The organism is Paenibacillus sp. FSL L8-0502, assembly GCF_038593055.1.
Taxonomy (GTDB): domain Bacteria; phylum Bacillota; class Bacilli; order Paenibacillales; family Paenibacillaceae; genus Paenibacillus; species Paenibacillus polymyxa_D.
In genome coordinates, this window is sequence record NZ_CP151958.1 from 1140686 (window position 1) to 1371371 (window position 230686).

The window sequence follows — 230686 nt, forward strand, 5'->3', positions numbered from 1 at the left end:
GATAGCTCAGTTGGTAGAGCACTCGACTGTTAATCGAGTTGTCACAGGTTCGAGTCCTGTTCGGGGAGCCATGTGGAGAGGTGTCCGAGTTGGCCGAAGGAGCACGATTGGAAATCGTGTAGGCGCCAAAAGCGTCTCGAGGGTTCGAATCCCTCTCTCTCCGCCAGCTCTTAATAATAGATATATGGCCCGTTGGTCAAGGGGTTAAGACACCTCCCTTTCACGGAGGTAACAGGGGTTCGAATCCCCTACGGGTCATAAGCAGTATGGAGGCTTAGCTCAGCTGGGAGAGCATCTGCCTTACAAGCAGAGGGTCGGGGGTTCGAGCCCCTCAGCCTCCACCATTTGAAAAATAAATATTTATTACTGTCGCGGGGTGGAGCAGTTCGGTAGCTCGTCGGGCTCATAACCCGAAGGTCGCAGGTTCAAATCCTGCCCCCGCAATTACTTCAACTAAGGAAGTTTCCTCTGGAACCGTGGTGTAGAGGCCTAACATGCCTGCCTGTCACGCAGGAGATCGCGGGTTCGAATCCCGTCGGTTCCGCCATTTAACTTAATACGCCGGTGTAGCTCAACTGGTAGAGCAACTGACTTGTAATCAGTAGGTTGGGGGTTCAAGTCCTCTCGCCGGCACCATATTGGAGGATTAGCGAAGTGGCCAAACGCATCAGACTGTAAATCTGCTCCCTTACGGGTTCGGTGGTTCGAATCCATCATCCTCCACCAGTTTTACGAGCCATTAGCTCAGTTGGTAGAGCACCTGACTTTTAATCAGGGTGTCGAAGGTTCGAGTCCTTCATGGCTCACCATTATCATTGTATGCGCGTGTGGCGGAATTGGCAGACGCACTAGACTTAGGATCTAGCGTCTTTGACGTGGGGGTTCAAGTCCCTCCACGCGCATCTTGTTTTTGCGGACGTGGCTCAGCGGTAGAGCATCGCCTTGCCAAGGCGAGGGTCGCGGGTTCGATTCCCGTCGTCCGCTCCATTTATTAGTCCCCTTAGCTCAGCTGGATAGAGCGTTTGACTACGAATCAAAAGGTCGGGAGTTCGAATCTCTCAGGGGACGCCATTAACTTCATAAGCCGGTGTGGCGGAATTGGCAGACGCGCGCGACTCAAAATCGTGAGGGAAACCGTGGAGGTTCGAGTCCTCTCACCGGCATCTATTTCGGGATGTAGCTCAATGGTAAAACTCAGCCTTCCAAGCTGGTAGCGTGGGTCCGATTCCCATTACCCGCTTTATATAGATGAAAAAGGAGAGATGGCTTATTTTTATGCCATCTCTCCTTTTTTACTTTTAAACTATTTCTATCGACATCACAAGCAGTAGAAACCCCAAGGCAATCTCCTCCGTTCTTTTGCGTTATTAAGATAGGGCGTACAACTAACGAGGAACGATAGTTAAATAACACACAATGTTGAGCAGGCGCTTCAAGTCTGCTCTTTTTATTAAACTAACGGGCAAGTTAGTTTTAAGTTTACTTCACCAACTCAACACAGAAAGCGCAAAAGTCTGTTGGGAAACTCGACAGACTTTTGCGCTTTAGAAGATGAATTTACCAAGGTTGACTTGTTGGTCCAATTGTAAACTCATTAACGTTCGTATCTTCTGGCTGATCAATCGCGAACGCAACAACATTGGCAACTCGATCAGGTGAAATACCGTGTTGTTCATACAATGCAGTTGCACCTTTTAAAGTATTCTTATCTGTGATGGTAGTCAACAATTCTGTATTTATTGCTGCTGGATAAATAGTTGCTGTACGGGTGTTCGTACCTTCAATGAAGATCCCCGATAAACACCCTTGTATTCAGGGGATATCTGATCCAATGCGGTTTGGAACTGCAGCTTAATTTGAATATATAGACCGGTAAACGTGTTATGCTGTCGTGTTAAGTTTCAAAGATTCAAGCAACTAAACGCCCCTTGTTTTATAATGCTCAAAGTCTTCTTTGTAGAACTAGGATCATCCTCGGTTGATTACTCCTAGGGTAAAAGTTATGAACGGTTGACCTTGGCTTCAAAAGGCTTTTCCAACTCGTCCCAGTTGGGGGGGGGGAGGGACCCGTGTCTGTTCCTTCCAAAGGTGAAACACACGGCTCAAAGCTACGATTTCCCCTACGGATCCGTCAACCAGTCGGCTGATCGGCATCCTATGATAAATTTTCGTAAAAAGGCGCATCAACGCCGGTCGTTTGCGGATTAGTGAAGCATGCGCGGCCGGCGTTAGCGGATATCGTAAGGCCTCTAACACGCGAAAGCCTTCGTCCATAGCCGCGATCATCTGCCGCAACAACTTGTCGTCCCAGCGATTTTTTTCATTTGGCGCTCGTGTGTAACCGTTATAAAGTTTAGCGCAATTACAGGCACGATATGATTCTTCAGCCATGCATCTATATATTCATGATAGATAGGCATCATACTCATTTGGTTTACGTATGCGGGTGCTCCCCTTCCATGCAGAGGATTTTTCCAAACAAACATGGCCTAACGGCCACCATCATGAATGAAAATGTCTTGGCTTGTGAATCTGAACCTCCTTAATGGAGGTTCAGGGCACAGGCCGATATTTTTTTGGTAGGACATACTCTGAGTCCTTAATTTCCCGACTTCGAGGAACTATAGGCAGCATCGTATTATCTCGCTGATCGAATATTTAAAGCGGTGTTTGTGAATACCAGTCTATGTGAACACTATTTAACAAACTAACAAATTCGCCATTCAAAATCTTCTCTTGAATCAATTTTGGTATACTATGTGGTAGATAAGAGAATTAATTTGAAGTCTGGGTATAAAGATGTTTCTACAACAACTTGAGAAATGAATTTGATTTTGGTGAAATGCGGAAGCTGTTAGGGCGTAAAGAGAGAAGAGGAGGAATGGAAATGTCGTATCTCGTTGATTTTAAAGATGTATCTACGGTTGGTTTAGAGTCTTCACCTGTAGCAGAAGCGCTTGCTGGTTTACGTGCTAATGAAGCCCGTTATTTTATGAACAAGTACAAGTATGAATTTACGGTTGTACCAGCTAGCGAAAGCCAGGAGAGCCTTGATTATGTGAACCGAATTTTGAGAGAAGAACGTGATATTGCGTTTGCGGCTAAACCTTTAGAAACGTCGCGTTTTCAAGTGGAAAATATCCGATTTACCTACGTTTTTTATGAGGATGGTCTTGCAATCAATGTCATGTATACGGTGGATGACCCTAAAAAGCGGGCTGTTGGTTTTAAGCTTTCTGAGGGGATGGAGGTACCAAAGGAGCTAGAAGGGAAGTTTAAGTTTGCTAGGCAGAAGTCTAAACTAGCTGGAACAATTCGGGGTTCGTTTTTTGTAATTAAAGGACAATATTAAAGTAAGCAAAAGCGCAAATGGAGGAATCCAGCCCCTTATTCTCTTTGCAAAAAAGTGAAATTAAAGAAAGGGCTATCCCGTAAAAGGATTGCCCTTTTTTGAAAGAATGATGAAAAGCTACCGCTTATCGTATGATTATCAAACAGGAAGATCGCGGGTAGTCTCTGATAAGGAGACTATTTTTTTGAGAAATTGCCCTTTCAGCCAACGCGGTGAACCATACCATAAGTGAAGATGAAAAATTTCCTTGTGGGAAGTGACCTAACAATACGATTAGCCAGGATAGTTTGCTGCGAATGAAGGTAACAACACTTAGTGTGGTATGCACTCGTGTTGATCTTGTTTTAATATCCAAACTTCTATTTCATACATGTTGTTGTTAGTCCATGTCTTGCTTCGCTTTTCTCAAGTGCTTTATTAAGCGGTCCATGATCGGTTCTCGGTCTCGTCTCCAATCAGTTGTTGAAGTAGTGAGACTGTTCGAGGTCGAGGATCAGTGCAGGTTGCACAGGCCGCCATCCCAGAAGTTCCTGAGTTGCAACGCTTGATCTCGGGATATCGAGCGCTGCAAGTGTGCTGAGGAAGCCGAAGTGGGTGTCTGCTTCTTCACGTGAAATGCTGACTACAGGCACGTTCAGGTGTTTACCGATAACACTTGCGATGTCGCGAAATGGTACGCCTTCATCTGCGACCCCATTCAGTCGTGAACCGGCGGGTGCCTTTTCTAACGCAAGGCGGTATAGATGTGCGGCGTCAAGGCGGTGCACAGCTGGCCAGCGGTTGGTCCCCCCTTCCACATAGGCTGAGAAGCCCTTCGTTTTGGCAATGTTGATCAGTCTCGGCACAAATCCTGTGTCACCCTCACCGTGTACCGAAGGACAAAGCTCTACGATTGATGTCCGCACTCCGCGCTCAGCCAGCAATAACGCTACGTTTTCTGCTGCCACTCCATTGGCGTGCGTGGTGATCACGAATGGCTTACCAGACCCTTCCAGCGCCGCCCCCATCGCTTCAACGGCGTGCAGATCTGCTGTGAGTGCCCTGGCGAAGTTCGAGAAGTCGTGATTGAATGCCAGATGAATAATGCCATCCGCAGCAGCCGCACCACTACGAAGGCTGTCGAGATCGTCGATGTCACCGCGGTGCACTTCAGCCCCGACCTCTTTTAGTTTCGCAGCGCTATTGTCTGAGCGCACAAGACCGACGACTTGATGACCCGCATCCATGAGTTCGCGGACGACAGCGGAACCGATGTAACCTGTTGCTCCTGTTACGAAAACACGCATCATGAAATCCCCCTTAAGCTTCTAACTATTGTTGTATAAATTATAATTACCACGCGATGGGTCCATCCTCATCTGAAAACGTTCCTGTTGGAGCGTCCGCACCAATCATCGCAAGCCGGACTGCTTCACGCGACCCTTGTTCAACACTACGAGTAAAGGAGCTAAGTTTATGAGTAAAATAAAAAAGAAAATGTCTGAGAGGGGCGAATTATCTGAGGTCGTGGCAGAAAAGCCTGCGCAAGCATTGGGCCGCAAGCGAGATCACACGCGGGATGATAAAATCCTTGAGGCGACAATCGACATCCTCGCCGATACGAGTTTCGATGGTATGACAATGGACATGGTCGCGGCTCGAGCAAAGGCTGGGAAGGCGACGGTTTACCGCCGCTGGTCTTCCAAGGCGGAGTTAGTCCGAGACGCCTTGGCCTGGATGAATCGGAATCATCTTAAGCTCGAAAGCTTGCCTGATACAGGAACCTTGCGCGAAGATCTCCTCGTGCTTTTGAAGCCGCAATCGATCGCGGAAGAAGAACGCAAATTTCGAGTCCTAGCGGGCCTAGGCTCCTTTTTGCAGCATCCGGAATTTGCCGAAGCAGGAACAGCCGGGATTTTCGAGCCATGGGTTGTTGTGAACCGTGAGCTTATGAACCGAGCCGTCGTCCGCGGTGAAATTCCCGCTCACGCGGACATTGAGATGGCTTGTCAGGTCATTACTTCAGTGGCTTCTTTTCGCGGACTCATCCAGCGCAAACCGTTCGACAAGCCTTTCTTCACAGCGCTAATCGATGGCATTCTACTGCCTGCACTCAAAAACCCGCAAACAGCTCCAAATATCATGGACAGATGATGACCAGGCGCTTACCAGAAGAATCTACAAGGTGGATCAATCACAGAAATGATTCAACTATCGGGAAACGATATTTGAATTTAGAACAGGGAGCACACTGCCGTGGCAAATGCTCCCTCTTTCATGGAAGTAACGGGCAGTACAGGTTAATACAGTAGCGTTGAAAAATGAAATATAAGGGATTAGGAGGCACGGATTTGCTCGTCTCGAAGTTTGCGCTGGGAACGATGATCTTCAGAGGTAAGAACTTTCCGATGAGTGTGGCGATGGGGGCGCTGAATAAGCAAGATCGTGTAGGTAGGGGGCATTTTCCTTTTTAAAATGACAATTGCCCTATTCCCCGTCCATATACCTAAAAAAGGCAGGGTCGGGGAGTGTCCTATCCTGCCTTCTTGGGTGTTATATGTTTTCTACTGTACTAACTTATCCAATTCTGGCTGCAATTTGGTCCGCAAAACATACAACATGATGGCACCAACAAGGAATGCGACCGCATCCGCAATGACAAGCGACCAGACCACCCCGTGGAAGCCGTTCATTTGATTGGCGATAAACAACACAGGAATCAGAGTAATTCCTTGAATAATTGACATAATAAACGCGGCAGTTCCTTGTGCTGATGCTTGGAAGATCCCGGTAAACAATGTGGTCATTCCTGTAATGAACAAGGATAGGAATGTCACATGTAGAATGTAGCTGCCCATTCCAATTAATTGCGAGTCATTTGTAAATAAACCAATTAAGTGGTCGGAAATCAAATAGACGATGATGCCAAATACGACTGCTAACGCCACAATCACTTTGATCGTAAATCCAATGGTATTCTTCATGCGTAATTTATTCGCTGTGAACGAGAAGGCAATCAACGGCACGACTCCCTCGCATAAGCCCATCAGAATAAACTCAGGAAATTGCAATAAACGTGATGAAATTCCGTAAGCCGCTACGGCCTGATCCCCGTATTCGACAAGAAAATGGTTAAAGATGAGCGACATTGCACCCAAAAAGATACTCATAATAAAGACGGGAACTCCGATTTTGAATACATTGCTCAGAATGTCCTTGGTAGCCTTGAAACATTTTACGGAGACGGTTAAGAATTGGCTCTTATATCCCATATGGAAGGCGTAGAATGCACTCGCAACCAAGTTAGAAATGACCGTAGCAGACGCAACGCCGATCACATCCCAATGGAGCACGAAGATGACTAACGCGTCGAGAATAATATTTATAACAACACTGAGAATCATACCGATCATCGACGTGATTGCTGCACCCTCCGAACGCACGATATTCTCCAGTGTGAAGAATAATACGACGAATGGTGAGCCAATAAGCATAATCGTGACATAGTCCTTCGTGAATCCGAAGGAGTCAGACGTTGCTCCCAGGCCATGAACGATTGGATTGATCAACGGGAGACCCACGGCCATCACGATAAGACCGAGAACTAAACTGCTGTAAAAGGCAAATGAAGACACATGCTTTACCTCATCATATTTTTTCTCTCCTAGCAAACGGGAGATGAATGTACCGCTACCCATGCCAATCAAATTGCCTAGCGCCATAATGATTGCGAATAACGGCAGGGTCAGTGCGAGTGCGGTTAACATGGCAGTATTGTGAAGTGTACCAAGGAAATAGGCATTCAAGATGGAATAAATGACACTCATTGACGTGCCTAGCATCATTGGTATAGCGAAGTGAGCTACGGCTTTTGCGACCGGTGCTTTTTCAAAGTAATGGAGGTTTTCTGCATCCATGCGGATCACTACTTTCTCTATTTATTTTGCCTTCAGTCTAACACTGTTAGGTTGTGCCTTACAGTGTTAGATGGTATCATGAACCAATGAACCTGTAAAGCATAAACTTACACTGTTAGATAAAAGGGCGGATGACATGAAAAAGCAGCAACCTCAGATTTCGGAGGATAAGATTTTGGAAACCTCGTGGGAGCTTCTTGGAGAGGAGGGCATCGAGAAATTAAGCATGAGACGATTGGCCGACAGGTTAGGGATTCAGGCTCCCTCTCTGTACTGGTACTTCAAGAGCAAACAGCATCTCTACCAGCGTCTGGCCAACCAGGTATCGAAAATGATTCTGGAAGAGTTCCACTCCGAGGGGGAATGGAAGGAGCAGCTGACGGGGCTTGCGGTAACGGTACGGAACGTGCTCAGCCGATATCCCTGCTCCACGCAGCTCATGATGATGACGCTGCCCCACGAACCGGACATCATTCGGTTCACCAACCGTATGCTGCTCTGCGTGGAATCGACGCCGCTTGAGCAAGAGCAGAAAATGCAAGTGGTTACTACGCTTGTGAACTATGTCTTCTATTTCGTTCTAGACGATTATCAGCATGAGCGCAATGTCTCCGCTATCTTTAAGGACCAGAAAACGCATCCGGGTGAGGAGATGATTCGCCTTCTGGACTCCATGAGCGAGACGGATGTGGGACTGTTTCGGAGGATGTTCACGAACGGGCTGTTCAATCTGATGGGAACCGACGGGGCGTTTGAGTTCGGCTTGAAGCTGATTCTGTTGGGGATTGAGCAGGTGATAAAGGAGCAGGAGAAGTAGTATGTAAAAACCGCCCATCCGGTTATTGGATGGGCGGTTTCAATTAGGTTTACGTTTACCCTAAATTGTTGGTTCTTTTGGCGTAATCAAAACCTACGGGTGATCTTTTGAAAGAGGGTTAGATATCGAGTTTACGGGTACCGATCCATTTCACCATGTCAGGATCGCGATGTGAAAAGAACAGGCTCTGTTTCGTATCTAACGTAGTAATCGACTCCATATCCTCTTGGCTTAACTCAAAGTCAAAGATATCGAAGTTTTCGATAATTCTCTCTTTACGAACAGACTTTGGAATCACAACAACTTCTCTTTGTGCCAACCAGCGTAAAATCACCTGAGCAACGGATTTATTATATTTTTCAGCTATGGATACCAATATTTCATGCTGGAACAAGTTGTTTTTCCCTTCAGCAAAAGGCGCCCAGGATTCGATCTGAACATTATTCTCTTTCGTAAATTTTGCATGTTCAATTTGCTGGTTGAATAGGTGCGTTTTCCAGTGATTTTTCAAATGCCTTTTTTGTACGCTCATAACCAGTATCCTGAACCCAAAGTTTCGTAGTGATAAATAACTCCTCTCTTGCCACGCCACTACGTTTGATCGCTCTGCCAACTGCTTCTTCATTTAGATAAGAGGCAGCGGTATCAATCAGCCGATAGCCTGCCATAATAGCGTCATAAACACTTTGTTCACATTCATTTGCATCTTGGATCTGATAAACACCAAAACCGAGTATAGGCATCTCAATCCCATTGTTCAAAGTTACTTTTTGCATATAAAATCCTTAGTATTAGGGAAATACTTTTACGGAATGTAAGCAAAACTTAATTTAATTCGGGGTTCAACTAACGGGCAGGATAGCCTAATATTTTGGTTGTCGTTATAATGTTTAATAGGGACATTTAATATCTCCAATTCATCAGGAGTTACCAATGACCTGTTTCGAAATATTCGAAAAGGGGCAAGTTGTGTGAAAAAGACTGAAAAAATTTACAACACCGCAGTTGAGGCAACTTTAGAGGTAATTGGTTGGAAATGGAAACCTGTTATTCTCTTTCATTTGACATTCGGTAAGAAACGTAATAATGAATTTAAGAGCTTGATTCCCGCAATTACTCAAAAGATGTTAACGCAGCACCTTCGGGAGCTTGAAGAAGAGGGCGTCATCTTACGTATTTCTTATAATCAGGTACCACCTAGAGTTGAGTATGAGTTGACAGACTACGGCTGGAGTCTAAAGGAACTCCTACATCTGATGTGCCGTTGGGGGGATTCGCATATAGAGAGAAAGTACGAGGGAAAGGCTACTGTTCTGGCTAATCCAATGCTTACAGACGTGAATAACAGTTAAGAAACCGACCCAATACAAGGTCGGCTTTCTTATTTTATACGGTAGTTTACGGGATGACTTTACGCTTGCGGAAGTCGTTGAAGATGTTCATAAACATTGCTTCGGTATCGACGAATTCGTGAAAGCCTAAACGACGAGCCTTAGTTCCGTCGGCAAAAAAATCGTAATCCCATGCAAACACGAAATCGCCGAATAGCCAAGAGGAAACCTCTTTATAGGAATTCCGAGCAAGACCATGCTTCTCAACCATTTTGTTCCAAAGCTGCTCCTTGTCCTCCATGACAACGTCCAGAGACATTTGCAACGGAGGGGCTGTTTCCATACCAAAGTATTGAGCGATCTTCGGCCATAACTCATTCCAACGGAACAGATCGCCGTTCGTAATGTTGAATGCCTGATTCGCACAGCGCTCGTCGGTCGCCGCCCATACTGTTGCCTTTGCGAGAAGCCCAGCGTCTGTCATCTCCAAGAGGCTGTTGTAAGCTCCTGACTTACCTGGAAACCGCAAAGGTATTCCAAGTTCCTTCGAAATTGAAGCGTAAATCGCTATGACCATTGCGAGGTTCATCGGATTTCCAAGCGAGAAGCCGCAGACTACAGAAGGACGGAGTGCAGACCAAGTCCAAGCCTTACCTTTTTGCCGTTGTTCTAAAAAATCTTGCTGATCAATATTGAACTCAGGAGGCATGTGGTTAGCGTCTGTCTCACGAGCAGGAGTTTTGAACGGGCCGAGATGTGCGCCGTATACCTTATATCCCTGCATCAGACTGACATGTTTCAAGCCCGGCGCGATTGGTTCGATCACTTCTACGATGTTCACTAACATGGCGAGGTTCGGTGGAACAAGTTCAGCCCAAGTTTGACGGTCTTGGTAAGCAGCATAAAAAATGTGTGTTACCCCAGTTAAATCGCTTAACTTCTCGTGAAGATCGTCTATATTGAGTAGATCCGTAGCCACATATCGAACATGGTTGCTAGATTCTCCACCGCGACGCGATACGCCGATCACGTCCCAATCAGGAAGAGAGATGAGGTGATCAATGAGGTTGCGACCGATAACACCATTCGCACCTACGACCAAGGCGACTTTGCGTGTTGTTGTAGATTCATTATTCATAGTGTTTCAGCTCCTTCTGTACTATTCTTTCTTTGTACAACATTATTTTGCATCAACTAACCATACATAGGAAGTACGCACATTAAAGTAACATAAGCACTTTAAAGTAATCGAGGTATATCCAGACGAAAAGAAGTCAGTCAACTCTCTCTTTGCTTTCTTAATCATTATGGTAGATGGGATACTCGGCGCTAGCTTTCAAAGGTAGTTTAAGTTAACGGAAGACGATAGTTCAAATAATATAGACTGCTGGCATGATTCGGCAGTCTATTCAGCTAACGGGCAGGTTAGTTCAAATATCGTTAATATTGATTATTTATGTAAGGCCAATAAATTAATACGGGCTAACCCAGGTGATTTGTATAAGTTTAACCCACGAATTTTTCCTTCTAAGCAACCATTTTGATTTGAATTACTGATATGAGATTATAGGGGTGTAAAAAACGCCGGTGACCTTAAGCAGGTGACCGGCGTTTTCATATTAGCGTTTCGGCATTTTGCTCTCATCCATGTACAGCAGGTTCCAGCGGTGACCATCCAGGTCGGCAAATCCTGCGCCGTACATCCAGTCGTCAATTTCACTCGGCTTGCCAAAGATGTTTCCTCCGGCAAACTCTACTTTTTGAATAAAGGCATCTACTTCTTCTCTGCTTTCAGCGCCAATGGAAAATATTACTTCTGCGGTATTGGAAGTATCTGCGGTTTTTGAACCTGTGAATTGCTCAAACGCCGCATCCGGGAACAGCAGAATCGTTGTTTGGCCTATGGCAAGCTTGGATCTCTCGTTACCAACGCTCACCGCATGGAATCCAATCTCATTGAAAAAGGCAGTTGACCTCTCAACATCTTTGACCGGCAGGTTAATCCAGATATCCTGTGACATGGCTGTAGCCTCCTGGAATATTTTTTCAACTACTCCTACTATACTCTACTTCTGGCAGCAGAAGCGAATCTTATAAAAGAAACTGCAAGGTATGACATTCCTGTCATGCATTCTACGGTTTCCTTAGTAAACTTATTTACTTCTCTGTTCCAGCATCGTCTCCGTCAAGGTATCGATCTAGCCAAGAAATGGATTTCGCATCAAAGTAGAAATGCGTTTTGTAATCCAGTCTATAGATAAGCACCCTCAGCGCGAAACATTTAATTACTGAAATTAAATGTTTGGGACTAAAGTAGAATTAAAACATTGAACTAACGAGAAACGATAGTTCAATGATAAAGTGGTGGTCTCGAAAGGTTGAAATCCTATAAAAATCGGTTGAAAATGTTGATTTCACCAGTGGACAAGGATTTGTACAATAGAGTTGTAACGCTTACATTTCCAAGGAGGTTGCGGCGAAATGAAGAGACTTCAGGTGATTGGCAAGCAAATCAGGACCCCGAAATCCAAAAGGAGGCCGTGTTGATGAAATTTAAGGGAATATTGGCGGCGTTTTTATTTTTAACCACAGCGTCTGTGTTGTTTGGAGTGCATACGGCAGAGGCCCATGAACTATCCAATGACAAGCTGACGATTCAGACAGGCGAGCATGGCGAAATTTCATCCATACGTATCAAGGGAGATGCTTTTCCGACAGAGTATGTCATGAACGCAACGGTAACACCTGAACAGAACACCGCAGATCATCAGTGGCTAGGGGAGCTGATGTTCACGTATCGATTGGATGGAGGTAGCTGGACGAAAGCATGGACGAACAAGTCGGCAGACGCACGCAAGATCACAACCAGTGGTAACCGTGTCACTGTCACGTACGAGAACTCTACTAATGCAGAAGGCATACGCAATTTTAAAGTCATCGAAACGTATTCGGCAGAGTCGAATGGTTCGGTGTTGTGGAATATACAGGTACAGAATACAAGTGGGAAAAAATTGGAGATTGGCGATTTCGGTTTGCCTCTGCCTTTCAATGAGCAATGGACTAATGGTGATGCGATCTACGAAACTAGAGTGGTGACGCATTCCTTTGTCGGCAATAACAGCTCCTATATTACAGCTGGGCGTCCCAGCGGCATTGGCTCTTCCCTTTTGCTGATTCCTGATTCGACAACAGGTGCGGGTTTTGAATATCAGGATCACTGGCGGGATGAGGAGCATCCGGGCAGCAAATGGGCCTGGAATCCGGCCAATGAAGGTAAATGGCTGGAAGGGCTGAATGTATTTTATATTCATTCCAATGTCATCAAGTCCACCAACCGGGGCTATTTGCCCAATACAAGCCTGATCCTGAATCCCGGTCAAAGCAAAAACTATGGCTTCAAGTTTCTGGCTGTGAAGGACGAGCATGATGTAAAAGATACGTTGTACCAAGAAAACTTGGTGGATACAACAGTCGTACCCGGCATGATCGTGCCTACGAATCAAAAGGCGAAGGTGGACCTGCGCTCCAAGCAGGCGATCAGCAAAGTAACCTATCCCGACGGAACCGTTATTCCAGAGACGGATAGCAAGGCTGGAGGACACCACATTTATGAATTGAAATTTACTAAGCTGGGACCGAACTTCATCACGGTAGAATACGGCAACGGTAATAAAACGGTGTTACAGTTCTATGCCATCGAGCCGATTGATCAAGCACTGCAACGGCACGCTACATTTATGGTCGACAAAACCCAATGGAATGTACCGGGTGATCTGCGCGACAAGGTATTTGACGATTGGATGATGCATACCAAATCCAAACGCAACATTTTCAACGGCTATTGGGGCTGGGGAGACGATTGGGGTCTGACGCATGGACAGTTCCTGGCTGAGAAAAACACACTGTCTCCGGTCGCCAAAGAGGTGCGGGCCGTAGACGATTATTTGGAGACGGCGATCTGGACGAATCTGATGAACGGACACCATGAGGATTATTTAATTCATGATTTCTTGATGCCAGAGCCGAATGATACACCGACCTATCGAGGGTATGCGTATCCGCATGTATACAACACGTATTTCAGCATGTACAAGATTGCCAAGGAATACCCGGATCTTGTTACTTACAAGCATCCAAAGGAAACGTATTTGCTGCGGGCGTATAACATTTTCAAAGCATTGTATGAAGGGCCAGTCGCGTACAACTGGGAAACAGGTTTGATGGGCGAACTGACCACACCGGATATTATTCAGGCACTTCATGATGAAGGCTATGATGATGAAGCGAATGATCTTAAGGAAAAAATGGATCGTAAATATAACAATTTTAAAAATACAAAGTATCCTTATGGTTCTGAATATAGCTATGACAATACAGGGGAAGAAGCTGTATATACGTTAGCTAAGCAGAATATAGATACAGAGGGCGAGCAAAGTAAAGCTCTGGAAATGATGGGTAAAATCAATGCCAAAACCCGTGCGGCACGCGGTCACATGCCCGTATGGTACTACTACACCGATCCGGTGACGATTACCGGGGAGAACTGGTTTAACTTCCAGTACACGACTTCGCTTGCTGGATATGCGATGGATGACTGGATTCGCCATCATGAGGACAATCACCGTGAGGAACAACAACGGTTGTCCTATGCAGCTAAAATTGCCAATGTCGGAGCGATTAACTCCGGGCAAATCAGCTCGGACCCTGAAAACATCGGGGCGGTCGCATGGACGTATCAAGCGGAAAAAGGCAATAACGGCACGAACGGCACTGGCGGCGGTAAAAATGTTCCGCTCTTTAACGGCTGGCGCGGCATGAGTGGTGAGGCTGATCTCGGATTGTTCGGTGCGCTCAAAACCTTAAGCGCTGATATCGCGATGGATCCGATTTTTGGATTGACGGGCTACGGTGCAGAGGTGAGTAAAAGTGGCAACGTGTATACGATCAAGCCGCTGGACGGTTTGTTCAAGCGAATCAATCTGATTACGGAAAAGATGTATATCGAGCTGGAAAAGGATCAGTATACAGAAGCCAAGCTGGCAACTTCCAAGGATTATGTATGGCTTCAGTTGAAAAATCAAACGCCAGGCCAAGCTCATTCCACGTACATTACATTTGACGGTTTGAAGAAAGGAACGTATTTGGTTAAAGTAGGCGGTCAATCACAAGGGAAGTTTAATGCATATGCGCCTTCCAACAAGCTTAAATTGGAGATGGGTACAGCATCCTCCTACACGGTAGAGCTGACACCAACCACACCTGATCCGAACAAGGCACCTGTTGTAGACGCTGGCAAAGATTCGAAGGTGAAGCTGCCGGATCAAATCATTTTGAAAGGCACAGCTACGGATGATGGACTTCCACAAGGCAAGGTGACGAGTGAGTGGAGTCTGGTTGAAGGACCGCAGGACGCGAAGGTCACATTCAGCAGCAAAGCATCGCTGCGCACGAAGGTGGACGTTTCCGAGCCAGGAACGTATGTGTTCAAGCTGACAGCCAGCGATTCTCAGTTGTCAGCGGAGGCTAAAGTAACGGTGGTAGCTGAACCGGCGGCTCCGTTATTTGAACAGCTTGCCGTTTACAAGTTTGATGAAACAAGCGGTTCTGTAGTTGCGGATTCATCGGACAGCGGCAATGATGCTGCTGTGAAGGGAACGGCTGCATGGGCTGCGGGTAAAACAGGTAATGCTGTTAGCCTGAACGGCAAGGATAGCTATGTGCAACTTCCGGCGGGTATTGTCAGTCGGGCACAGCAATTGACCGTTTCCGGCTGGGTCAAAGCGAACAGCCTGAGCGATTATGTACGGATTTTTGACTTCGGCTCCGGGACGAATGAATATATGTTCCTGACGCCTAAAGCAGGAAATACCATGCTGTTTGCCATTACCAACCAAGGCAACGGGCAGGGACAGGAGCAGACGATTGAAGGCCCAGTACTGCCGACAGGCGTATGGAAGCATGTTGCGGTCACGCTCTCGGGTTCCACAGGTATTTTGTACGTGGATGGAAAAGAAGTGGGACGCAATACCAACCTGACTCTGAACCCTACCAGTCTGGGACAGACCAAAAATAATTTTATCGGCAAATCTCAGTACCCTGATCCTTATTTCAATGGTCTGGTGGATGAATTCCGGATCTACAGCCGTGCTTTGAATGCTTCTGAGGTAGCAGGTTTGGTCTCCGGTACAGCACAAAGCCTAACGGGAGTCGAGAAAATTACGGCTTTAAAAGAAGTAAACGTGACGACTCGTACGGGTGAAAAACCCGAACTGCCAAGCGTAGTGGAAGCTACGTATGGCGAAGGCTCCACTAAATGGGTGGCTGTGGAATGGGAGGGTATAGACCCTGCACAATATGCTGCTCCAGGTTCGTTTGAGTTGAAGGGCAAAGTAGAAGGGACAGAGTTAAAGGCAATGGCGAAGGTAACCGTGATTGAGGCAGGGGCTGCGGTTCCATCGGTAACACCGGTTGGCCCGGAGAATTCAGTAACCCCGCCAACTACGACATCCCCGGTAACATCTGCCTTACCGCCTCGACCTGTCAGCTCCGCTAAATCAGCGGGGGTATTCTGAATGGGCGGCAACAACGCATAGTCATGACTAATTTTTCCCATCGTCACTTTCCTCCTATAAAGGGGAGAGTGGCGGTGGGTATCCTTGCATTTGGAGTGCAAAGCTGCGAACAAAATGTGAATGGGGGATAAAGTATGAGCAAGATTACATTTCTGGGTGCAGGCAGTACGGTATTTGCTAAAAATGTGCTTGGCGATTGTATGTTGACGCCTGCTTTGCAAGGCTTTGAACTAGCGTTGTTCGATATTGACCCCGTAAGGCTGAAAGATTCAGAAAATATTTTATCCAATTTGAAAAAAACAACAGGGAGCACCTGTGTGATCCGCTCCTACACTGACCGCAAGGAAGCACTGCGTGGAGCAACTTATGTGGTAAATGCCATCCAGGTGGGTGGCTATGATCCGTGTACAATTACGGATTTTGAAATTCCCAAAAAATACGGTCTGCGCCAAACGATTGCCGATACGGTCGGCATTGGTGGCATTTTCCGCAATTTACGCACGATTCCGGTAATGCTCGATTTTGCGGCAGACGTGCGTGAGGTGTGCCCGGATGCTTGGTTTCTCAACTACACCAATCCGATGGCAGTGCTGACGAATGTAATGAACGTTTATGGCGGTGTCCGTACGGTAGGGCTGTGTCATAGCGTGCAGGCGTGTATACCGGAGCTGTTCAAAAGCCTTGGGCTGGAGCAGGAAGGTGTAAAGGCAAAAATCGCAGGCATCAATCATATGGCGTGGCTGCTCGAAGTGAGCAAGGATGGTGTAGATTTATATCCTGAGATTAAAAAACGAGCCGCCGCTAAACAGCAGGAAAAGCATCATGATATGGTACGCTTTGAAATGATGCTAAAATTCGGCTATTACATTACAGAATCGTCCGAGCATAATGCGGAATATCATCCGTATTTTATCAAACGGGCATACCCTGAGCTGATCGAGCGCTTCAATATTCCTTTGGATGAATACCCGCGCCGCTGTGTGAACCAGATTGCACGATGGGAAACGATGCGTGAGGAGCTTTTGGGCGATCAGGATTTGCGTCATGAACGGTCAAACGAGTATGCCTCTTATATATTTGAGGCGATCGAAACGAATCAGCCTTTTGCCATTGGTGGCAATGTGATGAACACAGGCTTAATTACCAATCTGCCGAAGGAAGCCTGTGTAGAGGTACCTTGTCTGGTGAATCGTAACGGGGTTACGCCAACCTTTGTCGGGGATTTGCCACCCCAATGTGCTGCACTGAACCGGACGAATATTAATACCCAGCTGTTAACGATTGAAGCTGCAATCACCGGGAAAAAGGAGCACATTTATCATGCTGCTATGTTGGACCCGCACACGTCCGCAGAGCTGTCCATAGATGATATCGTTTCTCTGTGTGATGACCTGATCGCAGCGCACGGGGAATGGCTCCCACCCTATGTGTAAGGGAGACAGATGAATGGGAGGCCGGGGTCGTCAAAAGTTCGCCGGGATTCCTACAATCCGTGGGAAATTTATTGTACTGACGCTGGTACTCACCGTCATTCCGATGGTGGTATTGACCTTTACCTTTTACCGGATCGCGGCCCATTCCATCGGTGAGAAATCAGAAGCATTAGCTATGCAGTCTCGGCAAATGAGTGAAAATTACGTCAATGCGACGCTTTCCGATTTGAATGACCTGACCAATGCCATTCTCAGCAATCCTGACGTGCAGTCTACGCTGGAGACCAAGCCGGAAGATGATTATGAATATTTACGGAGCGATGAAACACTCAGTATGGTGGTCCGTACGCAAACCCAGACCAAGCCGTATATCACGTCCTCTCTCATATATGCCGCCAATGGCGGGCTCAAGCATTCTCTCTATCAGGGGAATGTTTCGGTCCGTTTTGGCGGCCTTCCTACATTAGAGGAAGCACGTGTGTACTATCGCCGCCTACTCGCCGAGCGGCCCATGATGTGGATGGCTCGTTCGCCGTTTGAATCAGGACGCGGGATGGCGGAGGATCGCATATATGTGGGGAAGCTGCTTCGAAAAACGACTGGAGATTATGCACCCCTCGGATTTTTGCTGCTGGAAATTGACAAGGCCAGTCTGTTTCGGGGGCTTGCTTTTCATGAGACAGACGGCAATACCCAGATGTGGGTGCTGGATCAGGAGGGCGAGCCTGTATACCGATTGCCGGAGCAGGGTGTTGCGGATCAAGCGCTATTGCGGCAGATTGCTAAATCGGCTGTGGATAGGCCAGTGCTTACGAAGGACTGGAGAACATGGAACGGCCGCCAGACGATGATCTCTTACGGCCCGTTAAATGAAGGACAATGGACGCTGCTGCAGAAAGTCGATCAGTCCGTGCTGTTCGAGGATGCGCGAAAAATTGGTGCCTGGACCATCTGGACTTTTTTGATTGCACTGATGCTGGGCTGGATGCTGTCTTATCGGCTGAGTGACACGATTCGTCGTCCCTTGCTTCAATTGAGCCGATTAATGGCGGTCGATGGGAGTGTGAGTGCTACAGGCTCAGCCCAAGCTTTCGAAGCTCCTACTTCCGTTGTTTTTAATCCTAAGGATGAGGTAGGGCAGATCGGGGAGCGTTTTCTTCATATGATGCAAAAAAATCATGAACTGTACGATCAGGTCTACGAAGCGTTGCTGTCGCGTAAGCAGGCTGAGTTCCGCGCGCTTCAGGCGCAGATTAATCCGCATTTTTTGTACAACACGCTGGAGTCACTGAAGGGAATGGCATTGGCGAATGGGCAACGGGATATGGCAGAAGTAATCGGTGCCTTCGGTAAATGTTTTCGCATTTCACTAAGTTATGGCCGAGAGCAAATCAGTTTGGGACAGGAAGTTGAGCATGTAAGCGCCTATGTGAAGGTGCAGCAGTTCAGGTTTAGGAATTCGTTCGAGTGGATTTGCGAGGTAGAGGAGGATATTTGCGGATTTTATGTCCCCAAACTAATCCTCCAGCCGCTCGTCGAAAATGCTATTTACCACGGTTTAAAAGGGCGCACCGACCGTGGCTATATCATGTTATCCGGTACAAGGGAAGGGGATATGTTGCGTTTGACGGTCAGTGATGATGGGGACGGTATTGGAGCCGAGCATCTGGACGATATTCGGAAGTCGCTGGAAGCGGAACGGGGGAGCGCTATTGGCTTTGGGCTGCGCAATGTGCATGAACGTCTTCGGCATTATGGTCCGCAATATGGACTGTCCGTGACAAGCGAGCCGGGTCAGTACACCTCGGTTACCTTACTGGCACCCATTCGAACTGAATAAGAAAGGGGAGAATGGCATGTACCGGCTGCTGATTGTGGACGACGAATATCATATTCGGGAAGGACTGAAGCTGATGGTGGCGGAAAGTGGCCTATCAGTGGAAGTCAGTGATGTGGCGGGGGACGGCGCAACGGCATTACGTTTGTATACGGAGCAGCGACCGGACATGGTTTTACTGGATATTAATTTACCGGATATGAGTGGACTGGACGTAGCCAAAACTATTCGGGACAAGGATCAGCAGACCCCGTTATTATTCCTGACAGGGTACGAATCTATGACGTATATTCGTCAGGCAGTCTCGCTTCAAGCGGTCGATTATTTGCTCAAGCCGGTGACCAGCGAGGATTTCGAAGCGGCATTGAGCCGGGCTGAGGATCGTATTGCGCAATGGCGAAGAAGCGAGGAGGAAGCGATTCACCGCCATCGTTCATTGGAGCCATTGTACAGGGAGCATCTACTGCTGGATTTGCTCCAGCAGCGGCGTCCTGCAGTCGAGGTCATTCGGGAGATGGACGGGCTGAGATTTTTCGGCGAGACGAGTGGGCCGCCTTATACCGTGCTGTGTTGCGAGCTGGAGGAGGTGTCGCAGCAGGAAGCAGCCACTAGCGAGCCACACGGTTTCATGCATAAAAGCAGCCATGTATTCGCCAGACTGGCGGGAGAGGCTGCGGCAGCAGCCGGGGCGAAGGCGCACAGTGCAGCGGCTTCGCGCGATCGGCGTGTTGTACTGCTGGCGACCGCATCTTGCAGGGCGGCGGAGCGGACGGCACAGCAGATTCGGCAGGCCGTGCAGGAACGATTGAGTCAGGGCGTGTCCATCGGGATTAGCCGTCCTGTACAACGGATGGAGCAACTTCCCGAGGCGTATGAGGAAGCCGTGCAAGCGGCGGAGCATCGGGGGTGGGTGGGCTATAGCCAGATCATCCCCTACGAGAGCATTCAGGCGGCCGAGCCAAACAGCAGTCAATTACTGGAGAAGGAACTGCTGATGATTACGGAAATTCGAGCCGGTAATGATGCTGCCGTACATGCGATTTTACAGGAATGGTCAGGACAGTTGGCAGGGTTGCCTGTCAAGCAGGTGAAAATGATTGTCACTCAGCTCGTGCTGTTCGTCATGCGGATCGTTCAGAGTGATGCATTCGTAGGACAAACGTCCATGCAGGAGCAGGACCCGTTGTTGGAGCTGTCCCGATTACGGCATGGGCCCGAGATGATTGATTATGTATCGCGCTATTTTGTCCGGGTGGGTCGTCATGTCCGAGAATCACGTGAGAAGGGCATTCCACGCAAATTCCAACGCGCCAAGGAATGGATTCGCGAGCACCTTCAGGAGGATGGCGGGCTGAACCGTCTTGCAGAGTACATGAATATGAGCCCCAAGTATTTGAGCGCTCGTTTCAAGCAGGTTACAGGTGAAAGCTTCGCAGACTACCAGACGCGTGTTCGCTTTGAGCGAGCCCGAGAACTGTTGCTGGACCCGAATCGCAAGGTAGCAGAGGTAGCGGAGGTTGTTGGATTCACAGATACGAACTATTTTAGCATTGCCTTTAAAAAGCATACCGGACTGACCCCGACGGAGTTCCGTAAAACATTTTTGTAAACGCGCTGTTAAAAAAATCATACCAAAACAAAGAGTGTCTGGAGTCGTTGGGTGGTCGACTCTGGGCTCTCGGCGCATAATAGGCTTGTAAGGAGAAACCAGTTCAGGAAGGGGCCGGTTGATTTGCTAAAACGAAGGTTACGGACATGGATGGCTCTCGTGATGACGGCGATGTTGACAGGGCTGACGGCTTGCAGTGGTAGCACTGGCGAACCGGCTAATCCCAATGCGGTCGAACTCAAGTTCATGTACTGGGGAAGCAATGACGAGAAGCAGGCGATGGAAAAAATGGTCCAAAGCTTTAATGCATCCCACCCGAACATCCGGGTGAAGGGCGAGCATGTCCCTGGTGACTACACGACGAAAATTAACACGTTAATGGCTGCCAATCAGCTTCCTGATATCGCCTACCTGGGCGATTCCCTCACAATGAAATGGGCAAGTGAAGGCAGACTCCTGGATTTATCCTCTTATTATGACGAATATCCCGAATTAAAAAACAAGCTCAAATCCTCCTATCTCTACAGCGAACCCGGCAAGTCTATCGGCAATTACACCGCATTGGAAGTGATGCAGTTATTTTACAACAAGGAGTTGTTTACAGAAGCAGGGGTACCCGTCCCACCGGCTGATCCTGAAAAAGCGTGGACATGGGATGAATTCCTGGAAATTGCCAAAAAGCTGACCAAGGATCAGAGCGGCAAGCATCCGGGAGACAGCGGATTTGATCCGAAAAATATTGTGCAGTACGGCTTTGCCTTCGGCAATGACCGCAGCTCCTGGGGGCCGCTTTTAGCGAGCAACGGTGGAGGTTTGACCGACAAAACAGGCAAGAAGTACACCCTGAACAGTCCTGAGTCGGTGGAGGTGTTTCAGAAGCTGCAGGATCTGGTGTTCAAGGAGCATGTTTCACCTGATTTGATCCAGCAGCAGGACATGCCGTCTAATACGATTCGGCTGCAGACGAGGAAGGTCGCGATGGTGGTAGACGGAACCTGGTCCCTGCTCGATTTTTCGAACAACAAGCAGCTGCAATGGAGTATCGGCGTTCTGCCGAAGCTAAAAGAGCCCAAAACGATGATTGTTGCGGGAGCCACGGTCATTTTCCAGAGCACCAAGCACCCAAAAGAAGCGCTCGAATTTTATTTGTATCATAACAATCCCGAAAAGGTGGATTTATTTAAATCCGGTCTTTGGATGCCTATCGAGGAAAAGTATTATACCGATGAGCAGGCCATCCAGTCATGGACCAATAATGCCGCACATCCACTGGAATTTCAGAAGGCAGGCATTGAGTATGCCAGAGATTATGCGATCAAGCCGTCAACTTCGACCCTTCGCAACTGGCCTGATATCGGTTCCAAACTGACCCCGGGGCTGGATCTGATCTGGACGAACAAGAAGACGCCGCAGCAGGCGCTGGATGAACTGGAACCTATCATTCAGCCATTGCTTCAAGGCGTATACCCGGATGAATAATGCGGCGGGACAGCTGCGAAAGGAGAACAGCCCATGAAGCGACCAAAATCAGGAATGATGCGCATGGAGCGAAACTGGGGTCTGCTATTCGCGCTTCCTGCCATCCTCGGATTAATGATTTTTACAATTGGACCGATCGTGGCCTCGTTCGTATTCAGCTTAACCAATTGGACGATTGGTGGACAGATGACCTTTATAGGATTGGATAATTACCGAACCATTTTGACCGAGGATGCTACCTTTTCCCAATCCATGTTCGTGACCACATATTATGCACTGGGCAGCGTGCCTCTCGGCTTGGCGGCGGCTTTTATCATTGCGCTGTTATTAAATCAAAAGGTGAGGGGGTTGTCGGTGTTCCGCACGATTTATTATTTACCTACCATTGTACCGAGTATTGCCAACACGATGCTGTGGCTGTGGATGTTCAACCCGGATTTTGGACTGTTAAATTCGCTGCTGGAGGGCGTTGGACTGCCGGGGAGCAAATGGATTTATGATGAGAGCACTGCAATACCCTCGCTGATCATGATGAGCACCTGGGGGATCGGGAACACGGTCATTATCTTTTTGGCGGGACTTCAGTCGGTTCCCACTCATCTGTATGAAGCAGCTGAGGTAGACGGCGGCAATAGGTGGCATAAATTTTTTCACATTACCATTCCTTCGATGACACCAACCATTTTCTTCAATCTGGTCATGTCTTTAATCAGCACCTTTCAGGCCTTCAATCAGGCGTATGTTATGACCAACGGGGGACCTAACAATTCAACGTTGTTCTATGTGTTCTACTTGTGGCGTACGGCCTTTACGGAGACTAAAATCGGCTACGCCTCAGCTCTGGCTTGGATCTTATTTTTCGTCATCATGGTGCTTACCGTCCTGATTTTCTCCACGTCCAAAAAGTGGGTTCACTATGAAGGAGGGGAACGTTCATGAATCAGGTCACTTCTTCTGTCAATTCTTCAGAAACACCACATCATCCGCTTCCACAGCCTGAACGCTCCCGTAGTCCTGCGACCGCCACCCATTCCAAACCCTTCCCACTCAGCCGTGTTGTACTGTATATCGTTTTAATTATAGGTAGTGTTTTAATGCTGTTGCCATTTGCATGGCTTATTCGCAGCTCTCTGATGGGGACATCGCAAATTTTCGTGTTCCCGCCGGAGTGGATACCCTCTCCTTTTCAATGGAGCAATTACCCGGAGGCGCTGACTTCAGTACCGTTCGGCAGGTATTTTATGAATACGTTCATGATTGAGGTGTGTGTGCTGGCAGGAGTGATGTTGACCTCAATTGTGTCGGCGTTTACCTTTGCCCGCCTGCGCTGGCCTGGACGTAATCTGATTTTTTCCCTGCTGATCGGGTCGATGATGTTGCCTTACGCGGTGACGCTCATTCCCACTTTCGTGATGTGGCGTGAGCTGGGCGGGCTGAATACATTTCTGCCACTGATTGTTCCTGCATGGTTCGGTGGAGGGGCGTTTAACATCTTCTTGATGCGACAATTCATGCTGACGATCCCGCGCGATCTGGACGAAGCGGCTTATATGGACGGAGGTACGCCTCTGACTGTATTATGGCGTGTCATTATTCCTTTATCTTCGCCTGCATTGATCGTGATCGGAATATTTACATTTATTGATGTGTGGAACGATTTTTTGGGCCCGATTATTTACTTAAGTGACGAAAAGCATTTTACGCTCGCGCTGGGGCTGGCGACTTTCCGGGGATTGAACAATACCAACTGGCCTTACCTGATGGCGGCTTCCAGCACGATTTTGGCTCCGATCGTCGTGATATTTTTTATAGGGCAGCGTTATTTTATTGAAGGCATCACATTGACAGGGATTAAAGGCTAAAAGGAAGCCGTGACGCGTTGGTGTATTTGAAAAAGAGACGGAGAATTGGACGCAGGACTTACGGGAACGACGGCAGCGAGAAGAGTATACATGTGTTCAAAAGCAAGTGGAGAGTGTGGGCTAAGACATATGCCTTGAAAAGAGATGTGGAATAAGGAGGCGTACGAGTGAAAGAGGAAGACAGTCAAAAGACAAAACCGTTACAGGGTGTTCCTGGCAGACTGGCCCGGTTACGCTCGGAATTATCGGCTCTTGGGATAGATGCACTACTTATTACACATGGGCCTAATCGAAGATATATGACCGGATTTACAGGCTCCGCTGGAATTGCGCTTGTTACACAGGAAGAGGCCTTTTTAGTGACGGATTTCCGCTATATGATGCAGGCAACAGATCAGGCAACGGAATATTCAGTGATTCGGCATGAGGCGCAAATCTTCCAGACCATCGCTGATCTCACAAGTAAGTTGGGGGTTCGTAGACTGGGTTTGGAGAGCAGGCATGTCTCACTTCAACAGTCGGGACAGCTTCAAGCCGCGCTGGGCTCGTTGGAGTACGTGCAAACGGAGGATGTAATTGAACGGCTGCGCGATGTGAAAGACGAAGAAGAGATTCGGACCATAAGTGAGGCAACGCGTATTACCGATGCTGCCTTTACGGAGGTGCTGAATTATATTCAGCCTGGGGTCACAGAGCGGCGGATTGCGGCGGAACTGGAATATCAGCTTCGGCTTGCAGGCGCGGAATCAGGCGGTTTTGCGTTCATTGTCGCTTCAGGTGAGCGTTCGGCGCTGCCGCACGGACTGGCCAGTGACAAAGAAATTGGACAGAACGAGTTTGTCACGATGGATTTTGGCGCAAATGTGCGTGGTTACCTATCCGATATCACGCGTACCGTATTCGTAGGCCAGCCCTCAGAACGACATGAGAAATTGTATGCCATTGTGCTGGAAGCAAATATGAAGACGATTGCAGGACTTCGTCCCGGCTTAAGCGGTCGGGAGGGAGACAGTCTGGGGCGGGATGTGATTGCCTCTTACGGCTATGGGGAGCAGTTTGGTCACGGGCTGGGCCACGGTTTTGGTCTCGAGATTCATGAGCAGGTACGGCTGTCCCGCGAAAGTAAGTCGGTGCTCGTACCGGGTCATGTCATTACCGTGGAACCAGGCATTTATATTCCAGGCTTCGGTGGGGTTCGGATTGAGGACGATGTGCTGATCACAGATGACGGTGTCAAGGTACTGACCTCTTCGCCTAAGGAGCTGCTTTTGTTATAAAACGCAGTCGCGCTATAGGTAACTATCATCGTTTGCAAGTCATTCAAAAATGAGATGGAGGGAATCAAATGAACACGCATAAAAGACACACCAAAATATGGCTGACTGCGCTAGCGGCTTCTCTCATTGTGGCTTTGGCACCAGTTATTCCGGGTCAACAGGCTTATGCGGAGGCGGAGTCGGATGTAAAAGTCATCGACATCTTTAGTCGGACGGTGAACGATTATGGTATAGATCTGGTTGATTGGCAAGGATATCTGGCCAACCCGTATGTGAAGCTAAAAGTAAAACCGCCAGCGGATGCTGCTTTTCCGTTAACGGTTACGTTAAATCCGCAGGGCACGTCCCGGCTGATGATGGATTTGCCAAGTACGCTGTCGGCGCAAGGTGCAAGCAAAACGCTGACTTTTGCCAATGCCCAGGAGGAAAAAGATTTTCGGCTAGCCATCCATCCTGACCGGATTGGAGGAAACGGTGAAATAGAGAACTATACGCTGTCTATGTCCGTTGCCAGAAATGGTGGTCACACGACTACTCAGTCCATTCCGATTCGCGTGTTGGATCAGGACGATAATAAAGAACCCACAGTCCCTCTCCATTTTGACTACAGATTCGATACGATCAAGCCTTATTTCAATGATGCAGCTACCAAAAAAGCCGCAGAGCTGGCGGTAAAGGACTGGTTCTATTTCTTTGATCTGGCTCCTTTCGATGAGGTTCCTGCCAAAGCGGAGGTAAACCATCTGCCAGGAGACGACTGGCAAAATGAAATACAGGTGACAAATGATAAGCCCTACAAAGGCATGTGGGTGTTTATGAGAGGGCTGAACGGGCCGTATTCTACGGGCTTTCCAGCCACGAACGGCAATTATCATACACGTAACGGTGTGACCGTCCCAGGGAACCTGAACCGTTCCTATAGTTTGATACTGGATTTCTATGATGATGCGATTCCATTCACATCCGTAGACGATGAAGAATGGTATCAATCCGATCTGTCCAAGGTGACGGATGTGCATGGGCTGATCATGCATGAATTTGGTCATGCGATTGTGTTCAGCGACACATTCCCGGGTGTCAAAGCATTGAAGGAAGCGGCGGGCAATGACCCGGATATTCTGGCTTATCAGCACAGACCAGCTGCACTGGATGACAGCTATCATCTCTCCGGAGAGCTTGCAGAAGTCGACAGATTGAGCGGACAAAATGGAGGCTGGCGCCATCTGTTCCCGACCCGGCGCTGGATGAACACGAAGCTTTCGCTACTGGTAGCAGAAAAAGCTGGCTGGCCGCTGCGTAAGGACCTGACTCCTTTCCTCGCGCCAGAAATCATAACGAAGCAATTGCCAGCACCCGTCAAAGGCAAAGCGTACACGGCCAAGCTGGAGGCCAAAGGAGGCGTTCCGTTTTACGATTGGACGGTGACAGGCGGTCAACTGCCCGCAGGGCTCACACTGGATCGCTTTACAGGAACGATTAGCGGAACAGCGGACAGCGGAGCAGGCAACAAGACGTATACGTTCACTGTACAGCTGCGGGATTATGATGAGCTGAGCAAGCCTGTGACGCAAACCTTTACGCTCAAGCTGTAAATAATACCTCATAAGCAGATTAAAACGGCCGAAGGGAGGGAAGCGAATGAAACATGATGCCGCGGATCTGGTCATTGTAGGCGGCGGAATCATCGGTACAGCCATCGCTTATTATGCAGCTAAGTCCGGTATGAAGGTCGTGCTGGCTGAGCGAGGGGAGATTGCTGGAGGCACTTCGTCCCGTTGTGATGGAAATATATTGGCAATCGATAAAGAGCCCGGGTTTGACAGTCGAATGTCGTTGGTATCGCAGGAACTGGTGGCAGAGCTGGCTAGGGAATTGGAGGATGAGTTTGAGTATCGTGCGCCTGGAAGTATTCTGGTCTGTGAAAACGATCAGGAGATGCAAGCGGCTGAGCAGTGGGTAACCCGTCAGCAGCAGGAAGGACTTCCGTTTCGCATGCTGGATCATCAGGATTTGCGAGAGGAATGGCCACATTTGGCCAAAGATTTGCCGGGTGGGCTGGAGTGTGCGACAGATTCCACTGTGAATCCGGTGTTGATGACGTATGCACTGGCCGAGGCCGCGCGTCGGATGGGGGCCAAGTTATTACCGCGCATGCCGATACAGTCCATCCTTCAGGACGAAAGGGGGAACGTCCGCGGGGTTGAGACGCCTAATGGCGTTATCCATGCAGGTGCAGTGGTATTGGCGGCAGGTGTATGGACACGCAGCATCGGTCATTCACTCGGTTTGGACCTTCCGATTATACCGCGCAAAGGACATATACTGGTGTCTGCTCGAATGCCTTCCATTGGCAACCGCAAGGTAATGGAGTTCGGCTATCTGATGAGCAAGTTTGGCGGTCAGCGGTGTGTGGATGAGCTTTATGAAAAATACGGTGTAGCGCTGGTATTCGAGCCAACCGCATCTCAAAACATTCTGATCGGCAGCAGCCGTCAGTTTGTCGGTATGGACACACGTGTCGATCAGCAAGTGATTCGCTTAATCGCCCGTAGAGCCATTCGTTTTTTTCCTGCTTTAGCCAATGTACCGCTGATGCGGGCGTATACTGGCTTGCGTCCATGGACACCTGATCATTTGCCAATTGTATCAGTGGTGGACGAAGTACCGGGGCTGTATATCGCTTCTGGTCATGAGGGGGATGGCATTAGTCTTGCGGCGGTTACGGGTAAACTGGTGACCGAAATGGTACGTGGCGAACCCACTTGCATTCCGGTGGAGCCGCTGCGATATGACCGATTTGGGGAGGCTTTTACCAACCACGAGGTTCACGGGGAGGTAACCGGATGAGTGTACTGGGCAGAATTACTACCATTGATACCCATACGGGGGGCAATCCGACGCGAACGGTCATTCACGGCGCGCCTAAGCTGGTAGGTCGTACGATGCTGGAAAAAATGACTTATATGGCAGCACATCATGATGATTTTCGCCGTTTGCTGATGTTCGAGCCGCGAGGGCATGAGGTGATGTCGGGCTGTATTTTAACAGAACCGTGTCACCCAGATGCTGATATCGGTGTGGTCTTTATAGAGACCGGTGGCTATTTACCAATGTGCGGTCACGATACGATTGGCGTATGCACGGCGCTGATGGAAGGCGGGCTGATTGCTGCAAATAAAAAATCGATATTGCTGGACACTCCGGCAGGCCCGGTTCAAGTGCGGATGAAGGTGGATAAGGGCAAGGTGCGACAAGTAACGTTCACAAACATTCCTTCTTTTGTGTACCGTCGTGAGGTGGAGGTACAGGTAGAGGGCATCGGGCAAGTCACGCTGGATATTGCGTATGGAGGCAACTTTTACGGCATTGTGGAGGCGGCTTCCATCGGTCTTGCACTGGAGCAGAGCCATGGGGCAAAAATTGTACGAACAGCAGTGCAGATTCGGGAGGCAGTGAATGCGGTTGTTGAGGTCGTACATCCTGAAAATCCGGTTATTCAAGGGTTGACGCATATTGAATTTTACGGAGAGCCTGTGGCTCCACAGGCCGATTGCCGCAATGTCGTCGTCATCCCACCGGGAGGTATCGATCGTTCTCCTTGTGGCACAGGAACCTCAGCCAAGGTTGCGGTGTTGCACGCCAAAGGAAAACTGGACTTCAATGAGCCGTTTGTACATGAAAGCATCACAGGTTCCATGTTTCGGGCTGAAATCGTGGGCGAGACGCAGATAGGTCCTTATCCGGCAGTCATTCCACAAATTACAGGATCGGCTTGGGTGACGGGACATCATCAATTTGTGTTGGACCCCGAGGACCCGCTTAAAGAAGGTTTTTTGCTGATGTGAGCATTTTACATCCGTCCCGAATGCTGAATATGAAAATAAAGATGGGAAAGGGTTGGTAAGCATATGGCACGTTTTGAAGGTGTGTATGTGGCCTTGGTTACACCGTTCACGGCAGAGCTGGAGGTAGACCATAAGCGTCTGACCGAGCTGTGCGAGCATCTGATTGCAAGTGGCATTAGCGGACTGGTTCCTACAGGATCGCTGGGAGAATATGCGGCTTTGTCCCCGGAGGAACGGTCGCAGGTTGTGCATACCGTAATTGACGCTGCGGCAGGGCGTGTCCCGGTTGTTGTCGGCTCGGCGGCTCCGTCCACCAAACAGGCGGTGCATTGGATTCAGCATGCGAAGGATGCTGGGGCTGCGGGTGTCATGGCACTGCCACCCATTAATTACAATCCACTGCCTCATGAGGTAACGGCCCATTATGAAGCATTGTCAAAGGTGGGCTTGCCGATCATTGCGTATAACAACCCCCATGATTACAAGGTTGACTTGACTCCAGATATTCTTGCGGACTTGTCGCGAATTGAAAATATCGTAGCAGTCAAGGAATTTTCCGGTGATGTACGGCGTATTCACGCTATTTTGGATCAGACAGAGCTGGAGGTCATGGTTGGAGTAGATAATCTAGCGATGGAGGGGGCATTGTTCGGCGCGACAGGCTGGATTTCGGGGGTGCCTAATGCGTTGCCCAAGGAAGGGGTAGAGCTGTTCCGACTTGCACAGGCGGGAAATATGGCAGAAGCGTCCGCGTTGTATCGCAGGCTGCTGCCGCTGTTCCACTATGATGCCAGCCCGCGATTGGTACAGTCCATCAAATATATGATGGAGCTGGCTGGATTTCCGGTCGGTCCGACACGTCCGCCCAGACTTGCGCTGCCGCAGGCGGATTATGACCGCATTCGCGAAGCATTTGAGGTGGCGGTTCGTCCGAGCGGGGTTTCATCCTGAATGGAGGTGAAGATGATGGAGAGCCGAAATTGGATCGGTGGTGAGTGGCTGAGCCCTTCCGGCGAGGAATTGGTGGTTCACAATCCTTCGGACTTGAAGGAGGAGGTGGGAGTCGTCCATTTTTCAGAAACGGGCGATATTACACAGGCCGGGGATGCGGCACGGCTGGCTCAGGCGGGCTGGGCTGCTTTAAGTCCCGCAGCGCGGGGAGTTTATCTGTTCAAAGCAGCCGGGTTACTAGAAGCAGCATTACCTGAATTAGCTGAACTGGCCAGCCGTGAGATGGGCAAGCCGATTACCGAGATGCGCGGAGAGGTCATGCGAGGTGTCCATCTGCTCCGCTACTATGCGGCAGAAGGCGTACGTTCCATCGGTACAGTCATTCCTTCGAATGAGCCGGGAGTGCTCCAATACACAAAGCGCATTGCGCTGGGGGTAACGGCTGTCATTACGCCGTGGAATTTTCCGGTAGCTATTCCGCTATGGAAAATCGCCCCTGCACTTTTGTGCGGAAACACGGTCATCTGGAAGCCTGCCGAACATGCTTCATTAACTGCAGTACGGGTCGCCAAGCTATTCGAGGCGGTGCAGCTTCCACCCGGTGTACTGAACTTAGTCATTGGGCAGGGGAACCGTATTGGCGATGCCTTATTGGAGCTTCCGGTACTAGATGCGGTCAGCTTCACGGGTTCCACCGCTACAGGTTTGGGCATTGCCGAGCGATGCGCGCGCCGTAACATGAAATACCAGACCGAGATGGGAGGTAAAAATGCCGCCATTGTGCTGAAAGACGCGGATGTAGCACAGGCGGTGGCGATGATTATCAGCGGAGCTTTACGTTCAGCCGGGCAGAAATGCACGGCCACCAGCCGGGTGATCGTGGAACAGTCTGTCTATGAGACGTTCACGGAAGCCTTACGCCAAGCGGTGGAAAAAATACAGATCGCTCCGGCGCTTGACCCCGGTGCGTATCTTGGACCTGTGGCATCCGCAGGTCAATACGAGAAGGTCATGTCCTATGTATCACTCGCACGTCGGGAAGCTCACATTTTGGCCGAAGGTGGAGCCGCCGCCGGGACAGAGAACGGATATTATGTGCGTCCACTGGTGGCGACTGGACTCAATTCATCCCATCCGTTGATTCAGGAGGAGATTTTTGGACCTGTGTTGGGGGTCGTGCAAGCGGACGACTTCGAGGATGCAATTCGACTGTGCAATGATTCTATTTATGGATTAAGCGCCTCTCTATTCACCCGCGATTTGCGGTTGGCTCATCGGTTTCTGGATGAGGCGAACGCCGGTATGGTTCGGGTTAATCAGGAGACGGCTGGTGTGGAATACCAGGCTCCGTTTGGCGGTCTGAAGCAATCCAGTTCACATACCCGGGAACAGGGCCAGGCGGCGCTGGATTTTTATTCAGCGATTAAAACCTGTGCGATCAGCTATGAGTAAGCGGGTGACGGGACGAAGTGAGACGGTGGGGAGCGCATCAGGTCATTTGCTCATATGTCGCTGTGAAGAAGTGAGTATCGCACAGATGGAGCAGGCTTGCCGCATGGGTATGGACACCGTGCGCCAGCTTAAAATGGCTACGCGGGTGACGATGGGGGCATGTCAGGGTAGGGTATGCCGACAATTGGTGGAGTCATGGTTTTACAATCAGGTTCCTGCTGCCCGCCGGGAGGCGGAGCTGTTATCGCAAAGGCCACCAGTGCGTCCCGTAACGTTCGGGCAGCTGGCAGAGGGAGGTTCTTTATGAGCCGCACGCGTATTGTAAATCATCCTATTTTGGGACCAAAGCCGGAGCGGCGGCAGGTATCTTTCTTTTTTGACGGTCGTCCCATGCAGGGATTGGCTGGAGAACCATTGGCAGCAGCGCTGCTGGCCAGCGGTGTCCGTTTGCTGAGAAGGCATGAGGAATCCGGTACGGCCAGAGGCGTATACTGCGCCATTGGGCATTGTAACGAATGCCGCCTGACGGTTCATCCGTTCGGTACCGTCCGTTCCTGCCTGACCAAGCTGGAAGAAGGTATGGTGGTGGAAACCGGGCGGCAGCTTTCGAATGAAATCACAGGGAGAATTGTGACATGAATGAAATGGCGCATCTTATCGTCATTGGGGCGGGTCCCGCCGGATTGTCCGCAGCGGTATCGGCTGCTGAGCAAGGATTGCCAGTCACGGTACTGGATGAGTTTACAGAGCCGGGTGGACGTATGCCCGGGCAATATCATGAGGAAGGCAGTCAAGGCTGGTGGGTTGGAAAACACGTTTCGGATGAGCTGATTACCCGTTGCGGGGAGCTTGGGGTGGACATTCGCTGCGGCGTTTCCGTGCATGGTATGGAATATACAACAACGTGGGAAATTTCCACTTCCTGTGGATTGTTCACTGCGGATTACGTATTGCTAGCGACTGGAGCTGCCGAAATTCCCGTTCCGCTGGATGGCTGGACGTTACCGGGCGTCATGTCTATCGGGGCCGCACAAGTAATGACTAATGTTCATTACGTTAAGCCGGGGGAACGCGGCATCATCGTAGGCATGAACGTATTGTCGATGGCGATTGCCCGCGAGCTGTCTGTCGCCGGGGTGAAGGTGGCGGCAATTACACTGGCGTGCGCTAATCCGCTGGCTGGTGCGGCGGCAGATCCGACAGCCTCCGCGAAGCTGCTGCTTCAGCTGTCGGGGCTAGCTCCTGCCGCCTGGATGCGTGCAGGCGGCAGGCTGGCAGCGGCGATGCGGATGGAGAAACTCATCGCGTGCTGCTATCCCCACAGAGGCTTCCGTCTGTGGGATATCCCGATCCGGTTGCGGACGGCGGTGCTGTCCGTCAACGGGCAGGACCGGGTCGAATCCGTGACCCTGGTCCACGTCAAACCGGACGGCTCGCCTATCCCTGGCAGCGAGCGCGTCGAACCCGCCGACTTCGTGGCGCTCAGCGGCGGCTTGTACCCGCTCGCTGAGCTGGCGGCGGTAGCTGGGTGCAAATTCGTGTACAGCCCTGAGCTAGGCGGGCATGTCCCACTGCATGGTGAGCGAATGGAAACCTCGCTCAAAGGGCTGTACGTTGCCGGCAATATTACTGGCATCGAAAGCGGGCTGGTCGCGATGGCCCAAGGCCGATTAGCCGCCGCTTCTATGCTCGATGCCGCTGGATTCGGCGGAGCAGGCGGGGAACAGCGGGTGCAGGAGGCGATCCGTGAGGTCCATTTTGCACGTAAGCATGCGCTGATTCAGTTTCATCCCGGCATTACAGAGGCGAGAACGCAGCTGTACCAGCAGTGGGGGCAAACCTTTGGCAGCGGCGCGTAACGGCTCGTTGTGTTTGATATGCGTTTTTTTGTCCCAAATTCGTCTTAAAGGAGGAACGGAAAGTGACTCTTAAAGCAAAAGCCCATATGAAAGCAAGACCGTTCGCACTGAACGAGGTGGTATTGGCTGAAGGTCCCTTCAAACAGGCGATGGAGCTGAACCGATCTTATCTGTTGGAGCTTCAACCAGACCGTCTGCTGGCGCGTTTTCGGGAATATGCCGGACTTACGCCCAAAGCGCCTCAATATGAGGGCTGGGAAGCGATGACTATTTCCGGTCATACACTGGGACATTATTTGTCCGCTTGCTCCATGATGTATGCTTCAACGGGCGATGAGCGTTTCAAAGAAATTGCACATTACATTACGGATGAGCTGGACGTTTGTCAGACGGCGCATGGTGACGGATATGTATCCGGTATTCCAGGGGGAAAGGAACTTTTTGAAGAGGTATCTGCCGGAAATATTCGTTCGAAGGGCTTTGACCTGAACGGTGCCTGGGCCCCCTTGTATACACTACACAAGTTATTCGCTGGCCTGCGGGATGCGTATCATTTGACAGGCTGTGATAAGGCATTAGATGTAGAGCGCAAGCTGGCGGACTGGCTCGAAGGAATGATGAAGCCGATGAGCGATGAGCAGATGCAGCAGATGATGTTTTGCGAATATGGAGGCATGAATGAGGTATTGGCCGATTTGTATGCGGATACTGGGGAAGAGCGCTACTTGCGGCTGGCTGAGTGCTTCTGGCACAAGCTAGTGCTGGACCCGCTTAGCTCACAGGAGGATTGCTTACAGGGTATTCATGCCAATACACAGATTCCGAAGCTGATCGGGCTTGCCAAGGAATATGAGCTGACCAATGATACGAAACGCCGGGCAACGGTGGAGTTTTTTTGGGAGCGGGTGGTGGATCATCATTCGTATGTCATTGGCGGGAATAGCTTTGGAGAATATTTTGGAGCGCCGGATGGCTTGAATGATCGCATCGGGCCTCATACGACGGAGACGTGCAACACCTATAACATGCTCAAGCTGACAAATCATCTGTTTCAATGGAATGTTTCCGCCAAGGAAGCCGACTTTTATGAGCGAGGTCTATTCAATCATATTTTGGCCTCGCAGGACCCGGTTCACGGGGGCGTAACGTATTTTCTGTCGCTGGCGATGGGCGGGCACAAGCATTTTGAAAGCAAATTTGACGATTTCACATGCTGTGTTGGTACAGGGATGGAAAACCATGCGAGCTACGGCAGCGGTATTTATTTTCACGATCACGATAAGCTGTATGTCAATCAGTTCATTGCTTCCACGCTGGAATGGAAGGACAGAGGCGTTACGCTAAAACAAAACACTTCCTATCCAGATACAGATCATACGACGCTGGAGATTCAATGCGATCAACCTGCCTCATTTACGCTACTCATCCGCTATCCATATTGGGCTGAAAAAGGAATTACCATTCGTGTAAATGGCAAAGAACAGTCGGTTGTATCGGAACCGGGCAGCTTCATCTCTATCGCCAGAACGTGGATTGACGGGGATGTTGTAGAGGTGACGATTCCGATGTCGCTGAGGCTGGAGCAGATGCCGGATAATCCGGATCGGGCGGCTGTTATGTATGGACCGTTGGTGCTGGCAGGCGACCTTGGACCCTTAGAAGATCCTAAAGCCAAGGATTTCCTCTATACACCGGTATTTATCCCTCAAACGGAAAAGCTGGATGCCTGGATACAGTCTGTAGAGGATAAGACGAATACGTTCCGTACCTTGAATGCAGGGCATCCTCGGGATGTGGAATTGTCGCCTCTGTATAAAATGCATGATCGTACGTATTCCGTATATTGGGATATTTTTACGAAGGAAGCGTGGCAGGAGGCGGAACAGGAATACACAGCGGCACGCGAAAAACTGGCGATTCTGGAGCAGTGTACGATTGATTTTGCCCAACCTGGTGAAATGCAGCCGGAGCGGGATCATAACTTCCAGGGAGATGCCTCGACTCGCACCGGATATGTGAATAACCGACCTTATCGGAATGCGGGAATTGACGGTTGGTTTTCTTTCGATTTAAATACAGATCCATCTGCTCCGATGCTGTTGGTCATTACCTACACAGCTACGCTGGAAATGCCTAACTGCGGTTTTGATATTTTGATTAACGGTCATCCGCTTGAGCATTTTAGTGAAGGCTTTGATGAGGCCGATAAGTTTTACAACGTGAATGCCGCTATTCCGGCTGCATATCTGGAGGGTAAGGATCAAGCGACGGTGACTTTCAAGGCCAAGCCGGGACAGCGTATCCGCAGATGTTTTGGGCTGAGGATGGTCTATGAGCAACTCTATCAAGCTGGAAGTTCAGGTATACATGAATGATCTTTGAAATGTTTCGTGAGAAAAAGTAACGTTTGATTTTTCGTCCGGTATGATTTATGATGTAAGAAATATTGGATGATGCTGGAATAATCCATATGATGGTATAAGCTGATATATTCATAGTTTTGTTGCGCGTGAAGCACACGGGCTGTTTCTTCCTTCATAGGGGAGAGGCAGCCCTTTTTTGTTGGGATTTTCAGAAATATAACTTTTTTAAGAGTCAGTTCTATGATTTAAGGGGGAGGATTGCTCAATAGAGTCTATTTGTTTGGAATGCTTTGTATTAGAAGTTTTTCTTATAGATTTTGTAAGAGGGAAACCCTATAATATATAAGTTGTATCCAGTATTTTCCGAAAGTGGGGATGCGATAAGTTTATGAAATTAGAGATGATATACATAGTTTAAAGTTTAAGCTGACAAAGGGGATAGAGAGATGAGTATGAAAAAATGGATGTTGAGTTTGACCGCAGTCACGTTACTATGGGGCGCGACAAGTACGATTCCAACGACGGAGGCGGCAAGCAGCACCAAGCCCATTGAAGTCTTGTTAAACGCGAAAAAAATACAGTTTCCAGATGCTAAACCTTTTCAGGATAGTAACGATTATGTGATGGTTCCGATTCGTTTTGTATCCGAAGCGCTAGGGGCTAAAGTAGGCTGGGAGAAAACAGGCGGTCAATTGGCTGTGTCGATTAAAAATGATGCCCATGCTGTTAACATGACAGTGGGTCAAAACACCGCTACCGTGGATGGGCAGACCAAAACGTATGAAACGAAGATTATTTTGAAGCAAAACCGTACTTTTGTGCCGCTGCGGTTGGTAAGTGAGGGTCTGGGGCAAACGGTGGAGTGGGATAAGGTCAGTCGCTGGGTCTGGATTGGAAAGAAGGAAATTGCTGCGCTGGAGGATAAAGGACTCCAAAAAGTCAGCATTGAACCGTATAAGAAAGCAATTAACACAATACCAAATCTTATAAACGATATTTATCGTCAACCATATGACAAAGTAGTGGTTTTTAAGCAGTCTGACTTGCCTATCAAGTTGTTGCATGATATTTACTCTGTTGAGCCTTACACAAGTTCTAATGGCACACCTTATCTGAAAATGAGAGTAAAAACTAAAGCTACAGCAGGAAGCATTTTCTTTCTGACTAAGGGCAAGGATGCCCGTTTACGCTACCCAATGGACGACATGATGAAAGATAACGGGGATGGTACAAAGATGGTCTATTACCCAATCTATTCATCTGGAGACGAACTATTTCAAGGCATCAAAAATTATAAGTCTTTCAAGTTGGCAAGCATTGAGTACATTGCATTTGCATTAGCGTCAGAGGACTACATCCCTATGATGGTCAATCCGTGGAAGGGCAATTAACCACATGAAAAAGTCACAACGGATTCTGGCAGTATTGCTGGTGGGGGTACTGCTATTCTTGCAGATCCCACCTTTTTCTTTTCCTACACATAAGGCGGCAGCCGAGACGGAGGTTACACCGCTGTCCTATTATTCAGATAAGAACGACCGTTATTTTGTCGGTATGATGTACTTCGACATGTGGAAGAACACAGCAGGGGAATGGGTGACCCAAAAGAAGGAGCCTGGGAAGGGAATGCATGGTGAGGCCACTTTCACCTACAAATTTAGTTTTCCTGGTCGTAAGATCAAAAGCGTTGAAGCCAATCTATATAACCCAGCAATAAAGGCTAACAAAGATAATCCTAACTATATAGAGTATTTTTTAAAATCCCGTTCTGACAGTTATTCTGATTATGTCCAGGCCATAAGTAGGGGCACAGAGGAAAAAGACATTCGCCCCTACCAAATACAGGGGGTCGGAACGGACACCACTATTATTCCAATCATGGTAAATATGATGCTGAATGCTGAGGTTCAGGCACGTAATATCAAATATGAGAGTTGCCCTACCTGTGCCAAAGAGGTAGAAGCCTGGCGTATCTTTCAACCAATCCTGTTCAAGATCGAACTGGAGAGTGGTCTGATCGTCAAGCATTTTACCACTGATGGAAAATCACTTAACAACGTATTTACACCAATAGAGGATGAACTAAAAGCTGATCAACCGTATGATTTTCCCCCGCCAACCAACCCGAAATATGAGTATGTGGGTTATAAGAAAAGCACGACAGGTAAACCGCCAAGCGGAGATATTTTGCCGGGAATTGTACCCGGATTTACCTATGACGGTTCTTTTGAACAGTTTACCGCTTACTTGTATTACAAAGAAGCTCAGGGCTGTCCTAAGCCTGGAGAAAGCCAAGAGGGAGCACCCTCGGATTGCCAAGATCATGAACAGCCAACGAAAGGTGTTGTCTGCTCCCGCCCCGTTCCAGGTCTGCGCTTGGAAACTGCCGAATTGGACCCGACAGTATCTGCCGTTATTAAAGCCGATCAGCGAGGCGCGTCACGTTTTGATGTAGCCAAGGGTATTCCAACTTCTGAAAGCCTGTACGGAAACGTGCTGGCCCGGAATTACCTTTTTCAAAACACCTACCAACAGCTCAAAGGCGAGTGCACCTACAACGTCAAGCTGAAGCGCACGTATGATCTGGAATGGGAAGATATCAACGATACCCGGCACATGAAGGTCGTGGAGTATTACAAATACGAAATTGTGAAACCGTACTCCTACTGGGTGATAGACAACCTTGAGGTGTACGGTATCAAGAACGCGCAGCTACGCAACTATGCACTGCCGGGAGGTAGTATTACGATTCCACCACGGAATTACACGCCGCCGTCTGTAGAATCAGCGACCAACGGAAAATACTATCCGGCTCCTTCTCCGGGCATCGTCGATGGGGGTTCACTTTATATTTATGGCGGCAAGAGTATGCCGAAGGTGCCCAATGAACAAAGATCACTGGAGCCTATGGCCCAGAAGGCTACACCAGACGTGGAAGTTGAAAACGATACTGTGAAATTCAACGGTCAAACGATCATGGACCACCAGCGTGTCAAGGAAAAGGGACCGACTCCTGGCAAAATCCCTGAACCCGTAAAAATCGGGTCGGATATCCTGTACAGCCCGGGCCATATGATTGAAAAGCATAAGATAAATAAGTCCAATACGCCCAGCAGCGGTGACATCACTTACGCTATTCTCAAAGGAAATATCAATGGAGGTGCGGATAAAACGTTCCCGATACAGGGAATTAATACGGTGACTGTCCACACTCCCGTAGTGAATCTGTCTAAAGTGTCGGACGATGCTGCTCATAATCAGAAAACCCAACCTACGAAGGGACGATCCGCACTTATTTTGGAGCGACCTTTCCGGGTGGCGATTTCAACAGCGGGACCACATTTGGATATTCCCGGATATGGTGATCGGGAGTATGCCAAATATGTACGAACCAAGCAGGTTCGCTTTCCGTTCGATGTGTACGACAAAGGAAAGACGCATTTTTATCCGCGGGGTACCTGGATCGACATTCCAGTGCTGCAGCTCAACACAGACTTTTATCTTCCCGTGTGGGTAGATGAAGGCAACTACACAGTTGAGTTCCGTACCATTGCCGAAAATGCACCGGACGGGTTCACTGAACAGCGCCATGCCAACACGGATATCGCCCATCATGTCGCCAATGATGTGGTAAATATAGAGGTCATCGGACGGATGTATGATTTTCATATCACGGATATTGCCGATTACCATTGGGAGCGGGTGTTTCGGCAACGAAAAGGGAGCCCGACGCATAGCGGCCTGTCCTATTGGACGGGGCTTGGCAATATTGACGGGTTACCGAGAGGGAACCAGGAGCCATTCACCTTGCCCATTCGTCCCGGCAGTCACCCACATGAAGGTTATGCAAATGTGTCGGTCAAGACAGGCTATCATTTCAAGTTTGATCTCAAAACCAAAGGCAATATGTTTAGCGCCAAGGACGGTATTCGCATCACGCCATCGTTCTATTGGGTGAGCAAAGATGGGCGACAGCGGGAAGAGGTGGATCTGTATACACATTCCGGCAACCGGAAATTTATCCGTTTGGGATCGGCGGAGGACCGGGAGAAGCGATATGTTATTTTGAATGAACGGCTGCGCAATGTGCCGATGGAGGAAATGCAGGACACGTCAGCCTACCAATACAAGCATGAGCTGAGTGAAGCAGAGCAAATCCAGTCGACGCTGGAACGCTATGTTTCTCTGTATGCCCACCGTATTGCACGCAGCAAGACCTGGATTGGACGTTACGACTGGCTGGTGCTGCCTGCGGCTGTGCGTACCTTGATGGGTCCGAAGACAGACCTGCCGGATGGGGTCAATGTGGATCGCGCTAATGCGTCGATTCAGCGCTGGTATGGTGAATATAGCCTGCCTGCTGATGTGTACGCAGTCACCAAAGGCACAGATTTGCGCGAGGTCAGTCGCCGTCAGGAGCTTAACGAGCATACGGATATATTCAAGAAAACAGGCTTTATCGTCGTTCGCTTTAATTTGGAGTCACTGCGTCAGGGTGACACCGAGCATCCGCATTTACAGTATATAAATGGCCCGCTATTGAACCAGTGGCAACTGGAGGGTTACCGCCGAGAGATAAAGGACCCGTACGGGCATACCTTTCATTTACAGGACGGGGATGTAGTATTTTATCATGCGGATCAGTCGAGCAGAGACGATTTCAGTTCATTTGTCCCTCACTAGGTTGTAGTAATCAAGACGAATCCTAATCCATAACTAGCGCGAAAAATACGAAAACGGACAATGGGAACAATCCACTGTCCGTTTTTTTATATTTCCTTTTGAGTTTATGCGAATATGATTTTGCCTACTTCCTCTGCCTTCATGGGGAGTTTGGCGGTGTTCAGCCCTTAGCATGCCGTTTTCATACAGCCTTGGTGGGAGCTGTTTTATTTGGAATGAGTAAACAACACGGTTTTGTGTAGAGAAATCCTCGGATATTTAAACGCGTTTGAGGGAACGGCAAAACTATAATAATAGGGAATTTAATTTATGTAAGCGCAATCATTTTGGCGTACTTGCTTGTCATCACAATACAATTGAGGAGGACGACTTGAATGGCTCAAAGGAAAGGCGCATGGCGAAAGGGAACCTTGACCGCTGCGCTGGCAACCATGCTGGCGATGACGGGCACGACTGGAGGAGTGGCTGCGGAAGATTTGTCCGAACCGACACTACAGGCGGAATCAGCCATTGCAGTTGAACAGAACCGTAGCGGTAGCATTCAGCTGGAAAAGTTGGATCGCGGACTGGTAGCTGCGGTGACGCAGGAGGGGGTATTTTTAAGCTGGCGGTTATTGGCTCAAGAAGTGAACGGTTACGGTTCAACGGGGCTGACAGGAGCGGACTTCAACGTATACCGTGACGGTAAGAAGATTGCGACAGTGACCGACAGTACCAACTATGTGGATAAGGAAGGGAATGGTAAATCAGTATACAGAGTAGCTTCAGTCGTTAATGGGCGGGAAAAGGATCTTAGCGCTAAAGTGAAGCCATGGCAGCAGGGTTACTATGAACTTCCTCTCCAAAAGCCTGCTGATGGAGTAACCCCGGCAGGTGAAGCCTATATTTATTCGGCCAACGATATGAGTGTGGGGGATGTGGATGGAGACGGGCAATATGAGTTTTTTGTAAAATGGGACCCGTCGAACTCCAAAGATGTATCTCAGAAGGGGTATACCGGAAATACGTATGTTGATGCGTATACGGCCGAAGGCAAGCTGCTGTACCGGATCGACCTAGGCGTGAATATTCGATCAGGTGCGCATTATACACAGATGATGGTGTACGATTTTGACGGCGATGGTAAAGCCGAGCTGATGTTCAAAACGGCTCCAGGGACCAAAACGATTTCTTTTGATAAGAAGGGCAAGGCGAAAAAAGAAAAGTATATTACTCTGCCACGTGAGGATCGCAAAGCAGGGATTACACATGAGGACGATTACCGTTTGAGTCGTTCGGATTATTATGAGCATGTGGTGAACATGTTCATGAACTGGACGAAGCATGAAGAAGTGGTCAAGGGACAATGGCCTGCTACGCTGGAGGAATGCTTTGGCATCGCTCCGAAGTACAGTTATCCGTTATCCCGAAAGGATGCGGAAAGCCTGACAGACTACTTTATGGATGTATATGCACCATCACGGAGCGACAAAAACAAGCTGAGAGAGTTCGAGGGCTTTATTGTCGATGGACCAGAGTATTTGACAATTTTCAAGGGGAAAACGGGAGCTGAGCTGGATACCGTCCGCTATGAGCCGGAGCGTCATGACGATGGCCTCATGTGGGGCGACTACGCCATGACCCGAATTGAACCCGCCAACCGTGTAGACCGCTTCCTGGCAGGTGTGGCCTATCTGGACGGCCGCAAGCCGTATGCCGTATTTGCACGCGGCTATTATACGCGTTCCACTTTGGCCACCTACACATGGGATGGTCGCCATCTCCAAAAACATTGGATGGTGGACAGTGGCTGGACACCAATGACCAATCCATTTAACGATGGTCCGCACGGGCGTGATGGAACGGACCCGAAATTTGGCACCTTGACCACACAGGGAGCGCATTCTTTGAGCGTGGTGGATGTGGACGGTGACGGCAAGGACGAAATCGTATACGGTTCCGCCACGATTGACCATGATGGCAGCCTGTTGTACAGCTCATTTGATGTCATGCCTCCTGAAAGTGCAACTCCGGGTCAAACCGCCAGATTGGGGCACGGCGATGCACTGCATGTAACCGATATTGACCCGGATCGCCCCGGCAAAGAAATCTTTATGGTACATGAAGGTGGCACTTACGCTCCATATGGCTATTCTTTGCGGGATGCCAAAACAGGTGAAATCATTTACGGCGCATATTCCGGCAAGGATACAGGTCGGGGAATGGTCGGTGACATAGACCCGGATCAGCGAGGTCTGGAGACCTGGGCCATAGGCCTGTGGACCGCAGCGGGCAAACAACTGGATACGAAGATGCCGGGTACCAATATGAGTATCAAATGGGCAGCTGATATGACCACACAAATCGTAAACGGCGCAATTGATGTAACCCCAACCATTGAGGATTGGAAACGAGGTACATTGCTGACCGCTACTGGAACCAAAACGAATAACTATACGAAAGGAACTCCATCGCTGGTAGCCGACATTTTCGGAGATTGGCGGGAGGAAATGCTCGTCCGTACAGCGGATAGCTCAGCCATCCGTATCTATCTGAGCACAGAACCTACGACGCATAAATTGTACACGTTGATGCATGATCCGCAGTATCGCACGGATGTGGCGCGTCAAAATACCGGGTATAACCAGCCGTCCTACACGAGCTTTTATTTTGCATCCGATATGGATTGGGCGAATGTGCCGATTCCCAAGCTCTACACGCCAAAAGCCTTAATAGAGGAAGAGAGCAGTGACGAAGCGGATGAAGTAGAGGCAGCAGAGGTAGATGAAAAAGAAGTCGATGGAACGATAGTCGATGGGACGAAAATAGATGTGAAGGAATGATAAGCGGAGACTATTTCCCAAAATATATAATAAAAAATTAAAGTTTCTTATCTCAAAAGGAGAGCCGTATTTACGGACTCTCTTTTTTTACGTCTTGATGTTATTGAGAATATGAAATGTAACCGCGCACATGTAAAGTGTACGATATATTACTTGACGTAAAATTTGACACATATGTGAATTGAGGATAAATGTCAGGGATTTCATGGAGAAGTGAATTGACTGTATTTGTCCCTGTCTCTAAGATGTAATTATATTCCAGACAAAAACAGAGATTTATGTAAGGTAATATAACGTGGAGAGGAGGGAATGAATGGACTCTTTAGTTGATCTCTCGGAAACCCCCTTAGCAATGGATACCCTCAGACGACATCCTTGTTATAACGAAGAGGCACATCGCTATTTTGCGCGCATTCATCTTCCAGTAGCCCCGGCATGCAATATTCAGTGCCATTATTGCAACCGCAAATTCGATTGCGTCAATGAAAGCCGTCCCGGCGTTGTTAGTGAACTGCTTACGCCGGAGCAGGCGGCGAGCAAGACCTATGGCGTAGCGGCACAGCTGATGCAGCTGTCCGTTGTCGGCATTGCGGGACCTGGAGATCCGCTGGCCAATGCGGAGGCAACCTTCGATACCTTCCGCCGGGTCCGTGAGACAGTTAAGGACGTCATATTCTGTCTCAGCACGAATGGCCTTACTTTGATCAGGCATGTCGACAGGATTGTAGATCTGGGCATTTCGCATGTCACGATCACGATCAATGCTGTAGATCCAGTGGTGGGGAGCCGTATTTATGGATGGGTCTACGATGAAGGAAAACGCTATGCAGGAGAGGAGGCCGCACGGCTGTTGATTGACCGCCAGCTGGCAGGCTTGAAGATGCTGGCTTCGAGAGGCGTATTGTGCAAGGTGAACTCGGTGCTGATTCCCGAAGTCAATGATGCCCATCTGCCGGAGGTAGCCAGGGTGGTCAAGGAACACGGCGCAGTGCTGCACAACATTATGCCGCTCATCATCGCACCTGGTAGCCGATATGAGCAGGAAGGGATGCGTGCCCCCCGTCCCCGCCTGGTCCGGCAGCTGCAGGAGAAATGTGCTGAAGCGGGAGCTGTCATTATGCGCCATTGCCGTCAGTGCAGGGCGGATGCGATTGGACTGCTGGGCGAGGATCGCAATCAGGATTTTACATGGGAGAACATTGCGGCTGCTCCTCCCATGGATGAAGAGGCAAGGGCACAATTTCAGAAAGAACTGGATGAGAAGGTGAGAGTGAGAATGGAACGCAAGGAGGGACAATCGCACCCCAAACAACCGTCAACCGGGGCTGGATGTAGCTGCCCGTTATCTGGGGATAAGCCTGAAGTGAGCTTTACCTCAAAGCCAGTCCTAATCGCTGTGACCAGTCGTGGCGGAGGGAAGGTGAATCAGCATTTCGGCCGTGCCAAGGAATTTATGATCTATGAAAGCGACGGGATTATCGTAAATTTCATAGGCATTCGTAAGGTGCAATCCTACTGCCACGGGAAAGCCGATTGCAATGGAGACAAGGCCGAGACGATGAAGGAGATCCTTTCCATGGTGCATGACTGTGCATTGCTGCTGTCGGCCGGCATAGGCGAGGCCCCCAAAGAGGCATTGCAGGAAGCTGGCGTGCTGCCTATTGTATGCGGCGGGGATATTGAGGAATCCGTTCTGGAATATGTAAAATTTCTACGTTATATGTATCCTGTGCAGAGCAATAAGGGAAGTCAGCGTAATAAGGGAGTTAAGGGCAGTCATTCGGATTTACCCATTGAACATTTTGGAGGCTGAGAAAATATGAGACAAATTGCGTTTTACGGTAAAGGCGGTATCGGCAAATCGACAACCTCGCAGAATACACTGGCTCAACTCGCGACCAAATTCAAACAAAAAATTATGATCGTAGGCTGTGATCCCAAGGCAGACTCCACCCGTCTTATTTTGAATACGAAGGCCCAACAGACTGTGCTGCATCTGGCGGCTGAAAGGGGTACGGTGGAGGACCTGGAATTGGAGGACGTTGTCCAGAAGGGCTTCGGTGACATTCTGAACGTGGAATGCGGTGGGCCGGAGCCTGGTGTCGGCTGTGCAGGGCGCGGCATTATCACGGCCATTAATTTTCTGGAGGAAGAGGGGGCCTACGAAGGGCTGGATTTCGTATCCTACGATGTACTGGGGGACGTCGTGTGCGGGGGCTTCGCCATGCCGATCCGGGAGAAGAAGGCGCAGGAAATCTACATCGTATGCTCAGGCGAGATGATGGCTATGTACGCTGCCAACAATATTGCACGCGGGATCTTGAAGTATGCCAACAGCGGTGGGGTGCGTTTGGGCGGCTTAATCTGCAACAGCCGGAATACGGACCTGGAAGCGGAATTGATTACAGAGCTTGCAAGAAGACTGAACACGCAGATGATCCACTTTTTGCCGCGTGATAATGTTGTCCAGCACGCTGAGCTGCGCCGTATGACTGTAACTCAATACAACCCGGACCATAAGCAGGCTGCGGAGTATGAAGAGCTGGCAGGTAAAATTTTGAATAATGACATGCTAACGGTTCCCACCCCTATTTCCATGGAAGAGCTGGAGGATCTATTGATGGAATTCGGCATTATTGAGGATGAAGAAACCGCAATTAACAAAGCTGAGGCGTCCGGGCAGTAGGCTGTAGCCAGAAGGCTTAATGACGGAATCATCGTGTGATGATGGGAGGAGCTGAACGCGCAGCTCGCAGGAGGGAGGAATAGGTCAAATGAGCAGTATTGTGGATAAGGGTAAGCAGATCGTAGAGGAGATACTGGAGGTATATCCCAAGAAGGCCAAGAAGGACCGGACCAAGCATTTTGAGATCGCGGATGAGGAGCTTGTGAACTGCGGGACCTGTTCTATCAAGTCCAACATGAAATCACGACCCGGCGTCATGACAGCAAGGGGCTGTGCTTATGCAGGGTCAAAGGGTGTGGTATGGGGCCCGATTAAAGACATGGTGCACATTAGCCATGGTCCCATCGGCTGCGGGCAATACAGTTGGGGTACCCGACGCAATTATGCGAATGGGATATTGGGAATCGATAATTTTACCGCCATGCAGATTACAAGCAATTTTCAGGAAAAGGATATCGTGTTCGGCGGAGATAAGAAGCTAGAGGTGATCTGCAGGGAAATTAAGGAGATGTTCCCGTTGGCCAAAGGCATCTCGGTACAATCTGAATGTCCGGTCGGACTGATTGGTGATGATATCGGCGCCGTGGCCAAGAAGATGACAGAGGAGCTGGGCATTCCGGTCATTCCTGTACGCTGTGAGGGTTTTCGCGGAGTGAGCCAGTCTCTGGGGCATCACATTGCCAATGATGCTATCCGCGATTTTCTAATGGGGCGCCGAAAACTGAAGGAGTGCGGGCCTTATGATGTCTCCATTATCGGAGACTACAATATCGGTGGTGATGCCTGGGCTTCGCGTATTTTGCTGGAGGAAATGGGACTGCGGGTCATAGCGCAGTGGTCGGGGGACGGTACGATCAATGAGCTGGGGATTGCGCACAAATCCAAGCTCAATCTGATCCATTGTCATCGTTCCATGAATTATATGTGCACAACGATGGAGCAGGAATACGGAATTCCTTGGATGGAATATAACTTCTTTGGCCCGACCAAGACAGTGGAGAGCTTAAGGGCGATTGCAGCTCGTTTTGACGAAACGATTCAGGAAAAATGTGAGCAGGTCATCGCCCAATATATGCCGCAGATGGAGGCAGTCATCCGTAAATACCGCCCACGTCTGGAAGGTAAAAAGGTGATGCTTCTGATTGGCGGGTTGCGGGCAAGGCATACCATCGGTGCCTATGAGGATCTGGGGATGGAAATTGTGGCTACAGGCTACGAATTTGCCCATAAGGATGATTACGAAAAGACGTTTCCCGATGTAAAGGAAGGCACTATTCTGTACGATGATCCAGCGGCTTATGAGCTGGAGGAATTGGCCCAGCGGCTGAATATTGACTTAATGGGCGCCGGAGTCAAGGAGAAATATGTGTATCACAAAATGGGCATTCCCTTTCGTCAAATGCACTCCTGGGATTACAGCGGGCCTTATCATGGTTTTGACGGCTTCCAGATTTTTGCACGTGATATGGATATGACCATAAACAGTCCAGTATGGAGCCTGCTGCCGTCCCGGCAGACTGCGGAGGTGTCGGTATGAGCGAGCGTCTGAATATTGTCGATCACAATCAGCTGTTTCGGCAGGATAAATATGTGCGCCAGCGTGAGAAGAAACGAGCCTTCGAGGCCCCATGTTCGCCGGAGGAGGTTACCGACACCCTGGAGTACACCAAGACCAAGGAATACAAAGACAAGAATTTTGCCCGTACAGCCGTAGTCGTGAATCCGGCCAAGGCTTGTCAGCCGCTGGGAGCGGTTATGGCTGCACTGGGCTTTGAAAAAACGCTCCCGTTCATTCATGGCTCACAGGGCTGTACGGCTTATTTCCGTAGCCATCTTGCCCGCCACTTCAAAGAGCCTGTTCCTGCCGTCTCCACCTCGATGACCGAGGATGCCGCCGTATTCGGCGGCATGCGCAACCTCATTGACGGTATAGAGAACTGTATTGCCTTGTATCAACCGGAGATGATTGCGGTATGCACGACCTGTATGGCAGAGGTGATCGGAGATGACCTGTCTGCCTTCCTGGCTAATGCCCGTCAGGAGGGAGCCCTTCCCGAGGATATGCCAGTTCCTTTTGCCAATACCCCCAGCTTCTCCGGTTCACATATTACAGGCTATGATGCCATGCTGCGCTCTGTGCTGGAGACGCTGTATAACAAGTCAGGCCGGACGCCGCAGCCTGGTCATGAATTGAAGCTGAATGTACTGCTCGGGTTTGACGGGTATACGGGAAATTTTGCGGAAATGCGGCGCATACTGGGGATGTTCGGCGCTACGTATACCATTTTGGGTGACCACAGCAGTAATTTTGATTCAGGAGCTACTGGAGAGTACAGCTACTATTACGGGGGAACGCCGCTTGAGGATGTGCCCAAGGCCGCAGATGCTGCCGGCACGTTGGCGATCCAGCAGTACTCTCTTCGTAAAACATTAGGTTATATGAAGCAAACCTGGGGGCAGCAGATGTTCTCCATCTCCACACCGCTGGGTATCCGGGCTACAGATCGCTTGCTTGAGGAGATTAGCCGCCTGTCCGGAAGAGAAATACCCGAGGCATTGAAGCAGGAGCGTGCTCGAGTTGTGGATGCCATGATGGATTCGCATGCTTATCTGCACGGCAAACGAGTGGCTATGGCAGGAGACCCGGACATGCTCATCGGCTTGATTGGCTTTTGTCTAGAGCTGGGCATGGAGCCGGTGCATATTGTTTGCTCCAATGGAGACCGGAAATTTGAGAAGGAAGCAGAGCTTCTGCTGAAGTCCAGCCCTTACGGTGCAGAAGCCACGGTTCATTCTGGTCAGGATTTGTGGCATATGCGTTCGCTGCTGTTCCAGGACCAGGTGGACCTGGCTATTGGCAGTTCCCATCTGAAGTTTGCGGCGAAAGAGGCGAAAATTCCTTTGCTCCGTGTGGGCTTTCCGATCTTCGACAGGCATCATCTACATCGTTATCCGATTATCGGCTACCAGGGTACGCTGAATCTGCTTACCCAATTCGTGAATACCGTACTGGATGTCATGGAAGAGCAGGCTCCGGATCATAGCTTTGATTTGGTGCGCTAATTGCTGTATCGCGTAGATGGAAGTTGGCAGCTTGGCTTGTGATTTCAATGGATTCTATCTGAAATAAGGGGGTGTGCGGATGGAGCCGGCTGTGTCTAACGGAAGGCTGGAGGTATCCTGCGGCAACAAAATTCCCAAAAGCACGCCCTGTCCCCGGCCTGTGCCGGGGGAGGCTTCGGGTGGCTGCTCCTTTGACGGGGCCCAGATTACACTGATCCCCATTGCAGATGCGGCTCATCTGGTGCACGGGCCGATTGCGTGTCTCGGCAATAGCTGGGAGAGCAGAGGCAGCCTGTCCAGCGGCCCGGGGCTGTCGGCGTATGGCTTCACTACTGATCTTGGAGAACAGGATATCATTTTTGGTAGTGAACAGAAGCTGCATGAATCGATCCGCTACATTGTCAGCCGTTTTGCTCCTCCCGCTGTATTCGTCTATACCACATGCGTCACAGCCCTCACCGGTGAAGATATCGAGGGGGTCTGCAAGGCTGAATCGGAGCGGCTGGGGACGCCGATCATTCCGGTGAACAGTCCGGGATTTGTGGGCAGTAAGAATCTCGGGACTCGGCTGGCCGGAGATGTATTGTTCCAGCATATTATCGGCAGTACCGAGCCGGAACAGACAACCTCCCATGATATCAATCTCATCGGGGAATACAATATTGCGGGCGAGATGTGGCATATCGAGCGGCTGATGCAGCAGACGGGAATGACTATCCTGTCCCGAATTACCGGGGACGGTCGGTTCCGTGAGGTGGGATGGGCGCATCGTGCCAAGGCCAACATGGTCGTATGCAGCCGAGCTTTGCTGGGCCTAGCAGTCCAAATGGAGCGTAAATACGGCATTCCTTATTTTGAAGGTTCATTTTATGGAGCAAAGGAGACGAGTTATTCCTTGCGGCAGATGGCTTATCTGACCGGAGATCGTGATGTAGAGCGACGGGTGGATAAGCTGGCCGCACGGGAGGAAATGAGGCTATCGCTGGAGCTGGAGCCCTATCGCAAGCAGTTGAAAGGAAAGCGGGCAGTGCTCTATACCGGGGGTGTAAAGAGCTGGTCTGTCATTACGGCTTTGCAGGAGCTGGGCATAAAGGTGGTAGGTGTAGGCACGAACAAGAGCACTGCCGAGGATGTATCCCGGATTGCTGACCGTATCGGGGATGATGCGGAATACATCCCGGAAGGCGGTGCCCGGCAGATTCTCAAAACCGTACGGAGCCGCAAGGCAGACATGGTCATTGCCGGGGGCCGGAATATGTATATGGCGCTTAAGGAACAGATTCCTTTTGTGGACATCAATCAGGAGCGGCACAAAGCCTATGCGGGCTATGACGGGCTGTTGTCTCTGGCGAAACAGCTTGTGCATACGCTGCAGCATCCGGTGTGGGAGCTGACCGCCAAACCAGCTCCATGGGAGGAGGAGACGGAATTTGCCGATTAAATCCGCCACGAAGCCTGTCAGTATCAACCCGCTCAAGGTAGGACAGCCTTTGGGGGGCGTGCTGGCTCTGCAGGGGATGTATCGCTCAATGCCTCTGCTGCACGGCGCTCAGGGCTGCTCGGCCTTCTCCAAGGCGCTGCTGACTCGCCATTTTCGAGAGCCGATAGCCGTTCAGACCTCTGCACTGCAAGAGATGGACGTTATATTTGATGCAGACCGGAATCTGGAGGAGGCATTGGATCATATCTGGTCCAAACACCATCCAGATGTCATCGGCGTCATCAGCACAGCCCTCACCGAGGTGGCAGGCGTTGATTTTCAGTCCAGGGTAAAGGCGTTCAAGCGAGAACGGGCCTTGAAAGACAGTCTGCTGTTTTCTGTATCGCTGCCTGATTTTCACGGCTCTCTGGAGACGGGCTACAGTAGTACAGTAGAGTCCCTAATGGATGCTGTACTCGGATTGGCCGGAGGCAAGTCCCCCAGAAAACAGCGCCGGATGCAGGTCAATCTGCTGCCGGCTTCTCATCTGACTGCCGGAGATGTCATGGAAATCAAGGATATTATCGCTTCCTTCGGCCTGGAGGTTATTACGCTCCCCGATATCTCTACTTCCTTGTCCGGTCACCTGCTGACAGGCTTCTCCCCTTTGACAAGAGGGGGGACTCCGCTAGATTCAGCCTGCCAGATGCTGGAGTCTTCCTGTACCATTGCCATTGGCGCGAGCATGGAGCGGCCGGCGCGCAGGCTGACTCATGCCGCAGGCATTCCCTACCACTTGTTCGCTGGTCTGTTTGGCTTGGCCGCGAGCGATGCGTTCATACATTTTCTGCAGAAGATCAGCCGCGAGCCAGCCCCCATTCGCTTTCGCTGGCAGCGTGAAAATCTGTTGGACAGCATGCTGGATGCCCATTTCTATTATTCCGGCGCTTCGGCTGTAGTGGCGCTAGAACCGGATCATATGCTGTCGACCGCAGCCTGGCTGGAGGAGATGGGAGTGGAACTGAAGCGGCTAATTACACCCTGCAGCACGCCCGCACTGCAAAAGACAGAACGGGAAGTCTGGGTCGGTGACCTGGATGATGCAGAGGAGAGCGCGCAGGGTGTTGATTTGTGGATCAGCAGTTCACATGGAAGAAAGGGAGCGGCACGGGCTGGGGCCTCATTCGTACCGGCAGGCTTGCCGGTGTATGACGAGCTAGGCGCCCACACATCCGTAAGCGTCGGATACCGTGGAACCATGGAATGGGTGAATAAGGTGGGCAATGTATTGCTTGCCGAGAGGGGGAGGGGAGGATGAAGGTTGCATTTGCGACGGAAGACGGCGTGCTTGTGAATGCTCATTTTGGGCAGAGTCCTATGTTCACTGTATTTGAAATCCGGCACTCAGGCGTCCAGTTCCTGGAGCATCGGCGGATAGCCCCGGGGAGCGATGAGAACGAGGCGGGCAAGATCGCCAGCCGAATTGGCTTGATCGAGGATTGTACCTTGATCTTCCTGGTACAGATTGGCGCTTCGGCCGCCGCACAGGTTACCAAACGGACCATTATGCCTGTGAAGGTGGCCTTCGGTAGCACCATTGAGGAGCAGGTCCAGCGTCTCCAGAATATGCTGGCTCGTAATCCGCCCATGTGGCTTGCCAAAATCCTGCATGCTGAGGAGGGCAGCGGCAAAGCCGAATCATGAGCTCTCCTGTAAGGAAAAGCAACCCTATAAGTTATCAAGATCCTGCGGACCGAATATCTTAAAGGCGGGAGCCGCACATGGAGGGGGTGGACGAATGGTACAGCTGCTGGAAGACAGTAGATACGGACGCCAGTTGAAGCTGCTGGGAGTGGAAGGTCAGAACAGGCTAAAGCAGGCTACTGTTATGGTTGCAGGCATCGGAGGATTGGGAGGGACAGCGGCCATGTACCTGGCCGCTGCCGGAGTAGGAAAGCTGATATTGGCCCATGAGGGCGTAATCCATCTGCCCGATATGAACCGGCAGGTGCTGATGGACAGCGGACGAATCGGGGAGGAACGGATGGAGACGGCATTACAGCATTTGCATCGTATCAATCCGGAGACGGAGCTTGAGGGCCACGCCCACAGAATCACGGAAGAATCCTCTGGATCATGGGTAGAAGCGGCCGATATTGTGATAGATGCACGTTATGACTTTCCGGAAAGATATGCGCTGAACAGACTATGTGTTCGACATGGCAGACCGATGATAGAAGCGGCCATGTACGCCTATGAAGTATCATTGATGACCATTGATCCCGGTAAGACGGCATGCCTGGAATGTCTTTACCCGGAAGGCGGACAGCCTTGGGAACCCCTGGGATTCCCGGTCCTGGGAGCGACCTCCGGCTTGATTGGCTGCATGGCTGCACTGGAAGCGGTCAAATGGATTACAGATGCGGGCAATCTGTTCACTGACCGCATGTACCGTATGAATGTGCTGGATATGAGCAGCTGCACCATAGCGGTCAAGCGCAACCCACGCTGTCCGTGTTGCGGAACGGGAGGGGATACAGATGAGTCAGTTGCATATTTGTGATACAACACTGCGTGACGGAGAACAGGCTCCGGGCGTTGCCTTTTCGGCCGAGGAGAAGACTGAAATTGCCATCATGCTGGACTCGGCGGGGGTGGAGCAGGCTGAGATCGGAATTCCGGCAATGGGAAAGGCGGAGTGCAGATCTATTGCCAGAATTGCTGCTCTTGGACTTCAGATGAAGCTAATGACCTGGAATCGCGCGGTGTTCACAGATATTGATGCAGCTGAATCGACAGGTGTCGGCTGGGCCCATATTTCGGTTCCCGTGTCGACGGTGCAGATGAAGGCCAAGCTGGGTATGAATCCTGAGCAGGTGACAGAACTGATCCGCAAGTCTGTCGATTACGGTCAGTGTAAAGGATTGACTATTTCCGTAGGCTTTGAGGATGCTTCAAGGGCAGATGACTTGTTCCTTGAACAGTTGGCGAATCAGCTCTACAGGGATGGTATCCGGCGCTTCAGATATGCCGACACGCTGTCCGTTCACCATCCTGCTGCCATAGCTGCCCGTATAGACAGGTTTGTATCGCGCGTGCCGCAGGATGTGGAGCTTGAGATTCACTGTCATAATGATTATGGCCTGGCGCTTGCCAATACTTTGGCAGCTTTGCAGGCGGGAGCTGTCTGGGCCAGTACCACGGTGTTGGGACTTGGGGAAAGGGCAGGTAATACGGCGCTGGAAGAGGTGGTGATGTCGTGGAGGGACCTATATCAAGGAACCTGCAGCGTCCGTCCCGAACTGCTGAACCCGCTGGCTGCACTGGTGTCCCAAGCCTCCAACCGAATCATTCCCGAAGGCAAGCCCATTGTGGGAGACATGGTATTCGCCCATGAATCCGGCATACATATCAACGGTCTGCTAAAGGAGCGCGCCGCCTACCAGGCCCTTGATCCGACCGAGCTGGGCACTGACCATTCGTTCGTACTCGGCAAGCATTCGGGCAGAAGTGCAGTTCAATATATGCTGGAGCAGGAAGGAATCGAGGCAGGCTCCGGTGAAATCAAGTTCCTGCTGGAGCGGCTTCGCCTAGTCGGTGAAGATCCCAAGCTTGTCATCCATAGCGCGGATTTAAGGCGCTGGCTGCAGTATTATCCGGCAGAGCTGCCGAAATAACCGAAAAAGCGTTCCTGTCCGGTAAGTGTGACCGTGACTGGAACGCTTTCTTGTATATCTTTTAATTTCACAACCGGAGTCTCCAATTTGCTGGTTAAACGAAGCCGTTCAGAAGGGTATAATAAAATATAGTGTTGTATAAAGTGCGTATATATGGTTTTACAGCAGGCAGGTTTGAATCTTATAACCATTACACGCTGATCTGGAAGGACGGCTATGGGCAATTGGAGGAATGCTTGTGGGGATGATGTTCTCTTTTCTAAAAAAATATCGGGTTCCAGCCATCGCGGCGCTCGTAATGATGTTGCTGGAATTGACGGTAGAGCTATCGCAGCCATATTTGATCTCCAAAATCATAGATGAGGGCATTCGGCAGCAGGATTTGTCTGTCGTCTGGTTATGGGGCAGTGTACTGGTGGGCAGTGCTGTTATCGCTTTTATGGCGGGGATATCCAGTTCTTTTTTTGCTTCACATGCAAGTCAGGGCTTCGGCTATGATTTGCGGGAAAAGCTGTACCGTAAAGTGCAATCCTTTTCGTATCCTGTGTTTAAACGTTTTGCCACTTCGTCGCTGATTACGCGCCTGACCGGGGATGTCACGCAAGTACAGGATACGGTGTTTATGAGCCTGCGGTTTATGACACGGGTTCCGCTTGTAGTCATCGGCAGTATTGTGATGGCACTGGTTGTACATTTCAGACTTGGACTATTATTGGCGGTTATGGCCCCGGTGTTGTTTGTGTTTGTGTTGGTGATGATGCGGCGAACGGTCACTTTGTTTAAGGGTGTCCAGCGTCGCCTAGATGACGTTAACGGAGTGATTCAGGAGAACCTGACAGGAATCCGGCTCATCCGGGTTTTTGTACGGATGCGGCATGAAATCGAACGTTTCGCCCATTACGGAGGTGAATTGATGAAAGGGACGGTGTCCGCTCTACGCTGGACAGAAACGACGATGCCGTTCATTTTGTTTACGATGAATGCAGGGATTATTGCAGTACTTTGGTTCGGACGCGGCCAAATTTCCACTGGGGATGCCAGTGTAGGACAGGTGGTCGCAGTCGTCAATTATTCACTGCGGACGATTGGAGCCTTGTCTGCCTTATCAGGTATCGTTGTTGTGTTTTCCCGGGCAACTGCATCTACGGGGCGGATCCGAGAGATATTGGAAACATCTAATGAAGATAGGCAAGGGCTGGAGCCTGTTTCAACACATCATACACGGATTGAGGGACAGGTGGAAATGGACCGGGTGAGCTTTCATTATCCGGGCAGTGATCTGGCTGTCCTAAAGGATATATCTTTTAAAGCGCAATCGGGCGAGCGGATAGCTATTATGGGGGCCACTGGCTCGGGAAAATCCTCACTTGTGCAGTTGATTACGCGTCTCTATGAAGAGGATGAAGGTCATGTGCGCTTTGACGGAAAGGACGCTCGTGAACTGGATGCGTCCATATTGCGAGAGGCCATTGGCTATGTCCCTCAGGAGGTACTGCTATTCACTGGCTCGATTCGGGATAATATTGCTTGGGGGCTGGAGAATGCCAGCCTGGAGCAAATTAAGGAAGCCGCACGCATGGCGCAAATCCATAATATGATTGAACGCTTGCCGCAAGGCTATGACACGATGCTCGGGCAGCGTGGCGTCAATCTGTCTGGCGGACAGAAACAGCGACTTTCGATTGCCCGCGCACTGGTGCGCCAGCCGGCAGTGCTGATTTTGGACGACAGCACAAGTGCGCTGGATGTAGGGACGGAAGCAGCACTACTGAATGCACTCGATGGCCTGTCCTGTACGACATTTCTCATTACGCAGAAAATCAGCTCGACTGCATCGGCAGATCAGATTTTACTGCTGGATGAGGGTCGTCTGATGGCAAGCGGAAGTCATAAGCATCTCATGGATAGCTCGGATCTGTATCGACGTATCTATGGATCACAATATGGAAAGGAGGAGTCGCATGTTCAAGGAACTCATTGAACCGTTCCGTCAGCCTACACCGCCGTCCGGTGTGCTGCGAAATCCGGCGGGAGCTGAAGGACGCCGCAAGGCCAAAGCGAAAAACTGGTCTGGCACGTTAGGACGGATATGGGCTTATCTGGCTCGTCGTAAGGCCAAACTGATGCTGGTACTGTTCATGGTGCTGCTCAGCTCCGGGCTGGCTTTGCTGGGTCCATATCTGGTTGGTGTAGCGGTGGATGATTTTCTCGAAGGTCCGGGTGGACGCACGTGGATTTATTTTCTCATCGGATTAGGGGCTGTATATCTACTGAACTCGCTGACCTCCTGGCTGCAAAATATCTGGATGATTGAGATTGCCCAAGAGACGGTGTACCGCATGCGTTTCGATCTGTTTTCACATTTGCATCGACTACCGATTCCTTTTTACAGCAAACGTCAGCAGGGAGAGATCATGAGCCGTCTGACCAATGATATCGAAAATGTCAGTTCTACGCTGAACAGCTCCGCCATTCAGATTTTTTCGAGCATATTGACGTTAATCGGTACACTCACGGTGATGCTGTGGTTAAGCCCGCTGCTGACCCTGTTGACCTTTATCGTGGTGCCGTTAATGGCTGCCGGGATGCGCTGGATTACACGTCGTACCGGGCCCTTATATAAGGAACGACAGAAGAATGTGGGCGAACTGAACGGATACATCGAAGAAACGCTGTCCGGGCAGCAGATTATTAAAGCATTTTCGCAGGAAAAGAGAGTCATCCATGGTTTTGGCGAGCGCAATGACCGTATTCGGCTGTCGGGCTTCTGGGCACAAACGATTTCAGGCTTTATACCGAAGCTGATGAATGGACTGAATAATCTCAGCTTTGCTATTGTAGCGGGGATCGGTGGGATTTTGGCCCTTCGCGGCTCCATTACTATAGGTACAATTATTGTATTCGTAGAATATGCCCGCCAGTTCACCAGACCGCTGAACGATTTGGCTAACCAGTGGAACACCCTGCTGTCTGCTATTGCCGGAGCTGAGCGTGTATTTGAAATATTGGATGAAGATGAAGAGTCCAAGGATGAACGCGGCGCAGTGGAGGTAGCGCATGTGGAGGGGGCGGTGCGGTTTACGGATGTTTCCTTCGGTTATGATGAGGGAAGTGCTACACTGGAAGGTATCTCTTTTGAAGCCAAACCTGGTGAAATGATCGCGCTGGTCGGTCCGACCGGGGCAGGAAAAACGACACTGATCCAGCTCCTTTCTAGATTCTATAGCCCCGACAAGGGCACGATTACGCTGGACGGACGCGATATTACCACCATACAGCGTGAAAGCTTGCGCTCCCGCATGGCATTTGTGCTACAGGACTCCTTCCTGTTTCAGGGGACGATTCGTGAAAATATCCGTTTCGGCAGACTGGACGCCACCGATGAGGAGGTTGAACAAGCATCGAAACTGGCCAACGCCCATTCCTTTATCATGCGGATGAAGGACGGATACGACAAGGTGCTGGAAGCGAACGGCAGCGGCATCAGTCAAGGGCAAAAACAACTGCTGGCTATTGCCCGTGCTATTTTGGCCAACCCTTCCATTCTTGTACTCGACGAGGCAACCAGCAGCATCGACACCATTACTGAGATGAAGATACAAGAAGGACTGGAGCGGCTTATGCAGGGTCGAACAAGTTTCGTCATCGCACATCGGCTGAATACCATTCGTCTGGCTGACCGGATTCTGGTCTTGAAGGATGGCCGTCTGGAGGAGCAGGGTTCTCATGATGAGCTGCTGGCTCACAAAGGCTTTTACAGTGATTTATATTATGGTCAATTGAGTAAGCAAAGCTCTTAAGCCGGCTCTCGATTCACAGATTTGTAGGCAAGATGTAGAAGCTTTATGATGCTAAAAAGGACTACCCTGGGGGTAGCCCTTTTTAAGTATGCCTTTTGGTGACAAGAGATGTTTGAAATTAACATACCCCCTTGAGGGCAGAGGCTTTTACGCTGGTAAGCGTATTATTACTTCAAAAGGTCACTGTTCTGGTTGTGGGCAATATCGTCTATGAAGAAAGCCGAGCAGTGTTTTCACAAAATTAAATATACCCATACCCCGTATATGTATGTTAGTATGGGTGTGCAAGAATAAAATCCCACTTCAAAGGAGAGTCATCATGAAAATCGCAATCATGCTTTTCGATGGAATCACAGCATTAGATGCCATAGGTCCATATGATGTATTTGCTGCTACACTGAAATGTGAAGTGAAGTTTGTCGCTAAGAAAAAGGGGTTAGTCAAACTGGACTCAAATATGGGTTATTTGCATGCCGATTACAGTTTTTCTGAAGTACCTTCAGCTGATATTCTTGTTGTTCCAGGCTGCAGTCCGCCAAATTATAAAACTCCAATGAATGACGAAGAAACGTTAAACTGGATTCGCCAAATACATGAAACTACGAAATGGACCACGTCGGTTTGTAATGGCTCTCTGATTTTGAGCGCCGCAGGCTTGTTAAATGGAACCGTAGCCACCAGTCATTGGGGCTCCTTAGACCTGCTTCAATCTCTTGGAGCCATTCCAACAGATGAGAGAGTGGTTCGTCAGGGCAAAATCATTACAGCAGCCGGTGTCTCCTCTGGTATTGATATGGCACTCCAGCTAATAGCATGGGAATTGGGAGAAGACATGAGTAAAGGAGTCCAGCTGATTTTGGAATACGATCCTCAGCCTCCGTTTGACACGGGTTCACCCAAGAAAGCACCTGCTATATTGGTAGAACAAATAAGAGGTATGTTACAAGAGTTTGCAAAAAGGGAGCCTCATGTGTAAATCAAGAATAACAAGATCTCTTTTCGGTATTAGCTAGGCTCAATAGGTTTGTATTTTTATTTACAATGCCCCCTATTTCAACTAATATAGTTTACACATAGTAAAGGGTTACATAGTGTAAAGGGTTGGAGGGGGTTACAAACATGAGCAGCTTACCTAAGTCTGCTACATTTCCGCTTTTCATTCTGATGCTGAATTTGTTTATTGCTTTATTGGGTCAAGGCATGGTGATTCCCATTCTGCCTGAATATCTGAAACAATTTAATGCGGCAGGAGCTGCTGCGGGGTATCTTATTGCCGCATTTGGAGCAGCACAGTTTATTTTTTCGCCCCTAGGTGGGCAGCTTTCGGATAGATGGGGGCGAAAATCCATGATCATCACCGGTCTGTTTTTAACGGTCATTTCGGATCTCATGTTTGCTGTATCTACGACATTGCCCCTTTTATATATTGCCCGATTTATTGGGGGGATGGGTATTGGATTAATGGTTCCTTCCAATATGGCCTACGTTGCTGATATTACCACTCCTGAAACTCGCGCTAAAGGAATGGGGTACTTGGGTGCTTCCATGAATTTGGGGATGGTGCTTGGTCCGGGGTTAGGCGGTATGATCGCTGAGTTTGGCATAAGGGTGCCCTATTTTTTTGCTGGTGGACTTGGACTTGTTGCTACGCTGCTTAGCTTGTATATGCCAGAGACATTACCCAAGGAAAAACGAAAACCCGCTAGCCATTGGGTCCGCCGGGAACCCATTCGCAACCAAATCCTAAATTCATTTCGGACATCCTATTTTCGTTATCTTCTCCTCATTCTGATCATGACATTAGGTTTGATGAATTACGAAACAGTGTATGCTCTTTTTGTGGAACGAAAATATGGTTTTGATGCCACTAAAATCTCAATGATCATTACGGTTGGTGCAATTATAGGCATCGTTGTGCAGATATGGCTACTTGATTATCTCATCAAGAGACTTGGTGAGATGAAGCTTATACGTCTTTCTTTGATCATGACAGCCATCGCTTTACTGTTAATGATCATTAAGATTAATCTAGGTTATTTGCTGGCGGTATCTGCTCTGTTTTTTGCTTTTAATGCCTTCCTAAGACCAACGGTAAGTACAATGATCGCGAACTCAGCTGGTGATCGCCAAGGATATGCCGCTGGATTGAATACGACGTATACCAGCCTAGGCAATATATTGGGACCCATTTTAGCGGGCTTGTTGTTTGATAAACACATTCATATTCCTTATATTTTTGGTGCACTTATCCTTGCATCTGCCCTTTTCTTAACCTTACAAAAATCGAAAAATAAGAAACGGATGGTTGTGAATGACTGAGAACTGGCACCAGAATTTAAAAAACAAAAATCGGGAAGAACTCATTGCGGCTGCGAAGGAACTTTTTATGAAGCAAAGCTTTCTCAAAGTTAATATTAAGGATGTATGCAACGTGGCTGGTGTAAGTCGGGTCACATTCTATAAGCACTTTCAGTCCATGAACGAACTGATCTTTGAGGTCCAGATGGAAATCCTTGAGAGCATGACCGAATTTGTTAGAAGGGCACCTTCAGCTGAAATGAGCGGGAAGAAGATGCTTACTTCGATGCTTGATGCATGGATTAATTACGCTTGGCAACATCCGGAATACATCAAGTTTATTCTTTTATTCGATCTGCATTACGAAGCTTATGATTCAAATCAAGAACTCAAAGAACAGTACAACAATTTTGTTAGCCGGGAAAAGGAACGACATTTCCTGATGGATGCTCTGGAAGCTGGATTCCAAGATGGATCATTAAAGTCCGACACGGAGCCCTTGAAGACCGCTCATTTTATCTTCACGTCTATGATGGGTATACTCCAGAAAATGAGTCTGACGTCCAAGGACGAACGGAATAACGAACTTGAGGATATAGAAATTGCTAACCGATTTGTGGGGATGTTGATTCAGTATTTAAGTCCAGAAAGTGATGAATCCCCTACCTTTTAGGTAGAAGTCGCCTGCTACATTCCAAAGGATTATAGATCGTCCAATGGTGTGAAATAGAAGTACACGGCTCAGTCTGTTAAACTGTGAAAATAGAGCGATTTCAGATACGTTGTCGTGTTAGCCTTATCTATTTAGTGGAGGTGCGGGGATGAACGGAAGTCTGTTTGAGCCACGGCTACGTGACGGGGATTATATTCCCCGTTTTTTTGCTTACTATTACAAGCAATGGCATGACTATACCATGTCTTACCACGATCATCATTCCACTGAAATTATGTACATGATTTCCGGCTTTTGCAGGGTAGATGTACAAACGGGAGAGAACACGGAAGAAAGCATCACGCTGCGTAAAGGCGAGTTTATTATGCTGGACGCAGGTGTACCGCATCGACTGGTGGTGGAAGGAGAACAACCGTGCCGGATGCTAAATGTAGAGTTTGGTTTTACAGAAGGGGTGAGGGTAGGACCGTCTATCCAACAAATAGCAGCGGAGGAGCAGGAGGTCACGACTCTCATGTCACGTCCGTTCCCGTATCTGGTACTATCGGACCCGGAAGAGGTATATTATGCGCTGAAAAGTCTCGTGCTGGAGCTGGACCAACGAAAAGAACAGCCGGGTGCAATGGCAGAGATGCTTTTTATGCAATTGCTAGTACGAATTGCACGTCTACGGGAAGAGGCAGAGCGCAGCAACACGCAGCAAACGGATATGTACATCAAACGATGCATTGAATTTCTCCATCTGAACTATGATCGAGAGATTGTGGTCAAGGACATGGCGGCGGCCGTGAATCTGCACCCAGGTTATTTGCACCGTATTTTCAAAAAACATACGGGGCTAACACTCACCGCGTATTTAACAATGCTGCGAATGGACAAGGCCCGTATGCTTCTTCAGCAAACGGACATTCCCATTCAAGAAATTGCCGATTATGTAGGCGTAGCCAGCAGGCAGTATTTTCATATGCTGTTCAAAAAGCACACAGGCCAAACCCCTGTAGAATACCGCTCTGCTGTAGAGCGCAATGTGAGGAACTATGCGGAGGAGGAAGGGGACTGAATATATAGGAAGTTTTATGATTTATTCATATTCGCGTGGAGCTTACCTGATAAAAAGGTAGGCTTTTTTTGATTTTGAAAATAGGCAATTGGATTCAGGTTCAAAAGAATCATTTTTTGGGAATTGAAATTCATATGATTATTTTAAATTGAAGATGTTCAGAGGCGAATTAACTTTATTTCTTTGAAAACGAAGACGTATTTTCACAAGTATGGATGCTTGTTTTGGGTAAAAAGAATCTGAATGATAGTAAATTTTTCATTTTTATGCATGATAATAGGTCTTATATCTTGATTGTTTTATAAGAGTTATAAATTGACAATAACAAAAACACTTCGTATGATACCTATAATGTAAGGTATAAATTGGAATTCAAATGGTTCTTTGGATTCAATTATGTTATAAAGTTCCATGAAATGAATATTGAGATTGAACATATAAAGGAGTTTTACCGTCGATGGGACATATGGATGAACAAATTGCAGACATGATTAATACTGCACGGAAGGAACAACAGGGTGCATCTGGTCTCCCGAAATCGGATTTACACAATTACATAGAATCTGAGAGCGGCTTGGAACTTTATCCACTTAAGATGCTGGACGGAGAACGAATCGCTTTTGCAGAACGTCCTTTGCTGAACGACAAAATTTCGATATGGTTGCCCCGGACTTTCACCGAGATGGGTGAGCGGGAGATTGAACTTAAATATCCTTCGAGTTATCGCCCACCGCTCATTTTGACCGATCCAACAGGGGAGATCAATTTTTCTTTTAACCTGACACCAAGCGAACTGACGGATGAGGAGCTAGAGGCGTTCACCAGCGAGATGATCTACATTTTGCACCACACGCAAAAGTTGACGGAATGGTATGCAGACGGTGTGTGCAAGGTGTACGGACGACGGGTCGGATACTGTGAATTTATGACTCCGGCTTTGAATACGCGTCTGTATAATCTGACCTTTTTTGCAGCTCTGGAAGGGCATGCGCTTATATGCTCATTTAACTGTACGGAGGAACGTATGGATACATGGCGTCCGGTCGCTCAACGTATGATGACCACACTAAAAATCCTGCCTAGTGAGGCTGAAGGAGAAGGAACATGGAGCAGATAAGCACCACCTATTCTAATCTGAAAATGACGCCTTATCAGCTTATCAATGTACAGGAGCTCTACCTGGTCAAGCAGCTGAACGACCACACTCGGTTGCGTTTTACCGCTGTCGTGCCTGAGGAACTAAAAGATACTTATGTGGATATGACCAAATTTGACTCACCTGTCGGAATCTCGCAGCTGGCTGAGGATGGCACGGAGGTTCCCTTGTTTAGCGGAACAGTGCTGGCGATTGAAGTGAAGGCGGTACGAGATGTGTACTACCTGGAGGTAGAGGCTGTGTCGCATACCTACAGGCTGGATGTACGCCCCCAAAGTCGTTCTTTTCAGGACAAAAATATGAAGGTGGATGAACTGCTGCGTCGTATTTCGCTTCTTTATCCTAGCTTGGACATCATGGATTCGGCCACCGGAGGAGCGTCGATCGGGCGGATGTGGGTGCAGTACCGCGAGACTGATTGGGCTTTTCTCAAGCGGCTGGCTTCCTATTACCATACCTCCCTTATGCCCGCGGCCATATTTGATACCCCAAAGTTCTATTTTGGCATTGAGGAAAGTGGAACAGCCGTTCAACTGGACAATTATCATTACACGGTAAGCAAAAGAATCTCGGCATATCGCTACTTTGCAGGCAATGATACAGCTTCGGTGGACGAGCAGGATTTTCTCGATTATACCGTTGAAACAGAGCAGGTGCTGGAACTGGGCAATGAAATCCAATTCCGTGGCAAAACGCTATATGTATACGAGGCACAAACTCGTATGACGCAGGGAGTACTGCTGCACACATATACCTTGACGACACATAAGGGGTTGCGACAGAAAGCGTATTATAACGAGCAGTTGACGGGTCTGTCTCTGGAGGGAAAAGTGATCGCTGTCGAACGTGATCGGGTTAAAGTGCATCTGGATATCGACCCGGAGCAGGACAAAAATACAGCCCACTGGTTTCCATATGCAACAGGGTATAGTGCAGAGGGGCATAGTGGCTGGTATGTGATGCCTGAGCTGGGGGATAAAGTGCGTATTTATTTCCCGAACCAGCATGATGACGAGGGCATCGCGAGTAGCTCGGTCCGGCAGGATCGGGGGGATGGCGGCCACAATCATTTGAAGCATCCCGACGTAAAAATTTTCCGAACGCCACATGGTAAGGAAATCCGCTTGACACCGGACGAGGTGGTGATTACCGGCAAGGATGGCGCTGTTTTCATCAAGCTGAATCAGGGCGACGGTATTCATATGGTGAGCAACAAAGATATTCATTTTTCGGCAGGCGGTAACATCCACATGGAGGCGGGGCAAAAGGTGACTATTTCCGCCGGTCAGGAAATCAACCTGTCCAGCCGCAGCAGCCATATTACACTCGGTGGTGACACATCGGTCGTTGGCAGCGAAGTCAAAACGAATTGACGGAGGAAGCAGACCATGGCAAAAGAAAAAGCATCCATGACCATTCAGGCCGGATCAGGTGCAAAAAAAGGATATGTGGTTGCAGGGGCTATTTTGAAATGCAACCGTGGTACACAACCCACCCGGCTCAAGCGTCCGTTTAGCCACGGTGTTTACATCAAGGACAAGGCCCAGATGAATGTGGGGGATCACGAACCGGGAGTTCATATATCTGGGTTTGGTAACTGTTTTAGCTCGGCCAATCCGGCGGTTCAAAATAGCGAGATGGTGGACATTTTCGGTGTGAAGAAGGCGCCTTGTGTTCCGGTCATTCTTCGACCCTGGATTGGGGGCAAGCAGGATGTGCTCGTCGAGGGACAGCCTGCCTTGCTGGAGTATTGTACCAATGCCTGCCTGTATTGCGGAGCAATAACGATTGAAAATGACGGGCAGAATCTGGAATGATAGTGGGGGTTTCTCATCAAATGGACAAGGTGCAGGAAACATCCGGTTACCGTCATGTGGAATTACTGAGTAAAGTTCCGCTGCAAACCATGACAGACATTCGTATTGAGCGTAGATTGGGCGACCATGTGCGTTTGGTAGTAAGTGGTATCGTGCCGGAGGAAAATCAGGAACGGTTTATGGAGTTAGAGAATGAAGCCGAACCGGTTGAAGTCATCGAAAAGGACAAGGATGGCCAGCGGCTGCGTACGTTGTTTCATGGACAAATGACGCGTATCACGCTGAAGCAGGTACACGGTATTCATTACGTACAGTTAGAGGCCATATCGCATACGATTCGGCTCGATGTGAGGCCTGTGACCCGGTCTTTTCAAAATCATACCATGACGTATGGGCAGCTGCTGAAGCAGGTACTTACTGGTTATACAGGCGCAGATGTGATTGATACGGTCAGCGGGGGTGCTCAACTGGGCGCTTTGACATTGCAGTACAGAGAAACAGACTGGGCATTTTTGAAAAGGATGGCTTCCAGATTTGGAGCTGTGCTTGTGCCTGAGGCTGCCGCAGATGCCCCCAAGTTCTGGTTCGGTATTCCCGAGGGGCGACCCGCAACACTGGATGAGGTCCCGTATCGTTCAAGAAAAAGCTTTGTCGGCGCAGATGGGGCTTTTTCTGACGGGGACGGTTTGTCATGTGGAGCATCGTCGGTGTACGAAGCCGCAGCAATCCTTGGCGGCCCTCTTCCAGGATCGGGTCATGTGGACGACGGAATAAAATATTTTTGGAGTGATTCAAGCAGCAGTGAGCGACTATCTGCTGTCAGCGTGGATGGCTTCATGGGTAGAGCATTGCCTGGAGGAGCAGACCTTTGGCAAAGACAGCCGGGGATTCAAATCGGTATGCGCCATAACGAAGCCAACACCCCCTATGGTACGTTCTATACTGTGGAGAGTGCACGATATTTCCGCCCGGGAGATGTACTCTCTTTTCAAGGCAAGGAACTGCTCGTTGCGGATATCGTGTCCCGGATGGACCGGGGGTTGTTTTTACATACCTATACACTGGTTTCTGAAGATGAAATTCGGCAAAAGCCGATCTGGAACCATTCAGTGAGAGGGGCCTCCCTAGAGGGCCAGGTACTGGAAGTTGAGCGGGATCAGGTACGTGTACATCTCACCATAGATGCTGTACAGGAACGGGAAAAGGCATGCTGGCTCCCCTATGCAACAGGCTATAGTGCAGAGGGCCATAGCGGCTGGTATGTGATGCCCGAAAAAGGAGACATGGTGCAGGTACAGTTCCCGACTTTGCAGGAGTCGGATAGTTTTGCAGCCAGGTCTGTGAGGCGCAGTGGCAAGCCTATACCCGAGTTAGGCAATCCGGACATTAAATACTGGGGCACTCCTCATGACAAGCTGGTTAAGCTAAGCGCGCAAGAGCTGCTGGTATCGGCTAAAACGAATAGCGTATATATTTCACTTGATGCAAAGGGAATACAGGTACACAGTGACCATATGCTTTCAATTGCGGCCAAACGGGAGCTGACGATCCATGCGGAGGACACAGTGGATATAGCGGCAGTCGAGGCCATTTATTTGCAAGCAGGCAGCAGCAGTATGGTGATGGATGGCGAGACGGATATTCGTGCATCCAGGGTTAAACTGGATGGATTTACAAAACGCCCTGTTTTCGTAGCGGATTTAGAGCCTGTACCGGAGCCGCCGCTGATGTCCATTCAGGCTTATCAGGCTGCTCATGCGCCCAAAAGTACTGGCGGATCTGGAGCGGGCTCACCTAACGGAGGAAACTCAAGTGGTGGCCAGGCGAGGAAGACAGGTGCTTCACCCACCACACCTGCATCGCCGAAGGCAAACCTGCTTGGGGGGATACTAAACGTAGCTCAGAAGGCGCTGAGTATCATCGGTACGGTTCCCGTATTGGGGACGCCTGCCCGGATGGCGAACAGCAAGCTCACTTCGATTCGCCGTGACGTTGCCAAGGGAGGGCCAACCCGTGCCTTGAAGTATGCGGCCGCTGGTTTATCCATGCTGGCAGGCGTGCCATCAGGAGGCTGGGCTGTGCTGGGCGGAAGGAATCTGGCGCGGGAAGCCGCAGCCTTTAGCCGCCGGGTAGCTGCTTATAAAAAGAACGGCGTCGGACAACGCTACGCCTCCGCTTACAGGGGCAAAGTATGGACAGCAGCCCGCAACGTCGCTAGTTCCAGATCATTAGGGGAGCTAGCGAAAAATCTAGCCCATAATATGGACAAGCTGAACACGGAGTATCACAAAATTCCGCTTGAAGTGAGAAAAGGTTGGCGGAATAAGGAAGTTGAACAGTTACAACCCTTAGATGCCACCGGAGCGAAGAAAATTCTTGATGAGAAATTTGGTTCCATTAATCAAAATGACCAAAATAGAAATCTTGAATTTGAGGAATATGTTAAGAATGTAATGGTGATGCGTGAAGGAGAAACAGGTTTTTTAGAAGAAAAAGAAAGATTAAGGAATGAGTATGAAAGATATTATAAGTTTAATCCAAATAGGGATTTTGAAACTTGGTTTGCAAGGCTAACACAAACGAGTAAAGTAGAAAGTAACTCGGAGACAAAAGCCCAGTGGGCCTTCGTAGAGCTGATTTTAAATAAAAAGGATCCGTACCCTAGGCCAGTAAATCCCGAGCTAAAAGGAAAAACAGAGCCAGATGTTCGTTTAGAAACTGTGATGAATGCAGGAGCCAAAAAAGCGGAAAAAGAACAAGCTGAAGCTGATCTAAGGCGATGGTATCAAAATTTATACAAGGGTAAGCAACAACAGACTTTTGAAGAATGGTTTGCCCATCTTACAAGTAGTGATAAGATGGAAGCCGAGCAGGCACTAAGTGAATTCCGTGGGAAGATAGCATTAGAGAGCGCAATTTCTCAAGCACAGTTCGAACTCATAATTTCCACCGCATCTATTTTCCAATCAAGACAGAGCACCCGCCCGACTCTTGGTATTGTTTCTCGCGGCATGTCAAAAGGAACAGGGGCTATTAAGGGGAATTCTAAGATACTAGAGGAAACTGATATTGGTTCAACAATCAAGAATAAATTTCCTGATGAAGGGTTACCCAAAGACGGGAAAATACTAACATATACTTTAGAGAATGGAAGGATTAAAGGAATTAACGGCAGGACGCAAGTGGATTTTGTTATAGATAAAAATGGGAAATTAGTAATTGGGAAAAGGCATCATACCCTAGGCAATCGAGATGAGGTTCTTGCGGCAGGGCAATTGAAAATAAATGGACAAGGAGAAGTAAGACGAATTGACAATAAGTCAGGTCATTATCGGCCGACAGTAGCTGAAGCATCAAAGTATCCAGAACTCTTTGAAAAGGCTGGAGTAAAAGTAAAAGGAGGATGGATTGAATTATATAAATTTGAGATAAATAAATCGGGTTATCTTACAGAAGCTGAAAAAGTGGTAAGCAAAAAAATAAAATAATAGGAGTATGTTAAATTGGAAAATATAACACAAATGAATAAGCAACTTTTTAGAGAAAACTTATTAAAGACTGTTGATGAAATCAGAATACAAAAAGAATTAATAAATCAGGAGATTAGGTTTATTGTTGAACCTGTGGAGGAGCGTAGCAAAAACTTAAATTCAACAGATGAATGGATCAAATTAACACTTCTGAGTAAAGAGAATACTAATGGGAGGTATCTAGAATTAGAAGAAGTTATAAAACTACTTACTGGTTTAATTCCTTTAGTACCGATTTGGTTGAATATTTCTTTTGAAGAGATAAAAGATGATGTAGCAATTTTTAAAATTCAAACAAGCTTAAGATTCCGCAAACCTAGCATATTACAAAATCAAGAGACAGGTCATCCTCCGTTCAAAGCAGTATTTTAGACAAGTTGAATTCCTTGAATTCGAATAAAATAATAGGGTTTATATAGGTGTTTAAAGTGTCCAAAAGCCCCTAATGAGAATAAATATATTCAAACTGAAAAAAATGTTGATTTATGAATAATTAGTAATATGAAAAGACGATCGAAATCTAAGATGATCAGTGAGAAAAGATTAAAGACGCGTTACCACCGGAATGAAAAAACACAGAGCGACCTGAAACAGACAATCGGGTGATGCTCAAAGCGATATCGTGAGTCACCCGCACAGGAATGCCATGGCACAATATGCTAGACTATTATCCTTCCTGGTCCTCGTTATACACCTGGTTCCGCCGCTGGAAAATCGCTGGCATCTGGGAACGGGTTTTAGAGCATATTTCAATGGGCAACGAATTTTAGGGGGCAGTTCGCCTCGGGTCCATCCATAGGAAATACTCCCCCCTTTTGCCCTGGTTCCATGCTGATAGACAAGAACAATAGTCGCATCGTATCTTCCCTGGACATTCCCAGATGCTGAATAAGCTTCTCACTGGCGACGGCTTTGTGAATACCGGGAACCATGACCCGCTGTCCTTGCCGAGAGCAGATATGGTATATTGAATAACTGCAAAATTCCCCTGAAATTCTTTTTTTTGTTCAAAAGGATTTCCAAAAACACTCCTTGTTCAAATCTCTACGATACAGATTGTCTTCTCCTACAATTAGGCCAGTGATAAAAGGATGCGAACGCTCTTCCTTTCTATCTGGCTGCGGGAACATTGTCCACATCACCCATAGATAAGCCGCTCCACATGGGGGAAAAAGTTTTTACTCGCAACGAGTCCCCCGTTCGATTCCAAATAAAAGTCCATTCCATGCAGATCAAAGTAGTCGATCATATGCTTTACATCTTCATCCGATACTTTGTGATGATATAGCATTTTGCCTTCCGTTTCTAAAAAGTCCCCGCCAGCGCCAATGATCCCGTCGAAACCAACCTCCATGTTAAAATCATAAATCTCCGCTTTGGATCGGCCTGTGTATAAATAAATGAGCTGCTCGTTCTTTATGGACTGGATACATGCTGTTTTCGCAGATTCGGGAATCATGCTGTCGTCATCCACCAGTGTTCCATCTATTCTATATCTAAAAAGATGATCTTTTTGTTCATCTCAGGTGTTCTATGCTCTCGAATGTTTTCTCTTATGTTACTAATATGTTTATATTAGGTATATATTGAATTTGAAAAATATAACAAGGAAAAGAGGGAATCGGGAATTAGAAGATGGATAAGTAGCTCCTGTCAATGTGACTAGAAAAATAGCTATCCGGGGGATTTTTTGATTTTATCGAATAAAGAAGGCATATCTAAGTAGAGCAAAGGTGGATGTCATTAACTAACCTGACTGAAGGTCCTTGTGTGTTCGATGGACGGGGCGAAGGTGGTGGCCCTAGCATAGCAGAATTCAAACAATATTTCTCACAGGTGGGAAAACAACAAATCTCCGTGAAAATATCTTCCAATAGTGTCTCAGTGAAACAACAGTCTGGGAAAATTGGGACTTAGGGAACTTGTTATGCTAAACCAACTGACCTATTCAAAGAAGATACCTTTGCCCCAAATGGGCAGAGGATCGCACCTAAAAATTTGTATCGAGAACTGAATAAGTCAAATGTAGGAAAAGAAACAGTAGACTTAATAAAACGGAATAATATAAAAATCAAACTGGATTATGGTGAAATTCCTTTAGATGACTTTGGAAATCAAATCTTGGGATTTGCAAATGTCAATACAAACACTATAAGAATATATATAAAAGGAACAGAGTCTGTTACTAGGACTACTCAAACAATTATCCATGAAGTTACACATAATTCATTAAAAAATCCTACTTATACTCAACGCGAAGAGGTTATTGCGTTTTTAAGAGAAGCAAAGCATATAAAAGAAGATCTTTCATATAGTGAAATTCGTGCTATCCTCAAAGAAGTGAAACTTCTTTATTCGAATTTACCGTATCGTTGACTTTAAGGAGGAAAATATGGATAACAATAATAAAGATAAGAATGATATTGATAGAAAGGTCTTGAATGGTGAAAAAGTTCCCTGTCCAAATTGTGGGAAAATCCTTCTTTATCAAAAAGCAGAAAGTGGTATGCATCCAAGTATTATATGTCCATCTGGAGACTACCATGTGCGATTAAATGTTAATAAAAGCGATATATTAGACAGGTTGGGTTTAACAAAACGGAACAAGGGTAATAAATAGGATCACATTGTTTGGTTATAGATATATTTTATTATAATTGTATTGTAATATTGTCAACAACAAGAACGTACAATACAATCAACAAACAACTTAATAAACTTTCAAAAGCTCTTTCCAACTTGAACCATGAGTAGGAGTGAGCTTTTTTGCATGCAGAAAATGAGCTGAGGTACTGAACTAAATGACAAAACGTGAACAATTCATTCATCAGATGAGGCTGCTTACATAGGCACATAAAACATACGAACAGCTTATTAATGAAATTCGCGGTTACTGCCAGCAAGCCAAGGAATTGCCCGAACAGGCGGCAGAGTTGCAGCGCTCAGGACGTATAGACTTTCAAGTAAGAGCTGAAATTAAACAGTTACTGAATTAGGCGGAACATTTGAGGGATGTAGCAGATCAGAAAGACGGCCTGATGCGGTCAGCAAGGACTTTAATGGATTGATGATTTAGAGCGTCAAACATCTGAAGCTTGGATTTTATCCTCTAAATAATGCTATGAGAACACATTGGACATTACGGCAGGCGAGGTCATCTATTTGCAAAGAGGCAGCAGTAGTATGGTGATGGATGGCGAGACGGATATTCGTGCATCCCGAGTTAAGCTGGATGAACTTACGAAACGCCCTGTTTTCGTAGTAGATCTGGAGCCCGTTCCGGAGCCGCCGCTGATGTCAATTCAGGCTTATCAGGCGGCGTTAGTCAACGATACGCTGCCGCTATCCATTAATCAAAAACAGCCCATTCATAATTTCAAGCGATTTAAGGAGAAACGGGAGGGTAAATTATAAATGAGCAATAAAAAGCCTCTGAACCATTGCCGATTTAGGTCGGTATGACTCAGAGGGCGTGTATTTTAAAGCATTATAACATGTGTCGGGGCTTCTTGAGAGCTAAAGTTGGGTCATTTCCCAAGCCACATATTTTCCATCTGTTCAAGTGATCTCCCCTTGGTTTCGGGAACCTTGCGCCATATAAAGACTACGACGAATAACGAGATGGCTCCGAATAACCAGAAGGTATTGGACGGACCGGCTGAACTCAGCAGAGGAGGGAATGCCTGCGATACCAGATAATCACCGGCCCATAGTGCCATCGAAGCGATGGCTACAGCTTTGCCGCGAATGCGGTTCGGAAAGATCTCAGAGATCATGACCCATACGATTGGCCCAAGCGATATAGCGTAGGAGGCCACGTAGATCAATATCATGATGAGTACGAGCGGTCCGGTGGTCAAACCCATTTTGAATGCGGCTCCAATAATGACCAAACAGCAGGTCATCAACGAGGTGCCGATTATCAGCAGGATTTTTCGTCCCGCTTTGTCGATCAGCCATACAGACACGATGGTAAACAACACATTGATCAACCCGATCCAGATGGTCTGGGTCAAAGAAGCGTCTGTACCGAGTCCCATTCCTTTAAAGATAACCGGCGCGTAGTACAAAATGGCATTGATGCCGGTAATATGCTGCATAATGGCGAGCATGACACCGATAAAGAGAGCGACCCGAATACCGGGAGCAAACAATTGTTTCAATGAGTTGTTCTCATTTTTGAATGATTCCTTGATATCAAGCACTTCCTGCTTAGCGGCTTCTTCACCGTGAATTTTCAGCAATATCGGCAACGCTTCATAAGGCCGATTCTGTTTAATAAGCCATCTCGGGCTTTCGGGTATGAAGAGCATCAAGAGCATAAAGATCAGTCCTGGAACAGCTCCCACTCCGAACATCCAGCGCCAGGCTGTTGAGACACCCCAGGCTTCATCCCCCAGGCTGACGATCCACGAATTCTGAAAATAAACCAGGAAAATGCCCGTTACGATCGCCAGCTGATTTAAAGCAACCAAACGGCCGCGGTATTTGGCAGGAGCGATCTCCGCATTGTACACCGGACAAACGGTGGAAGTGATGCCTATGCCAATGCCGCCGATCATGCGAAAGATAACATACCCGGTGAACGAGTCTTGAAGCGCAGAGCAGATCGAGCCGACGACGAATAAAAATCCGGCGGCCAGTAATACCTTTTTTCTACCGATCCTTTCACTCATGTAGCCGGAGAGAGCCGCTCCCGTGATACTCCCTACAATCAGACTCGACACCGCCCAACCAACCTGAAATTCGCTCAGCGAAAAACGCTGCTGTAGGAATTCAACTGCTCCCGAAACGACCGCGATATCAAAACCGAACAATATCCCTCCAAGCGCAGCTACGATGGATACCAGCGTCACGAAAAGCATATTGGGTTTTTCTGATTGAAGCGCTTTCTGTTGAGCGCTTTCATTATGAATGATTACTCCCATATAATCATCTCCCCTCCAGATTCCTAGAACCTCATTCCGTTCTTCGAGGAGAAGTATAACATGCGCTTATAAAAGAAAGGCCGGTTATCGTCTTCAATAAACGGACCTTTTCACGCACGATTTTGGCTTCGGTTCTCGAATTGGAGACGGAGGAGCCAAATCTAGCATTACCTTGTCATTCGAGCTTAAAAAAATCCATGCCGATGGTCGGCATGGATGAATTTCTACTATTTTTGGCTTTTGAACTCAGTGGGAGGAACCCCCGTTATCTTCTTAAAGACACGGCTAAAATAGTTTGGGTCCTTATAACCCACTTCAAAGCTGATTTCTTTCAGAGCAAGGTTACCCTCCTTGATCAGAGAAATAGCTTTATCAATCCGTAGCCGGGTTACGAAGTCGATGAACGTCTCTCCGTATTCCTGTTTGAAAATTTTACTGAAGTAGTGGGGATTCAAATGGACAAAATCAGCCACTTCTTCCAGCGAAAGCTCATCGTTGAATCGTTCCTCGATATACATTTTCGCTCTGCCCAGCATAGTCAGTGTTTGAACCTCCCGCTGTTCGCGTATCCGTTGCAGTGCTGACATGACGTACGTCTGCTGAAGCATTCCATTCTCCGCTTTGACGGCAAGCACAGAAGCGTTTCCAGCCTCTGACGACTTCAGTTCGTCAAAGTGGCAGTAACCTCCATCCCGCTTGCGTAGGGTGGAGGCAAAAACGGCTTCGAAATAGGACTTGCGAAGTCCTTCCTCGCCGCTATGCAGCGATCCGATTCCAATGGCCGTCTTAATGCCAAGTTGCTGGTGGGCAAGCTCGGAGAGCTGCTGAACGAGGTGTTTAACCAACTGGCGCCAGTCGTTTTCGCTGGTGGCAGGCGGCTTGCATAAAAAAGTGGCTACATGATGGTCGATCAGGGAGCTTACAATGGCATTCGGGCCATGTGTTTTTACATAGCTTCGGAAATGCTCGTAAATTTTCTTTTTATCCTGCTCGTCCGTATATCCGTCAAAGGCGGCAATGATGGCGCTTCCCTGATCAAGAGGAAAGTCCAGCCATTCTGCTAGCTGGGAAGCGCTCGAATCCACTGTCTGGTCGACCATAAGCATTAAAGCCAGCTCATTTTCTGCGAGCGGCATCAGCTGTGAGATTTTGTGCCTAAGCTCCAATTCTTCCGTACGTGCTCGCTTCTCGCACTCAATTTCTTCAATCAGTCGTTTCAGTGTGCCGATGATCAGTTCTCGCTTCGCCGGCTTCAAAATATATTCTTTTACGCCCAAAGAGAGCGCCTTCTGGGCATAGGCAAAATAATCGTAGGCAGTGACGAGCACGAATCGGGTATCGGGAAGCCGCTCCTTTAATTCACGAAGCGCTGCAAGCCCGTCGATTCCGGGCATATTGATATCCAGAATCGCAATATGGGGGCGGTGCTCTTCCGCACATTCAATCGCCATGCGACCGTTGCCGGCATGAATAAACCGGAATATCCCCGGCATCGCCCGTTCCACTGTCAATTCCAGTCCTTCTCTCTCTAAAGCCTCGTCATCCGCGATTAACAACCGATACATCAGTCTACTCACTCTCCTTCTTGACTGGAATCCGTATGGTTATGGTAGTACCTCGTCCGGTACTGCTACTGATTTCAACCATTCCTTCTTTTCCGTAGAACAACTGCAGCCGCCTAAACACATTTTGCATTCCAAGTCCTGTTGAACTGTCACTTTCGACTTTGCCTTCAAGACGGAGCACGGACAGTCGGGTTTCCTCCGTCATACCCTTTCCGTTGTCTGAGATTTCAATTTGTACATCCTCGTTCGCTCGCGACAACGTCAACGTGATAATGGCTCCGTCCTCCATATCTGCCACACCATGAAGAAAAGCGTTTTCAATAAATGGCTGGATCGTCAAGGCCGGAATTTGCTGCTGAAGAACGGAAGCGTCAAAGTGCAGATTAAAGAGAATTCTGTCCCGGAAGCGCGCCTGCTGAATGGTCACGTATTCGCGAATATGATCCAGTTCCTCCTGAAGAGTTACGGGTTTGTCCAGCTTCTGCAGACTGTACCGTAGTAGATTGGACAGCGAAACGATCAGGTCGCTGGTTTTCTCCGCCCCTTCCAGGATCGCCAGCTTGGAGAGCACATTTAAGGTATTGAATAAAAAGTGCGGATTAATTTGATTTTGCAGAGCCAGAAGCTCCAGTTCCTTCACAAGCCGCCGCATTTCCAGACTCTGTTTATCCTTCTCAATGAGGATACTCAAATCGGCGGACATTTGCGAAATGGCGTCCGACAGTACGCCTAGCTCGTCATCCCGTCGCGGTGGGGGCTTGATATTCAGATCACCTGTAGCGATTCGCTTCGCCAGTCCGACAAGTCTGCTGACAGGGCCAGTAATGCTGCGCGAGATCCAGATTGCAAGCAAAACCCCCATCAGCGCGTTCATGCCGAACAATGCCACTCCTAAAACGTTCATTCGCTCATTTTTGTTCCGAATGTTCTCGATGATCGGCCGGTAATAGGCCAGTTCAGCATCGATCAGTCGCTGTCCCTCCTCATGAATATAGCTGACGGTTTTCTCCGCTTCAATATAATGTTCAAAAGCCGATTGAGGATCTTGTGTATTTGCATCCAGAACTGCGGCTTGTTTCTGTTCAAGAAATGTGGTCAACAAATTCACGTAGTCCTCCTCGGCGAAGGAAGGGTCGGTCGAGTCGGAGACTTCTTGGATTTTGCCTTTCAACTGCATTAATTGGTATTCTGTCGGACCCTGCATAGCCTTATCGTCCCTTGGATTAAGCAGATAGGCATATAGGAGCTTTAAGTTGCTCTCCGCCGATTCGGAGGTTTGCTCGATGAGGAGAATGCGGCCAAGCATTTCATCGTAGCTCTGTTGTACGACCTTTCCGCTTTGGAATACAAAATAAGCGATGATATTGGCGAACACAACTAGAAGAGGGATGAACAGAAGCAGCTTCGTTCTGATCGTCATCGTCTGTCATCTCCGGACATGTTGTCGGGAGTGTCCGCATGCACTTCATATACCCTGGTGTATGTTAATTGCTGGGGATCATTCCCCTTTAGATAATCATTCAGCAATTTTATGGCCTTAGCCCCCATTTCTTCTGGCTGTTGAACAAGGGTCAGTTCGATTTTGCGATCTTTGATCGCTTCCAACGTCTCAGCCATATCGTCAAAAGCGAAAATCTGCAAGTTCTGCGCTCCGCGCCGTTCCGAGGCTTCCAGAATGCCAAGGCCGTCCAGCGCACTGAATCCGACCATGTAGCGGATCTGCGGATATCGGGCGAGCATGTTTTGAGCTTGCTGGGCTGCCTGAAGCCGTGAAATATTTGAGGAGCGAATCTCCACAATGTGGAGATTGGGATAGCGGCTGATCACGGAGCGAAATCCGGCAAGCCTGAGTCGCTGATTCTCGACGTGCTCGCTACTGATCATAACTCCAATGTCGCCACGCTCTCCAGAGGCTTTCGCTAATAGCGCGCCCATCTGTTTTCCTGCTCCTTCGTTATCCGTTCCGACGTAAGCCAGCCTTCGGGAGTCCGGTTCGTCCGTATCGATCGCGATGACAGGTATGCCAAGTCCGGCTGCTTTGTCGATTAATCGTCGATACTCCGGATCATTTATCCCTTGAACCAGAATTGCATCCGCCTTGGCAGCGATCGCTTTATCCAGCAGTTTGATCTGCTCGGACGGATTAATGCGGTCTGGACCGATATAATCGAGCCGCATACCGTACTGTTCCGCTTCTTTTCGGGCTCCTTGTTCAATGGACCGCCAGTAATAATTGTCTAGCTCTTGCGATATCAATACCACTTTTGTATCGGAACCCCCGTCGTTTGGTGAAACCGTCTTCAATTGTTCTGCAAATTGGTGGATTTGAAAGGAAGACAGAGTGAACTGAAAGAGCAGCCAGGCAAATAGCAGGAAGACCGGGATAAGGATAAATGTCCATTTACGGTTTGACATGTCTTGCTCCTTTGTAAATATTTAGAGACTTAACTCATTATACAGTAGCCAAAGAAGCGTAGGCAGCTATCGCCATCATAAGCGCGATTATTGAGGAGATGGAAGTCGAGCAGGCACTAAATGAATTCCGTGGAAAGATAGCATTGGAGATAGGCCCCTACCAGTAGGATTAGGACATTTTTAAGTCCAGAAACTGCTGCAGGGGCTTAAGTATATAAAAATAACCTCACTAAATCAGACCATGCTTTTTAAAGCTGTGAAACAGTCCATCTTCATCCACAGCATCCGTAATGTCATCTGCAATGGCTTTGAGGCCCGGTTTGGCATTTCCCATGGCAATTCCTAGGGCACAATATTCAATCATTTCAGCATCGTTCATCCCGTCTCCGATAGCAATGGTGTCTTCTTGGGATCTTCCCAAATGCTCAATAAGCTTTTCAATAGCTACGGCTTTGTGAATACCGGGAACCATTAGCTCACCACTGTCTTGCCCGAAAGCAGATACAGTACATTGAATAACCTCAAATTTCCCTGCGAATTCCTTTTTGATTTGTTCAAAAGGAACATTTTTATTTTCCAAAAAACATGCTTTGTTCACGTCACTACGGTACAGGTTGTCCTCTCCTATAGTTAGGCCGGTGATAAAAGGATGCGGGCGTTGTTCTTTTTTTTCTCTGGCCACGGGATCATTGTCTACATCTCCGTAGATAAGCCGTTCCACATGGGGCAAAAAGTTTTTACTCGCAAACAGTCCCCCGTTCGATTCCAAATAAAAGTCCAAATCATGTTCATCAAAGTAATCGACCATATGTCTAACATCTTCATCCGATACTTTGTGGTGATATAACATCTCACCTTCGATTTCTACAAAGCCCCCGCCAGCTCCGATGATCCCGTCAAAACCGACCTCCATGATAAAATCATAAATCTCCGCTTTGGATCGGCCAGTGCATAAATAAATCAGATGTCCGTTCTTTCTCGCTTCGATACATGCTGTTTTTGCAGATTCGGGAATCATACCATCATCATTCACTAGCGTTCCATCTATATCTAAAAAGATAATCTTTTTGTTCATCTTAGGCTGCTCCTTGCTCTCCAATGTTTTCTTTTATGTTACTACATTTACCGCACTTAAAGTACATATTGAACTGAAAAAACACTAGATAGAAAGAGAGAAACGGGATGGATCAAAATGGAAATGGGAAACCCTCTGATCACGCGAAAGTTAGGATTTTTGACACCTAAATACGAAACTGGTCATGATTTTGATAACGCTTTCCACAGGCCTATTGCTACAATGACGGTATATACCCATTCTAATTACCGGAGGTTGAATGCCGTGTCATTTAAAGTAGCTTTTATTGGAGCAGGAAGCATCGGTTTTACCCGTGGAATTTTGCGAGATCTGTTATCGGTGCCGGAATTTAATGATATTGAAGTGGCTTTTACGGATATCAGTCAGCACAATCTGGATATGGTTACTGAGCTGTGCCAGCGGGATATTCGCGAGAATGGTTTGTCCATACAAATACAGTCCTCTACGGACCGTAAGATAGCTTTAAAGGATGCCAAATACGTCATTTGTACGATCCGGGTTGGCGGGCTGGAGGGCTTTGCAACCGATGTGGATATTCCACTGAAATATGGCGTGGATCAATGCGTGGGTGATACACTGTGTGCAGGAGGGATTATGTACGGTCAGCGTGGTATCGCTGAAATGCTGGCCATCTGCAAGGATATCCGCGAGCTAAGTGCACCGGATGTATTGCTGCTGAACTACTCGAACCCCATGGCAATGATGACGTGGGCCTGTAATAAATACAGCGGTGTGCGTACAATCGGTCTATGTCACGGCGTACAGCATGGGCATCACCAAATTGCCGAGGTGTATGGTCTGGAGAAGCAGGATGTGGACATTGTGTGCGCCGGAATCAATCACCAGACGTGGTACATTCAGGCGTCACATGAAGGCAAGGATCTGACAGCCGGGCTGCTGGAGGCTTTTGAAAAACATCCCGAATATAGCCGTACCGAAAAGGTGCGCATCGACATGCTTCGCCGTTTTGGCTATTACAGCACAGAGTCGAATGGTCATCTAAGTGAATATGTACCTTGGTACCGGAAGCGTCCGAATGAAATTATGGACTGGATTGATCTAGGCAGCTGGATCAACGGAGAAACAGGCGGCTATCTGCGTGTATGTACAGAAGGACGTAATTGGTTTGAAACAGATTTCCCTAACTGGATGAAAGAAGAGCCATTGGAGTACAAGGCGGAAAATCGCGGTGAAGAGCATGGTTCATACATTATCGAAGGTCTGGAAACCGGACGTGTATACCGGGGGCATTTTAATGTCGTTAATAACGGTGTGATTTCCAATTTGCCGGACGATGCGATTATTGAAGCGCCTGGATATGTGGATCGGAATGGTATCTCCATGCCACATGTAGGAGACCTTCCGCTCGGTCCTACTGCCGTCTGCAATGTAAGTATTTCCGTCCAGCGTTTGGCTGTCGAAGCAGCTGTACATGGTGACGACATGCTACTTCGGCAAGCGTTTATGATGGACCCGTTAGTGGGCGCGGTGTGTAATCCCAAAGAAATTTGGCAGATGGTCGATGAGATGCTAGTGGCACAGGAAGCATGGCTGCCGCAATACGGAGCAGCGATTGCCGAGGCGCGCCAACGTTTGGCTGCAGGCGATCTGATTCCAACCCGGCCTTATGAGGGAGCAGCACGACTTAAGGTGAAGACGGTTGAAGAAATGCAACTGGATCGGGATGCCGCCAATAAAAATGCAGGACAATCCGACAAGGGCAAGGATCGCGAAAAAGTGTAGAACAACAAGGGCAGAGATTGACTTCACAACAATAAAAGGGTGTTTTCACGGTCATGAGGGCCTGAAAACACCCTTTTGCTGTCGATAGATATAACGATTTGGCATAGTTGGCGTTCTGGAGTTTATCATTGTCGATTTAGGCTGACGGAAATTAAAGAATACGGTCTTGCTTTTTATGAATTTGCTCTTTTGCCGTCGATCCTAAATCTCCCGAAAGCTTGTTATAGCAGGGATGTTCAACAAATGAAGAAACCGACTTCAGAAAAAGAGGGGCCGTGATGAACCACTAGGGTGGCAATTCATATGCCTAATTAATAAATGTACTCCTTAATTTATTCAATTTACAGGAGATTTCCAGCTCACTATAATCTAACATAGGAGGTGACAAAAAGGGGAAAATGTAAGCGTATGAACAAATAGAAAGCGCTTACCTTTTACAGCTATGAACGCCACTTTTTTGTGGAAAGAGAGTAGGCGTAACACACATTTAATCATATAACAATCGGGTGCCGACATAGGAAGATTAACAAAATCTACGGAAAGATAGGTGAAGCAATTGAAAACAAAGCAAGTGCTTCGTAAAGGAATGAAGTATGCTTTTGCGCTATCACTCGTCGCAAGCAGCTTTCTACCAGGTGCAGGATTTACGGATAAAATACATGCAGAATCCCATGTCGATAATCCTTACCAAGGAGCGACAAAATATGTTAACCCTGATTATGCGGCTAGTGTCGACACATCGATTGCCAAAATTACGGATGCCAATCTGAAAGCAAAAATGCAAACGGTCAAAACGTTCCCGACAGCCGTATGGCTTGATCGTATCGCTGCTATTAACGGCGGTGGAGGCAAGCTTGGCCTGGAAGCGCATTTGGACCAAGTATTGGCGCAAAAGAAAGGCAACATGCCGATTACGGCGGAATTCATTGTGTATGATCTGCCCGGACGAGATTGTCATGCCTTGGCTTCCAATGGTGAATTGCCGTTGACTCAGGCAGGTCTGGAAACGTACAAAAAGGATTATATTGACAAAATCGCTTCTATTTTTGCGAATCCCAAATATAAGGATATTCGCATCGTAGCGATCATTGAACCGGACAGTTTGCCAAATCTGGTAACCAATCTGGATACTCCCCAATGTGGACAAGCCAAATCTACAGGAATTTATGAGGCTGGCGTTAAATACACAATGAATAAGCTGAACGAGATTCCGAATGTGTACAAATACGTGGATATCGGTCACTCTGGTTGGTTAGGTTGGGATAACAACCGTACAGCAACGGTATCTCTGTTTACAACTATCTTCAAAGATACTAGCAAAGGTTTGTCCAGTGTGGATGGCTTTATCACGAATACAGCCAATACTTCACCGTTGACAGAACCGAATCTGCCTGATCCCAACCTGAATATTGGCGGGCAGCCGATCAAATCATCCAAATTCTACGAATGGAATCCTAATTTCGATGAATCGGATTTCGCTGAGTCCTTGCATAGAGATTTTGTCAATGCAGGCTGGCCAAGCTCGCTCGGCATGTTAATTGATACCGGCCGTAATGGATGGGGAGGACCTAACCGTCCGACTTCCGCAGTCGGCAATGATATTAACTCCTATGTAAACTCAGGTCGTGTGGACAAACGTTCGCACCGTGGTAACTGGTGTAATAGCAGCGGAGCAGGTATGGGAACGCCGCCACAAACGGCTCCAGCTGGCCATATCGATGCCTATGTCTGGGCGAAACCTCCGGGTGATTCCGATGGTTCCAGCTCACTCATTCCGAACGATGAGGGTAAAGGCTTTGACCGTATGTGTGATCCTACCTATACAACCAAGGATGGCACATTAACAGATGCTTTGCCGAATGCACCTATTTCAGGAGCTTGGTTCCATGATCAGTTTGTGATGCTGGTACAAAATGCGTACCCTGCAATCGTGCCTTCCACTGGTGGTGTGGACCCAGCGCCTACAGCTCCAGCTGTACCGTCTGGCTTAAAGGCCGTAGCTGGTAATGCTCAAGTGACGCTGACTTGGAGTGCGTCTACTGGTGCCGATAGCTACACGGTAAAACGTGCCACTAGCGAAGCAGGTCCTTTTACAGCCGTTGCCCCTCTTGTAACAGAAAGAGAGTACACAGATAAGGGACTGACGAACGGAACAACTTACTTCTATGTTGTAAGTGCTACGAATGCGAAAGGAACAAGTAAGGATTCTGCAACGGTAAGTGCTGAACCTAAAGGTACACCGACTGATCCAACAGAACCAGCGGGTGATCTGGTTGTAATGTACCGGGCCGGGGACACCGACCCAGCGAATAACGCAGTTAAGCCTTTCCTTAACCTGAAAAATAAAGGCACAACACCCGTGAAGCTGAGTGAGCTGAAAATACGTTACTATTTTACGAAGGATGGCAGCCAAGAGCTGCAATCCGTAGTAGACTATGCGCAAGTAGGCAATGATAACGTGCTGCGTACCATTACAGACAACTATATTGAAATTGGTTTCAGTGCTGCTGCCGGCACGCTTGCTGCTGGAGCGCAAACAGGTGATATTCAGATCCGCATGAACAATAGCGACTGGTCTAACCTGAACGAATCCAATGATTATTCCTTTGATCCAACTAAAACCTCTTATGCAGAATGGAACAAAGTAACGTTGTTCCACAATGATAAGCTGGTGTGGGGAATCGAACCTTAGGATTTGGCCAGAACATGTGCCCTTGAGTGATTGAAAAGTAGTAAAAGAAGGCTACGGCATAACTGTCGTAGCCTTCTTTTACGTCTTCGAATAAAGAATTTGATGACCAAGGGAATAAGCATTGAAATTGTGTATAATGAAAAAAAGAATGCTGTTTCTACTGTGGAGGGTCATCATGAGCAAAAAGTTAATCTTAGATGTAGATACGGGCATTGACGACGCGCTTGCTATTGCGTACGCGGTCCATTCGCCGGAATTGGAGCTACTCGGTATTACAACCACCTTTGGCAATATCTCGGTGGAGGAGGCAACACGTAACTCACTGATTCTGCTGGAAAAACTGGGGGTAGAGGCTCCGGTCGTGTCTGGGGCTCACAAGCCGTATGCTCGGGAGCTGTTCAAACCTTATTCTCGGCATATTCACGGTGAAGACGGTATTGGCAATCAGTTGAAAGGAGCGCCCTCCCGTCAGGCTGCGTCTGGGGATGCCGCTGATTTTATAATCGGACAGGCTCGTCGCTATGAGGGCAAACTTACCCTGGTAGCTGTGGGACCGCTGACCAATCTTGCGATTGCATTGGATCGCTGTCCCGAATTGCCCCAATTGCTTGAGCGCCTGATCATCATGGGCGGCGCGGTCACAGTGAAAGGGAATGTAACTCCAACGGCTGAAGCGAATATTTACGCCGATCCAGAAGCCGCAGCCTATGTGCTGGGAGCGGGCTTTTCGCTTACGCTCGTCGGGCTGGACGTCACGATGCAGACACTGCTTCCCCAGCAGGATGTGGACAAATGGCGTGAGCAAGGGACCGAGCTGGGCGCGTTTATGGCAGATATGACAGACTTTTATATGGAAGCCTATCGCAATTTCAGACCTGGCATTGCAGGCTGTGCTTTGCATGACCCTTTAGCCGTAGGGTTGGCTATTGACTCCAGTTTTGTGGAGACGCGTCCAATGCACATTGCCGTCGAGGTGGGCGATTCCACCGAGGTTGGTCGCACCCGTGAGATGCAAAATGAGAACGAAGCTCAAGCACTGACTACGGTTGATGTGGCACTTGAAGTCGATGCGGAGCGATTTTTGCGTCATTTTCTTAGCCGGGTGGTATAAATTAGCCGGGTGGTATAAAAAAATAATTCAAAGATTGCCGATGAATCTGCATCGGCAATCTTTTGTGCATACATGTTTAAGGGCTTTCATCTAGAGGTGGACTCACCGCTATAAAAATCCCACGTCATGGTATAATATGTGCAATTGGATAAAACTGCCAGACTACAAAGGAGGAGATTGATTGTGTTTTCTGCTGCTCGACGACTACCTTTGCTGGAACATATGTATAATCATGCCCCGACAGGAATCGTGATTTTGTCGAGGGAAGGGAAGTGCCTGTACGTCAATCCCGCCTTTTGCAAAATGGTCGGATATGAGCAGGAGGAATTACTGGATATCCGATATTACCATCTCTTGTATAAAGAGGCTCAGGATCAGCGAGGGTTGAGGGAGGCTTACGCAGGTTGGCTACAGGCTACGGATCAAGTCTATAAGACAGAGCTACGTTTGAAACATAAACGGGGAACATCCGTCTGGCTATCGCTGGAATTAACCATATTTGATGATGAGGCTACCGAGCAATCATATTTGATTGCGTATGCAATGGATATCACGGAGAAAAAGGACATGGAGCAGGTGCTTTCGGACAATGAGGATCTGTACATGCTGATTACCGAAAATACGCCGGATGTTATCTCATATAGCACGGCGGACGGCATACTCCAATATATCTCTCCTTCGGTGGAAAAACTCCTAGGCTATACGAAACAGGAGATGCTTGGGAAAAAACGATTGCAATTTTACCATGTCGAAGATGCCGATTACATGCGTGTACATGGAATGTTCAAGGAAACAGGCATCATGAAGCGGCGTGTTCGTCATAAGGACGGGCACTATTTGTGGCTGGAAGTATCGTACCGCATTATTCGGGATGAACGGGGCAGAATCAAGCGAGTTCTATCCATCGGACGAAATATCACAGAGCGCCAGAAGAGCGAGGAGAACCTGGCAAAAGCTCAACAGTTGGCGATGTTCGGCTCATGGGACTGGGATCTGGTCAACAATGTTATGCATTTTTCCAAGGAATTTCGCAGCATATTTGGCTATTGTGTCAAGCCGGTTGAAACAAGTATTGACGCGTTCATGGCGGCTGTTCATCCAGAAGATACAGAGCGCATGAAACAGATTATCACCAACGTTATATTGAAGGGAATACACGAAGAGACCTTTTACCGAATTGTATTGCCGAATGGGGAACAAAAGGTACTGCGTTCAATCTGGGAAGCTGAAATGGACGAGCATGCAGGCATGCCTGTTCAAATAGTCGGGATGATTCAGGATGTTACAGAGCACCGGGAAATGGAGCAACGTCTGCGTGAAAGTGAAAACCGCTATAAGTCACTATTTCAGCATAATCCACTCGGGATATGCGCCGTGAATATGGAAGGGAATATCTTGAGCGTGAATCCGAGTTTGGAGGAGCTTACGGGGTATACGAGGGATGAGTTGCTTGGAGCTGACATACTTATCATGGCTTCCTCTGAGGAACAGGACAAAATCAAGCATCACATGGAGCTGGCCCAGCAGGGTGAGACGCAAACCTATGAATCGGAATTTATACATAAGGAGGGGGAGCGTCTATTCATCAAGATGACGAATATTCCGATTTTCGTACAAGATGAAATTGTAGGCTGCTACGGGATTATAGAAAATGTTACCCCTCTCAAAAGCTACATTGCTCAAATTGAAAAACTCAGTAATGAGCATTCGCTTATTTTAAATGCCGTATCCGAAGGGATTGTGGGTTTAAGTAACGAAGGACATGTCCGCTTTATGAACCCGGCAGCTGTCGAGATGTTCGGCGTAGGATCGGCCAAACCGCTGAATGGCGCATGCATAGACATGATCCGCCATGCTGACGAAATTGGCAGTCATTTTCTGGACGAACAGTCCTCTATTCTTCAAGCGATTCGAAGTGGAGCCTCTTATCAGGCAGAGGAAGCAGTATTTTGGAAAAAAGGCGGGTCCAGCTTTCTGGCCTCCTATCGAATCAGCCCTTTGATGGATAATGGCGAGCGAAAAGGGGCTGTGATGGTTTTTGTAGACAGGACGAATGAAAAGGAGATCATTCGGGCCAAGGAGTCTGCTGAACGCGCCGATCGGGCCAAGTCAGAGTTTCTCTCTGTGATGAGTCATGAGCTCCGTACACCGATGAACGGCATTATAGGTATGGCAGGGTTACTCGCAGATACTGAATTGGATGAGGAGCAGCGTAGCTATATAGACATTATTACCAGTAGCAGTGGTGCTTTAATGCAGATATTGAACGAGATACTGGATTTGAGCAAAATCGAAGCTGGTAAAATGTCTTTGCTGCACGAATCCTTTGTGCTAGATGACGTGGTCGGCAGTGTGGCTGACCTATTCATGACGCAGGCTATGGAAAAAGGCATTGAGCTGGAATGGCATGTGGATCAGGAAATGCCGGGGATGCTGGTCGGTGATCATGTGCGTATTCGACAGGTACTAGTGAATTTGGTGAGCAATGCGATCAAATTTACGGAGCGAGGGCGTGTAAATATCTTTGTGGAGAGAAAGGCTTACAGCCGTCGTAAAAATAGATGCCTGATTGAGTTCAGTGTTACTGATACTGGAATCGGTATTCCAGCAGACCGCCAACATCTATTGTTTCAGCCTTTTTCCCAGCTTCATCCGGCACTGAACCGAAAATATGGAGGGACAGGCCTAGGCTTGTCCATCTGCAAAAACCTGGTCAAGCTAATGGGAGGTTCCATTGGTGTGGATAGCGACGAGGCCAAAGGAGCAACATTCCGGTTCCAGCTGGATCTTAAACTGCCGGAAGGGCAAACGCTTGCCAATATATGCCGTGATCAGCCTTATGATTCAAAGGAAGGCTAAAAAGACATAGCCGTGATGCAGGATGCATCACGGCTATTTTTGTAAGAAATGTTCAAAGAAAAGATTGACAAACTGTCCTAACTGTACTATTAATAATAGTACAGTTAGGACAGTTGAACATGTATAAATGAATTTGAGCCAGTGTTGAAAGGAGGAAGTCCATGTGTTCGAGCTGGATATCCGCAGCCGTAAGCCGATCTACGAACAGCTTATGGAGAAGGTCAAGGAAATGATCATGTACGGATCGCTTCAGCCGGATGAGCAATTGCCTTCTGTACGGGCATTGTCCGCTCAACTTACGGTGAATCCGAATACGATTCAGAAGGCGTATCGAGAGCTGGAACGCGAAGGATATATCTATTCCGTTCAGGGCAAAGGCAGCTTTGTCACGCCTACCCAGCAGCAGCCGCAACAAATGAAGCGGGATGAGATTCGGGTGGCATTGTTAAAACAGATGATCGAAGCTGTCCATTTCGGTTTTACACAGCAGGAAGTGGACGACATATACGTGGAAGCTATGCAAACAAAGGAAAGGGGGATGTCCCTTGATTGAATTAAGGGAAGTCACAAAGACATTTACAGAAGAAAAGGCTGTCGATCAGCTTGCCCTTACGGTAAAGAAGGGCTCCATTTTTGGACTGCTGGGCTCGAACGGGGCAGGGAAAACGACCTTGCTCAAAATCATTGCCGGAATTTACCGACCGGATACTGGCAAGGTGCTAATCGGTGGTCAGCCAGTGTATGAGCAGCCTGAAGTCAAGCAGCACATTCTGTTTTTACCGGATACCCCTTATTTTTTCCCGCAAGCGACAATTCGTCAGATGGCCCGGTTTTACCGCTCCATTTATCCAAGTTGGAGTGAGGAACGCTACACACAGCTTACGGATATTTTCAAGCTGGACCCGAAGCGCAAACTTCACCGTTTTTCCAAAGGGATGAAGCGCCAAGCCGCTTTTTTGCTTGCCTTGAGCTGCATGCCTGAGCTGCTGGTTTTGGATGAACCCATTGATGGTCTGGACCCAGTGATGCGTAGAATGATCAAAAATCTCTTGTTCCAAGAAACCGCTGCACGTGAGATGACCGTCGTGATCTCATCTCATAATTTGCGTGAGATTGAAGACATGTGTGATCATGTCGGCATTATGCACCAAGGTCGGATGCTATTGGAAAAAGAGGTCGATGACCTCAAATCCGATACGCATAAGGTGCAGGTTGCTTTTCGGGACAGCATGCATGAGGAAGCTGTCTGTAGCCAACTTTCGGTCGTACATAAGGAGCGAAGGGGCAGTGTTCTGCTGCTTATTATCCGGGGTGAGCGAGAGCGGATTGCGGAGACGATTGAAGCGTACGAGCCGCATGTGTTCGATTTGCTGCCGTTGACGCTTGAAGAAATTTTCATTTATGAAATGGAGGACGCAGGTTATGACATCCAACCGATTCTTCTGTAGCGGCGGCGTAATTCGCCAATGCCTGAGACAGCATGGCTGGATCGGTCTACTGTACTTGGCGGGATTACTGTTTACAGTACCGCTGTCATTGTTTATGAGCATTGGTGATGAACAACCACGAGTGGTTTTAAAAAGCTTGTTCGATAGTACAAACTCGGGTAATGAATTGCAAAAATTGATTTTAATGACTGTACCGGTGCTGGCAGGTGTGATGCTGCTTCGTTTTGTTCAGCGACAGGGGCCATCCGATTTGTATCACAGCCTACCTTTGCGTAGAGAGCATCTATTAACGTCACATTTAATTAGCGGTCTTATTCTTTTACTTGTACCTGTATGGCTGACTGCGGGAGTAACTGCTTGGGTTAACACGTCAGTCGAACTGCCTTATATTTTTCAAATTAATGATGTTGGATCGTGGGCTTTGGTCGTGTCCGTCCTTACGATTTTCTTGTTTACTTTTACTGTGTTTGTAGGGATTTGTGTGGGACAATCGTTGCTACAGACCGTAGTAGTGTATGTTTTGCTGCTATTGCCTCAGTTTCTGTTCATGATGATAGGGCGTTTTCTAGAACGTAATTTATACGGATATGTGCGGGTGCGAGAAACCGTTGTTCAATATATTAATGGTGGGGAGTTTCGCAGCAATAATAATGTTTGGGAAAACTTATCGCCGTTTGTACGCATTATGGACAACTTGCCACAGTGCGCCTTTTCCTACATGGAGTTACTTGCCTATTTAGGTATCTCTCTGCTGTTTGTCGCCTTGAGTTATGGTTTGTATCGTAAACGCTTGGTCGAAAAGGCGACTCAGGCCATAGCATTTCCTTTCTTACAGCCTTTGTTCAAGGCAGGAGTCATACTATGCGCCATGCTTATACTAGGCGATTATTTTAATAATGCAGGTACAAGAGGAGCTAATTGGTCGATTTTTGGGTATGCACTTGGAGCTATTTTAGGCTATATCGTTGTAGAGATGGTCATTCGCAAGACGTGGCAAATTATGCGTGTTCGTGCTTTAGTGGAAATGGTCGTGTACGGTGTGATCATGGGGCTGGTACTATATATCCCGGTTTCAGGTTGGTTGGGTTATGAGGGGCGGATTCCAACAGCACACTCCGTAGAAAAAGTTTATGTCGGGCGAGAGGAGCCTCTAGGGGGAGATGCAGAAAAAGAAGCGTATTACTCCCAAGACAGGGCCTATATCACCTCTGTGCTGAATTTACATCGAGAACTCGTACGTGCACATGCAGCTGGCGAGAAAATGTTGTCCAAAAACCTGGCCGTCGAATCGGCATTCATAGTCTACCGTTTGGATGATGGTTCCACCATGACTCGCCGCTATACATTCCCGGAGAAGCCTTTCCGGACAGAACTGACTAAAGTGATGGAAGCAGAGCCTTATAAAACGGTAAGATACAGGCTGGATAAGCTGCAAGGAAAAGCAGAGACGATTAATATCCAATCCGTAGATGATAGTGAAAGACGAGTGGTTTTAACCAATCCAAAAGAAACTCGTGAATTTGAAGATATACTCAGAGAAGAAGTATTAAATATGAGCTATAGCGAGATGCAATCAGAGAAATATCCATTGGGGAGTGTTTCTATTACAAATAAAGAGTCATCCTCTATCAATAACGAACCGAGCTGGCATCGTGAATTTTCATTTGAATGGCCGGCTTCCTATCACAAGCTTACAGGTTGGCTAGAGCAAAAAGGTTATGCGGATAAGGTGATCATTGATTCCAAGGATATTTTTTCGATACGGGCTGTTCCTATTATTGCTGAAGAGCTTGAACCTTATCAATCCAATCAGTATATTGAAGACTATAAGCTATTTAAAAGCATCCAACAGAAGCATAAAGCAATAACGATTGAAGATCCGAAGCTCTGGAGCACTGTACTGGAAAAGCGCAGACCCTATAGCTATACTCCAAATATGGCGAAAGGCACTTACCTGGTTCAGGTCAAGATCAAACCTTTATTTAGTTCAGACCCCCATACACGCTATTGCTATTTTACTCCGAACGATATGACACCGGAGCTTGCGAAGGCATTACCGACAGTTCCTTAAGTGGGACAGCATCTGGTTTGGATGGCATATGGACGGAGGTAGATGAACATGGGATGGTTGGGACACGACATATAACAACCTGATCGACGGGCAAGAGCTCCTCCACATTAGAGATGACATAAAATAGATGCACAGAGAGATAGAACGTAGAACATACAGAGAGAAGAGTTCAATAACGTACAGCTCAATGGTGGAGGAGCAAAAATAATATGAAATATACAGAAGATCGTGAATTTCTACAGTTCTTGGAGAATTATAAGCAGTCATTTTCCGGATGGGATTTTTCATTCATCTCGGATACGGGACGTGTGGCGAGCGAGCCCTTGGAATGGTCTTATGTCAGCAAGGCTATGAAGTTTATTCATTCATCCAAGGCGATGCTGGATATGGGAACAGGCGGGGGAGAGCTATTATCTCGGCTACGCCCTTTTCCAGAGATCGTATGTGCGACTGAAGCGTATGCACCGAATGTTCCTATCGCCAAGGAAAGATTGGAGCCGCTGGGTGTGCGCGTTATGGCTATACAGGATGACGATTCCCTTCCGTTTGGCGATGCCGGGTTCGACCTCGTGCTGAATAAGCATGAGTCATTTTCGCCAACGGAGGTACGGCGTATTTTGCGACCAGGTGGGACGTTTTTGACTCAACAGGTAGGGGGCCTGGATTGTGCGGGCATCAACGACCGTTTGGGAGCACCTGAATACGAGTATGCGGACTGGACCCTTTCTCAAGCACTTGCAGGTTTGAAAAGCAATGGCTTCGAAATTTTAGAGCAGCAGGAACAGTTTCCGATACAGCGCTTTTACGATATTGGAGCGATTGTCTATTACTTAAAAGCAATCGAATGGCAGATTACAGACTTTCAGCCGGAGAAATATATAGAACAGCTATATGGTCTGTATTTAGATATTAAACGTGATGGCTATTGGGACGTGAAGCAGCACCGTTTTTTGATCCATGCCAGAGCAATATAAAGAAGATTCGATGACAAAAAGGCCTTTCCCGTGGGGGAGGCCTTTTTTGCCATACGCAGCTTGAGTAATCCATCGCTAGGAAGATCGGATAAGGACATTTTTATCCTCCTCTCGTATACTAATCTTTACCATAATTGTACAATGAAGAAGCAATGGCTTACAGTCTCATTTCATTCATTAGTTATAAGGGGGATGTACATGTCTGATCCAAAGGAAGTTATAACCAAGCCGGAAAAGGACGAGTCTGTGCGGATAGCATGGTTTTGGCCATGGTTGGGCGGTACGTTTATGTTTGGATTGTTTTCAGTCATGTTTAATGTAGTTTGGAGTATGGTTGTGGCACCCCAAGTGCACCTTCTGCTGAGGCATGAAGGTGTAACGGATACAACTGTGATTGTAATACTGCTTCTATATGCATGGATTATCGGTCTCATCTTTGCAGCTTATGGTGCCTTGAGTGCGCGTATGTCCAGCATGGGCAAGCTTTCGCTGATGCTGACCGGGCTATTATCATTATTATGTGGGCTGTGGTTGTGGATTGTAGGAATACAAGGGTCTGGTGGTCAACCTGCTGAAGTGTCGGGAGGGGCGTGGGGGCTCTTTTCACTCTATCATGCTTGGGCGGAGCCTGTGTTAGAGGTATTGGGTCCATATACACAGCATGGTGAAATCTGGTTTCTACTGGCTGCACTGCTGCCGATAGTTGGCATGGTAGTAGGAGTTGGGGTAAATCGTTATCCAGCGCTAACCGACAAGAATGGTAAGGTGGATCATAGATGGCAATGGATTGTTGCCGCGATATCTGCTGCGCTCGTCATTGTGCTGACGATTACACTGATGCTTCCTCAACGCCCATACATTGCAGAGAGAGATTTTCCGGTAGTTGACGGGGCTACAGCGGCCATTCCGTTTGCGCAGGATATGCTGCATGAACTGACCGGAATGAGCAAGGCGCGAGCAGCGCACGAACTGAGATTCAACACGACCCATCAGGCATATGTCAATTTGATCAAAAAGAAGGCGGATCTGATTCTGGTGGCTGGTCCTTCCGATGAGGAACTGCGGCTGGCGAAAAGTCGGGGAATACAAATGAAGCTCACACCCATTGGGTGGGATGCGTTTATTTTCCTCGTACATCAAGACAATCCGGTTAGAGGACTTTCTTCGGAGCAGGTTCGCCGTATATATGAAGGGGCTATCCGCAATTGGAATGAGGTAGGGGGCAAGGATCAGCCGATCATTGCTTATCAGCGAGAAGAAAATTCAGGCAGTCAGACATATATGCAAAAGAAAGTGATGGCAGGCCATGAAATGGCTGACCCGCCACGTGAACTACAAATTGGCATTATGGGTGGTATGATTAATGCAGTCGCAGATTTTAACAAGGATCACAACGCGCTCGGTTATTCATTTTATTATTTTGCAAATGTGATGCATAATCGTCAAGAGGTCAAATTTTTGTCTATTGATGGAGTGGAGCCGAACAAAGAGCACATCCGCTCGAAGCAATATCCATTCACAGCTCAACTGTTTGTAGTCACACGGGAAGGCGAGGAACCAAGCCCTTCGATGCAACGATTACTCGAATGGCTGCAAAGTGAAGAAGGAACTCGGGCCATCGAAAAAGGCGGCTTTGTTCCTGTAAACTCGTAATCCTGTAACGCTGGTTTGCATTCAGTCCATTCCGTATATTCACCTTAAGAGTGAAACGAAGACAGCAGGGTAATACATAGAATATACATGGCTGTGAATACAATACCCGCACAGCCATGTATATCACCAACATAAGGGGATGAACGAAAATGAAGAAAAAAACATCGGTCTGGGTGCTTTTACTCGCCGTAGCCATAGTGACAGCGGGGTGTGAAACAGGCTCACAAACAAGTTCGCAAACAGGACAAACGGCTCAAAATGAGCAAAAGGGTGCCGTCTCGGCACAAGCGAATGGTTCGGGAGCGACTGTAGATACACCGAAAACAGGAGGACAAGCAACCACAGACACTACTATAGCGAAAGTCCGCATGGACAATATTACCGCGTTGCGTTTGATCGACGGCCAATCCGGCTGGATCGGCGGAAATGGCTGGATTGCCCGAACGGACGCGTCTGCATCCGGTTCAGTCGGATCGACGTGGAATGTGCAATATCAGGGTCAAGGTACGGTTCAGCAGATTTTTGCCTTGAACGGGCAGCAAGGCTGGGCTGTTATGGCAGACAGCGGATCGCTGCTGGCCACTCGCGATGGCGGCAAACGCTGGGAGGTTGTTGGGACTGTACCTGAGCAAGGGCAAACGGGCTTTTTACACTTTGTATCATCCAAGGAAGGGTTCAGTGGCAACCAATATACGAAGGATGGCGGGCAAAGCTGGTCTTCGCTCCCCGTGCCTGGCCACATGGTAGGACAGCCATATTACCATGATCGGCAAAACGGCTGGGCGGTTACGCAGGACACAGACCGTTCATTCCAGATTTTACATACCGTTAACGGGGGCCAAAAGTGGACTACTGTCATGTCACGGACAACGGAGGCGCCTCTAAATGGAGCCATTATTCGTTCGGTAGAACGTGGCAACGCATGGATCGAGCTGTTTGGAGATACGGGGATGAATCAGACGTCGTATTCGCTTTGGCATACTGCCGATAGTGGACAAAGCTGGCGTCCTGTACTGGCGAATGCCACCGCTGGCGGTGGCCCGGCACCAGGTATTAGCCAGCAAGACAATCAGGTTCCTAAAAATGAAGGGGCGGCACCAGGTATGCTCTATGCGGTTAATAGCAGTACCGCATGGATGGGCGGTTATTGCGCACCGTGCGACAAGCCCAATACGATTGGCTGGACGACTGACGGCGGCAAGACGTGGAACAATGGAAAGCAAGGCTTTGACGGTTATGGCGGTCAGCAAATCGGGATGGCAAATGCCAAAGAAGGCTGGGCTATTTTTTCGGACTCAGAGCAGGCCCCAGTTATGTACACTACCTCGGATGGTGGACAGCATTGGACGCAGAGCCATGTATTTGATAAGCCTGTGACACCAGGCTCCTAAGGAGGGAATGCATATGAGCCAACATAAGAAAAGTGTGATCACATGGACGGACGGTCGTGAAGTACCGCTCATCGGGCAGGGCACGTGGAATATGGGCGAAAAAGCCTCACTTCGGCAGGAGGAGGTGCGTGCGCTTCAACTTGGCTTCGAGCTGGGCATGTTGCTGGTGGACACGGCTGAAATGTATGCGGAGGGCGGCGCAGAAGAGATCGTCGGAGAGGCCATTCAGGGGCGCCGGGACGATGTCTATCTTGTCAGCAAGGCTTACCCTCATCATGCGGACCGCCAAGGACTGGCTCAGGCGTGCGAAGCTAGCTTAACCCGCATGGGAACGGATTACATGGATATGTATTTGTTGCATTGGCGAGGGAATATTCCATTGGAAGAGACAATAGAAGGTATGGAAAAACTGCGTGAGCAGGGCAAAATCCGCAGCTGGGGAGTGTCCAACTTGGACAAGTCCGACATGGAGGAGCTATGGAGCCTGAGTGGAGGCGAAGCCTGCGCTGTCAATCAAGTGCTGTATCACGCGGCTTCGCGGGGCATCGAATATGATCTGCTACCTTGGAGCCGTGCGAATGGAGTGCCTGTGATGGCCTATTGCCCGATTGCCCAAGGTGGTCGCCTGCGACGGGGCCTGCTGGAGCATCCTGTTATGGTAGACATTGCTGCCAGCCACGGGGTAACTCCATCGCAAATTGCGCTTGCGTGGGTCATACGAGACGGTGATGTCTGGGCCATTCCGAAGGCGGTACAGGAATCGCATGTACGAGAAAATGCAGCGGCAGCAAGTATTCGGCTCACCCCTGAACAACTTCAACAAATAGACGAAGCTTTTCCTCCGCCGACGCGGAAGCAGCCGCTGGATATGGTTTGAGGAAGGAGGAGCCCATGACAGAGCGAGAGACAGAACTGCATGAGGTAGATGATCATCTGGATTATGGATTATCCGTTGTATTCATCGGCTTTAATCCCAGCCTGAAATCAGGCGAGGTAGGACATCATTATGCGAATCCGCGCAACCGCTTTTGGCGCATACTTGAGGGAGCAGGCTTGACACCTCGCTTGTACAATCCATCGGAAGATCGGGAGCTGCTGAAGCTGGGCTTCGGTTTTACGAACATTGTTTCCCGTCCCACGAGGGGAATGGAGGACATTGCACGCGAGGAATACGCCGAAGGACGTCTGAAGCTATACGAGAAGCTAAAGGAATATCGCCCGAAGGTTGCTTGCTTTGTCGGCAAAGGCGTGTACACCGAATACAGTAAAAGATCCAAAGTAGATTGGGGATTTCAGCCTGAACCGCTAATTCCTGAGATGCATGAATTTGTGGCACCTTCGTCTAGCGGACTGGTGCGCATGTCGCTGGAAGAAATCACAGATATTTATCGCCGTCTTCAAACGTTCCTTTCGTCAGAAATATCTGAAATGCAGTAAGTACGGTGAATATAGCTAGTACAAAAAGAACCACACGCTTCGGTCCCTGCTGGGAAGAGCGTGTGGTTCTTTGAGCTGTTTCTATTGTAAGGCTTTCGCCTGCCATGCCTGTTCCACGGGAACATAAGGATATCCCAGATCACGTGCGACCGCTTCGTAGGTAATATGTCCATTCAGGACATTGGTGCCACTAAGCAGTGGTTTGCTTCTGCGAAGCGCCTCCAGTACACCCAAATCTGCGAGCTGGAGAGCAAAGGGGAGCGTCGCGTTCGTCAGGGCCAGCGTCGAGGTTTGCGGTACCGCGCCCGGCATGTTTGCTACCGCATAGTGAATGACGCCATGCTTCACATAGGTAGGCTGGTCGTGTGTCGTAATGTGGTCAATCGTCTCGACAATGCCGCCTTGGTCGATGGCGACATCCACAATCACAGAACCGGGCTGCATCGTCTGTACCATGGCTTCCGTTACGAGCCGCGGAGCTTTGGCACCAGTGATTAGGACAGCGCCGATCAGCAAATCACTTTGCGCCACGGCTTCAGCAATGTTGGACGGGGTGGACACTAGCGTATGGAGCTGATTGCCAAAAATATCATCCAGTTGGCGCAGTCTTGGCAGGCTTAGGTCGATTAGTGTCACATCTGCCCCGAGACCGATGGCGACCTTGGCAGCATTGGTACCGACCACCCCTCCGCCAATAATGGTCACTTTACCGCGTTTGACCCCCGGCACACCTGCCAGCAGGATGCCTTTGCCACCCTTTGGTTTTTCCAGCAGTTGTGCTCCAATTTGTACAGCCATTCGACCGGCAACCTCACTCATCGGAGTAAGCAGCGGGAGGCTGCCCTCAACATCTAGTGTCTCATAGGAAATAGCGGCTACACCGTTGTCTGTTAAAGCGCGGGCCAGTGCTGGCTCGGCGGCCAAATGCAGATAGGTGAATAAAATCAATCCTGGTCGGAAATATCCGTATTCAGAGGAGAGCGGCTCTTTTACCTTGATGATCAGATCCGCCTGGGACCACACGTCCGCAGCTTGCTGCACAAGAGTCGCACCCGCAGTGGCATAATCTCCATCCGTAAAGCCGCTTTCAACACCTGCGTGGCTTTCCACAAACACATGATGTCCGTGTTGGATCATTTGAGCTGCACCTGCGGGCGTTAGAGCGACACGATTCTCATTGTTTTTAATCTCTTTCGGAACCCCAATTTTCATTTCATTCACCTCTCCTAAAAATAATGGTTAAGAAAATTACACTATCATTTTTATGCAGCCTGCTGATTAGTTACATGGACTCAAGCCGATAAATGCAATTCATGTTAGATTAGGTACAGTTTACAAGGGGTGAAGCTCCTTGACATCATACATTTTGTCGGATTATCTGACTTAAAGGCTCGACTTTTTGATGAATATATGTCATGTAAAATGACATAAAGACATATACATAAGGAGAATGCCGATGAACGGTAAAAAAACATTTACCATTGCGGATGTGCTGGAACGTCCCGTTTTCCGGCGGGCGAAGCTGGCGGCGGGGGAACAGGGCGTACATCGCCGTGTGGGTTGGGTCCATGTGCTAGAAATCACAAATGTCTCTCCGTTTGTGAGCCGGCATGACTTGATTTTGACGACCGGCCTGTGGCTCACCCGGAAGGGGGAAGAGCGCGCCGAGTATATGGAGCAACTGATCCGCTCGGAAGCCGCGGGATTGTGTGTGGAGCTGGGCACGAGCATTCATGAAATCCCTTCTGAAATTCTGGAGTTGGCGGAACGACATCACTTCCCGGTCATCGTATTTGAGCAGCCAGTGCGTTTTGTTGAAATTACACAAGATATTCATTCCCTACTTATTAACCGACATCATGAACTCCTAAAAGATCTGGAACGATTTTCACGTCAACTTCAGCAGGAAACCCTGCGCAGTACTGATATGAGCGCCCTCTTGCGTGTGCTCCATGACTATGCAGCCCGGCAGGTCATCTACATGTCTTCCATTGATACCAATCGATTCGTACCTTCCGTCCAGCCGGATCTAGCGGACCGTATTGCAGATTTTTATGCCCATGAAGTGGAATCTAGTATGACCGCCGATCGGGAGGGGCATCTGCTGTTTCACCTGAATGAATCCACTGCCGTGTTGTTCCAGCCCGTTGTATGCTTCGGTCAGGTGTTTTCCGCAGTAGGTTTGGTGCTGCATAGTGAAATGCCGACGGAAGAAATGTCGCTGCTACTCGATTACACGGCCAAGGCAGCCGCTACCTTGGTGCTGAGAACGCAGTTTCTTGAAGACCGATTGCTGCGTAATCAAAATGAATTGATTCAGGATGTACTGAGCGGACAGCTTCCCAGTGAAGAGCAGGCCCAGACCCGAATGGGCCTGCGATTGTTATCGAAGGGACAGTATTTATTTTGGGCAGGGGTCATTGAGGTGGAACATCAGGACAAAGATGCCAGTCAGGTGCGCAAGGAGTCCATCAATCAGGATGTGCTAGTGCTACTTCGTTCATTGTTGAAAAAAGAAACGTTGCACAATCTGTTGATGATGAAGGGGAGTCAGTGTTACATCCTTTGTGCCAAGGAGGAATTAACACTGCGTTCCGCAGCGCAAATGAAAAAAGTGCTTGCCCATACAGTTCAATATATTCAGAACTATGCCGCAGGACAGCTTGATAAGGTGCGCATTCATGCAGGCTTTGGTAAGGTAAGGCATCGCATGACGGGGACGGATCGCAGTTTTGAAGAGGCATATGAGGTCATTGAAGTGGCACGAAGCGTCCCAGTCATGAAGGATCGGTTATTTTACGACAGCATCGGAATCTATCAGTTATTGAAGGCGGTGCCCCGCATTCCTTTTCTACAAGAGTTCGTAGAGGATCATTTGGGTGGACTGATTGCGCATGATCGTGAGCACCATATGCAGCTTTTGGATACACTGGATGCCTACTTTCAATCCCATGGTTCCAAGCGTGATACCGCCGGAATTTTGTACATTCACAGACAGACCCTTTATAATCGGCTGGATAAAATTAATGAAATCATAGAGGGAAATCTGGCAGACCCTGACAAACGTCGTTGCCTGGAAATGGCACTACTGGCTTACCGGATGCTGCAGGCTGAAAATTGATCCTAAATAACTAGTTCTATTTTCCATTCTACTCATTTACAATGCGTGTTAACACTGAGATAATAGAAGAGATTACGGAAATATCTTGAAAGGGGATTAATATGAATATAAAAAAATGGATTGCCGTCCCTCTTATTCTGCTAATGGTAGCTTTGACAGGTTGCCAGGCAGTAGGTGGATTTGATGTAAGTAAAAATTTATTGGGAACACTAGATGTGAAATCCCAGCAGACAACGGAGAAAATCTCTCTTAAATTGACTCCAAAAGAAGGAATCACGCAAGGAGATAAGGAAATCGTAGATTTGATTAATTCGATTTCCGTCACTGTGGATGAAGCCAAAGTACAATCGGAGGAACTTGCTTCTGCCAAAGGTACATTGCACATCGATAAGTATAATTTGCCGTTTGAACTTGCTTTAGACCGCCAAGGTTTGGCTATTCAACTGGAAGGTGCCAAAAAACCTTATTACATATCTCTGAACTCGCAAGAGAGTTTGAGCGGTCTGCCTGCTGGATTTGATCCATATGTATATTCCAAAGACGTGAGAGAACTGACGAAAACAGCCGCTGCACTTATGCTCAAGCATGCGCCTAACCCTTCGACCATTTCTGCAACGTCTGTAACCGAGGAAGTATACGGTGAAAAAGACAAAGTGAAACTGACCCATCTGCATGCTGAACTTCGTGGTGATGAGCTGGTAACATTGGTAAAACCGTTCCTGGCGAATCTGGCCAAGGACGAAGCAGGCTTGAAAGAGCTGATCGGGCAAGCCATTGATATGACGAAGACGATTGCTTCCGGCATGAATATTGAAGATAGTGATAAAGTAACAGCGGAACTGAGTGCTAACAAAGAAAAAATGGTCAATGAGGCTTATACCGAAGTTAAAAAATATTTGGATCTAGCTGTTGATCAATATGATGTAGGCGTTAGCACCATGTATGCACAGTCCCCTGAAATCAAAACGGTCCTGAGTGCTAACACGGTTCTGAAAAGCGACATGTATTTTGATGAAAAAGGAAATGTTCGCAAAGCGGCAACAGACCTGACGGTTGCTTTGCCAGATGTGGATGGTCTTCCGGTGAAGTCCTTCACAATTCTGACCGAAACTCAATCTTGGAACGTCAATGGTAGTGTGACGGCTGATAAAGTGGATATTTCTAACGGTGTTATTGACTTGAATAAACAAGCTGAATTAACTCCGGGAGCGACGCTGCGCAATTTTGAAGCGAATTCTCCGATCTACAACATTTTAAAAAATGATTTGGAAATTACAAAAGTAGAAACAACTTTCGATCCTAAAGACGATTACTACGTCTTGGAGAATCGTGGTGGTACTGCCTTTATTCCATTGCGTGAACTGACGAGCGAACTGAACTCCGAGTTAAAATGGGATGCAGCTGCCAAACAGACTACTGTAATTGATGATATTACAGGTAAGACGATTAAGCTGAAAAGTGGCTCTAAACAAGCTGTATTGGAAGGAAGCACATTGACGTTGCCACAAGCTCCATATACGGATGAATATGGCACATTGTATGTTCCTTTCAAATCAGTTGCCGAGGCGCTTGGCGCCACAGTAACTCGTAACAGTGATGGAGAATATGTACTGAAACGCGACTAAAAAGAAATTCAAGGAACCAGCCCAGTTAGGGGCTGGTTCTTTTTTAGTTATATTGGTAAAATGCTCAGTAAAGCGATTAAAATAAGCGCTTACAAATTTTAAAAGTGCCATACTTTCATACAGGGAAAATTGAGATAATGATAGTATCATTCCAGCATAGGAAAACACATACAATTAGGGGGATATACGATGAAAGATATGGAACTATTGAATTCCAGAGAGGGACAAATAGTGCTTGCCCGAATGTACGGTCAACAGCAAATCTCTGAGCAAACGACTCGATATGAATCACTTATACAGGCGTATCGGGAGCATTTTGGTGTAGGGGATATTGAACTGTTTAGTGCTCCGGGGCGCTGCGAAATTGGTGGAAATCATACAGACCACAATCACGGGAAGGTGCTGGCAGGCAGTATTACACTTGATACCATCGCTGTAGCTTCTAAAGTGGAGGAATCTGTAATTACATTCTTTTCTGAAGGCTACAAGACGAAGTACGTCATCGATTTAACTGACTTGTCGCCAAAACCGGAGGATGACAGTACGATGCTGCTGGTCCGTGGTATTGCCGCTGGTCTACTTGAATTCGGATACCGTATTGGGGGATTCCAAGCTTATATATCAAGTAATGTATTCTCTGCTTCAGGTTTAAGCTCTTCCGCTTCTTTTGAAATGTTGATATGTACGATATTAAATCATTTTTATAACGAGGGAGCGTTAGATGCTGTTGCTAAATCCAAAATTGGTCAGTATGCAGAAAATGGCTATTGGAACAAGCCGTCGGGGCTGCTCGATCAGATGGCTTGTGCGTATGGCGGCTTGATTTCCATTGACTTTGAAAATCCCAAGGAACCGATCATAAATCCTGTTCATTGGAATTTTGAACAAAACGGATATTCCCTTGTTATTGTAAATACAGGTGGAAATCATGCTGATTTAACGGGCGATTACGCGGCAGTGCCCAACGAAATGCGTGCAGTGGCACAATCTTTAGGCGCAACGGTTTGCCGTGACTTATTGCCGGAGGATCTATATGCCAACCTCAAGATGGTCAGGGAAAAAGCAGGAGACCGTGCAGTGCTGCGGGCATTGCATTTTTTTGAAGAAAATAGACGTGTGGATGAACAGGTGAAATCACTGGAGGAAGGGCGCTTTACTGATTTCCTGAGGCTCGTTACCGAATCTGGTAATTCCTCATGGAAATGGCTCCAAAACGTATATAGAAGTGGGATTGCGCGGGAACAAGACGTATCGGTTGCACTGGCTTTAACCGAAATGTATTTAAAGTCAATAGATAACAGCGCATGTAGGGTACATGGTGGTGGCTTTGCTGGTGTCATCTTGACGATTCTTCCGAATAATCATGTGGATGATTATAAGGAGTGGATCAGCGGCATGCTGGGAACTCCGGTACTTGTTGTCAACGTCCGTGAGGACGGTGCTGTTAATGTTAGTGATTTGATCAATGTTGAACGGACTCATTGCGAGTCTACAAACTAGTCAGTCAGTAGAAGACTTTAACCCATGGGTTAAGGTCTTCGTCCTTTTTATCGCCGATACAGCTTGGGTTTGCGTTATAATAAAGAGATGATAGTTTTAATGAAGGAGGGCCTGTCATGGCTATATACCCGTCCTGGTCCTATTCGCAATCGAGGGCTCAAACGTTCGATGAATGCTTACGCAAATACTATTATCATTATTACGGCTCGCATAATGGCTGGAATTCGGCACAGGGCACTGAAGAGCAAGTTACATTGTATCGGCTCAAGCAACTGAGCAACTTATATATTTTATTCGGGAATATTACGCATCAAATGTGTGAATCCGTCATACGTGGATGGATGGAAAAAGGGGCTATCCCGCGCACAGCATACCTTGAGACAGCTATGAAGAACATGTTGAATAACAGCTACAAGGAATCGCTACACCGTGAGCTATGGCTACAAGATCCGAAAAATCGCGTCATGCTGGCGGAGGTTTATTACGACGACGAGGTGCTTTCGGAACGGATCGCCCTTATTAAGGAACGACAGCACGCGGTGATACACAATTTGTACCGTACTGCGGTTTGGCGTGAACTGCAACAGGGAAAGGCCCGAATTGTAGAAGTGGAAAAGTGGGATACGATGCTCCTTCATGAGACGAAAGTGTATGTCAAAATGGATTTGCTCTACCGTAGAGACAATGGAGACATGGTCATCGTGGATTGGAAAACAGGCAAAGAAGGCGATTTTTCCGACCAACTTTTTTTGTATGCTTCCTACGTGCAGGAGCACTATCAGCTTCCTTTGGAGAAGATCGAGGTACGTGTGGAGTATTTGATGACAGGAGAGCATGAGGTATATCGTCCCGCGCAAGAGGATATCGACAAAGTGGTTGGTAATGTCGGTCGATACATCGATGAAATGAAGTCCTGTCTCGATGACGATTACTATAACCGCCCCAAGCCCGAGTCTTTCTTCACTCCGATGCCTTCACGCAGAGCGTGCGGAGGCTGTAATTTTCGTGAGGTGTGTAAGTACCGAGCGGTGTGAAATGACTTGATCGCCGTTGCCACCGGATTCCGACCCTAATTAAAGCTAGTGAATCCGGCCATATGGCAAATCTATAATTCTTCTATATTTTGAAACCGCTTTATAATTTAGATGATGCGAGGTATGATAAGGGTATTATTGGAAAATGTGAAGGAGGAAGTTAGGAAGATGACGAGTACAGAACACGCACGTATTCTATTTCAGGGAGATTCTATAACAGACGGAGGAAGGGGACGAAATGAGGATGCGAACCATTGGCTGGGTCAGAGTTATGTGTATCTGATCGCAGGTGCATTGGGGAGCCGTTTGACGACCACACAGCCAGAATTTGTGAACCGGGGAATTTCGGGGGATCGAGTTTCAGATTTGTATGCACGCTGGAATGAGGACATGTTTAGCCTGAAGCCGGATCTGCTCAGTATTCTAATCGGAGTGAACGACGCCTGGCGGATCGTCGAGCAGGAACCGTCCGGGGTGACGGACCGATTTGAACGAGCGTATCGCCACCTTCTGGAGGAAACGCGTGAAGTGATGCCTGATCTGGGACTCGTGCTGTGCGAGCCGTTTATTTTGAAAACAGGAGCTACCGAAGCGCGATGGAACATTTGGCAAGAAAAAATAACGGGGTATCAGCGTATTGTACGTCAGCTAGCGGACGAATTTGGTGCTGTATTTGTGCCGCTCCAGAGCATGTTGAACGAAGCCGCTACCCAGGCGGACGCCTCCTATTGGCTGCATGACGGGGTTCATCCGACAGCGGTTGGGCATCAGTTGATAGCTGATCAATGGATAGATATCGTGCAAAAGAGTCCGCTGGCGATTCGCTAACAGGGTCATACATAGTCTACTCCTTGTCATTTTTGGGTAATACACGATTATGGACATCATTACTTATGTTATGGTTCCATCCAAAAATGAATGTCAAAGGGGGTGCTTCTTGCTTCATCATGAACGGAGCAAGAGAGGGCTATGGAAACGATAAATATCATTCTGGTTATATTACTTATCGCATTAACTGCTTTTTTTGTGGCCTCGGAGTATTCCATTATTCGTGTGCGGGTATCTCGCATCAATCAATTGGCCTCTGAAGGCAACAAAAATGCGAAAGCTGTTAAAAACATTTTGTCTCGGCTGGACGAGTATTTATCTGCTTGTCAGCTCGGAACGACATTAACCTCAATGGCGCTAGGCTGGCTAGGGGAATCTACTGTTGAACATCTGCTACACCCCCTGTTTGTGCTGGCTCATATTCCGCCAGGCCTGACGGGAGTGCTCTCCTTTTTGCTGGCTTTTCTGATCTTGACCTATTTTGAGGTGGTCATTGGGGAGCTGGTACCGAAAACATTCGCCATACAGATTGCGGAACCGATGGCATTGTTTTTTGCCCGTCCGATCACGATATTTTATAAAATGACCTATCCTCTGAATTGGGTTCTTAGTCGTTCATCGCGTGTCATTACAGGTCTCTTTGGGCTCAAAAAAGTATCTGAAGAAGATGCAGCACTTAGTGAAGCTGAGCTTCGTTTGGCATTATCTGAAGGTTTTCGTAGTGGTGAAATTACACCGACAGAATATCGATATCTGAACAATGTATTTGATTTTGACGACCGTGCAGCGCAGGAAATTATGGTACCGCGCATCCACATCCGCTCCATCTCCCACCAGGCAACAGTGGCCGAGTTTATGGAGCTGATCGAGGACAAAGTTTATAATTTTCTACCTGTAGCTGAACATGGCGACCGGGATCGTATTATCGGGATGATTCGCGTTAAGGAAGCCCTGCATGATTTGGCACGTGGGCACAGCACAGGGAATACGACGATGGCTTCTTATATTCATCCGGTGCTTCAGGTTATCGAGACGGTTCAGGCTCGGGATCTGCTGATTCAGATGCAAAAACGACGCATTCCAGTAGCGGTGCTGGTGGACGAATATGGTGGAACATCTGGACTTGTCACACTGGAGGATATTATGGAGGAGATTGTTGGAGACATTCCTTCCTATACCGACACCGAAACCCCCGCAGCGTTAACTCCACTCATTACAAAAACAGATGATCATCGTTACATACTCAAATCACAGGCGCTCATTCATGAGGTCAATCGGCGCTTGGAGACGGATATTGAGGCCGGGGACGTATATACGATTGGTGGATGGATGCTTTCAGAGCGTTTTGATATCCAGCAAGGAGACAAGCTGACCATCGGTTTATGGAAGTTTACTGTACTGGAAAAAAACGGTCACCAAATAGACACAATTGAAGCAATGAAGAAAGCAGTCGTTGAACAGAAAAATGACAATGATTTTTAATAATGGAAAATGGCTTTGTCGAGTAACAGCTTGCTTAAGATGTGACGAATAGCCTGTAAAGCTTGTGGCAACGCGATTTGTCCATCTTAAGATGCAAGCTGCTACCTGGTAACATAGTGTTTTTTGTAATTAGGATAGGGGACTTAAGACTCTGTATCTTTATGCTCATAAATATATCTGTCTGTGAAAAATTCTACTAGAAATGTAGCAATTTTATGGTAAAATGGAATCAAATTTGAGTTTTTTGGGGTGGGCTACAGTACATGAAGATGTCACTAGGTACGAAAATGGTTACTGCATTTGTCTCAATTTCTGCAATAACCTATGGAACAAGCGCTTTTTTTATTTTTGTACTCAAGGACTGGCTTGCTCAAGGTACACAAGAATGGGTGTACACTTCGATCATTCTGTTATTGGGTGTCCTGTGGAGTGGCATTTTGGGCTGGTTGATCTCAAAATTACTCACGCGGCCCATTGTTAGGTTGGCGAAGGCGGCAGAGGAAGCTTCGGCGGGGAACCTGTCTGTTGTGATTCCTGAACGTCGCTCGGAGGATGAAATCAAAGTTCTGTATGATGCATTTCGGCACATGATGCTGAACATTAAAGATATGTTCAATGAGATCTCGTACAGCACCAGAACCACTTCGCAAAGTGCGGAAAATCTGAGCTTGGCTATTGTACAGGCTACCACACAAATTGAGTCCATGTCTTCGGTGGTAGAAGATATTTTGAATGGCGTGGAGCAGCAAAAGCAAGCATCTGCCCAATCGATTAAAACAGCAGACCGAATGCTGGGCGATTTTAAAATGATGCGTAGCAAATCGGGACATATGCTGGAACTGTCAGGCCATATGGAGCATTCAGTAGATTCGACGCAGACCGTATTTTCATCCCTGATGGATGGAATGGGAGAGCTGACAGCATCACATGGTCGTTCGCAGCAGGTAATTGCACGACTGGAAAAAGAAGCTTCCCAAATTGAAGCGATTACAAGCACCGTGAAGGATATTGCTGAACAAACCCATTTGCTGGCGTTGAATGCTTCTATAGAAGCGGCGCGTGCGGGAGAAGAAGGGAACGGGTTTGCGGTAGTGGCTCACCAAATTCGCGCACTTGCCGCCCAAAGTACGGAGTCTGTGCAGCAAATAAATGCCATCGTTAGCCGTGTGCAGTCACAAATCGTAGAGACAGTGCAGTTGATGCATCAGCAAACGTCATTGGTCAGTGCCGAGGCGGAACGGACAAGCTCTGTGGATCAGACGCTGAACCATTTGAACGCTATTGTACGTGAATTTGTCGAGAGCATCCGTTTAATGGAAGAGGCCGTGACGGAGCAGACGAATCGGGTAGATCAAACCTTTGAGCAGATCCATCGTATTCAGCAAATGTCTGGGGCCTTCTCTGAAGGGGCTCACAAAATTTATACAGCTGCTCATGAGGAGACAGCAATTATGCAGGAAATTTCGTCTTCTTCCGAGGATTTGAAAGTGCTTACGAATAAACTCATGATGAAAACACGTGGAATGCAACTATAATCAGAAATCGTCATGTGAGGCATGATATATACGAACAAAATGTAGCCGCTATACACCGGAAAACGCAGCAAAATGGTTTCCCGGTGTGTAGCGGCTATTTTTTAATTTCAAAAAACTCACATTGTTTTCTAGGGTGGTAAGCCAGATCACTGACGCTGGATTGCACGACGATGGTTTGATCGTCGAAACGGATTATGATTCCGCCAGAGCCAATCAATTGGTCATCCTGAAATACTCGGACACGAAGATGACGTTCCAGTGCCTCATTGAAATCCTGATCTGTAATTAATCGGCGATTAATGGCCATGAGGGTTCTCCTTTGAATATAATATCTTTTATCATAAAGGTAAGGTATTGAACAAGCAAGAAACGCGGCTAGAACATAATTGGCTATTGGTTATAAAATAGAATGCAATGAAGCGAGAAAGAGATCGAGAAAGAGATCAAAGGGGGCTAGCTATGGATAGGTCGTGGTCAGGGCCTTGGTTTGATGCCAACGCGCCAGAAGGGTTCGAGGCTTTTTCTCCGTCACATGGGTTGGCTGTATTGGGACTCATTGTTTGCGCTTTGCTGCTGTGGCTGACTAGGGGATGGATTCGGTCGAACAAGCCTGTAAGTGAGGGAATTCGCTGGTTGTTAATTACAGTCCTCATTCTGTCAGAGGTGACTCTGAATATTTGGTATGTGATGCAGCATATTTGGGATGTCCAGACTTCATTGCCATTAGAACTGTGTAGTGTGACACTGCTGTTGTCTATCCTGATGCTCATTTTTCGAAGCCGCTGGTTATATCCGATCATCCTTTTTGCCGGAATTGGAGGGGCGCTCCAAGCAGTACTCACGCCTAATTTGGCATATGCCTTTCCGCATTATCGTTTTATCCATTTTTTCGTAGCTCATAGTGCTATTATTTTGGCAGCCTTGTATATGACCTGGATAGAAGGACTCAAACCGACATGGAAGAGTGTGGGGGGAGCTATGCTTTTTCTGAATGGCTTGGCGCTGATAGTGTGGATCGTAGACGATGCTCTCGGTGCTAACTACATGTTTCTAGCCGGAAAGCCGTCGACACCGTCGATATTGGATGTTTTGGGGCCATATCCTCTGTACATTCTGGCAGAAGAAGCCATTGCACTGCTGTTCTTTTCGCTTCTGATGCTGTTGTTCGAGGTGCTCCCGGGAGGCAGGCTGTATGTCCGCTTTCGCAAAGGAGCTGTGCATGGTGCTGATAGGTCGACATCAAAGCCGTTGTAAAGCCATATGAAAGCAGCCTTCTCCACAAGTATCTGACCAAGGATAAGGCTGCTAAGAATGCTAAGAATGCCTAAACAATAGTACGCCTGGGGATAACGTTCTCCATTCTAATACTTAACGCAGTAGTGATTCTGCTCCGTCTACATAAATTTCCGTACCCGATACATGAGATGACTCGTCTGAGGCGAGAAACAGGACCAGATTGGCAACCTGCTCTGGTTCACCAGGGGCATCCTCTAGCGGATGCTCTCCGCCCTTCGGAAATTCGACTGGAATTTGTACCTTCTTCAAGTCTTCCGAAGGGTATGTGTTATTGTCAATTTGCGTGTCGATGGCTCCCGGGCATATCGCGTTGACCCGAATTTTGTAACGTGCCAGCTCCAGCGCTGCCATTTTCATAAACGCAACCTGAGCTGCCTTGGTGGAGGCGTAGGCTGAGAATCCAATACCCGAAAAGGTTCGATTACCGTTGATGGAGCTGGTAATGATAATGCTGCCGCCGCGTTCTTTCAGGTAAGGAACGGCATATTTAACAGTAGCAAAGGTGCCGCGAAGATTAATGTTCATCGTGCGGTCCCATTCCTCTAGCTCCAGTGTCTCGATAGGGGCCATGGTGCCGTTAATGCCTGCGTTGGCGAACACGATATCCAACTTTCCGTACGTTTCCACGACTTTAGCGAACCCCTGCTGAATCATATCTGGCTTGGAAATATCACATTCCAGCACAAGTGCTTCACCGCCAGCCTGCTCAATAATTGCTTGGGTCTCCTCTGCATGCTTGGGTGTCCGATCCAGCATGACCACCTTGGCGCCTTGTTCTGCAAAACGGATCGCGGTCGCCTTGCCGATTCCTGAACCTCCACCACTGACCACTGCTATCTTTCCTTGCAATCTCTGCTCTGCCATTGACTATTCCTCCCATTCCGTTCATAAACTAAACCTGACTCGTTATTCCATACCTCTGTACGTTGATGGTGAAACAGTCACCGCTGGATTTCACCCCATTTGCGAAATATGGTAACATAGGGAACCAGCAGGAACTTATAGCAGGAACACGTATCGGGGAAGACCGGGTGACGGAGGTGGATCGAATTGAGCTATAACGCAAATGACCAACCCGAATCGACAGACGCTATAGCACTGACCGGAAAAGTGAAACCGTGGGCACTGAGCGGCCCCAGTATTCAAATCGATCCGTTGTTTCCCTATTACGCGAACCGTTCGCGGGACAGTATAGCAGATGAGATCGCCCTTGCGGGCTACCAGACCGTTCATTATTTTGTCGTGCGTGAAAATGAAGTGGATGGAGCGCTTGTTGCTGCTTTTCAACGCAGAGGCATAGCGGTGTGGGCGATGGTGCTAGGCAACGGTTCTTTTGGCGTGTCCCAGCTGCCGCCGGAGTGGAAAGGATGGCGCATGGAGCTGCTGCGCGAACCGAACGACGGGTTTCAGCGGCTTTCGCATTTTGCCCAGGAGTATGTGGAATGGAAAAAGAAAGCTGCTGCCCGGCTCGTCACCGACATTCCGTTCGACGGGTTCGAGGTGGCGGAGCCTTATTTCCCCGAATGGAACGGGCTGCGCAGTGGAGTGTACGGGGATATTGGGCCACATGCACAGCGCGCCTTTCGCGAGCGTAGCGGTGAGGACATTCCGGATTTTCGCGACAAGCATGCGCGGAATTATTACCGGAAGGTTCCGAAGCTGTACGCGCAGTGGGTTGATCTGCGTGTGGACGCCGTGAATGGCCTGATCAGCGAGCTGGTAAACGGTGCGGGTGGTGTGCGAGATGTCCGACCGGACATCTGTGTGGCGACATGGTCGCTTGCTGTGAGCGGACGCGGCGATGTCCCCGGCCAGCTACGGGAATGGCAGGGTCTTGACGCGGTAGCCATGATCGGGTGCGTAGCCCCGGATATGCACGTGCTCCAGACCCATTGGCCGGACTGGATGCGTCGCCGTCTGCCGCCGCAGTATACCCACGGCTACGCCCGCATCGCGCAGTCGATACGGGCCGCTTATCCGGGTCTGCCCCTCGGGGTGCAGGCGGATATCGGTTCTCTCGCGCGTATGGTTCGGGACCGTGAGTGGACGCGGCGGTTTGGCGCTGCCGCCTTGGAGGGCGGGTACGACGCCTGGACCGCCTATGAATACCATTTGGGTGGTTACATGTACGATGAGCCGCCCAAACCGCTTAAGGCGGAACGATCAGCTGAAGATGAGGTGGTTATTTCTTTCAGCAAGCGGATTGCTACACCGTCTGTAGATGAGCTGCGTATATGGAGCCGGGAGGACAGAGCAGGTACAACACGTGACCTGAGCCGCCACCTAAGGAAGGATTCACTAACGTTGTTGGAGCTTGTGGATGCCGTAGCAGACGGAAACCGTCTATTGCTGCGTATACGCAATTTACCAGCGGGGGCGTTCAGCTTGCGCCTTGATGGTGTACAGGATACACCGGAGTTGTGGCTGTTTAAGGGGAGAAAGGTACATCGCAATCTGCCAGAGCATGAAGTGAAGATACCTTAAAATTTGGGTAATAACAAAATAACAGCTGTATAAACGGCTCATTTGCCGTAGCATTATTGAGTTGTATATATTAAGGCAACATCTTTTCAAAACATAAATAAATAGTGGAGTGAAAAAAGTATGTGGGATTGGGATTATCTGATTCGGGTCATGTTCGCTGGCTTGTGCGGTGCGTTAATCGGCTATGAACGGAAGAGTCGGATGAAGGAGGCAGGCATTCGCACGCATTTCATTGTCGGTATTGGCGCAGCGCTCATGATGGTGGTATCCAAATATGGGTTTCAGGATCAAGCCGTCTGGTCTAACCTGTCGCTGGACCCTTCCAGAATAGCAGCGCAGGTTATAAGTGGAGTCGGCTTTATCGGCGCAGGGATGATTTTCACACAAAAAAATAGAATCAAAGGATTGACCACAGCCGCAGGCATCTGGACTACCGCCGGAATCGGTATAGCCGTAGGTGCAGGAATGTATGGGCTTGGTGCAGGTGTGACGCTGTTTATTTTAGCGGCTCAGTCCTTGCTCCATAGTCGGTTTTATCAGATGGCTACCCCGTCTACGCGACAAGTGGTTGTTCAGGTCGACAATGAGCCGGGCGTACTGAATCGGATCAAAGAACTGCTGGAACATAAGAAGCTGACGATTCACAGCTTTCACGCCGAGCGCATCAATAACGGTGAGCAGTTGGTTATTCATATGCTTCTAAAGCTGTCCCGGTCAGAGGGAGTGGAGGAATTGCTGTTACTGCTGCAAGAGATGGAAGGTATTCGTTCGGTCGAGACCAAGTCCAATTAGACGAATTTACTGCTCCTACAGTAGCTTTTTTGTCGAACGCTGGCGGCTCTTATAACGGAAAAAAACTTTAAAAATAATGATTGAAAACGCTTCCTTTTGTGTATATACTCTTACTACATCATAGAGGCAGCAGCTTAGAGAGCATCAAGGGATAAGCAAAAACGACCTCATGCGTATGCACAAGGTCGTTGCTGTTATCCCGTTTTGAAAGAGTGATTTGAATGTCTTACTTTACTTTGACTGGAGCTGGATATTTTTTACCTAGCGTATCCACAGTTACTTTTTTCATCGTAGCCGGTTGGATCGGTTTGTCATTGCTATCCCGTTTGGAATTGACGATAGCATCGACCACGTCCAGCCCGGACGTTACTTTACCGAAAGCGGCATATTGACCGTCGAGGTAGTCCGCATCGGCAACCATGATGAAAAATTGCGATCCGGCCGAATCCAGATCCGCTGAGCGGGCCATGGATAATACGCCACGTGTATGTTTGAGTGTATTGTTAACACCATTGCTCTTGAATTCGCCTTTAATACTGTAGCCGGGGCCACCTGTACCGTTACCTTGCGGATCACCACCCTGAATCATAAAGCCTGGGATCACACGGTGGAAAATGGTGCCGTTATAGGCTCCCTTTTGTACCAAAGAAATGAAATTGTTAACCGTGTTCGGTGCTACTTCCGGATACAGCTCAAGCTTAATTTTCTTGCCATCATTCATGACAATCGTGACAATCGGATGGGAAACAGCCTTGTTCTTGTCTTTAGTCGCAGCAGGAGTTGAAGTGCTTGTCCGGCTGGCAGCTTCCACATCGGCCGCTTTTGTACCGCATCCAGCAACCAGCACGAGCATGATGGCTAGTAGGCACAGCGTGTACCATGGGCGTATCGTTTTTCGGTTCATTGATATTCCTCCTGAAAGGTTGGATGGTGTAACATCCTAATTTAAAGTTTGGGGGCAGCGCAGAACACTTTTCCATTTTCTATCATACCTTTTTTGCTGGGGATAAGGAAATACGGGTTTGAAAGCCGTATTCTTGACCCATACTGCTGCTATTCCCAAGGAAAGGGGCAGGATCATGATGGAGGTAGACAAAAAGCTGGCAAAAGGTCTCATATGGGGTATGGCGTTCAGTCTGCCGGTTTGGGTAGGGGTGCTGTACTCAGTACAACATATTCGTGACTGGCTATAACATAAAGCGTAAAGATAGGCCAAAACCGTTATGGTTTTGGCTTATTTGTATTTGTGCCAGTCCAAATTGCTGTTATTCAGCAGATGCTCAAAGTTGTTATCTAGCTTCTTCTGTTCAGCTTTTTTTGCTTCGACGGCACGCTGCCGTTCGTCTTCTTTACGCTTGTCCTGTTCTGCTTGGGCTTCATTGGCTTGAGCCTTAAGTTTATTCAGCACATCCTGACTCAACAGATCCTTTAACGTAGCAGGTTTGTCCTGAGGCGCAGGAGCAGGGGAAGACGAATTTCTTTTCTTAGCCATGTCATCATCTCCATTCCATTCGATTATATCAGCTTCTTCACGGTTGTTCCACGATGGAAGGATGAGGGGGGCGGTAGACTTTTCTAATTGAGGGGGTAATAATGGAATGAGCAGAAGGGACGTGTGGCATCATGCATCTATATTGGAAGCGAAACCTGGTCATTTTGTGGATTGGAGTGTTGTTTTGCAGCATGGCCTATTCCGTGTCTATTCCGTTTTTACCTATTTTTCTGAATACGGAAATGGGCGTAAATGATCATTTGGAACTGTGGTCGGGGACTGCCTTTGGAGTCACTTTTTTAGCCAGTGCGCTGATTGCCCCATTTTGGGGTTCGCTTGCAGATAAATATGGACGTAAGCCGATGCTGATTCGTTCAGGCTTTAGCCTGGCGGTGTTGTACCTGATATGTGCTTTTGTAACAGATCCGTATGTGTTCGTAGGAGTACGGTTGTTTCAGGGTCTTCTCTCCGGGTTTATTCCTGCTGCGATTGCGCTGGTCGGAACGGGTTCGCCAGAAGAAAAAACGGGCTATGCGCTCGGTATAATGGCGACCGCTGGGGCGACAGGCAGCATTATAGGTCCGTTGATTGGTGGTGTGGTGAGCCATTATTATGGCAATCGGAATGCCTTTTTCTTCTCTGCAGCTCTTGTACTGGTATCTGCATTAATTGCGACCTTTGGCGCTAGAGAGGACAGCTTCAAGGGAACCCGTACCCGCTCGCATGTTCGTGATGATATCAAGGAGGCTATTGCTAACCGGCCATTGTATTTTTTGCTTATTTTGGCCGGGATAAGTACCTTTTCCGTTATGATATTGGAACCGTTAATTACAGTATATGTGCTTGAGATGGGAGTTGACCGCAGCCAAGCTTCTCTAAGTTCCGGGATTGTATTCTCAGCCGTAGGCATTGCGGCGGTGTTGATGGCTCCTCAATGGGGACGGATTGGGGGACGGACCGGATTTGCACACGTGCTGCTGATTGGGCTGATCGGTTCGGGAATCGGGAATATTCTACAATTTTATGTAACCAACTTCGTTGGTTTTGGTGCGCTTCGGTTTGGATATGGATTGTTTTATGCGTCCGTTATGCCTGCTATCAACGCAATGACTGTGGAGGTCACCAAGCCGGAGTTTCGCGGACGAGCCTTTAGCTTGAATCAATCAGCCACCCAACTCGCGACCATGGCGGGGCCGTTGATTGGCGGCATGATTGGCAGCTGGATGCCAATCCGCTGGATCTTTGTGTTAAACGGTGGCATATTGCTGCTTGCAGCGTTGTTGCTATGGGCCAAGGGAAAAAACGTTTTTCCGGTTTCAGCCAAGAAGAACGTCACGGATCAGGATATTCATTCTGCCGGATAGGAGAATGACAGCAGATTGTCTAATGGCATAAGCTTAAGGTTCCTAGAGCAGGTCTTTTTTTGCGCGATTAGATAATTATCCCAAACCTTTACTTTTAGTATACTTATTCATAACCCTCTACACTGATAATATGACAAGGAGGGATATATTATGATAAGAGACGACATTTTGCGTCAACAGCTTGAGAATGCTCGTCAAAAGCTGTATATTTTGCAAGCAAAACATGGTTTTAATCATGCCAGTGTGCTCAGACAGTCTGTAATTATGGATAACCTCATCAATCAATATAACCACCTTTTTTATATAAAAGAAAAAAAACCGACGGCATAAATGTAACCGATGGGCGAGAAACTTTTGGTGAGGTCACTCGCCCTTGTATTGTAGCGCTGATAATTATAACAACGATGCTTGTCTTAACTTTTCTAACTAGTGCGCAATCTATCATTTTAGGTACGGTTTGTTTGATGGGCACTTAGTAAAACACCGATAATAACGACCAAACCGCCGATGATTTGGCGCCATGTAATCGTTTCTTGCAAAAGCAACACAGAAAATAAGACTCCAAATATCGGAACCAAATTCATCAGAGAAACGGAACTGCTCGGTGACAGCTTGATTAATCCGTAATTATAAAGCAAAAACGCGATAACGGAGCAGAATACACCCAGATATACTAACAACATAAACGATCCTGTTGTTGGAACCTGCCAACGATCCTTTTCTAATAGAGCCAACGGTATAAAAAAGATACTCCCTGCAACGGTTTGGTAAAAAGATAACGTCACGGGTGGATATTTGTCCACAACCTTACGCGTCATGAAAGTGTAAAACGCCCACGCAAAACCCGTCCCGATTAATATTAAATTTCCGATGAGTTGATTCTTACTATCCGAACTTTCGCCAACTGAAGTCAAGAAATATACCCCGATCATGGCCAGTGCTATGCCGCAAATTTTATATTTGGATATTTTCACTTTATACAAAATAAGCTCAAGCAGCGACGTAATTGCGGGATATGATGCAACAATCAATGCTGCGTTGGAAGCGGTAGTCAGGCTAACCCCTATATTCTCCATTGAAAAATATAAAGTGATTCCCAAAACACCACTAAACGAAATCGTAGCCAAATCCTTTGGCTTTACTTTGACATGTTCTTTTTTAATCAGCAAAACGATACCTAGCACTACGGAAGCTATAATAAATCTGGATAGACCCAAGGTAAGCGGGGGGAACGTCGTGTAGGCTGCTTTGGTGGCAATAAACGATGTACTCCAGATCAATAGGGCCAGGATCGTAGAACCGTAGTAAATCCTGTTGCTTTCGCTGTGATGAGCTATGACTTTGTTCAAGTTAAATCCTCCCTGAGGTAATCCCCTGTGAAATACAATAGTTGCTACTATAGTGACTACTATAAAAACGTTACTAAAAAGATAGTGTGTATATCAGTTTTTGTCAAGGGGAAGTGATATAGTAAGGATGAACACGAATTGAGGAGAAGACGTCATGAAACCAAAACCAAATATATTAGAAATTCTACGGGATTTGAATTTTAGTGAATATGAAGCCAAGGCTTATGTGACCTTATTGGAAAGCTCTCCGCTTTCGGGATACGCCGTTTCATTGAATTCCGGGGTACCGAGATCCAAAATTTACGAGGTTTTGTCTGGAATGGTCAACCGTGGGGACATCATGGTCAGTCAAGAAAATACGCCTCTGTATGTGCCGCTTCCGCCACATGAATTGATTGCCCAGAGAAAACGCAAAGCAGAGCAGATTTTCAATGTGGCGCAAGAGAGTTTGGAGCAGTACACAGCATCATTTCAAAACAGAGAAAATATTTGGAATATTTCGGGGTATGAAGCCATTATCAATCGCATAAATGAAGGGGTAAAGGGAGCAAAACACCGGATTTTATTGGAGATTTGGAAAGAGGATGCCGAGGTGTTCCGAGATTCCTTAGGGCAAGTCGCTCAACAAGGAATTGAAGTGATCATTGTAGCGTATGGGGAGCTTAACTTTGATTTCGCTACTGTTTACCGCCATGATATGAGTGAGGAGATTACGTCTGAAATTGGTGGTCGGTGGATTGTACTTAGCGTAGACGACCGGGAGGTCGTTGCTGGCATACTTTCACTTGGTGATGACAGCCGCGCTGCATGGACGTTGCATCCGGGTCTGGTGATGCCGATTACGGAAGTGATTATTCATGATATTTATATCATGGAAATCCTATATGAGTTCCGTGAACAATTAGAAGAGAAATTCGGCCCTAATCTAATCCATCTCCGCAATAAATTTGCTATGGGTCCGAATGGCAAAGGATATTATATTCCTTTGACTGAAAAAAGCATGAAACGTGTATAGAGATTGTCTGAGGTCCGATGTGCAAAAATAAACAGGCCCATGGAGTGTTATTCCATGAGCCTAATTTTATTGGATGTTGTGTTCTATTATTTTACGGTTACAATCACACGTTGATAATGCTTTAAAGGATGTTTTTCATTGTCCTGTACTTCTGCAATGATATGAAGCGTATTCCCTGACTTAGCATCTGCGGGAACTGTGAAACTAACTGCATTCGTATCACTACCTTGCAAGTCAATCGTGTTTACTTTCTCTCATTTTTGTTCCCCACTCTGAACGCTCCTATGATGTTTTTTAGGATTATGACCATGTAAGTATTCTTTTTATTCAAGATTTAGGCATAAAAAAACCTAAACATATATATGTCTCAACAATAGTTGAGCATATATACATTTAGGTTTTGCCTGCATGATCAGTCACAATCCTGATTCGATTTTACATCAATGTCTGAGAAAATGAAAGCGGTTTACAAGTCCCAGCATAAAATTAGTTTTACGCTTTGAATAAACCGGATTCTTTGACTTCAGATAGGAAGTTGTGGAACTCAGGAATGTTCAGCTGTTGCTGAGCATCGGACAAAGCGACTGCCGGGTTCGGATGGACCTCCACCATGATACCGTCGGCTCCAGCAGCCAGGGCAGCTTTGGCGCAAGGGGCCAGGATGTCCTTACGGCCTGTCGAGTGAGTCACGTCCACCAATACAGGCAGATGACTTTCCTTTTTCAAAATCGGAACAGCGGAAATATCCAGCGTGTTACGCGTCCATTTTTCGTACGTACGGATACCGCGTTCAATCAGCATGACTTGCGTGTTACCACGGGAAACGATGTATTCAGCAGCATGAAGGAACTCTTCCATTGTTGCAGCCAGTCCGCGTTTGAGCAGAACCGGAGTTCTTGTTTCACCCGCAGCTTTGAGCAATTCAAAGTTGTGCATGTTACGCGCACCAATTTGAATAATGTCGATGTATTGGATCGCTTCCTCCAAATGTCTTGGATCGACGATTTCACTGATTGTAGCCAGTCCGAACTCATCACCTACACGTTTGAGAATTTGCAGTCCTTCCACGCCCAGTCCTTGGAAATCGTACGGAGACGTACGTGGTTTAAACGCGCCACCACGAAGAATCGGCACACCGGCTTCCTTGAGAGCCGCACCTACTTCACGAGTTTGCTGGTAGCTTTCCACCGAGCATGGACCTGCGACCATGATGGAGGCTTTGCCGCCTACCAGCGTATCTTTAACCTTAATAATTGTGCTATCTGGTTGATTTTTGCGGCTGACGATCAGATGTTTTTTGTGTTCTTCTTTTTGATAGTTCAAAGAAGCCTTGAAAATATTTTTGAACAGTTGGCGAATCGTAGCATCGTCAAAAGGCCCACGGTTAGCCGCGATCAGCTTGTCCAGCATTTGTTGCTCACGTACCGGATCAAAGTCAGGTACCCCTTGAGCTTCCTTCAATTTTCCAAGTTGTCCGGCCAGTTCAGCGCGTTGGGACAGCAGCTCCAGCAATTGCAAATTTGTAGCATCGAGTTGTTCACGCAGCAGCTCCAAAGAATTTTCATTTGTAGACATACAGTACTACACCCTTCCCGAATTTAATTTGTTTTTTCTGTCAGTCCATGGACTTTTTTGCAGAAAATAACACAAAAAGGCACTCGCCGCAAGGGACGAATGCCGTGGTACCACCCTAATTACAGAAGTATACATACGAATCGTCAACGTCGTTCAGTCGACAGCAGTAACTTCTGAGCTTGATGCCCGTAACGGGGGCTTCCGGAAACCTCTACTCGGACAAAGGAATGAATCCTTCTGTCGGTTCAAGGCTCGACTCGGGAGTGAATTTCAACGCGGGATTGCGGTACGCTCTCAGCAATTCGTACCTTTCTGTGGGAATCCATTAGACGTTTACTTGTCTCCGTCGATGTCTTTGTTCATGGTATTCAAAAGATTTGACCTTATTTTAAACAAAGTAGGTGCAGAAGGCAAGCCCTGATTATCAGGTTCAAGTTTTTGCCCTTGAATTGCTGCCCTTTTATTTTCCTTGATCCCTGGGTTCGGGATTCGCAGATGCGACTCCTCGTGGGTTATCTTCGGTCGAGGTATCGTCCGTATTCGTCTTGTCCGCAGTCCTACGGTCGTCTGCTTCCACAGGATTCAAGGCTTTATACCGTTTGTATTCCATATCGGCCTGAGACATCGGATCTTTATACATAGGAGATCAGTCAACTCCTTTCTGTTATACACTACATTACCCGCATAGCAGAATGGGTAACCGTTTTCTTTCACTCGATAAAATGAAGTGGTTAATCCAGCATATCGTCGCTTTCCAGTTGATCTTCTTCATCCCCATCGGTACCATTCAGCAAATCGGTACCATGCAGGAATTCGGCAGGAGCAGAAGGATCAACGGGACTGTTCGGTGTCAGTTCATCGGCATCTGGTACGTCCTCCAGAGGAGTATCCGGCCCTTCGGTCAGATTCTCCCAGTTGGTTTCTGCATTTTGCAGAGAAGGCTCAAAATCATTGTCATGTAGCTCAGTAGTTCGATCGTCACGATTTGCCATGTTGCTCAGCTCCTTTACTTTTTGTTGCTTATTCCGACCTTACCCAAACAGCGGAACGGCTAAACCTTCAGTTAGTGTGTCTGTAGGAAGTTAAAATCATGCGAATAGGGAGATGCCCATTCTCTATTAGCGTTTTTTTGGTAACTGCTGTGATATGATAAAGAAGATAGGGAGGGATATGAATTGGAATGGTACATGTTTGGTCCGATGATTAGTCGTATCCGCGTAGGACAAAAGGCATCTACCCCGGGATTTTCCCGCACCCTCATTCGACGCCCGGAAGGCTTATACTGGACAGATGGCGGACAGGCCGGAAAAATAGTAGAAATACGCGATTATTTATTTTCCGATATTTGGACGATCTATGAAGATGAAGATTGTGAACCATGGTTGGAGCTTAGAGAGCAGAAAGAGCGGCGCGAACAGGAAATGATCATTAATCAATATGAAGATTTTACAAAAAATGAGTAAAAAGAACATGATATCCTTCTTGTGAAGAAGGTATGCACATCATCGTATAGAATAATATAATTTCAGGACGTAAAAAATGTTAAAACGTATACAAACTTGTAAATCCTACTATGTAACTTTGAGGTGCTTAATATGAGGCATGTGCCCAAAGCTGTCGCCGCCCTGCTAGCGGTCATTGTGATGCTGTTGTCGCTGGGTCACTCCGCCTATGCGGCCAAAATGACCCCGGAAGGGGATTATAAAATACCCTCCTGGGATATGAGATGGGGAGAGGTAGACGAGGATGGCTCTTTAGATGAGGTAAAGAATCCCAGCAAGATCTGGATGCATATTGAAGATGATACACAACTGCTTAGGCAGCCCGGCAATATAGGCTCCGCCTGGATTCGTATTAAGTTACCTTCGCTAAATGATGAAACGCCAGCGATCCTTTTTGAAAATATTTATGGCAGGCATATTACGCTGTATAAGGATGGGACCAATTTTTACGAATCCTACCGTGGGTACAATTATGAGAATAATCGTATTCTGATTCCGCTGAAGCCGGAAGACAGCGGTAAAACATTATACATATGGACGGAAAGCAGTAAGAAAAGACTGGGCATCATCGGTAATGTGATGACCGGTGATTATCGTGATTTGTTGGGGACCTTGGTCAGAATGGATGTTTTAGATATTGTACTGGGCAGTACGTTTATCTTTATCGCCCTGGTGCTGCTGATCTGCTCGTTTTTTCTGTTCCGTCCGAGTATGGCCATGTGGCTGTCTCTAAGTGCGATTGTATTGTCTATTGGTCTGATGATCGTAACGTATTCACCATTCTTGTATACATTCTATCGCGGCTATGGCAAGCTGTACTTACAACTTTTTGATGTGGCACTATTTATTCTGCTGCCCTCATTAGCCTTCTTTTTTGAGCAAAACATCAATTCGATTATACTGATTCGCAAATTCAGAAAGTTGTTAACCGCCTACTCTTTGTTCTGCTTTACCATGATGATTGTGAATTTAGGAGCACAGGAGCGGTTGAACAACATATATTATTTTTTTAGTGTAGTCATTCTGGGTATATTACTCGTCGCCTTAATGATACTGCTGGTATTTGCTTCGGTTCGCATGGCACTTAAGGGTGATCACGAAGCGATCATCTTATCGACAGGCTTTGCATTTTTTGCAGTCATCTCTATCGGGGAACTGAGCTGGTTTTTCATTCTGGACGGACACTACAATATGTTTTTGTGGAAATGGGGCGTGTTCGGTTTTGTACTGGCGTTGATCGCGATTTTGGGCAGAAGACTGGCAGAAAAGCACAAGCAGGTGGTTCGGTATTCCAGAGAACTGGAAATGTTCAATAATGAGCTTCAACGTTCGGAGAAAATGGAGATTATTAGCGATCTGGCTGCATCTGTAGCTCATGAGGTACGTAATCCCCTTCAAGTTACACGTGGATTTCTTCAGTTGATGAGCAAGCAGGAGGATGGTAAGAACAAAGACTATCTACATATCGCTCTGGAGGAGCTGGATCGAGCTTCCGCGATTATTACTGATTTTCTGACCTTTGCCAAGCCAGAATTTGACCAAACCAAAACGTTGACCATATTGGACGAATTCAAGCATATTGAAGGAATCATCAGTCCAATGGCTAATTTGCAAGGTGGAAAAATTTCGCTGGATATTCCCCAGGAAATCAAAGTACGCGGGAATTCCTCCAAGTTCAAGCAGGCGTTCATCAATATCATCAAAAACAGTATTGAAGCGCTGCGAGACCAGGGGCTTATTCATATATGGGCTTATGTGGATAACGGAGAAGCTGTCATTCATATTCGGGATAATGGTGAAGGGATGGATGCTCAGACTTTATCCAGACTAGGTGAGCCTTATTTTTCGAATAAGACAAAAGGCACGGGTTTAGGAATGATGGTGACTTTTCGGATTATTGAAACGATGAATGGAAAAATAACTTTTACAAGTGCAAAAGGGGTGGGAACAGAAGCGACCATCCGCTTCCCCGTAGCCGGATAATATCCGGCTTTTTTGCGTTCGGAGAAAACGGAGGGAAGCTTGCTGAGCCCACCCCTATGAGGTTAAGGAATCTAGATTAAATAAGCATTAACAATCATTCTACCACATTGAGCGAGGTTTCTGGGATGCAGCGAGCACGCCGGAGGGGTCTGGAGGAATTACCAGAAAAAACTGATCAGGCGTTTCTTCTAATGTTTTGATTTGGATATGATCGGGGATCACGACTCCTAACACATCACGAATTGCAGATTTGGGATCAGTCATCAGTTTCTCTCTGAAACTGGCATCCTCCCAAGCTTTTTGAATGACTTGTGTTTGAAGAACTTCAGTAGCCATCAAAAATCACCCTCTCATTCAATTGGTTATATTTACCTAGTCAGTATACCACGAAGGGCTCAGAAAAATCTAGCATTATTTCATATTTTTGGAGAGCCAGTAGTCAAGTCCGCCTCTTCTCAAATGCGAGCGTCCGCCTTCAATTTCTGCCGCCACTTCGCCCAGCTCAGCTGCGATAGAATGTGCAAAGCTATGTAGGCCGTGGATAGAAGGCTCCAGGGTCTCTAACTGTTGGACTGCTTGATCGGCAATGTTCACATAGCTGGCAAGCGCACCGCGTACATAAATCGCTTCCTGAATCTGTTTGGGTCCCAATCCTTCACAGTAAGCCGTCTTTTGCTCGGCACTGATATGGGACAAAAGACAGTTATAGCTATGTTCGACCAAATCTTCTGACCAATCCGCCCAATCATCCGACATTTGAAGCACGAGTAGTACCAAGTCCGTCATATTTGTAATGTTTTGAATCAGATCAGCACGGCCTGCGAGCAGCAAAGCACCCGTTCCGGCCATTTTTAATGGACTTGCTTTCAGCGCGACCTTATTTTTTTCTCCTTGAAAATAGTCCTCTGTTCCTTCGGATATCACACTAACGGCCCATTCATCAACATACGTTCGGGCATATGACCAAAAAGGAGAGGTTGCCGGAAAAAGGTCCCGATATACGCTTAGACACTCGGTATAGAATAGTTGACTTAAAGCGAGTTGCGTTTTACGGTTGTCTGCTGCTGTGTCCATCACATCGTCTTGAATTAAATAGTGAGCCATGACGAACACGTTGCCAAGTGACAGCCTGCGGCATGTTTCGGGGGGCAGTCCTGTGAGTTCTTGCAGCCAAAATGGAAGCAAATAGCATATGTAATTACGCGTGCTGTCTTCCCGCAACGGATTAAAACGCGCCAGATAGTCCAAACCCTCTTGCTGAAAGGGAGCTGGAAACGTGGACGTCCGTTCCTCCGCTTGACGAAATACTTTTTCCAATTCGTCTTTGTATGCAAAATACCATTCCATCGCCATCACCTGCATCTCTTATGAATATTTTTATAGCGACTTCTAGTTGTTACCCGCCATTATACAACAGATTGCAATTTTCAAGATTTTGTTATTTTTACATTGAGAATGTTGTAAAAAGGATATCGACAAAAATCCCGGTTGGGAAGATCCCGCCGGGATTTTGTTTTTTTTAAATTAGATGATCTCTAAATAGTCAATATAAGCATCCCATGTCCCATTATCGGCTGTTACAACAAGCTCAATCTCTTGATTTCCGGTTCCATGGCTGACATTGTTTAAAGTATAGACCGCAGGACTGTTCCCGCCGTAGTAGAAGGTACCCTTCGTTTGTCCACCAATTTTCAAGTCAACTTTGGCCATGTTGGAATTATTTGAAGCACCACGGAGTGAAAAACTATGGGTGCCGCTGGTAAAATTCTGTGTGAATTTCACTGAATCATTGTTGGAGTATAAAGCCACTCCGTTGAACGGCGAGCTGATATTTGAAGTATACTGACCGCCTTTGGTCATATTCTCTGCCTCCACTTTTGTGCCTTTGTTTGGCGGCGTTTCGCCGTTTCCGCCATCAGGCGCTACCGCCCGGCCATTGCTTGGTGAGATCATACCAGAGCAAAGGTTACGATTTTTGAGGTTCTGTGCAATTTGTGGAATAGCTTGGAGTGTAGTCTGGTACTGATCATGCATCAGGATCACATCGCCGTTTTTAAGTTTGCCCGCAGCAGCTACGATCTGTGCGGTGGAGGCGCCGTTCCAGTCTTGGGAGTCAACGTTCCACAATACTTCGGTAAGACCGTTTTGGGTCTCAATGGATTTGAGGGTTGCGTTGGTCTCGCCATACGGAGGACGGAACAACTTTGGTGCCGTGCCAGTAATGGACTGTATCGTTTGCTGCGTGCGTGTAATTTCCGATGACATCTGCGATGTGCTCAGTTGTGTCATATGCGGATGTGACCATGAATGATTACCGATCCACATGCCTGCTGCTTGCTGGTCACGTACAAGCGAAGGATTATTCTGCGCGTTTTGTCCAAGATTAAAGAGCGTCGCGCGTAAACCGTTTTGCTTCAGAGCACTAAGCAGCGCTTTGGTGTTAGAGGGATTGGGACCATCGTCGAAGGTTAACGCTACATAACCGCTCGAGCAATCAGCCGCAAGCGCCTGGTTGCTCGAGATCACCAGCGAGCCTGTGAATAAAGACAAGGTGATTGACATAATCGCCGTCCATTTTCCTGCTTTAGCTATAAACATGGGTCTACCTCCTAGCTATTTTAATATAGTATGGATGTTCCGATACTCCGAACCGATTCAACTCTTTACTAGATTTGAAATTTTAGTCGATCTCCAAATAGTTAATATAAGCATCCCATGTCCCGTCATCGGCTGTTACAACGAGCTCGATCTCTTGGTTTCTGGTGCCATTATTGCCGCCAATCGTAATTGTATTACTAGTTACATTGGCACTCCGACTGTTTTGGTATCCCTCTACAGTAAGTAAATATTCATACATCTTGTCCATGTCTTCCCACTTTTTGAAGTGCTCGCTGACCGATATGGTTTTGCTCGTGCGTTTGGATGTCCATAAAAATAACCTTATTTTTTTGTTTCATTGGACTTTCCTCCTGTAGCCTCACTATGATGCAGTGCATTCTGTAGTAGCTTAATGCAACATGTCTTTCCAAAAATAAAAATGTAAACGTTTACAATTTTATTTTATCATATTTTCCTTAATATATAACTTGGAAAATTTCAAGTTATATTGTAGAAAGTATAGTTATTCATTCTTGCTCACTCTACAGGATAGGGTTCCCAAGGAGCGCGTGTAGATCGAAGGTTGGGTGTAATTGTGATAGCAATGTTCATAATTTCTTTTTTCCCGTCTTATGGTTACTTAACAGGCGAAAATATGAATAAAAATAGCGGGAAAAGAAAATATTATTTTAAAAAGGATGAAAGAAGGGTCTGCAACATGAAAAAACAATGGAAACTGACCGCTGCTATCCTGTATGGAGGAGTGATGATGTATGGCACTGCGGGTGCAGCTGGAGCTTCCGGGACGGAACCGGGTAATTCGTTGCAAGCAATCACCTCCAACGCCTCTATCCAAGGGGCAGCCCGCCAATGGAATGCTGAACCACAGGACGAACACGGGCATGTTCACAGACATAGGCACGGCAAAAGGCCTGGCGGCTTGAATCACCATCTCAACGAGAAAGTAGCCAAGCTGCTGGGCATCACTCCTGTCCAGTTAGAGAAAGAGCTGGGACAAGGGAAGTCGTTGGCCGAGGTTGCTAAAAGCAAAGGCATCCAAGAAGATCAGCTTATTGATAAGTTGAAGAATGAAATGACCGTGGACTTGAAACGGCTTGTGAACCGTAAAGGCCCGATTACATTCGATCGTAAGTCCGGCGCTTCGAATGAAGCTCAATTGAAGCGTTAGCCGGGGATACCGTGGTATATCTGCTCTTGAATAAGTCGAGGAGTAAAAAAAGGATGGGGGAAACCCATCCTTAAATTTCTACTTCCTTATCTTGTGCTATGTCATATTTAGTTACTTTACTGGTGTGTTTATCTACATAATAGAATCCATAAGTTGCAATGTGATCAGGGAAATCTTCGTAAACTCTTATACAATATTTAGTTCCTTCCAAACCTTCAACCATTAAGTTTAAATTATATTTAACAGCATCCTTTTTTATTTTATCAGAAAGAATATGGAGTGCTTGATTTTCTGTAATCATCTTTTGCTGTTTACCTAAATACAGTTTATTATCAATGAGGCTGATTTGTCTGCTTTCTGCAATCCCAATATCTTTAACAGAGATATACGTGTTTCCGTTGTAAATCAAGCCATCGGCAGTGTTCTTTTTTGTCCCCTCTAAAAATACATCAAACTTTTTCACAACAGCATTTACGCTTGTTCCAGATGCAGCCATTGCGGTTGCACCAGTAATCATCATACCAATGGTTAAGCCCACTAATAGCCCCTTTAATTTGTCATTCATTTTAATTACCCCTCTTATGTATGCTAATTCCCTCACTATAGTATCCTAAATATCACCATATATAAAGTGATTGTTGTGGGAGAGCAGAAGAGTCAATTATCTTTAAAGAGCTTAAAAAAATCAATGGTTTCTTTTAAATCTTCATCATCAGTATAAATGTTCATCACCTTGCCTATTTCAATTGCAAAGTCCACATACTGATTTGGTTTAGCCGTAATGATATTCTTGTGTATCTCCAGACCCGTTGGATGATTCACAGGATTTTTATAGGAGACACCTGCTATCTCCAGTAGTTCAGTGGCAGAACAAATGGTCGCTATCACTTTATGATCATTATTCAATGTATTAATTAGAGCTAGAAGCTGCTTGTTCGTCTTTAATGGGGTGTTATCTCCACCAGGTATAATTAGGAGTTGAATATCCTCAGCAGACACTTCATCAAGGGCTACCGAAGGCGTAACTTTAAAATCCTCATAGGAAATTACAGGGTCTTTGGTTACCCCAATCGTAACAATGTCCCCTTTGGTTTTCATAAAATAGGTTGCTAGCATAATCTCAAAACTCACATAACCATCATAAATTAGAACGTGTGATTTCATTTATACACCTACTTCAACATTAGTTTTTAGCTTTGAGTCAATATACCACTTTGATAGGTTTAATTCCATAATTTACAGCAAATATAGGCTTAGAAGTTTAAATAACCAGTCGCACGAAATCAACCAGCGACTGGTTATTTAGCTTTGCTAGAATATGAGTTGAGCGATACCTATAATAGCTTTTTAAGCTGGGAAATACGGCCTTGGGATACGCCGAGCCGTTCAGCATATTCGCCTTGCTTGGCGTTTGGATGCTCGCGCATGAGTCTTCTTAGCTTCTCAACCAAATATTGTGAAGACAACCGATGTACACTTTTTTCTTTGCACGCAGGTTCCTTAATAACAGGAACAGGCATTTGACTCACACCTATGTTTCCCTTCAGATCGTTTATGCATTTTTTACATAAAAATGAACCCCTGAAATAGCTTAAATCCTGAACCGAATAGCATAAATGACAGCAGACTCCTATATACTTTCGCATGCTCAATAATCCTGTTTCAACATCCAAATAAAATTCTAAAGATTCACCAGCTTGAATCCCCATAGAGGTTCGCATCTCCTTAGGAATAACAATCCGGCCTAACGTATCCAAGGGACGTGTCATACCTGTATTTTTCAAGTGATCTTCTCCTTCCATTGTCCAACATCCAATGATCTCCTAAAAAAAATATAAAAATCAATAAAGTAAAAGCATTTATGTTTGTTCCAAAAGATGGTATTATCGTGAAAGAAAATCAATAATTATACCATTAGTTTCCAAACTACATTGTTTATTGAAATTGAAATTGAAATTCTATGAAAATGCTGAAAGGGTGGTTTGTCCATGGAAATCACACCTACGATACAGGCAGAAATTCAAACCTATCTGAAACGAAAAGGCTTAACGATGACCAAGTTTGGTCATACGATTGATTTGAATGTAGGTACAGTTAGTAGCATTGTGACTGGTAACCGATCTATTTCTGTTCATCAACTGGATAGTATTACTGCGGGAATGAATTTACCACCGGATTATTTTTACGAACGTTATATTGAAGAATCCATTGAAGAATATCCGCTAAACTGGAAAAAAATAAGCCCTTTTCTGTACCGATGCATTGAACTAGGACGACTCGACTGCTTGCAGCGAGTTGTAATTATGTTATTGGATAATCCTAATTATCCGCCATCGCTCTTTGAAGTTGCCGAAAATGTATACAAAGACGGTTACAACGAAGCAGCGGCATACCTTTACAAAAAGGTGGCTGAAAGTGAGAAGCAGCAGCATTCAGAGCGATTGGCGGTCTGCCAGTATCGTTTGTTCCAAATCAATATTGGACAAGATAGAGCTGTAAATCTTCAAGCTGCCATTGAATTTGCTCCTTTTGTGGATCGTTTAGACGAGATAGAGCAATTAGATGCATTAAAAGATTTGGCGAACGTGTACAGATCATTAAGTATGTGGGACAAGGTGTATGAATTTGCCCATCAGATGGGTCAATTAGGACAGATCCAATATAATTTGGTTCATAACTCCAAGCGTAAAGGAACAGAGCCGCGAAAAAGGCTAAGCAGGCCGCTGTTTGTATACATAGTTTACGCCGAGTTGCTGTGTGCTAATGCTTGTGATGCAAAAGGCGATCATGAACAGGCATTAGAACATATTCGAGGTTATGCCGATCTAAGTTGGGTGAAGGAACAAGATTCCGAGTCTCTCTATTGGAAGAAGCAGTATCTGCAATGGGCGAAAATTAATACGTACGTCAATAGACTTATGTCCGGGGACATCAGTGTTCTGCCGGATTACGTAGAACATATGGCTGCCGAAAAAGAGATTTTTTCCGAATTAATAAACGTCATTGAAGTGGCTAATCGGTACAATGTAGATGTAGACCATATCCTTAAGCGTTTTGAATCCCAAATTGCAGCGTATCAGGAGCCGTTATCTTCTGACATGTATACACAACAAGTTTTACCTGAAGAATACGTGCGATTTTGGTACAAGATGGCTAAGTACAGCCTAAATAAAGGCAGATATCCATATGGTTTCAATTGTTTAATAAACGCTTTTGAAAAAGCTGTTACAATTAACCACGTACTACTTATTGCCAATTGTTTTGGACTATTTTCTCATTTCAAAACACATGCGGCTCCTGAAACACATGCTCAGTTCCAATCTATTTATGAGGAGGTGTGGGAGAGAAATGATCAAAAGGATGGCTTTCTGCTTGACGGTAACTAGCTTTTTACTGGTATTCACAGTACCAGCCCAGGCTGGAAATCTAAGCCATGACACAATCCAAACACAAGGACACGTTGGTGGATCTTGACCAAGCACTAATTTATTACCCTGGACCAGCTTATTGCTGGTCTTTTTTTGTATTATTTTGTAATTTTTTGATTCAAAAAAGGTTCTTAAGTAGTTGGACATCCCTCCTTAAAATAAGATTCAATAGGAGGTATGCAGGATGAACAGGGATAAAACGGAAACGTTAATTCAACAAATGGAACACGCCAGACAACACTTGCATGATCTTTACGCAGAGTATGGCTTCGGACATGCTTGTGTACTTGAACAGTCTATGCTTTTGGATGAACTGATTAATCAGTACAACCGTATGTATCAGACCAGAAAGCAGCCTCACCATGTTTTGGATCAGATCATTAACAACGACGATGTTATGTTCAGTCCATCCTCCCCTTTCTCTTTATGCAAAACTGTGACTTCTCCCACGTAATGTTTATTATTATTCTATATAATGACTTATTTTAAAATAAAATACATATTCATGTCATAAAATGTTAATCACTTTTTTGGGGGCAGCATACTAAGGCAACAAAAAAGCAGAGCTCCATAAGAGAGCCCTGCCAAAGTCCATTGGATTTATAACCCCATGCTGAAACACAGACGCACAAGTTTAGCCAAGCTCCTGCGTGCTTTTGGAAGCGCGCTTAGAGGAAAGGAACTGGAAACGAAACGAATGCCAGTTCAACCGCTGTCTGCCTTTGGAGCCAACAATCCAGTTGCCGCCGGGCAGATGGGCAAAGAGCCAGCTGATGCCCAGAGAAATACTTGCCACGACGACAAACGTAATGAGCGTAGCTGTAAAATGATGATCACCCAGTGCAAGCGGGCGGGTGTAGTAGGATATGAAGGACAGCACGAGCGCATGGGCCAGATATCCTCCGAAGGAATAGCGTCCGATCCAGTTCAGCATACGGCGAAACGGCTCGGATCGCGTATCTTTTTGCAAATGAAGCAGCAGTCCATACAACAAAAGCAACTGCGAGACAATCAGCACGAAGGTGCTTGGTTTCAAATAAGTAGAAATATTGAGATTGATCGTATCACCCGACTGGATCAGCATTGTGTGACCCATAAGCATGAATAGACCAATAAAGACAAATACATTCCACGGTAACGTCTGTTGGGCCAATCCCCGCCAGGTGTCCGTCATATAGGCGCACACTGCGCCCAGCATAAAATAGAAAAAATACATAACAAAGTTATAAGTGCGGTAATCTAACAGAGTCTGCCAAAAGGACGGCAACCCAGTGCTCCATGCAGACATGTCATAGTAGGACCATTGTAACAACAAAGCGTAAGCCACAGCGGCAATCAGCATAACAGCCAAAACAAGCTGTTTGCGTCTTTTCGTGCTGTAACGGCGTAGAAACGCTTGAACCTGCCCGGCTGCTTTTGAAAATAAAGGAAACAAAATATAAAACTGAAAGATCATCACTACAAACCATAGATGATATCCGCTGACGGGGATGATCATTTCCTCGAACATACCTTTGTAAAAATAAATATTTCCCCACTGCGCCGTTGACCAGTTTTGAGTACATACCCAATAAATAACCGTCCAGCAGAGGAAAGGAACATAAATATCTCGAAACCGCCTGCCAATATAGCGAGGGTAGCCAATCGGTTTGTTACCATTATAAAAAAGCAGCGCCGCAGACAGGAAAACGAACGTCGGTGTGCCAAAACGTGTCAAATGATACAGCATCGCGAGCATCACAGAATCTGGCTGTTGGATGTCGCTGCGATAAATATATTCGCCAATGCAATGCTGAAGCACGACAGCGAGGTAGGCGAGGCCCCGTAGTTCTGTCCACTCCGCGATACGCGGCTTGCTCATCCATATCACTCCTTTTCCTCAAGATACGCACATGTTTTTCCTAGCGCAATTGTAGGTATTGTAACGTAGAAACATTAGTGCAGGATTAACGCCACCTGAAAGTAAGAAGAGTGAAGTAGTTCCAATTTAATATGATTGCGTTTACAATCTAAGTGAAACCAGAATAAATTAAAGTGAATTTATAACTTAAGGATACACACAGGAAGAGGGAGGAAGGATGAAAAAAACGCTGCTGGTATATATGCTGTTGATTGCGGCCTTTGCTCTCTATGTGTTCAGGTATGAACAAACTGGCCCGTTGAATGGTACTTGGGAAGATAAGGGGCTACGAGGCAGCATCGGAGAAACCTATATGATGATTACCTTCCAGTCTGGCTTGGAGTATTGGAAAAGCGGGCTCAAGGGTTTCGAGGATGCAGGAGATGCTTTGGGAGTGACTGTGGAGTATCGGGGAGCTACCCGTTATGATGCACAGGAGCAGACGACAGTTATTGAGCAGGCGATTGCTCGTAAGCCCGCAGGGATTGCCATATCAGCGATTGATCCTCACTCTCTGATTCCGGTAATTAATAAGGCGCTGGATGCGGGCATTCCTGTGGTACTGTTTGATGCCGAAGCGCCGGGGAGTCGGGCGTATTCTTTTTTGGGCACGGATAATTATAAGGCGGGCGTGACCGCTGCGGACAAAATGGCAGAGCTGTTGGGACGAGAAGGTCAAGTCGCTGTTTTGACGCTACCCGGTCAGCAAAATCATGAGGAACGCTTGCGTGGCTTTCGCGATACCATACAGCGGCAGTATCCTGCCATGAAGGTGGTGGAAGTAGCGGATGGCCGCGCAGACGCGATGGTCTCCCGGGATGAGTCGCAAAGGCTGATGAAAGCTTATCCGAAACTGGCGGGCATTTTTGTGACCGAAGCAACGGGAGGAACAGGTGTAGGTGAAGCGGTACTGAGTCAAAAAAACAGCCACCCGCTGAAAATCATTTCTTTTGATACGAATAAAGCGACATTGGATATGATTCGTGGTGGCACAATCTCGGCAACAATTGCCCAGGGAACATGGAATATGGGCTATTGGTCGCTTCAATATCTGTTCCATCTGCATCATCATTTGACGACTCCTGCGCCTTCTTCCACCGGAGACAACACTCCGCTGCCCGTGCGGGTAGACACTGGAATCTCTGTTGTCACCCAGGCGAATGTAGATGATTATTATGCGAAATAAATTTTGGAAGCGTATCCAGCTAGGAGTGCACCACATGATGCCGCGGTTACGCTTGCGCAATATGCCCTTACGCTATCAACTCATGCTGTTGTTCCTGTTGTTTGGCATTGTACCTTCGCTGGGATTAGGTCTGCTGGTCAATTGGACGGTGGAACGGATTATTGAGCGGCAGGTGGAAGACCATACGATGCAGTTGATTGGCAAGGTAAATGAAGCACTGGACACCAAAATGGAAAATTTGCAGAACATGACGTATCTGATTGCTTTTAACCCCGATATCGGGGAGTTCTGGAAAGGGGAGACGCTGGCTGACGGCCACGCGGGTCATGCGAGTGTAATAACACCGGAAAACCAGGGGGAGCAGACTCAGAACTCGGCGCAAAATCAGGCTCTCAGCTCCAAGCAGGCATTAAGTTCTGTACAGGAGCAGGATACGCTGTATAAAATGAAGCAATTTTTGCAGGGCTATACTACGTTATATCCTGAAATTGCAGCGATTCTGATCGTGAACGAAAAAGGCGACTATATCAGCAACGAAATGTATGCTCGAAGCACGCGTAGCCTGACGGAAGAAGATTGGTACCAACAGGCGGCGCAGCATGCAGGCATATTCACTGTGCTAGGACAGCCGAGCCACCGTAATGTGACCACTCATGTCCGGTACAAGGACAGTGAAATTGTCTCCGTCGTTCGTTCGGTTACGGATTCGGAAACCGGACGCGTGCTAGGCGCGATAATGATTGACCTCAAGCTACGGGCTGTGTCGCAGGCCGCCAGAGATGTAACCTTGGGCAAAAGTGGCTATTTAATGGTGACAGATGCTGAGGGACGCAGCGTGTACAGGCCGGATATGCCTTTGATTGAGCGCATTCCACCGCAATGGTTCGGGGCAGGTGACAGCGGGATGTTTACCCGTGAAGCTGGGGGCAGAGAATTGCTGTTCATGTTCAGGGCTTCCGAATTCACGGGCTGGAGAACAGTAGGGGTATTCCCGGCACGCGAATCTACACTGGAAGTGCGGCAAATTCAGTTCTATGTCGTCTGTTTTGTTTTCATTGTATGTCTATTTGGCTTAACGGCATCCTTGCGATTGTCGAGTTCCATTGCGCAGCCAATTTTCCGGCTGATGTCCTATATGCGGACGGCAGAGACAGGGGATCTTACAGTTCGCCAATGGAGTGACCGTGGGGATGAAGTCGGAATGCTGGGGCGGAGCTTTAACCGGATGCTGGAGCAAATTCGCCGTCTCATGTCACTTAGCGAACTGAGAGAACGGCAAAAACGGGATGCCGAGCTGCGCAGCCTTCAGGAGCATATTAAGCCCCATTTTCTATACAATACGCTAGATACGATTCATTGGATGGCCCGAAGAAATGGTGCGGACGACGTGTCCGACATGGTGGGGGCGCTATCGAGATTGTTCCGTCTCGGGCTGAGCAAGGGAGATGACTTTATTCCGCTGCGCTCCGAGATTGAGCATATATCTAGCTATATGCAAATCCAGCAAACCCGCTATCGTGACCGACTTCGCTGGGAATTGAATGTACCCGACGAGCTAAAGGATCTGTTCGTGTTGAAGTTAATGCTTCAGCCTGTAGTGGAAAATGCGATTTATCACGGCATCAAGGCCAGACGTGGCCCAGGCACGATTTGGATAGAAGCTAAAGCTGAGGGCGACAAGCTGCTGCTGACGGTACGTGACGATGGCGCAGGGATGACGGCGGACCGTCTGCGTGAACTGCGTGAATGGCTGGAAATACCCCTGGAGGCGATGGAAGGAAAGCAGCAGCAAAAGGGAGTTAGTACCCATGGCAGAAGCTATGGCATGCTGAATGTACAAGCGCGTATCCGGCTGTCTTTTGGTGAGGAATATGGAATTGTACTGGAGAGCACAGAAGGGACAGGTACCTGCGTTACGATCACTCATCCGTTGCTGCTGGATATGGCACAACTGAAGAAGCCTTATGAAAAAGGAGAGGGTCAGGATGACGAAATCAAAGGCCACAGACAACTCGACAACGGCGAGTCTGATTGACCAGGCCATAACAGAAGTGACCATAGGCACAGCAAAACGTTACCAAGTATTGATCGCAGATGATGAGCCGATCATCCGAGAGGGGATACGGGATTGCATAGACTGGGCGGCTTTGGCTATGGAAGTTGCAGCAGAGGCGGAGGACGGAGAAGAAGCGCTGGAACTAGTGGGTCAGCTTAGTATCGACATCGTGCTGGTCGATATGAATATGCCGTTCATGGACGGGATTGAACTGATTCGGCGGCTGCGGGAAGAGCGTCCGGAATGCCGTTGTCTGATCATTTCCGGGCATGATGAATTTGCTTATGCGCAGGAGGCTGTCCGACTTGGCGTGGAGGATTATATTTTAAAGCCGGTAGATGCGGATCAGCTTCATGCTGCGTTGTTGCGGCTTCGTCAGCGAATGGACGAAGAGCACAAACGAGCCGCCTATGTAGAACAAGCCGCCGGACAGATTGAACGGAATATTCCGCTGCTGCGCCAGCGGTTTTGCCTGGAATGGCTGGAAGGGCAACACACGGGAAAAGACGTCATGGAGCAATTGGCGTTTTTACGGCTTCCATCGCGGCCGCCTGCTCAGATCGGTGTCGTACGGTGGCCTGCGGCAGAGGCCCGGCAGACGATTATGCGCGAGAATGACCGCCAGTTGTTTCTTTTTGCCTCTGAAAATATTATTGGCGAACTGCTGGAGGACCTGCCACATGTGTTGTTCCGCGATGCGAACGGGCTGATCGGCATATGCCTGTGGCAGGAGGCACCCGAGACGATTGGCGCTTCCATAGAGCAGGCGATTGGACGCTACCTGAATATAGCGGTTCATACGCATGTGGAATCCAACGCGGGTGGGCTGGAAGGCGCAATGGATGCGTACCGGATGTGTCGGGATCGGGTGTATGGCGAATCGCAGCTGTCTCCCATCGTACGCCGTGCTCGGCAGCTTATTCAGGAAGGCTACGCCGATCGGGAGTTGACGCTGGAAGCCCTTGCCTCGCGGCTACAGGTATCCGCCGTATATCTCAGCCGTGTGCTCAAAAAGGAGCTCAACGACAGTTTCGTGACCCTCGTCACGCGTGCCCGTATCCGTAAAGCAGTGCAGCTACTGGATTCCACGACGTTGTCTATCTATGATATAGCAGAACGTACGGGTTACGACAGTCAGCACTATTTTAGCACCGCTTTTAAAAAGACCATGGGTGTGTCCCCTGTGCAGTACCGTAAAGGCGGGGGAATTCAGGAAAATTCGCTGGAGTAGGAATGATTGGCATGTGGAATTGTCCTACACTGTTCTATGATGATAAATGCTAAAAAAATGTGTGTGTAATCACACCTACGCATTCAGGGGTTTGTTACGCTGGGGATAACGAACAAATATCTATAAATATTTGGAGGAAAACGATATGTTTTGTTATCAGTGTGAACAGACGCCGAGTGGCGGGTGTAAAGTAGTTGGGGTGTGCGGGAAAGATGAGACGATAGCGAGCTTGCAGGATACGATGATTTTTGCATTAAAAGGGATTGCTGCCTATGCGACACATGCTCGCCAGTTGGGCTATACCGATCCTGAGGTAGATCGCATCACGCATGAAGCGTTATATATGACCTTAACCAATTCTAACTTTAATGTACAAGAGCATTTGGAAATGGCGATGAAGGTCGGAAATGCGGCTGTACGGATCATGGATGTGCTGGATCGTGCGCATACGGATCGTTTTGGCATTCCGCAGCCGATTACGGTCAGCCAGAATAAAATCGAAGGCCAATGTATCGTCGTGACCGGACATAATCTGTATGCGCTGGAGGAATTGCTGCGGCAGACAGAGGGTAAGGGCATTAATATCTATACCCACTCGGAAATGCTGCCTGCTCACGGTTACCCGGCATTGAAGAAATATGCACATCTCAAAGGGAATATCGGTAAAGCCTGGTACGATCAGCGTAGACTGTTCGAAGAGTTTCCGGGCGCAATTCTGGCTACGACGAACTGTGTTATGCCGATCAAAGGCACGTATGCAGACCGCTTCTTCTCTTATGAAGTAGCCGGGCTGGAGGGAGTAGCCAAGATCATGGACGACGATTTCTCTCCATTGATCGAGCGTGCGTTAGCCCTGCCAGCCGCAGATGTAGATTCAGAGCAGGTGCTTACAACGGGATATCATCATGAGACAGTTATCGGGCTGGCTCCTGAGATTATTCAGGCCGTTAAAGACGGACATATCCGCCGTTTCTTCGTCATCGCAGGCTGCGACGCACCAGGCAAAGGCGGCAACTATTATCGCGAGCTGGCTACATCCTTGCCGAACGATACGGTCATTCTGACCACATCTTGTGGTAAATTCCGCTTCAATGACGTGGATTATGGCACCGTTGGAGATACCGGCATTCCGCGTTATATTGATTTGGGGCAATGCAACAATTCGGGTTCTACTGTGAAAATTGCTCTGGCATTGGCGGATGCATTCGGCTGTACGGTGAACGAGCTGCCTGTCAGCATTGTTCTGTCCTGGTTTGAGCAAAAAGCGGTTGCCATTCTGTTGGGCTTGTTCAGTCTTGGGATCCAGGATATTCGCATTGGGCCGAAGCCGCCTGAGTTCATTTCTTCTGGTGTACTGGATGTGCTGGTGGAGATGTTTGGCTTGAAGCTAATTACGACCGCAGAGGAAGATATGAAAGCGATGTTGGCATTGTCGTAAGAGATTGGTGGGGAACTGCAAAGTGCAGTTCCTTTTTTGTTTCATCGTTCATCGATTCTTATAAAGATGTCCGTAAGAATCTTTAATGCCAGTTCAGTATCTTTGGATTCACGAGTTCTAAGGAGAGTTAAAATGGTTTTTATACTTGAATGTTCTTCGGTAAGCTCATCATTGTCCTTCACATATGTAAGCAACTGATAGACGCCCACGTTCAATGCCTTCGCTATTTTCTCCAGATTTTTCAAAGATATATTTCTCTCCGCTCGCTCAATAAATCCAATATAACTCGAATTGAATCCTGCTTTTTCGGCTAAAGCTTCTTGGGAAAGCCCTTTAGACTTTCGAATATCTCGAATACGTGTACCGACTAATTCCAAAAGTTCTGACATGAATACACCTCTCTATAGTAAGGGTTCTACAAAATCGATTTCAATCGCTCCAAAGTGCAATATATAGACGAACTAGATCATCACGACCTATATATTATTATTGGAAGTCGCTTGTTGGATTTTGCAAAATCCTCTAGTTAGAAGTGTAGAGAAAGAGTTACATCTAATTAATAAGTGTTAGTAAGTAAATTGAATTAAAAACTACTATATAGTAATATTTATTAGGAAGCTTGTCCGGTAGCTAGAAAATTATACATCTTGATGGTTACATATTTGTGCTACGTTGCTCACATTTGTTTCAGGATTTTGCAAAACCCTTATTTATGAAATTTTAATTCAGGAGTTGATTCCCCATGAAACATTACTCCTTAAGTCCCCAACTACATAATGATTCTGATTTCAAATTGCCTAAGTACAGCGACACCTACATATTCAATTGCATGATGGATTTTCAAAAGCTTGCCGAATACCAGATCAAGCTTGCACAGATGATGCGCGACCATAATCAGTTTCAAAACTGTCTCATTCTTTGTGATCGAGCAATGTTTTCTATGGCTAAGGCCATGTATGTTCATCGAAACCAAATCATTCCATCGTACATTCGATCCATGACTGACCTATTCCCTTTAATTCACACAGATGCTGAGCCCAATTTAGATATGGTGCTGTTTATCGGTACGGTACATTATCTGGTTTCGGGAGAGGATGAAGCATCCGAGGAGACGATGAGACAGGAGGAAGTAGACAAGTTGCTTTATAAAACGGACTCTATTCTAGAGTCTCTGTCACAGCGGATCGTAGCTGATCCGTCTAAGCGGTATCCATCGATTTATAAAGAAAGTCCGTTCAATGAATCGGTAGATCTTTTATCAATAATACCCGGTTCTTTCTGAGCTAATGATATAATGACGAAAAGGAAGATGTTGGATGATGGCTAACACCTCCACATCAGAAAGGGTGTTATTTCATATGCCTACATACAACAAACTGGTGCGGGATCGGATTCCGCACCTCATTATGTCTCAGGGCAAGGAATGTCGGACACGCATTTTGGACCCAGAGGAATATAAGCAGGAGCTGCGAGCGAAGCTTTGTGAAGAAGCCGAGGAATATTTTGAAGCGAATAAAGATCAGGATGCGCTGGAAGAGCTGGCAGAAGTAAAGCCGTTTATTACATACTTCGACATGTAGTAACGAAATTCTTACCATAGTTTTCTAATATTAAGTTCAACTTATATAGTGGCTTATCGATTACCATTCCTCAATAAATGCTCCGAAATTCATTTTTTTCCGGCGTGATATATTCATCTACTTCAACCTCCAGCCGAAATTTTGTATATTCGCTTTCCGCTTCCCGTTTTGTCCGGAAATGAATGTTGTATTTTTATTAGCATCTTTGCCGGCGTTAACTGGCAAGACCATGAATTATCACCGCATTTTAAATATTTTTCATTTAGAATCCGACCACGATGTTATATATTTATAATATCGGTATTTCCAAATATTAAGAAACGGGACTACGTTTATCAAATTATGTAAAACAGGACTTCGAAAAGGAGTGTTTCGTTTGGATTTGTCATTGACGCGTGTAATAAAAGAAGCAAGTTATTTGTCAACACAAAAAACGCACCGATATCGTCCAATATTAAGATACATGTATGAGCAACATCGTATATTTAATAATGAAGTTTTACCAATAGAAATTTTCACGCATCTTAAACAATTTCCGAAATTTGGGGATTATACACTCGAAGAGCAAGATGCTGATTTATCGGTCTTAGTTGAAAACAATAACTTAGTGTTGAACCAAGATAATACAGATGCTGTTACATTGGAAGAACTTATTAGGAATCGAAAAACATATTCACTAACGGAATATACGATTGAATTTGAAAAAATGCTTATTTTTATGGAGAAAAAACTTCATCGTATACGTGGTGGTTCTTTGGATAAAAAACTCACTGAGCACCTATATAATGCGCTTGTAAAATTAAACGGATTTTCCATGCAAACCGAGTTGGATTCGTCTTCGCTTGTTCAACTATATGAAGCGTGGGAGGAGCTGTTCGAACGTTTTACAAAGCTTGATAATGATGCTTCGGATTATTTGAATCATATCAGCGGTGATAAATTGGATAGCAAAATGGAAACCGATGCCTTCATCGTATTTAAAAATCAGTTCTGTTCTTATTTAACGGATTTCATGGTTGAACTTAACCGCAATTCGCCTGCGATAATTAATATTATTACACACATTTCGGAGAAGAAAATTCAGAACATCGTAATGCAACTCGTCCGTCATAAAAAAAAAATGCCGACCACTACGGTTGTGTCGGATAAAGAGTATTCCGATACCTTTTTTGATGTATGGACAGGTATCCGTAACTGGTTTTTGGCAAGTGATACTAAATCGAGCAAAGCGTTTCAACTTGAAGTTCGTACTCGGGATGCCATCAGTAAAATGTCTAAGCTTGCGCATTTTTATGCAGAGCGACAATTTGTGAAAAAAAGTCGAGTAACAGAATTTTTACGACTTGCAGACATGATACATGAGTCCGGCAACTTGGAAGAAGCCCATCAAGTTTTTTCTTACCTATTCGGATTCGAAGGTATCCAGCATTTCAAAGTCGCACGGAAACCGTCAGAAAAGAATGATGGTACGGTATGGGATTTTGACCCGGATGAGCTAGATGTGACGTATCGTATTCGACCACCATCCGAGAGAACCATAAAACAGAATTTGAAGGTATCGAAAGTGAGCCAGGAGGCACTCGAACAGCAACGGTTGCTCGCGGAGCGGCTGACATACGAAGAAACTGTATTAAAAGCGATCGTGGAGCAGCCTTGCTTAATCTTGAAGGATTTGGAAACGAGAGTTGAGCCGTTTGTTCGGAAGGCATTATTGGATTGGATAAGTGCGGCGCTGTTGAATCCAGTTGGCTACGGCATTTATGAGGGTACCACAGAACTGGGCGTGAAATTTAAACTTCATAAGGTTAGTAACGATATTATTGAATTGCATTGTTTAGATGGAATCCTCTTCTTGCCCGATTTCCAAATGACATTTACCGAGGTGAAAACGCGTGAAAAAGTTGTCTCAGGAGTCTCTTAATTGCATTCATCAACTACTCGATAATTTTTGGGTTGTGCGCAAGGAGAATCCAGAGCTTTTTTATGAAATTAAACAAAACGAAAGGTTTCTGCGAGATTACTTTAAGGACTACTTCCGTTTTAAGTTGGTAGTTGGGACAAATTTTGCAAAAGTTGAGAAGTTTCAAGTAACGCCTCAACCGTCAACAGGCATATCAGATTTCAAAGAGGTGAAAGATTACATCATTTTTTACTGTGTACTTGCGTTTTTGGATGGAAAGGCATCAAAGCAATTTACGCTGTCAGATGTTTGCCAAGCGGTCGTTTCGTACTACCCAAGAAGTTCCGAGAGATCGGTCAATGAAAACCCCCTACCATTAACATGGAAAGGTAACGAAGGCTATAGAAACCGACTATCACTTGTTCGTGTATTGAAAGAAGCTGTTCGACGGTGTCTGATAGAAGTGATTGATAAAAACATAGAAGACTTCCAAGACAGAGAAACGAATGATGCACTGCTGCGTTCAACCGGGCTTGTGAAATATTTTATGCGTAATATTGGTTTTAATATTGAAGGAGAATTGACGCTAAATGATATTATGTTGATTCAAGAAACTCAGGAACGGGAATTAGGTCTAGAAAGAAAGCATTTACTGTACCGAAAACTGTTTTTAGAGCCAGCCTTGTATCGGCATGAAGTATCGGCGTCAGATTTTGATTACTTAAGACAGTACAGTCGCCACTTAAATGAACATGCCGAAAAATACTACGATATGAATCTGGATGTCTACGGAAGCAGTGCTTTTTTAGTAAAAGAAAACGTAAGCACATTTCGTCGGTTCTTTCCAGCAAGTAATGCTGAATCGAACCTACTTGTTCAGTTTGCAACGTTGTTAAGACTTAAAATCATCGACGATGATGACAGTCTCGGTGAACAAAAAGATGGGACAGTCGTTTTAACAAATGTTGATTTGGATATTATGTGTCGACAGCTCATAGATGAGAATAGTCACGGATGGACGACGGGCCTAAAAAGTATGAGTATCACTGAAATTAAGAATACAGTTAAAAATATGCTATTTGAATGGAAATTAGTGGAGACAACGCAAGAAGGTGATTTAAAACTATATGATGTAATCGGAAGATTTTTTGAAAAACCTAAAGAAGAAAATAATAAAGGAGTATGATGATGACTAATCATACACAGCGTTGGAAGCCTCATCGCTTCATCCTATTTAACTATTGGTATTTTAATTATGAAGAATATTACTTCAAAAACGGAAGACTGTTACTGCGTGGTCATAATGGTGCGGGAAAGTCGATTGCCATGAATACGCTTTTTACATTCATGCTAGATGGAAACAAGGACCCTAAGCGGTTGGATCCATTTGAGTCAAGTGACCGCAAGTTTTATGACATCTTGCTTGGAGAAGAGTCGTTAAACAAGGACATTATCGAGCGCATTGGTTATGTTGTGATTGAATATAAGTTGACGAACACGGAGCAGTATATCACGACGGGATTTGGACTGCATTCCAAACGGAAAAACAGAAGGTTGGAAGATGCCTGGGGGTTTGTGATTCATGACCGTCATCGGCGTATTGGGCGTGGACCAAATCCGATCTCACTCTATAAGGTAGAAGTACTAGATGATTCACCAGAGCAAATTCCCTTAGATAGAAAACAAATAACAACAGCAATCGGCGAGAGTGGTACGGTCGTTGATAGTAAAGATTACGCGGAACTGATTAATAAGCAACTGTTCAAGTTTCCGGATGTAATAGGACTTAAGCTTTTTACCGATGTACTCGTACGGCTTAAGAGCCCTAAATTAACCAAAGGAGGAGGGCCGGACGATTTAAAAGAAACCTTGAACGAATCATTACCGCCATTATCCGATTATGAATTGTCCGCTTTAACCACTACCGTGGAAGCACAAGACCAAACACAGCGGGAAATTCTAAAAACGCAAAACGACCTTGGTTTTGCAACGAAACTGGATAAAGGTTATGACGATTATGTTTCATACGTATTTGCGGAGAAGGCTAAGTATTATTTGGAAAGCAAAAATACGTGGGATACCATTGCTTTGGAACATCAGAGAGTAAAAAGAGATATTGAAACCAAGAGTGTCGACTATGATGAGACCGAGCAAAAACTCCGAAACATTGAACGTGAAATTGAAGGGTTGAAGCAAGCAAGGCAGGAATTGGGGCATGATAAAATAGTGGATTTGGATGATGCTTTTCAATCTGCCAGACAAGAGCTAGCGCGAATATTGAATGAGAAATCAGTCAAAAAGAATCGCTATGAGTTAAATGAAAAATCATTAATGGATGCTAATAACGAATGGCGTAATATTGAAAATGAATTGTGGGCAATTGATAAAGAACTTAAAGTCGCGATGGAGAGTCTGGAGGAACTGGGGATAGATTCGGCATTTGAAGACATCTATCTGGCATTCTCTGACCATTTCAAACGGAATGAAAAAAATGGGGATTATCTTTTTTTGAATTGGGAGTCTGAAATAAGAATCAGGCTTCAAAGACTTGGAGGACTTCTCAAACAAATTAAAGAGCTGGACCAAAAGAAGCGCGATCTAGATGGTATGAGACAACAAATTGAAGTGAAACAAGACGTTCTTGAAAACGAAAGAGAAAGGCGTACTTCTCTTGCGAATATCTATGATATGGAACGAAACAACGCTTATATAGAGCTTGAAAACTGGATGAATGAATTAACAGCTCTTGTGCTTAGCGTTAATAGTAGTACGAGTGTGAAACGGATGTTTAATGGATATCTGGAAAATGTGACTGAGGAGCAATTGATGTTGCCAATCTTGGGTGAGCGCGAAGAACAAGTGTCCCAATGCATTAAAGAGCAGGCATGGATAGAAGCACAAATTCGATTAAAGGTTGAAGAAAGAGATCTTACTAAAGAAGAAGTCGTTGTTCTTGAGGGAACTGATGAAATTGAACCTGAACTTCCGATAGCCAAGGAGAACCAGATACGGGAGTTCAAAGAAAAAGGGATACCGTATGTACCTTTTTACGCCGTGGTTGATTTCAAAAAGAATCTTACTGAGGAGCAGAAGTCACGTTTGGAATCGGTACTTACTGAAACTGGTATATTAACTTCGCTGATTGTACCCGCTAACCGTTATAACGAAGCGTTGTCTGGAACGGTTCTTAGTACTCATCAGGCTCAGGTACCAAACAATCTAACAAAGTATCTAGATGTTTCGGTTTCGGCTACTGGCGATGTGAGTCATGAAGATGTGCTAGCAGTTCTGAAGGGGATTTCAGTTTCTAATGAGGACGTCCATTTTGTAACGGCTGATGGATCATTTAAAGGTTCTTTTATAGCCGGAACTGCTTCGCAGTATGGTGTAGCCAAATATATTGGAAAGCATGCGCGGGAACAAGAGCGGCTTCGCATAATTGCAATGTTAAAAGAAAAGGTTGCTGCTCTTAAGCTTGAAATTGATAAGCTTGAAGTACTTTCTAATGAAAGTAAAACGCGACAAATAAAAATTGAAGTTGAGTACCGGTCACGCCCGAAATTTCCGGCTCTAAAGGATGCCAAAGAAAAATTTGAAGTCGTTGCAAAACGCATTGCAGAATTGTTGGAGCCTGAGATCTCGTCGTTAAATGAAAAATTCAAGGAACTGAACACGAGCGTGGAGACACAAATCAGGAACCTAAATGTAGAGTTCGAAGATATCACTATTGAGAAAAATGAGCAAGCCGTAAATGATGCGTGTGATGGCTTACGAAATTTTGAGCGAGCGTTATCAAATCTGAAGAGTTCTTATCGTTCCCGAGGGGATAAACAAAGTCTTCTAAAGAATCAAGATGACAAGATAATTACTTTTAAAGATGTTGTGGATGTGGCAAGGGCCGACGTTCTGTCACTTGATGGGCGAATCAAAAGCATAGATACACGAATAGAAAGCTATGAAAAGCAGTTACAAGATATTGGCGCGGATAATATTCGAAAGCTTGCCCAAAGTATTAACGATAAGCTGGAACAATTTCCAATAGACCAAAGGGCACTGGACAGGGAACTTAGTGAACTGAAAAACGATTTGAAAAATCTTCGTGACCGTCTTTCGACTGGTGCTCAGAAAGAACTTTTTATGCAAGAGCTTGTTTTGGCATGGGAAATTGCTTTGTTTCAAGATGTAAAAGAATTCAGTGGAAAATTTGGGCTTGAAATCGAGTCAGATACGGAATCGCTTGCTGAGAGTATCATGTCCAAGTTCGGGCAGCTCCTCTCGAAAAAGGATAGAGTAAAAAATAAAAGCGAGTTAGGCAATGTTTTCTCGGATGCGGACAAGGGTTTACCAGAATACAATTTAACGATGGAACCGTTAGAATTTGAAGTCGATTTTTCTCATATGGCTATTGAAGATGAAAGTCGTGTGGAGATGCTTAAAATGATAGCCAAACGTGAAAAAATTACACTAGAGTATCAGTCGCGTCGTGTTTCGCCCTCGTTTGCCAAAATCAAACTGACCGAGCAAGATAAAACGCTTGCAGAGGTAATGGCTGAAAAGGACCGTGAGATTTACGAAGACATCCTGATTAATCATGTGGGAGAAACCATAAAAAACAAAATTCAAAATTCAAAAGAATGGGTAGCACGTATCAATACAATAATGGAAAAGACGCAGAACTCCAGTGGACTGAAGTTTGATGTCGAATGGTCACCGAAAAAGACTAACAGTGAACAAGAACTCGATACACTAGAATTGGTTCGATTTCTAGAGAAGGATCCTATGTGGCTTGCGGATCCCGATAGGAAAAGGATAGCCCAGCATTTTCGTTCCAAGGTATATGAGGCGAAACGCAAAGCTGAGTTGAGCGGTACATCGACCTTCATGGAAGATATTAAGTTAGTCTTGGATTATCGAGAATGGTATGAATTCATTATTTACTACGAAAAAACAGGTGAAAAGCGCAAAGAAATGAAGAAAAGCAATTACAACACATTCTCTGGTGGTGAGCGAGCAATGGCGATGTACACGCCACTTCTAGCAGCTGTTGATGCACGTTTGCAAAGTGCTCACTGTGAAGCTCCTCGTATATTTGCATTAGACGAAGCGTTTGCAGGCGTAGATGATAACAATATCAAAGAAGCATTCAAAGTTATTGAGATGTACGACTTTGATTACACATTAAACTCTCAATCCTTATGGGGATGTTTCGATGTAGTGCCTGATCTGTCGATTTATGTTCTGAATCGAATGGGGAATTCAAATCTTGTTAATTCAATTTCTTACTCATGGAATGGCATTAAGAAGACACGTGTAGAAGAGCCTTATGAAGCAAGCGAGGACATTCAATCTTCGGTTGCTCAGGTTACATTGTTTTGAGTTATTTGGTGTTCACCACGTGCAGCGGGGGGGGGGGGGGGAATGGAATTCTTCATGAAGGTGGCAAATAGGACAAATTATGAGGAATAATGTGACAAGATGATGGGTTTTCTATTACCCTTACGTTCTCTTAAAAAGACGAAAGAACTTAGCATAATATGCTTGCTAAAAGCTTACAGAAAAACATGCCGGAGGAAATTGGATAGATGGAATCATCATTACAGCAATTAGTCGAGATTTTCCGGAACATCGATGGCTTTAACAGAGTGTTCTTGCTTTTTCGTCAAAAATACAGAAGTTATGGAAGAATTACCAGAAGTACGATAGTTAATCTTGAAGATCCAACATCTGATGAATTGCGGGTATTAAACGGTTTTTTTGGTTCGGTTTATGGAAATGAGAAGGTAATCCCAATTGCCGCTGACAAAATTGAAAAGGAAATTCGGAATAGTAAATATCGAGAATTATTCGATGGATATGATCTAAATGATTTATTAAAAATGTACTACGGGGGGGAATTAACTTCAAAAAGTGAAGACAAGCAGCGTTATGATACGGAAAAGAAGAAATTTTTTCAAATATTTTTGAGTGATTATCCGATGGAAAGTTCATTCTACCAATTCATTTTATTTATCAAGACTTATAAAAATGCACCATTTATTCATATTATGCACAAAAAGAGGCCGGACTCCTTAAAACATTTGCTCGAATTAATTAATAAAATATTTAATTACCTCCCTTTAAAGAGTAACATCTATTTACCAATGCTTGCTTATGAGTTTACTGGTGACTATGATTACTTCAGTCCTAAATCTGATGGCGGTAAAATGTTGTTGTTTGCATTACAAGTATTAAATCATTTGACATTAGGAACTGAACTCATTCCAAACCCAAATGAAGAACAGATAGAAGATATTTTAAAAGGGAATAATATTTTGTTCTGTCCAGGTTCTACTAAAAAAACAAATCGTTTATGGATTTTAGATAATGAAGAGGAAAGAGATTATCAATTAATTCCCTTAAAAAAGATTGGTGAAGGATCCTTTGCAGAAGTATATAGAGTGTTTGATCCTATATTAAAAAAAGAATTAGCATGTAAAGTTCTTTTCGAAAGATCCCGCATGTTTAAAAATAATGAAGTAGAAGGAGACGATCATTATCTCCGATTCAAAAGAGAAGTGAAGTTTCTAAAAGAGAAAGCTTCTCATAGAAATATAATTGAAATTAGCAAAATACAACTAGTGAATGAGCCATTCCTTTTCACAATGCCTTTGGCAGATGCTTCATTAGATGAATGGTTGGGACTGAATTCCAATATATCGGAAGATATAAGAATAAGTATTTTTAAAGATATTTTAAGTGGTATAGCTTATCTTCATGACCGCAAAATTAGTCATCGAGATTTAGCTCCTCATAATATTTTGATATTTAAAGAGAGTGACGGGACTATAGTAGTAAAAGTTGCTGATTTTGGACTAGCAAAAGATAAGCGATCACAATCGAAATCAACAGGACTCTTTGTTTATGGTTATGGAAGAGCAGGTTATACCGCGCCAGAACAATTAAACAGTTTGAAGAGTGCCGATCATTTATCTGATATTTATTCATTAGGTGCAATGCTCTATTATTTATTAAGTGGGAGATCACCAGAAGAACGATACAGGAAGACAGTAAAATATCAGCTAATTGTTATGAAGGCTATGGAGGAGGAGCGTACTAAACGGTATCAGACAACTAAAGAACTTATTGACGACATTAATCTTATGGATAGAAAAAGTATGAGAAAAGAAAATTTTCCGTTTTATAGTTTGGAAAATTATGAATTTAAAGATTTCTCGGCCGATGTTAATTATGTTTTAAAGTGTATTGCATCAGTTCAAGTTGAGGATTCTGATAGGGTTATTGAAAAGTTTATAGTACCATTCAAATCAATTCCGATAAATGTATTTGTGGAGTGTGCCAAATATGACGCACTAATGATTCCTTTTGTACAGATGACTGAAGAAAATATATCCAATATATCAAATAATAATGAAGCGGACTGGGATCAAGTATCTTTACTTATAGATTGTATTTACTATGAGACACAAAATATAGCATTACAAATAAATGTTACAAGGATATTAATGAATATTGCATTGAAATTTAATAATCTTATGGCGCAATCATTACTTGTTGGTGTCCTAGTGTCAATGAATAGTTTTACTTTAATATCTCAACAAGTAGCATTTATAATTGAAACAAATTATTCGGATTATCGTGATTTGCTGAAATGTTTGTTACAGGAAATTGAATACCCTCATGAGATACAAGGAGTATTGAATGATTACTAGTTGAAAACTTCCAACTCAAGTCCTACCTCACGGTATTGAAGGATTTCAGGGAAGCAAGAAGCAACCGAACATCCCAGCATTCGCTGGGGTCGTGAATGCAGTAAACGTTAAATGAAATCTCCAAAAAGTTATTTCTTTAGGTGTTTAATGATTGTTTTACATCCATAAAAAACAGAGATTAATTCAATCAAAAAAATAATCAGAAATGGTTTTATCATTTCAATATCGTATAACAATGTGATAATCCATAATGACAACCAACACCATTCTGCCCACCAAAAGGAATATCCAATATAATTAATTCTCGGTGAATCAGTTATCTTATATAATATTGCACCTACTAATAAGAACCCAATAGAAAAATATAATTGTTCCAGGAGTAACCCACTTTCAATGGGAAATATGTGAAACGAATAATATAAGACTCTTCAAAATATTATTTAAATAATTGTATTAAATGTTTTAAAAGTATATATTTGTTATTTTTATAGTGAGATATAAATCAATTGGATTGCATTAAATGAATTATATAGTAAAATTTACACATACGCGTAGTACTATGTAGGTAATTGGGCTATTTTTACTATTTATGGACAGGGGATAAAATTTTGCAAACCAAAATAAACAAACTCGAAATTTTAAATCAAATAATTTACGAAAATTTATCGCGAATTTTAAAGAAGCTAAACAAACGGATTCACAATAAACTGTATGCGCTTGTTTACGACAAAAATCAGACGCATGTTGAAACGATTCGAGTGAAGAGAACCGTTGCGAAAGGCGAAAAATCGACATCAATATCCCAGAATACGTTGCAAACGATGGCGAACATATATACTGAACTCAGGGTTGATCCCGCAAATACAGGGAATACCTATGACAGTATAAAAAAATATGTGAATGAGATATGGTACAAGGAGCAACATTACAAGGTTATTGGAAACAACGGGATTTCGGATAGTGAGGTTGAGAATGACGAAGGCAATATTAACGACACACGTATACTTTACGTCAACGAAATACCTTATAAAGAAGGTGAATCTACATATTCTGTTGTATACATAGTTGAAATAAGAAACGTTGAAAATGAAACCCGGCAGCTTTTTTATACAAAACCAGAAATTTCTTTTTTTAGAATGTTATTGGACTATTTTTTTAATGACTTTTTCGCTCATACTAACAACGCAGTTGAAGTGAACAACGATGACTCCATCACACGCAAATATAACGAAGATGGCATTCAGTTTAATAGAAGATTAACAAGGTTATTTTTTGGAAAAATGCAACACTATATTCAGAAAAACATTGAGTTTGATAAGTTTGGAATTGCATTTGAAAACGAACTAAGCAACGTATATTACGTCAATAGCTTGCTGGAGAAAATAGACGACATCTCTTCCTTAACCTATGAGAACTCTAGTCCCTTCGGTTCCATCTTATTCTTGAATAGTGACGTGATAGCAAATAGATCGATTATTCGATTCACAGTCAAATTTACGAAAGAGGATCGAGTTAGATTAGAGGATGCTAAGAGGATTAGAAAGTTACTGGAACTTACAAACGTGGAAAGGGACTTGTATCTGATTGGCGACGAATGGGAGATATACGGATTAGGCGAAGTGAATTGGAATTTGCAAAAAGGCACTCTAGCTCTAAGGCTCGATTTCACTGGACTATCCAAATACAATTTTGTTCTTGTGCGAACGGAAACTGAGCCTGTAAGTGAAGGCAACCTATTCGTTGAAGATGAGAAAAAGTATTACCGATCAGACCTTAGCTTAATTGAGACGAAACTCATTTCCATCTCTTTTAAAAATCCAAGATTGGGAGAGGAGGGTTACAGCACCGAAAAATTCAAAAAACTATTGAAAAATATATTTTGGGAAAATTACATTGATTACAATCAAATTAATCACAAAATGGAGAAACTCGATCAAATTGTGCGTAAAGCACGGGAACAAAAGCATGGTACTATGGTGGTGATCACTGAGAATACTACAGCAAAAGAAGAACTGAGCCATCTCAGTAAACAGTCAACACTCATTGAGCCTGGAATCATCAATCCGGAATACATAAAATTTTTAACTGCAATAGACGGGGCGATCTATTTCGATTCAGATGGCAATTGTCATGCCATCGGGGTTATTTTAGATGGAATAGCTAAAGAGGATATCGGGGACGCCAGTCGCGGAGCACGCTATAACTCAGCGCATCGTTATTTGCACAAGTTAAAAACCGATGAGCAGAAGAAATGCGTCATTGTCATTATTTCTGAGGACGGCATGGTGGATTTAATTCCGGAATTGGAGAACGAGGACATGCTCTTAGAATTAGCGGAAGATATCATAGACATAATTAATATTGAATCATTCGATGCCGATAAACTCAAAGAGAAGGAAGAAATACTACTACAATCGAAAATTGTCGACTGCGATTGGTTGTTTAATATTGCTGAGGTGTACCAAGACATTGGTAATAAAGAAAGAGCTATTGATTTTTTTGAATATGGTATCAAGCAGGCGGAGAAAAGCTTCATTCTTCCTAAAAATTATAATCTATTAGGGAATTGCTATTTTGAAACAAAGAGATTTGAGGAAGCTATAAAAATGTATGAGTTGGCACTTGAATGTATATCTATTGAACAATCTAGAAGTGTTTATCTTGGAAATATAGGTCAGGGCTACTTCGCGTTGGCGTTACAACGGGACAAATCTATAAAAGAATTTAATGAATCAATAAATAGGTTTTCCCAAAGCATTGAATTGGCGAAAACAAACTCTATAAAACCATTAAAAAGAGACTATAGCTATAGAGCTAGGTGCTATTTGGAATTAAGCGATCTAGAGAAGAATCGAGAAAAGAAAAAATTATTATTAAAGTCTGCCGTTGAAGACTATAGTCAAGCCATTATAATAGAGCCAAATGATAATATATTATATTGGAGCAGATTCTGTTGCTATGATCGATTAGGTCAAGTGAAAGATTCATGTGAGGACCTCATCCGAGCCGAGTGTATCAAACATGAGGATAAATACATTGATAATTTGACCCAATTGTTTGATAGTCAGTCTGATTTAGTTCCTGTATCGATCGAATTGTACGGAAAACTGGTCGGACAGAATGAAAGCTCACCTCAACTAGAGGAATTACTTTCAAAGTATGCTGTGAAAATTGATACAAGTAAACTTGACGAGGTTGCGGCGGCTAAAGATTCTAATATCGATGAGAATAAGGAATAAAGCTAATTGGACAATATCATTAACTTGCTGGTACAGACTGCTCAGTGAAACGACATAAACAAATAGTTCAGACTTTTGTATATCCTCTGTTAGTAGTTCATGTAACTGCTTGAAGTAAAGATTCCGTTCGGATGAGAATTGGTTGTATCTGGAGTTGTTTTTGATAAGCTCGCCATATAAAGATTCAATTCGATTACGAATCAGTGAATCGAGTAAGACTTCTAAAGAAGTATGCATAATTGAACACCATCCAATGGATTTAATTTTATGAATAAAATTTTAACTTGTTGAATATAACTTCATCATAACGAACATATAAGTTAATACATGTTGAAGATGTTTTTGATAAAGAAAATGTACTTTCATATAATTAAAGAAAATTAACTTCATGTGTGAAAGGAATATCAGATGATTAGTTACAAACCTTTTCGAAAATTATTGATCGACAGGGAAATTAAGAAGCAGGATTTACTTAAAATGACGGGGATTTCGTCTGCTACAATGGCGAAGCTCAATACGAATGAATATGTGTCATTAGAAGTAATTGATAAATTATGTACGGCTTTAGGTTGTCAACCAGGAGATTTATTGGAACACATAGCAGAGCAATGACAGATCAAGATCAAGGAAGAATTCTGATTGATCGAAGAAGTGATTCCGTCGTATAACATAAATATTCAAGCTGTGGCTCTATTGGAGCCTGGGTCTGCTATATAGTCTTTTTATCTAAAATAGGATTAGCTAGTGTTTATTTGAACCACATGTACCTGTCATTGGTGAATTGTCAATAAAAATCTAAACTCATTAGCTATCTGATATAATGATTCAACAAATTGAGACTTTGCCAATCGTGAGCAGGCTAAAGTCTTTTTTTTTCGTTTTTCAAAATATATGAGCGATCTCCCGACAATCTCCATTCTCCTCAAATCCAATCCCTCCTCCTCACCACAAAGGTTAAAATTTTATAAAAAAAGTTCAAAACCAGCAAAGACCTTTCTCGGCCTGGAATGATACCATGTGTTTGCACATAAAAAAAGGAGAGGCACTTCCTGCCTCACTTATGTAAGCGCTATCTCGTTTTAACTCTATCAGCACTTACCTTCAAATTGACCCGCATCACATGAGGAAAGGGGAACTTCATATGAAAAAAGGAGCTGTTGTCGTATGGCTTCTGGTTTTGGCCCTGATGCTTTCGGCCTGTAATTTGGCGGAGAGTGGAACGGGCAGCAAGGAAAAAGGCTATGTGGGCATTTCCATGCCGACCAAATCGTCCGAGCGTTGGGTAGGGGACGGGGAGAATATGGTCCGGTTGTTTCAGGAGCAAGGCTATAAAACGGATTTACAGTACGCCGAGGACGTAGTAGAAAACCAAATCTCCCAAATCGAAAATATGATCACCAAGGGCGTCAATGTTATGGTGATCGCTTCGGTCGACGGAAACACGCTGACGGATGTGATTCAGAAGGCACACGACCGAGGGATTCAGGTCATTTCTTATGACCGTCTGATTCGCAACACACCGTATCTGACGTATTATGCGACCTTCGATAACTTCAAGGTGGGCGTGCTACAGGCGGCGTATATTGAGAAAAAGCTGGGACTCAAGGAAGGCAAAGTCCCTTTCAATATCGAGCTGTTCGGTGGTTCACCGGATGACAATAACGCTTATTTCTTCTTTAATGGTGCGATGTCCGTACTGAAACCTTACATTGATTCCGGTAAGCTGGTCGTACGCAGCAAGCAGATGACGATGGCGCAGATCGCTACACTGCGATGGGATGGAGCATTAGCGCAGTCGCGGATGGATAATCTGCTGAGTGCCTACTATTCAGGGGCCAATCTGGACGCGGTACTATCCCCGTATGACGGCATTAGCATCGGTATCATTTCATCCCTGAAAGGGGTCGGATATGGATCAGCGAACAAGCCGCTGCCGATCATTACAGGGCAGGATGCGGAGCTGGCTTCCATCAAGTCCATTGTGGCTGGGGAGCAGACGCAAACTGTATTTAAGGATACTCGCAAGCTGGCTGAGCAAACGGTCGTAATGGCCAACAGCATTTTACAGGGCAAACAAGCGGAAGTGAATGACACCGAATCCTATAACAACGGTAAAAAGATCATTCCTGCCTACTTGCTTGATCCAATCTCGGTAGATCGGACGAATGTGGAGAAGGATATTGTCGGCAGTCACTATTACACCAAAGAGCAAATCGGACTGAAATAAGTGTAAGAATCCAACCGAAAGGAGCGTATCCCATGACTGGAATCATTTTGGAAATGAAGGGAATTACCAAAACCTTTCCCGGCGTGAAGGCATTGGAAAATGTAAATCTCAAGGTCAAGGAAGGCGAAATCCATTCCTTGTGCGGTGAGAATGGTGCGGGCAAGTCGACGCTGATGAAGGTACTAAGCGGTGTATATCCGCATGGAACCTATGAAGGGGATATTGTTTTCCAGGGCAAAACGTGTGAGTTCAAGGATATCAAGCAGAGCGAGGAACTAGGCATTGTCATTATCCATCAGGAGTTGGCACTGATCCCGTATCTCTCAATTGCGGAAAATATTTATCTGGGCAACGAACGCGCCAACGGCGGTGTGATTGATTGGAAAGAGACTTTTGTGGGTACACGCGATCTGCTGTCCAAGGTCGGTTTGAGTGAGAATCCCAATACATTAGTTACGAACATCGGGGTCGGGAAGCAACAACTGGTCGAAATTGCGAAAGCGCTATCTAAAAAGGTAAAGCTGCTTATTCTCGATGAACCGACAGCGGCGTTGAATGAGGATGATAGTGAAAATCTGCTTAATTTGATGCTGGAATTTAAAAGGCAGGGTATTTCCTGCATTCTCATCTCCCATAAGCTGAATGAGGTCGCGAAGGTGTCAGATTCGATCACGATTTTGCGTGACGGGAAGACGATTGAGACACTGGATATGAAAAAGGATGAGGTTACGGAGGATCGGATCATTAGCGGGATGGTTGGACGTGATCTGACCAGCCGTTATCCAGAGCGTCATGCCAAGATTGGCAAAGTCGTTCTGGAAGTGAAGGATTGGACGGTGTATCACGAGCATCATGCAGACCGTAAGGTGCTGGATCAGGTGAATTTGAACATCCGTCGCGGTGAAATTGTCGGGATTGCCGGACTGATGGGAGCGGGACGGACCGAGCTGGCGATGAGCATTTTTGGCAAGTCGTATGGACGTAACATCTCTGGTCAGCTGATTAAAGACGGCAAGCCGATCCAGAACAACACGGTTACGGACGCGATCAACAACGGCTTTGCCTATGTAACAGAGGATCGCAAGGAGTATGGCCTCATCCTAATGGATGATATCAAGCGTAATATTTCGCTGACTGGCCTGAACAAGCTGACGAAGGGCGCTGTCGTCAATGAGCAGGAGGAAGTCGTCATTGCAGAGGAAATGAAAAAAAGCATGAACATCAAAGCGCCGAGTATTTTACAGAAAACAGGTAATCTGAGTGGCGGCAATCAGCAGAAGGTGGTGCTGAGCAAATGGATTTTCGCCGGACCGGATATTCTGATTCTGGATGAGCCGACACGCGGCATTGATGTGGGCGCCAAATATGAAATTTACACGATTATTCATCGACTTGCCGCTGAAGGCAAGGGAGTGCTGGTCATTTCGTCCGAGCTGCCAGAGGTACTAGGCTTGTGTGACCGGATTTATGTCATGAATGCTGGGCGGATCACTGGAGAGGTTAGCCGTGAGGACGCGTCGCAGGAAACGTTGATGAGATATATGACCAAGTCAGGAGGCGTGAAGCATGGAAACCATAACTAAACTATTTAAAAATAACATCCGCCAATATGGCATGATGATTGCGCTGGTCGTCATTATGATTTTGTTCGAGGTACTGACGGGCGGCCTGCTGTTGAAGCCGATTAATATTACCAATCTGATTCTGCAAAACAGCTATATTCTCGTGCTGGCCATCGGGATGGTGCTGGTCATCATCACTGGACATATTGATTTGTCCGTCGGCTCCATAGCCGCTTTTGTCGGTGCGGTTGCCGCCATCATGATGGTCGACTGGCAGCTTCCAGCATGGATCGCTGTCATTGCATCTTTGCTGGTCGGGGCGTTAATCGGCGCTTGGCAAGGATTCTGGGTCGCTTATGTACGGATTCCGGCGTTTATCGTAACTTTGGCAGGAATGCTGCTCTTCCGCGGATTGACAATGATCGTGCTGGAAGGCCAATCTATCTCTCCATTTCCGGGGGGCTTCCAGAAAATCAGTTCAGGCTTCCTGCCGGATTTTTCATCTACCGGTTATAACCTGGTATCCATCATTGTCGGCATTGCGCTCACGGTATGGTTTATCGTGAACGAAATTCGCGAACGTCGTTCTCAGCTTAAATATGGATTTGAGGTTCCGTCACAGACATTATTTGTACTCAAGCTGATTGTGGTAGCTGCGGTCATCAATCTGTTCACCTTTATGCTTGCGAGCTATGCGGGGATTCCTAACATTCTCGTGCTGCTGTTCATACTGATCGTTGTGTACTCCTTCGTCATGAACCGCACGATTATGGGTCGTCATGTGTATGCGTTGGGTGGAAATGAAAAGGCAGCGGGTCTGTCCGGTGTCAAAACGAAAAAAGTAACGTTCTGGGTATTCGTCAATATGGGTGTGCTGGCGGCCATTTCCGGTCTGATCTTTGCTGCACGTCTGAACGCGGCTACGCCGAGAGCGGGTACGAACTTCGAGCTAGATGCCATCGCAGCCTGCTTTATCGGTGGAGCTTCGGCGTCCGGCGGGATCGGAACCGTTTTTGGAGCCATTATCGGTGGTTTGGTCATGGGCGTACTGAATAACGGTATGTCTCTGATCGGTCTGGGTATTGACTGGCAGCAAGGAATCAAGGGCTTGGTGCTGCTGCTGGCGGTTGCCTTCGATATTTACAACAAAAACAAAAGATCTGCTTAAGCTCAGATTCGGTATCGTAAGACAAGAAAACCTCCAGTTCCACTAGAAATGTGGATGCTGGAGGTTTTCTTGCTTGTTGGGTCTTGTGGCTATCAGCCAACGAAACTAAGTCGTGACCATTTGGCCGCCGTTTATATGCAGCGTTTGGCCTGTAATGTAGGAACCGTCATCCGAAGCCAGCAGCACATAGGCAGGAGCCAATTCATAAGGCTGCCCGGCACGCTTCATTGGTGTATTGCTGCCGAAGGTGCGAATGACTTCAGGCGACTGTGTGGCCGGATTCAGCGGAGTCCAGATCGGACCGGGAGCAATCGCATTCACGCGAATACCCTGATCGACCAGATTATTAGCCAAAGCGCGGGTGAAGCTGACGATAGCTCCTTTGGTAGCTGAATAATCAATCATATTCTTTTGACCCACATAGGCTGTCACCGATGCCGTATTGACGATGCTGGCCCCAGCCCGCATATACGGCAATGCTTCTGTAGTCATATGGAAGAAGGAAATAATATTCGTATCAAACGTATCACGAAGCTGCTGCTCACTGATATCCAGATACGATTCGCGCACAAACTGAATACCTAGGTTGTTAATCAGGATGTCAATACGACCAAAGGTTTCCATCGTTTGTTGAACAACCAGACAGCAGTTGCTTTTTAGCCTTAGATCCCCCGGAATTAACAAACAACGTCGGCCAAGCCTGTGAATGACATCACGGGTTTCCATAGCATCTCGATGCTCATCGAGATAGGCAATGACCACATCGGCCTCTTCCTTGGCAAATGCCACTGCAACCGCGCGACCAATACCACTGTCCCCACCGCTAATAATAGCCACCCGATCCTGAAGCTTTCCAGTGCCGATATACTTTGGATTATCATAAATAGGGCGTGGAACCATTAGGTATTCCAACCCCGGCTGTCTATATTGATGCTGGGGAGGAAAAGTAATCGGAACTTCTTTACATTGGGTTTCTGTACCGTAATTAGGATATTGCCAATTCATCGATAATCCCTTCTTTATACGTTTTGAAATCCAATATATTCAAAATAGGCGCAAACGGTGACTCAGGACGATTGCCTTACTCCGAAACCGTCGCTCCATCTGCCGGAATATGGACGCGCCCCTTTAAACCTTCACGGTTGATATGTTCCGTAAGCTCTGAGCGAGTTAGTAGACAATGATTGATTGCTTCCATGTGGACAGCCACGATTTGTGTATAAGGGGCATGTTGTGCTACCGCCGTTACATCTTGGGCAGTCATAATAATGGGATCACCTACCGTAAACCGTGCTCCTCCAGCGTTCACAATTGTCCAGTCAGGACGGTATTTATCCAGTGTTTCCGCGACTTCACTGCACCAGATCGTATCCCCGGCCAAATAGACGACAGGTTCACCTGGTGCCTGAAAAACAAAGCCGGATACGGGTCCCATCTGCTCCCCGATTTCTCCGGTGCCGTGATGCCCGGTTGTACGGATAATCTCAATTTCTCCCACAGAACCAGCCAACGGAATCGGGGTAACCTGTGTAAAACCATCAGCAGTGATTTGTTCTTCATTTCCGGGCTGGCAGAAGACAGGAATTTGTTTGTCCAACCAGCGTACTGCTGCCGGGTCCCAATGATCGGGATGTAAATGTGTGACGATGACAACGTCAGGCTGTCCGAGTGCCTGCCATTGTGGCGGCAAGGGAACCAGCGGATTACGGCGGGCATTTTCCGTATTGGGGACCGGCGGATTTGCGCCAGCATCGCTCAACATCGGATCGATCAGAAATTTTATTCCAGCGTATTCCAGCCATAAGGTTGCGTTACGGATTAGTGTGATTTTCATATATGAAAGCTCCTTTGTGATGAATGTTATTTTTGACCAAGTGTATTTTCGGTAGTTCATTGTTTCTGTTACAATCATATCTGACGCAAGGAGCTACAGGCTACGGTTTGCTGAAAGGAAAATCAGCATTATCGTTTCATCATGAAAGGAAAAATAACTATGGAACTATTCGCACCTGATGACACCGATCTGCGCATTCTTCATCATTTAATTGAAGACAGCTCTTTATCGCACAAGGAGATCGGCCAGCTTGTTCATTTGACAGGCCAAGCCGTAGGGGCGCGTGTTCGAAGAATGCAGGATGCGGGCATTATCGAAGGCTATACGCTGCGCTGGAACCCTGAAAAAATTGGACAGACGATTCATGCCTTTATTACGGTTTTTTTGAATTCAGGAACGACTCACAGTGCTTTCCAGGCTTTTGCACGGGAGCATCCCTATATTGTTGAAATCCACCGGGTGAGTGGGGAGGGCTGTTATTGGATGCGGGTGCGCATGTCCTCACAGACAGAGTTAAATACCATGCTGGATGAGCTTACGAAGTTTGGTAATTACAAATTGAGTTTTTCAATTGGTGAGATTTAACGATAAAAGCTTTCGGCGTTGGTGCCGAAAGCTTTTCTATTTGGGCGAGGGCTATCGAGGTCAACTTATAGTGTGTGTTCAAAAAAACGGCTTTTCAGGACCGAGAAGGTTGGATGAAGCTAGGGACAGAGTAGCGGAGCGTAGACAGATCTACGTGAGCAACGGAAGGCCCGGCTGAATTCAAGATTCGACGTCGAATCCGCTTCTTGAATAGCTTCGTTATGGAAAGACGACTTTTTGAACAACCTCTTATAGGCTCATTTTAAAAATATGCTGCAAGCCGTGTTGACCCATTTTAGTGTCACCTTCATCTATAAAGCCGCATTTGCGATACAGACTTTGGGCAGACAGATTACGGGCATTGACGCCCAGTACAATCTCGCGAATATGTGGGAAGTGTCTGGCGATGAACTGTGGTAGTAGAAGCAGCCCTTTTTTGGCGAATCCTTGTCCCTGATCTGCGTAATGAATAGAGAACGCGCGTAGCAGCAGTGCCTCAGAAGTATTCGTATAGTCCGCTAATTCATCCCCATTGTATAAAATGAAAAATCCAACGGGTCTTCTAGTAGCCGTAATCACGACAGGATGGCGGTGCGGATCTTCCTTGGCCAGTATGAGCATTTCATCCGGCATTCCAGTAAACTGCTTCTGCTCCTCAGGTAAGTAGAAGGTATGTAAAATGGCATCATGCCCACAATGGTAAGGGACAAGCTCTACATTATTCATCATTACACTCCGATCTGTATGGATTTTTAACTTTCTTTATCATCTAGTTTGCTAAAAAAAGAAACCTGAACTCGCCTTGCTTACGTATTACCCATACATAAACTAGCATAGTCAAAAGGAGACGTCTACGCTTATGAAGCAGCTTACAGAATATCGGGAAAGCCAGGACGTATTGCGTCATGAGTTGAAGAATATTGAAAAATGGGAGAAGGAACAGAAGGACATTTTTTTCTGGGAAAAAATCGGCAGATGGCCTTTTATGTTGCTGGATCGGCTGACGCCCAAAATCATTAAAGACAAGCTGGAGCAACTCCTTAACGAGTTGGGTAGCTTCATTCAGAACGGCGGCAAATATTTGGTGAAGGAAGAAACGGTTCTGAACAGGCTGAAAAAGACGGCCCATGAACATGTCATTCAGCAAAATGGTGCAGATTCCGCTTCGGATACGCAGGACCTGCCTCGTGCCGGGGAAAACGTTGATTCAGAATATAGTGTCGAACCTATGTGGGAGTTGAAGCAGGCGGCTGAGCTCCCGCTAACCATCATGGATCGGACTGCCGACGATATGACATCGGCTCGCATTACCTTTGCCACCGCTCAGGGAGCAACAACGGGGATTGGTGGTGTGTTTACGATTGCGGCGGATATTCCTCTTTTGCTCGGCTTGTCGCTCAAAGTGCTTCAGGAAATAGCCTTGTGCTATGGCTTTAATCCCCATGATAAGCAGGAACGCATTTTTATTATTAAATGTATGCAATTTGCTTCATCCGATATTGTGGGGAAGAAGGCCGTATTAGAGGAGCTGGCTTTGTTCGATGATCCTTCACGTCAGGCACAGGTTTTTTCCCAGATGCAGGGATGGAGAGAGGTCATTAACACCTATCGTGATCAGTTTGGATGGAAAAAGCTGCTTCAAATGGTCCCGATTGCGGGCATTTTGTTCGGGTCTATCGCGAATCGAAGTGCTATTAGTGATGTAGCTGAAGCAGGGAAAATGCTGTATCGGAAGCGTCGGATTGTGATGCGTTTGGCAGAAGTAGAGAGTGAGGAATCACGTTAGTTGGCTATAAAGGTGTGCAGCGGCCAGGATGGCCGCCACACGTTAGCCTGTTACACTTCGGCTCCATTTTCTTCCGCCCAGCGGTTCAGGGTTTTATCTGTAGGAAGCAGGAAGGTTAAGATGCCGAGCAGTGGCAAAAAGCCGCATAGGAACATGATGTGGGTGATGCCTACTTTGTCGATCCAGTTGCCGAGTACGAGTGCGCCCACACCACCAAGGCCAAAAGCCAGGCCCGTAATGAGACCAGACACGGTCCCGATTTTACCAGGCACAAGCATTTGTGCATATACGACTGTGACCGAAAAGCTAGACAGCATAATAAATCCGATAATTGCCAGCAGGATTGCCGTCCAGAATTGGTTAGCATAAGGTAGTGCCAGCGCGAGTGGTGCAGCTAATACCATGGACAGAAAAATCATATTGCGTTTACCAAAACGGTCCGCGAGCGGACCGCCAAAGAAGGTGCCCAGCGCTCCAGCTCCGAGGAACAGGAAAATGTAAAGCTGTGCATCAGCCAATGGCATTTTAAATACTTCCATCAGGTAAAACGAATAGTAGCTTCCGACCGAGGTCGAGTACCACGAACGGACGAATACCAGTAGAATGAGGACAATCATGGCAAACATAACGCGGTTACGCACTTCGGGCTTCATGCGGCGTGCCACCGCTTTTTTGCGTGCAATGCCTTCTGTACGTAGGACGTTACCGTACCAGCGTGCGATGAACGATTGCACCACAATTCCCGCTGCCGCAATACCTGTGAACCAGATCGCACCAAATTGTCCCAACGGGATAAAAATCCAGCTCGTGAGCATCGGCGCCAGCGATTGGCCCGCATTACCGCCAACTTGAAAAATGGATTGTGCCAATCCCCGACGCGGCCCGGCCGCCATATGGGATACGCGCGAGCCTTCAGGGTGAAAGGCAGCCGAGCCCAGACCCACAAAGATGACTGCGATCAGCACCGCTTTATAATCGGCAGCATAGGCGAGCAACAGCATGCCAGTCAGCGTAAAGCCCATGCCGATGGGAAGGATAGCGGGCGTAGGCCGTTTGTCCGAAAACAAGCCAATCACAGGCTGCATGATTGAAGCTGTAAAATTGATCGCGAATGAAATCCAGCCGATCTGCGTGTAGTTCAGGCTCATAGATTCCTTTAAGATCGGAAAGATCGCTGGAATGACCGATTGAATCGAGTCATTGAACAGATGGACGAAACTGATCGCAATCAGAATCGCAAAAACGGTGCCTTTCACTTGCGGCCCTGGGAGGGGGAGCGATTGGCCCGTTTCATTTTTTGTAGCAGATTTACTAGTCATGGCAACCTCCGAATATGTATGTATATTTTAAGATATAGGAAGCGATCCGTTTGCAGCAAATGGCTGAAAGTGGGATGAAGGCCACCTTTACTCATTACTGCTTGCCCATCCTGCTGGATACTCTTCATTGCTCCATTTAGTTAGAATTTCTAAAATGGCATATCGAAATTCAAACATTTACCATCCCCAAAACCGATATATATGTGAGTATTTTGTATCATCCCAAAAAGGCTTTCAAATCAGTAATATAGAGATCGAAGCGATCTAGTTCGTTTATATATTGTATTTTTGAGCGTTGGGAATGGAATTATGCAAGTTACTGATATGGAAATAGAGATAGAAAAGGGGAATCACGATGAGAAAAGCAGGGATGATTTTGCTGGCAGTATCCGTGGTATGTGGAGCGGTGGTGGGAACTACGTTAAACACTGGAGAAACAGCAGTAGCGGCAAATGTAACGACGAACAACACTTGGAAAAATGCTAAAATTATAGACGTGATCGACCGGAATAACTACATACTGGATGATGGTTCTTTATGGAGAAAGAGTATAGATGGCCCGGCTATTGAGAAATTGAATTTGAAGGGCATTACAGGCAGCAAAAACGAGAGTCAAGGTTATTATGGCTGGACTGAGGACGGAAAGGTAGCCATCTGGGATGATAACTCCGACCCAAAAGTGACGGCCCAATCTTCAGGAGTAAAGGAGATTACCGGAGAGGGTCTGGCTATTAAAACCGATGGGACGATCTCCTGGGGAAGAGAACAGGTCGAGGGAATATCGGATGCTATAGACGGTGATAAGGTAAGTACCTACTTTACGGTTCTTACTCGATCCGGTGATGTATGGTATTCCACAGGGTACGCAGAATCTAAGCCCCGCAAGATAGGTCATGTAGATGGTGCGCTTGATATCAAAATGAGTACGGCGTATGCTGCAATACTTAAGGAAGATGGTCATGTCACGATGCTGGATATGCTGACCAATGAACCGCCACGTGAAGTGGGAAGTGATATTACTTCGATATTGTGGAAAAAAGGTACACATGTCTTGATTACTGTACATCGCGACGGGACGGTATGGAGCTATGATCGGCTGAAAAAATATCCTGCGGTGCAACTTAGCGGGTTATCTAATGTTGCAAGGTTGGTTGATTCGCCTGACGAACTTTTTGCACAATTAAAGGATGGATCTTGGGTCGGCTATAAGGACGGAACCACGACTGCGCTAAGTTTGCCTACATTAACGGGTATGTCCTTGTTGACGACCTCCAAAGAGGCTGCCATCGGCGATACGATTCAATTAAATGTACAAGAGACGTATTCGAACGGTTATCGACTAACACGTCATCCCGAAGCTAGTGAGATTGAAGTGGAGAAACCACAGGTTGCCGAGCTACAGCAGAATGGTTCCGGTACACTCAAAGTAAGGGGCATTGGCAGCACAGCCGTATCTCTGCGGAACGAAGGTATACCCTCTTCTTTTACACTAAAGGTATCGTCTGATCAAACCTTGACCGGGGCGGCTATACTAAACGGCAGTGTGTATTTGCCTGTGCAGTCTGTGTTCAAGACGCTGGGTGGATCTGTTACCGTGGCAAACCAGGCATTTACGATCAAGCTGGGTAAAAACAATATCGTACTCCAAAAAGGGAGTTCCACCGCGATAGTGAATGGTAAACCTGTTCCACTGAAGGGCAAGGTTCAAACGGTTAACGGACAGGTTGTATTCCCGGGAACATTACTGACCGATCTGAAGTTGGGCGGATTCAAATGGAATCGTGACCGTCAGCAAGGCGAATTATCTGTGGGCGCTACCAAGCTGGTCATTGAGACGCCGGAAACGGCTAAAATTATCAAAGCCATTGATCTGGGGAGTCTGTCCAAATTAATTGGCAAAACCTATTGGGTCAATAACTTCTATAACGCTGGAGAGCGATTTGGCAAGGTAACAGTTAAAGACATCGAAGTCAGCACAGACCCGAACGGTGTTAAATCTTACGAAGTTATTTTCCAGGGGGCTAATGGCGAAACTTATGACACGTTTTCCATTATCGGAGCTTCACGCATTCCACAAATGCTGTCTGATTCCGATCAATTTCTAACTTACGATCCGTACAACAAATACCAATGGTCGCAAGCCATCTGGAACAAGATTAAAAATAACGAGGTAAGCTTGGGCATGAATACGACGCAGGTGCAGTTCGCATGGGGAAGCCCAACAGTCAGAGAAAAGGGGGCTGCTTCAAACGGAACTCAAGTCGAAGCCTGGGTATACGGCAATCGTAGTCTTTATTTCAAGGCAGTAGCTTTCGTAAATGGCAAAGTCATAGAAGTATGGCTGTAGGGTAGCTGATTTTCTATAACGGTTTGAAAGAGGTATCTCCAGATTCGTATATACGAATCTTGGGATGCCTTTTTTTCATTTAACAAAACTAAGCTCTTGATTTAACAAACTTAAGATATGATTCTTTATGTCATACATCTTGTTATATAGATAATGGCTCCGTAGAGAAAGTATGAAGAGCACAAGAGAAGAGAGGATCTGATTTAAGAATGAAATCGCTAAGGAAACCATTATCAGTTGCATTACTATCTTTACCCTTACTTCTAGGTTCCCTGGGTGGAAGTTATGCGAGTGCAGCAACCCTACCAACAGCGGTAACTCCAACAGAACCGTCGTGGGGATATTTCGTAGATCATTATAAAAATAATAGTTCTGCAAATAAGACGGAAAGCTCTAATCCGACTCTCGGGTTGCTCTCCGAATTTAATAAGCTTTGGACTCCCGGCGCTACCTGGGATACAGGTACCAAGCTAAACAGCAGCGTGCTGGACGCCAATATTCAAAAAGTGATTGATATCGCTGCCCGTCGCACTTCCAGTGAGGCCGATGCGGCTTATTTGGATGATCGCAGAAACCAGAGCTACAGTGTGATCGACGGGCTGGGTTCGCTCACTGATGTATATCGTAAGAATGCAGGTGCCACGACAACAATCAACGACATTCCGGCAGATGCCCTGACTAAGAAATACGAAGATGAGGGAACGAATGCTGGGAGTACAAGCTCCAATCTCGGCAACATCGTAAATCTGGTAAATACCTTGCGTGGAGAATACTCTACGACGAACCCGGCTAAGTCTTATTTTAGCTATCCTCGCCCGTTTCGCTGGAGCGATAACTCTGTAGTTGTTCCGAGCCTTATTCCCGCTCTCAAAGCTGATGCTACTAGCGATGGCGGCTTTCCTAGCGGTCATACCAATGCTGCGTATCTCAGTTCTATTGCTATGGCCTACGCCGTGCCGGAGCGTTATCAAGAACTGCTGACGCGAGCTTCGGAGCTGGGCAATAACCGTGTTGTTGCCGGTATGCATTCCCCGCTTGATGTTATGGGAGGGCGTGTCATGGCAACAGCGATGGCTGCTGCTATCCTGTCTGATCCAGCCAATAGCAGTTTGAAGAAAGCGGCTTATCAGGATGCTCGTAAACAACTGCTGTCTCAAAAAGGTACAGCTCCAGATCGGTTCAGCAATTATGCCACAAACAAAAAAAATTATAATCAACGATTAACATACGGATTCAGTCAGGTTAATCCAACCGCGACGCCTATGATAGTGCCTAAGGGAGCTGAGGTACTATTGGAGACACGCTTGCCTTACCTGGATAGCACACAACGTCGTTGGGTTTTGGCTACCACGGGGATTCCTTCCGGCTATCCTGTACTTGATGATGCTGAGGGATGGGGACGATTGAACTTGTTTTCCGCTGCGGATGGCTACGGTGCTTTCGCCAATAATGTGACGGTAAATATGGACGCTTCCAAAGGTGGTTTCAATGCATTGGATCGCTGGCGCAACAATATTTCTGGCGTTGGAAAGCTGACTAAAAAGGGAACAGGTACGTTGAAGCTAATGGGCAACAATACGTATTCCGGTGGTACACAGATCGACCAAGGTACTTTGGAGGGAACTTCGGACACGGCTTTCGGAAGTGGCGGAATTACGAATAATGGGGGAACTCTTCTTAAAAATGCTTCTGGGAAGCTGATTATTGGCGGAAATTACAGACAATCTGCCAAGGGAACACTTGAACTTAACCTGCGCACTAAAAATGATGTGCTCAAAATGAAGGGAACAGCTATACTTAACGGAAAATTACGCCTGAATTTCTCTAACAAATATGTGCCGGCTAATGGTGCTACGATCTTAACTTATGGTAAACGGAATGGAGCATTTTCTTCGATTGAAACGGTAGGTTTACCAAGCAATTATAAAGTGAAGGTTATCTATACAGCTCACAGTGCTCAGTTGAAAGTCACTAAGTAAAACGTAAGTAACTCTCTATACAACAATTGAAGTGCACCTTTAAAATACACGGGGATAAACCAGAAGGTTATTCCAGTATGTATTCTAGGGTGCACTTTATTGTTTCATCAGGCACCAGTTGCTAGTATGCATTTATAATTAAGGATATAAAAAGGTCAAAATTTGACCTTAATGTAGTAAAATAATCCCGCTGTTTGAAAGCGCAGTCATGATATTCTTAAGAAGCATATTTGATCAAAAGTTTTAAATGATTCAGACTAACTAAGAGGAACAGAGGAAAGGAAGAGACTGATGAGTCTTGAAAAAGAATACGTTAAAATAGCCCAAGATGTCATTAAAGGGCTTGGCGGAGAAGACAATATTATTTCCATGGCACATTGTGCCACACGGCTGAGGCTGATTGTAAAAGATAGAGAAATTATTGATGATGAATTTATTGAAAATATTGATAAGGCCAAGGGCGTTTTCTTTACCTCTGGGCAATATCAAATTATTTTTGGAACCGGTACTGTAAATAAAGTATACGATGCCATGGTTGGCCAAAGCATATCTGCTACATCAAAGGCTGATTTGAAAGAGATGGCCTCCACTCAAGGTGATAATCGGTTCAAAAGAATGATCCGTGTTTTCGGGGATGTATTTGTTCCGATTATGCCTGCATTGGTAGCTACAGGATTATTTATGGGAGTTAGAGGCTTAGTAACTCAGCCTGCACTGCTCCAGTTATTTGGACTTACACCTGATCATATTTCTGCGAATTTCATATTGTTTACGCAAATATTGACCGATACGGCTTTTGCATTTTTACCCGTGTTGGTATGTTGGTCGGCCTTCCGGGTGTTTGGTGGATCACCACTATTGGGGATGTTGATTGGATTAATGTTAGTAAGTCCTTCGTTGCCTACATCTTGGGATGTCGCTCAAAAAGTTCAGGAACCACTAGTATTTTTCGGCTTCATTAAAATTGCAGGCTATCAGGGCTCGGTTTTGCCTGCTTTCATAATAGGTGTCGTGGGGGCGATGCTGGAGAAGAAAATCAGAAAATCAGTCCCGGATGCATTGGACTTAATTCTGACACCGTTTCTGACATTATTAATAACACTGGTATTAGGATTGTTCGTGATTGGTCCCATTTTTCACGAGGTGGAAACTTTAATATTAATGGGTGTTACCGCCATTTTAAAATTACCATACGGCATCGGCGGATTTATTTACGGTGGCATCAATCAGATTATTGTAGTTACCGGACTGCACCATGCCTTAAACCTGATTGAAATACAGATGTTAGTAGGCAATGGTTGGAATATGGTGAACCCGATCAGTTCAGCGTCGATTTGCGCACAAGCGGGTGCTGCATTGGCTGTTGGTCTAAAATCTAAAAATGTAAAAACCAAATCCATTGCGTATCCTTCTACCTTGTCTGCGTTATTGGGTATTACAGAACCCGCTATCTTTGGGGTGAACATTCGATATGGCAAACCGTTCTTGATGGGCTTGATTGGCGGAGCGGTTGGCGGTTTCTTCGCACGTATATTTAATGTTCAAGCAACGGGCATGTCAATCACAGCCCTACCGGGAATGTTATTGTACCTGAACAATCAGATATTCATATATATCTTAGTTTGTGTAATCGGCTTTGCTGTGGCATTTGCACTAACGTGGATCTTTGGGTTTAAAGAAAAAACAGATCACAAATAAAATGATGTGGGGAGAATCATGGACAACAACACACTGCTTAAGAAATTGGACAGCCTTTCAATAGAAGAGAAAATAGGCCAGCTCATCCAACTGACCGGTGATTTTTTTGAAGGGGATATAGACACTGTTGTGACGGGTCCTTTAAAAAAATTAGGGTTAAACGCCGGCTACAATATATATAACACAGGCTCCATATTGAACATCACTAATCCAGAAAAAATTATCCAACTGCAAACGGATTATTTGGAAAAATCGATTCATAAAATTCCGCTGCTGTTCATGGCAGATATTATCTATGGGTATCGAACCATCTTCCCGATTCCGATTGCACAAGCATGTAGTTGGAATTATGAGGGTATAGAACATGCAGGTTCGATTGCTGCCCAGGAATGTTATGACGAAGGTGTGCACGTGACCTTTTCCCCCATGGTAGATATCGTTAGAGATCCCCGTTGGGGGCGGGTGATGGAATCGCCTGGAGAGGACACTTTGCTGGCGAAGAAATATGCCGAAAGCATGGTTCAGGGGATCCAGGGGAGAAACTCGGAGGATATCATACCAGCCAATAAAATTGCCGCTTGCGTCAAACATTTTGCCGCTTATGGGGCACCTGTCGCTGGACGTGAGTATAACGCCGTGGATATGTCGGAGCACACGCTGCGAGAATATTATTTGCCAGGGTATCAAGCTGCAATCGAGGCGGGGGCAAAGCTTGTTATGACGGCCTTTAATACCTTGAATGGCGTTCCTGCAACAGGAAACGAGTGGCTTAACCGCGACGTGCTAAGACGAGAGATGAATTTTAATGGTGTGTTGATCTCGGATTACGCCGCTATAGAAGAACTGATCATGCACGGTTATGCCGAAGATGAGGCTTCCGCTGCAAGGCTGGCATTGTTGGCTAGTGTTGATGTGGATATGAAGACAGCAGTATACGCCAATCAATTGGAGAAAGTAGTATCTGATAACGAGCATATGTTGGAGCTTTTGAATGAAGCGGTATACCGTATTTTAAAGCTGAAAAATGATTTGGGGCTGTTTGAGGACCCGTTCCGCGGATTACAGGAAACCGTTCAGCGGTCGAGAAACAGCATTCTGTCAGATGAACATAAAAAAGCCGCGCTGTCCTTGGCTGAAGAATCCGTAGTCTTGCTGAAAAATGAAAATCAACTGCTGCCATTGTCTAAACATACCAAAGTAGCTTTAATCGGTCCTTACGCAGATGAAAACTCCACCCTGGGTATGTGGGCCATTAAGGGGGATGAGGCGGATACCGTCAATTTGAAAATGGGATTATTAAAGCATGTTGATCCCGACAATCTCTCGGTTTGCAAAGGGGCGCACATGCTTCCTGCTAATGCAAGAGAAGCCCTTGGCAAATATGCGGACAAGCTGGCTGCTGAAACAGTCGATGAGGAGGCCCTGCTGCGCGAAGCAATCCGAAATGCTAACGAAGCGGATGTCATTGTCCTCGCCTTGGGAGAAAGTATTTATCAGAGCGGAGAAGGGGGATCGCGAACGAACCCGACGCTTCCTAAGCCGCAAATGAAACTACTCCATGAATTAAGTTTACAGGGCAAAAAGATGGTTCTGATCGTTTATAGCGGAAGACCTTTGATTCTTACCGAAGTAGCCGGAAAAGTGGACGCTATTGTTCAAGCCTGGTATCCAGGAACGATGGGCGGAGAAGCACTGGCTAATATACTGTATGGGGAAGTCAATCCATCGGGGAAATTAGCCATGACCTTTCCACGGAGCGTGGGACAAATTCCGATATCCTACAATGAGTTGAATACAGGCAGACCGAATTTAAAGGAAAATGGCTCTTATCGGTTTGCATCCCGATATATAGATGAAGTGAATGAACCCTTGTATCCATTTGGCTATGGTAAATCTTATACCTCATTTGAATACAGCCTATTAACAATTAGCCAAAAAGAAATGAAGAAAAATGAGTCAGTTGATATCCGTATTTCTGTTACCAACACTGGAATTTATGATGGAAAGGAAACGATCCAATTATACATTCGCGATAAATTTGCAAGTATTGCAAGGCCAGTGAAAGAATTAAAAGACTTTAAAAAAGTTTTTTTGCAAAGTGGCGAGACCCAAAATGTTGAATTTTCAATTCATGAAGAGATGCTTAAATTTTATGATCGTGAAATGCAATACAAAAGTGAACCCGGTGAATTTGATGTTTATATCGGGTCAAGCTCGCAGGAAATTTTGCTGAGTTTTAGTTTTGTTTTTTTACCGGAGGATGAGCATGAATAAAAGCGACGCGTATAACCTGAAATATCATATTACCCCTCCTTACGGTTTGCTCAATGATCCTAATGGACTTGCCTATTTCAATCATCAATATCATGTGTTTTATCAGTGGAATCCAAAAGGAACTGAGCATAAAAATAAATGTTGGGGCCATGTTGTTTCCAGCGATCTGGTGCACTGGCAAAGGAAAAGTGTCGCGCTGGAGCCTTCGGAATGGTATGACAAGGATGGCATTTATTCGGGCGGGGGCATTGTTCATAATGAAAAGCTGTATCTGTTTTACACAGGAAATGTAATCCGAGATGATGGAGTCAAAGAAAGCTATCAATGCGCCGCGATTTCGGAGGATGGAGAGTATTTTCAAAAAATCGGTCCTTTGTTTGAGCATCCACAAGGTTATACCAGGCATGTTCGAGATCCGAAAGTATGGAGAGACCAACACGGGAACTGGTGGTTGATTGTTGGTGCTCAGAGAGAAGATTTGACTGGAGATACACTTATCTACAAATCTAAAAATTTGTCCGATTGGGAATGCCAAGGATCATTTGTTGATCATGACCACCGATTTGGATATATGTGGGAATGTCCGGACGTACTTCATTTTGCCGAAAATGATGTTTTTGTTTTCTCTCCTCAGGGTTTACCGGAGAGAGGCGAATATTATAAAAATCCTAATCAATCGGGATATATGGTTGGCAAATTATCGAATACAGGCAAATTCAACGGGGACCTTTCCGATTTTAAAGAGCTTGATCGAGGATTTGATTTTTACGCTCCACAATCATTCAAAGTTAATGACAGAACCATTATGTTCGGATGGATGAGCGCCATGAATGAGGAAGCGGAGAGGGCTGTCCCGACCATTCAGGAGGGCTGGATTCATGCATTAACACTTCCTAGAGAAGTTGTGCTGATGAACGGTGTGTTGTACCAGAAACCATTGCCGGAATTACAATTGTTAAGACTGGATGGCATGCATTACAAAGGGGAAATTCAAAGTAGTAGTGAGTGGGTGCTGCCTTCTACACAAGCGGAGCTAATTGTTGATTTTTCCTTACTGACAGAAAATTTTAAAATGATCATAAGGGATGCTGTGCAAATTGACTATGATCAGGAACAAAACAGCCTGATAGTTTGGAGAACAAACTGGTTGACTGGCGAGAGAGAGTACAGAAGAGCATCATTAAATAATAAGCTTGCAAAAATGCAAATATTCATTGAAAGCTCAAGCCTGGAGATCTTTGTGAATGAGGGTGAAGAAGTGTTTTCCCTGCGTTATTTCATAGAAGATGCAGACCAACGCAATGTATTACTTGAGGCAGGAGACAATGTAGGAGAAGTTAGAATGTATCAGTTGCAGGAATGTGTAGGGTAACATTTTTTTGCTTGCCGAGTTGCAAGCAGGCTAAGGAAGGCTGTTCATTATCCCGTTTGCGGGAAGAACTGCCTTCTTTTTTATTTTTGGTCCGTTGAATAGATTCTGCTTGTCCGAGCATTTTACTATCGGTATAGTATGAGTATTAGTATAAGAGTTTATGCCTTAATAAAGAATACAGATGGATCACTCATGGCTGGCTGATGAGGTGTCGTAATGAAAAAAATATATGAACATATCGAAATAGACAGAAAAAAAATGATTAACCTTTTTATGTTCCAATCCAGAGATACAGAAAGAGTCATTCCTATGCATTTTCACAGCAATATGGAGTTGATCTACTGTACAAGTGGAAGTCTAAAGGTGTGGCATGAAGGAAAAATAACTATTTTGATGGAAAAGGATGCGCTATTCATTAACAGCAATGTTCCGCATTCCACGCAGAGCATTACGGAGAACCAGGTTATAGTGCTGCAATTTCCAGACACTTTCTTTGCCAATGAACAAGTAATCATCCATTTAAACACGCAAGAGAAACAAGTTGAAGAACCTATAATCTCTAAATTAAGAGGATTGTTTATGGATATATATGATCTACATATTTCCAAAAGCAAATACGACTACATTTTAGAGCAAAGCCGAATTATTGAACTGAAATATTTGCTTGTCAATCATTTTAGTCAGACGACAGACATTCCACCGGAAGTATTCAGTGAAAAGCAACAAAAGATAAAGACAATCATGGACTTTATTAAAGAGCATTATACTGAAAATATTAGCTTGGCCAAAACGGCCCGTATCTGCGGTTATTCGGAGGCTTATTTGTCGCGAATGTTTCATAAATATACAGGCCAGACGTTTACCGAATACAAGCAAATTCTTTGTTTGGAGAAGGCGATCGATTTACTGGATTCAACTAATAAGTCACTTACAGAAATTTCTTACGAGGTCGGGTTTCCAAACGAGAAGTCTTTCAGAAAAGCTTTTAGAGAAGTTATGGGTAAAACACCGTATGAATATAAAAAATCAAGATTTGATCTGGATGTGTAACGCCACAAGCGTGCACACTCTCCTTTCAGTAAAACGAAGGGGTTGTCCCTGAGTCATTTGATGACTTTAGGACAACCCCTTGATATTTACGCTATGTCAGGAAAATTATGAGCTTAACGGTTATCGATCTTTTCCGGGTACATATCATGATTCATCATGCGGTGCTCCGCTATCTGTTCATACTTTGTTCCTGGCTTGCCGTAGTTGGTGTACGGGTCGATAGAGATGCCGCCGCGTGGCGTGAATTTGCCCCATACTTCAATGTAGCGAGGGTCCATCAGCTTAATTAGGTCATTCATGATGATGTTGACGCAGTCTTCATGGAAATCGCCGTGGTTACGGAAGCTGAACAGGTACAGCTTAAGGGATTTGCTTTCTACCATTTTAATATCGGGAATGTAGCTGATATAGATGGTTGCAAAATCAGGTTGTCCTGTAATCGGACACAGGCTGGTGAACTCCGGGCAATTGAACTTAACAAAATAATCCCGATAGGGATGTTTATTATCAAAGCTTTCGAGAATGGCGGGATCATAGGCGAAAGTGTATTGTGTGCCTTGATTGCCAAGTAGGGTAACGTCGGTCATTTCTTCGGGTGTTCTTCCGGTCATATGGATGAGGCTCCTTAAAGTAAGTTGGTTTGGTAAAAGAGAGAGGGAGTTATGGTGGTGGGAGGTCGCTCCGCGAATGATTTGAGTCTCCGCTTCGCTGCCGACCGCCGTCATCACCATAAAGTCCTACTCGTTTACGTGTAGGTTGGGATAGAAGTGAGTAATGCTCTCCTTTGTGTATCACATACAGTGCATACGGAATATATTACATATAAGTGTTATACGCCGCGTTTGTTGCCCCATACGAGGGTGTGGAGCTGCGGGAGTACTCTTACATCGTTTAGTAGGGAATCGTCCATGACACGGTCGATAAGCCATTCATAACGATGGAGTAGAGACTCCGCTATCTGTCCGGTATTCTCCGTGTTTACATCTGGATTACCCGTCTGAAGGAACAGCGGTACGTGTGGATAGCGCTCGTGAACAGTGCGGGCATAGGCAAGATCGGTGTCATCGAAGATGACGACCTTCAAGCTGCAAGCTCCGGTATAGAGCCGCGCAGATTCATTAGCGGGTTCCTTCAAGTCTGTTGCGATTGCGACGTGGGACGTCGCTTGGGACTCACTAGCCCTCTTCCGGTTTGACAGACGGGCGACAATATCATCCAGCACATCCCAGTTGGTCGTCATACCCGAGCTGGGCGGTTTCGGGGATAGGGTTACCTCATCGATATCGTACAGCCATTCCTGCCAACGGGAGCCTTGTGTTTCGACAGCGGTGGCAATGCCTTGACTGCGCAGCAGGGTGATTAGCTCCCCAAGCTGCGGTAGCAGGGCAGGATTGCCTCCAGAAAGGGTCACATGCGAAAAGCGTTCGCCGCCGATGGCCTTCAGCTCCTGCCAAATGTCCGTGGCACTCAGACGACGGATCTGATCCTTGGCGCTGCCGTCCCAGGTAAAGGCGGAGTCGCACCACGAGCAATGGTAATCGCAGCCTGCGGTACGAACAAACATCGTTTTACGACCAATGACCATACCTTCGCCCTGAACAGTGGGACCAAACACCTCCAGTACGGGAATAGGGGCTATTTGGGTGCCGTGGGAGGCTGTCATGGGTTGGTGAGTAGTCACGGTATTACTCATCGAGCATCCACTCCCGTCGGAACTCGGCGTAGCTGGTAGGTGTCTCGAACAACCGTACAAACTCGGTACGTCCACCTTCGACACGGTTGCAGTATGCCTCCGAGGTCAAGGCTGACTCCATTTGTTCAAAGATCCAGACGACCATATTTTCCGCCGTTGTATTCATTGGAGGAAGCGTCTCATTCAAGTAACGGTGGTCCAGAAAAGGCTCAATCCGCTCTTTCCAGATCGTTTTGATGTCACAAAAATCTAGCGTTAGACCCGTTTCGCCCGGTATGCCGCTTATGCCAAATACGACGATATAGGTATGTCCGTGCAGATTTTTGCATTTGCCTTCGTAGCAGTGCAAATGATGTGCTGCATCGAATGTAAATTGTTTGCTGACGAGTACACGTTTGCGGTGATAACGCAGCTGAGAGCGCTCAATGTCTGTCCCGAACTCTTGGAGCTTATCGACAATGCGAAAGGTACCTGGCTCACGCATGACCTTCAACTCCTTGGGATGAAGCTCCGCGCACCGCGAGATATTGCTCCAGTCCAGCACGGCGAAGTTTGCAAGCAGGGCATTCGCCACAGCCATCGCCAATGACGCCGTTATAGCACGTTAGTGTACGTGTTCTTACAAATTCAAAAGCTTTCAGCTCATCGGCCATGTGCCAAGTTTCGGCCTTGTTCAACCACATAAGCGGGGTATGAATCACAAAGGGATAGTCCATCGAAAGATTCAGTGTGACGTTCAGCGATTTGATAAAGGAATCCCGGCAATCAGGATAGCCGCTGAAATCCGTCTCACATACGCCTGTAATGATGTGGCGCGCTCCTTTTTGCTTGGCGAGAACTCCCGCGAAGCTCAGAAACAGTAGGTTGCGACCGTCTACAAAGGTGCTAGGCAGTTCGCCTTCCTGTTGAGTAATGTCAATGTCTGTGCGTGTGAGGGCATTAGGGGCTAGTTGATTAAGCAGGCTCATATCCAGTACCGTTTGCGGAACACCCAGTTCGCGGGCGATTCCAGCGGCTACTTCGATTTCCTGCTTGTGGCGTTGACCGTAATCGAACGTCACAGTTTCTACTTCAGCAAAATGTTTTTTTGCCCAAAATAAACAGGTTGTGCTGTCTTGGCCGCCGCTGAATACGACGACTGCTTTTTCGTTTGCAAACATAAAAAAACCTCTCGATCTTCTTGGAATGGTGCAAGACACAAGTCTTGTCACTTGGAAGAAGGAGAGTTCTTGAACCGACTTCAACAAAAAACAGGCCTTGCCCCGAGAAATCATTTTTCTTGCGGAGGACAAAGCATCGTTAGTTTTTTATAGAGGGAGTTCGCGAACCTCTCCCATGCATGACGCATGGATTTTCTTCATTAGTATCTGCCACGAGGACAGACGGCTTTAGCATTGTCATTATAGCATGGCAGGGCTATTTGATAAACACTCCACCAAATGGAATGACTTCCCTTAAAAATCGCTTGATCACGCCATCGTCGTTCATATCCTGTTGGAGCCGCCGATGATGCTCCCCGGCATGGAATAGTACGGTACCCTGTCCGGTCATTTTAAAATGATAGTTCATATGCTGGCTGGCCAGATGGTTGCCGTACACGGTCAACTCCAGATGGGCGTTTTCGGGGTAGGCAATGACGCTGCTCGCATCCACATATATCGGTTCTGTCGGATGAAGCTGTTCCTGACACACCAATCCCTGCGTCAAAAGACCGATTTGACCCACACCATCAAATTTCATTTTTATAACATCACGGCTAAACAACATGTTTTTCATGCTTAGCAGCTTAGTACGCATTTGGATACCGGAGCTGTACCAGAACAGGTTGCGAAAATCGTATAACAGATCATCGCTTCCTTCAAGCTTAATCATTTTTAGACTAAAGCCAGGTGGAAGTGCAGCAATTAGGCGACAAGCTCCTGTGAAATCGGCCTGAATCAGTTTGTGTTTGCGATACATGCCCTTAATATTCATCAGTTTATCACTGCGGCCTGAGCTGGGTCCGCGGTATGCGATGATTTGCTGCGGATGCAGAACGTGCAGCTTTTCTCCTTCCGCCAGATCGAGCGTTACGACCGAACCGACGCTTTCATCATGGTGTTGTCCTGCTTGTATGTCCATTCAGACCTTTCATCCTTTCAGACAGTTAGTATCTTCCCGAACGTCGACGCATCCCGTAACGCAACAGTCGGATACCCATAAAATAACCGGCCAGCAGAATTATAGCTGTGATAATGAGCAATTTATTTCGATGTGAAGCCTGATCGCGCTGGGTTTGAAGATTTTTTAATTCTGTGACTGTGTCAGTCAGCTTGCGGTTTTGCTCCAGCAATTGGGCGTTTTGCTCTTGATAGGCTTCTAAGCTGTTACGGGCCTTTTCCAGATCCTCCTGGGTTTGTCGATAGCTTTCCTTGAGCTGATATACATCACCAGGTAACCGCGAAAATTGCTCGAAGCCCTGATATACATCATCCCAATAAGCAGCATGTACTTCGGGTACACGAGTTATCCCAAAAATAAACAAAAGTGCTATAGCAGCGCAGACAATGCGGCGATACAAAGCAAAGCGACAAGTTGGTCGTGCCAAGAGATGTTCCCCCTTTTGATAAACCAAGATGTTAGATGATATAGATCATTACCCATATGACATGGTTACGTATAATATAACGATACGGATGCAGATTTTTGAAGAAACGGACGATAAATACGGAGAAAATGATCTCAAAAAAGTCGATATATGAGTTTAAGTGTACCAAAAAACGGGTATATCAAGGAAGCGGCAACATTCCGGCATTTTTTCTAGCATACGAGTAAAGAACGATCCGCACCTGATCAGGTCTTAAATATGAATATATAAACTGAAATATATTAAAAATTAATATAGAAGGAGATTTTGCAAGATGAATGAGAAAGAACAAAACTATAAAACTTTAAAAATCACTGTAAATGGAAAGCCGTTATCAAAGGATCTCGTCGTAGATAGTACTACTTTTGCCCCTATATCTGATATTTGCACAAAAACGAATGTTTCTTTAACAGAAACTACAATCTCATAAGTTTAAGTATAGAAGTAGACTATAAAATAGCCCGGCATACGCCGGGCTATTTTTGCGCGTTCATGTAATTCAAATGGTTTAAAATGTTATTTACCAAACTAGGTCCCCCTTCATAAAGATTCCCATGTATAATTTTCACAATCAAACATACGTTCCCTGACAATATAGTGTCAGATAACACTGTTAATTTAGAGTTACATGTTCTTTTAGGGGGAATTTACCAGTGGTGAAGTCAATGCTCAATGTAACGTACACATGGGACAAAGAGTCTATATCTGCGAATGGGTCCAAACAAGTAAATCTACTGATAGAATGGGGCTATGGAGCTAAACGTAAAAGAAAAGGAAATCTAATACCGAAAGCAGCGGGATGTGACCTTCAACTCCAGTTCATTCCAGAAAACGGGGTAAGTCTATTAAAAGCTGAAGGGGTAAGGCTCGGTTTTAAACGCTCGGAAAACGGAGATAGCATGTTTGTTCACTGTGGTGATGTACGGCGGGGAAAATATAGACAGGCTATTTTGACGTTTTCTATACCGGCTCACTCGTCCGGAAGACATACGATTGGAATGATGGAGTGGAGCTGGCGCAAGCCATCGCAGGAAAAGCGAACGATGATCCGGACAGACCAGCTCTACATCCATTTTACGCATCATCTTGGTCTGCTGAGCATTCCATCCAACCCGAAGGTGGAAAAATACATAAAGCTGAATGAGACGTCCCCTATTGTAAAAAAGGCATTGCGTATGTACGAGAAAGGGGAATATGAGCAAGGGGCGTTCATCCTTACCAGACAAGCAGATGAATTACTTATACGTGCAGCAAGAAGCGATGATATGGACTACCTGCAGGAAGCCGAGTTGCTTCTGGCTATACGTAATAAATGGAGTGGTACTTTTGTATCATTTACAGCGTATAGTTCTAAAGTCTTTTTCAATAAGGCAATATCGCTAGAAGATGTTCATTTTACTGAAAATGATACTTTGAGATAGGCAATTATGCTAGTTTATTTGTGTAATATAGTGAGTCTAATTTACTATCTTTTTGTAAAGGAGAGACTTCCTTGACTGATCGGTTGATACGTTTAATGCGGATTATTACTATTGTTCAGGCAAATCCAGGGATATTGGCAAGAGAGCTTGCCGAACGTTGTGAAACATCAGAACGTACCATATACCGAGATATGGAGGCGCTAAGCGCTATGCATATACCGATTGCGAATATGGGGCATGGCAAGGGGTACATTTTTATTAGCAATTTCGCTTTGTATCCTCTGAATTGGACGGAAGAAGAGGCAGAGGCTTTTACTAAGCTGGGAGAGATTATGGAAACGGTAAAGCCTCTTTTACCGCCAGCTTTTGAAAGTGCTTATGAGAAAGTGATGGCCTCTAGTCAGAAAAAAAAGATGGAACAGACGAGCTTCGCGCAGGAAATGAAAAATATTGTCCGGCTCGGCTCGACACTTGATCGGGAAAACCAGCCCTATCTGCTCAGGCTGATTGTTTTAGCGAGTCTTACGCAGCAGACCATTGAAGCGGAATACAGTTCGCCTCAAAATGAAGATGTTTCACTCGTTCAGGTGGATCCTTATTGTTTGGTTCCGCAGGATCGGCGATTCTATATGCTTGGTTTTTGTCACAAGCAATCCGCGATGAGAACCTTTCGGATCAGCCGATTTCGGAACATGAGAATTTTGCCGTATACGTTTCAAAAAAATACAACTGAAATGGAAATGTTTTTTAAAGGGACCTGGTCGGTGACCAAAGGAAATCAGAATATCCGGTTTGTGGTACGTTTTTCTGCCGAGTCTGTATATCGGGTCAAAGAAGAGGAACTGTTCATCAAGCCTTTTCTTAAGGATTTGCCGGATGGAAGTTTGTTGTTTGAGGTGACGGTCAATCATGACCGTGAATTTTTGGATTGGCTCACTTCCTATGGAGCTGAGGCCGAGATCCTGGAGCCTTTACGGTACCGCAAACGAATGCAAGAAATGCTGCGGACCTGGGGGGCATTCTATTTCGATAAAAAGGCAGGAAATTAAGAATAACAGGGGGAGATCCCCCGGAACGGGCCGGGGAGCTATCCGCTTAACGGTCCTTAAACAGGTTGGCGAGATTGCCAAAAGGACTGTACTGTTCCTGCTCTTCTTCAGGTGAGGAGTAGACGAGCTTCGATCCACGGCTTTCCTCATCGTCAGCAGCATTATGAACTAATGTAATACGATCAAAATGGTACATGAAAACCTGAGCGGTGTTCACGGCATCATCCAGTGCCCGGTGTTGTTGACCGTCAAAGTCAATGTTGCACAATTCCAGCGCCTGAGACAGGCTCAACTGACGGTACTTTCCATTGGAACCAAGCAGACGGGAAATCTGCTTCTGTATATCATTTGTATTATGAATCCATCCGAGATCTACATGATGGGTACGACAATGGGATACCAGCTTCTGACGGTCATCCGGGCCCCATGCGCATAAATAATAAGGGGAATCCGTACCGAACCAGGCTATGAACTCCTTCACAGCTTCAGGAAATAGTGGAGCGGCATCAATGTCTCGTTGAGTAATACCCGTGAACTGAACGGTATCAGTAGAGAGTACAGGTCGATTCGAGGGTCTTACAAAACTGTGAAACGTATCCGCAACGTATAGGCCATCGTCTCCCTGAACAACTTTGACGGCACCGATATCAATGATTTCGGAGGAATATCTGGCGTTACGACTAACGGTAAATTCAAGATCGTAAATAATGTATTGCATTTCTGGACTCCTTCCACACATATAACTGATCCCGATGGGGATCGGGATGAATGTTCTTGCCCGAGTGACTCTTCTCCATCATACCTCTCGGTTCACAACTTGTCAGCGGTTAAAAGGTTTGCTTTTAAAAAAAATATGCGATGTCCAAATGAGCTTGGACTATCGCATATCTATAAACGCCTGACCTACGGCAGCATCCGGAACCACTAGGATGCTGCCTTTGCTAGCTATCGAATTAGGCCGGGAGATCTAACTTTTGTCCGGGATAAATACGGTGAGGATTCTTCAACTTATTCAACTGTTGAAGCTGTTGCCAGGTGGTACCATGTTTGCGGGAAATGTCATACAGCGTATCCCCGGATTTCACAACATATACATGACTATTTGTAACTTGCGCAGAATCGGATGTCTGCTGTGGCTTGGCTGTTTGAGACTTTGCCGGTGCAGGTTTTGCGGGTGCTGGTTTCGCAGCCGGTGTAGAGACGGGTTGCGGCTTTTCCTGCACAGGTGCAGGTGTTGCGGTTGAAGCAGATGGCGCAGCTTGTGTGGCAGGGACAGACATTTTACCATCAGCTTTGGCTTCTTGAATGCGACCGTCCGCTTGCACTTGCAGGCTAGCTGAGCCCACCTTTTGCATATAGCGGATTAACGCCTCATCAAGCGAGCCGAACATACCTGCTTGTGGATATTTAGCGAACATCGTATATTGGTCACCACCTACGGCAGTAAAATCATTGGTGGCCAGTGTGTATGTTGCCTCAGGATCAAGTGGCTTTCCGCCGATCAGAATGGAATGAACACGGCTGCCTTTGGCTGCTGATGTGTCTATTTTGAACGTGATACCTGATACCTGTGGGAAACCTCCGCTTGGCTCTGGATAGGAGGCTGTACCATTTTCCAGTGCGGCCTGAATGTCAGAGCCCTTCACTTTCAGGGTAACGATCTGGTTGCCGAAGGGCAGCACAGTGATGATGTCTCCCTTGGTTACTGTCCCTGTCTTGATGGAAGCCCGGATGCCGCCACCATTCGTTAAAGCTACGTCTGCCCCCGAAATGTCACGCATAGCATCGGTGAGCAGGTCACCGAGATTGGTTTCACTTGCACGTACCTTTTCGCGTGCTCCTTCCAGATCCACACTCGTTTGCGTTACAACCTCTTTAAGAATAGGTTCCTGGTCCTTTTGAATGGAGGCGATCAATGCAGCAATCTCAGCGTTGGGCTGAACGTCGACTGCTTGAGTCGAATCAATCAGCTTGGCTTGCTTTTGCGTAACCTTACCGCCGTCGACCCATAAGTCCACAACACCCAAATACTTGGTGTATTCACCTGCGCTAGCGATCAATGTACCATTGTCACTAACCAAGCCTTTTTCCAGTACGGTATGGCTGTGTCCATCGATGAAAATATCAATGCCAGGCACTTCCTTAACAACCTTAAGGCTGGTGTCCTTACTAGACGCATCCTGCCCCAGGTGACCAAGAACAACAACGACATCTACTTTGCTGCGGATTTCATCAACAGCCGCTTTGGCCTCAGCCGCAGGATCGGTGAATTGAATACCCTCCACATTTTTGGGGTTCGTCTTATATGCCGTTTCTGGCGTAGTCAGACCGATAATACCGATTTTAACGCCGTCAACTTCTTTAATAACATAGGGTTTGAACAAACGTGTTCCGTCTGTTTGTTTAATATTAGCGCTAAGCACAGGGAACTGAATTTCCTTACTTAGCTCGACAAGATGCTTCCAACCATAATTAAACTCGTGGTTACCCGGAACCATAGCATCATAGCGCAGCTTGTTAATCACTTTCACAATGCTCTCACCGTTAACCAAAGTAGCGAAGGTCGTTCCGTGAACGGTATCCCCGTCATCAAGCAGCAATGTATTGGGATTGGAAGCTCGGTACTGATCAATGATGCCCGCCAGCTTGGCGAATCCCATTTCCTTGTCATTCGCGACCACGTGGGCATGGGTATCGTTCGTATGTAGGATGGTGATGTGTTTACCGCTGACTGGAGTCGTTGCCGTTCCCGCTGTTCCCACATGGGTTGCTGGGTCTGCTGCTGCTGTACCGAGACACCCAAGTAAAAGCGCGGCAGTCGTCAGGATCGACGAGAGTTTTTTCCATGAGTTCATGTTGTTCCTTCAACCTCCCATAAAATGAATGAATTAGAGAAACCGCTTACGACCACATTTTATCAGATGATTGTAAAAATAACTTCTATTTTATATCAAAGCACTAAAATTTTTTGATATATCGGTTGTTAAACCCATCGTCTAGTTACCTATATTATAGAGGAAGTAATAAACAGTAACCTACGGGTGGGAACTAGTGTTCTGTTTTGTGATCAAAAAAAAGGGCAGTCTCTTTGGGCAGCCCAATGCGGGGTAAATAGTGATCCAACGTTTCGTCAGCTAGTGGCGGTTTTCCTTCACTCAACAAAAGCACGGCAAACCGATTGGCCTGCTGTTCAAATTTTCCTGGGGAAAAGTAGGAATGCTCCTCCATAAAAAAGCGGCTGATGCCTTTATGCAGTCGGTCATGTCCCAATTCATGCGCACAGACGAACCGTTCCCATTCGGGTGTGAGGCCATTGTGGATAACGATAAATCTTCTACGTAGCTTGTGGTAATACAGCCCTTTGGTTGTGGGGCCTAGATCGCAGTATCGGATATGGATACCCAGGGCTTTCGCAATATCGAAGGGGCAGTTGGTACGGTATTTTCGGACAAGTTTGTGAATGAGTTCGTTCATACGCTCACCTGCTATCCCTGATCTTTGCCCGCTTGGGGCTCTTTGGGCTTTTTATGTTTGTTCATCTGTTTGGCTTCCCAGAACAGACCTGTCAGAACGTCCTTGATCCGTTGACGATCTTTTTCATCCAGCGGAATGCCATCGAACATTAATTCGTCGTCTTCCTCCAGCATTTTTTTAAAATCCCGGCGGTCTTTAGAGGTTGCCCATTCCGGTACAGTAGAAGGATAAAGTTCATATGGACTTTGCTCCATTGAATCATCGTCTCCCCAATATCCGGCGGCCTTCATCATTTCGGTATAGGATACGCTGAGCGCGTCCGCTATTTTGCGGAGAGTGGAGGGTTTGGGAATTCCGCGCAGTCCATTTTCAATGCGGGAAATTTGTGAATTGCTAATACCTGCGGCGTCTGCCAATTGGTTGATGCTCAAGTGTTTGTGCTCGCGCTGCTGTTTTAAGTAAGTTCCGAATGCTGGCTGTTCCACAATGGGGGCTCCTTTCTGCAAGAGAATCATAGATATTGCTTTTATTATACCATTAGGTAAATAGTAAAAGCACGTAATATGCCAAAAGGCATAGGAAAATAAAGCGATTATCCTGTTTTTGGAGCTATACTGCTTTTTTTGACGATGGATAACTATCCTAAATAATGTTATGTTATACTCAAGATGCGAACAAAAAGGGAACGAATTGTAAACATAAGCGTTTTTATATTTAAAAATACATCATTGTCAAAAGGCATAAGATAAGGAGTGTTGCTTTACATGAGAAATAACTTACCCGAATTGGACCGTCGCAAAACGCAGAATGCATTGGAGGGTGTGTTTGAGAAATACCGGATTTATAAAACGATTACCTTTATGGATCGGGAGAGCTTTATTACGGCTGGCTATACGGATCGCCCGAGCGGCCCAACAAATGTGACAAGCGATCCAACGGCCCGGACAGCCGTATATAATGTAGATGCTCCTGCCGCCCGCTTGGCCTACTGCGAAATGGTGGATGCCGTAGTGAGCCGCTTGAATGAACGCGAACAGCTGCTTATCCGTGAACGTTATTTAAAGGATGACGATGTGTTCGATTACAAGGTTTACAATTATGTGTTAGACCCGCCAGTCAGCAAGGATACGTATACGAAGCTTCGCACGCGTGCTTTTTACAAAATGGCGCTTGCACTGGCGGACCAAGGCGTTTTAAATTTGGCAGGCTTGCAGAAGGGCGCGGATCGAAAATTGGGTTGATGTAATAATTATCCACTTGTTCTCATTTCTATTTTAAAATGTTTCCTAAAAGGCTTTGATTCCTGTAATAACAGGGGTCAAGGTCTTTTTTGCGATACGAACGTGTGTTCTCAAAAAACCTCCCAACATCATCCCTAGTCTCTGCTTTTATCGTCCATTTCCCCGGCAACGCATTCGTTATTAGGGTGTAAGATTATATCATCGGGAATCAAGACAAGAGGACATACCGAAGACACACACAGTCAAACGTTAGCCGGCCATTAGGGCCGGTTTTTTCATGCGGTGATCGTCTCTGTCGGTTCCCGGGAATTCGTTGAATAGAAAGGAGGAGTCGTGTTGCCTAAGCAAGGGATGCTGCAATGCATGAGTATGGGGCTGCGCCGGATGAGAACACGGAAGTGGAAAAAAGCCTGGCTGAATAGCCACAACATGCGAACGCAGGGTACGCAAAGGTGGCATGCCGCAGAATGAGACAAGCCTTTAAGCAAAAGCTCATTGAAATTATTCCAGCTCTGCAAGGGCGTGTATACGATGTTCAGCCACCGTCGCAGACGGCAGAGGAGCCGTATGCTGTTATGGCGCTGGGTGAGGAAATCTGGAAGTCTTCCTGGGCCGGCTATCGGCAGGTTGTCCGCATCATGCTGTACGCAGGACAAGCCGGGCTGGCGCAGGCTGACGTATGGGCGAATGCCCTGATTGCCGGGCTGCACCGGGAACCCGTGACAGGTGCAGGTGAGGATACATCGACTTTTACCGCGCACTATTTGGGCGTGCGGGATGCAGAAAAGCTGGACACCGTTACGGGCAAGGCCTATAGAACGCTTCGTTTTGGCGTGTATGTGCCTGAGACGGAAGGTGGTTTGGCTGTTCCAGCAAGCGGTGCTACACAGCCGGAAGAGTGGCTGGCCGCGCTGGTCCGCTGGACGCAGAAGCAACTGGGCGAAACGTGGTCGGTATACGCCGACGCATGGCCCGCACAGCCGGGGCGGCAAGCGGTACTATGGCGGATGAGCGGCTGCGAAACTAGGATGGCGGGAGCCTCCATGTATGAGCTGCGCAAACGGTTCATCGGGCATATTACCGCCCCGGACACCACCGAGGAAAACCGCGCAGCTTCCGCACTGATCGAGGGCTTTGCCGCTCAAATCCAGCTTCCTCTGGATCAGGACAAGGGCCGTTATATGTCTACAGCTGAAGCCTCAGCCGATTTGCAGGCAGATGCCATTTTAGATGGTCAGCTTCGGCTGATGTTAGTACAGCGGCGTATGCGTCCGGCTGAGGAAGCGGCGTTGATTCGCAGAGTGGAAATTCATCCTATTTTGAAATGAGGTGGTCCGAGTGACCTTGGAAAACCATGAGAAGGCCCCGGTATATGCCGGGCAAGAAGCAAGTGGCCCTCGCTATACGCTGGAGGAGCTAAAAGAGCACGCAGAACCATTGTTTTCCGTGAAAGAAGAAGTGCTGGCAGGCGCCTTTTTTGGCACACAGGACAAGCTGTTTACGGTAGCAGAAGCACACACTAAAATCGAACAATTTATGAAAGCGAAGGTGGACTAATTATGGCAGGCGGAACATGGGAAAACACGAATAAACCGGTATTGCCGGGTTTGTATATGAATTTTCAGGCAGCAGCAGCTTCAGCGATTCAAGGTGGGTCGCGTGGTACGGTCGTTGTGCCCGTTAAGGCGAATTGGGGCCCTGTACGTGAGTTTGTAGAGATCGGCAGTGAAACGGCAATCAGCCAAATCTTTTCGGGTGACAGTCTGGACGGTGCGACCGCGTATTCGACGCTGTATCTGGCTTTGCTGGGCGGTCCGAAAAAGCTCTTAGCCTACCGTTTGGCAGATGATACAGCTGCTGAAGCATCTGTGACGCTGAAAAGCGGCGGTGCGACCCCGGCGGATGTGCTGCGCCTGAAGGCTTTGTACACAGGTAGCCGCGGTAATGGTTTTGCTGTAACTGTACAGCCAACTTTGGGTGATGAGCAAGCTCGTGAGGTGCGCCTCTATGAAGGAACCAAGCTGCTCGGAACGTACAAAGGCAGTGACGGTACGGCTGCCTCCATTGCCAAGGCCATGAACGAGAACAGCGAAAACGTATGGGTGAAGGCCGAGGTTGTTGGCGACGGCGGCATTCCGGTGGATGTCAGCGGCGTACATCTTACTGGCGGCAACAGTGGCAATAGCAAGCTGGTTAATGCCGATTACATCGCGATGCAGGAGGCACTTGAAGGACAGGAATTTAATGTCTTGGCTCTGGATTATGCAGCTGATCTGGCATTGCTGCAAAGCTTCGCTGCCTGGATCAAGCGTGTCCGGGGCGAAGGTAAAGGCGTAATCGCTGTATTCGGCGGTTCTGCGGCAGATGATGTGTCCAAAACAGCCGTCAGCTTGGCCTCTGCACGCTCCCTGGCGCTGAACCATGAAGGCATCGTGAACGTCGGTACAGGCGTACGTCTGGCAGGTACGGACTACAGTTCTGCCCAAACGGCTGCTTATGTAGCCGGACTGATTGCAGGCCAACGTCTGAATCAATCGGCGACTTATGCGGTTACGCCTTTTGAGGATGTAACCCGCCGCTGGACACGCTCTGAGCAGGAGCAGGCTGTTCGTAATGGTGTCTTCCTGCTGTTCTTCGACGGCCGTCAGGTCAAAGCGCTGCGCGGGATCAACAGCTTGGTGAATCCATCTGCCGGGCAAAACAACGCATGGAAGAAAATTCGTTCCATCCGTGTCATGGACGCTATTAACGCTGACTTGCAGCGTGCAGCTGAAGAGACTTACATTGGCAAAATCAACAATACGGTGGAAGGCCGTCTGGCACTTATCGGTGCAATCAAAGAATACCTGGCACAGCTGTCGCTGAGCAATGTCATCGAAGCAGATGGCTACGATGTCATTCTCGACCCGGCTTACTACGGCGATGCGCCAGTCATCAAACCGGAGCCGGATCAAGTGTTCCTGCAATGGAACGTGAAGCTCACCGACGTGATGGAGCAGTTGTTCGGCACATTTTACGTGCAATAAATAAGCATTTTACGTGTATAAGCATTTCGCAGGCAATCGGCTGAAATGAAGTAGCTTGTTAACAACGAGAATTTTATGAAATCCCGAACTATATTATGGATTATTTTGAGGAGGAAAAAGAAATGTTGGATGCTTCAAGAGTTATTTTAGGTACGTTTGGTCAGGCATATATTGATGGGGTATGGCAGACACATATTAACAAGCTGGAAGCTAGCGTGGAAATTGATAAAAGAGAACTGAATTTGGTTGGTAATACTTGGAAGGTGCATAAAAATGGAGCTAAAAAAGGCACTGGAACGATGAGTGGTTACAAAGTAACTTCCGATATGATTCGTCGCGGTTTTGAAAAATTCGATATTATTTCCAAGCTAGACGATCCTGAATCTTTTGGACATGAACGCGTTCGTTTGATTCGCTGCATGCCAGATAAGATTCAGTTGGCTAACTGGACTGCGGGAGAAGAAGTGCCAGAAGAAACTACTTTCACCTTTGAAGGCTATGAACTGCTTGATCCTATCGTTGCTGAATAATTTATTGGTTATGGTGGGCCTGGAGTAATCCGGGCCCAATTTTCAAAAATTTATTAGGGGGATTTAATATGAGTTTGCCTGAAAATATGTCAGAGGAACAAATTTTGGATAGTCTTTTTGAAGCTGCAGATAAATTACCAGAGGAAACTGTTCGGATTCAGCGCCTGGATATGCTTCTCACACTTCGTGGTTTGACATCCAACAAAGTAGATAGCATCCGTGAACGGTGCACAATTCGTAAAACGGTTAAAGGCCGTGTGGATGAAAAAGTAGATACAGAAACATTCAATGCACTGCTTATCTCGGAAGCTACGGCTGGTCTAGAAGTAAAAGGTCTGCAAATTAACGGATGGGGTGATCCGCGAATTACTAGCCGACTTAAATTGTCTGGTGGTGAACAGGCTGTGCGTCGAATGCTTCTGGCAGGTGAACTGGATGCAGTAGGGGATAAGGTGCTGGAACTGTCCGGCTTCGGTGTGGAAATTGATGATCTAAAAAACTGATTCGCTCCGGCGGAATGACATCGGTGCTGTATCATCTGTGGATACGGCATCATCTCCGTCCCGGAGAGTTTTGGGCCTTAAACAGAGGTGAAAAATCCATGTTAATTGCATTTGCTGAAGAGGAACTAGACGCATTATCCAAGCAAATACAGCAATGATAGATACGTAAGGAGGTGAGTAAATGGCAGGATCAAGTAACTATAGAGTTAATATTGTTACAGATGTAGAGGATTTGATAATTACAAACCGGGAACTTAAAGCAACAAGTCGCTATATTGAGCAGATACAACGGCTTTCTGATCGCCTAGGACGTGCCCGTTATCAGAGCTTGATTAAGCTGAATACGGAACTTAAGTATATGCATAGGCATCTTGGGAATATTTACAGCCTAGCTGTTCGTCTTAGCCGGCTACGCATTAGGCCAAAAGTCTTTCTGATTGATAAGGCGACTCCAGTCCTCGAAGCGCTTATCAGAAAGCTAAAAAGTCTTAAGGATGCCTATATTGTTGCACGTGCAAAAACGGGCATTGATCAAGACGATACAAATAAGAAGAAAGCTAAGGGTGGCAACCGGGGAAATAATTTAAATGTTTCAAATATTGTGAACAAGTCTATCAGTGTTACTGCAAATTTAGAAATAAAGGATCCTAAATTTGACTTTAACTTTAATTATGATATCAAGGTAAAACCACCTAGATTGAATATTAGAGTCGCAGCTCCAAAATATGCGCCTAAGATCAACGTAAAAACAGGTCCTATTCGAGTTTCTCCAAAAATTAAGGTGATCTGTAATTGTTGTTGCTGTGGGAAAAAAGGAAAAAGTAAAAGAAGCATTGCTGAACAAGATGGACCTGATGGTAAAAACAAAAAGAAAAATAAGAACAACAAAAAAAGCCCTGGCAAAAAACGAGGACTTCCTAAGCTGTGGGAAAAAGCAAAACGTTTATTTAACCCAAAACCTAGCTCTAAGCCGGGAGTCCCAGGAGGACGGCCAACTCCGCATGGAGGTAAGGGGAAGTTTGGAAAGATATTTGATTTCGGTAAAAAAATACTTGGTGAAAATCCAGGAAATATGCTTAAAAAGATAGGTAAGGGAGCAATGAAGGGGGGCAAGAAGCTGCTTGGCCCAATTAGCATAGTATTAGATATTGTAGACATTGCTACAGCGTCGCCGGAAGAACGTCCGGCTGCTATTACATCAGCGCTTTTAGGAAGTGGCTTTATTACTGCTGGGGCAGCTATTGGTACAGCGATTGCTCCAGGTATAGGTACTGTAATTGGTGGTCTTATTGGTGCAATTGTAGGCGCTGTAGTAGATAGTTTAGCAGGTGAATGGTTAGCTCAAAAGTTCTCTGAAATGAGTGATTGGGCCGGAGAAAAAGCTACTTCTGCAATGGACTGGGTTGGAGAAAAAGCTATTGGTGCAAAGGATTGGATTGGCGAGAAAGCAAGTGTTGCGAAGGATTGGGTTGGTGAAAAAGCTTCCCAAGCTACAGATTGGATGAGTAATAAAGCATCTGATGTCAGTAATTGGTTTTCTAGTCAAACAGAAAGTTTGAAAAGTGACTTCTCTAATTTGTTTGGTTATTCAAATGAACCTGAAAAATCACAACCTGTTGTTTCTGTAAATAAGGCCTCGCAATCTTATAATCCCGCTTCAACTGCACCGGGAGCGTCATTAGCTCTGTCAAGATTCCCTTCGGTTGATCCGGGGCTTCCATTACCATCTTTTATTCAGGATGCCCAAAACCGTTCCAAGGTGATTCAGGGTATGGGGCCAGGTGGTTCACAAATTCCTACGGCGAAAGGAGGAAAACCAGCTCCACAGCTCGTGCAAATAACGGATGAACAAATGAGTAGCCTTTCAGGCTTTCTCAAGGATTTCAAGACAGAAACGAACAACCAAATCAGTGTAACGTTGCCTCCTGGAGCAGTACAGGTAACGGTTCAAGAAGATTCTATTGATTTCGACACGATGGCACTTCAAGTAGGACACCGGATTGTAAATGAGGTACGACAGGCAATTATTAATAGAGGTGGAGGGGACAATAGTTCCCTTAAAAAGGATAAAGCTGTACTAGTCTAACGTAAATCTATCACAGCAGAAAGGAGGGAGGCTATGGGTATAGACTTTTTTCTGATTAATGGTCAAAGCGTGTTTCAATTCCCAGTTAATCCCGAAGAGGTGAATATTTCACGGCAAAAAGGGTATGAAACAGTTACGATGCTTACACATGGGGAATTTGATTTTCCACAAGGAGAAAAGGTGAAAGAAATCACCTTTTCTTCTTTTTTTCCCAAGGTGTACGATGCATCCTATTGTCGTTATAAAAATATCCCAGATCCTAACGAAGCGATGAACAGGTTAAATGCAATGTTAAAAGCAGAGAAGCCGTACCAATTTATTATTACGAATACACTAATTAATGTTCCTGTTTTTATCATTGCTCATAATACGACCTTTCGTGGAGGCGAGGCAGGAGATATATATTTTGAAATTACTTTGCGTACATGGAGGGAACCTAAAATAGTGTTGCGAAAAGGGAATTCTCCTCAAAAAGTAAACTCTAGTAACCTTCCACGCACGAATCTTAAAACTAAATCTAAGACGTACACTGTCAAAACTGGGGATTCGCTTTCTAAAATTGCAAAGTTGGAGTTGGGGGACAGTTCCAAATGGAAAAGTATATATCAAGTGAATTCAAAGATCATAGGCAACAATCCGAATAGGATTAAAGCGGGTCAAAAGCTGGTGATGCCATGAGTTACCAAGTAATACTTCAAGATCGATATGATCTTACCTCCCTAGTTGAGAAAATAACTTTAAAAGATGCTCTTAATCAAATTGCATATCAGGCCAGCATACGTGTAGCTGCTTCAAATGTTATGCCCACGATTACTCCGGGAATGTCTATTCGTGTCAGTGGAATTCCATTTGGAAAAAATGTAAAGGTACCACTTCTCCACCCTGCTGTTGTATGGGAAGTAGAGAGCTCTAACAGCGGTACAAAACGTTTCTCTCTGGTGGTATATGATCGGACGATTTATCTGGATAAATCCGAGGATGAATATTTATTTCCCAAAGGACAGACAGCTACGCAGCGGTTGCGTAAATACGCGAAGGATTGGGAGTTTCAGATCACCTCAATACCTGATACGAAAGTGCGATTAGGAAAAGGTATTTATCGTGCCCAGACCCTATATTCCATGATGCTTGCTGATTTGAAAGAGACAGCAAAATTGGGCGGAGATTTGTACCAGTTACGCATGACAAGTGCTGGATTGGAGCTATTTAAAATCGGTAGCAATCCTTCCCCCTATGTGTTAGACCGATTTATTGATCTTACGCAGTTGCGGACACTTGAGGGAGCCGTAACTAAGGTCAAAGTAATGACAGCTAATGAGAACGTAGGAAGCGGACAAGAGGTACCGTCTAAGGTGCTGGCTGTAGCAGAAGGGGATACTAAAGCGCTAGGTACTTTGCAAAAACTGGTGGAAGATGATCAAGTGAAAGCAGCTGGCGGAGCCAGTAAGCTTGCTAAAAGTCATCTAACTGGAATCCAGGAAACTTTTACAGTTAATTTACCAGATATTAATACCATACGTGCCGGTGAAGCTGTGATGTTACAAGGATTAAAGCTGATTGTTACTTCAGTCAGTCGGGATTTGGGGAGCCCGGGGAATATGACTTTAGAGCTCGCTTCCTTCGATATGGTTAAAAGGAGGTATTTTCTTGAGTAAAGATCCCTATGGTGCATTTGTAAGTGTAATGCAGTCGTCTATGGCGGGACACACTCGGCAAGCGTTGAGTGGAGTAGGCGCGGTACTAGGCACGATCACCTCCACGGGACTCAAGCTGGACGATTTTAAACATGAGCTTCAGGATTATCTGGTCGCGGAGCTGCCGGGACTGCTATCTATACCACGTCATATGTATAAAGGCACCTCAACCGCAGTGGAACCGGAAAATTGGGAAGGCAAAGAGCTGAAAACTTTCTTTTATATCGGGGAAGACGAGCTGGAGGATGTGAATCTCAGTTTGAACGAAGGACTCAAGCCCGGAGATCGTGTACTTGCGGTTCGGGTGAATAGCGGCAATGATGTGGTGGTCGTGTGCAAGGTGGTGAGTGGACGTGGCTAATTTATTTCCTGAAACAGATGATGTGATCTGGACAGACACGGATATGACCGACCCGGATGTACTGGAGGATAACCGCGCAGTATTTGGGCGAAGCTGGCGGTTTGATTTTGAAGCCGGTGAGTTTGTTATGAGCCCTAGTCGTAAAATCGTGACTACAGGGGAGAAGGAAGCGTGGGTACAGTGGTGTGAAAAAGCGATTCGCACTCCTCGCTACCGGCATGTGATCTATTCACCTGACTATGGGAGTGAGCTGGAGGAGCTCATTGGCAGCAGCTATGGGCACGGTGTGCAGGAAAGTGAAATTAAACGCATGGTCACAGAGGTGCTACTAGCAGATGCACGTACGGCTAGTGTGGATCAGTTCACGTTTCGCTGGGAAGGCGAGGCGTGCCATTTTAGCTGCCAGATTACGAACGTGCGGGATGAAACGGAAATTGTGGAAAGTGTGGTGATCTAATGGCAGACTTGCCGGAATATTTGGTAGACCAGACGGAAGAGGAAATTTTAAATCGAATGCTGGAAAAAGTGCCTTCGGATATTGATAAGTCCGAGGGCTCTTTTATTTGGGATGCGCAGGCGCCGGTGGCATTCATGCTCTCGGAAGCGGCGATCTGGGCGCAGGAGCTGCTGCGTCGGGGCTTTGCCAGCACAGCAGCCAGCGACAACCCGGATTTTCGTTCGCCGGAGCTGGATTTGCGGACAGCAGAGCATGGGGTGACACGGCGAGAAGCGGTTGCGGCCTCAGGTATGGTTACGTTCACGGGCACAGCGGGAACGACTGTCCCGGCGGGGACCTTGGTGGCGACCCCGGCAGATGATGTATCCGGGGAAGCTTCTATTGAGTATGCGACCACGGCTTCGGTCACGCTGGATGAACAAGGTGCCGGGGAAGCGGCTATTCGGGCGGTCAACCCCGGGCGCAGCGGTAATGTACCTGCGGGCGTCATCCAGGTGATGGCCACTCCGATTAGCGGGGTTGCCTCTGTGATCAATACGGAGCAAACCAAAAGCGGTACAGACGTTGAGAGCGACCAGCTGTTGCTGGAGCGTTTTTATGCCAAGGTGCGGAACCAGGGCACAAGCGGCAACAAGGCGCAGTATACTCAGTGGGCGAATGAGATTGCTGGAGTGGGTGGCGTGGAAGTAGTTCCGCTCTGGAAAGGACCGGGAACAGTGGGGTTATATGTGCTGGATACGGATAAACGCGCAGCCAGCCCAGATATCGTTGCTGCGGTGCAGAAGTACATCGATCCGACGCAGGATGGACAAGGAGAAGGACTGGCGCCAGCGGGCCCTGTGGTGACGATCATGCCAGCAGCAGAAGTGGAGATTAACATCTCAGTCAAGGTACAGCGTACCAAAGAGAAGCCGTCCACACTGGATGAAATCAAAAAGCTCATCGAGAGCGGTGTGCGGACGTATTTGAAGCAGCTTGCCTTTTACAAGGAAGACCCGTTGGTACGGTATACCCGGATTTCTGCTGTTTTGCTCGATATTCCGATTATTATTGATTTCTCTGAACTGAAAATCAATGGACAGAGCAATCAGAATATTGAGATTGGCTCAGGCCAGGTAGCCGTGCTGGGGACGGTGAGCGTCAGTGAGTAACAATGGAACGAACAGTTTTGGCGATTTATTGAATAACCCAGACCAGGGAAAACATGCAAACCGTAGTGGCACTTTGGTTAATCGAGTAACGATAGCGGAAGATACAGTGGGCCAAATGAGCAGCGAGCGAGGACGTGAGCTGCTTTCCTATTTGCCTTCCTATTACGAAACCTCACGCGTGATGCGTTCCGATATGGATGCTAAAGGAAGCGAATTGGACGCCTTGTATCTTGCAATGGATGCAACGGTGGGACAGTTTTTTGTACGTACCGCCACATGGGGGTTGGAACGCTGGGAAATGGAGTTGGGGATTGAAACCGATCTGGCGAAGCCATTGGACCAACGGCGTGCGGTGGTGGAGTCGAAGCTGCGAGGGGCAGGAACTTTTTCCGGTCGGCTTGTCAAAAATGTAGCAGAGGCGTATGACGGAGGTACGGTAGATGTTATTTTTCACCCTGCCGAATGGGGATTTACGGTCAAATTTATAGATACCATCGGGATTCCGCCCAACGTGGAGGACCTGAAAGCAACCATTGAGGAGATCAAGCCCGCCCACATGGCAGTGGAGTATAAATTACGCTACCTGACCATTGCCGAAGTGGAGTCTATGACCCTCTATGAAAATGAACATACAACACAGGATAGATATTTAGGAGGTGGCGCATAACATGGCAAGCGAAAAAACACCGAATCTTGGTTTAAATCAAATTGACCGCACATCGCCCAAAACCACATATTTTGATCTGGAGAAGTATTTGGATGAAAACTGGCGCTCTGTAGATGAATTTGCGGGTGACGTGAATGACGGTGTAAATGAGATCAAGAAGCGTCTGGATACGACAGAGCGTAAGGCGGTAACTCTCGAACCCGGGGTGCAAATACTTAACGCTGTTAAGGCGGCACCATTTTCTTTGTCCGGAATAAAGGGACGAATGCTGGTTAACCTGCTTGGGCGCGTAGGCTCAGGTGACCAAATCGGTAGCCTTTTAGGTTGGGAAGCCGATCTTGCAGTTGATACATCTAATAAGGCGCAGGGCATGGGATCAATCAAGGTCACTGCAAAGAACGCCACTGGCGTGTATAACGTGTACAGTAGCGGATTAAAGCTTATTGGCGGAAGGTACTATATCGCCCTGGCTGATGTTAAAAACATCAATGCTTCAAACAATATTTATGTAAACTTTTCTACGGGTGGTAATAAGGCGCTCAAGCAATCCATAGATAAGAGTCAATTTGTAACGATCTATACAAAATGTGCACCGGCAAACGATACTGCTATAAACTTGGAAGTATCAGCGATTTCCACAGCAACGGGTCAGGCTTTTTATACAGACGCGATTCGTCTCTATGAGGTTAACGCTTCCGAATATGCTGCCTTAGATAGCATGACTGCTGAACAGGTAGCTGCCAAATATCCATATGTAGACAGCGTAATGCCTGTACGTAATCCATATGTGATACGGTATGGGGAGAATTTGGCCCCTCATTCTTTTTATTCATGGAACGCTAAGGTTGGAACACCCGTTATTAAAGATGATCGAAGTGTTGTTGTTTCTTCTTCCAATATAATGATATCTTCCATCTACCCATTAGTTTCTGGTCAGAGTTACACTATTTCTGCTCAGTCGAGTGGGTCAACGGGTAGAATTCATGTAAATACACAAAACGAGACTGCAGTTGTCGGTAATGTAACAGGTATCGGACTTATCTCTTACACCTTCACAGTTCCGGTAGGCACTAATGGTGTAGTAATCCGCTTGTTGGGCACATCCACTGATGAAATAACGTTTTCCAATATCATGCTTAACATTGGCAGCACAGCAAAACCATTCATGCCGCGCGAGGATTCCATGTTGGCTCTGCAAACAGACCTGTATGCCGATCCAGTTACTGGCGCAAATGCCGATACGGTGTTTGAAAAAGATGGGCAATATTTTAAAGTGAAAAGATTCGAAAGCATCCTGTTAGATGGCGGTAAAATCACTAAAGTGAATAACATAGGGTCTGGAACGGGTTTCAAAACCCTCTATCCTGTAGTATCCGATGTAAATTATGCATTTGTCGGCAATGGCACGGGGGTAAAATTTGATGGAAAAATACTGTCGTGGGGCGGGCAAGACACTACAGCCGACAGATGGGCCATAGACGCGACCGCTTCCAATTTTGCTGTTTCTGTCCCTGTTGCAGACAGTGGATGGGCAGACAGCTACACACCGACATTAGACGACATCAAAGCCTACTTCTATGGCTACAAAGCCTATGATGCTAATACCATCACTCCTGCAAATGCTCAAGCCATGACTACGGCTACATGGTCGGGTACAGGTACTAAGTATTGGGTGCAACGTGTCGGTGCAGCTAATTTCACGCAATCTGCACCGCAACAGTCGTATGCAGGGTACACGCCGTACCAACTTGTATACCAACTCGCAACACCTGCTGTGGAGCCGATTGTATCCGAGGGCCAACTTTCGTTTAACGAGGGTGATAATCAGGTCGAAGTAGGTACGGGTATTGTATTGCGTGAATCGGCTGACGTGTACACGGAAACTATAACTCAATATGGTAATCGAATGAACATAAATAACTCCAACTTTTCCGCTCGCTTGCTTAAAAATAGAACCACTCAAATGCTAGCGGTGTATAAAAACGGTGCTTTAGATATGAAGTGGTCTAAAAGCACCGGAATGGTTACAAGCGCGGGCGCTTTGGCTCAACTTCTATATGCATCGGACGCAGATAGAGCAGCGGCTTACAGCGTCACGTACCTGATGCTTGACCCATCGCCAGTCGTACCGTTCACAGGCTCCTATGCAGCCAACGAGAAAACGCTTTTAGCTGACTTGGTGGAGAGTGTGCAACAGGCTAATACGCGACTGTCCGTGGTAGAGAACAAGAAGGCTGACAAAGATAGTCCTGCATGGATATCACCGACGTTGCTTAATGGGTGGGCTACGAGTAGACCCGTAGGAATAATGAAGGATAGTAACGGGTTCGTCCATATCAGGGGGCTAATCGCGAATGGTTTGACAAACGGAGGGTTAGCACTGTTTACTCTGCCGCAAGGTTACAGACCTATCAGTATACAAGGCCCTGTTTCTTATGGCTATGGACCTAGCGGGCCTGTTTTTGTACCGTTTGATATTTTTCCAGATGGAAGAGTTTGTTTTGGTGGTGGAGGGGCAAAAGATAGCACTACGGTGAGCGTTCTTTTCCCGCCATTCATAGCAGAGCAATAAGGAGGTCATACCATGAAAGCAGTACCTAAAGTAAATACAAACGGCCTCTATCTGGAGGACGAGTTGGTGGACGATGCCTTTTCGGGTGTCGTCCCTTTTTATACTCCATCTTCGCCCACGCTATCTGATACAAACCAGCAACTAGACACCCATTGGCTTGCTGACAGTAGCTCTAGCACCATAGATGCAACCAATTCAGAAAGCATCCCTGCTGGTTTTACAGTAGGAATTCCAGTACCACCCGGTCTATACCAACCTCATTTTGATATCCAAGGATGGCTGACCTATGAAGCGGAATATAATCAAAAGCTGTTAGAAGCACAAAACGCATACGAGCAACTTAGCAAAGAGGCTCATGCAACGTTTCAGAAGCTGCATGGTGAATGGCAAAACAAGCCTGAAAACGAACGTGGGGATGAACCTGTGTATTTTGCTCAGACATTTACAGCTCCAGAACGAAGAGACCCGGCGACGTTCTGGAGTGAAGGATTGAGTGAGGAAGCAATTAAGGAACTGACGACACAAAAAGCAGAGCAACAGCCGAGTGAGACAGATCAACTGAAGCAGCGTATTGCAGATCTCGAAGTGACGCTGACCCAGCTCATGCTTGGTAGTACAGCAAAATAATGTGTACTGACTATTATTTATTGCAGAAATTTTTATATAAAAGAGGTGAAGTCATAACTATGACCGCTTTAACAGAGGCTCAAATGCGTATTTGTGCTCATGCTTGCATCACTCGCTATGAGCGGGGTGAGGGCGATATAGCAACGATCATGGGAAGTTACGTTTTAGATGAAGAACAGCGTGAACAAGTAATGAAGATTATTTTATCCAAGCGTTCTGATCTAATAGCGGGCAACGTAGAAGGATCGTCATCAACCGATGCTTTAAATGAACAGGAAGAAACGGTTAAATGGTATACCTCTATTTTCCGTAAAAAAACAGTATAGAGAACAAAATAAAAATCATTGTTTTTATGCCCTTGGATCAACCCAAGGGCATTCACTTTACACCTAGGTTCAAAAGGGGGAACAAATATGCATGAAAAGATCGATCAGATTTGGCTGGGGCTTTCCACGGGGACCTTGATCGGTTATTTTTTCGGGGGGTGGACCACTATGTTGACGTTGCTGTGGTGGATGGTCGTGATCGACTTTTTCACCGGATGGGCAGCGGCCTGGATTAATGGGGAGCTAAAAAGCCGCCAGGGGTATTACGGTATTTTTCGCAAGGTTACCGTGTTTTTGCTCATTACGGTAGCTCACCTAATCGACGGTATTCTCGGGGATGCACATTACTTCCGGGATGCCGTCGTTTTCTTTTATTTAGCGAACGAGCTGTTGTCCATTATTGAAAATGTGGGCAGAATGGGAGTGCCGATGCCGGATATTTTACGGAATGCGGTAGCTATTTTTGAGTCCAAGTCAAGTGGAGAAAAAATAAAGTCAACCGACCCTTCCGACAAAGAGAATAAAGTTTCATAAAGTGCCACCAGTGACCACCACCCAAATAGGCTGACTACCTTTTTGCCCTTTTTTCGGTGTAAAAGTGGAAAAGCCCAGACCGTATGGATGGTCCAAGCATATATAACAGAGACAGAGTGCTACAACATTATAATGACAGGGAGGGAGCGCCTTATGCAAAGTCGTAGCCCTAATGCTACCGAAGGCATTGACGTGTCCCGATATCAGGGAACGATTGATTGGAAGCGTGTACGAGCCGATGGTAAATCGTTTGCCTTTATTAAAGCGAGTCAAGGACAGCGTTACGTCGATCCGACATTTATCACGAATGCAAAAGGGATCAAGGCAGCCGGGCTCTTACTGGGAGCGTACCATTTTGTAGATGCGACCGATGTAAATGCAGCAAAAGCAGAAGCCAGGCATTTCGCCGAGGTGTTGGAGCAGGTGGGTGGGGCGAAAGCGCTGGACTTGCCAGCGGTGATGGATTACGAAAATAATCCGGGAGGGCTTAGCTCGGCCACGATTCATGAGGTTGCGTTGGCATTTGTAACGGAATTTGAACGGGTAAGCGGCTGTAAGCCGATGGTATACACAGGGAATGCTTTTGCTGCCCATTTCAAAGCGCCATTGGGCAGTTATAAGCTGTGGATTGCACGTTATAGTACACGGGTGCCCGGCGACACCACAGCATGGAAGAACTGGGACTTTTGGCAATACAGCGATAGTGGACGGGTTGATGGAATTCAAGGGCCGGTTGACCTGAATGTATACGCCGGAACAGAGGCCGAGCTACGCCAAGCATTTGCAGGAGAAGAGGGGGATGAGTCAATGACAGCAGAGGAAAAAGCGGCATTTAAGGCCCTGCAGCAGCAGGTCGCCGCTCTTGAAAACAGCAAAGATGTGCTCAAGCAGACGTTGAATGAACAAAGCGCTTATATTAAAAAAGTGGATCAGCGGGTAGCTGAGCTGGAGGCGCATCAGACTATGCCTGTACCGACCTGGGCGAAGGAAGCAATGGCTGCCGCTGTTGCATTTCATCCAGCAAGCCCGATTGTGGATGCGAAACTGCCAAGCAGTTACGATTTTTATCGCTTACTGGTCGTACTGAACCGTCTGGGTGTGTTTAAAACGACCAAATGATCTTTTATAAATTTTAGGCGAAAAAGGGATTATTTTCATGAAAACTAATCCATACGCCTGAAACGTAAATAGACAGGCGGTTCAAAGGCAACCGCCTGCACTTATTGTAAAGTGATGTTCTTCATGATTTCTACATAAGCTGAACTAGAACGTCTTAAAAGTGTGAATCATTGGGTGAAAATGCAGCATGTCTACCAGCCAAATCAAGCGGTAAAAGCTCTTGTACGTTTGTTTATTTCAGAACATACCTGGGAATTAGGATATAAAGGATGTAGGTTTGGTGCTGAATACATTTTTGAGGTAAGATCATGCTCCTGCTTGGAGGTTGAAGACCCCAAGCAGGAGTATTTATTTGATATGATTGTGTTAATTGGTTTGTAATATTAATTGACATGATGTATAAAAGCATATCGTAATGTATGAAAAACCCCCTTGTCGGCTTCCAGATTTTATAGTAAAGTATCCAATAATCAACTTTGTTTGAGCATAATATTCACTGTTTGTGAGTATATGTCACACTTTCACCACGACCTTACATACTCCTCTTTCTCTTTATCACATCACATTTATTTATTACCCTACAGCATCTCTTACACCACTAGATTATGAACACTTCTGTCCTACTACACCTATTTGATGAACTCGGAACCTGGGATTACAGCTTGAGGACAAGCTTGTCATGTCAATTCAAGAATTGACATTCATCCGGTATCAACGAATTAACAATATATAAGGTGTGAAAGGGGTTTGCTGCATGAGCAAAAAGTATGCAAAACACAAAATCTGGACCGTTCTGCTGGTGCTTGCGCTAGGAGCTGTTTTGGCGCTTTCCGGTTGTGGGGGATCAGGTGAAGGAGCAAAGCCAGAGGCAGGGAAAACACCAAGCGGAGCAGGAGAGGGCGTGCAGGACACGCTTATTTATGGACGCGGCGGAGATTCCGTGGCGCTAGATCCTGCCATTGTGACTGAAAGCGAGTCGCTAAAAATTGGAATGCAAGTGTTCGACACACTGCTGGAATATAAGGAAAACACAACGGAGATCCAACCGGGACTTGCAGAGAGCTGGGAAGTATCACCGGATGGACTGGTCTATACGTTCAAGCTGCGCCAGGGTGTAAAATTCCATGATGGAAGTGACTTTAACGCTGAAGCGGTTGTGTTTAACTTTGACCGCTGGGCTGATCCAAAAAGTCCATACAAATTTGAAGGTGACTCGTTTGACTATTATGATTCTATGTTCGGTCCTGAAGGAAGTAGGGTGATTAAGGAGGTTAAAGCGGTAGATGCGAACAGTGTCCAGTTTACACTAAACAAGCCGCAGGCGCCGTTTTTACAAAATATCGCTATGCCATCCTTTAGTATTGCAAGTCCCAAGGCAATTCAGGAGAAAAAGGCTGATTTCAAGAGTAATCCGGTCGGCACGGGGCCTTTTGTATTTAAGGAATGGAAACGGAACGATACCATCACGCTGGAGAAGAATCCAAACTATTGGAAAGAGGGCCAGCCGAAGTTGGCAAAGATCATTGTTCGTTCCATACCCGACAATACCGCGCGATTTAATGCTCTGCAAAATGGAGAAATTGACCTGATGGAGGATTTGAATCCGGATGATGCAAAGCAGCTAGACGGTAATAGCGAATTGGTGAAAATTGAACGTCCCTCCTTTAATGTGGCGTACATTGGATTTAATTTAAAGAAAAAAACATTCAATAATCCCAAGGTGCGCCAGGCGCTGAATCACGCAGTGAACAAACAGGCCATTATTGATGCATTGTTTGCAGGGCAGGCTAAGCCTGCGGTCAATCCGATGCCACCTACGTTATGGGGGTACAACGATAGTATTCAGGACTACGCCTATGATCTGGATAAGGCTAAATCTTTACTGGCGGAAGCAGGCTTTCCTAACGGGCTTCCCGAGCCGTTAACCTTCTATGCAATGCCCGTATCTCGTCCTTACATGCCTGACGGCAAAAAGGTGGCCGAGGCCATTCAAGCCGATTTTGAAAAAATAGGCGTCAAAGTCAACATCCAATCTCCAGAATGGGCTACGTATCTGGATGATCTTAAAGCAGGAGAGAAGGATGATCTGTACATGCTGGGATGGAACGGGGACAATGGTGACCCGGATAATTTCCTTTATACATTGCTGGACAAGGATACGATTCCAGGCAATAACCGTAGTTTTTATGTGAATGAGGAACTCCATAAAGTATTGGTGAAGGCGCAGGTTGAGGTCGATCAGGACAAGCGTGGGGAACTGTATAAACAAGCACAAGTGATTATTAAACAGGATGCACCGTGGATTCCCTTGGTTCACAGCACACCGTTGATGGCAGGTAAAGCGAACCTCAAGGGTTTTGTACCTTCTCCGGCAGGTATGGAAGCGTACGGAAATATTTATTTTGAATAGCCCAAACGCAAGCAGGCGGTGAATAGGATATGAACTCATATATTGTAAAAAGACTGGCCATATTGATTCCTGTATTACTAGGCATGACGCTTATCGTATTTTCGATTATTCATGCTATTCCGGGTGATCCGGCGGAAACCATACTAGGAGATAAAGCTACGGAACAGTCCAAGCAGGCGCTACGTGAGCAATTGGGACTGGATAAGCCGTGGTTTCAGCAATATGGAACCTATTTGAGTGAACTGGCACATGGAGACTTGGGTGATTCCATTCGCACCAGACAGCCGATTGCCCGGGAAATGCTTCCTTATCTGGCGGCTACGCTGGAGTTGACAGTAGCGAGCATGTTTTTTGCCATAGTAGTTGGAATGAACGCTGGCATCGTGAGTGCCTGGAAGCGAAATTCCTGGTTTGACTATGTCAGCATGGTCATTGCACTGGTCGGAGTATCGATGCCGATTTTTTGGCTGGGCTTGATGGAGCAATGGATTTTTGCAAATAAGCTGCATTGGCTTCCTTCCATCGGACGCATGAATTCCCGTGATCCGGTGGAAGCTGTGACACATTTAGCCGTGATTGATGCGTTCATAGGTGGGCGTATGGATCAGGTGTGGACCGTCATCAAGCATTTGATCCTGCCCAGTATCGCACTTGGAACGATTCCAATGGCGGTCATTGCGCGCATTACCCGTTCCAGCATGCTGGAGGTTATGGATGCGGACTATATCCGTACGGCTCGGGCGAAGGGGCTGGCATCTTTTCAAGTCGTGTACAAACATGCGCTTAAAAATGCTGCGATCCCCGTACTTACTGTCATCGGTCTTCAGACGGGATCACTACTGGGAGGCGCGGTACTGACAGAAACCATTTTTGCCTGGCCCGGCATCGGACGGTACATTTTTGAAGCGATCAGCTCGCGTGACTATCCGGTTATTCAAAGCGGAATTCTGATCATAGCGTTCCTGTTCGTCATCATTAATCTGATTGTCGATTTGCTGTACGCGGTTCTCGATCGGCGTATCCGTTATCAGTAATCAAGTCGCCAATTGTTCAAGGGGGAGCTTGTCCGATGTCACAATTTTCAATGGAACCCAACAACATACCGACGACACGCAGTACATTGGCGCATTTGCCTGTCGTGACTGGTCCTTGGAGAGACGCATGGAGGGCTTTCCGTCACAATAAAATGGCGCTCGTCGGCCTGAGCATTATTATCTTCTTTGTCATCATTGCTTTGATCGCGCCGTGGATTGCTCCTTTTGACTATAAAGAGCAAAATTTGGTGAGCCGTTTGCAGCCTCCTTCTGCGGAGCATTGGTTCGGTACGGATGATCTCGGTCGAGATTTACTGACTCGTACCCTGTATGGAGCCAGAATCTCGTTGTGGGTCGGTTTCTTGTCCGTTATTGGTTCAATGATTGTAGGAACCGCCTTAGGTTTAATCGCAGGATTTTACGGAAAATGGGCAGATATGGCCATCTCGCGGCTATTCGACATTTTACTGGCATTTCCGGGGATTTTGCTGGCCATTGCTATTGTGGCCATTCTAGGGCCTTCATTGGAAAATGCGTTGTACGCCATTGCCATTGTCAATGTCCCAACGTATGGACGGTTAGTTCGCTCTAAGGTGCTGAGTGTCAAAACAGAGGAGTATATCACTTCTGCCAGAGCACTTGGAGCCAATAATACACGAATCATCCTCCGTTATATTTTGCCTAACAGCCTGACACCGATCATCGTACAGGGAACGTTGGGGATTGGAACAGCCATCATTGAAGCGGCAGCGCTTGGATTTCTGGGCTTGGGTGCACAACCTCCTGAGCCAGAGTGGGGTAAAATGTTGTCCGATTCGCGGCAATATATCCAGAACGCGCCGTGGACAGTTATTTTTCCGGGGATATCTATCATGCTGACCGTATTAGGCTTTAATCTGATGGGTGATGGGCTGCGGGATGTATTGGACCCGAGGGCAAAGCGTTAGAGCAAAAGCGATGAGGTATATAAAGTTGAGTAAAGAGGTGTTCTCTGGCCTGAATCCAATGGCTGGGGAACACCTTTTTTATATTAGATTTTCAAATTCGATTCGAACTGAAAAAGTACAAGTTAAAAATATGTTTACTATTTAATATCTTTCGTATATATTAATATTTGGAAATTATTTTTTCACAAATATTTCCTACAAAACTAGATTGAATTAACAGAGGAGATTATTTCAATGAGCATTTCATTAAGAATAGAACGTAAATCCGGTGGTGAACCAATCGAGTTTGTAAAAGGTGAGATCACTGGCTTTACTTATAAGAATAATAGTTCTCTAAACCTTTCAGCTAAGTCTACAAACTTGGTTCATTCGCTACATATTCTAAGCAAAATTCCGCTTCATTCGCTTCCTTCAGTTATAGACAATGCGGATAATTCCAACATGCTGTACACATGGGCAAACACAGAATATGAACCTGATACTGAGGATTACTATCGAAAATGTAATATCCAAATCGTTAGAAATGAAAACACAATTCGAGATATTACGTTTACACACGCTTACGTACAGGAGTATCAAGAACAGATTGATACCAGCAAAGAGATTCTTGAGTTTGAACTTGTTTTAAAACAAAAAGAAGATCAATTGGGAAAAATTCAATATAGTCCTCAGTTAGAACTTAAGGAAACAAGAGAAAAGGAACAGTCTGATGTCTCGGAAAAAGTACTAGAAGATGCATATAGTAAGAATATGTTAGTGTATGCAGGAAGTAATACTTTTCCGTTTGAAAATCCTATGGTAGAACTAGAAAAGACTTGGGTGCGAGGCGTAGAGAAGGTAAAGAATTCTTCAGATACTGTACTACATTATCCTGATCGTAAAGCTTTTACATTAGTAGCTGTTCCTATAGCTCGAAAGAAGTACGGGGACATCACAGCCAATTTACTTCAACATTCACTTGATTACAACCCAGGAAATTTACACTTTAACGAATGGTCATATGAGGCGCAGCAAATTAAAAAATCTAAAGAACACATCGCAATAGTTAATGACGAAGTCAAAAAAGCTAATGCTAATAAAGCTAAAAGTTTTTCGAATAATGAATCTAAGGGATTAGAAAGTGATAAAGATTTATATAATGCTTTTCACAAGATGTATTATAAAATAAATGGAAACTACGTTGACGGGCAATGGAAAATTACTACAATATATTATGATAAATATAATTTTGAGTATAATTTTAAACAAATGTTTACTGGGAACAACAAACTTGGTTGGGCTGCAGCAAACCTAACAAATTTAATGGAATCATGGGGAACATTAAATGAGTATACGTCTTATGTAACAGTAACTGATACAAGAAAAGCTTGGAAGTGAGTGTGAATTGTAGATGAAGCGTAGATATATCTTTATTTTGATCTTGATCTCTCTACTAGTTATAATTACTACTCTAATTTTCCTGGTGAATTCTGGGGATGATACGAAGTATAAATACCCATCAGGCAAAGATACCGTAGAATATTTTGGTGACGGGACTTTTCAAATTTTTAGAGGGGGGCCGGACGACCCTTTAATACTTTATAATCATCTTGCTGATCCAACGGAAAATACTGTTGATAATATTGTGTCATATAAGATAAAAAACAATATCGTATATGTGGTTGGTGAAAATAGCTTCATTAAGCTGGATTCAAGTACCAACACATACAAGCAAAAGAAACGGATTTCCGATTTTACTTCCGAAGATAGAGAAATATTCAATAAATTAATGGAAAAATAGAAGTTATCATAAGCAAAAACAAGTCTCGGGACATAGTTGGGACTTGTTTTTTTATTTCTCATCGTCTGACCACTGGCTTGACTTGATAGGCGATAATGCGCTCAGTCCATAAATCTTGCAGATTGGTATACAATCCTTTCTACTCTTACGAATAGGTGAGATAGTTTGATGCTTACATATATAACTGAAAGTCATGTGAGCTTTCATGAAGCGCGAAAAAAATGTATAATCACTCCAATTGAGTACGTAGGGAGTGGGATTTATGACATGGCAGGACAAGAGAGAGCATCGGCAATTTGCGGAACAGACACGAAGCGACGCTTCACGGGCCGCATATGAACGGGATTACTCCCGTTTGATTCATTCACCGACTTTCCGTCGGTTGCAGGGTAAATCACAGGTATTTGGTGCAGGCACGGGCGATTATTATCGCACACGACTGACGCATTCTTTGGAGGTAGCGCAAATTGCGCGTGAAGCATCCCGAAGCTTGCTGCGCCGCCATCCTGAAGTAGAGCTGGAACAGGCAGATAACGCAGGACTGATCATTGACCCTGAGGTGGTAGAATGTGCTTCCATCGCACATGACTTTGGGCATCCCCCGTTCGGGCACAAGGGAGAAGAAGTACTGGACGGGATTTTGGATCAACTGATTGAAACAAAGGTAGAAAAGATATCCTCTGCCGGAGGCTTCACACTGGAGTCCAAGCGTGGACAGGAGGCCTATGCGCGTGAGCGACGAATTTATGAGCATTTTGAAGGGAATGCGCACAATTTCCGGCTGATTATGTTTTTGGAGAAGCGTGAGAACGTGGATGGTTTGAATTTGTCGGACGCTGTGTTACTGGGGATCAACAAATACCCGTACCCAGGGATTCTGAACAAAAAAGGGTTGTATCTGCATGAGTGGGAATATATACGTTCCATCCGCGAGGATTGGGGTATCCCTGATGGTAAAAAAACGCTGGAAGCCCAGCTTATGGACCTGTGCGACGATATCGCTTATTCTGCGCATGATTTGGAGGATGGGATTAAGGCTGGAAAAATCGAGGTACACGAGCACTTCTTGTATGATCCGTATTTAATTCGTCTGATTACGGAGAAAATCACCACGTTGGAGGATAGCTTCTGGCAAGGCTGGCAACTGGCTCAGATTGAGCAGAAGGTAGCGGCTGTGCTGAGTGAATTTTTGAAGGTGTGGAATGGCAAGATGCCGATGTGTGAACACGATTATTCCCGGACCCGCCGTGAAGTGAAGGCATACTGGGTCAGTCTGTTTGTCAGCAGCTTGGGTGTCATTGATGATGGAAATTGGAAAAAAGTGACCTTTGTACGGGATGGAAACGAAGATTTGGATATGCTGCGCACGGTGAGTGTATTGAAAAGCTTTGCTTGGGTTACGATGATCCGCGATCTGCGCGTACAGCGACTGCAAAAACGGAGTGAGTGGATGCTCAAACGACTTTGGTTGGCTTTTCTGGACCCGGAAACATCCAAATCTATTATTCCAAGCGACTGGCTCCAGCGCTATGAGCGCGACCAAGCCAAGACGAAGCCGATCTGGACATGGGAGCATATGGTCATAGACTATATTGCAGGCATGACCGATGCTTTTGCTGAAAAAATCTATAATGAGTTATACGGCCTGAAGGTGGGTTCCATTTATGATCTGGATTAACCTTTAAATTCCCCCTATATAGTAGAAGAAACTGGTTTATAGCTGATAGTAGGAGGGAGGATTGTGTCTATGCCATCTCGGTCTTTATCTATAAAAAGGTTGAATCTCGGTGTGCTCGATATGGTGCCGTTGCTGCCCGGTAACCGTCCGGAGCAGGCGGTTCAACGAGCTGGCGAACTAGCGAGACAGGCAGAAGCGTGGGGATATACACGTTACTGGACCTCGGAGCACCATGATATGGAGGGGCTGGCTTCCTCCAGCCCGGAAGTGCTGCTGTCTCATATCGGGGCGGTGACGAAGACAATCAAACTGGGTGCGGGTGCTATCTTGCTTCCGCATTATAGTCCAGTCAAGGTCGCGGAATGGTTTCATCTGCTGGCCGCTCTATATCCTGGCAGAGTCGAATTGGGTCTGGGGAGAGCACCTGGTGGGGGACCTCATGCTTCGATGGCACTGAGCGGCAATTTTCTTCAACATGTGACGGAGCTGCCACAGACGATGGAAGCTCTATTGGCTTTGCTGGAAGGTACTTACGAATATGAACAGGTGCCTGTGTTTGCCCGGCCAATGCCTGAACAGCCGCCAGCAGTGTGGATGCTGGGCACAAACCGAAAAAGTGCCGAATATGCCGCCCAGTATTCAACAGGCTATGTATTCGGTCAGTTTATGAGTGAACATCAAACAGAAGAGATGCTCAGCATTTACCGCTCCAGCTTTCAGCCATCCAATCGGATAGACAAGCCACGTACCATGGTTGCTGTAGGCGCAGTATGTGCCTTGACGGATGAGCTGGCGCAGCAATGGGCTGCTCAGATTACATTGGGCGACCCGGCAATTCGGGCCAGCTGGCTGGTGGGAACGCCGTCGGTTATTGCCGAACGGTTACGTGGTTTGCAGATTAAATATGATAACGATGAGTTTCTGTTGGTCACACCGATTCCCGATTATGAGCAGCGGCTTCACTCCTACCGTCTAATAGCGGAGGCCGTAAATTCTAGCCTTGATTCCTAATGAAAAGATGAAAAGAGATCTGACATGAATAAACAGAAAACGAATATCGATGAAATGAAACCAAGCTACGTGTATACCTATGCGTGTCATGAAACAGAGCGTGAGTTATGTCTTTTGGAATTAAAATGTTTGTTCGGTCAGCCGCCCGTGCAGGATTCCATCCTGTTGTCCCATCGACGCCTGGAACCGGGGACCAGCCCGTTTATTCATCTTCGGCTGGATGTAGTGACAGATGCGGGAACACTGGAAGAGCTATGCGAAGCAGCCTCTATGTTACAGCTTGAGGAAGGAAAGACTTTCAAGGTGTTGTGCCTTAAAGAAGGTGACCATGAGGCCGGCTATGACGAGCGGCGCGGGATCGAACGCCGAATTGGTGCACGCATTCATGGCCAGGCGCAAATGAAGACACCGGATATCATCCTTGGTGTTATTCGGATAGGACAACGGTGGCTACTGGGCAGGTGTCAGTATAGCGACAGATCGTGGCAGGAGCGTCGTCAGAAGCCGCAAAATTATTCTACTGGACTACCCGTTCTGGTAGCTAGGGCACTTGTGAATTTGGCAGCAACTGATCTAATAGCAACAAAGGGAGAACCAGGCTCATTGAAACTGCTAGACCCGTGTTGTGGTATGGGCAATGTAATGATTGAGGCATTGAGTATGGGAAAGGATATTCGCGGTTGTGATATCAATCCGTTGGCGGTGCGTGGGGCACGAGTGAATTTGCGTCATTTTGGATATGAAGAAGATCTAGTGAAACTCGGGGATATGAATAAGCTCGAAGGCACATACGATGCGGCCATATTGGATATGCCCTATAACCTGTGCTCCGTGCTCCCGGCTGATGAACAAAAGAAGATGCTGCGCAGTCTGAGACGCTTGGCCGCGCGGGGGGTGGTCGTGAGCACGGAGCCGATGGAAACATTGTTATCCGAGTCAGGTTGGACCCTTACGGAGCAATGTCGCATACATAAGACAGGTATGAGTCGGGAAATCTGGATCTGTAAGTAGTGTGTTAATACTGAGTTTTATAGTTAACCAAATTCAACGGCAGTTCCTGATCAGCGGCATAGGCATTCAAATTAGTAAGAAAAATATCTACCGCTCGTTCGGCGTATCGGTCCGTATCGCCTGCAATATGCGGTGTGATCAAAACATGGTCCAGACTCCATAGTGGATGTGACGCAGGTAGTGGTTCTTCCTCGAATACATCCAGTCCGGCAAAGGCAATATGCTTTTGCTCCAAAGAGCGTACAAGCGCATCCGTATGAACGGTTCCACCGCGACCTACATTAATGAAGAAGGCTCCCTTACGCATAGCTGCAAATGCTTTTTCGTCAAAGAAGTGATGAGTCTCCTCGGTGAATGGCAATATATTTACCACGATATCCGCTGCTCCCAATGCATCGTGTAGTTGTTCGTTAGTATACATATGCTCTACATGCGGAGCTTCCTTGCCAGAACGCCGGACTCCGATTACCCGCATGCCAAAGGATTCTGCAATCCGCGCTGTTTCACGGCCAATTTCGCCAACGCCTGTAATCAACAGCGTTTTGCCACGTAATTCCGTCAGTTGGCCTTTCGGTGGTTGCCATGTTTTCTGACGCTGCAAGAGAGCTGCTTGCTGTAAATAACGTGTATGCGATAGCAGCATTCCAAAGATCTGCTCTGTAATTGGAATGGCATGCACACCACTCGTATTCGTGAGTAAAATGTTACGCTTCTCCAATTCGGTAAGCGGTAGCTTATCAATCCCAGCCGACCAGGTTTGTATCCACTTCAGCTTGCTGTCTGGATGTAATGCATCTTCGGCAATATGCTTGGACCAGCCCAGAATAATCTCGGCCTCCCGGATTTGCTTAGATTCTAATTCCTGAGCTTTGCCAATAATCAACTCGTAGCCCGAAGCCGCTGCACGAACTTGTTTTTTTTGCTCTTCCGTCAGTTGATGTAAGCTTAAAATGTTTCCCATAGTTCACAGCCTCCTCGATTTTTGATTCCTTGGAGTTTCCAATATATTCTGGCGAACCATCTTTTCAAGAATAACAGATTGCTGAAAAAATTGCATAAGAAGGATAAAAACGAGCTCGCGGTGTCACTATATATAACAACAAATGGCTTTACCCTGATTAGGGACAATCCAAACAGCTGCTTTTGAGATATCCACAAATATCTATAGCAAAGGAGGTAAAGGTTGATGAAAGATGAATCGCAAAGACTTTTTACAGCTATTGCTCTCCCAAATGAGCACAAGAAGAACTTACATCATTGGGTGGAGCAGGATTTGAGTGATCTTTCTTTTCGCAAATGGATTGATTTCAGAGATTACCACGTGACACTTCAGTTTTTGGGTGATGTGGAGACCTCAGTTATCCCGAAACTTGAGCAGGTTTTAGTTCAAGCGGCAGCTGAGCATCACCCGTTCACACTTGGCATTGGAGAAGCAGGTTTTTTTGGCCGTGAAGAATTTCCACGTGTACTCTGGAAAGGAGTGACTGGACAGCGAGAGTCGCTAGAGCAGCTATATCAGTCTATACTTCGTGCTACCAAACCCCTTGGTTTTAAACCTGAGGACAGACCTTATCGGCCTCATATCACCGTAGCACGTTCGTACACAGGGGGACAGCCCGTTCCAGCTTCTGTGTGGCAGCCAAATGACCGAAGCGGCGGGCCTTGGGAAGTGGGAGAATTTGTTTTATATGCAACACGATTGGGTCAAAAACCAATGTACCAAATAATTCAAACATTCCCATTAATGAGGCGGAACCCTTGATCTATCAGCGAATTTAGTGATATAGTGTTTCAGCGTTATTCAAAAAGCGCATTTTGGGTTACATATCTGAGGAATGTGCTTAAGTTAACGGGAGGAACATTATGGAAATTATTAAAGAACATCGTTGGTTTGCACCTCTTTTGAGTGTGCTGCTTGTTTGTATATTGGGGATAGGCCTCTACGCTGAGGTTCAGCAAACACAGAATAATCATAAAAATGCATCCATGCATTCTCTGAGCTGGTCAGGGAACTCTGCAGCTCCTACATATGGCGACAGGATGGGGACCCATAAAGGGTCTAACAGGACAAGCCCCATCTTTGTTGCTGCTCATGGGCAGCCAAGCTGGAAAGAAATCATGCCGACTCCGTTACCCGCTTCCCAGATGAAGCAGGCGGAACAAGCTCGGAATAACGTTGCTACAGGCAAGAAAAAGCCTGAGGTCCAGCATAGCAAGTCCGCAATCCTAACCCCTCCTACAACCATCTACTTTACGAAGACAAAAATGCTCACGCAGGATGACAAGGCGTTGTCTACCTGGAGCTACACAGTCTCCGCTAAAGAACTGCTCCTGCTGCAAAAAATAGTGATGGCAGAAGCAGAAGGCGAACCGTACGAAGGCAAAGTGGCAGTTGCCAACGTTGTCTTAAACCGGCTGCGGTCAGCCCCATTTCCCGATACGATTCAGGCAGTGATTTATCAAAAAGCGCAATTTAGTCCGGTCGCGAACGGGCGTCTTCGTCGTGTTCAGCCCAACCAGGACAGCATCCGTGCGGTTACTGCTGCTTTGAACGGCCATAAAGCCGTGCCTGATAACACCTGTTTTTTCCTGTCGCTTACGTTGGCTCAGGACCTTACGGTTCATCATTCCCGTACCAAGGTGAAAACGATCGGTCATCATACCTTTTATAAATAAAGGCACCCTTCTACAAATAACAGCCCTTTCTAAACAATAGGGTTCAGCTTTGTGAACGGATTTTGTGGTACAGGTGAAGCCAGAATGCAAAAGAGGTATAATAGGTAAAGGAAAGTAACCCAAATAATGAAAGTGACAAAGGAGGCGTAGATGATATGAAAATCACATATTATGGACATTCAGTTGTACTGGTAGAGGCAGAGGGGAAACGGATTATTATTGATCCTTTTTTGACGGGAAATCCTAAAGCAACCGTACAGGCCGAGGATATTCAGGTGGATGCCGTGTTGTTGACACACGGTCATGCCGATCATTTTGGAGATGCTGTTGAAATTGCCAAGCGCAATGATTGTCCAGTAATCGCGGTCGCGGAACTGGCCGAATACTGTTCATCCTTGGGGGCCAAAGCTCACGGTATGAATCTGGGTGGGGGGCACCACTTTGACGGTTTCCATGTGAAATTCACACTTGCGTTTCACAGCTCATCTTTGACGGTGGACGGAAAACCCATTTACATGGGAGAGCCGGCAGGGATTTTATTGACCATGGGAGGCCAAACCTTTTTCCATGCAGGGGATACTGGTCTGTTTGGTGACATGCGTCTCATTGGGGAGACTAACTCCATCGATGCTGCGGTATTGCCGATCGGAGATGGTTATACGATGGGACCGGAGGATGCATTGCTGGCAGCAAAATGGCTGCGTGCAAGCCGCGTAATACCGGTGCATTACAATACGTTCCCGGGTATTGAGCAGGACGGAGATGGCTTCTGTGATCGTCTGCACAAAGAAGGTATTGAAGGGAAAGCATTGAAGCCCGGCGAAAGTCTCGAATTTTAATACGGATATCTGATTTGCGTGAATACACTAGATGGTCTATTAACTTATCGTATCTCCTTTGTCAGCCTTTTCTGTTCCTTAGAGGAATAGGAAAGGTTGTTTTTTAAAAGTGAATATTTATACATAAAAATGAGATAAATTTGCATTGATACGTTGAAGCTGTAATGTAAAAGATTTATTATCACAATCATAAAAACTTTGAATTGCTAACATGATAGGTCAATGATAAAATGATAGAACTAATTAGATTCATCAGTGGAATCGACGTATTTTTCAAGTCAAGCCATTGCATAATTATTGAAAAACATACGCATTCGGTGGACCGTACCGCCTTGAATACGTCACATGTTTTGTCCCCCATTCCTCGTAGTTGTTCTTTGAGTTACCTCTTGTTGCCACTGTCTTCTATTCGGCCGCCTGTATTTCAGGCCAGCATGACTTTATAACAGAAAGGTTGCGTTCCATGAGACAGACAGGTTTACCACCCAAACAGGGACTATATGATCCCCAATTCGAAAAAGACGCCTGCGGCATGGGCTTTGTTGCCCACATCAAGGGAAAACCATCGCACGATATTGTAAGTCAGGCTTTGACCATGCTCGTGAATATGGAGCATCGGGGCGGTCAGGGAAGTGAACCTAACTCCGGTGACGGAGCAGGGATTATGATTCAGGTCCCTCATCTGTTTTTTCAAGAGGAAGCGGAGCGATTGGGCTTCAAATTGCCAAAGGCCGGACATTATGGCGTGGGTATGCTTTTTGTATCCAATGATCCAAAAGTTCGTGAGGTGCATGAGCAGAAGCTAAGAGATATCATCGTGGACGAAGGTCAAAATTGTTTGGGTTTTCGCGATGTTCCAACTTATGACGAAATGCTGGGTAAATCGGCAAAAGCAGCTAAACCGGGTGTGCGTCAGGTATTCATCGGTCGCAGTAGCGATTTGAAGGAAGAGTTGGACTTCGAACGGAAACTGTATGTCATTCGCAAACGTGCAGAGCTTGCTATTCGCTATAACCAAGAGGATGAGAACGGTGAGTCGTTCTATATTCCAAGTTTGTCCTGTCGCAAGGTTGTATACAAAGGAATGCTGACAACCGAGCAGGTAGGTAAATTTTATCTGGATTTGCAGGATGAGCGGGTGACATCAGCGATCGCGCTGGTCCATTCCCGTTTTAGTACGAATACGTTCCCGAGCTGGGATCGTGCGCATCCTTATCGTTTTATGATTCACAACGGTGAAATTAATACGATGCGCGGCAATGTGAACTGGATGCATGCGCGTCAGGCGCAGTTTGAAAGCGAAGCGTTTGGCGGAGACATTAAGAAGGTAAAACCCGTCATTAACCCAGATGGCTCGGATACAGCCATGTTTGATAATACGCTGGAGTTTCTGTATCTGAGCGGACGATCCCTTCCTCATGTAGCCATGATGATGGTGCCGGAGCCTTGGAACAAGCATGAAACCATGGACCCGAAGAAGCGGGCATTTTATGAATATCACAGCACTATGATGGAGCCGTGGGACGGACCTGCTGCAATGGCGTTTACAGACGGTATCCAAATCGGGGCGATTCTCGACCGCAACGGTCTGCGTCCTGCACGTTACTATGTGACCAAGGACGATCTGATCGCACTGTCTTCAGAGGCGGGTGTATTGGATATTGATCCTGAAAATGTGCTCTATAAGGATCGTCTCCGTCCGGGTCGTATGCTGTTGGTTGATACCCAAGAAGGCCGTATCGTTTCTGACGAAGAGTTAAAGGAACGTATTGCTTCCGAGGAACCTTATCAGCAATGGCTGGATGAGCACTTGGTTGATTTGGATGAGCTGCCGGAAGCACTAGAACAGCCGGAGCCTAAACATGAAAATGTAAATCAGCTTCAGCTCGCTTTTGGATATACGTTTGAAGAACTGCGCAAAATTCTGGAGCCGATGGCACTTACAGGTGCAGAACCGATTGGCTCAATGGGATACGACGCACCATTGGCGGTGCTGTCTGATCGTCCGCAACGTTTGTACAATTACTTTAAACAAATGTTCGCCCAAGTCACAAACCCGCCGATTGACGCCATTCGTGAAGAGATTGTAACGTCAACCGCAACTACGATTGGACCAGAGCGCAATTTACTGCATCCAGAACCGGAAAGCTGTCGCCAGATTCGTTTGGATTCGCCGGTGCTATCGAATGAGGAGTTTGCCAAAATTCGCCACGTGCACCGTCCAGGCTTCAAATCGATGACGATCCCGATCTTCTTTGAAGCGAAGGAAGGTGCTGAGGGCTTACGCAAGGCGCTGGAAGGATTGTTTGAGGCGGCTGACCGTGTCATTGACAAAGGTCATAACATCCTGATTTTGTCCGACCGTGGAGTGGATGCGGAGAATGCAGCCATTCCGGCGTTGCTAGCTGTTTCCAGCCTGCATCACCATTTGATTAAACAGGGTACCCGCACACGTGTAAGTATTTTGCTGGAGTCCGGCGAGCCAAGGGATGTTCACCATTATGCGGTGCTGCTTGGCTACGGTGTGAGTGCGGTTAATCCGTATCTGGCTTTTGAAACGCTGGATGTCATGATTCAGCAGGGTTTGCTGCGCGGCATCTCGCACGAAAAGGCAGTTAAAAATTATATTAAAGCGGCAACGAAGGGTGTCGTTAAAATATTGTCCAAAATGGGTATTTCCACGATTCAGTCGTACCGTGGGGCGCAAATTTTTGAGGCCGTAGGTTTAAAACAGGATTTTGTTGACCGTTATTTCACCTGGACACCTTCCCGCATTGGCGGTATTGGTCTGGAGGAAGTGACTATAGAAGCGCTGGTTCATCATAATCGTGCTTTCACCGACAAGGACGGCAACGACAAAGTGCTGGATTCGGGCGGCGAATATCAATGGCGTAACGATGGGGAAGAGCATTTGTTTAACCCGCAAACGGTGCATTTGCTCCAGCAGTCGGTTCGCTCGGGAGACTACAAGCTTTACAAGAAATACGCCAAGCTGGTACAGGGTGAATCTGAACAGTATTTGACGATTCGCTCCATGCTTCAATTGAAGCCTGCTGGTGAGCCTGTGCCGCTGGATGAAGTGGAATCCGCTGCATCCATTATGCGTCGCTTCAAGACAGGAGCCATGTCCTTTGGCTCGATCAGTCAGGAAGCGCATGAAGATATGGCGATTGCGATGAATCGGATCGGTGGCAAGAGCAATACGGGTGAAGGTGGGGAGAACCCTGCACGTTTCATACCGGATGCCAATGGTGATTCTCGTCGCAGTTCGATTAAGCAGGTAGCATCGGGCCGATTCGGTGTAACATCGAATTACTTGGTGAATGCCGACGAAATTCAGATCAAAATGGCGCAAGGCGCGAAGCCGGGCGAAGGTGGACAACTGCCAGGACGTAAGGTGTACCCTTGGGTCGCTGAGGTCCGTGGCTCTACGCCAGGAGTAGGTTTGATTTCACCACCGCCGCATCACGATATTTATTCTATCGAGGATTTGGCAGAGCTCATCTATGATCTCAAAAACGCCAATCCGCGTGCTGACATTAACGTGAAACTGGTGTCAGAGGTAGGCGTAGGTACGATTGCTACAGGGGTAGCTAAAGGCCGTGCTGACATTATTCTAGTCAGCGGTTACGACGGTGGTACAGGCGCTTCTCCGCAAGGCTCCATTCGTCATGCGGGTATGCCTTGGGAGCTGGGTCTGGCGGAGACGCATCAGACGCTGATGCTAAACAACCTGCGCGACCGCGTAGTATTGGAGACAGACGGCAAGATGCTGTCTGGCCGCGATTTGGTAGTAGCTGCCCTGTTGGGCGCGGAAGAATACGGCTTCTCTACAGCGCCGCTCGTGGCGTTGGGCTGTATTATGATGCGGGTATGCCAAATGGATACATGTCCGGTTGGTGTGGCTACGCAGAATCCGGAGCTGCGCAAAAATTATATGGGCGATCCTGCCCATGTGGTGAATTTTATGCGTTTTATTGCAGAAGATGTCCGTGGAATTATGGCGGAATTGGGCTTCCGTACGATTCAGGAAATGATTGGACGTACGGATTGCCTGGATACCGTGAACGCCGATTCGCACTGGAAGAAGAAGGGCGTAGACCTGAGCTTGCTGTTGCATGTTCCTGAGTTGGAAGAAGGTAGTGTACGTTACCGTGTACAACGCCAAAACCACGGTCTGGAAGAAACACTCGACATGCAGCAGCTCGTACCGATGGCTGCGAAAGCGTTGGAGAACGGAACGCCTGTTGAGGGTACCTTACCTATTACAAACGTGAATCGGGCGGTAGGGACGATTCTGGGCAGCGAGGTCACCCGTAAGTATGGAGCGGCGGGTCTGCCTGAGGATACGATTCGCTTTAACTTTATTGGATCGGCAGGTCAGAGCTTCGGAGCATTTATTCCGAAAGGCATCACGTTGAGCGTGGAAGGCGATAGCAATGACTATGTCGGTAAAGGGCTATCTGGCGGTAAGGTTATTGTGAAAAAGTCTCACAAAGCGACCTTTAAGGCAGAAGAGAACATTATTATCGGAAATACAGCCTTGTATGGAGCGACCAGCGGTGAAGCTTACATTAGCGGAATCGCAGGCGAGCGTTTTGCCGTTCGGAACTCCGGCGCACGTATTGTTGTTGAGGGCGTTGGAGATCATGGTTGCGAATATATGACAGGCGGACGTGTAGCTGTATTGGGTGGAACCGGACGGAATTTTGGAGCCGGAATGTCCGGAGGTATTGCATATGTCTATGACCCTGAGGGGACGTTCCTGAGCCGTTGTAATCTGGAAATGGTGTTGCTGGAAGGTGTGGAAGAACCTACAGAAGCAGCGGAGTTGCGCGGCTTGATTCAACGCCATGTCACTTACACGGGTAGTGAAGCGGGACAACGTATTTTGGATGATTGGCAGACTGCGATTCAGCAGTTTGTACGAGTAATTCCAAAGGATTACAAGCGTATGGTTGAACAGATTCAAAAAGAAGAGGCAACTGGTTTGAGCGGAGATGAAGCTCTATTGGCAGCATTTGAAGCCAATATGCGTGAATTAGCACGTGCCGGGGGCTAAAATGTAGACTACCAGGTTCACTAAAAAAGGACTCGCTGAATACCGCTGTGATAATCACAGTGGTACCAGCAAGTCTTTTTTAGGTCGCTAAAATGTGATTTATTTCCTTGACAAACGTCATAAATTCTGACATTACCCCCAAAATGTTTTCCTGAAACGGTAAATATGTTATAAAAAGTACCAAATTTTTTGGAATGTAACCGTTTACGTAAGAGTTTATGTCTTGTTATTTATTTTTGGATTGGTTATGATTTTTTAGAGTACACAAACCTAATATGCCCATCGTCCCTTCAAAACACAGAATAGGGTGACAGGATGAAGTTGAGGAAGTCAGCAGAAGACAAAATGATTTTTCTATACCGTTATGTATCACTATCTTTAACGTCACTTGTTTTTCTGTTCGAATCATCTAGATTAATCGTGTGGCAGAAGCTGTTACTGATTGGTTTTCTATTTTTATCCGTTACAGCATTTACTTGGATTTACCGTAAATACAGACTTCATGATATGGTATTGAAATGTAGCATTGCACTAGAAACAGCAGGGATCATTTTGTTGTTATTCCCGACCGGAGGGATAAATAGCCCGTTCAAATGGTATGTGATTACTCCCATGCTGGTAGCTTGTGCTCATCTATCTATGAGGTACAGCTGGACGCTCCTACTTTCTTATATCGGTTTGGTGCTTACATTTTGTTATATCTTTTTTACACCAGGTCAATATTTTTTGTGGGATCTTATATTGCAGAACATTAATTTGTTTCTGGTATTGATCGTAACCACGATGGCAATGCAGGTTATCGGCGTCATGAAGGACGAACTGAAGGTGGCTAAAGAACAAGCCAATGAGACGATGGATCATATCAAGTCGATTTACCACATCATGGAGACGACCAGCCATAATGAGGCATTAAATCTGGGTCAGGTCATCTCGGATTACACTGTCAAGCTTACCAAGCAGAGCCGTGCATTTTTCTGGCTGGATAGTCAGGAGGAGGATGCACCGGCAAGCAGCCAGACAGGCTGGACGGTGGAGGAGGAAGAGCAGCTATTCGAGGAACTGGAGAATTACCGGGAGGAGTTCAGGGAAGAACGCGAACCATTTTTCAGACATCTGCCAGAATGGGGCGACTTTCTCATGATCACCGTACCGATGACGACCCGCTTTGTAGCGACGATTGGCCTCAAGCTGGGACCGGATCAAAGTCTGACAGGAAGACGCTGGCTCGTGCAACAACTGATATTCTTGGCTGAGCTGAGTGCTGTGTTTTTGGAGCGCTATGAGCTGGAGCGTATTGAGAATCAATTGATTGTGACGAATGAGCAGAACCGGATTGCAAATGAAATGCATGACAATGTTTCTCAGAGCCTTTTTGGTATTGTGTACGCAACGCATTCTCTCCGGCAAACCTGGTGTCATCAGCCAAAGGAGCAGGTGGAGGAGCAAATTGATCTAATTCAGCAATCTGCCAACCAAGCGGTTAGAGAGCTGAAAGGAGCGATTCATAGTCTAAGCTCGAAAAAAAGCGGAGGCTCAACTTGGTTAGGGACGGTGAAAAGTCATCTGCATACACTATCCAAGCTGAATCATGTACAAATTGATTTTGACATTCATGGTGATCATTATTCACTTCCGTATTTGTACCAAAAGGCTTTGTTCCGCATCATTTCCGAAGCGGCGGGGAACGCAATCCGTCATGGATTGGCCAAGCGAATTGATGTGAAGTTAAAATTGACGCCCCAAGTGATTAGACTGTCTATTCATGACGACGGAGTAGGGTTTGAGACGGCGAGAATGGTAGCAGGAGGTGAGGCGGTCAGTGCAGGCGGGGGCCTGGGCATGATGAATATGGAATATTTAGCTCAATCGATGGGAGGCGAATTTGATATTTCAAGTCGAATCGGAGAAGGAACACAGATCCGATTGTCCATTCCGGTAAATGCTTATGAATGAGGATTTTGCAAAATTCTCGAATAAAATGTGTGAACATTCTGCAATACAAAATCTGCGGTAACAATCGGATACATAGGGATTATGCAAATCCTGAACTGTAGACAGGAGGCCGAATCATGAAAATTGTCATTGTCGATGATCATCCTTTAGTACGGAAAGGACTCGCTGCGGTTATATCCATGCAGCCCAATGTTCAGTTTGCGGGAGAGGCCCAGAATCAACAGGAAGCACTTGTGGTGATTGAGGAAACGGATCCGGATCTGGTGCTGCTGGATTTGAAACTAGCTGATGAATCAGGGCTGGATATTATCAAGATAGCGCGCGGACGTGGTTTCAGAAGTAAATTTATTTTGCTGACCTCTTCCGCAACACGTGAAGATTTTCTGAAAGCAGAGGAAGCTTCCGTGGACGGTTATGTGCTTAAGGAAGCGTTGCCTGAGGAACTAATTTACGCGATTCATCTTGTCAACAAAGGACGCAAATATTATGATCCGGCTATTCTCGAAAACAAGCTGCGTGAAGATGCGGGCAATCTGACGGACGACCTGACGCCAAAGGAAAAGGAAGTGCTGGTCGAGTTGGGACAAGGAGCTTGCAATCGTGAAATTGCATCCCGATTATTTATCAGTGAGTTTACAGTCAAAAAGCATGTCAGTCAGATCCTGGCCAAGCTGCGGCTGGCGGATCGCACGCAGGCAGCGTTGTATGCCAATGCCATTGGTCTGGCGAAGTACGAGCCAACAAACATTGTATGATGCGCTGACTCTATAAGTTGCATTGCACTTTCATATGCGAGTGGAATGAAAAGCCTCAAAATCACCAATTTTTGTGATTTTGAGGCTTTTTTCGATTTCTTTTTCCATAATCAACAATGTATGGTACAAAAGTATACCATGCCGTATCCGAAAGTATACATTTCCCTCCCCCTGTAGTGAGGGAGAAAGTGCCATTCGGTTCCATGTCGTTCACAGAGCCAATTGTTACAATAAAGTCATACTTAAATATGAAGAGAAATTGTATAGGAGGGAGGATTTTTGTGGAGAAAACCATTTTGGATTATCTAGTCCTGATTAAAAGAAGATTGTGGCTGATTGCGATTTTTGTCATTCTCTCATGTGTAACAACATACTTTGTGAGCGACAATGTCGTGAAGCCAGTCTACTCCGCTTCAAGCCAACTGCTGGTTAATCATATTTCCGCCAAGCAGGGGAGCAACAATCTGAACGACGTCAACACAAGTCTTAATTTGGTGGAAAGCTACAAGCAAATTCTCACTTCACCTAAAATTATGGACGCTGTTGTAGCGACTCATCCCGAATTCGGTTTGACACAGCAGAAGTTGGCAGAAAAGCTGCAGATTAAATCCTCGGATAAAAGTCAGGTTATCGGTTTGACGTTTGAGGCAGGGAGCTATCCACAGGCCGCAGCGGTTGTAAACGCGGTTACCCAGAAATTCGTACAGACGGTTCCGGGATTGATGGAATTGAATAATGTAAAAATTTTAAATGAAGCGGATCCTCAGGCCAATCCTGACCCGATTAATGGGAACCCGCTCATGAATATTGCGATTAGTTTTCTCGTATCGCTGATGATTGCATTGGGCACGATTGTGTTCCTGGAAAGCATTAACGGCACGCTGCGCTCGGAAAAAGAGGCAGACGCAGACATCGGTATTCCGGTAATTGCATCGATTCCAGTCATTCGCAAGAAGGACATCGATGGAGCAGCTGGAAATTCCAAAGAACGGGTAGGGGAGCGTAAATATGCTGCGATTGAATGACATGTTGATTACAGAAAGTAATCCATCATCGTATATCTCGGAATCATTTCGATCCCTCCGTACATACATTCGGCAGCAGGTGATTGGACAAAAGGACCGTGGGACGGTTCTATTGTTGACCTCGCCGGAAAGCGGAGCGGGTAAAACAACACTGCTCGCCAACATCGGAGTTTCTTTTGCACAAGAAGGCAAGAAGGTGGCTCTGGTGGATTGCAATCTGCATAAGCCAGCGCTGCACGAGATATTCGGAATGGAGAATGCCGGAGGTCTATCGGCTTATTTGCGCGGTGGGGCTTCTTCCAAGTCTATCGTTAGGCATGGTGGCCTGGAGCTATCGGTTGTTCCCGGTGGAGACACCCTGTACAACGCAGCGGATCTGCTCGGTAGCGAACGTATGGCTGAGCTGCTGGAAGAGCTCAAACGTGAATATGACATCATCTTACTCGATTCAGCTCCGGCGCTGAATTATACGGATGCCCGCCTGATTGCAGGCTTGACAGATGGTGTGATTCTCGTTGCTAAACATGGTCGTACCAAACGGGAAGATCTGCGCAAAACAAAGCAACTCATGGAGCAGGCCAGTGCGACGCTGGTTGGAATTGTGATGAATCAGGTGAAGTAAGCAACACCAAAATTCGATGAAGCAAGGAGAATGAGTGCGATGACGAAAAGAGTGAAAAAGGCCATTATTCCAGCAGCAGGGTTAGGTACGCGCTTCCTCCCTGCCACCAAAGCGATGCCTAAGGAAATGCTTCCAATTATCAACAAGCCTACGATTCAATATATCGTGGAAGAAGCGATTGCTTCTGGTATTGAGGACATTATTATCGTTACGGGTAAAGGCAAACGTGCCATTGAGGATCACTTTGACAACGCATTTGAGCTGGAGTCAAAACTGCTCGAGGACGGTAAGCTGAAGCTTCTGGAGGAAGTACAGCGTTCTTCGGGAGTGGAAATTCACTACATTCGCCAAAAAGAACCCAAAGGTCTTGGACATGCGGTATGGTGCGCAAGACGCTTTATCGGGGACGAGCCGTTTGGTGTGCTGCTGGGCGATGATATCGTAACAGGTCAGAAGCCTTGCCTACGCCAGCTGATGGATCAGTATGAGGAAACACAAAATTCGGTTATCGGTGTGCAGCGGGTACCGCAGGAATTTACGAACCGGTACGGCATCATTGAACCGGATCAGCAGGACGGACGCTTGTACCGAGTGAATAATTTTATAGAAAAACCAGCTCCAGGCACAGCGCCATCCGATTTGGCTATTATGGGTCGCTACGTGTTCTCACCGAAAATTTTCAAATATCTTGATCTTCAGGAAAAAGGAGCTGGCGGCGAAATTCAGTTGACGGATGCGATCCAAAAGCTGAATCAGAGTGAGCGTGTGTACGCCTATGATTTTGAAGGCACACGCTATGACGTAGGTGAGCGTCTTGGATATATTTTAACCACACTTGAATTTGCACTTGCCAGCGATGATTTGAAGTATCCGGTTATGGAGGCTATGAATGAATGGTTGAAAAAGACCGAGAAAGCAACCACGGCAGGTTGAGAGGGGGTACGTCAGCATGAGCATGGAAAATTTACCGGAGGACGGCGAGGCTGTCATGTCAGGTAAAGCGTTTTACATGCCATACGGAAATACACAAGTTCAGGATAAAACGTCCTACCTGGTCACAAAACGCCTCCTTGATATGCTGCTGTCGTTCGTAGGCTTGATCGTCTTGCTTCCGCTTTTTGTAGTGGTAGGCGTATTGATTAAGCTCGAAGACCCAAAGGGAAGCGTGTTTTTCAAGCAAACTCGGGTGGGCAAGAATGAGAAGTTATTCGATATGTATAAATTCCGTTCAATGGTGTCCAATGCTGAGGAATTGAAAAAGGACTTGATGGAGCTGAATGAAGTGAGCGGCGCCATGTTCAAAATTAAAAACGATCCTCGGATCACGAAAATTGGTAGTTTTCTGCGCAAGACGAGTATTGATGAGATTCCGCAGCTGTGGAACGTGTTGGTCGGCGACATGACTTTAGTCGGTCCGCGTCCGCCGTTGCCCAGCGAGGTCGAGCAATATTCCGATTATGATAAGCAACGCCTGATTGTAACACCGGGATGTACGGGTTACTGGCAGGTGAGCGCACGTAACAGTGTAGGCTTCGAAGAAATGGTGCAAATGGATTTGAAGTATATTCATGTACGCAATACGTGGCTCGATTTGAAAATCATCATGAAAACAGGCGTTAAAATGCTGTTCTCCAAGGATGCTTATTGATGGATGCATTCAAGCGATGTCCCGCAGTATCCGTCGTTATTTGCACCTATAACCGGGCGGATCTGCTGGAAAAAACGTTAATGTCCCTGCTGGAGCTGGAAGACCTTGCACTGGCTGAGATCATTGTGGTCGATAATCGGTCCACCGATCATACAGCGGCGACGATCAAAAGGTTCACTGTCGCCCATGGTCAGAATATCCATCTCCGATATCATTATGAGCGAGAGCAAGGACTGTCTGCTGCTCGTAATGCAGGCATTACGTTATCAAGAGCGGAAGTCATTGCTTTTCTCGATGATGATGCAATTCCGTGTGTTACATGGTTGCAGACGATTATGTCAGCATTCGGGAACAATCCTGAGCTGACGGCTATGGGTGGGAAAATTGACCCTATGTTTGAGACGGAACGACCGGGTTGGCTGACAGGCCCGCTTGAACTGCCTTACACGATTATTGATCTGGGCAAAGCCATTCGTGAATATCCGTCGGGACTGAATCCATTTGGAGCGAATATGGCGATGCGTAAAACGGCTTTTGCCGCTGTTATGTTCCCGCTTCATCTAGGCAGAAAGGGAGATATCCTTCTATCTGGTGAAGAATCGTGGGTATTCGAGCAAATCCGTAAAAATGGTGGAACGATTATGTATCATCCACACATGTCTGTGGAACATTTTGTGCCGGCTTCACGGTTAACAAAAGAATGGATCATGAACCGCTACTATTGTCAGGGCATGTCTAACGCTGCTCAGGCCGTAGGTCTGCGCGGCAACGCGATGCTGATGGCGAAGACGGCAGCCAAAGTGTTATACATCACTTTGGATTCCCTGCTGGCGCGTAGTGAGGGTAGGAAGCTGTTGAACCGGTGCAGGCTTGAAAGTATCCGTGGGACGCTGGATACACTGCGCAACCGGAAAAGCGAGTCAGCTGCGGGGTGAAAGATGGAACATGAGTAACTATCCTTGGACTACTAGAATAAACACCATACAGCATGTTTTTATTTTTCTACTGGGCGCTCTTGCTGTAGGAATTGCGGCTACCTATCAGCCGGTGGTCAGTATTGCGGCGGTATGTTTACTGCTCTTGCTGGCTGTTTCTATCCATCATCCGGAGCGCATCAGCTATGCTGTTTTGCTAAGTACAGCAGTCTCAGTCGATTCTCTGTATCAGGGCGGCGTGTTCGGTATTGAGATTTTGTCATTGTACAAATTGGGCATTTTGGCTCTGCTGGTGCCGTGCATGCTCGTGTATGGCATACGTCTCAAGTTCAGCTATCCGGTCTGGGCATTGGTGATCATGCTGGGGATCACATTTGGATTTTCAGCATGGATGCCTTTGTTAACGACCTCGATTGCCGTCAAGGCGTTCGTCGGTTTATCACTCCCTTTCTTTTTTTTACTGATCCAGTGGAAAAAGGATGTGGCAGAAAAGCATATCCGACTGATCAGTCTGTTGCCAATTATTAGTGTGGTCATTGGGCTGGGTTTGCAGGTTCTAGGGCTGCATTCGTTTACGGATGTGGAATTTACGGGCGCAGTCAGAGTACAAGGAGCGAATATACCGCCGCATCTGGCAATGCTCTCCTTTCTCGGAATTGCCGTCTCTCTAATTGAGGTCAAGCGCAAACCCAAGCAAGCCGCTTTTTATTACACAGTGTTGGCACTGAACTTTTTGATTCTGATCGCCACCGGTACACGTGGACCGATTCTGGCATTGTTATTAATGTTTGCTGTGTATCTGTTTGATATTGCCCGTCAGTACCTCAAGGGGAAAGTCAATTATTTGCTACCGCTGGCCGGATCGTTTTTGGTTGCTCTGGGGGCGGTGGCCCTGCAATGGAACAATTTAAAAAAACGCTCCTTCGAACGGGAGACCGATACAGGCATTGACCTGTCGGGACGCTCGGAGGCATGGGAATATTTTTTGAACAGAGTACATGATTACCCTTGGTCAGGTAGAGGTCTTGGCGCGGTAACGGTTGCGAACGACGGGACGTTATTCAATGGTTTCGTTGTACCGCATAATGAGTATATTCGCTTTTATTTTGACACGGGATATATCGGTTGCGGGCTATTAATGCTTTCATTGCTGATCGTGTTCGCTCTCATTTACCGGTCGCTTGCCAAGTCTATCAAACCTTATTTTGCAAGCTTAATTGCAGGCTTTCTGATCTACTCGTTTTCAGATAATACGTTGTCGACGGTTCAGATGATTATTCCATTTTGCTGGTATTTAAACGCGTTATACCAGACATCTACTCAAACCGATTTTCGCAAAGAGAAGTGATACGATGAGCAGAGTGAACATGTTCGATGTCAACTTTGATAATTACGATTTTAATGATCTACTCGAATTTATAGATACTTCTATTGAACATCAGCGTCATTCCTACATTTTGACCTGTAATGTCGATCATGTGATCAAGCTTCGCAAGGATGATGAATTCCGCAAGGTGTATTCAGATGCCGGAGCTGTAGTGGCCGATGGGATGCCTATCATATGGGCGTCCAAGTTACTGAAAAAGCCCCTCAAACAAAAAGTGTCCGGGTCAGATTTGTTCACTCGGTTGGGGGAGGCTTTTGAGGATCGAGGCTATCGTTTATTTTTTCTGGGTGCAGCTGACGGTATTCCTGAGAAGGCTATGCTCAATCTCCAGGAATCTTATCCGAACATGAACGTGGTGGGCTGTTACTCTCCTTCTTATGGATTTGAGAAAAACGAAGAGGAGAACAGACACATTGTCCAATTGCTGCAAGAGGCTCGCCCGGACATCGTTTTTGTTGGTGTAGGCGCACCTAAACAGGAAAAATGGATTTACAGATATTATGAGACTTACCGCGCTCCGATTTCGATTGGGGTGGGAGCGACCTTTGATTTCCTGTCGGGAAATGTGAAAAGAGCACCGGAGCTGATGCAGAAGACGGGATTTGAATGGTTCTGGAGATTGTCTCAGGAGCCTAAACGATTGTGGAAAAGATATTTGATTGAGGATTCCCAATTTCTCGTTCTGCTGTTTAAGGAGATGTTCAAGCGGAAGCGGATGAAGGGAGGTCAGGGGTGAGAAACATGAGTCGGTTGGCAGATCAGCAGATTTCCGTTTGGCTAGGAAATCGGCGTGGAATCGGCATGATCGGCATGGGGTTGCTGGCTTGTATGCTGCCACTCGCCATCGGATTTGCCAGCGCCAAGATGAATCCCACCATGAGCCAGCAGGGAGCCATATTGCTGGCGCTCGTTTTTCCGGCCTTCCTGCTGGCGATCTTGCAATCCCGGCTACTGATTCCTTACACGCTGGTAGTGTGGGCAGTAGGCCCGGAAATCCGCCGTATTGCGGATTGGTTGGAGGGAACCTACCACTCGGTTTCCTTGTTGAGTGTGGCACCGCTGCTGGTAAGCAGCATGTTGATTATTCCTGTGCTGCGGGGTATTCATCTGGCGGAAAAGCCATTAACCCGAATTGCTGTATTTTTCGGCATAGAATTGGCCTACGGAAGTGTCGTCGGGGTATTCAAAAATGGTATTGTTTTTGCTTATGATTTAGCCAATTATGTGGTTCCTTTGATCCTATTGCCATATTTTGCGATTAAGCCTATGAAAGCGAAGGAACTGGACCGACTGCTGTATTCATATGCCAACATTGCTGTTCTTGTGGCGATTTACGGCATTATTCAGTATTTGACAGTTCCTCCTTGGGATGCGTTTTGGATGAATCATGTAGAAATGAATTCCATTGGTGTTCCAGAACCGCTTCAAATCAGAGTGTTTTCTTCCATGAACTCGCCCGGTCCGTGCGCTATTTTCCTGGCGATGGCACTTGTACCCATGCTAATGGAAAAACGGTGGCGTGGCACTTTGGGATGGATCGGAATTCTGCTGACGGTCGTTTGTCTCTTAATCACGCTGGTACGTTCAGCCTGGCTAATTGCATTCGTCATGTTGCTGGCTTATATTCTCAGTTCATCTTCCAAGGGGAAGTGGAAGACCTTGGTTCAACTAGCTGTCGTCGGTCTTCTTCTCTACATTATTGTTCCAAAACTTCCAGGGGCAGAGGGTTTGGTGGCTCGTATGCAGACGCTGACGGATATTCAACAGGATCATTCGTACAACGAGCGTTTGGATTTACTGCATACGATGCTTCCGGCGATTACTAGCAATCCAGTCGGGCAGGGGATCGGGAGTGTAGGAATCGGAACCAAGCTTGATAACGGCGGCGATCTCGGTGAACTTGGGATTATGGATAATGGGTATATTGCCATTTTCCTCACCTTCGGTATTTTCGGAGCCTTCTTTTTCTTCGGTGGTCTGTTCGTTATCATCAAGCGCCTTCTCGTCCGTATTGCCGAACGAGATTCCAGTCAGCCTTATATCAGACTGGCGTTGGCTACGTGGGCTGGAGCTGTAGCCAGTCTCATATCGGATAATGGTTTCCCGGGTATGCGCGGCTATCTGATCTGGATGATGATCGGAATAGGACTATGGGCAAAAGATGTCATCGCGGAAAGAAGGTAAAGGCTGTGCAAAACTTACAAGCATTATCCGCACCTGTCCGGACACTATGGTCCACAGTGATTCGGTTTGCCAAAAGCAAGGATAACAGCTCTGCAGCAGTAAAAACGATGATATTCAGTATGCTGATTCTCGTCGTGAACATGCTGACTGGTGTGCTAACGGCACGATTCCTGGGTCCTACTGGACGCGGGGAACAGACAGCGATGGTGAACTGGTCTCAATTTCTCGCCTTCTGCATGAGCTTCGGTGTCCCTTCTGCATTGATTTACAATGCGAAAAGGAAACCGGAGGAAACGGGCAAGCTGTATGGTTTGGCCTTGTTGCTGGCTACCATGTTCGGGGGCTTGGCGACACTCGTCGGAGTATTTCTAATTCCTTATTGGCTGCGCTCTTTTTCTTCATCGGTCATCCTTTTCGCGCAGTGTTCCATGATGATGTGTCCGCTCATAGCGATTTCACAGATCAATAATGCATTGCTTCAAGTTCGCTCGGAATATAAGCAGTACAATTTATTCCGGTATCTGGTACCGCTAAGTACGTTGCTGGGTCTGGCGATTCTGATCCTAACCGGAAATATGAATCCGTACACCTCGGCATTGGCTTATTTACTACCAGGCTTGCCGATTTATATCGGTGTCACGATACGAATGATTCGGCTGTACAAACCCAAGGTAAAGAACAGCTGGACGCAATTTAAAAATCTCTTTACCTACGGTATGGGTTCATACGGAAATGATCTCATGGGGCAGGTTTCCACTTATATTGATCAGATTTTGATTGCGGGTCTGCTCAGACCCGCTGATCTCGGTTTATATGCAGTAGCGGTCAGCTTGGCCAGGATGGTGAATGTATTTTCTACCTCGATCATTGTCGTGCTGTTTCCCAAAGCCTCTGGTCTGAATAAGGAAGAGGCGGTGGACATAACATTTCGGGCATTTCGAGTGACATCAACAGCAACCTTTCTGGCTGCGATGATGCTGATGCTGATTGCTCCGTTCGTATTTACATTGTTATATGGTCAAGAGTTTAAACAAGCGCTTACGGTATTCCGGTTCCTTGTGCTTGAGGTTGCTATCAGTGGAGGGACCATGGTGCTGGCACAACAATTTATGGCGTTGGGTAAGCCCAAACTGGTTACCATTCTACAGGGTGTCGGATTGGCGCTCGTCATTCCATTGCTGTCCATACTCGTGCCGAGATATGGATTGACGGGTGCAGGGATAGCAATGCTGTCTTCGGGGATTCTACGGTTCATTTTCATTTTATGTAATGTTAAATTCGTTCTAAAAATGAAGATTCCAAGACTGCTTATTTCCAAACAAGATTTTCAATGGCTCCGATCAACGATGTCACACTACATCCGGAAAAAGCCAGTTAACGGTTAGATAAAGAAGGAGGCACCCGCTAATGAACCACATGTCTAGCGTTCCCGCGGACAACCGGATATCCGTAGTTATTATCGCTCAGGATGATGGCACTCGAATCACAGCCGCCATTAAATCCTGCAAGCCCTTTGCGGACGATATCGTCGTCATTGACGGAGGGAGCAAGGACAATACGATTCAGGTAGCTGAATCCTTGGGCTGTCGGGTGTTTTCTAACCCGTGGCCCGGTTATGCCAAGCAGCGCATGTTTGGTGTTGAAAAAGCGGAATTTGATTGGATATTCCTGATTGATACGGACGAAGTAGTGGATGCAGAGTTGCTTGGAGATTTGTTGAAAGTAAAAGAAACGCTCCACGATCCGGCCAAAGCATATTCCGTATTTCGGATTGGTGATTTTCTCGGCAAATGGATGAATAAAGGCGAATATCTGGTTCGTTTGTACAATCGTCGTATTTATGGCATTACGAATAGTCTTGTTCATGAAATGCCGGATGTAGCCTCTTCCCAGATTGTCAATCTGGAGGGTGTGTTATGGCACTACGGCTTCCGCAG

General features: G+C 46.5%; 188 protein-coding genes, 13 tRNA genes, 7 pseudogenes, 1 riboswitch and 1 other annotated feature (2 of these 210 cut by a window edge). Of the genes and pseudogenes, 160 read left to right on the forward strand and 48 right to left on the reverse strand.

Annotation, left to right across the window (positions count from 1 at the left end; translation table 11 throughout):
• The 13 genes from NSQ57_RS05070 to NSQ57_RS05130 all read left to right on the forward strand — a co-directional run.
• Positions 1 to 71 (forward strand) — tRNA-Asn (locus NSQ57_RS05070) (it extends 5 nt beyond the left edge of the window).
• Between the two features lie 3 nt (positions 72 to 74).
• A tRNA-Ser gene (locus tag NSQ57_RS05075) sits at positions 75 to 166 on the forward strand.
• A gap of 20 nt (positions 167 to 186) precedes the next feature.
• Positions 187 to 258 (forward strand) — tRNA-Glu (locus tag NSQ57_RS05080).
• 10 nt (positions 259 to 268) lie between these two features.
• A tRNA-Val gene (locus NSQ57_RS05085) sits at positions 269 to 344 on the forward strand.
• A gap of 26 nt (positions 345 to 370) precedes the next feature.
• Positions 371 to 444: transfer RNA gene (locus tag NSQ57_RS05090), tRNA-Met, on the forward strand.
• A 26-nt stretch (positions 445 to 470) separates the two neighbouring features.
• Positions 471 to 547 (forward strand) — tRNA-Asp (locus tag NSQ57_RS05095).
• A gap of 13 nt (positions 548 to 560) precedes the next feature.
• Positions 561 to 636 (forward strand) — tRNA-Thr (locus tag NSQ57_RS05100).
• Between the two features lie 4 nt (positions 637 to 640).
• Positions 641 to 726 (forward strand) — tRNA-Tyr (locus NSQ57_RS05105).
• Positions 727 to 733: 7 nt separating this feature from the next.
• Positions 734 to 809: transfer RNA gene (locus NSQ57_RS05110), tRNA-Lys, on the forward strand.
• Positions 810 to 821: 12 nt separating this feature from the next.
• Positions 822 to 902, forward strand: a tRNA-Leu gene (locus tag NSQ57_RS05115).
• 10 nt (positions 903 to 912) lie between these two features.
• Positions 913 to 987 (forward strand) — tRNA-Gly (locus NSQ57_RS05120).
• 7 nt (positions 988 to 994) lie between these two features.
• Positions 995 to 1071, forward strand: a tRNA-Arg gene (locus tag NSQ57_RS05125).
• A gap of 12 nt (positions 1072 to 1083) precedes the next feature.
• Positions 1084 to 1163 (forward strand) — tRNA-Leu (locus NSQ57_RS05130).
• Positions 1164 to 1557: 394 nt separating this feature from the next.
• Here NSQ57_RS05130 and NSQ57_RS05135 read toward each other — a convergent pair.
• The 3 genes and pseudogenes from NSQ57_RS05135 to NSQ57_RS05145 all read right to left on the reverse strand — a co-directional run.
• A pseudogene (locus NSQ57_RS05135) lies at positions 1558 to 1782 on the reverse strand (oxidoreductase); the annotation flags it as partial.
• A 14-nt stretch (positions 1783 to 1796) separates the two neighbouring features.
• Positions 1797 to 1962 (reverse strand): annotated as a pseudogene (locus NSQ57_RS05140) (IS110 family transposase); the annotation flags it as partial.
• A gap of 60 nt (positions 1963 to 2022) precedes the next feature.
• Positions 2023 to 2391, reverse strand: a complete 369-nt coding sequence (locus tag NSQ57_RS05145) for a hypothetical protein (protein ID WP_341071713.1) — start codon at positions 2389 to 2391, stop codon at positions 2023 to 2025.
• A 496-nt stretch (positions 2392 to 2887) separates the two neighbouring features.
• Between NSQ57_RS05145 and NSQ57_RS05150 the strand changes: the two genes are divergently transcribed.
• Complete coding sequence (locus NSQ57_RS05150; protein ID WP_029514777.1) at positions 2888 to 3352, forward strand: hypothetical protein; 465 nt, start codon at positions 2888 to 2890, stop codon at positions 3350 to 3352.
• A 455-nt stretch (positions 3353 to 3807) separates the two neighbouring features.
• Here NSQ57_RS05150 and NSQ57_RS05155 read toward each other — a convergent pair whose 3' ends face one another.
• Positions 3808 to 4638 carry an SDR family oxidoreductase gene (locus NSQ57_RS05155; protein WP_342425711.1) on the reverse strand — a complete coding sequence of 277 codons (831 nt, stop codon included), beginning with the start codon at positions 4636 to 4638 and terminating at the stop codon, positions 3808 to 3810.
• Between the two features lie 169 nt (positions 4639 to 4807).
• On the opposite strand from NSQ57_RS05155, the gene NSQ57_RS05160 reads away from it, so the two are divergent.
• Both NSQ57_RS05160 and NSQ57_RS05165 read left to right on the forward strand, forming a co-directional pair.
• Entirely contained in the window at positions 4808 to 5485 is a 678-nt protein-coding gene (locus NSQ57_RS05160; RefSeq protein WP_342425712.1) for a TetR/AcrR family transcriptional regulator, read from the forward strand.
• Between the two features lie 197 nt (positions 5486 to 5682).
• Positions 5683 to 5805, forward strand: a complete 123-nt coding sequence (locus tag NSQ57_RS05165) for a hypothetical protein (protein WP_274386749.1) — start codon at positions 5683 to 5685, stop codon at positions 5803 to 5805.
• Between the two features lie 90 nt (positions 5806 to 5895).
• On the opposite strand, the gene NSQ57_RS05170 is transcribed toward NSQ57_RS05165, so the two are convergent.
• Positions 5896 to 7248, reverse strand: a complete 1353-nt coding sequence (locus tag NSQ57_RS05170; RefSeq protein ID WP_342425713.1) for an MATE family efflux transporter — start codon at positions 7246 to 7248, stop codon at positions 5896 to 5898.
• 136 nt (positions 7249 to 7384) lie between these two features.
• On the opposite strand from NSQ57_RS05170, the gene NSQ57_RS05175 reads away from it, so the two are divergent.
• A complete protein-coding gene (locus NSQ57_RS05175) occupies positions 7385 to 8065 on the forward strand; it encodes a TetR family transcriptional regulator (RefSeq protein WP_342425714.1) in 681 nt (226 codons plus the stop codon).
• A 118-nt stretch (positions 8066 to 8183) separates the two neighbouring features.
• Here the strand turns inward: NSQ57_RS05175 and NSQ57_RS05180 are convergent.
• Positions 8184 to 8841 (reverse strand): annotated as a pseudogene (locus NSQ57_RS05180) (aldo/keto reductase).
• Positions 8842 to 9036: 195 nt separating this feature from the next.
• Between NSQ57_RS05180 and NSQ57_RS05185 the strand changes: the two are divergent.
• The gene (locus NSQ57_RS05185; RefSeq protein ID WP_342425715.1) at positions 9037 to 9417 is read left to right on the forward strand and encodes a helix-turn-helix domain-containing protein; all 381 of its coding nucleotides are present in this window, start codon (positions 9037 to 9039) and stop codon (positions 9415 to 9417) included.
• Between the two features lie 46 nt (positions 9418 to 9463).
• On the opposite strand, the gene NSQ57_RS05190 is transcribed toward NSQ57_RS05185, so the two are convergent.
• Positions 9464 to 10534, reverse strand: coding sequence for an SDR family oxidoreductase (locus NSQ57_RS05190; protein WP_342425716.1), 1071 nt, complete (start codon positions 10532 to 10534; stop codon positions 9464 to 9466).
• 481 nt (positions 10535 to 11015) lie between these two features.
• Positions 11016 to 11417, reverse strand: a complete 402-nt coding sequence (locus tag NSQ57_RS05195; RefSeq protein ID WP_342425717.1) for a VOC family protein — start codon at positions 11415 to 11417, stop codon at positions 11016 to 11018.
• A gap of 525 nt (positions 11418 to 11942) precedes the next feature.
• Here NSQ57_RS05195 and NSQ57_RS05200 point away from each other — a divergent pair.
• From NSQ57_RS05200 to NSQ57_RS05395, 40 genes are all read left to right on the forward strand, one after another.
• On the forward strand, positions 11943 to 15968 hold the full coding sequence (locus tag NSQ57_RS05200) for a DUF5695 domain-containing protein (protein WP_342425718.1): 4026 nt from the start codon (positions 11943 to 11945) through the stop codon (positions 15966 to 15968).
• A gap of 134 nt (positions 15969 to 16102) precedes the next feature.
• A complete protein-coding gene (locus tag NSQ57_RS05205; protein ID WP_029514790.1) occupies positions 16103 to 17401 on the forward strand; it encodes an alpha-glucosidase/alpha-galactosidase in 1299 nt (432 codons plus the stop codon).
• A 13-nt stretch (positions 17402 to 17414) separates the two neighbouring features.
• The gene (locus tag NSQ57_RS05210) at positions 17415 to 19241 is read left to right on the forward strand and encodes a sensor histidine kinase (RefSeq protein ID WP_342425719.1); all 1827 of its coding nucleotides are present in this window, start codon (positions 17415 to 17417) and stop codon (positions 19239 to 19241) included.
• 16 nt (positions 19242 to 19257) lie between these two features.
• Positions 19258 to 20847: a response regulator gene (locus NSQ57_RS05215; RefSeq protein ID WP_342425720.1), complete on the forward strand. Its 1590-nt coding sequence runs from the start codon at positions 19258 to 19260 to the stop codon at positions 20845 to 20847.
• Positions 20848 to 20970: 123 nt separating this feature from the next.
• Entirely contained in the window at positions 20971 to 22326 is a 1356-nt protein-coding gene (locus tag NSQ57_RS05220) for a sugar ABC transporter substrate-binding protein (RefSeq protein ID WP_342425721.1), read from the forward strand.
• 33 nt (positions 22327 to 22359) lie between these two features.
• On the forward strand, positions 22360 to 23265 hold the full coding sequence (locus NSQ57_RS05225; RefSeq protein ID WP_342425722.1) for a sugar ABC transporter permease: 906 nt from the start codon (positions 22360 to 22362) through the stop codon (positions 23263 to 23265).
• Entirely contained in the window at positions 23262 to 24188 is a 927-nt protein-coding gene (locus NSQ57_RS05230) for a carbohydrate ABC transporter permease (RefSeq protein ID WP_342425723.1), read from the forward strand. Before NSQ57_RS05225 ends, NSQ57_RS05230 begins: the two co-directional genes overlap by 4 nt.
• 167 nt (positions 24189 to 24355) lie before the next feature.
• Complete coding sequence (locus NSQ57_RS05235; RefSeq protein ID WP_342425724.1) at positions 24356 to 25465, forward strand: Xaa-Pro peptidase family protein; 1110 nt, start codon at positions 24356 to 24358, stop codon at positions 25463 to 25465.
• Positions 25466 to 25533: 68 nt separating this feature from the next.
• Entirely contained in the window at positions 25534 to 27057 is a 1524-nt protein-coding gene (locus tag NSQ57_RS05240; protein WP_342425725.1) for an Ig domain-containing protein, read from the forward strand.
• Between the two features lie 46 nt (positions 27058 to 27103).
• The gene (locus tag NSQ57_RS05245) at positions 27104 to 28312 is read left to right on the forward strand and encodes an FAD-dependent oxidoreductase (RefSeq protein ID WP_341038868.1); all 1209 of its coding nucleotides are present in this window, start codon (positions 27104 to 27106) and stop codon (positions 28310 to 28312) included.
• On the forward strand, positions 28309 to 29310 hold the full coding sequence (locus NSQ57_RS05250) for a proline racemase family protein (protein WP_341038870.1): 1002 nt from the start codon (positions 28309 to 28311) through the stop codon (positions 29308 to 29310). The genes NSQ57_RS05245 and NSQ57_RS05250 overlap by 4 nt, the downstream gene beginning before the upstream one ends.
• Before the next feature lie 63 nt (positions 29311 to 29373).
• Positions 29374 to 30261 (forward strand): dihydrodipicolinate synthase family protein, encoded by an 888-nt coding sequence (locus tag NSQ57_RS05255; RefSeq protein ID WP_342425726.1) that lies wholly within the window; start codon positions 29374 to 29376, stop codon positions 30259 to 30261.
• A 15-nt stretch (positions 30262 to 30276) separates the two neighbouring features.
• Complete coding sequence (locus NSQ57_RS05260; RefSeq protein WP_340887066.1) at positions 30277 to 31713, forward strand: aldehyde dehydrogenase family protein; 1437 nt, start codon at positions 30277 to 30279, stop codon at positions 31711 to 31713.
• 4 nt (positions 31714 to 31717) lie between these two features.
• A complete protein-coding gene (locus NSQ57_RS05265) occupies positions 31718 to 32020 on the forward strand; it encodes a (2Fe-2S)-binding protein (protein ID WP_342425727.1) in 303 nt (100 codons plus the stop codon).
• Positions 32017 to 32352, forward strand: a complete 336-nt coding sequence (locus tag NSQ57_RS05270; RefSeq protein ID WP_029516055.1) for a (2Fe-2S)-binding protein — start codon at positions 32017 to 32019, stop codon at positions 32350 to 32352. Before NSQ57_RS05265 ends, NSQ57_RS05270 begins: the two co-directional genes overlap by 4 nt.
• Entirely contained in the window at positions 32349 to 33572 is a 1224-nt protein-coding gene (locus NSQ57_RS05275) for an FAD-dependent oxidoreductase (protein ID WP_342425728.1), read from the forward strand. The genes NSQ57_RS05270 and NSQ57_RS05275 overlap by 4 nt, the downstream gene beginning before the upstream one ends.
• A gap of 86 nt (positions 33573 to 33658) precedes the next feature.
• Entirely contained in the window at positions 33659 to 35947 is a 2289-nt protein-coding gene (locus NSQ57_RS05280; RefSeq protein ID WP_342426116.1) for a beta-L-arabinofuranosidase domain-containing protein, read from the forward strand.
• A gap of 434 nt (positions 35948 to 36381) precedes the next feature.
• Positions 36382 to 37326: a stalk domain-containing protein gene (locus tag NSQ57_RS05285; protein ID WP_342425729.1), complete on the forward strand. Its 945-nt coding sequence runs from the start codon at positions 36382 to 36384 to the stop codon at positions 37324 to 37326.
• Between the two features lie 4 nt (positions 37327 to 37330).
• Positions 37331 to 40618, forward strand: a complete 3288-nt coding sequence (locus NSQ57_RS05290) for a DUF5704 domain-containing protein (RefSeq protein WP_342425730.1) — start codon at positions 37331 to 37333, stop codon at positions 40616 to 40618.
• A 374-nt stretch (positions 40619 to 40992) separates the two neighbouring features.
• Positions 40993 to 43440 carry a rhamnogalacturonan lyase gene (locus NSQ57_RS05295; RefSeq protein ID WP_342425731.1) on the forward strand — a complete coding sequence of 816 codons (2448 nt, stop codon included), beginning with the start codon at positions 40993 to 40995 and terminating at the stop codon, positions 43438 to 43440.
• A gap of 313 nt (positions 43441 to 43753) precedes the next feature.
• Positions 43754 to 45253 (forward strand): nitrogenase cofactor biosynthesis protein NifB, encoded by a 1500-nt coding sequence (gene nifB / locus NSQ57_RS05300; protein WP_342425732.1) that lies wholly within the window; start codon positions 43754 to 43756, stop codon positions 45251 to 45253.
• Positions 45254 to 45259: 6 nt separating this feature from the next.
• Positions 45260 to 46126: a nitrogenase iron protein gene (gene nifH / locus NSQ57_RS05305; RefSeq protein WP_069010331.1), complete on the forward strand. Its 867-nt coding sequence runs from the start codon at positions 45260 to 45262 to the stop codon at positions 46124 to 46126.
• Positions 46127 to 46214: 88 nt separating this feature from the next.
• On the forward strand, positions 46215 to 47663 hold the full coding sequence (nifD, locus tag NSQ57_RS05310) for a nitrogenase molybdenum-iron protein alpha chain (protein WP_340884540.1): 1449 nt from the start codon (positions 46215 to 46217) through the stop codon (positions 47661 to 47663).
• On the forward strand, positions 47660 to 49189 hold the full coding sequence (nifK, locus tag NSQ57_RS05315) for a nitrogenase molybdenum-iron protein subunit beta (protein WP_342425733.1): 1530 nt from the start codon (positions 47660 to 47662) through the stop codon (positions 49187 to 49189). The genes nifD and nifK overlap by 4 nt, the downstream gene beginning before the upstream one ends.
• 79 nt (positions 49190 to 49268) lie before the next feature.
• Entirely contained in the window at positions 49269 to 50630 is a 1362-nt protein-coding gene (gene nifE, locus NSQ57_RS05320; RefSeq protein ID WP_069010334.1) for a nitrogenase iron-molybdenum cofactor biosynthesis protein NifE, read from the forward strand.
• Positions 50620 to 51927 carry a nitrogenase iron-molybdenum cofactor biosynthesis protein NifN gene (gene nifN, locus NSQ57_RS05325; RefSeq protein ID WP_342425734.1) on the forward strand — a complete coding sequence of 436 codons (1308 nt, stop codon included), beginning with the start codon at positions 50620 to 50622 and terminating at the stop codon, positions 51925 to 51927. The genes nifE and nifN overlap by 11 nt, the downstream gene beginning before the upstream one ends.
• A complete protein-coding gene (locus NSQ57_RS05330; RefSeq protein WP_342425735.1) occupies positions 51924 to 52313 on the forward strand; it encodes a NifB/NifX family molybdenum-iron cluster-binding protein in 390 nt (129 codons plus the stop codon). Before nifN ends, NSQ57_RS05330 begins: the two co-directional genes overlap by 4 nt.
• A 94-nt stretch (positions 52314 to 52407) precedes the next feature.
• Positions 52408 to 53172: a HesA/MoeB/ThiF family protein gene (locus NSQ57_RS05335; RefSeq protein ID WP_342425736.1), complete on the forward strand. Its 765-nt coding sequence runs from the start codon at positions 52408 to 52410 to the stop codon at positions 53170 to 53172.
• Positions 53150 to 54286, forward strand: a complete 1137-nt coding sequence (locus NSQ57_RS05340; RefSeq protein ID WP_165144429.1) for a homocysteine methyltransferase — start codon at positions 53150 to 53152, stop codon at positions 54284 to 54286. Before NSQ57_RS05335 ends, NSQ57_RS05340 begins: the two co-directional genes overlap by 23 nt.
• Positions 54287 to 54530: 244 nt before the next feature.
• Complete coding sequence (locus NSQ57_RS05345) at positions 54531 to 56267, forward strand: ABC transporter ATP-binding protein (RefSeq protein ID WP_342426117.1); 1737 nt, start codon at positions 54531 to 54533, stop codon at positions 56265 to 56267.
• Positions 56248 to 58086: an ABC transporter ATP-binding protein gene (locus NSQ57_RS05350; protein WP_342425737.1), complete on the forward strand. Its 1839-nt coding sequence runs from the start codon at positions 56248 to 56250 to the stop codon at positions 58084 to 58086. Before NSQ57_RS05345 ends, NSQ57_RS05350 begins: the two co-directional genes overlap by 20 nt.
• A 319-nt stretch (positions 58087 to 58405) precedes the next feature.
• A complete protein-coding gene (locus NSQ57_RS05355) occupies positions 58406 to 59062 on the forward strand; it encodes a DJ-1/PfpI family protein (protein ID WP_039269397.1) in 657 nt (218 codons plus the stop codon).
• Between the two features lie 143 nt (positions 59063 to 59205).
• A complete protein-coding gene (locus NSQ57_RS05360) occupies positions 59206 to 60405 on the forward strand; it encodes an MFS transporter (protein ID WP_069010341.1) in 1200 nt (399 codons plus the stop codon).
• Positions 60398 to 61057, forward strand: coding sequence for a TetR/AcrR family transcriptional regulator (locus NSQ57_RS05365; protein ID WP_069010342.1), 660 nt, complete (start codon positions 60398 to 60400; stop codon positions 61055 to 61057). Before NSQ57_RS05360 ends, NSQ57_RS05365 begins: the two co-directional genes overlap by 8 nt.
• A 148-nt stretch (positions 61058 to 61205) precedes the next feature.
• The gene (locus NSQ57_RS05370; protein ID WP_342425738.1) at positions 61206 to 62117 is read left to right on the forward strand and encodes an AraC family transcriptional regulator; all 912 of its coding nucleotides are present in this window, start codon (positions 61206 to 61208) and stop codon (positions 62115 to 62117) included.
• A 457-nt stretch (positions 62118 to 62574) separates the two neighbouring features.
• On the forward strand, positions 62575 to 63234 hold the full coding sequence (locus NSQ57_RS05375) for a hypothetical protein (protein ID WP_029516074.1): 660 nt from the start codon (positions 62575 to 62577) through the stop codon (positions 63232 to 63234).
• Positions 63222 to 64646 carry a hypothetical protein gene (locus NSQ57_RS05380; protein WP_342425739.1) on the forward strand — a complete coding sequence of 475 codons (1425 nt, stop codon included), beginning with the start codon at positions 63222 to 63224 and terminating at the stop codon, positions 64644 to 64646. The genes NSQ57_RS05375 and NSQ57_RS05380 overlap by 13 nt, the downstream gene beginning before the upstream one ends.
• Before the next feature lie 15 nt (positions 64647 to 64661).
• Complete coding sequence (locus NSQ57_RS05385; protein ID WP_341071742.1) at positions 64662 to 65090, forward strand: DUF4280 domain-containing protein; 429 nt, start codon at positions 64662 to 64664, stop codon at positions 65088 to 65090.
• 20 nt (positions 65091 to 65110) lie between these two features.
• Positions 65111 to 68578 carry a contractile injection system protein, VgrG/Pvc8 family gene (locus tag NSQ57_RS05390; RefSeq protein WP_342425740.1) on the forward strand — a complete coding sequence of 1156 codons (3468 nt, stop codon included), beginning with the start codon at positions 65111 to 65113 and terminating at the stop codon, positions 68576 to 68578.
• A gap of 15 nt (positions 68579 to 68593) precedes the next feature.
• Positions 68594 to 68992, forward strand: a complete 399-nt coding sequence (locus NSQ57_RS05395) for a hypothetical protein (RefSeq protein ID WP_264454097.1) — start codon at positions 68594 to 68596, stop codon at positions 68990 to 68992.
• Between the two features lie 766 nt (positions 68993 to 69758).
• On the opposite strand, the gene NSQ57_RS05400 is transcribed toward NSQ57_RS05395, so the two are convergent.
• Positions 69759 to 70094: an HAD hydrolase family protein gene (locus tag NSQ57_RS05400; RefSeq protein WP_342425741.1), complete on the reverse strand. Its 336-nt coding sequence runs from the start codon at positions 70092 to 70094 to the stop codon at positions 69759 to 69761.
• 524 nt (positions 70095 to 70618) lie between these two features.
• Here NSQ57_RS05400 and NSQ57_RS05405 point away from each other — a divergent pair.
• From NSQ57_RS05405 to NSQ57_RS05415, 3 genes are all read left to right on the forward strand, one after another.
• A complete protein-coding gene (locus NSQ57_RS05405) occupies positions 70619 to 70996 on the forward strand; it encodes a hypothetical protein (RefSeq protein WP_342425742.1) in 378 nt (125 codons plus the stop codon).
• A gap of 16 nt (positions 70997 to 71012) precedes the next feature.
• Positions 71013 to 71240, forward strand: a complete 228-nt coding sequence (locus tag NSQ57_RS05410; protein WP_318627042.1) for a hypothetical protein — start codon at positions 71013 to 71015, stop codon at positions 71238 to 71240.
• A gap of 512 nt (positions 71241 to 71752) precedes the next feature.
• Positions 71753 to 72034: a hypothetical protein gene (locus NSQ57_RS05415; RefSeq protein ID WP_322251221.1), complete on the forward strand. Its 282-nt coding sequence runs from the start codon at positions 71753 to 71755 to the stop codon at positions 72032 to 72034.
• A 113-nt stretch (positions 72035 to 72147) separates the two neighbouring features.
• Here NSQ57_RS05415 and NSQ57_RS05420 read toward each other — a convergent pair whose 3' ends face one another.
• From NSQ57_RS05420 to NSQ57_RS05440, 5 genes are all read right to left on the reverse strand, one after another.
• Positions 72148 to 73548, reverse strand: a complete 1401-nt coding sequence (locus NSQ57_RS05420; protein WP_029516079.1) for a sugar porter family MFS transporter — start codon at positions 73546 to 73548, stop codon at positions 72148 to 72150.
• 227 nt (positions 73549 to 73775) lie between these two features.
• Entirely contained in the window at positions 73776 to 75113 is a 1338-nt protein-coding gene (locus tag NSQ57_RS05425) for a helix-turn-helix domain-containing protein (protein ID WP_342425743.1), read from the reverse strand.
• A 4-nt stretch (positions 75114 to 75117) separates the two neighbouring features.
• Complete coding sequence (locus NSQ57_RS05430; protein ID WP_340954507.1) at positions 75118 to 76533, reverse strand: sensor histidine kinase; 1416 nt, start codon at positions 76531 to 76533, stop codon at positions 75118 to 75120.
• Positions 76530 to 77528, reverse strand: a complete 999-nt coding sequence (locus tag NSQ57_RS05435) for a substrate-binding domain-containing protein (RefSeq protein WP_340884553.1) — start codon at positions 77526 to 77528, stop codon at positions 76530 to 76532. The genes NSQ57_RS05430 and NSQ57_RS05435 overlap by 4 nt, the downstream gene beginning before the upstream one ends.
• A gap of 229 nt (positions 77529 to 77757) precedes the next feature.
• Complete coding sequence (locus tag NSQ57_RS05440; RefSeq protein ID WP_069010348.1) at positions 77758 to 78603, reverse strand: Cof-type HAD-IIB family hydrolase; 846 nt, start codon at positions 78601 to 78603, stop codon at positions 77758 to 77760.
• A 264-nt stretch (positions 78604 to 78867) separates the two neighbouring features.
• Here NSQ57_RS05440 and NSQ57_RS05445 point away from each other — a divergent pair, with 264 nt between their 5' ends.
• The 12 genes from NSQ57_RS05445 (at position 78868) to NSQ57_RS05500 (ending at position 96003) form a co-directional block, all read left to right on the forward strand.
• Positions 78868 to 80367, forward strand: coding sequence for an alpha-glucosidase/alpha-galactosidase (locus tag NSQ57_RS05445; protein WP_342425744.1), 1500 nt, complete (start codon positions 78868 to 78870; stop codon positions 80365 to 80367).
• A 547-nt stretch (positions 80368 to 80914) separates the two neighbouring features.
• Positions 80915 to 83059 (forward strand): glycoside hydrolase family 6 protein, encoded by a 2145-nt coding sequence (locus tag NSQ57_RS05450; protein ID WP_165144453.1) that lies wholly within the window; start codon positions 80915 to 80917, stop codon positions 83057 to 83059.
• Positions 83060 to 83234: 175 nt separating this feature from the next.
• Positions 83235 to 84170, forward strand: coding sequence for a nucleoside hydrolase (locus NSQ57_RS05455; RefSeq protein ID WP_165144455.1), 936 nt, complete (start codon positions 83235 to 83237; stop codon positions 84168 to 84170).
• Between the two features lie 183 nt (positions 84171 to 84353).
• Positions 84354 to 87029: a PAS domain S-box protein gene (locus tag NSQ57_RS05460; RefSeq protein WP_342425745.1), complete on the forward strand. Its 2676-nt coding sequence runs from the start codon at positions 84354 to 84356 to the stop codon at positions 87027 to 87029.
• A gap of 163 nt (positions 87030 to 87192) precedes the next feature.
• A complete protein-coding gene (locus tag NSQ57_RS05465) occupies positions 87193 to 87582 on the forward strand; it encodes a GntR family transcriptional regulator (RefSeq protein ID WP_029516087.1) in 390 nt (129 codons plus the stop codon).
• Complete coding sequence (locus NSQ57_RS05470; RefSeq protein ID WP_029516088.1) at positions 87575 to 88477, forward strand: ABC transporter ATP-binding protein; 903 nt, start codon at positions 87575 to 87577, stop codon at positions 88475 to 88477. Before NSQ57_RS05465 ends, NSQ57_RS05470 begins: the two co-directional genes overlap by 8 nt.
• The gene (locus NSQ57_RS05475; RefSeq protein ID WP_029516089.1) at positions 88452 to 90548 is read left to right on the forward strand and encodes a DUF6449 domain-containing protein; all 2097 of its coding nucleotides are present in this window, start codon (positions 88452 to 88454) and stop codon (positions 90546 to 90548) included. The genes NSQ57_RS05470 and NSQ57_RS05475 overlap by 26 nt, the downstream gene beginning before the upstream one ends.
• Positions 90549 to 90757: 209 nt before the next feature.
• The gene (locus NSQ57_RS05480; protein WP_342425746.1) at positions 90758 to 91522 is read left to right on the forward strand and encodes a class I SAM-dependent methyltransferase; all 765 of its coding nucleotides are present in this window, start codon (positions 90758 to 90760) and stop codon (positions 91520 to 91522) included.
• Between the two features lie 198 nt (positions 91523 to 91720).
• Positions 91721 to 93175 (forward strand): substrate-binding domain-containing protein, encoded by a 1455-nt coding sequence (locus tag NSQ57_RS05485; RefSeq protein WP_342425747.1) that lies wholly within the window; start codon positions 91721 to 91723, stop codon positions 93173 to 93175.
• 149 nt (positions 93176 to 93324) lie between these two features.
• Positions 93325 to 94566 (forward strand): hypothetical protein, encoded by a 1242-nt coding sequence (locus NSQ57_RS05490; protein ID WP_342425748.1) that lies wholly within the window; start codon positions 93325 to 93327, stop codon positions 94564 to 94566.
• 13 nt (positions 94567 to 94579) lie between these two features.
• Complete coding sequence (locus NSQ57_RS05495) at positions 94580 to 95443, forward strand: aldo/keto reductase (protein WP_322251232.1); 864 nt, start codon at positions 94580 to 94582, stop codon at positions 95441 to 95443.
• 14 nt (positions 95444 to 95457) lie between these two features.
• Positions 95458 to 96003, forward strand: coding sequence for a mismatch-specific DNA-glycosylase (locus NSQ57_RS05500; protein ID WP_029516095.1), 546 nt, complete (start codon positions 95458 to 95460; stop codon positions 96001 to 96003).
• Positions 96004 to 96084: 81 nt separating this feature from the next.
• On the opposite strand, the gene ald is transcribed toward NSQ57_RS05500, so the two are convergent.
• Positions 96085 to 97215 (reverse strand): alanine dehydrogenase, encoded by a 1131-nt coding sequence (gene ald / locus NSQ57_RS05505; protein WP_342425749.1) that lies wholly within the window; start codon positions 97213 to 97215, stop codon positions 96085 to 96087.
• A gap of 244 nt (positions 97216 to 97459) precedes the next feature.
• Between ald and NSQ57_RS05510 the strand changes: the two genes are divergently transcribed.
• From NSQ57_RS05510 to NSQ57_RS05540, 7 genes are all read left to right on the forward strand, one after another.
• Entirely contained in the window at positions 97460 to 99124 is a 1665-nt protein-coding gene (locus tag NSQ57_RS05510) for a PucR family transcriptional regulator ligand-binding domain-containing protein (protein ID WP_342425750.1), read from the forward strand.
• 101 nt (positions 99125 to 99225) lie between these two features.
• Positions 99226 to 100749, forward strand: coding sequence for a copper amine oxidase N-terminal domain-containing protein (locus NSQ57_RS05515; protein ID WP_029516098.1), 1524 nt, complete (start codon positions 99226 to 99228; stop codon positions 100747 to 100749).
• 189 nt (positions 100750 to 100938) lie between these two features.
• Positions 100939 to 102249: a galactokinase family protein gene (locus tag NSQ57_RS05520; RefSeq protein ID WP_318627028.1), complete on the forward strand. Its 1311-nt coding sequence runs from the start codon at positions 100939 to 100941 to the stop codon at positions 102247 to 102249.
• A 116-nt stretch (positions 102250 to 102365) separates the two neighbouring features.
• Positions 102366 to 103283, forward strand: coding sequence for a PD-(D/E)XK nuclease family protein (locus NSQ57_RS05525; RefSeq protein WP_318627027.1), 918 nt, complete (start codon positions 102366 to 102368; stop codon positions 103281 to 103283).
• Positions 103284 to 103451: 168 nt separating this feature from the next.
• The gene (locus tag NSQ57_RS05530; protein ID WP_318627026.1) at positions 103452 to 104111 is read left to right on the forward strand and encodes an SGNH/GDSL hydrolase family protein; all 660 of its coding nucleotides are present in this window, start codon (positions 103452 to 103454) and stop codon (positions 104109 to 104111) included.
• A 141-nt stretch (positions 104112 to 104252) separates the two neighbouring features.
• Positions 104253 to 105593: a hemolysin family protein gene (locus NSQ57_RS05535; RefSeq protein ID WP_342425751.1), complete on the forward strand. Its 1341-nt coding sequence runs from the start codon at positions 104253 to 104255 to the stop codon at positions 105591 to 105593.
• A 263-nt stretch (positions 105594 to 105856) separates the two neighbouring features.
• On the forward strand, positions 105857 to 107128 hold the full coding sequence (locus NSQ57_RS05540; protein ID WP_029516103.1) for a methyl-accepting chemotaxis protein: 1272 nt from the start codon (positions 105857 to 105859) through the stop codon (positions 107126 to 107128).
• 94 nt (positions 107129 to 107222) lie between these two features.
• Here NSQ57_RS05540 and NSQ57_RS05545 read toward each other — a convergent pair whose 3' ends face one another.
• Positions 107223 to 107435, reverse strand: a complete 213-nt coding sequence (locus tag NSQ57_RS05545; protein WP_013309048.1) for a hypothetical protein — start codon at positions 107433 to 107435, stop codon at positions 107223 to 107225.
• A gap of 152 nt (positions 107436 to 107587) precedes the next feature.
• Between NSQ57_RS05545 and NSQ57_RS05550 the strand changes: the two genes are divergently transcribed.
• Complete coding sequence (locus NSQ57_RS05550) at positions 107588 to 108382, forward strand: TIGR02206 family membrane protein (RefSeq protein ID WP_029516104.1); 795 nt, start codon at positions 107588 to 107590, stop codon at positions 108380 to 108382.
• A gap of 114 nt (positions 108383 to 108496) precedes the next feature.
• Here the strand turns inward: NSQ57_RS05550 and NSQ57_RS05555 are convergent, their stop codons facing one another.
• Complete coding sequence (locus NSQ57_RS05555; RefSeq protein ID WP_165144479.1) at positions 108497 to 109288, reverse strand: SDR family NAD(P)-dependent oxidoreductase; 792 nt, start codon at positions 109286 to 109288, stop codon at positions 108497 to 108499.
• Between the two features lie 186 nt (positions 109289 to 109474).
• Between NSQ57_RS05555 and NSQ57_RS05560 the strand changes: the two genes are divergently transcribed.
• Positions 109475 to 110908, forward strand: a complete 1434-nt coding sequence (locus NSQ57_RS05560) for an N-acyl-D-glucosamine 2-epimerase (protein ID WP_165144482.1) — start codon at positions 109475 to 109477, stop codon at positions 110906 to 110908.
• A 120-nt stretch (positions 110909 to 111028) separates the two neighbouring features.
• A complete protein-coding gene (locus NSQ57_RS05565) occupies positions 111029 to 111700 on the forward strand; it encodes an MgtC/SapB family protein (protein ID WP_342425752.1) in 672 nt (223 codons plus the stop codon).
• Between the two features lie 226 nt (positions 111701 to 111926).
• On the opposite strand, the gene NSQ57_RS05570 is transcribed toward NSQ57_RS05565, so the two are convergent.
• Together NSQ57_RS05570 and NSQ57_RS05575 are read right to left on the reverse strand one after the other, a co-directional pair.
• Positions 111927 to 112604, reverse strand: a complete 678-nt coding sequence (locus tag NSQ57_RS05570) for a peptidylprolyl isomerase (protein ID WP_029516108.1) — start codon at positions 112602 to 112604, stop codon at positions 111927 to 111929.
• A gap of 330 nt (positions 112605 to 112934) precedes the next feature.
• A complete protein-coding gene (locus tag NSQ57_RS05575) occupies positions 112935 to 113192 on the reverse strand; it encodes a YqkE family protein (protein WP_029516109.1) in 258 nt (85 codons plus the stop codon).
• A 131-nt stretch (positions 113193 to 113323) separates the two neighbouring features.
• On the opposite strand from NSQ57_RS05575, the gene NSQ57_RS05580 reads away from it, so the two are divergent.
• Together NSQ57_RS05580 and NSQ57_RS05585 are read left to right on the forward strand one after the other, a co-directional pair.
• The gene (locus NSQ57_RS05580) at positions 113324 to 114556 is read left to right on the forward strand and encodes an MFS transporter (protein ID WP_342425753.1); all 1233 of its coding nucleotides are present in this window, start codon (positions 113324 to 113326) and stop codon (positions 114554 to 114556) included.
• 150 nt (positions 114557 to 114706) lie between these two features.
• Positions 114707 to 114886 (forward strand): aspartyl-phosphate phosphatase Spo0E family protein, encoded by a 180-nt coding sequence (locus tag NSQ57_RS05585; RefSeq protein WP_023987319.1) that lies wholly within the window; start codon positions 114707 to 114709, stop codon positions 114884 to 114886.
• Between the two features lie 116 nt (positions 114887 to 115002).
• Here the strand turns inward: NSQ57_RS05585 and NSQ57_RS05590 are convergent, their stop codons facing one another.
• The gene (locus tag NSQ57_RS05590) at positions 115003 to 115905 is read right to left on the reverse strand and encodes an EamA family transporter (protein WP_029516111.1); all 903 of its coding nucleotides are present in this window, start codon (positions 115903 to 115905) and stop codon (positions 115003 to 115005) included.
• 154 nt (positions 115906 to 116059) lie between these two features.
• On the opposite strand from NSQ57_RS05590, the gene NSQ57_RS05595 reads away from it, so the two are divergent.
• Positions 116060 to 116920 carry a TrmB family transcriptional regulator gene (locus NSQ57_RS05595; RefSeq protein ID WP_342425754.1) on the forward strand — a complete coding sequence of 287 codons (861 nt, stop codon included), beginning with the start codon at positions 116060 to 116062 and terminating at the stop codon, positions 116918 to 116920.
• An 86-nt stretch (positions 116921 to 117006) separates the two neighbouring features.
• Here NSQ57_RS05595 and NSQ57_RS05600 read toward each other — a convergent pair.
• The 4 genes and pseudogenes from NSQ57_RS05600 to NSQ57_RS05615 all read right to left on the reverse strand — a co-directional run.
• Positions 117007 to 117174: pseudogene (locus tag NSQ57_RS05600) on the reverse strand (hypothetical protein); the annotation flags it as partial.
• Positions 117175 to 117412: 238 nt separating this feature from the next.
• The gene (locus NSQ57_RS05605) at positions 117413 to 118495 is read right to left on the reverse strand and encodes a bifunctional 3-deoxy-7-phosphoheptulonate synthase/chorismate mutase (RefSeq protein ID WP_029516113.1); all 1083 of its coding nucleotides are present in this window, start codon (positions 118493 to 118495) and stop codon (positions 117413 to 117415) included.
• Between the two features lie 88 nt (positions 118496 to 118583).
• Positions 118584 to 118854 (reverse strand) — a binding site (T-box leader).
• Between the two features lie 101 nt (positions 118855 to 118955).
• Positions 118956 to 119135, reverse strand: coding sequence for a hypothetical protein (locus NSQ57_RS05610; protein ID WP_029516114.1), 180 nt, complete (start codon positions 119133 to 119135; stop codon positions 118956 to 118958).
• 91 nt (positions 119136 to 119226) lie between these two features.
• Positions 119227 to 119487 (reverse strand): hypothetical protein, encoded by a 261-nt coding sequence (locus NSQ57_RS05615; protein WP_029516115.1) that lies wholly within the window; start codon positions 119485 to 119487, stop codon positions 119227 to 119229.
• A 183-nt stretch (positions 119488 to 119670) separates the two neighbouring features.
• Between NSQ57_RS05615 and NSQ57_RS05620 the strand changes: the two genes are divergently transcribed.
• Both NSQ57_RS05620 and NSQ57_RS05625 read left to right on the forward strand, forming a co-directional pair.
• Positions 119671 to 119958, forward strand: a complete 288-nt coding sequence (locus NSQ57_RS05620) for a hypothetical protein (RefSeq protein WP_029516116.1) — start codon at positions 119671 to 119673, stop codon at positions 119956 to 119958.
• A gap of 132 nt (positions 119959 to 120090) precedes the next feature.
• Positions 120091 to 121980 carry a sensor histidine kinase gene (locus tag NSQ57_RS05625; protein WP_029516117.1) on the forward strand — a complete coding sequence of 630 codons (1890 nt, stop codon included), beginning with the start codon at positions 120091 to 120093 and terminating at the stop codon, positions 121978 to 121980.
• Between the two features lie 99 nt (positions 121981 to 122079).
• On the opposite strand, the gene NSQ57_RS05630 is transcribed toward NSQ57_RS05625, so the two are convergent.
• From NSQ57_RS05630 to NSQ57_RS05645, 4 genes and pseudogenes are all read right to left on the reverse strand, one after another.
• Complete coding sequence (locus NSQ57_RS05630) at positions 122080 to 122316, reverse strand: NHLP leader peptide family RiPP precursor (protein ID WP_013309068.1); 237 nt, start codon at positions 122314 to 122316, stop codon at positions 122080 to 122082.
• A gap of 75 nt (positions 122317 to 122391) precedes the next feature.
• Positions 122392 to 123327 carry a hypothetical protein gene (locus NSQ57_RS05635; RefSeq protein ID WP_342426118.1) on the reverse strand — a complete coding sequence of 312 codons (936 nt, stop codon included), beginning with the start codon at positions 123325 to 123327 and terminating at the stop codon, positions 122392 to 122394.
• A gap of 177 nt (positions 123328 to 123504) precedes the next feature.
• Positions 123505 to 124578: a polysaccharide deacetylase family protein gene (locus tag NSQ57_RS05640; RefSeq protein ID WP_029516119.1), complete on the reverse strand. Its 1074-nt coding sequence runs from the start codon at positions 124576 to 124578 to the stop codon at positions 123505 to 123507.
• Between the two features lie 82 nt (positions 124579 to 124660).
• A pseudogene (locus tag NSQ57_RS05645) lies at positions 124661 to 124903 on the reverse strand (hypothetical protein); the annotation flags it as partial.
• A 393-nt stretch (positions 124904 to 125296) separates the two neighbouring features.
• Between NSQ57_RS05645 and NSQ57_RS05650 the strand changes: the two are divergent.
• Positions 125297 to 125767 (forward strand): hypothetical protein, encoded by a 471-nt coding sequence (locus tag NSQ57_RS05650; RefSeq protein ID WP_029516120.1) that lies wholly within the window; start codon positions 125297 to 125299, stop codon positions 125765 to 125767.
• A gap of 70 nt (positions 125768 to 125837) precedes the next feature.
• Here the strand turns inward: NSQ57_RS05650 and NSQ57_RS05655 are convergent, their stop codons facing one another.
• From NSQ57_RS05655 to NSQ57_RS05665, 3 genes are all read right to left on the reverse strand, one after another.
• Positions 125838 to 126332, reverse strand: a complete 495-nt coding sequence (locus tag NSQ57_RS05655; RefSeq protein ID WP_165144512.1) for a hypothetical protein — start codon at positions 126330 to 126332, stop codon at positions 125838 to 125840.
• A gap of 92 nt (positions 126333 to 126424) precedes the next feature.
• The gene (locus NSQ57_RS05660; RefSeq protein WP_209950033.1) at positions 126425 to 126931 is read right to left on the reverse strand and encodes a DJ-1/PfpI family protein; all 507 of its coding nucleotides are present in this window, start codon (positions 126929 to 126931) and stop codon (positions 126425 to 126427) included.
• 170 nt (positions 126932 to 127101) lie between these two features.
• On the reverse strand, positions 127102 to 127569 hold the full coding sequence (locus NSQ57_RS05665) for an AbrB/MazE/SpoVT family DNA-binding domain-containing protein (protein ID WP_342425755.1): 468 nt from the start codon (positions 127567 to 127569) through the stop codon (positions 127102 to 127104).
• Between the two features lie 186 nt (positions 127570 to 127755).
• Between NSQ57_RS05665 and NSQ57_RS05670 the strand changes: the two genes are divergently transcribed.
• Both NSQ57_RS05670 and NSQ57_RS05675 read left to right on the forward strand, forming a co-directional pair.
• The gene (locus tag NSQ57_RS05670; RefSeq protein ID WP_342425756.1) at positions 127756 to 129153 is read left to right on the forward strand and encodes a helix-turn-helix transcriptional regulator; all 1398 of its coding nucleotides are present in this window, start codon (positions 127756 to 127758) and stop codon (positions 129151 to 129153) included.
• A 226-nt stretch (positions 129154 to 129379) separates the two neighbouring features.
• Positions 129380 to 129562, forward strand: a pseudogene (locus NSQ57_RS05675) (aspartyl-phosphate phosphatase Spo0E family protein); the annotation flags it as partial.
• A 267-nt stretch (positions 129563 to 129829) separates the two neighbouring features.
• On the opposite strand, the gene NSQ57_RS05680 reads toward NSQ57_RS05675, so the two are convergent.
• Positions 129830 to 131056, reverse strand: coding sequence for an acyltransferase (locus tag NSQ57_RS05680; RefSeq protein ID WP_342425757.1), 1227 nt, complete (start codon positions 131054 to 131056; stop codon positions 129830 to 129832).
• A 217-nt stretch (positions 131057 to 131273) separates the two neighbouring features.
• Between NSQ57_RS05680 and NSQ57_RS05685 the strand changes: the two genes are divergently transcribed.
• The 4 genes from NSQ57_RS05685 to hcp all read left to right on the forward strand — a co-directional run bounded on the left by NSQ57_RS05685 (position 131274) and on the right by hcp (position 137006).
• A complete protein-coding gene (locus NSQ57_RS05685) occupies positions 131274 to 132281 on the forward strand; it encodes a substrate-binding domain-containing protein (RefSeq protein ID WP_165144527.1) in 1008 nt (335 codons plus the stop codon).
• 34 nt (positions 132282 to 132315) lie between these two features.
• Positions 132316 to 134316: a sensor histidine kinase gene (locus NSQ57_RS05690; RefSeq protein ID WP_342425758.1), complete on the forward strand. Its 2001-nt coding sequence runs from the start codon at positions 132316 to 132318 to the stop codon at positions 134314 to 134316.
• Positions 134267 to 135568 carry a response regulator gene (locus NSQ57_RS05695; protein ID WP_342425759.1) on the forward strand — a complete coding sequence of 434 codons (1302 nt, stop codon included), beginning with the start codon at positions 134267 to 134269 and terminating at the stop codon, positions 135566 to 135568. The genes NSQ57_RS05690 and NSQ57_RS05695 overlap by 50 nt, the downstream gene beginning before the upstream one ends.
• 145 nt (positions 135569 to 135713) lie before the next feature.
• Positions 135714 to 137006 (forward strand): hydroxylamine reductase, encoded by a 1293-nt coding sequence (hcp, locus tag NSQ57_RS05700; RefSeq protein ID WP_028543172.1) that lies wholly within the window; start codon positions 135714 to 135716, stop codon positions 137004 to 137006.
• Positions 137007 to 137047: 41 nt separating this feature from the next.
• Here the strand turns inward: hcp and NSQ57_RS05705 are convergent, their stop codons facing one another.
• Positions 137048 to 137395: a helix-turn-helix transcriptional regulator gene (locus tag NSQ57_RS05705; RefSeq protein WP_029516129.1), complete on the reverse strand. Its 348-nt coding sequence runs from the start codon at positions 137393 to 137395 to the stop codon at positions 137048 to 137050.
• 353 nt (positions 137396 to 137748) lie between these two features.
• Here NSQ57_RS05705 and NSQ57_RS05710 point away from each other — a divergent pair, with 353 nt between their 5' ends.
• The 11 genes and pseudogenes from NSQ57_RS05710 (at position 137749) to mmsB (ending at position 156391) form a co-directional block, all read left to right on the forward strand.
• Positions 137749 to 138288: a hypothetical protein gene (locus NSQ57_RS05710; protein ID WP_340954555.1), complete on the forward strand. Its 540-nt coding sequence runs from the start codon at positions 137749 to 137751 to the stop codon at positions 138286 to 138288.
• Between the two features lie 76 nt (positions 138289 to 138364).
• Positions 138365 to 138556, forward strand: a pseudogene (locus tag NSQ57_RS05715) (nucleoside triphosphate pyrophosphohydrolase); the annotation flags it as partial.
• Positions 138557 to 138962: 406 nt separating this feature from the next.
• A complete protein-coding gene (locus NSQ57_RS05720) occupies positions 138963 to 140507 on the forward strand; it encodes a TIGR02677 family protein (protein WP_342425760.1) in 1545 nt (514 codons plus the stop codon).
• Positions 140479 to 141672 carry a TIGR02678 family protein gene (locus tag NSQ57_RS05725; RefSeq protein WP_342425761.1) on the forward strand — a complete coding sequence of 398 codons (1194 nt, stop codon included), beginning with the start codon at positions 140479 to 140481 and terminating at the stop codon, positions 141670 to 141672. Before NSQ57_RS05720 ends, NSQ57_RS05725 begins: the two co-directional genes overlap by 29 nt.
• Before the next feature lie 2 nt (positions 141673 to 141674).
• The gene (locus tag NSQ57_RS05730) at positions 141675 to 145862 is read left to right on the forward strand and encodes a TIGR02680 family protein (RefSeq protein ID WP_342425762.1); all 4188 of its coding nucleotides are present in this window, start codon (positions 141675 to 141677) and stop codon (positions 145860 to 145862) included.
• 206 nt (positions 145863 to 146068) lie between these two features.
• Positions 146069 to 148195, forward strand: coding sequence for a protein kinase (locus NSQ57_RS05735; protein WP_342425763.1), 2127 nt, complete (start codon positions 146069 to 146071; stop codon positions 148193 to 148195).
• 608 nt (positions 148196 to 148803) lie between these two features.
• Positions 148804 to 151434: a diadenylate cyclase gene (locus NSQ57_RS05740; RefSeq protein ID WP_342425764.1), complete on the forward strand. Its 2631-nt coding sequence runs from the start codon at positions 148804 to 148806 to the stop codon at positions 151432 to 151434.
• A 408-nt stretch (positions 151435 to 151842) separates the two neighbouring features.
• Positions 151843 to 152046: a helix-turn-helix transcriptional regulator gene (locus NSQ57_RS05745; RefSeq protein ID WP_342425765.1), complete on the forward strand. Its 204-nt coding sequence runs from the start codon at positions 151843 to 151845 to the stop codon at positions 152044 to 152046.
• A 529-nt stretch (positions 152047 to 152575) separates the two neighbouring features.
• The gene (gene chvE / locus NSQ57_RS05750; protein ID WP_342425766.1) at positions 152576 to 153661 is read left to right on the forward strand and encodes a multiple monosaccharide ABC transporter substrate-binding protein; all 1086 of its coding nucleotides are present in this window, start codon (positions 152576 to 152578) and stop codon (positions 153659 to 153661) included.
• A gap of 32 nt (positions 153662 to 153693) precedes the next feature.
• Positions 153694 to 155244 carry a multiple monosaccharide ABC transporter ATP-binding protein gene (gene mmsA / locus NSQ57_RS05755; RefSeq protein ID WP_340884599.1) on the forward strand — a complete coding sequence of 517 codons (1551 nt, stop codon included), beginning with the start codon at positions 153694 to 153696 and terminating at the stop codon, positions 155242 to 155244.
• Positions 155228 to 156391: a multiple monosaccharide ABC transporter permease gene (mmsB, locus tag NSQ57_RS05760; protein ID WP_068938496.1), complete on the forward strand. Its 1164-nt coding sequence runs from the start codon at positions 155228 to 155230 to the stop codon at positions 156389 to 156391. Before mmsA ends, mmsB begins: the two co-directional genes overlap by 17 nt.
• Positions 156392 to 156496: 105 nt before the next feature.
• Here the strand turns inward: mmsB and NSQ57_RS05765 are convergent, their stop codons facing one another.
• Positions 156497 to 157396 (reverse strand): SDR family oxidoreductase, encoded by a 900-nt coding sequence (locus NSQ57_RS05765; protein ID WP_342425767.1) that lies wholly within the window; start codon positions 157394 to 157396, stop codon positions 156497 to 156499.
• A 76-nt stretch (positions 157397 to 157472) separates the two neighbouring features.
• The gene (locus tag NSQ57_RS05770) at positions 157473 to 158225 is read right to left on the reverse strand and encodes an MBL fold metallo-hydrolase (RefSeq protein ID WP_165144548.1); all 753 of its coding nucleotides are present in this window, start codon (positions 158223 to 158225) and stop codon (positions 157473 to 157475) included.
• A gap of 159 nt (positions 158226 to 158384) precedes the next feature.
• On the opposite strand from NSQ57_RS05770, the gene NSQ57_RS05775 reads away from it, so the two are divergent.
• Positions 158385 to 158810, forward strand: a complete 426-nt coding sequence (locus NSQ57_RS05775; RefSeq protein ID WP_165144551.1) for an Lrp/AsnC family transcriptional regulator — start codon at positions 158385 to 158387, stop codon at positions 158808 to 158810.
• Positions 158811 to 159059: 249 nt separating this feature from the next.
• Here the strand turns inward: NSQ57_RS05775 and NSQ57_RS05780 are convergent, their stop codons facing one another.
• The gene (locus tag NSQ57_RS05780; protein WP_340887069.1) at positions 159060 to 159536 is read right to left on the reverse strand and encodes a GNAT family N-acetyltransferase; all 477 of its coding nucleotides are present in this window, start codon (positions 159534 to 159536) and stop codon (positions 159060 to 159062) included.
• A gap of 133 nt (positions 159537 to 159669) precedes the next feature.
• Between NSQ57_RS05780 and NSQ57_RS05785 the strand changes: the two genes are divergently transcribed.
• Complete coding sequence (locus NSQ57_RS05785; protein ID WP_342425768.1) at positions 159670 to 160596, forward strand: EcsC family protein; 927 nt, start codon at positions 159670 to 159672, stop codon at positions 160594 to 160596.
• Between the two features lie 50 nt (positions 160597 to 160646).
• Here the strand turns inward: NSQ57_RS05785 and NSQ57_RS05790 are convergent, their stop codons facing one another.
• The gene (locus NSQ57_RS05790; protein WP_029516140.1) at positions 160647 to 161915 is read right to left on the reverse strand and encodes an MFS transporter; all 1269 of its coding nucleotides are present in this window, start codon (positions 161913 to 161915) and stop codon (positions 160647 to 160649) included.
• A gap of 355 nt (positions 161916 to 162270) precedes the next feature.
• Between NSQ57_RS05790 and NSQ57_RS05795 the strand changes: the two genes are divergently transcribed.
• From NSQ57_RS05795 to NSQ57_RS05820, 6 genes are all read left to right on the forward strand, one after another.
• A complete protein-coding gene (locus NSQ57_RS05795; protein ID WP_342425769.1) occupies positions 162271 to 164262 on the forward strand; it encodes a copper amine oxidase N-terminal domain-containing protein in 1992 nt (663 codons plus the stop codon).
• A gap of 209 nt (positions 164263 to 164471) precedes the next feature.
• On the forward strand, positions 164472 to 166241 hold the full coding sequence (locus NSQ57_RS05800; protein WP_165145383.1) for a phosphatase PAP2 family protein: 1770 nt from the start codon (positions 164472 to 164474) through the stop codon (positions 166239 to 166241).
• A 291-nt stretch (positions 166242 to 166532) separates the two neighbouring features.
• Positions 166533 to 167939 (forward strand): sucrose-specific PTS transporter subunit IIBC, encoded by a 1407-nt coding sequence (locus tag NSQ57_RS05805; protein WP_342425770.1) that lies wholly within the window; start codon positions 166533 to 166535, stop codon positions 167937 to 167939.
• A gap of 18 nt (positions 167940 to 167957) precedes the next feature.
• The gene (gene bglX, locus NSQ57_RS05810; RefSeq protein WP_342425771.1) at positions 167958 to 170213 is read left to right on the forward strand and encodes a beta-glucosidase BglX; all 2256 of its coding nucleotides are present in this window, start codon (positions 167958 to 167960) and stop codon (positions 170211 to 170213) included.
• The gene (locus NSQ57_RS05815) at positions 170206 to 171585 is read left to right on the forward strand and encodes a glycoside hydrolase family 32 protein (protein WP_342425772.1); all 1380 of its coding nucleotides are present in this window, start codon (positions 170206 to 170208) and stop codon (positions 171583 to 171585) included. The genes bglX and NSQ57_RS05815 overlap by 8 nt, the downstream gene beginning before the upstream one ends.
• Before the next feature lie 216 nt (positions 171586 to 171801).
• Positions 171802 to 172635 (forward strand): AraC family transcriptional regulator, encoded by an 834-nt coding sequence (locus tag NSQ57_RS05820; RefSeq protein WP_029516146.1) that lies wholly within the window; start codon positions 171802 to 171804, stop codon positions 172633 to 172635.
• A gap of 113 nt (positions 172636 to 172748) precedes the next feature.
• Here NSQ57_RS05820 and queF read toward each other — a convergent pair whose 3' ends face one another.
• The 6 genes from queF to NSQ57_RS05850 form a co-directional block, all read right to left on the reverse strand.
• Positions 172749 to 173246, reverse strand: coding sequence for a preQ(1) synthase (gene queF, locus NSQ57_RS05825; RefSeq protein ID WP_013309106.1), 498 nt, complete (start codon positions 173244 to 173246; stop codon positions 172749 to 172751).
• Between the two features lie 218 nt (positions 173247 to 173464).
• Positions 173465 to 174328, reverse strand: coding sequence for a 7-carboxy-7-deazaguanine synthase QueE (gene queE, locus NSQ57_RS05830; RefSeq protein ID WP_342425773.1), 864 nt, complete (start codon positions 174326 to 174328; stop codon positions 173465 to 173467).
• Positions 174321 to 174812 (reverse strand): 6-carboxytetrahydropterin synthase QueD, encoded by a 492-nt coding sequence (gene queD, locus NSQ57_RS05835; RefSeq protein ID WP_342425774.1) that lies wholly within the window; start codon positions 174810 to 174812, stop codon positions 174321 to 174323. Before queD ends, queE begins: the two co-directional genes overlap by 8 nt.
• Positions 174805 to 175488 (reverse strand): 7-cyano-7-deazaguanine synthase QueC, encoded by a 684-nt coding sequence (gene queC / locus NSQ57_RS05840; RefSeq protein WP_025720578.1) that lies wholly within the window; start codon positions 175486 to 175488, stop codon positions 174805 to 174807. The genes queD and queC overlap by 8 nt, the downstream gene beginning before the upstream one ends.
• A 133-nt stretch (positions 175489 to 175621) precedes the next feature.
• Positions 175622 to 175665: riboswitch (PreQ1 riboswitch) on the reverse strand.
• 79 nt (positions 175666 to 175744) lie between these two features.
• Positions 175745 to 176449, reverse strand: a complete 705-nt coding sequence (locus tag NSQ57_RS05845) for an AIM24 family protein (RefSeq protein WP_069011542.1) — start codon at positions 176447 to 176449, stop codon at positions 175745 to 175747.
• A 25-nt stretch (positions 176450 to 176474) separates the two neighbouring features.
• Entirely contained in the window at positions 176475 to 176915 is a 441-nt protein-coding gene (locus NSQ57_RS05850; protein WP_069011543.1) for a hypothetical protein, read from the reverse strand.
• A gap of 313 nt (positions 176916 to 177228) precedes the next feature.
• Here NSQ57_RS05850 and NSQ57_RS05855 point away from each other — a divergent pair, with 313 nt between their 5' ends.
• The 3 genes from NSQ57_RS05855 to NSQ57_RS05865 all read left to right on the forward strand — a co-directional run bounded on the left by NSQ57_RS05855 (position 177229) and on the right by NSQ57_RS05865 (position 179424).
• Positions 177229 to 177384, forward strand: coding sequence for a hypothetical protein (locus NSQ57_RS05855; RefSeq protein WP_165144572.1), 156 nt, complete (start codon positions 177229 to 177231; stop codon positions 177382 to 177384).
• 223 nt (positions 177385 to 177607) lie between these two features.
• Positions 177608 to 178375 carry a hypothetical protein gene (locus tag NSQ57_RS05860; RefSeq protein ID WP_029516151.1) on the forward strand — a complete coding sequence of 256 codons (768 nt, stop codon included), beginning with the start codon at positions 177608 to 177610 and terminating at the stop codon, positions 178373 to 178375.
• A gap of 71 nt (positions 178376 to 178446) precedes the next feature.
• Positions 178447 to 179424 (forward strand): WYL domain-containing protein, encoded by a 978-nt coding sequence (locus NSQ57_RS05865; protein WP_029516152.1) that lies wholly within the window; start codon positions 178447 to 178449, stop codon positions 179422 to 179424.
• A gap of 46 nt (positions 179425 to 179470) precedes the next feature.
• Here NSQ57_RS05865 and NSQ57_RS05870 read toward each other — a convergent pair whose 3' ends face one another.
• The 4 genes from NSQ57_RS05870 to NSQ57_RS05885 all read right to left on the reverse strand — a co-directional run bounded on the left by NSQ57_RS05870 (position 179471) and on the right by NSQ57_RS05885 (position 183383).
• Entirely contained in the window at positions 179471 to 180142 is a 672-nt protein-coding gene (locus tag NSQ57_RS05870) for a 3'-5' exonuclease (protein ID WP_342425775.1), read from the reverse strand.
• Between the two features lie 235 nt (positions 180143 to 180377).
• A complete protein-coding gene (locus NSQ57_RS05875) occupies positions 180378 to 182279 on the reverse strand; it encodes a 5'-nucleotidase C-terminal domain-containing protein (protein ID WP_342425776.1) in 1902 nt (633 codons plus the stop codon).
• A 193-nt stretch (positions 182280 to 182472) separates the two neighbouring features.
• Entirely contained in the window at positions 182473 to 182898 is a 426-nt protein-coding gene (locus NSQ57_RS05880) for an ImmA/IrrE family metallo-endopeptidase (protein WP_250259133.1), read from the reverse strand.
• An 11-nt stretch (positions 182899 to 182909) separates the two neighbouring features.
• On the reverse strand, positions 182910 to 183383 hold the full coding sequence (locus NSQ57_RS05885) for a helix-turn-helix domain-containing protein (RefSeq protein ID WP_069011548.1): 474 nt from the start codon (positions 183381 to 183383) through the stop codon (positions 182910 to 182912).
• A gap of 279 nt (positions 183384 to 183662) precedes the next feature.
• Between NSQ57_RS05885 and NSQ57_RS05890 the strand changes: the two genes are divergently transcribed.
• The 27 genes from NSQ57_RS05890 to NSQ57_RS06020 all read left to right on the forward strand — a co-directional run bounded on the left by NSQ57_RS05890 (position 183663) and on the right by NSQ57_RS06020 (position 209663).
• Positions 183663 to 184139, forward strand: coding sequence for an ArpU family phage packaging/lysis transcriptional regulator (locus tag NSQ57_RS05890; RefSeq protein ID WP_029516157.1), 477 nt, complete (start codon positions 183663 to 183665; stop codon positions 184137 to 184139).
• Between the two features lie 336 nt (positions 184140 to 184475).
• Positions 184476 to 184610, forward strand: coding sequence for a hypothetical protein (locus NSQ57_RS05895; RefSeq protein ID WP_268988490.1), 135 nt, complete (start codon positions 184476 to 184478; stop codon positions 184608 to 184610).
• A complete protein-coding gene (locus NSQ57_RS05900) occupies positions 184607 to 185467 on the forward strand; it encodes a hypothetical protein (RefSeq protein WP_342425777.1) in 861 nt (286 codons plus the stop codon). The genes NSQ57_RS05895 and NSQ57_RS05900 overlap by 4 nt, the downstream gene beginning before the upstream one ends.
• A 10-nt stretch (positions 185468 to 185477) precedes the next feature.
• Positions 185478 to 185696, forward strand: a complete 219-nt coding sequence (locus NSQ57_RS05905) for a hypothetical protein (protein ID WP_069011550.1) — start codon at positions 185478 to 185480, stop codon at positions 185694 to 185696.
• A 2-nt stretch (positions 185697 to 185698) separates the two neighbouring features.
• Positions 185699 to 187165, forward strand: coding sequence for a phage tail sheath family protein (locus NSQ57_RS05910; protein WP_029516160.1), 1467 nt, complete (start codon positions 185699 to 185701; stop codon positions 187163 to 187165).
• 122 nt (positions 187166 to 187287) lie between these two features.
• The gene (locus NSQ57_RS05915; RefSeq protein WP_025678602.1) at positions 187288 to 187695 is read left to right on the forward strand and encodes a phage tail tube protein; all 408 of its coding nucleotides are present in this window, start codon (positions 187288 to 187290) and stop codon (positions 187693 to 187695) included.
• A gap of 68 nt (positions 187696 to 187763) precedes the next feature.
• Positions 187764 to 188198, forward strand: a complete 435-nt coding sequence (locus NSQ57_RS05920) for a hypothetical protein (protein WP_090736430.1) — start codon at positions 187764 to 187766, stop codon at positions 188196 to 188198.
• Between the two features lie 181 nt (positions 188199 to 188379).
• Positions 188380 to 190284 (forward strand): hypothetical protein, encoded by a 1905-nt coding sequence (locus NSQ57_RS05925; protein ID WP_340931560.1) that lies wholly within the window; start codon positions 188380 to 188382, stop codon positions 190282 to 190284.
• Between the two features lie 39 nt (positions 190285 to 190323).
• The gene (locus NSQ57_RS05930; RefSeq protein WP_254329439.1) at positions 190324 to 190962 is read left to right on the forward strand and encodes a LysM peptidoglycan-binding domain-containing protein; all 639 of its coding nucleotides are present in this window, start codon (positions 190324 to 190326) and stop codon (positions 190960 to 190962) included.
• The gene (locus tag NSQ57_RS05935; protein ID WP_340931561.1) at positions 190959 to 191939 is read left to right on the forward strand and encodes a phage portal protein; all 981 of its coding nucleotides are present in this window, start codon (positions 190959 to 190961) and stop codon (positions 191937 to 191939) included. The genes NSQ57_RS05930 and NSQ57_RS05935 overlap by 4 nt, the downstream gene beginning before the upstream one ends.
• A complete protein-coding gene (locus NSQ57_RS05940; protein WP_342425778.1) occupies positions 191932 to 192339 on the forward strand; it encodes a hypothetical protein in 408 nt (135 codons plus the stop codon). The genes NSQ57_RS05935 and NSQ57_RS05940 overlap by 8 nt, the downstream gene beginning before the upstream one ends.
• Positions 192332 to 192796, forward strand: coding sequence for a DUF2634 domain-containing protein (locus NSQ57_RS05945; protein WP_029516165.1), 465 nt, complete (start codon positions 192332 to 192334; stop codon positions 192794 to 192796). The genes NSQ57_RS05940 and NSQ57_RS05945 overlap by 8 nt, the downstream gene beginning before the upstream one ends.
• Positions 192796 to 193947: a baseplate J/gp47 family protein gene (locus NSQ57_RS05950; RefSeq protein ID WP_029516166.1), complete on the forward strand. Its 1152-nt coding sequence runs from the start codon at positions 192796 to 192798 to the stop codon at positions 193945 to 193947. Before NSQ57_RS05945 ends, NSQ57_RS05950 begins: the two co-directional genes overlap by 1 nt.
• Positions 193940 to 194614, forward strand: coding sequence for a YmfQ family protein (locus tag NSQ57_RS05955; protein WP_029516167.1), 675 nt, complete (start codon positions 193940 to 193942; stop codon positions 194612 to 194614). Before NSQ57_RS05950 ends, NSQ57_RS05955 begins: the two co-directional genes overlap by 8 nt.
• 1 nt (position 194615) lies before the next feature.
• A complete protein-coding gene (locus tag NSQ57_RS05960) occupies positions 194616 to 197186 on the forward strand; it encodes a hypothetical protein (protein ID WP_342425779.1) in 2571 nt (856 codons plus the stop codon).
• Between the two features lie 12 nt (positions 197187 to 197198).
• Entirely contained in the window at positions 197199 to 197813 is a 615-nt protein-coding gene (locus NSQ57_RS05965; protein ID WP_342425780.1) for a hypothetical protein, read from the forward strand.
• 59 nt (positions 197814 to 197872) lie between these two features.
• On the forward strand, positions 197873 to 198139 hold the full coding sequence (locus NSQ57_RS05970) for a hypothetical protein (RefSeq protein WP_342425781.1): 267 nt from the start codon (positions 197873 to 197875) through the stop codon (positions 198137 to 198139).
• An 87-nt stretch (positions 198140 to 198226) separates the two neighbouring features.
• Entirely contained in the window at positions 198227 to 198673 is a 447-nt protein-coding gene (locus tag NSQ57_RS05975; protein WP_039269501.1) for a phage holin family protein, read from the forward strand.
• 153 nt (positions 198674 to 198826) lie between these two features.
• Positions 198827 to 199792, forward strand: coding sequence for a glycoside hydrolase family 25 protein (locus NSQ57_RS05980; protein ID WP_069011560.1), 966 nt, complete (start codon positions 198827 to 198829; stop codon positions 199790 to 199792).
• A gap of 754 nt (positions 199793 to 200546) precedes the next feature.
• The gene (locus tag NSQ57_RS05985) at positions 200547 to 202202 is read left to right on the forward strand and encodes an ABC transporter substrate-binding protein (RefSeq protein ID WP_165144621.1); all 1656 of its coding nucleotides are present in this window, start codon (positions 200547 to 200549) and stop codon (positions 202200 to 202202) included.
• Positions 202203 to 202231: 29 nt separating this feature from the next.
• Positions 202232 to 203236, forward strand: a complete 1005-nt coding sequence (locus tag NSQ57_RS05990; protein ID WP_029516174.1) for an ABC transporter permease — start codon at positions 202232 to 202234, stop codon at positions 203234 to 203236.
• A gap of 35 nt (positions 203237 to 203271) precedes the next feature.
• Entirely contained in the window at positions 203272 to 204183 is a 912-nt protein-coding gene (gene nikC / locus NSQ57_RS05995; RefSeq protein WP_209949669.1) for a nickel transporter permease, read from the forward strand.
• Positions 204184 to 204417: 234 nt separating this feature from the next.
• Positions 204418 to 205560 carry a hypothetical protein gene (locus tag NSQ57_RS06000; protein WP_342425782.1) on the forward strand — a complete coding sequence of 381 codons (1143 nt, stop codon included), beginning with the start codon at positions 204418 to 204420 and terminating at the stop codon, positions 205558 to 205560.
• Between the two features lie 13 nt (positions 205561 to 205573).
• Positions 205574 to 205963 carry a hypothetical protein gene (locus NSQ57_RS06005; RefSeq protein ID WP_185156333.1) on the forward strand — a complete coding sequence of 130 codons (390 nt, stop codon included), beginning with the start codon at positions 205574 to 205576 and terminating at the stop codon, positions 205961 to 205963.
• A 262-nt stretch (positions 205964 to 206225) separates the two neighbouring features.
• On the forward strand, positions 206226 to 207641 hold the full coding sequence (gene dgt, locus NSQ57_RS06010; RefSeq protein ID WP_069012216.1) for a dGTP triphosphohydrolase: 1416 nt from the start codon (positions 206226 to 206228) through the stop codon (positions 207639 to 207641).
• 69 nt (positions 207642 to 207710) lie between these two features.
• Positions 207711 to 208652 carry an MsnO8 family LLM class oxidoreductase gene (locus NSQ57_RS06015; protein WP_165145386.1) on the forward strand — a complete coding sequence of 314 codons (942 nt, stop codon included), beginning with the start codon at positions 207711 to 207713 and terminating at the stop codon, positions 208650 to 208652.
• 24 nt (positions 208653 to 208676) lie between these two features.
• Positions 208677 to 209663, forward strand: a complete 987-nt coding sequence (locus NSQ57_RS06020; protein WP_342425783.1) for a methyltransferase domain-containing protein — start codon at positions 208677 to 208679, stop codon at positions 209661 to 209663.
• A gap of 4 nt (positions 209664 to 209667) precedes the next feature.
• On the opposite strand, the gene NSQ57_RS06025 is transcribed toward NSQ57_RS06020, so the two are convergent.
• Positions 209668 to 210624, reverse strand: a complete 957-nt coding sequence (locus NSQ57_RS06025) for a D-2-hydroxyacid dehydrogenase (RefSeq protein ID WP_039269519.1) — start codon at positions 210622 to 210624, stop codon at positions 209668 to 209670.
• Positions 210625 to 210849: 225 nt separating this feature from the next.
• Here NSQ57_RS06025 and thpR point away from each other — a divergent pair, with 225 nt between their 5' ends.
• From thpR to NSQ57_RS06105, 16 genes are all read left to right on the forward strand, one after another.
• A complete protein-coding gene (thpR, locus tag NSQ57_RS06030; RefSeq protein WP_341038988.1) occupies positions 210850 to 211425 on the forward strand; it encodes an RNA 2',3'-cyclic phosphodiesterase in 576 nt (191 codons plus the stop codon).
• A 101-nt stretch (positions 211426 to 211526) separates the two neighbouring features.
• Entirely contained in the window at positions 211527 to 212339 is an 813-nt protein-coding gene (locus NSQ57_RS06035) for a cell wall hydrolase (protein WP_029516185.1), read from the forward strand.
• Positions 212340 to 212494: 155 nt separating this feature from the next.
• The gene (locus NSQ57_RS06040) at positions 212495 to 213178 is read left to right on the forward strand and encodes a metal-dependent hydrolase (protein ID WP_104496511.1); all 684 of its coding nucleotides are present in this window, start codon (positions 212495 to 212497) and stop codon (positions 213176 to 213178) included.
• A 463-nt stretch (positions 213179 to 213641) separates the two neighbouring features.
• A complete protein-coding gene (gene gltB, locus NSQ57_RS06045; protein WP_342425784.1) occupies positions 213642 to 218240 on the forward strand; it encodes a glutamate synthase large subunit in 4599 nt (1532 codons plus the stop codon).
• Between the two features lie 315 nt (positions 218241 to 218555).
• Positions 218556 to 220193, forward strand: a complete 1638-nt coding sequence (locus NSQ57_RS06050; RefSeq protein WP_029516188.1) for an ATP-binding protein — start codon at positions 218556 to 218558, stop codon at positions 220191 to 220193.
• 116 nt (positions 220194 to 220309) lie between these two features.
• Complete coding sequence (locus NSQ57_RS06055; RefSeq protein WP_165144639.1) at positions 220310 to 220948, forward strand: response regulator transcription factor; 639 nt, start codon at positions 220310 to 220312, stop codon at positions 220946 to 220948.
• A gap of 281 nt (positions 220949 to 221229) precedes the next feature.
• Positions 221230 to 221973: a Wzz/FepE/Etk N-terminal domain-containing protein gene (locus NSQ57_RS06060; protein ID WP_029516190.1), complete on the forward strand. Its 744-nt coding sequence runs from the start codon at positions 221230 to 221232 to the stop codon at positions 221971 to 221973.
• Complete coding sequence (locus NSQ57_RS06065; protein ID WP_342425785.1) at positions 221957 to 222595, forward strand: CpsD/CapB family tyrosine-protein kinase; 639 nt, start codon at positions 221957 to 221959, stop codon at positions 222593 to 222595. The genes NSQ57_RS06060 and NSQ57_RS06065 overlap by 17 nt, the downstream gene beginning before the upstream one ends.
• Positions 222596 to 222634: 39 nt before the next feature.
• Positions 222635 to 223528, forward strand: coding sequence for a UTP--glucose-1-phosphate uridylyltransferase GalU (gene galU, locus NSQ57_RS06070; protein ID WP_013309151.1), 894 nt, complete (start codon positions 222635 to 222637; stop codon positions 223526 to 223528).
• A gap of 16 nt (positions 223529 to 223544) precedes the next feature.
• Positions 223545 to 224243: a sugar transferase gene (locus tag NSQ57_RS06075; protein WP_029516192.1), complete on the forward strand. Its 699-nt coding sequence runs from the start codon at positions 223545 to 223547 to the stop codon at positions 224241 to 224243.
• Positions 224243 to 225178, forward strand: a complete 936-nt coding sequence (locus NSQ57_RS06080) for a glycosyltransferase (protein ID WP_029516193.1) — start codon at positions 224243 to 224245, stop codon at positions 225176 to 225178. Before NSQ57_RS06075 ends, NSQ57_RS06080 begins: the two co-directional genes overlap by 1 nt.
• A 10-nt stretch (positions 225179 to 225188) precedes the next feature.
• Complete coding sequence (locus NSQ57_RS06085; RefSeq protein WP_039269528.1) at positions 225189 to 226526, forward strand: O-antigen ligase family protein; 1338 nt, start codon at positions 225189 to 225191, stop codon at positions 226524 to 226526.
• Positions 226527 to 226530: 4 nt separating this feature from the next.
• Positions 226531 to 227301 (forward strand): WecB/TagA/CpsF family glycosyltransferase, encoded by a 771-nt coding sequence (locus NSQ57_RS06090; protein ID WP_013309155.1) that lies wholly within the window; start codon positions 226531 to 226533, stop codon positions 227299 to 227301.
• A 5-nt stretch (positions 227302 to 227306) separates the two neighbouring features.
• A complete protein-coding gene (locus NSQ57_RS06095) occupies positions 227307 to 228749 on the forward strand; it encodes an O-antigen ligase family protein (RefSeq protein ID WP_029516195.1) in 1443 nt (480 codons plus the stop codon).
• A 5-nt stretch (positions 228750 to 228754) separates the two neighbouring features.
• Positions 228755 to 230134 carry an oligosaccharide flippase family protein gene (locus NSQ57_RS06100; protein ID WP_029516196.1) on the forward strand — a complete coding sequence of 460 codons (1380 nt, stop codon included), beginning with the start codon at positions 228755 to 228757 and terminating at the stop codon, positions 230132 to 230134.
• 22 nt (positions 230135 to 230156) lie between these two features.
• Positions 230157 to 230686, forward strand: the 5' portion of a protein-coding gene (locus NSQ57_RS06105) for a glycosyltransferase family 2 protein (RefSeq protein ID WP_039269533.1). 310 nt of this gene lie beyond the right edge of the window; only the first 530 of its 840 coding nucleotides appear in the window; it begins with the start codon at positions 230157 to 230159; its stop codon lies off the right edge, out of view.

Bases quoted from the DNA above. Each gene is read 5' to 3' on its own strand.
- NSQ57_RS05410 (WP_318627042.1), top strand. From the start codon at position 71,013: ATGGATAACAATAATAAAGATAAGAATGATATTGATAGAAAGGTCTTG.
- NSQ57_RS05540 (WP_029516103.1), top strand. From the start codon at position 105,857: ATGAAGATGTCACTAGGTACGAAAATGGTTACTGCATTTGTCTCAATT.
- NSQ57_RS05685 (WP_165144527.1), top strand. From the start codon at position 131,274: ATGAAAAAAACGCTGCTGGTATATATGCTGTTGATTGCGGCCTTTGCT.
- NSQ57_RS05970 (WP_342425781.1), top strand. From the start codon at position 197,873: ATGACCGCTTTAACAGAGGCTCAAATGCGTATTTGTGCTCATGCTTGC.
- NSQ57_RS06090 (WP_013309155.1), top strand. From the start codon at position 226,531: ATGAGCAGAGTGAACATGTTCGATGTCAACTTTGATAATTACGATTTT.
- NSQ57_RS06000 (WP_342425782.1), top strand. From the start codon at position 204,418: ATGAGCATTTCATTAAGAATAGAACGTAAATCCGGTGGTGAACCAATC.
- NSQ57_RS05330 (WP_342425735.1), top strand. From the start codon at position 51,924: ATGAAGGTTGCATTTGCGACGGAAGACGGCGTGCTTGTGAATGCTCAT.
- NSQ57_RS05535 (WP_342425751.1), top strand. From the start codon at position 104,253: ATGGAAACGATAAATATCATTCTGGTTATATTACTTATCGCATTAACT.
- NSQ57_RS05420 (WP_029516079.1), bottom strand. From the start codon at position 73,548: ATGGGAGTAATCATTCATAATGAAAGCGCTCAACAGAAAGCGCTTCAA.
- NSQ57_RS05195 (WP_342425717.1), bottom strand. From the start codon at position 11,417: ATGTCACAGGATATCTGGATTAACCTGCCGGTCAAAGATGTTGAGAGG.
- NSQ57_RS05790 (WP_029516140.1), bottom strand. From the start codon at position 161,915: ATGACTAGTAAATCTGCTACAAAAAATGAAACGGGCCAATCGCTCCCC.
- NSQ57_RS05665 (WP_342425755.1), bottom strand. From the start codon at position 127,569: ATGGAAGGAGAAGATCACTTGAAAAATACAGGTATGACACGTCCCTTG.
- NSQ57_RS05190 (WP_342425716.1), bottom strand. From the start codon at position 10,534: ATGAATAATGAATCTACAACAACACGCAAAGTCGCCTTGGTCGTAGGT.
- NSQ57_RS05255 (WP_342425726.1), top strand. From the start codon at position 29,374: ATGGCACGTTTTGAAGGTGTGTATGTGGCCTTGGTTACACCGTTCACG.
- NSQ57_RS05145 (WP_341071713.1), bottom strand. From the start codon at position 2,391: ATGGCTGAAGAATCATATCGTGCCTGTAATTGCGCTAAACTTTATAAC.
- NSQ57_RS05565 (WP_342425752.1), top strand. From the start codon at position 111,029: ATGTGGGATTGGGATTATCTGATTCGGGTCATGTTCGCTGGCTTGTGC.
- NSQ57_RS05690 (WP_342425758.1), top strand. From the start codon at position 132,316: ATGATGCCGCGGTTACGCTTGCGCAATATGCCCTTACGCTATCAACTC.
- NSQ57_RS05695 (WP_342425759.1), top strand. From the start codon at position 134,267: ATGACGAAATCAAAGGCCACAGACAACTCGACAACGGCGAGTCTGATT.
- NSQ57_RS05155 (WP_342425711.1), bottom strand. From the start codon at position 4,638: ATGCGTGTTTTCGTAACAGGAGCAACAGGTTACATCGGTTCCGCTGTC.
- NSQ57_RS06040 (WP_104496511.1), top strand. From the start codon at position 212,495: ATGAAAATCACATATTATGGACATTCAGTTGTACTGGTAGAGGCAGAG.
- NSQ57_RS06015 (WP_165145386.1), top strand. From the start codon at position 207,711: ATGCCATCTCGGTCTTTATCTATAAAAAGGTTGAATCTCGGTGTGCTC.
- NSQ57_RS05925 (WP_340931560.1), top strand. From the start codon at position 188,380: ATGGCAGGATCAAGTAACTATAGAGTTAATATTGTTACAGATGTAGAG.
- NSQ57_RS05870 (WP_342425775.1), bottom strand. From the start codon at position 180,142: ATGCAATACATTATTTACGATCTTGAATTTACCGTTAGTCGTAACGCC.
- ald (WP_342425749.1), bottom strand. From the start codon at position 97,215: ATGAAAATTGGGGTTCCGAAAGAGATTAAAAACAATGAGAATCGTGTC.
- NSQ57_RS05880 (WP_250259133.1), bottom strand. From the start codon at position 182,898: ATGAACGAACTCATTCACAAACTTGTCCGAAAATACCGTACCAACTGC.
- NSQ57_RS05150 (WP_029514777.1), top strand. From the start codon at position 2,888: ATGTCGTATCTCGTTGATTTTAAAGATGTATCTACGGTTGGTTTAGAG.
- NSQ57_RS05610 (WP_029516114.1), bottom strand. From the start codon at position 119,135: ATGTATAAAGATCCGATGTCTCAGGCCGATATGGAATACAAACGGTAT.
- NSQ57_RS05160 (WP_342425712.1), top strand. From the start codon at position 4,808: ATGAGTAAAATAAAAAAGAAAATGTCTGAGAGGGGCGAATTATCTGAG.
- nifB (WP_342425732.1), top strand. From the start codon at position 43,754: ATGGACTCTTTAGTTGATCTCTCGGAAACCCCCTTAGCAATGGATACC.
- NSQ57_RS05980 (WP_069011560.1), top strand. From the start codon at position 198,827: ATGCAAAGTCGTAGCCCTAATGCTACCGAAGGCATTGACGTGTCCCGA.
- hcp (WP_028543172.1), top strand. From the start codon at position 135,714: ATGTTTTGTTATCAGTGTGAACAGACGCCGAGTGGCGGGTGTAAAGTA.
- NSQ57_RS05360 (WP_069010341.1), top strand. From the start codon at position 59,206: ATGAGCAGCTTACCTAAGTCTGCTACATTTCCGCTTTTCATTCTGATG.
- NSQ57_RS05170 (WP_342425713.1), bottom strand. From the start codon at position 7,248: ATGGATGCAGAAAACCTCCATTACTTTGAAAAAGCACCGGTCGCAAAA.
- NSQ57_RS05705 (WP_029516129.1), bottom strand. From the start codon at position 137,395: ATGTCAGAACTTTTGGAATTAGTCGGTACACGTATTCGAGATATTCGA.
- NSQ57_RS05630 (WP_013309068.1), bottom strand. From the start codon at position 122,316: ATGGCTACTGAAGTTCTTCAAACACAAGTCATTCAAAAAGCTTGGGAG.
- NSQ57_RS05440 (WP_069010348.1), bottom strand. From the start codon at position 78,603: ATGAACAAAAAGATTATCTTTTTAGATATAGATGGAACGCTAGTGAAT.
- bglX (WP_342425771.1), top strand. From the start codon at position 167,958: ATGGACAACAACACACTGCTTAAGAAATTGGACAGCCTTTCAATAGAA.
- NSQ57_RS05615 (WP_029516115.1), bottom strand. From the start codon at position 119,487: ATGGCAAATCGTGACGATCGAACTACTGAGCTACATGACAATGATTTT.
- NSQ57_RS05515 (WP_029516098.1), top strand. From the start codon at position 99,226: ATGAATATAAAAAAATGGATTGCCGTCCCTCTTATTCTGCTAATGGTA.
- NSQ57_RS05965 (WP_342425780.1), top strand. From the start codon at position 197,199: ATGAAAGCAGTACCTAAAGTAAATACAAACGGCCTCTATCTGGAGGAC.
- NSQ57_RS05660 (WP_209950033.1), bottom strand. From the start codon at position 126,931: ATGAAATCACACGTTCTAATTTATGATGGTTATGTGAGTTTTGAGATT.
- queD (WP_342425774.1), bottom strand. From the start codon at position 174,812: ATGCGTGAGCCAGGTACCTTTCGCATTGTCGATAAGCTCCAAGAGTTC.
- NSQ57_RS05730 (WP_342425762.1), top strand. From the start codon at position 141,675: ATGACTAATCATACACAGCGTTGGAAGCCTCATCGCTTCATCCTATTT.
- NSQ57_RS05370 (WP_342425738.1), top strand. From the start codon at position 61,206: ATGAACGGAAGTCTGTTTGAGCCACGGCTACGTGACGGGGATTATATT.
- NSQ57_RS05625 (WP_029516117.1), top strand. From the start codon at position 120,091: ATGAGGCATGTGCCCAAAGCTGTCGCCGCCCTGCTAGCGGTCATTGTG.
- nifD (WP_340884540.1), top strand. From the start codon at position 46,215: ATGAGCAGTATTGTGGATAAGGGTAAGCAGATCGTAGAGGAGATACTG.
- NSQ57_RS05490 (WP_342425748.1), top strand. From the start codon at position 93,325: ATGAAGAAAAAAACATCGGTCTGGGTGCTTTTACTCGCCGTAGCCATA.
- NSQ57_RS05545 (WP_013309048.1), bottom strand. From the start codon at position 107,435: ATGGCCATTAATCGCCGATTAATTACAGATCAGGATTTCAATGAGGCA.
- NSQ57_RS05280 (WP_342426116.1), top strand. From the start codon at position 33,659: ATGAAAGCAAGACCGTTCGCACTGAACGAGGTGGTATTGGCTGAAGGT.
- NSQ57_RS05710 (WP_340954555.1), top strand. From the start codon at position 137,749: ATGAAACATTACTCCTTAAGTCCCCAACTACATAATGATTCTGATTTC.
- NSQ57_RS06080 (WP_029516193.1), top strand. From the start codon at position 224,243: ATGGATGCATTCAAGCGATGTCCCGCAGTATCCGTCGTTATTTGCACC.
- NSQ57_RS05950 (WP_029516166.1), top strand. From the start codon at position 192,796: ATGGCAGACTTGCCGGAATATTTGGTAGACCAGACGGAAGAGGAAATT.
- NSQ57_RS05205 (WP_029514790.1), top strand. From the start codon at position 16,103: ATGAGCAAGATTACATTTCTGGGTGCAGGCAGTACGGTATTTGCTAAA.
- queF (WP_013309106.1), bottom strand. From the start codon at position 173,246: ATGACCGGAAGAACACCCGAAGAAATGACCGACGTTACCCTACTTGGC.
- NSQ57_RS05260 (WP_340887066.1), top strand. From the start codon at position 30,277: ATGGAGAGCCGAAATTGGATCGGTGGTGAGTGGCTGAGCCCTTCCGGC.
- NSQ57_RS05495 (WP_322251232.1), top strand. From the start codon at position 94,580: ATGAGCCAACATAAGAAAAGTGTGATCACATGGACGGACGGTCGTGAA.
- NSQ57_RS05385 (WP_341071742.1), top strand. From the start codon at position 64,662: ATGGCAAAAGAAAAAGCATCCATGACCATTCAGGCCGGATCAGGTGCA.
- NSQ57_RS05670 (WP_342425756.1), top strand. From the start codon at position 127,756: ATGGAAATCACACCTACGATACAGGCAGAAATTCAAACCTATCTGAAA.
- NSQ57_RS05435 (WP_340884553.1), bottom strand. From the start codon at position 77,528: ATGTCAAACCGTAAATGGACATTTATCCTTATCCCGGTCTTCCTGCTA.
- NSQ57_RS05275 (WP_342425728.1), top strand. From the start codon at position 32,349: ATGAATGAAATGGCGCATCTTATCGTCATTGGGGCGGGTCCCGCCGGA.
- NSQ57_RS05845 (WP_069011542.1), bottom strand. From the start codon at position 176,449: ATGGACATACAAGCAGGACAACACCATGATGAAAGCGTCGGTTCGGTC.
- nikC (WP_209949669.1), top strand. From the start codon at position 203,272: ATGTCACAATTTTCAATGGAACCCAACAACATACCGACGACACGCAGT.
- NSQ57_RS05820 (WP_029516146.1), top strand. From the start codon at position 171,802: ATGAAAAAAATATATGAACATATCGAAATAGACAGAAAAAAAATGATT.
- NSQ57_RS05900 (WP_342425777.1), top strand. From the start codon at position 184,607: ATGAGACAAGCCTTTAAGCAAAAGCTCATTGAAATTATTCCAGCTCTG.
- NSQ57_RS05380 (WP_342425739.1), top strand. From the start codon at position 63,222: ATGGAGCAGATAAGCACCACCTATTCTAATCTGAAAATGACGCCTTAT.
- NSQ57_RS05335 (WP_342425736.1), top strand. From the start codon at position 52,408: ATGGTACAGCTGCTGGAAGACAGTAGATACGGACGCCAGTTGAAGCTG.
- NSQ57_RS06075 (WP_029516192.1), top strand. From the start codon at position 223,545: ATGAGCATGGAAAATTTACCGGAGGACGGCGAGGCTGTCATGTCAGGT.
- NSQ57_RS05355 (WP_039269397.1), top strand. From the start codon at position 58,406: ATGAAAATCGCAATCATGCTTTTCGATGGAATCACAGCATTAGATGCC.
- NSQ57_RS05735 (WP_342425763.1), top strand. From the start codon at position 146,069: ATGGAATCATCATTACAGCAATTAGTCGAGATTTTCCGGAACATCGAT.
- NSQ57_RS05270 (WP_029516055.1), top strand. From the start codon at position 32,017: ATGAGCCGCACGCGTATTGTAAATCATCCTATTTTGGGACCAAAGCCG.
- NSQ57_RS05890 (WP_029516157.1), top strand. From the start codon at position 183,663: ATGAGAAATAACTTACCCGAATTGGACCGTCGCAAAACGCAGAATGCA.
- NSQ57_RS05985 (WP_165144621.1), top strand. From the start codon at position 200,547: ATGAGCAAAAAGTATGCAAAACACAAAATCTGGACCGTTCTGCTGGTG.
- NSQ57_RS05805 (WP_342425770.1), top strand. From the start codon at position 166,533: ATGAGTCTTGAAAAAGAATACGTTAAAATAGCCCAAGATGTCATTAAA.
- NSQ57_RS05215 (WP_342425720.1), top strand. From the start codon at position 19,258: ATGTACCGGCTGCTGATTGTGGACGACGAATATCATATTCGGGAAGGA.
- mmsB (WP_068938496.1), top strand. From the start codon at position 155,228: ATGGAAACCATAACTAAACTATTTAAAAATAACATCCGCCAATATGGC.
- NSQ57_RS05775 (WP_165144551.1), top strand. From the start codon at position 158,385: ATGGAACTATTCGCACCTGATGACACCGATCTGCGCATTCTTCATCAT.
- NSQ57_RS06085 (WP_039269528.1), top strand. From the start codon at position 225,189: ATGAGTAACTATCCTTGGACTACTAGAATAAACACCATACAGCATGTT.
- NSQ57_RS05570 (WP_029516108.1), bottom strand. From the start codon at position 112,604: ATGAACCGAAAAACGATACGCCCATGGTACACGCTGTGCCTACTAGCC.
- gltB (WP_342425784.1), top strand. From the start codon at position 213,642: ATGAGACAGACAGGTTTACCACCCAAACAGGGACTATATGATCCCCAA.
- NSQ57_RS05430 (WP_340954507.1), bottom strand. From the start codon at position 76,533: ATGACGATCAGAACGAAGCTGCTTCTGTTCATCCCTCTTCTAGTTGTG.
- NSQ57_RS05485 (WP_342425747.1), top strand. From the start codon at position 91,721: ATGTCTGATCCAAAGGAAGTTATAACCAAGCCGGAAAAGGACGAGTCT.
- NSQ57_RS05655 (WP_165144512.1), bottom strand. From the start codon at position 126,332: ATGAATGACAAATTAAAGGGGCTATTAGTGGGCTTAACCATTGGTATG.
- NSQ57_RS05780 (WP_340887069.1), bottom strand. From the start codon at position 159,536: ATGAATAATGTAGAGCTTGTCCCTTACCATTGTGGGCATGATGCCATT.
- NSQ57_RS05875 (WP_342425776.1), bottom strand. From the start codon at position 182,279: ATGAACTCATGGAAAAAACTCTCGTCGATCCTGACGACTGCCGCGCTT.
- NSQ57_RS05520 (WP_318627028.1), top strand. From the start codon at position 100,939: ATGAAAGATATGGAACTATTGAATTCCAGAGAGGGACAAATAGTGCTT.
- NSQ57_RS05585 (WP_023987319.1), top strand. From the start codon at position 114,707: ATGATAAGAGACGACATTTTGCGTCAACAGCTTGAGAATGCTCGTCAA.
- chvE (WP_342425766.1), top strand. From the start codon at position 152,576: ATGAAAAAAGGAGCTGTTGTCGTATGGCTTCTGGTTTTGGCCCTGATG.
- NSQ57_RS05915 (WP_025678602.1), top strand. From the start codon at position 187,288: ATGTTGGATGCTTCAAGAGTTATTTTAGGTACGTTTGGTCAGGCATAT.
- thpR (WP_341038988.1), top strand. From the start codon at position 210,850: ATGAAAGATGAATCGCAAAGACTTTTTACAGCTATTGCTCTCCCAAAT.
- NSQ57_RS05365 (WP_069010342.1), top strand. From the start codon at position 60,398: ATGACTGAGAACTGGCACCAGAATTTAAAAAACAAAAATCGGGAAGAA.
- NSQ57_RS06065 (WP_342425785.1), top strand. From the start codon at position 221,957: ATGCTGCGATTGAATGACATGTTGATTACAGAAAGTAATCCATCATCG.
- dgt (WP_069012216.1), top strand. From the start codon at position 206,226: ATGACATGGCAGGACAAGAGAGAGCATCGGCAATTTGCGGAACAGACA.
- NSQ57_RS05605 (WP_029516113.1), bottom strand. From the start codon at position 118,495: ATGTCTACAAATGAAAATTCTTTGGAGCTGCTGCGTGAACAACTCGAT.
- NSQ57_RS05375 (WP_029516074.1), top strand. From the start codon at position 62,575: ATGGGACATATGGATGAACAAATTGCAGACATGATTAATACTGCACGG.
- NSQ57_RS05595 (WP_342425754.1), top strand. From the start codon at position 116,060: ATGAAACCAAAACCAAATATATTAGAAATTCTACGGGATTTGAATTTT.
- NSQ57_RS05290 (WP_342425730.1), top strand. From the start codon at position 37,331: ATGAAAAAGTCACAACGGATTCTGGCAGTATTGCTGGTGGGGGTACTG.
- NSQ57_RS05175 (WP_342425714.1), top strand. From the start codon at position 7,385: ATGAAAAAGCAGCAACCTCAGATTTCGGAGGATAAGATTTTGGAAACC.
- queC (WP_025720578.1), bottom strand. From the start codon at position 175,488: ATGTTTGCAAACGAAAAAGCAGTCGTCGTATTCAGCGGCGGCCAAGAC.
- NSQ57_RS05530 (WP_318627026.1), top strand. From the start codon at position 103,452: ATGACGAGTACAGAACACGCACGTATTCTATTTCAGGGAGATTCTATA.
- nifH (WP_069010331.1), top strand. From the start codon at position 45,260: ATGAGACAAATTGCGTTTTACGGTAAAGGCGGTATCGGCAAATCGACA.
- NSQ57_RS06025 (WP_039269519.1), bottom strand. From the start codon at position 210,624: ATGGGAAACATTTTAAGCTTACATCAACTGACGGAAGAGCAAAAAAAA.
- NSQ57_RS06055 (WP_165144639.1), top strand. From the start codon at position 220,310: ATGAAAATTGTCATTGTCGATGATCATCCTTTAGTACGGAAAGGACTC.
- NSQ57_RS05990 (WP_029516174.1), top strand. From the start codon at position 202,232: ATGAACTCATATATTGTAAAAAGACTGGCCATATTGATTCCTGTATTA.
- NSQ57_RS05200 (WP_342425718.1), top strand. From the start codon at position 11,943: ATGAAATTTAAGGGAATATTGGCGGCGTTTTTATTTTTAACCACAGCG.
- NSQ57_RS05390 (WP_342425740.1), top strand. From the start codon at position 65,111: ATGGACAAGGTGCAGGAAACATCCGGTTACCGTCATGTGGAATTACTG.
- NSQ57_RS05800 (WP_165145383.1), top strand. From the start codon at position 164,472: ATGAAATCGCTAAGGAAACCATTATCAGTTGCATTACTATCTTTACCC.
- NSQ57_RS06005 (WP_185156333.1), top strand. From the start codon at position 205,574: ATGAAGCGTAGATATATCTTTATTTTGATCTTGATCTCTCTACTAGTT.
- NSQ57_RS05350 (WP_342425737.1), top strand. From the start codon at position 56,248: ATGTTCAAGGAACTCATTGAACCGTTCCGTCAGCCTACACCGCCGTCC.
- NSQ57_RS05345 (WP_342426117.1), top strand. From the start codon at position 54,531: ATGATGTTCTCTTTTCTAAAAAAATATCGGGTTCCAGCCATCGCGGCG.
- NSQ57_RS05240 (WP_342425725.1), top strand. From the start codon at position 25,534: ATGAACACGCATAAAAGACACACCAAAATATGGCTGACTGCGCTAGCG.
- NSQ57_RS05815 (WP_342425772.1), top strand. From the start codon at position 170,206: ATGAATAAAAGCGACGCGTATAACCTGAAATATCATATTACCCCTCCT.
- NSQ57_RS05680 (WP_342425757.1), bottom strand. From the start codon at position 131,056: ATGAGCAAGCCGCGTATCGCGGAGTGGACAGAACTACGGGGCCTCGCC.
- NSQ57_RS05500 (WP_029516095.1), top strand. From the start codon at position 95,458: ATGACAGAGCGAGAGACAGAACTGCATGAGGTAGATGATCATCTGGAT.
- NSQ57_RS06095 (WP_029516195.1), top strand. From the start codon at position 227,307: ATGAGTCGGTTGGCAGATCAGCAGATTTCCGTTTGGCTAGGAAATCGG.
- NSQ57_RS05475 (WP_029516089.1), top strand. From the start codon at position 88,452: ATGACATCCAACCGATTCTTCTGTAGCGGCGGCGTAATTCGCCAATGC.
- NSQ57_RS05785 (WP_342425768.1), top strand. From the start codon at position 159,670: ATGAAGCAGCTTACAGAATATCGGGAAAGCCAGGACGTATTGCGTCAT.
- NSQ57_RS05425 (WP_342425743.1), bottom strand. From the start codon at position 75,113: ATGTATCGGTTGTTAATCGCGGATGACGAGGCTTTAGAGAGAGAAGGA.
- NSQ57_RS05480 (WP_342425746.1), top strand. From the start codon at position 90,758: ATGAAATATACAGAAGATCGTGAATTTCTACAGTTCTTGGAGAATTAT.
- NSQ57_RS05650 (WP_029516120.1), top strand. From the start codon at position 125,297: ATGAAAAAACAATGGAAACTGACCGCTGCTATCCTGTATGGAGGAGTG.
- NSQ57_RS05555 (WP_165144479.1), bottom strand. From the start codon at position 109,288: ATGGCAGAGCAGAGATTGCAAGGAAAGATAGCAGTGGTCAGTGGTGGA.
- NSQ57_RS06020 (WP_342425783.1), top strand. From the start codon at position 208,677: ATGAATAAACAGAAAACGAATATCGATGAAATGAAACCAAGCTACGTG.
- NSQ57_RS05765 (WP_342425767.1), bottom strand. From the start codon at position 157,396: ATGAATTGGCAATATCCTAATTACGGTACAGAAACCCAATGTAAAGAA.
- nifE (WP_069010334.1), top strand. From the start codon at position 49,269: ATGGAGCCGGCTGTGTCTAACGGAAGGCTGGAGGTATCCTGCGGCAAC.
- NSQ57_RS05910 (WP_029516160.1), top strand. From the start codon at position 185,699: ATGGCAGGCGGAACATGGGAAAACACGAATAAACCGGTATTGCCGGGT.
- NSQ57_RS05550 (WP_029516104.1), top strand. From the start codon at position 107,588: ATGGATAGGTCGTGGTCAGGGCCTTGGTTTGATGCCAACGCGCCAGAA.
- NSQ57_RS05920 (WP_090736430.1), top strand. From the start codon at position 187,764: ATGAGTTTGCCTGAAAATATGTCAGAGGAACAAATTTTGGATAGTCTT.
- NSQ57_RS05640 (WP_029516119.1), bottom strand. From the start codon at position 124,578: ATGTTTATAGCTAAAGCAGGAAAATGGACGGCGATTATGTCAATCACC.
- NSQ57_RS05770 (WP_165144548.1), bottom strand. From the start codon at position 158,225: ATGAAAATCACACTAATCCGTAACGCAACCTTATGGCTGGAATACGCT.
- NSQ57_RS05575 (WP_029516109.1), bottom strand. From the start codon at position 113,192: ATGGCTAAGAAAAGAAATTCGTCTTCCCCTGCTCCTGCGCCTCAGGAC.
- galU (WP_013309151.1), top strand. From the start codon at position 222,635: ATGACGAAAAGAGTGAAAAAGGCCATTATTCCAGCAGCAGGGTTAGGT.
- NSQ57_RS05745 (WP_342425765.1), top strand. From the start codon at position 151,843: ATGATTAGTTACAAACCTTTTCGAAAATTATTGATCGACAGGGAAATT.
- NSQ57_RS05250 (WP_341038870.1), top strand. From the start codon at position 28,309: ATGAGTGTACTGGGCAGAATTACTACCATTGATACCCATACGGGGGGC.
- nifK (WP_342425733.1), top strand. From the start codon at position 47,660: ATGAGCGAGCGTCTGAATATTGTCGATCACAATCAGCTGTTTCGGCAG.
- NSQ57_RS05210 (WP_342425719.1), top strand. From the start codon at position 17,415: ATGGGAGGCCGGGGTCGTCAAAAGTTCGCCGGGATTCCTACAATCCGT.
- NSQ57_RS06035 (WP_029516185.1), top strand. From the start codon at position 211,527: ATGGAAATTATTAAAGAACATCGTTGGTTTGCACCTCTTTTGAGTGTG.
- NSQ57_RS05855 (WP_165144572.1), top strand. From the start codon at position 177,229: ATGAATGAGAAAGAACAAAACTATAAAACTTTAAAAATCACTGTAAAT.
- mmsA (WP_340884599.1), top strand. From the start codon at position 153,694: ATGACTGGAATCATTTTGGAAATGAAGGGAATTACCAAAACCTTTCCC.
- NSQ57_RS05285 (WP_342425729.1), top strand. From the start codon at position 36,382: ATGAGTATGAAAAAATGGATGTTGAGTTTGACCGCAGTCACGTTACTA.
- NSQ57_RS05340 (WP_165144429.1), top strand. From the start codon at position 53,150: ATGAGTCAGTTGCATATTTGTGATACAACACTGCGTGACGGAGAACAG.
- NSQ57_RS05935 (WP_340931561.1), top strand. From the start codon at position 190,959: ATGAGTTACCAAGTAATACTTCAAGATCGATATGATCTTACCTCCCTA.
- NSQ57_RS05510 (WP_342425750.1), top strand. From the start codon at position 97,460: ATGAACGGTAAAAAAACATTTACCATTGCGGATGTGCTGGAACGTCCC.
- NSQ57_RS05795 (WP_342425769.1), top strand. From the start codon at position 162,271: ATGAGAAAAGCAGGGATGATTTTGCTGGCAGTATCCGTGGTATGTGGA.
- NSQ57_RS05580 (WP_342425753.1), top strand. From the start codon at position 113,324: ATGCATCTATATTGGAAGCGAAACCTGGTCATTTTGTGGATTGGAGTG.
- NSQ57_RS05245 (WP_341038868.1), top strand. From the start codon at position 27,104: ATGAAACATGATGCCGCGGATCTGGTCATTGTAGGCGGCGGAATCATC.
- NSQ57_RS05960 (WP_342425779.1), top strand. From the start codon at position 194,616: ATGGCAAGCGAAAAAACACCGAATCTTGGTTTAAATCAAATTGACCGC.
- NSQ57_RS05635 (WP_342426118.1), bottom strand. From the start codon at position 123,327: ATGGAATGGTATTTTGCATACAAAGACGAATTGGAAAAAGTATTTCGT.
- NSQ57_RS05230 (WP_342425723.1), top strand. From the start codon at position 23,262: ATGAATCAGGTCACTTCTTCTGTCAATTCTTCAGAAACACCACATCAT.
- NSQ57_RS06050 (WP_029516188.1), top strand. From the start codon at position 218,556: ATGAAGTTGAGGAAGTCAGCAGAAGACAAAATGATTTTTCTATACCGT.
- NSQ57_RS05525 (WP_318627027.1), top strand. From the start codon at position 102,366: ATGGCTATATACCCGTCCTGGTCCTATTCGCAATCGAGGGCTCAAACG.
- NSQ57_RS05455 (WP_165144455.1), top strand. From the start codon at position 83,235: ATGAGCAAAAAGTTAATCTTAGATGTAGATACGGGCATTGACGACGCG.
- NSQ57_RS05225 (WP_342425722.1), top strand. From the start codon at position 22,360: ATGAAGCGACCAAAATCAGGAATGATGCGCATGGAGCGAAACTGGGGT.
- NSQ57_RS05975 (WP_039269501.1), top strand. From the start codon at position 198,227: ATGCATGAAAAGATCGATCAGATTTGGCTGGGGCTTTCCACGGGGACC.
- NSQ57_RS05295 (WP_342425731.1), top strand. From the start codon at position 40,993: ATGGCTCAAAGGAAAGGCGCATGGCGAAAGGGAACCTTGACCGCTGCG.
- queE (WP_342425773.1), bottom strand. From the start codon at position 174,328: ATGAGTAATACCGTGACTACTCACCAACCCATGACAGCCTCCCACGGC.